174 protein-coding genes, 1 tRNA gene and 1 pseudogene are annotated in these 214,393 nt (G+C 66.1%); 97 read left to right on the top strand and 79 right to left on the bottom strand.

Annotation, left to right across the window (positions count from 1 at the left end; all coding sequences use genetic code 11):
* The 19 genes from DFR45_RS10215 to DFR45_RS10125 all read left to right on the top strand — a co-directional run.
* Positions 1-94: EF-Tu C-terminal domain-related protein (locus DFR45_RS10215; protein WP_479684405.1), on the top strand; the 94-nt coding region annotated here is incomplete at its 5' end.
* A gap of 19 nt (positions 95-113) precedes the next feature.
* A tRNA-Trp gene (locus DFR45_RS10210) sits at positions 114-189 on the top strand.
* Positions 190-279: 90 nt separating this feature from the next.
* A complete protein-coding gene (gene secE, locus DFR45_RS10205) occupies positions 280-666 on the top strand; it encodes a preprotein translocase subunit SecE (protein ID WP_114483624.1) in 387 nt (128 codons plus the stop codon).
* Positions 663-1,250, top strand: coding sequence for a transcription termination/antitermination protein NusG (nusG, locus tag DFR45_RS10200; protein ID WP_114483623.1), 588 nt, complete (start codon positions 663-665; stop codon positions 1,248-1,250). Before secE ends, nusG begins: the two co-directional genes overlap by 4 nt.
* A 124-nt stretch (positions 1,251-1,374) precedes the next feature.
* Entirely contained in the window at positions 1,375-1,806 is a 432-nt protein-coding gene (gene rplK / locus DFR45_RS10195) for a 50S ribosomal protein L11 (protein ID WP_114483622.1), read from the top strand.
* Positions 1,807-2,502 carry a 50S ribosomal protein L1 gene (gene rplA / locus DFR45_RS10190; RefSeq protein ID WP_114483621.1) on the top strand — a complete coding sequence of 232 codons (696 nt, stop codon included), beginning with the start codon at positions 1,807-1,809 and terminating at the stop codon, positions 2,500-2,502.
* A 252-nt stretch (positions 2,503-2,754) separates the two neighbouring features.
* A complete protein-coding gene (gene rplJ / locus DFR45_RS10185; protein ID WP_114483620.1) occupies positions 2,755-3,255 on the top strand; it encodes a 50S ribosomal protein L10 in 501 nt (166 codons plus the stop codon).
* A gap of 122 nt (positions 3,256-3,377) precedes the next feature.
* A complete protein-coding gene (gene rplL, locus DFR45_RS10180; RefSeq protein WP_114483619.1) occupies positions 3,378-3,758 on the top strand; it encodes a 50S ribosomal protein L7/L12 in 381 nt (126 codons plus the stop codon).
* A gap of 261 nt (positions 3,759-4,019) precedes the next feature.
* On the top strand, positions 4,020-8,132 hold the full coding sequence (gene rpoB, locus DFR45_RS10175; protein ID WP_114483618.1) for a DNA-directed RNA polymerase subunit beta: 4,113 nt from the start codon (positions 4,020-4,022) through the stop codon (positions 8,130-8,132).
* Positions 8,133-8,223: 91 nt separating this feature from the next.
* On the top strand, positions 8,224-12,453 hold the full coding sequence (gene rpoC / locus DFR45_RS10170) for a DNA-directed RNA polymerase subunit beta' (RefSeq protein ID WP_114483617.1): 4,230 nt from the start codon (positions 8,224-8,226) through the stop codon (positions 12,451-12,453).
* 161 nt (positions 12,454-12,614) lie between these two features.
* Positions 12,615-14,006 (top strand): 16S rRNA (cytosine(967)-C(5))-methyltransferase RsmB, encoded by a 1,392-nt coding sequence (gene rsmB / locus DFR45_RS10165; RefSeq protein WP_421782016.1) that lies wholly within the window; start codon positions 12,615-12,617, stop codon positions 14,004-14,006.
* Positions 14,007-14,061: 55 nt separating this feature from the next.
* Positions 14,062-14,613 carry a DUF4390 domain-containing protein gene (locus DFR45_RS10160; RefSeq protein WP_114483648.1) on the top strand — a complete coding sequence of 184 codons (552 nt, stop codon included), beginning with the start codon at positions 14,062-14,064 and terminating at the stop codon, positions 14,611-14,613.
* An 83-nt stretch (positions 14,614-14,696) separates the two neighbouring features.
* A complete protein-coding gene (locus tag DFR45_RS10155) occupies positions 14,697-16,922 on the top strand; it encodes a sensor histidine kinase (RefSeq protein WP_114483647.1) in 2,226 nt (741 codons plus the stop codon).
* A 44-nt stretch (positions 16,923-16,966) separates the two neighbouring features.
* On the top strand, positions 16,967-17,665 hold the full coding sequence (locus tag DFR45_RS10150; RefSeq protein ID WP_114483615.1) for a response regulator: 699 nt from the start codon (positions 16,967-16,969) through the stop codon (positions 17,663-17,665).
* A gap of 240 nt (positions 17,666-17,905) precedes the next feature.
* The gene (gene glcE, locus DFR45_RS10145; RefSeq protein ID WP_114483614.1) at positions 17,906-19,081 is read left to right on the top strand and encodes a glycolate oxidase subunit GlcE; all 1,176 of its coding nucleotides are present in this window, start codon (positions 17,906-17,908) and stop codon (positions 19,079-19,081) included.
* A gap of 3 nt (positions 19,082-19,084) precedes the next feature.
* Positions 19,085-19,879, top strand: a complete 795-nt coding sequence (locus DFR45_RS10140; protein WP_114483613.1) for a YoaK family protein — start codon at positions 19,085-19,087, stop codon at positions 19,877-19,879.
* A gap of 23 nt (positions 19,880-19,902) precedes the next feature.
* Positions 19,903-21,150, top strand: coding sequence for a glycolate oxidase subunit GlcF (glcF, locus tag DFR45_RS10135; RefSeq protein ID WP_114483612.1), 1,248 nt, complete (start codon positions 19,903-19,905; stop codon positions 21,148-21,150).
* 47 nt (positions 21,151-21,197) lie between these two features.
* Entirely contained in the window at positions 21,198-22,301 is a 1,104-nt protein-coding gene (locus DFR45_RS10130) for a ProQ/FINO family protein (protein ID WP_338324286.1), read from the top strand.
* A gap of 306 nt (positions 22,302-22,607) precedes the next feature.
* Complete coding sequence (locus DFR45_RS10125) at positions 22,608-23,804, top strand: IS4 family transposase (RefSeq protein WP_114483610.1); 1,197 nt, start codon at positions 22,608-22,610, stop codon at positions 23,802-23,804.
* Between the two features lie 103 nt (positions 23,805-23,907).
* On the opposite strand, the gene DFR45_RS10120 is transcribed toward DFR45_RS10125, so the two are convergent.
* The gene (locus DFR45_RS10120) at positions 23,908-25,206 is read right to left on the bottom strand and encodes a THUMP domain-containing class I SAM-dependent RNA methyltransferase (RefSeq protein WP_114483609.1); all 1,299 of its coding nucleotides are present in this window, start codon (positions 25,204-25,206) and stop codon (positions 23,908-23,910) included.
* Positions 25,207-25,387: 181 nt separating this feature from the next.
* On the opposite strand from DFR45_RS10120, the gene DFR45_RS10115 reads away from it, so the two are divergent.
* Positions 25,388-26,413 carry an NAD(P)-dependent oxidoreductase gene (locus DFR45_RS10115; protein WP_158636979.1) on the top strand — a complete coding sequence of 342 codons (1,026 nt, stop codon included), beginning with the start codon at positions 25,388-25,390 and terminating at the stop codon, positions 26,411-26,413.
* An 80-nt stretch (positions 26,414-26,493) separates the two neighbouring features.
* On the top strand, positions 26,494-26,808 hold the full coding sequence (locus DFR45_RS10110; protein ID WP_114483607.1) for a YdhR family protein: 315 nt from the start codon (positions 26,494-26,496) through the stop codon (positions 26,806-26,808).
* Positions 26,809-26,854: 46 nt separating this feature from the next.
* Here DFR45_RS10110 and DFR45_RS10105 read toward each other — a convergent pair whose 3' ends face one another.
* The 3 genes from DFR45_RS10105 to recG all read right to left on the bottom strand — a co-directional run bounded on the left by DFR45_RS10105 (position 26,855) and on the right by recG (position 32,029).
* The gene (locus tag DFR45_RS10105; protein WP_114483606.1) at positions 26,855-27,820 is read right to left on the bottom strand and encodes a LysR substrate-binding domain-containing protein; all 966 of its coding nucleotides are present in this window, start codon (positions 27,818-27,820) and stop codon (positions 26,855-26,857) included.
* 41 nt (positions 27,821-27,861) lie between these two features.
* Positions 27,862-29,736, bottom strand: a complete 1,875-nt coding sequence (locus DFR45_RS10100) for a DEAD/DEAH box helicase (RefSeq protein ID WP_114483605.1) — start codon at positions 29,734-29,736, stop codon at positions 27,862-27,864.
* 88 nt (positions 29,737-29,824) lie between these two features.
* On the bottom strand, positions 29,825-32,029 hold the full coding sequence (gene recG / locus DFR45_RS10095; RefSeq protein WP_114483646.1) for an ATP-dependent DNA helicase RecG: 2,205 nt from the start codon (positions 32,027-32,029) through the stop codon (positions 29,825-29,827).
* Between the two features lie 199 nt (positions 32,030-32,228).
* Here recG and DFR45_RS10090 point away from each other — a divergent pair, with 199 nt between their 5' ends.
* The 5 genes from DFR45_RS10090 to priA all read left to right on the top strand — a co-directional run bounded on the left by DFR45_RS10090 (position 32,229) and on the right by priA (position 40,049).
* Positions 32,229-33,479, top strand: a complete 1,251-nt coding sequence (locus DFR45_RS10090) for a cyclic di-GMP phosphodiesterase (RefSeq protein ID WP_114483604.1) — start codon at positions 32,229-32,231, stop codon at positions 33,477-33,479.
* 224 nt (positions 33,480-33,703) lie between these two features.
* The gene (locus DFR45_RS10085) at positions 33,704-34,654 is read left to right on the top strand and encodes a 1-phosphofructokinase family hexose kinase (RefSeq protein ID WP_114483603.1); all 951 of its coding nucleotides are present in this window, start codon (positions 33,704-33,706) and stop codon (positions 34,652-34,654) included.
* 340 nt (positions 34,655-34,994) lie between these two features.
* Complete coding sequence (gene queA, locus DFR45_RS10080) at positions 34,995-36,134, top strand: tRNA preQ1(34) S-adenosylmethionine ribosyltransferase-isomerase QueA (protein WP_114483602.1); 1,140 nt, start codon at positions 34,995-34,997, stop codon at positions 36,132-36,134.
* Between the two features lie 49 nt (positions 36,135-36,183).
* Complete coding sequence (gene hemE, locus DFR45_RS10075) at positions 36,184-37,353, top strand: uroporphyrinogen decarboxylase (protein ID WP_114483601.1); 1,170 nt, start codon at positions 36,184-36,186, stop codon at positions 37,351-37,353.
* Between the two features lie 584 nt (positions 37,354-37,937).
* Positions 37,938-40,049, top strand: coding sequence for a replication restart helicase PriA (gene priA / locus DFR45_RS10070; RefSeq protein ID WP_114483600.1), 2,112 nt, complete (start codon positions 37,938-37,940; stop codon positions 40,047-40,049).
* A gap of 840 nt (positions 40,050-40,889) precedes the next feature.
* Here the strand turns inward: priA and DFR45_RS10065 are convergent.
* Both DFR45_RS10065 and DFR45_RS10060 read right to left on the bottom strand, forming a co-directional pair.
* Positions 40,890-41,867, bottom strand: coding sequence for an AEC family transporter (locus DFR45_RS10065; RefSeq protein WP_114483599.1), 978 nt, complete (start codon positions 41,865-41,867; stop codon positions 40,890-40,892).
* Between the two features lie 43 nt (positions 41,868-41,910).
* Positions 41,911-43,176 carry an ABC transporter substrate-binding protein gene (locus tag DFR45_RS10060; RefSeq protein ID WP_114483598.1) on the bottom strand — a complete coding sequence of 422 codons (1,266 nt, stop codon included), beginning with the start codon at positions 43,174-43,176 and terminating at the stop codon, positions 41,911-41,913.
* 226 nt (positions 43,177-43,402) lie between these two features.
* Between DFR45_RS10060 and DFR45_RS10055 the strand changes: the two genes are divergently transcribed.
* Positions 43,403-44,728 carry an Nramp family divalent metal transporter gene (locus DFR45_RS10055; protein ID WP_114483597.1) on the top strand — a complete coding sequence of 442 codons (1,326 nt, stop codon included), beginning with the start codon at positions 43,403-43,405 and terminating at the stop codon, positions 44,726-44,728.
* Between the two features lie 65 nt (positions 44,729-44,793).
* Here the strand turns inward: DFR45_RS10055 and DFR45_RS10050 are convergent, their stop codons facing one another.
* From DFR45_RS10050 to DFR45_RS10035, 4 genes are all read right to left on the bottom strand, one after another.
* Positions 44,794-45,888: an NADH:flavin oxidoreductase/NADH oxidase gene (locus tag DFR45_RS10050; protein WP_114483596.1), complete on the bottom strand. Its 1,095-nt coding sequence runs from the start codon at positions 45,886-45,888 to the stop codon at positions 44,794-44,796.
* A gap of 61 nt (positions 45,889-45,949) precedes the next feature.
* Positions 45,950-47,266, bottom strand: coding sequence for a sensor histidine kinase (locus DFR45_RS10045; protein ID WP_114483595.1), 1,317 nt, complete (start codon positions 47,264-47,266; stop codon positions 45,950-45,952).
* 27 nt (positions 47,267-47,293) lie between these two features.
* Positions 47,294-48,004 carry a response regulator transcription factor gene (locus tag DFR45_RS10040; RefSeq protein ID WP_114483594.1) on the bottom strand — a complete coding sequence of 237 codons (711 nt, stop codon included), beginning with the start codon at positions 48,002-48,004 and terminating at the stop codon, positions 47,294-47,296.
* Positions 48,005-48,224: 220 nt separating this feature from the next.
* Entirely contained in the window at positions 48,225-48,785 is a 561-nt protein-coding gene (locus DFR45_RS10035; protein WP_114483593.1) for a DUF4148 domain-containing protein, read from the bottom strand.
* A gap of 387 nt (positions 48,786-49,172) precedes the next feature.
* On the opposite strand from DFR45_RS10035, the gene DFR45_RS10030 reads away from it, so the two are divergent.
* The 3 genes from DFR45_RS10030 to gph all read left to right on the top strand — a co-directional run bounded on the left by DFR45_RS10030 (position 49,173) and on the right by gph (position 51,756).
* Positions 49,173-50,087: a LysR family transcriptional regulator gene (locus tag DFR45_RS10030; protein ID WP_114483592.1), complete on the top strand. Its 915-nt coding sequence runs from the start codon at positions 49,173-49,175 to the stop codon at positions 50,085-50,087.
* 215 nt (positions 50,088-50,302) lie between these two features.
* A complete protein-coding gene (rpe, locus tag DFR45_RS10025) occupies positions 50,303-51,040 on the top strand; it encodes a ribulose-phosphate 3-epimerase (RefSeq protein ID WP_114483591.1) in 738 nt (245 codons plus the stop codon).
* A complete protein-coding gene (gene gph / locus DFR45_RS10020; protein WP_114483590.1) occupies positions 51,037-51,756 on the top strand; it encodes a phosphoglycolate phosphatase in 720 nt (239 codons plus the stop codon). The genes rpe and gph overlap by 4 nt, the downstream gene beginning before the upstream one ends.
* A gap of 33 nt (positions 51,757-51,789) precedes the next feature.
* Here gph and DFR45_RS10015 read toward each other — a convergent pair whose 3' ends face one another.
* Both DFR45_RS10015 and DFR45_RS10010 read right to left on the bottom strand, forming a co-directional pair.
* Positions 51,790-52,128: a DUF1840 domain-containing protein gene (locus tag DFR45_RS10015; RefSeq protein WP_114483589.1), complete on the bottom strand. Its 339-nt coding sequence runs from the start codon at positions 52,126-52,128 to the stop codon at positions 51,790-51,792.
* Between the two features lie 4 nt (positions 52,129-52,132).
* On the bottom strand, positions 52,133-53,437 hold the full coding sequence (locus tag DFR45_RS10010) for a class I SAM-dependent methyltransferase (protein WP_174564677.1): 1,305 nt from the start codon (positions 53,435-53,437) through the stop codon (positions 52,133-52,135).
* 263 nt (positions 53,438-53,700) lie between these two features.
* On the opposite strand from DFR45_RS10010, the gene DFR45_RS10005 reads away from it, so the two are divergent.
* The 4 genes from DFR45_RS10005 (at position 53,701) to purH (ending at position 57,443) form a co-directional block, all read left to right on the top strand.
* The gene (locus tag DFR45_RS10005; protein ID WP_114483587.1) at positions 53,701-54,399 is read left to right on the top strand and encodes a nitroreductase; all 699 of its coding nucleotides are present in this window, start codon (positions 53,701-53,703) and stop codon (positions 54,397-54,399) included.
* Between the two features lie 80 nt (positions 54,400-54,479).
* Positions 54,480-55,535: a tRNA dihydrouridine synthase DusB gene (dusB, locus tag DFR45_RS10000; protein WP_114483645.1), complete on the top strand. Its 1,056-nt coding sequence runs from the start codon at positions 54,480-54,482 to the stop codon at positions 55,533-55,535.
* The gene (locus tag DFR45_RS09995) at positions 55,532-55,768 is read left to right on the top strand and encodes a Fis family transcriptional regulator (protein WP_114483586.1); all 237 of its coding nucleotides are present in this window, start codon (positions 55,532-55,534) and stop codon (positions 55,766-55,768) included. The genes dusB and DFR45_RS09995 overlap by 4 nt, the downstream gene beginning before the upstream one ends.
* A gap of 70 nt (positions 55,769-55,838) precedes the next feature.
* The gene (purH, locus tag DFR45_RS09990; protein ID WP_174564680.1) at positions 55,839-57,443 is read left to right on the top strand and encodes a bifunctional phosphoribosylaminoimidazolecarboxamide formyltransferase/IMP cyclohydrolase; all 1,605 of its coding nucleotides are present in this window, start codon (positions 55,839-55,841) and stop codon (positions 57,441-57,443) included.
* Positions 57,444-57,543: 100 nt separating this feature from the next.
* On the opposite strand, the gene hemL is transcribed toward purH, so the two are convergent.
* Positions 57,544-58,875, bottom strand: a complete 1,332-nt coding sequence (gene hemL / locus DFR45_RS09985) for a glutamate-1-semialdehyde 2,1-aminomutase (protein WP_114483584.1) — start codon at positions 58,873-58,875, stop codon at positions 57,544-57,546.
* The gene (thiD, locus tag DFR45_RS09980) at positions 58,859-59,815 is read right to left on the bottom strand and encodes a bifunctional hydroxymethylpyrimidine kinase/phosphomethylpyrimidine kinase (RefSeq protein ID WP_114483583.1); all 957 of its coding nucleotides are present in this window, start codon (positions 59,813-59,815) and stop codon (positions 58,859-58,861) included. The genes hemL and thiD overlap by 17 nt, the downstream gene beginning before the upstream one ends.
* A gap of 224 nt (positions 59,816-60,039) precedes the next feature.
* Here thiD and DFR45_RS09975 point away from each other — a divergent pair, with 224 nt between their 5' ends.
* The 14 genes from DFR45_RS09975 (at position 60,040) to DFR45_RS09910 (ending at position 76,952) form a co-directional block, all read left to right on the top strand.
* The gene (locus tag DFR45_RS09975) at positions 60,040-60,210 is read left to right on the top strand and encodes a rubredoxin (protein WP_114483582.1); all 171 of its coding nucleotides are present in this window, start codon (positions 60,040-60,042) and stop codon (positions 60,208-60,210) included.
* Positions 60,211-60,256: 46 nt separating this feature from the next.
* On the top strand, positions 60,257-60,658 hold the full coding sequence (locus tag DFR45_RS09970; protein WP_114483581.1) for a response regulator: 402 nt from the start codon (positions 60,257-60,259) through the stop codon (positions 60,656-60,658).
* Positions 60,658-61,023: a response regulator gene (locus tag DFR45_RS09965; RefSeq protein ID WP_114483580.1), complete on the top strand. Its 366-nt coding sequence runs from the start codon at positions 60,658-60,660 to the stop codon at positions 61,021-61,023. The genes DFR45_RS09970 and DFR45_RS09965 overlap by 1 nt, the downstream gene beginning before the upstream one ends.
* Positions 61,024-61,036: 13 nt before the next feature.
* Positions 61,037-61,564, top strand: a complete 528-nt coding sequence (locus tag DFR45_RS09960) for a chemotaxis protein CheW (RefSeq protein ID WP_114483579.1) — start codon at positions 61,037-61,039, stop codon at positions 61,562-61,564.
* A gap of 21 nt (positions 61,565-61,585) precedes the next feature.
* Positions 61,586-63,889: a methyl-accepting chemotaxis protein gene (locus DFR45_RS09955; protein WP_114483578.1), complete on the top strand. Its 2,304-nt coding sequence runs from the start codon at positions 61,586-61,588 to the stop codon at positions 63,887-63,889.
* A gap of 45 nt (positions 63,890-63,934) precedes the next feature.
* The gene (locus tag DFR45_RS09950) at positions 63,935-69,898 is read left to right on the top strand and encodes a hybrid sensor histidine kinase/response regulator (protein WP_114483577.1); all 5,964 of its coding nucleotides are present in this window, start codon (positions 63,935-63,937) and stop codon (positions 69,896-69,898) included.
* Positions 69,899-69,952: 54 nt separating this feature from the next.
* Complete coding sequence (locus DFR45_RS09945; protein ID WP_114483576.1) at positions 69,953-71,119, top strand: PilT/PilU family type 4a pilus ATPase; 1,167 nt, start codon at positions 69,953-69,955, stop codon at positions 71,117-71,119.
* A 292-nt stretch (positions 71,120-71,411) separates the two neighbouring features.
* Positions 71,412-72,023 carry a YqgE/AlgH family protein gene (locus tag DFR45_RS09940; protein ID WP_114483575.1) on the top strand — a complete coding sequence of 204 codons (612 nt, stop codon included), beginning with the start codon at positions 71,412-71,414 and terminating at the stop codon, positions 72,021-72,023.
* A complete protein-coding gene (gene ruvX, locus DFR45_RS09935) occupies positions 72,023-72,472 on the top strand; it encodes a Holliday junction resolvase RuvX (RefSeq protein WP_114483574.1) in 450 nt (149 codons plus the stop codon). The genes DFR45_RS09940 and ruvX overlap by 1 nt, the downstream gene beginning before the upstream one ends.
* Entirely contained in the window at positions 72,469-72,990 is a 522-nt protein-coding gene (gene pyrR / locus DFR45_RS09930) for a bifunctional pyr operon transcriptional regulator/uracil phosphoribosyltransferase PyrR (protein WP_114483573.1), read from the top strand. The genes ruvX and pyrR overlap by 4 nt, the downstream gene beginning before the upstream one ends.
* 2 nt (positions 72,991-72,992) lie before the next feature.
* The gene (locus DFR45_RS09925; RefSeq protein WP_114483644.1) at positions 72,993-73,955 is read left to right on the top strand and encodes an aspartate carbamoyltransferase catalytic subunit; all 963 of its coding nucleotides are present in this window, start codon (positions 72,993-72,995) and stop codon (positions 73,953-73,955) included.
* Between the two features lie 85 nt (positions 73,956-74,040).
* Positions 74,041-75,330 carry a dihydroorotase gene (locus tag DFR45_RS09920; RefSeq protein WP_114483572.1) on the top strand — a complete coding sequence of 430 codons (1,290 nt, stop codon included), beginning with the start codon at positions 74,041-74,043 and terminating at the stop codon, positions 75,328-75,330.
* Positions 75,331-75,357: 27 nt separating this feature from the next.
* Complete coding sequence (locus tag DFR45_RS09915; RefSeq protein ID WP_114483571.1) at positions 75,358-76,095, top strand: lysophospholipid acyltransferase family protein; 738 nt, start codon at positions 75,358-75,360, stop codon at positions 76,093-76,095.
* 68 nt (positions 76,096-76,163) lie between these two features.
* The gene (locus DFR45_RS09910; protein WP_114483570.1) at positions 76,164-76,952 is read left to right on the top strand and encodes a nucleotidyltransferase family protein; all 789 of its coding nucleotides are present in this window, start codon (positions 76,164-76,166) and stop codon (positions 76,950-76,952) included.
* A 37-nt stretch (positions 76,953-76,989) separates the two neighbouring features.
* Here the strand turns inward: DFR45_RS09910 and DFR45_RS09905 are convergent, their stop codons facing one another.
* Positions 76,990-77,856, bottom strand: coding sequence for a restriction endonuclease (locus DFR45_RS09905; protein WP_114483569.1), 867 nt, complete (start codon positions 77,854-77,856; stop codon positions 76,990-76,992).
* A gap of 174 nt (positions 77,857-78,030) precedes the next feature.
* Here DFR45_RS09905 and DFR45_RS09900 point away from each other — a divergent pair, with 174 nt between their 5' ends.
* Positions 78,031-78,348 (top strand): DUF2322 family protein, encoded by a 318-nt coding sequence (locus tag DFR45_RS09900; protein ID WP_114483568.1) that lies wholly within the window; start codon positions 78,031-78,033, stop codon positions 78,346-78,348.
* Here the strand turns inward: DFR45_RS09900 and tcuC are convergent.
* The gene (gene tcuC / locus DFR45_RS09895; protein ID WP_114483567.1) at positions 78,321-79,655 is read right to left on the bottom strand and encodes an MFS transporter; all 1,335 of its coding nucleotides are present in this window, start codon (positions 79,653-79,655) and stop codon (positions 78,321-78,323) included. The two genes, DFR45_RS09900 and tcuC, sit on opposite strands and share 28 nt — an antisense overlap.
* A 262-nt stretch (positions 79,656-79,917) precedes the next feature.
* Here tcuC and DFR45_RS09890 point away from each other — a divergent pair, with 262 nt between their 5' ends.
* Together DFR45_RS09890 and pyk are read left to right on the top strand one after the other, a co-directional pair.
* Positions 79,918-81,309 (top strand): aminopeptidase P N-terminal domain-containing protein, encoded by a 1,392-nt coding sequence (locus DFR45_RS09890; protein ID WP_114483565.1) that lies wholly within the window; start codon positions 79,918-79,920, stop codon positions 81,307-81,309.
* Positions 81,310-81,415: 106 nt separating this feature from the next.
* The gene (pyk, locus tag DFR45_RS09885; protein WP_114483563.1) at positions 81,416-82,855 is read left to right on the top strand and encodes a pyruvate kinase; all 1,440 of its coding nucleotides are present in this window, start codon (positions 81,416-81,418) and stop codon (positions 82,853-82,855) included.
* A 27-nt stretch (positions 82,856-82,882) separates the two neighbouring features.
* Here pyk and DFR45_RS09880 read toward each other — a convergent pair whose 3' ends face one another.
* The gene (locus tag DFR45_RS09880; RefSeq protein WP_114483562.1) at positions 82,883-83,986 is read right to left on the bottom strand and encodes an alkene reductase; all 1,104 of its coding nucleotides are present in this window, start codon (positions 83,984-83,986) and stop codon (positions 82,883-82,885) included.
* 155 nt (positions 83,987-84,141) lie between these two features.
* On the opposite strand from DFR45_RS09880, the gene recQ reads away from it, so the two are divergent.
* The 4 genes from recQ (at position 84,142) to DFR45_RS09860 (ending at position 89,754) form a co-directional block, all read left to right on the top strand.
* Entirely contained in the window at positions 84,142-86,013 is a 1,872-nt protein-coding gene (recQ, locus tag DFR45_RS09875) for a DNA helicase RecQ (RefSeq protein WP_114483560.1), read from the top strand.
* Between the two features lie 368 nt (positions 86,014-86,381).
* The gene (locus tag DFR45_RS09870) at positions 86,382-87,113 is read left to right on the top strand and encodes an HAD family hydrolase (protein WP_241659355.1); all 732 of its coding nucleotides are present in this window, start codon (positions 86,382-86,384) and stop codon (positions 87,111-87,113) included.
* A gap of 1 nt (position 87,114) precedes the next feature.
* Positions 87,115-88,611 carry a glucosylglycerol-phosphate synthase gene (ggpS, locus tag DFR45_RS09865; protein ID WP_114483558.1) on the top strand — a complete coding sequence of 499 codons (1,497 nt, stop codon included), beginning with the start codon at positions 87,115-87,117 and terminating at the stop codon, positions 88,609-88,611.
* Between the two features lie 48 nt (positions 88,612-88,659).
* Positions 88,660-89,754, top strand: coding sequence for a mechanosensitive ion channel family protein (locus tag DFR45_RS09860; RefSeq protein ID WP_114483557.1), 1,095 nt, complete (start codon positions 88,660-88,662; stop codon positions 89,752-89,754).
* Positions 89,755-89,929: 175 nt separating this feature from the next.
* Here DFR45_RS09860 and DFR45_RS09855 read toward each other — a convergent pair whose 3' ends face one another.
* The 5 genes from DFR45_RS09855 to argE all read right to left on the bottom strand — a co-directional run bounded on the left by DFR45_RS09855 (position 89,930) and on the right by argE (position 95,125).
* The gene (locus tag DFR45_RS09855) at positions 89,930-90,319 is read right to left on the bottom strand and encodes an EF-hand domain-containing protein (RefSeq protein ID WP_114483642.1); all 390 of its coding nucleotides are present in this window, start codon (positions 90,317-90,319) and stop codon (positions 89,930-89,932) included.
* A gap of 71 nt (positions 90,320-90,390) precedes the next feature.
* Complete coding sequence (locus DFR45_RS09850) at positions 90,391-91,674, bottom strand: hypothetical protein (RefSeq protein WP_114483555.1); 1,284 nt, start codon at positions 91,672-91,674, stop codon at positions 90,391-90,393.
* A gap of 57 nt (positions 91,675-91,731) precedes the next feature.
* Entirely contained in the window at positions 91,732-92,655 is a 924-nt protein-coding gene (locus tag DFR45_RS09845) for a 5'-nucleotidase (protein ID WP_114483553.1), read from the bottom strand.
* A gap of 9 nt (positions 92,656-92,664) precedes the next feature.
* The gene (gspF, locus tag DFR45_RS09840) at positions 92,665-93,894 is read right to left on the bottom strand and encodes a type II secretion system inner membrane protein GspF (protein ID WP_114483551.1); all 1,230 of its coding nucleotides are present in this window, start codon (positions 93,892-93,894) and stop codon (positions 92,665-92,667) included.
* Between the two features lie 70 nt (positions 93,895-93,964).
* Positions 93,965-95,125, bottom strand: coding sequence for an acetylornithine deacetylase (argE, locus tag DFR45_RS09835; protein ID WP_114483550.1), 1,161 nt, complete (start codon positions 95,123-95,125; stop codon positions 93,965-93,967).
* 150 nt (positions 95,126-95,275) lie between these two features.
* On the opposite strand from argE, the gene DFR45_RS09830 reads away from it, so the two are divergent.
* Positions 95,276-96,571: an MFS transporter gene (locus tag DFR45_RS09830; protein WP_114483548.1), complete on the top strand. Its 1,296-nt coding sequence runs from the start codon at positions 95,276-95,278 to the stop codon at positions 96,569-96,571.
* Positions 96,572-96,819: 248 nt separating this feature from the next.
* On the opposite strand, the gene DFR45_RS09825 is transcribed toward DFR45_RS09830, so the two are convergent.
* The 9 genes from DFR45_RS09825 to DFR45_RS09785 form a co-directional block, all read right to left on the bottom strand.
* Positions 96,820-99,165, bottom strand: a complete 2,346-nt coding sequence (locus DFR45_RS09825) for a DUF1631 family protein (protein WP_114483547.1) — start codon at positions 99,163-99,165, stop codon at positions 96,820-96,822.
* 53 nt (positions 99,166-99,218) lie between these two features.
* A complete protein-coding gene (gene secF / locus DFR45_RS09820) occupies positions 99,219-100,172 on the bottom strand; it encodes a protein translocase subunit SecF (RefSeq protein WP_114483545.1) in 954 nt (317 codons plus the stop codon).
* A gap of 29 nt (positions 100,173-100,201) precedes the next feature.
* Positions 100,202-102,097 carry a protein translocase subunit SecD gene (gene secD / locus DFR45_RS09815; protein ID WP_114483641.1) on the bottom strand — a complete coding sequence of 632 codons (1,896 nt, stop codon included), beginning with the start codon at positions 102,095-102,097 and terminating at the stop codon, positions 100,202-100,204.
* Between the two features lie 58 nt (positions 102,098-102,155).
* The gene (gene yajC, locus DFR45_RS09810) at positions 102,156-102,500 is read right to left on the bottom strand and encodes a preprotein translocase subunit YajC (protein ID WP_114483543.1); all 345 of its coding nucleotides are present in this window, start codon (positions 102,498-102,500) and stop codon (positions 102,156-102,158) included.
* Between the two features lie 110 nt (positions 102,501-102,610).
* Positions 102,611-104,944 carry a xanthine dehydrogenase family protein molybdopterin-binding subunit gene (locus DFR45_RS09805; RefSeq protein ID WP_114483542.1) on the bottom strand — a complete coding sequence of 778 codons (2,334 nt, stop codon included), beginning with the start codon at positions 104,942-104,944 and terminating at the stop codon, positions 102,611-102,613.
* The gene (locus tag DFR45_RS09800) at positions 104,941-105,435 is read right to left on the bottom strand and encodes a (2Fe-2S)-binding protein (RefSeq protein WP_114483541.1); all 495 of its coding nucleotides are present in this window, start codon (positions 105,433-105,435) and stop codon (positions 104,941-104,943) included. Before DFR45_RS09800 ends, DFR45_RS09805 begins: the two co-directional genes overlap by 4 nt.
* Positions 105,436-105,458: 23 nt before the next feature.
* Entirely contained in the window at positions 105,459-107,486 is a 2,028-nt protein-coding gene (locus tag DFR45_RS09795) for a TonB-dependent receptor family protein (RefSeq protein WP_144686952.1), read from the bottom strand.
* Positions 107,487-107,750: 264 nt separating this feature from the next.
* Positions 107,751-109,880 (bottom strand): PQQ-dependent dehydrogenase, methanol/ethanol family, encoded by a 2,130-nt coding sequence (locus DFR45_RS09790; protein WP_114483539.1) that lies wholly within the window; start codon positions 109,878-109,880, stop codon positions 107,751-107,753.
* Positions 109,881-110,191: 311 nt separating this feature from the next.
* The gene (locus DFR45_RS09785) at positions 110,192-113,773 is read right to left on the bottom strand and encodes an indolepyruvate ferredoxin oxidoreductase family protein (protein WP_114483640.1); all 3,582 of its coding nucleotides are present in this window, start codon (positions 113,771-113,773) and stop codon (positions 110,192-110,194) included.
* A gap of 195 nt (positions 113,774-113,968) precedes the next feature.
* Between DFR45_RS09785 and DFR45_RS09780 the strand changes: the two genes are divergently transcribed.
* From DFR45_RS09780 to DFR45_RS09770, 3 genes are all read left to right on the top strand, one after another.
* Positions 113,969-114,463 (top strand): Lrp/AsnC family transcriptional regulator, encoded by a 495-nt coding sequence (locus tag DFR45_RS09780; protein ID WP_114483639.1) that lies wholly within the window; start codon positions 113,969-113,971, stop codon positions 114,461-114,463.
* 334 nt (positions 114,464-114,797) lie between these two features.
* Positions 114,798-115,601, top strand: coding sequence for a DUF2242 domain-containing protein (locus DFR45_RS09775; RefSeq protein ID WP_114483537.1), 804 nt, complete (start codon positions 114,798-114,800; stop codon positions 115,599-115,601).
* 481 nt (positions 115,602-116,082) lie between these two features.
* Entirely contained in the window at positions 116,083-116,943 is an 861-nt protein-coding gene (locus DFR45_RS09770) for a M48 family metallopeptidase (RefSeq protein ID WP_114483536.1), read from the top strand.
* A 25-nt stretch (positions 116,944-116,968) separates the two neighbouring features.
* Here DFR45_RS09770 and DFR45_RS09765 read toward each other — a convergent pair whose 3' ends face one another.
* The 3 genes from DFR45_RS09765 to rodA all read right to left on the bottom strand — a co-directional run bounded on the left by DFR45_RS09765 (position 116,969) and on the right by rodA (position 120,973).
* Positions 116,969-118,090, bottom strand: a complete 1,122-nt coding sequence (locus DFR45_RS09765; protein WP_114483535.1) for a 3-deoxy-7-phosphoheptulonate synthase — start codon at positions 118,088-118,090, stop codon at positions 116,969-116,971.
* Positions 118,091-118,313: 223 nt separating this feature from the next.
* A complete protein-coding gene (tldD, locus tag DFR45_RS09760; RefSeq protein WP_114483534.1) occupies positions 118,314-119,798 on the bottom strand; it encodes a metalloprotease TldD in 1,485 nt (494 codons plus the stop codon).
* On the bottom strand, positions 119,795-120,973 hold the full coding sequence (gene rodA, locus DFR45_RS09755; protein WP_114483533.1) for a rod shape-determining protein RodA: 1,179 nt from the start codon (positions 120,971-120,973) through the stop codon (positions 119,795-119,797). Before rodA ends, tldD begins: the two co-directional genes overlap by 4 nt.
* A 103-nt stretch (positions 120,974-121,076) precedes the next feature.
* On the opposite strand from rodA, the gene DFR45_RS09750 reads away from it, so the two are divergent.
* Positions 121,077-121,673 (top strand): YqiA/YcfP family alpha/beta fold hydrolase, encoded by a 597-nt coding sequence (locus DFR45_RS09750; protein ID WP_114483531.1) that lies wholly within the window; start codon positions 121,077-121,079, stop codon positions 121,671-121,673.
* 27 nt (positions 121,674-121,700) lie between these two features.
* Here the strand turns inward: DFR45_RS09750 and metW are convergent.
* Together metW and metX are read right to left on the bottom strand one after the other, a co-directional pair.
* A pseudogene (gene metW / locus DFR45_RS09745) lies at positions 121,701-122,276 on the bottom strand (methionine biosynthesis protein MetW); the annotation flags it as partial.
* Complete coding sequence (metX, locus tag DFR45_RS09740; RefSeq protein WP_114483528.1) at positions 122,273-123,400, bottom strand: homoserine O-succinyltransferase MetX; 1,128 nt, start codon at positions 123,398-123,400, stop codon at positions 122,273-122,275. The pseudogene metW and the gene metX, both read right to left, overlap by 4 nt.
* A 410-nt stretch (positions 123,401-123,810) precedes the next feature.
* Between metX and DFR45_RS09735 the strand changes: the two genes are divergently transcribed.
* On the top strand, positions 123,811-124,257 hold the full coding sequence (locus DFR45_RS09735; protein WP_114483526.1) for an RNA recognition motif domain-containing protein: 447 nt from the start codon (positions 123,811-123,813) through the stop codon (positions 124,255-124,257).
* Positions 124,258-124,350: 93 nt separating this feature from the next.
* On the opposite strand, the gene amt is transcribed toward DFR45_RS09735, so the two are convergent.
* Both amt and glnK read right to left on the bottom strand, forming a co-directional pair.
* Positions 124,351-125,859: an ammonium transporter gene (gene amt / locus DFR45_RS09730; protein ID WP_114483525.1), complete on the bottom strand. Its 1,509-nt coding sequence runs from the start codon at positions 125,857-125,859 to the stop codon at positions 124,351-124,353.
* Positions 125,860-125,890: 31 nt separating this feature from the next.
* On the bottom strand, positions 125,891-126,229 hold the full coding sequence (gene glnK / locus DFR45_RS09725; protein WP_114483524.1) for a P-II family nitrogen regulator: 339 nt from the start codon (positions 126,227-126,229) through the stop codon (positions 125,891-125,893).
* Between the two features lie 261 nt (positions 126,230-126,490).
* Between glnK and DFR45_RS09720 the strand changes: the two genes are divergently transcribed.
* Both DFR45_RS09720 and DFR45_RS09715 read left to right on the top strand, forming a co-directional pair.
* Entirely contained in the window at positions 126,491-128,032 is a 1,542-nt protein-coding gene (locus DFR45_RS09720; RefSeq protein WP_114483522.1) for a YifB family Mg chelatase-like AAA ATPase, read from the top strand.
* Positions 128,033-128,190: 158 nt separating this feature from the next.
* The gene (locus DFR45_RS09715) at positions 128,191-128,964 is read left to right on the top strand and encodes a ferredoxin--NADP reductase (protein WP_114483521.1); all 774 of its coding nucleotides are present in this window, start codon (positions 128,191-128,193) and stop codon (positions 128,962-128,964) included.
* A 21-nt stretch (positions 128,965-128,985) separates the two neighbouring features.
* Here the strand turns inward: DFR45_RS09715 and pyrF are convergent, their stop codons facing one another.
* The 7 genes from pyrF to def form a co-directional block, all read right to left on the bottom strand.
* On the bottom strand, positions 128,986-129,819 hold the full coding sequence (gene pyrF / locus DFR45_RS09710; RefSeq protein WP_114483520.1) for an orotidine-5'-phosphate decarboxylase: 834 nt from the start codon (positions 129,817-129,819) through the stop codon (positions 128,986-128,988).
* A gap of 20 nt (positions 129,820-129,839) precedes the next feature.
* Entirely contained in the window at positions 129,840-131,048 is a 1,209-nt protein-coding gene (locus tag DFR45_RS09705) for a phosphoglycerate kinase (RefSeq protein WP_114483519.1), read from the bottom strand.
* Positions 131,049-131,125: 77 nt separating this feature from the next.
* A complete protein-coding gene (locus DFR45_RS09700; protein WP_114483517.1) occupies positions 131,126-131,461 on the bottom strand; it encodes an AzlD domain-containing protein in 336 nt (111 codons plus the stop codon).
* A complete protein-coding gene (locus tag DFR45_RS09695) occupies positions 131,458-132,363 on the bottom strand; it encodes an AzlC family ABC transporter permease (protein WP_114483516.1) in 906 nt (301 codons plus the stop codon). The genes DFR45_RS09700 and DFR45_RS09695 overlap by 4 nt, the downstream gene beginning before the upstream one ends.
* A 10-nt stretch (positions 132,364-132,373) precedes the next feature.
* Positions 132,374-133,360, bottom strand: coding sequence for a methionyl-tRNA formyltransferase (fmt, locus tag DFR45_RS09690; protein ID WP_114483515.1), 987 nt, complete (start codon positions 133,358-133,360; stop codon positions 132,374-132,376).
* Positions 133,361-133,378: 18 nt separating this feature from the next.
* Positions 133,379-133,894, bottom strand: coding sequence for a hypothetical protein (locus DFR45_RS09685; protein ID WP_114483513.1), 516 nt, complete (start codon positions 133,892-133,894; stop codon positions 133,379-133,381).
* On the bottom strand, positions 133,891-134,403 hold the full coding sequence (def, locus tag DFR45_RS09680; RefSeq protein WP_114483512.1) for a peptide deformylase: 513 nt from the start codon (positions 134,401-134,403) through the stop codon (positions 133,891-133,893). Before def ends, DFR45_RS09685 begins: the two co-directional genes overlap by 4 nt.
* A 188-nt stretch (positions 134,404-134,591) precedes the next feature.
* Here def and DFR45_RS09675 point away from each other — a divergent pair, with 188 nt between their 5' ends.
* The 3 genes from DFR45_RS09675 to DFR45_RS09665 all read left to right on the top strand — a co-directional run bounded on the left by DFR45_RS09675 (position 134,592) and on the right by DFR45_RS09665 (position 137,937).
* Entirely contained in the window at positions 134,592-135,812 is a 1,221-nt protein-coding gene (locus DFR45_RS09675; RefSeq protein WP_421782114.1) for a LysM peptidoglycan-binding domain-containing protein, read from the top strand.
* A gap of 48 nt (positions 135,813-135,860) precedes the next feature.
* Positions 135,861-137,093 carry a DNA-processing protein DprA gene (dprA, locus tag DFR45_RS09670; protein WP_114483510.1) on the top strand — a complete coding sequence of 411 codons (1,233 nt, stop codon included), beginning with the start codon at positions 135,861-135,863 and terminating at the stop codon, positions 137,091-137,093.
* A 94-nt stretch (positions 137,094-137,187) separates the two neighbouring features.
* Positions 137,188-137,937 (top strand): SDR family NAD(P)-dependent oxidoreductase, encoded by a 750-nt coding sequence (locus tag DFR45_RS09665; RefSeq protein WP_114483638.1) that lies wholly within the window; start codon positions 137,188-137,190, stop codon positions 137,935-137,937.
* Here DFR45_RS09665 and DFR45_RS09660 read toward each other — a convergent pair.
* From DFR45_RS09660 to uvrA, 3 genes are all read right to left on the bottom strand, one after another.
* Positions 137,922-138,962: an LLM class flavin-dependent oxidoreductase gene (locus DFR45_RS09660; RefSeq protein ID WP_199755312.1), complete on the bottom strand. Its 1,041-nt coding sequence runs from the start codon at positions 138,960-138,962 to the stop codon at positions 137,922-137,924. The genes DFR45_RS09665 and DFR45_RS09660 overlap by 16 nt on opposite strands.
* 70 nt (positions 138,963-139,032) lie before the next feature.
* Positions 139,033-139,830: an SDR family NAD(P)-dependent oxidoreductase gene (locus DFR45_RS09655; RefSeq protein WP_114483507.1), complete on the bottom strand. Its 798-nt coding sequence runs from the start codon at positions 139,828-139,830 to the stop codon at positions 139,033-139,035.
* A gap of 275 nt (positions 139,831-140,105) precedes the next feature.
* Positions 140,106-143,261 (bottom strand): excinuclease ABC subunit UvrA, encoded by a 3,156-nt coding sequence (uvrA, locus tag DFR45_RS09650; RefSeq protein ID WP_114483505.1) that lies wholly within the window; start codon positions 143,259-143,261, stop codon positions 140,106-140,108.
* Positions 143,262-143,518: 257 nt separating this feature from the next.
* Between uvrA and DFR45_RS09645 the strand changes: the two genes are divergently transcribed.
* Together DFR45_RS09645 and ssb are read left to right on the top strand one after the other, a co-directional pair.
* A complete protein-coding gene (locus tag DFR45_RS09645; protein ID WP_114483637.1) occupies positions 143,519-144,718 on the top strand; it encodes an MFS transporter in 1,200 nt (399 codons plus the stop codon).
* A gap of 141 nt (positions 144,719-144,859) precedes the next feature.
* The gene (ssb, locus tag DFR45_RS09640; protein WP_114483504.1) at positions 144,860-145,390 is read left to right on the top strand and encodes a single-stranded DNA-binding protein; all 531 of its coding nucleotides are present in this window, start codon (positions 144,860-144,862) and stop codon (positions 145,388-145,390) included.
* A gap of 34 nt (positions 145,391-145,424) precedes the next feature.
* On the opposite strand, the gene miaB is transcribed toward ssb, so the two are convergent.
* Together miaB and DFR45_RS09630 are read right to left on the bottom strand one after the other, a co-directional pair.
* Entirely contained in the window at positions 145,425-146,756 is a 1,332-nt protein-coding gene (gene miaB, locus DFR45_RS09635; protein ID WP_114483503.1) for a tRNA (N6-isopentenyl adenosine(37)-C2)-methylthiotransferase MiaB, read from the bottom strand.
* Between the two features lie 122 nt (positions 146,757-146,878).
* Positions 146,879-147,265 carry a hypothetical protein gene (locus tag DFR45_RS09630; RefSeq protein ID WP_114483636.1) on the bottom strand — a complete coding sequence of 129 codons (387 nt, stop codon included), beginning with the start codon at positions 147,263-147,265 and terminating at the stop codon, positions 146,879-146,881.
* A gap of 191 nt (positions 147,266-147,456) precedes the next feature.
* Between DFR45_RS09630 and DFR45_RS09625 the strand changes: the two genes are divergently transcribed.
* Complete coding sequence (locus DFR45_RS09625) at positions 147,457-147,807, top strand: HPF/RaiA family ribosome-associated protein (protein ID WP_114483502.1); 351 nt, start codon at positions 147,457-147,459, stop codon at positions 147,805-147,807.
* Positions 147,808-147,924: 117 nt separating this feature from the next.
* Here DFR45_RS09625 and gap read toward each other — a convergent pair whose 3' ends face one another.
* From gap to aptA, 6 genes are all read right to left on the bottom strand, one after another.
* Positions 147,925-148,926, bottom strand: a complete 1,002-nt coding sequence (gene gap, locus DFR45_RS09620; RefSeq protein ID WP_114483500.1) for a type I glyceraldehyde-3-phosphate dehydrogenase — start codon at positions 148,924-148,926, stop codon at positions 147,925-147,927.
* A 92-nt stretch (positions 148,927-149,018) separates the two neighbouring features.
* Complete coding sequence (gene tkt, locus DFR45_RS09615; protein WP_114483499.1) at positions 149,019-151,088, bottom strand: transketolase; 2,070 nt, start codon at positions 151,086-151,088, stop codon at positions 149,019-149,021.
* A gap of 294 nt (positions 151,089-151,382) precedes the next feature.
* The gene (locus DFR45_RS09610; RefSeq protein ID WP_241659356.1) at positions 151,383-152,678 is read right to left on the bottom strand and encodes a DUF445 domain-containing protein; all 1,296 of its coding nucleotides are present in this window, start codon (positions 152,676-152,678) and stop codon (positions 151,383-151,385) included.
* A gap of 72 nt (positions 152,679-152,750) precedes the next feature.
* The gene (locus tag DFR45_RS09605; protein WP_114483634.1) at positions 152,751-153,887 is read right to left on the bottom strand and encodes an aminotransferase class V-fold PLP-dependent enzyme; all 1,137 of its coding nucleotides are present in this window, start codon (positions 153,885-153,887) and stop codon (positions 152,751-152,753) included.
* A gap of 188 nt (positions 153,888-154,075) precedes the next feature.
* On the bottom strand, positions 154,076-156,364 hold the full coding sequence (locus DFR45_RS09600; protein WP_114483498.1) for an NADP-dependent malic enzyme: 2,289 nt from the start codon (positions 156,362-156,364) through the stop codon (positions 154,076-154,078).
* A gap of 322 nt (positions 156,365-156,686) precedes the next feature.
* Positions 156,687-158,090: an omega-aminotransferase AptA gene (aptA, locus tag DFR45_RS09595; protein WP_114483633.1), complete on the bottom strand. Its 1,404-nt coding sequence runs from the start codon at positions 158,088-158,090 to the stop codon at positions 156,687-156,689.
* 87 nt (positions 158,091-158,177) lie between these two features.
* On the opposite strand from aptA, the gene DFR45_RS09590 reads away from it, so the two are divergent.
* Together DFR45_RS09590 and DFR45_RS09585 are read left to right on the top strand one after the other, a co-directional pair.
* Positions 158,178-159,224 carry a LysR family transcriptional regulator gene (locus tag DFR45_RS09590; protein ID WP_114483497.1) on the top strand — a complete coding sequence of 349 codons (1,047 nt, stop codon included), beginning with the start codon at positions 158,178-158,180 and terminating at the stop codon, positions 159,222-159,224.
* A 30-nt stretch (positions 159,225-159,254) separates the two neighbouring features.
* Positions 159,255-159,554, top strand: a complete 300-nt coding sequence (locus tag DFR45_RS09585) for a flagellar basal body protein (RefSeq protein WP_114483495.1) — start codon at positions 159,255-159,257, stop codon at positions 159,552-159,554.
* A 72-nt stretch (positions 159,555-159,626) separates the two neighbouring features.
* Here DFR45_RS09585 and DFR45_RS09580 read toward each other — a convergent pair whose 3' ends face one another.
* Positions 159,627-160,742: an ABC transporter substrate-binding protein gene (locus DFR45_RS09580; RefSeq protein WP_114483494.1), complete on the bottom strand. Its 1,116-nt coding sequence runs from the start codon at positions 160,740-160,742 to the stop codon at positions 159,627-159,629.
* 285 nt (positions 160,743-161,027) lie between these two features.
* Here DFR45_RS09580 and DFR45_RS09575 point away from each other — a divergent pair, with 285 nt between their 5' ends.
* A complete protein-coding gene (locus tag DFR45_RS09575) occupies positions 161,028-162,449 on the top strand; it encodes a mannose-1-phosphate guanylyltransferase/mannose-6-phosphate isomerase (RefSeq protein WP_114483493.1) in 1,422 nt (473 codons plus the stop codon).
* A gap of 20 nt (positions 162,450-162,469) precedes the next feature.
* Here the strand turns inward: DFR45_RS09575 and moaC are convergent, their stop codons facing one another.
* The gene (gene moaC, locus DFR45_RS09570; RefSeq protein ID WP_114483632.1) at positions 162,470-162,958 is read right to left on the bottom strand and encodes a cyclic pyranopterin monophosphate synthase MoaC; all 489 of its coding nucleotides are present in this window, start codon (positions 162,956-162,958) and stop codon (positions 162,470-162,472) included.
* An 81-nt stretch (positions 162,959-163,039) separates the two neighbouring features.
* On the opposite strand from moaC, the gene DFR45_RS09565 reads away from it, so the two are divergent.
* A complete protein-coding gene (locus tag DFR45_RS09565; RefSeq protein WP_114483492.1) occupies positions 163,040-164,593 on the top strand; it encodes a M48 family metalloprotease in 1,554 nt (517 codons plus the stop codon).
* Here the strand turns inward: DFR45_RS09565 and DFR45_RS09560 are convergent.
* The 11 genes from DFR45_RS09560 to DFR45_RS09510 form a co-directional block, all read right to left on the bottom strand.
* Positions 164,561-164,914, bottom strand: coding sequence for a phage holin family protein (locus tag DFR45_RS09560; protein ID WP_114483491.1), 354 nt, complete (start codon positions 164,912-164,914; stop codon positions 164,561-164,563). The genes DFR45_RS09565 and DFR45_RS09560 overlap by 33 nt on opposite strands.
* A gap of 15 nt (positions 164,915-164,929) precedes the next feature.
* Complete coding sequence (locus tag DFR45_RS09555; RefSeq protein WP_114483489.1) at positions 164,930-165,358, bottom strand: DUF3717 domain-containing protein; 429 nt, start codon at positions 165,356-165,358, stop codon at positions 164,930-164,932.
* 96 nt (positions 165,359-165,454) lie between these two features.
* On the bottom strand, positions 165,455-165,871 hold the full coding sequence (locus DFR45_RS09550) for a F0F1 ATP synthase subunit epsilon (protein WP_114483631.1): 417 nt from the start codon (positions 165,869-165,871) through the stop codon (positions 165,455-165,457).
* 73 nt (positions 165,872-165,944) lie between these two features.
* A complete protein-coding gene (gene atpD / locus DFR45_RS09545; RefSeq protein ID WP_114483488.1) occupies positions 165,945-167,375 on the bottom strand; it encodes a F0F1 ATP synthase subunit beta in 1,431 nt (476 codons plus the stop codon).
* 36 nt (positions 167,376-167,411) lie between these two features.
* Positions 167,412-168,278 (bottom strand): F0F1 ATP synthase subunit gamma, encoded by an 867-nt coding sequence (gene atpG / locus DFR45_RS09540; RefSeq protein WP_114483487.1) that lies wholly within the window; start codon positions 168,276-168,278, stop codon positions 167,412-167,414.
* A gap of 69 nt (positions 168,279-168,347) precedes the next feature.
* Complete coding sequence (atpA, locus tag DFR45_RS09535) at positions 168,348-169,901, bottom strand: F0F1 ATP synthase subunit alpha (protein ID WP_114483486.1); 1,554 nt, start codon at positions 169,899-169,901, stop codon at positions 168,348-168,350.
* Positions 169,902-169,942: 41 nt separating this feature from the next.
* Entirely contained in the window at positions 169,943-170,482 is a 540-nt protein-coding gene (locus tag DFR45_RS09530) for a F0F1 ATP synthase subunit delta (RefSeq protein WP_114483485.1), read from the bottom strand.
* Between the two features lie 10 nt (positions 170,483-170,492).
* Positions 170,493-170,963 (bottom strand): F0F1 ATP synthase subunit B, encoded by a 471-nt coding sequence (locus DFR45_RS09525; RefSeq protein ID WP_114483483.1) that lies wholly within the window; start codon positions 170,961-170,963, stop codon positions 170,493-170,495.
* 33 nt (positions 170,964-170,996) lie between these two features.
* Positions 170,997-171,266 carry a F0F1 ATP synthase subunit C gene (atpE, locus tag DFR45_RS09520; RefSeq protein ID WP_114483482.1) on the bottom strand — a complete coding sequence of 90 codons (270 nt, stop codon included), beginning with the start codon at positions 171,264-171,266 and terminating at the stop codon, positions 170,997-170,999.
* 68 nt (positions 171,267-171,334) lie between these two features.
* On the bottom strand, positions 171,335-172,213 hold the full coding sequence (gene atpB, locus DFR45_RS09515; RefSeq protein WP_114483481.1) for a F0F1 ATP synthase subunit A: 879 nt from the start codon (positions 172,211-172,213) through the stop codon (positions 171,335-171,337).
* Positions 172,214-172,234: 21 nt separating this feature from the next.
* The gene (locus DFR45_RS09510) at positions 172,235-172,708 is read right to left on the bottom strand and encodes an ATP synthase subunit I (RefSeq protein WP_114483480.1); all 474 of its coding nucleotides are present in this window, start codon (positions 172,706-172,708) and stop codon (positions 172,235-172,237) included.
* Positions 172,709-172,932: 224 nt separating this feature from the next.
* Between DFR45_RS09510 and DFR45_RS09505 the strand changes: the two genes are divergently transcribed.
* The 6 genes from DFR45_RS09505 to DFR45_RS09480 all read left to right on the top strand — a co-directional run bounded on the left by DFR45_RS09505 (position 172,933) and on the right by DFR45_RS09480 (position 177,282).
* Positions 172,933-173,199: a YbeD family protein gene (locus DFR45_RS09505; protein ID WP_241659357.1), complete on the top strand. Its 267-nt coding sequence runs from the start codon at positions 172,933-172,935 to the stop codon at positions 173,197-173,199.
* Positions 173,200-173,202: 3 nt separating this feature from the next.
* Positions 173,203-173,922 carry a lipoyl(octanoyl) transferase LipB gene (lipB, locus tag DFR45_RS09500; protein WP_241659358.1) on the top strand — a complete coding sequence of 240 codons (720 nt, stop codon included), beginning with the start codon at positions 173,203-173,205 and terminating at the stop codon, positions 173,920-173,922.
* Between the two features lie 54 nt (positions 173,923-173,976).
* Positions 173,977-174,957, top strand: a complete 981-nt coding sequence (gene lipA / locus DFR45_RS09495; protein ID WP_114483479.1) for a lipoyl synthase — start codon at positions 173,977-173,979, stop codon at positions 174,955-174,957.
* Positions 174,958-175,015: 58 nt separating this feature from the next.
* Entirely contained in the window at positions 175,016-175,846 is an 831-nt protein-coding gene (locus tag DFR45_RS09490) for a DMT family transporter (RefSeq protein ID WP_114483478.1), read from the top strand.
* An 86-nt stretch (positions 175,847-175,932) separates the two neighbouring features.
* Positions 175,933-176,463 carry a DNA-deoxyinosine glycosylase gene (locus DFR45_RS09485; protein ID WP_114483477.1) on the top strand — a complete coding sequence of 177 codons (531 nt, stop codon included), beginning with the start codon at positions 175,933-175,935 and terminating at the stop codon, positions 176,461-176,463.
* Positions 176,464-176,475: 12 nt separating this feature from the next.
* Complete coding sequence (locus DFR45_RS09480; RefSeq protein WP_114483476.1) at positions 176,476-177,282, top strand: class I SAM-dependent methyltransferase; 807 nt, start codon at positions 176,476-176,478, stop codon at positions 177,280-177,282.
* 33 nt (positions 177,283-177,315) lie between these two features.
* Here DFR45_RS09480 and DFR45_RS09475 read toward each other — a convergent pair whose 3' ends face one another.
* The 5 genes from DFR45_RS09475 to glgX are packed head-to-tail and all read right to left on the bottom strand — an operon-like array spanning position 177,316 to position 186,392.
* Positions 177,316-179,775: a glycogen/starch/alpha-glucan phosphorylase gene (locus tag DFR45_RS09475; protein ID WP_114483628.1), complete on the bottom strand. Its 2,460-nt coding sequence runs from the start codon at positions 179,773-179,775 to the stop codon at positions 177,316-177,318.
* 51 nt (positions 179,776-179,826) lie between these two features.
* Positions 179,827-181,314: a glycogen synthase GlgA gene (gene glgA, locus DFR45_RS09470; RefSeq protein ID WP_114483475.1), complete on the bottom strand. Its 1,488-nt coding sequence runs from the start codon at positions 181,312-181,314 to the stop codon at positions 179,827-179,829.
* A complete protein-coding gene (glgC, locus tag DFR45_RS09465; protein WP_114483627.1) occupies positions 181,311-182,609 on the bottom strand; it encodes a glucose-1-phosphate adenylyltransferase in 1,299 nt (432 codons plus the stop codon). Before glgC ends, glgA begins: the two co-directional genes overlap by 4 nt.
* Before the next feature lie 55 nt (positions 182,610-182,664).
* Positions 182,665-184,182: a 4-alpha-glucanotransferase gene (malQ, locus tag DFR45_RS09460; protein ID WP_114483474.1), complete on the bottom strand. Its 1,518-nt coding sequence runs from the start codon at positions 184,180-184,182 to the stop codon at positions 182,665-182,667.
* Positions 184,179-186,392, bottom strand: coding sequence for a glycogen debranching protein GlgX (glgX, locus tag DFR45_RS09455; protein WP_114483473.1), 2,214 nt, complete (start codon positions 186,390-186,392; stop codon positions 184,179-184,181). Before glgX ends, malQ begins: the two co-directional genes overlap by 4 nt.
* Positions 186,393-186,680: 288 nt before the next feature.
* Here glgX and DFR45_RS09450 point away from each other — a divergent pair, with 288 nt between their 5' ends.
* From DFR45_RS09450 to DFR45_RS09420, 7 genes are all read left to right on the top strand, one after another.
* A complete protein-coding gene (locus DFR45_RS09450) occupies positions 186,681-187,991 on the top strand; it encodes an MFS transporter (RefSeq protein WP_114483472.1) in 1,311 nt (436 codons plus the stop codon).
* Positions 187,992-188,082: 91 nt separating this feature from the next.
* Positions 188,083-189,132: a pirin family protein gene (locus DFR45_RS09445; protein ID WP_114483471.1), complete on the top strand. Its 1,050-nt coding sequence runs from the start codon at positions 188,083-188,085 to the stop codon at positions 189,130-189,132.
* A gap of 215 nt (positions 189,133-189,347) precedes the next feature.
* Positions 189,348-189,818, top strand: a complete 471-nt coding sequence (locus tag DFR45_RS09440; RefSeq protein ID WP_114483470.1) for an FKBP-type peptidyl-prolyl cis-trans isomerase — start codon at positions 189,348-189,350, stop codon at positions 189,816-189,818.
* Positions 189,819-190,076: 258 nt separating this feature from the next.
* A complete protein-coding gene (locus DFR45_RS09435) occupies positions 190,077-191,303 on the top strand; it encodes an ABC transporter substrate-binding protein (RefSeq protein WP_114483469.1) in 1,227 nt (408 codons plus the stop codon).
* Positions 191,304-191,390: 87 nt separating this feature from the next.
* Positions 191,391-192,266 (top strand): branched-chain amino acid ABC transporter permease, encoded by an 876-nt coding sequence (locus DFR45_RS09430; RefSeq protein WP_114483468.1) that lies wholly within the window; start codon positions 191,391-191,393, stop codon positions 192,264-192,266.
* Between the two features lie 2 nt (positions 192,267-192,268).
* On the top strand, positions 192,269-194,188 hold the full coding sequence (locus DFR45_RS09425; RefSeq protein ID WP_114483467.1) for a branched-chain amino acid ABC transporter ATP-binding protein/permease: 1,920 nt from the start codon (positions 192,269-192,271) through the stop codon (positions 194,186-194,188).
* A gap of 9 nt (positions 194,189-194,197) precedes the next feature.
* On the top strand, positions 194,198-194,914 hold the full coding sequence (locus DFR45_RS09420; protein WP_114483466.1) for an ABC transporter ATP-binding protein: 717 nt from the start codon (positions 194,198-194,200) through the stop codon (positions 194,912-194,914).
* On the opposite strand, the gene DFR45_RS09415 is transcribed toward DFR45_RS09420, so the two are convergent.
* Positions 194,889-196,214 (bottom strand): AmpG family muropeptide MFS transporter, encoded by a 1,326-nt coding sequence (locus DFR45_RS09415; protein WP_114483465.1) that lies wholly within the window; start codon positions 196,212-196,214, stop codon positions 194,889-194,891. The genes DFR45_RS09420 and DFR45_RS09415 overlap by 26 nt on opposite strands.
* Positions 196,215-196,462: 248 nt before the next feature.
* On the opposite strand from DFR45_RS09415, the gene DFR45_RS09410 reads away from it, so the two are divergent.
* Together DFR45_RS09410 and alr are read left to right on the top strand one after the other, a co-directional pair.
* Positions 196,463-197,902: a phospholipase D-like domain-containing protein gene (locus DFR45_RS09410; protein ID WP_114483464.1), complete on the top strand. Its 1,440-nt coding sequence runs from the start codon at positions 196,463-196,465 to the stop codon at positions 197,900-197,902.
* 177 nt (positions 197,903-198,079) lie between these two features.
* Positions 198,080-199,204 carry an alanine racemase gene (alr, locus tag DFR45_RS09405; protein ID WP_114483463.1) on the top strand — a complete coding sequence of 375 codons (1,125 nt, stop codon included), beginning with the start codon at positions 198,080-198,082 and terminating at the stop codon, positions 199,202-199,204.
* A 36-nt stretch (positions 199,205-199,240) separates the two neighbouring features.
* Here the strand turns inward: alr and tgt are convergent, their stop codons facing one another.
* Positions 199,241-200,413 (bottom strand): tRNA guanosine(34) transglycosylase Tgt, encoded by a 1,173-nt coding sequence (gene tgt / locus DFR45_RS09400; protein ID WP_114483462.1) that lies wholly within the window; start codon positions 200,411-200,413, stop codon positions 199,241-199,243.
* Between the two features lie 82 nt (positions 200,414-200,495).
* On the opposite strand from tgt, the gene DFR45_RS09395 reads away from it, so the two are divergent.
* The 3 genes from DFR45_RS09395 (at position 200,496) to gyrB (ending at position 204,908) form a co-directional block, all read left to right on the top strand.
* Positions 200,496-200,939: a universal stress protein gene (locus DFR45_RS09395; protein ID WP_114483461.1), complete on the top strand. Its 444-nt coding sequence runs from the start codon at positions 200,496-200,498 to the stop codon at positions 200,937-200,939.
* 96 nt (positions 200,940-201,035) lie between these two features.
* Entirely contained in the window at positions 201,036-202,154 is a 1,119-nt protein-coding gene (gene dnaN / locus DFR45_RS09390; protein WP_114483460.1) for a DNA polymerase III subunit beta, read from the top strand.
* Positions 202,155-202,286: 132 nt separating this feature from the next.
* Positions 202,287-204,908: a DNA topoisomerase (ATP-hydrolyzing) subunit B gene (gene gyrB / locus DFR45_RS09385; protein WP_114483459.1), complete on the top strand. Its 2,622-nt coding sequence runs from the start codon at positions 202,287-202,289 to the stop codon at positions 204,906-204,908.
* Between the two features lie 236 nt (positions 204,909-205,144).
* Here the strand turns inward: gyrB and DFR45_RS09380 are convergent, their stop codons facing one another.
* The 3 genes from DFR45_RS09380 to DFR45_RS09370 all read right to left on the bottom strand — a co-directional run bounded on the left by DFR45_RS09380 (position 205,145) and on the right by DFR45_RS09370 (position 207,903).
* The gene (locus tag DFR45_RS09380; protein ID WP_114483458.1) at positions 205,145-206,263 is read right to left on the bottom strand and encodes a flavin monoamine oxidase family protein; all 1,119 of its coding nucleotides are present in this window, start codon (positions 206,261-206,263) and stop codon (positions 205,145-205,147) included.
* Entirely contained in the window at positions 206,260-207,021 is a 762-nt protein-coding gene (locus DFR45_RS09375; RefSeq protein ID WP_114483457.1) for a cupin domain-containing protein, read from the bottom strand. Before DFR45_RS09375 ends, DFR45_RS09380 begins: the two co-directional genes overlap by 4 nt.
* 108 nt (positions 207,022-207,129) lie before the next feature.
* Positions 207,130-207,903, bottom strand: coding sequence for an SDR family NAD(P)-dependent oxidoreductase (locus tag DFR45_RS09370; RefSeq protein WP_114483456.1), 774 nt, complete (start codon positions 207,901-207,903; stop codon positions 207,130-207,132).
* 163 nt (positions 207,904-208,066) lie between these two features.
* Here DFR45_RS09370 and gcvA point away from each other — a divergent pair, with 163 nt between their 5' ends.
* From gcvA to DFR45_RS09340, 6 genes are all read left to right on the top strand, one after another.
* Complete coding sequence (gcvA, locus tag DFR45_RS09365; RefSeq protein WP_114483455.1) at positions 208,067-208,981, top strand: transcriptional regulator GcvA; 915 nt, start codon at positions 208,067-208,069, stop codon at positions 208,979-208,981.
* A 226-nt stretch (positions 208,982-209,207) separates the two neighbouring features.
* Positions 209,208-209,666, top strand: coding sequence for a (2Fe-2S)-binding protein (locus DFR45_RS09360; RefSeq protein ID WP_114483454.1), 459 nt, complete (start codon positions 209,208-209,210; stop codon positions 209,664-209,666).
* Between the two features lie 17 nt (positions 209,667-209,683).
* On the top strand, positions 209,684-211,900 hold the full coding sequence (locus DFR45_RS09355) for a xanthine dehydrogenase family protein molybdopterin-binding subunit (RefSeq protein WP_114483626.1): 2,217 nt from the start codon (positions 209,684-209,686) through the stop codon (positions 211,898-211,900).
* A 68-nt stretch (positions 211,901-211,968) separates the two neighbouring features.
* Positions 211,969-212,592, top strand: a complete 624-nt coding sequence (locus DFR45_RS09350; protein ID WP_114483625.1) for a nucleotidyltransferase family protein — start codon at positions 211,969-211,971, stop codon at positions 212,590-212,592.
* Positions 212,593-212,910: 318 nt separating this feature from the next.
* Positions 212,911-213,651, top strand: coding sequence for an ABC transporter ATP-binding protein (locus DFR45_RS09345; protein ID WP_114483453.1), 741 nt, complete (start codon positions 212,911-212,913; stop codon positions 213,649-213,651).
* Entirely contained in the window at positions 213,644-214,303 is a 660-nt protein-coding gene (locus tag DFR45_RS09340) for an ABC transporter permease (protein ID WP_114483452.1), read from the top strand. Before DFR45_RS09345 ends, DFR45_RS09340 begins: the two co-directional genes overlap by 8 nt.
* Positions 214,304-214,393 lie beyond the last annotated feature (90 nt).

Here is a 214,393-nt window from a genome sequence, read left to right as displayed (position 1 = left end):
CAACCCCATCGCCATGGAAGAAGGTCTGCGCTTTGCCATCCGTGAGGGCGGCCGCACGGTCGGCGCCGGCGTCGTGGCCAAGATCCTTGATTGAGGTTTGAAAAAAGAGGTATAGGGGTATAGCTCAATTGGCAGAGCGTCGGTCTCCAAAACCGAAGGTTGTAGGTTCGATTCCTACTGCCCCTGCCACACCATCGTGGCCGCAACGAGCCCGCCAAGTCCTGGCGGGCTTCAGCGTCTTGGAAGGCGCTGTAAAAGTTACCTAAAAAACACAGACATATGGCCACAACACAGGTCGAAACCGTTCAGACCGGGGCTGACAAAGCCAAGATTGCCATCGTGGTGCTCTTGGTCTTTGCCTCGGTGGCGGGTTTTTATTGGCTCGGAAAGCAGGGGCCGCTGGTGCAGTGGGCTGCGCTCCTCGTAGGCCTTGTGCTTGCAGCGGGTGTTTTCCTGACATCGGAGCCCGGGCGCAGACTCGTGGCTTTTGCACGCGATGCCTGGAAAGAGGTCAAGAAAGTCGTTTGGCCCACGCGCAAAGAAGCAATGCAAATAACGCTTTACGTGTTCGCCTTCGTTTTCATCATGGCCTTGTTCTTGTGGGTTACCGACAAGACCTTGGAATGGGTTTTGTACGATCTCATCTTGGGTTGGAGAAGGTCATGACGGATGCGGTAGAAACAGTGGGCCAAACTTCGGCAGAGCCGCTCACCCAGCCTGGTATGCAGTGGTATATCGTGCACGCGTATTCGGGCATGGAAAAAGCCGTCGAACGCAACATCCGCGAGCGCGTTGCCCGCTCGGGAATGCAAGACAAATTCGGACGCATTTTGGTGCCGACCGAAGAAGTCGTCGAAATCAAGAACGGCCAACGCAAGACTGCGGAACGCCGTCTTTTCCCTGGCTACGTATTCGTCGAGATGGTGATGGACGACGACACCTGGCATCTCGTCAAGCACACGAGCAAAGTCACGGGTTTTGTCGGCGGTGCCAAAAACCGCCCTGCTCCCATCTCTGAAGACGAAGTGGCAAAAATCCTCCAGCAGATGCAAGAGGGGGCAGAAAAACCGCGGCACAAGATCGAGTTCATGGTGGGTGAGGTGGTGCGCATCAAAGACGGCCCTTTCACCGACTTCAATGGCGTCGTAGAAGAAGTGAATTACGAAAAAAGTCGGCTGCGGGTTTCCGTAATGATTTTCGGCCGCTCCACACCCGTAGAACTCGAATTTAGCCAGGTAGAAAAAACCTGAACCCGAAGTCTTGCGGCAGACTTCTTGAAAAAATGCGTCATACGGCTCGACGCAATAAAAATAGAGCCGTTCATACTGGGGAGCTTGTTTCCAACCAAGCGTTAAGACCCAAAAGGAGTAAAGCATGGCGAAGAAAATCGTCGGCTTCATCAAGCTGCAAGTGCCAGCTGGTAAAGCCAATCCCTCACCACCGATCGGCCCGGCGTTGGGTCAGCGCGGCCTCAACATCATGGAGTTCTGCAAAGCATTCAATGCGCAGACCCAGGGTGTAGAGCCTGGCCTGCCCTTGCCAGTGGTCATCACGGCATTTGCCGACAAGAGCTTCACGTTCATCATCAAGACCCCGCCCGCAACGACCCTGATCAAAAAAGCGATCAAGCTCGAAAAAGGCTCGTCGAACGCACTGAAAACCAAAGTCGGCAAAATCACGCGCGCGCAGCTCGAAGAAATCGCCCAGACAAAGATGAAGGACATGACTGCAGCCAACTTGGATGCAGCCGTGCGTACTTTGGCTGGCTCGGCCCGTTCCATGGGCGTCGTGGTGGAGGGTTTGTAAATGGCCAAGTTGACCAAAAGAAGAAAAGCGATGCTGGGCAAAATCGATCGCACCAAGCTGTACCCCGCATCCGAGGCACTTTCGCTCGTCAAAGAAACGGCAACCGCCAAATTCGATGAGTCGATCGACGTCGCCGTGCAACTCGGCGTCGATGCGAAAAAGTCCGACCAGGTCGTGCGCGGTGCCGTCGTGCTCCCCAACGGTACCGGCAAGACCACGCGCGTAGCTGTGTTTGCCCAAGGTGCCAAGGCCGAAGAAGCGAAAGCCGCGGGCGCGGACATCGTTGGCATGGACGACCTTGCGGCAATGATCAAGGCGGGCAACATGCCGTTCGACGTGGTGATTGCAGCTCCTGACGCCATGCGCGTGGTCGGCACCCTCGGCCAAATCCTCGGCCCGCGTGGTCTGATGCCCAACCCCAAGGTTGGCACAGTGACGCCCGACGTTGCCACGGCTGTCAAGAATGCCAAAGCCGGCCAAGTGCAATTCCGCGTGGACAAGGCAGGTATCGTGCACGGCACGATCGGGCGCCGTTCGTTTGAAAACGACAAATTGCAGGCCAATCTCGCGGCATTCATCGATGCGCTGAACAAGGCCAAACCTGCGTCGAGCAAAGGGCAGTATCTGCGCAAGGTTGCGCTGTCTTCGACGATGGGCATGGGTGTGCGTGTGGACGCGCAAACCATCGCTGCGTGAGGCAGCGCGAGAAGTGTTGGTAAGAAATCTTCGGGGCTCGTGAGAGGCCCGAGGTGGTGGGTCGAAGATGCTTTGCATTCTTCGAGCCATCCAAGACCGTTGGTGTGCAAATTGTTGCACTTAAACCGCTACATCGGGCCAACGCAGATGGCGATCCCGCTGCAAAAAAGAAGCCATTCCTACGCAGTCGGTCGCTGCAACGAGAGCGTGCCCAACGAGGGATTCCGAGGGCACATTGGTAAGGAGTAAACCTTGAGTCTGAATCGCAGTGAGAAAGAAACGGTCGTCCAGGAGGTGACCAAACTCGCCGCTAACGCTCAAACGCTCGTGATCGCGGAGTACCGTGGCATAACGGTGGCCGACATGACTCGATTGCGCGCAGACGCCCGCAGCAAGGGCGTGAGCCTGAGTGTCCTGAAAAACACTCTGGCCCGCCGTGCTTTGGCAGGCAGCGCATTCGAAGTGGTGACAGACCAGTTGACCGGCCCGCTGATCTATGGCTTTTCCGAAGATGCCGTGGCGGCAGCGAAAGTGGCCGCCGACTTTGCGAAAACCAATGACAAATTGGTGATTCGCGGGGGTGCATTCGCAGGGAAAGCGCTCGATGCGGAAGGCGTCAAGCAGTTGGCCAGCATTCCTCCAAAGGAAACCTTGCTGGCCCAATTGTGTGGCTTGCTCAAGTCACCGATTTCGCGCACCGCCGTGGTGCTCGGGGCATTGGCGACCAAAAAAGGCGAAGCCGTGGCTGCCTGAGCGTTTCACAAACTTGTTCATCCGGGCCTGTGCAGAAAATCCAGCGCTTGCAACCAAAGTTGCACCCACCCAGCCCTTGGGGACTCTGCCACAGACCACAAACCCATCATTAGGAAATCAAAATGGCATTCGATAAAGACGCATTTTTGGCCGCGCTCGACAGCATGACGGTCATGGAACTCAATGACCTGGTCAAGGCCATTGAAGAGAAATTCGGCGTGAGCGCTGCCGCTATGGCGGCGCCGGCGGCTGCTGGCGGTGCCGGCGCGGCTGCGGCTGCGGCCGAGGAAAAGACCGAGTTCAACGTCGTGCTGCAAGAAGCCGGTGCCAACAAGGTTGCCGTCATCAAGGCCGTGCGCGAAATCACCGGTCTGGGTCTCAAAGAGGCCAAAGACCTGGTCGATGGCGCACCCAAGAACGTCAAGGAAGGCGTCTCCAAGGCTGACGCCGAAGCGGCTGTCAAGAAGCTCGTGGAAGCTGGCGCCAAAGCCGAGCTCAAGTAAGCGCTTGTCGCCTCGAGGGCTGGAGCGCTTCATCGGGCCTCCAGCCTTTGGTGCTTTCAGAGCACACCCGTAAACCTTGGTTGCCTCCAGGTTTTCGAGTGTTTTCTGACCGATCCGACACAGAAAACACCTTGGCTCGGGTGATGCGCAAGGCATCACTGTCCGCCATGGTTGGTAGTGGCCAACCGCCAAGCCCGCAAGCGAAGCGCCTCTGCGGGTCCGTCGTCGTAGATCCCAATCCCTGTTTTGCCCGGAGATCTCATGGCCTATTCTTTCACTGAACGCAAACGCATCCGCAAAAGTTTCGGCACCCGCGAGAGCGTGCTGAAAGTCCCTTATCTGCTGCAAATGCAAAAGGACGCCTATACGGCCTTTTTGCAAGCTGATGTCCCACCCCAGAAAAGGGCCAATGAGGGCTTACAGGCTGCGTTCCAATCGGCGTTCCCCATCGTTTCGCACAATGGGTTCGTCGAGATGAAGTTCATCGAATACAACCTGGCCAAACCCGCCTTCGATGTGCGCGAATGCCAAACGCGCGGTCTGACCTATGCTTCGGCCGTGCGCGCCAAGGTGCAGCTGATCATCTACGACCGCGAATCTTCCACGGCCCAATCCAAGGTGGTCAAGGAAGTCAAGGAGCAAGAGGTCTATATGGGCGAAGTGCCGCTCATGACCGACAAAGGCTCGTTCATCATCAACGGCACCGAGCGCGTGATCGTTTCGCAGTTGCACCGCTCGCCTGGCGTGTTCTTCGAACACGACAAAGGCAAGACACACAGCTCTGGCAAATTGCTTTTTTCCGCGCGCATCATTCCTTACCGTGGCTCGTGGCTCGACTTCGAGTTCGATCCCAAAGATATTTTGTATTTCCGCGTGGATCGGCGGCGCAAAATGCCCGTCACGATTTTGCTCAAGGCCATAGGTCTGAATCCCGAGCAGATCCTCGCGCACTTTTTCGTCAACGACAACTTCCGCCTGATGGACAGCGGGGCACAGATGGAATTCGTGCCCGAGCGCCTCAAAGGCGAGATTGCACGCTTTGACATTACCGACAAGTCGGGCAAAGTCATCGTCCCGAAGGACAAGCGCATCACGGCGCGCCATGTGCGTGAGCTGGAGCAATCGGGAACGACGCATATCAGCGTACCCGAGGATTTCCTCATCGGTCGCGTGCTCGCGCGCAATATCGTCGATCCGGACACCGGTGAAATCCTCGCCAAAGCCAACGACGAGCTCACCGAAGCGTTGCTGAAGAAACTGCGCAGCGCAGGCGTGCAAGAGCTGCAATGCATCTACACCAACGAACTCGACCAAGGGCCCTACATCTCTCAAACGCTGCGCATCGATGAAACCGCGGATGAATTCGCCGCGCGCGTGGCCATTTATCGCATGATGCGACCCGGCGAGCCGCCGACCGAAGATGCCGTGCAAGCGCTGTTCCAGCGCCTCTTTTACAACCCCGACACCTACGATCTCTCGCGCGTTGGGCGCATGAAGTTCAATGCGCGCGTGGGACGCGACGATCCGACCGGCCCCATGGTCTTGTCCAACGAGGACATCCTGGCCGTGGTGAAGATCCTGGTCGAGCTGCGCAACGGCCGTGGCGAGGTCGATGACATCGATCACCTGGGCAACCGGCGCGTGCGCTGCGTGGGCGAACTGGCCGAAAACCAATACCGCACGGGTTTGGCGCGCATCGAAAAAGCGGTCAAGGAACGCCTCGGGCAGGCCGAACAAGAGCCGCTGATGCCGCATGACCTGATCAACTCCAAGCCGATTTCTGCGGCGCTCAAGGAGTTCTTCGGCGCCTCGCAGCTGTCGCAATTCATGGACCAGACCAACCCACTGGCCGAGATCACGCACAAGCGCCGCGTCTCGGCGCTCGGCCCGGGTGGCTTGACGCGCGAACGTGCAGGTTTCGAGGTGCGCGACGTGCACGTCACGCACTACGGCCGGGTGTGCCCGATCGAGACGCCCGAAGGCCCGAACATCGGTCTCATCAACTCGCTGGCGCTGTATGCACGCTTGAATGAATACGGCTTCATCGAGACGCCGTATCGCCGGGTCGTCGATGGCAAGGTCACGAACGATATCGACTACCTGTCGGCCATCGAGGAAGGCAAATACGTGATCGCGCAAGCGAATGCCGCGCTCGACAAAGACGGTCGCCTGGTCGGCGAGCTGGTCTCTGCGCGCGAAAAAGGTGAGTCCATCCTGTGCGGCGCCGAACGGGTGCAGTACATGGATGTGTCGCCCGCGCAGATCGTCTCGGTGGCGGCCTCGCTCGTGCCCTTCCTCGAGCATGATGACGCGAACCGCGCTTTGATGGGCGCCAACATGTCGCGCCAAGCCGTGCCTGTATTGCGCCCCGAAAAGCCGCTGGTAGGCACGGGCATCGAGCGCGTCGCTGCCGTCGATTCAGGGACGGTGGTGACGGCCAAACGCGGTGGCGTGGTGGACTACGTCGATGCCATGCGCATCGTGATTCGCGTCAACGACGACGAAGCCGTCGCTGGTGAAGTGGGGGTGGACATCTACAACCTCATCAAATACCAGCGTAGCAACCAGAACACCAACATCAGCCAGCGCCCCATCGTCAAGCGCGGCGACCGCCTGGAAAAAGGCGACGTGATCGCCGACGGCGCCTCGACCGACCTGGGCGAGATCGCGATCGGGCAGAACATGCTGATCGCCTTCATGCCCTGGAACGGCTACAACTTCGAGGACTCGATCCTGATTTCCGAAAAAGTGGTCGCTGACGACCGCTACACCAGCATCCACATCGAGGAGTTGGTGGTCATGGCGCGCGACACCAAGCTCGGCCCCGAGGAAATCACGCGCGACATCCCGAACCTGAGCGAGCAGCAGCTCAACCGCCTCGACGACTCGGGCATCATCTACGTGGGCGCAGAAGTGCAGCCCGGCGATGTGCTCGTGGGCAAGGTCACGCCCAAGGGCGAAACCACGCTCACGCCCGAAGAAAAGCTGTTGCGCGCGATCTTCGGTGAAAAGGCCTCCGACGTGAAAGACACCTCGCTGCGCGTCGACCAAGGCTCGCAGGGCGTGGTGATCGACGTGCAAGTGTTCACGCGCGAAGGCATTGCGCGCGACAAGCGTGCACAGCAGATCATCGACGACGAGCTCAAGCGCTTCCGCCTGGACTTGAATGACCAGCTGCGCATCGTCGAGGCCGACGCCTTCGACCGTATCGAGAAGTTGTTGCTCGGCCGCGTGGCCAACGGTGGCCCGCAAAAGCTGCCCAAGGGCACGAAAATCGACAAAGCCTATCTGGACGCGATCGACAAGTTCCACTGGTTCGACATCCGCCCCGCCGAGGACGAGGTCGCAGCGCAGCTCGAGAGCATCAAGAACGCGCTCGAGCAGACGCGCCACAACTTCGACCTCGCGTTCGAAGAAAAGCGCAAAAAGCTCACGCAGGGAGATGAATTGCCTGCAGGCGTGCTCAAAATGGTCAAGGTCTATCTGGCCGTCAAGCGCCGCTTGCAGCCTGGCGACAAGATGGCCGGGCGCCACGGCAACAAGGGCGTGGTCTCCAAAATCGTGCCGATCGAGGACATGCCCTACATGGCCGACGGCACCCCCGTGGACATCGTGCTGAACCCGCTGGGCGTGCCTTCGCGCATGAACATCGGGCAGGTGCTCGAAGTGCACCTGGGCTGGGCCGGCAAAGGCATTGGCCAGCGCATCGGCGACATGCTGCAACGCGAGGCCAAGGCGGCGGAGCTGCGCAAGTTTCTCCAAGAGGTCTATAACACCCGCGGCCGCAGCGAAGACTTGTCCAAACTCAGCGACGAGGCCCTGTTCGCCATGGCGTCCAACCTGGTCGATGGCGTGCCCTTTGCCTCGCCCGTGTTCGACGGCGCCTCAGAAGACGAAATCCGCGCCATGCTGCAGCTCGCCTACCCCGACGACATCGTCGCGCGCAAGGGTTTGACCCCCGCGCGCACGCAGGCCTACCTGCATGACGGGCGCACCGGTGACCGCTTCGAACGTCCGACCACTATAGGCTACATGCACTACCTCAAGCTGCACCATTTGGTCGACGACAAAATGCACGCGCGCTCCACCGGGCCGTACAGCCTGGTCACGCAGCAGCCGCTGGGCGGCAAGGCGCAGTTTGGCGGCCAGCGTTTCGGCGAGATGGAAGTGTGGGCGCTCGAAGCCTACGGCGCCGCCTACGTGCTGCAGGAAATGCTCACCGTCAAGTCCGACGACGTGCAAGGCCGCACCAAAGTCTATGAAAACATCGTCAAGGGCGAGCACTCGATCGAGGCCGGGATGCCCGAATCGTTCAACGTGCTGGTCAAGGAAATCCGTTCGCTGGGCCTAGACATGGAGCTCGAGAGGGATTGATGGTGCGCGGCCCCGCGCAATCGGGGCCGCGACAGCGCATGCACAGACCCCCTCGCTCCAGCTCCGTCCTCACTATTTAAGGAAGTTCGCCATGAAATCCTTGCTCGACTTGTTCAAACAATTCACGCCGAATGAGCACTTCGATGCCATTCGCATCGGTCTGGCGTCGCCCGAAAAGATCCGTTCCTGGTCGTTCGGCGAAGTGAAAAAGCCCGAAACCATCAACTACCGAACCTTCAAGCCCGAACGCGACGGCCTCTTTTGCGCCAAGATTTTCGGGCCGATCAAGGATTACGAATGCCTGTGCGGCAAATACAAGCGCCTCAAGCACCGCGGCGTGATCTGCGAAAAGTGCGGCGTCGAAGTCACGCAGACCAAGGTGCGGCGTGAGCGCATGGGCCATATCGACCTGGCCGCGCCGTGTGCACACATCTGGTTTCTCAAGTCTCTGCCCAGCCGCCTCGGTCTGGTGCTCGACATGACGCTGCGCGACATCGAGCGCGTGCTGTATTTCGAAGCCTACGTGGTGGTCGATCCGGGCATGACGCCGCTCAAGAAGTTCAGCATCATGAGCGAGGACGACTACGAGGCCAAGCGCAAGGAATTTGGCGACGAATTCGTGGCAAAAATGGGCGCCGAAGGCATCAAGGAGTTGCTCGAATCCATCGATCTGGAGGCTGAGATCGAAAGGCTGCGCGGCGACCTGACCGGCTCCGAAGCCAAGGTCAAGAAAAACGCCAAGCGGCTCAAAGTGCTCGAAGCGTTCCGCAAGTCCGGCATCAAGCCCTCCTGGATGGTGCTCGAAGTGCTACCCGTGCTGCCGCCCGACCTGCGTCCGCTGGTGCCGCTCGATGGCGGGCGCTTCGCCACGTCCGACTTGAACGACTTGTACCGTCGCGTCATCAACCGCAACAGCCGCCTGCGCCGTCTGCTCGAGCTCAAGGCGCCCGAGATCATCGCGCGCAATGAAAAGCGCATGCTGCAAGAAGCCGTGGACAGCCTCATCGACAACGGTCGCCGCGGCAAAGCCATGACGGGCGCGAACAAACGTGCGCTCAAGTCGCTCGCCGACATGATCAAGGGCAAGGGCGGGCGCTTCCGCCAGAACCTGCTGGGCAAGCGCGTCGATTATTCGGGCCGCTCGGTGATCACCGTGGGCCCCACGCTCAAGCTGCACCAGTGCGGTCTGCCCAAGCTCATGGCGCTGGAGTTGTTCAAGCCTTTCATCTTCTCGCGCCTCGAAGCCATGGGCATCGCGACGACCATCAAGGCCGCGAAGAAAGAGGTCGAATCCGGCACCCCCGTGGTCTGGGACATCCTTGAAGAAGTCATCAAGGAACACCCGGTGCTGCTCAACCGCGCGCCCACCTTGCACCGCCTGGGTATCCAGGCCTTCGAGCCCATCCTGATCGAAGGCAAGGCGATCCAGCTGCATCCGCTCGTGTGTGCCGCCTTCAACGCCGACTTCGACGGCGACCAGATGGCCGTGCACGTGCCGCTGTCGGTGGAGGCGCAGATGGAGGCGCGCGTGCTCATGCTCGCCTCGAACAACGTGCTCTTCCCGGCCTCGGGCGAGCCGTCCATCGTGCCCTCGCAGGACGTGGTGCTGGGGCTGTACTACGCCACGCGCGACCGCATCAATGCCAAGGGCGAGGGCATGGTGTTTGCCGACGTGGGCGAGGTGCAGCGCGCCTTCGATGCTGGCGAGGTCGAGCTCGCCTCGCGTGTGAACGTGCGCATCACCGAGTGGCGCAAAAACAAGGAGACCGGCGAGTTCGAGCCTCAGCAAAACCTGGTGGAAACCACGGTAGGCCGCGCATTGCTGTCGGAAATCCTGCCCAAGGGGCTGCCCTTCGAGCACATCAACAAAGCGCTCAAGAAAAAAGAAATCTCCAAGCTGATCAACACATCTTTCCGCAAATGCGGGCTCAAAGAAACGGTGGTATTTGCCGACAAGCTGTTGCAAAACGGCTTTCGTCTCGCCACGCAGGCGGGGATTTCGATTTGCGTCGATGACATGCTGGTGCCACCGCAAAAGGCCGAGATCATCGAGCGCGCCGAAAAAGAAGTGCGCGAGATCGAGCAGCAATACGTCTCCGGTCTCGTCACCGCGGGCGAGCGTTACAACAAGGTCGTGGACATCTGGGGCAAGGCGGCGGACGAAGTCTCCAAAGTCATGATGCAACAGCTCGCCAAACAAAAGGTCATTGACCGCCACGGCAAAGAAGTCGATCAGGAGTCGTTCAACTCGATCTACATGATGGCCGACTCGGGCGCGCGTGGTTCGGCGGCGCAGATCCGTCAGCTCGCGGGCATGCGTGGCTTGATGGCCAAACCTGATGGGTCGATCATCGAAACGCCGATCACGGCCAACTTCCGTGAAGGCCTGAACGTGCTGCAGTACTTCATCTCCACGCACGGCGCGCGCAAGGGTCTGGCCGACACGGCGCTCAAGACGGCCAACTCGGGCTACCTCACGCGCCGTCTGGTCGACGTCACGCAAGACCTGGTGGTGACCGAGGAAGATTGCGGCACGGCCAACGGTTCGCTGATGCGCGCCATCGTCGAAGGCGGCGAAGTGATCGAATCGCTGCGTGAGCGTATTTTGGGTCGCACCGCGGCCGAGGACGTGCTGCACCCCGAAACGCAAGCCGTACTCGTGCCAGCGGGCGAGATGCTCGATGAGACGCGGATCGAAGAGATCGAGGCCGCCGGCGTCGATGAAGTCAAAGTGCGCACGGCGCTGACCTGCGAGACGCGCTATGGCCTGTGTGCCAAGTGCTACGGCCGCGACCTCGGCCGCGGCGGTCTGATCAACCTCGGCGAGGCCGTGGGCGTGATCGCTGCGCAATCGATCGGCGAACCTGGCACGCAGCTGACCATGCGCACCTTCCACATCGGCGGTGCCGCCTCGCGCGCGGCCGTGGCCTCGAGCGTCGAAGCCAAGTCCAACGGCATCATCGGCTTCAACGCCACCATGCGCTACGTGAGCAACACCAAGGGTGAGCTCGTGGTGATCGCGCGTTCGGGCGAAATCATCATCCAGGACGAACATGGCCGCGAGCGCGAGCGCCACAAAGTGCCTTATGGCGCGATCTTGACCGTGAAGCCCGACCAGGTCGTGAAAGCCGGTACCGTGCTGGCGAACTGGGACCCGCTGACGCGCCCGATCATCACGGAATTTGCCGGCCGCGTGAAATTCGAGAACGTCGAAGAAGGCCTCACCGTGGCCAAGCAGGTCGATGAAGTGACGGGGCTTTCGACCCTTGTGGTGATCGATCCCAAGCGCCGCGGCGCAGCCAAGGTCGTGCGCCCGCAGGTGAAACTGCTGGACGCGGCCGGCAACGAGGTCAAGATCCCCGGCACCGACCACACCGTGACCATAGGCTTCCAGGTGGGCGCGCTGATCCAAGTGCGCGACGGCCAGGAAGTGGGGCCGGGCGAGGTGCTCGCGCGCATTCCGGTCGAAGGGCAGAAGACGCGCGACATCACGGGCGGTCTGCCACGCGTGGCCGAACTGTTCGAAGCGCGCACGCCCAAAGACAAGGGCACGCTCGCGGAGCTCACGGGCACGGTGTCCTTTGGCAAGGAAACCAAGGGCAAGATCCGCTTGCAGATCACCGACCCCGACGGCAAGGTGTGGGAAGAGCTCATCCCCAAGGAGAAGAACATCCTCGTGCACGAAGGCCAGGTGGTGAACCGCGGCGAACTGATCGTCGATGGCCCCGCCGATCCGCAGGACATCCTGCGCCTGCTCGGCATCGAAGAGCTCTCGCGCTACATCGTCGATGAGGTGCAGGACGTCTATCGCTTGCAAGGCGTGAAAATCAACGACAAGCACATCGAAGTGATCGTGCGGCAAATGCTGCGCCGTGTCGTGGTGGACAACCCTGGCGACTCCAACTACATCGCGGGCGAGCAAGTCGAGCGCTCCGAGATCCTCAATACCAACGAGGCTCTACGGGCCGAAGGCAAGATCCCGGCCACCTTCACGAACGTGCTGCTGGGCATCACCAAGGCGTCGCTCTCGACCGATTCGTTCATCTCCGCGGCTTCGTTCCAGGAAACCACGCGCGTGCTCACCGAGGCTGCCATCATGGGCAAGCGCGACGAGCTGCGCGGCCTGAAGGAAAACGTGATCGTCGGCCGTCTGATTCCCGCCGGCACGGGCTTTGCCTACCACCAGGCGCGCAAGGCCAAGGAGGCGATGGACGAAGCCGAGCGACGTGCGATTGCCGAAGCCGAGGCGGCCGAGCTCGCCGCTGCCCATGACGCGACCGGCGTCGAAAGCAGCCAGGCCAGCGATGCTGCGGCCGACTGAAGAGGGCCGCTGATCTGCGCGCTCCCAGCTCGCTTGCGCGGGGCACCCGTGCCAGAAATGTTTGCTGGCACGGGTGCTTGGCCGCAAGCGCAGCAGGAGCGTCTCGGTCTTTGCCCCGCTGATTTGCACGCGCCAAGCGATCCCGTACGCAGCGCACACGCATGAGTTCCTCGCAACGAGCGATGCGCCAGGCACCGACGCAAGCGCGCACGGATGCGGGCGCCACCGCGCCGCTGTGGCAGCTGCTGGCGACGGTTGCGAGTACGCTGCAAAGCGTTTTGGCAGGCCGGTCTGCGACGGCAGCGCTCGAAACCGTGGCGCCTTCATTGCGGCCGGGCGTGCAGTCCTTGCTGTACCAAACCCTGCGCTCGCTCGGCCGCGCCCAGGTCTTGCGCAGCAGATTGGTCGCGCGGACCCCGCCGCCCCCGGTGGATGCCTTGCTCTGTACGGCCTTGGCTTTGTGCTGGCACGAGGCCAAGGCCCCCTATCCTGCACACACGCTGCTGCACCAAACGGTGGAAGCCGCCAAGCACCGCCCGGCAACGCGTGCGCAGGCGGGTTTCGTGAATGCTTGTTTGCGGCGCTTTTTGCGTGAGCGCGCGGCCTTGATAGCCGCCACCGATGCCGACCCGCTGGCGCACTGGAATCATCCGCCATGGTGGGTGCGGCGCCTCCAAATCGACCATCCGCAGGCCTGGCAGCAGATTTTGCAGGCGGCCGACGCCCCGGCGCCCATGGTGCTTCGCGTTAATCAGCAAAAATGCACTCCAGCCCAATATCTACAAGCGCTCGAAGCTATCAATATAGAAGCGTCTCCGGTGGGCGTCAGCGGCCTTGTCCTGCGCCGCCCCGTGCCAGTGCAGCAGTTGCCGGGTTTCGAGGCGGGGTGGGTTTCGGTACAGGACGCCGGCGCGCAGTTGGCCGCACCTTTGCTGCTGCAAGGTCTCAACTTGCATGCGCCATTGCGCGTGCTCGACGCCTGTGCAGCACCGGGCGGCAAAACCGCGCATCTGCTCGAGCTCGCGCCGCCGGGTGCCTCCTGGCATGTGACGGCGCTCGAAGTCGATGCGGCGCGCAGCGGACGCATCCACGCCAACCTCGCGCGCCTCGGTCTGCATGCGCAGGTACTCGTGGCCGACGCCGCCTGTCCGCAGGACTGGTGGCGACAAAGCGGCGGCTTGCCTTTCGATGCAATTTTGCTCGATGCGCCTTGCACGGCTTCGGGCATCGTGCGCCGCCACCCTGACGTGCGTTGGCTGCGCCGCCCCACCGACATCGACCAGCTGGCGGCCCAGCAAGCGCGCCTGCTCAACGCGCTGTGGCCCTTGCTGCGCCCCGGCGGCAGACTGCTTTATTGCACCTGTTCGGTATTCCGCGCCGAAGGGGAGGATCAGGTGCAAATGTTTCTTGCACACCACAAGGACGCCGCGCGCATGCCTGCGCCCGGCCATTTGCTGCCCACGTCGGCCGACAATCGCCCCACGGGCCAGGACGACATGCACTACGACCATGATGGATTTTTCTACGCGCTACTCGAAAAAAAACCGGCGTGAAGATGCTTGGTCGCGGCTGCTTTGGCTTTGCGCCTGCGTGTTGTGCGGCCTGCTCATGCACGGGCGCGCCCTGGCGCAGCAGCATCCCGCGGAGGTCCAAGAGCTGCGCGTCGAGCGCAGCGAGGATGGCTTGTACCTGAGCGCCGTGCTGCAGTTCACATTGCCCGAGCTGGTCGAGGACGCGCTGCAAAAAGGCATTCCGATGTTCTTCGTGGCGCAGGCGCAGGTGCTGCGTGAGCGCTGGTACTGGTCAGACCGCGAAGTGGCCGCAGCCAATCGCTATTTGCGCCTGAGCTACCAGCCGCTGACGCGCAAATGGCGTCTGAGCATCGCCTCTACGCCGTTCAACCAGACCGGCCTGGGCGTGGTGCTAGGACAGAATTTCGACGACTTGGCCGAGGCGCTCTCGGTCATGCGCCGTTTTTCGCACTGGAAAATTGCCGACGCTTCCGCCATCGAAGCCGGTGCCAAGCATACGCTGCGCTTTCGTTTCCAGCTCGATCTGTCGCAGCTGCCGCGTCCGTTCCAAATCGGCGCGGTAGGTCACAGCGGCTGGAATCTCCAACTCGAGCGCAGCCTGCACTTCGTGCCCGAGGCAGGCCCGTGACGCGCGCCAAGAAGAACGCCCCCACCACCGCTGAGCAGGGCACCTCCGCCTCGGTGCACGCTGCAACGCGCCAAGCGCGGGCCATGCGCTGGATGGTCGGCGTGGGCATGGCGGTCATGGTCGCTCTTGGCCTGGTGCTGCTTTTTTTGCTCACCCAGGCAACGAACAACCGCGAGTTGTATGAGCGCCATTACGCCTGGCTGTTCGCACTCAATGTCTTGGTTGCCGTACTGCTGCTGCTCGTGCTCGTGTGGATGGCCGTGCGGCTGGGTTTGCGGCTGCGCCGCAAGCGCTTCGGCAGCCGCCTGCTGGTCAAGCTCGCGGGCATTTTTGCCTTCGTGGGGCTCGTGCCCGGCCTGCTGATCTACGTGGTTTCGTACCAGTTCGTCACGCGTTCGATAGAGAGCTGGTTCGACGTGAAGGTCGAAGGCGCGCTCGCCGCAGGCGTGAATCTCGCGCGCGTCTCGCTCGAAGCCATGGCCAACGATATGGCGGCTAAAACCCGTGCGGCCAGCGCGCAGCTGGCGCAGGTTCCCGATGCTGCGGCAGGCTTGGTGCTCGAACACATTCGCGACCAGCTCGGCGCCACCGATGTGATCCTCTGGAGCGCGTCGGGCCGCCCCTTGGCGAGCGCCGGCCAGTCGCGCTTTGCCCTGAACCCCGAGCGCCCCACTGCGGCGCAGCTGCGGCGCGCGCACGAACAGCTCGTGACGACGCAGATCGAGGGGCTCGACGACCTTCAGCCGGGCAGCACGCAGCCACCGCGGGCCAGCGTGAAGGCGCTCGTGCTGGTGCACAGCCAAAGCGTCGGCCTGCTCGAGGAGCCGCGCTTTTTGCAAGCCACGATCCCTTTGCCGCCCGCCTTGATCGCGAATGCCATCGCCGTGCAGGAAGCGAACCGCGAGTACCAGGAGCGCGCGCTCGCGCGCGACGGGCTGCGTCGCATGTACGTGGGCACGCTGACCCTGAGCCTGTTTTTGGCCGTGTTTGGCGCCGTGGTGCTTGCAGTGCTGCTGGGCAACCAGCTCGTGCGCCCTTTGCTCGTGCTCGCCGAAGGTGTGCGCGAGGTCGCGGCTGGCAACCTCAGCCCCAAGGCCGCGCTGCAAGGCAAGGATGAACTGGGTGGCTTGACGCGCTCTTTTGCGCTCATGACGCAGCAGCTTGCAGAAGCGCGCGCGGCCGTCGAAGCCAGCATGGCACAGGTCGACGCCGCACGTGCCCAGCTCCAAACCATCCTGGACAACCTGACCGCCGGCGTGTTGGTGCTCGACGCGCAGGGCCACATCCTTTCGTGCAACCCTGGCGCCACGCGCATTTTGCATTTGCCCCTGCTGCGCTACCTGGGCCAGCCGCTTGCGCAAGTCCCTGGCCTGGCCGAATTTGCCGCGACCGTGCAGGCCCAGTTCGACGCCTTTGTGTCCCGCCATGAACAGCACGAGGCGGATCACTGGCAACTGCCCTTCGCGCTCCACGGTACGAGCGAGGCCGCAGCGCAGCATCCGATCAACCTGATATTGCGCGGCGCCGTGCTGCCCGATGGCTCGCGCCTGCTCGTTTTCGACGACATCACCGAAATCGTCTCGGCGCAGCGCGCACAGGCCTGGGCCGAAGTGGCGCGCCGCCTGGCGCATGAGATCAAAAATCCGCTCACGCCCATCCAACTGTCGGCAGAGCGCCTCGCCATGAAACTCGAAGGCAAGCTGCCGCCGCCAGAGCAGGCCATCTTGACCAAGTCGGTCAAGACCATCGTCGAGCAGGTCGACGCGATGAAGCGGCTCGTGAACGAGTTTCGCAACTACGCGCGCCTGCCCGCGGCCGATTTGCAGGCACTAGACCTCAACGCGCTGGTGAGTGACGTGCTCCACCTCTACGGCGAGGAAAATGCCAGCGTGCCCGTCGAAGCCGACCTCGATCCCCGCTGCCCGCCCATCGCCGGCGACGCCCAGCAACTGCGCCAGGTGATTCACAACCTGCTGCAAAATGCCCAGGATGCCACGCTGCAAGCCTGGCGCGGAAAAGAACCGCCACCGCCGGTGCGCATCATGACGCGCTGGAATGAATCCACAGGAAATGTGCGTCTGATCGTACAGGACAGCGGCACCGGATTTGCCGAACACATTTTGCAGCGGGCCTTCGAGCCCTACGTAACCACCAAAGCACGCGGCACCGGTCTGGGCCTTGCCATGGTCAAAAAGATCGCTGACGAGCACGGCGCGCGCATCGAGCTGTCCAACCGCACCGCAGAAGATGGCGTAGTGCGCGGAGCACAAGTCTCGCTATCATTCACTCCAGCACCAGGTGTTGCCTGACAGCAACACTCCTACCACAACCCCTTTTTTGATGCTTTTCACCCATGGCAAATATTTTGGTGGTGGACGATGAGCTCGGCATCCGTGAGCTGTTGTCGGAAATCCTCAACGACGAAGGCCATAGCGTTGATTTGGCAGAAAACGCAACGCAGGCACGTGCCCTGCGCGCCAACAATGACTATGACCTCGTGCTGCTGGACATCTGGATGCCCGACACCGACGGCGTCACCCTGCTCAAAGAATGGGCCATGAACGGCGCGCTCACCATGCCCGTGCTCATGATGAGCGGGCACGCCACGATAGATACCGCCGTGGAGGCCACCCGCATCGGTGCGTTTTCCTTCCTCGAAAAACCGATTACGTTACAAAAATTGCTCAAGGCCGTGGAGCAAGGCCTGGCCCGCGGCGCCGCCACGGCCGCCGCCGCCACCCAGACCATCGCCACTGCCGTGCCTGCGCCCATGGTGCCGCCGCCTCCCTCTGGCTCCACCGCCACTGCGACGACCGCAGGCACAGACGTCGTGCTCGCGCCCGAGCCCGCGCCAGGCCACCAGGGTTTTGACCTCGATCAGCCCTTGCGCGAAGCCCGCGACCAATTTGAAAAAGCTTATTTTGAATTTCACCTGGCACGCGAAGGCGGCTCCATGACCCGGGTCGCAGAAAAAACCGGTCTTGAACGCACCCATCTGTACCGCAAGCTCCGCCAGCTCGGTGTCGATCTGGGGCGAAGCAAGCGCCATTGATTTTTCCCTCGCTGCGGCAGACGTCCGGCTTTTTCAAACCCCCAATACCTCGAAGCATCGGCCACCACGCGCCACGGCAGGCCAGCGCATAAAAGGCTCTGCGCCGTGCTATGACGACTTCTCAGAACGGCAAGCGCTGGCGACCAGGGGCGGCGACCGCCTGCGGTGGCCCTGCACGAACCGCACGAAAGTCCCCTCGGTAGGGCGAAGCCGCTACCATTGCAGCCCCACGAAAAAACCATGCACCCAGCCCTGCCCCAGCTCATCGATCAAGTGCGTGCCGCAGCGGCGGCGCGTGCGCCCTTGCGCCTGCGCGGCGGCGGTACCAAGGATTTTCATGGCCCCGGCGCGCTGCAAGGCTTGCGCGGCACCGTGCTCGACACGCGCGCGCTCGCAGGTATCGTGAGTTATGAGCCGAGCGAACTCGTCGTCACGGCCTGGGCCGGCACGCCGCTGGCGCAGCTCGAGGCCGCGCTGGCCGAGCGCCGACAGTGCCTGCCGTTCGAGCCGCCGCACTTTGCCACGCCCGATGCTGGCGCCGGAGCCACGGTGGGCGGCATGGTCGCGGCGGGCCTGAGCGGCCCCGCGCGTGTGAGCGTGGGCGCCGTGCGCGATTACGTGCTCGGCCTGCATCTGGTCAACGGCCGCGGCGAAGCCCTGTGCTTTGGCGGGCAGGTGATGAAGAACGTCGCGGGCTACGACGTCTCGCGTCTGATGGTCGGGGCCTGGGGCACGCTGGGTTTGATCACGCAGGTGAGTCTCAAGGTCTTGCCCGTGGCGCCGGCCGAGGCGACACTGCGTTTTTCCTATACCCAAACCGCAGCCCTGCAGCGCGTGCTCGACTGGGCGCGCCAACCCTTGCCGATCAACGCCAGCATCTGGGTGCCAGCAAGTAACGACAACGCAGGCGCGGGCGACAGCGCTGCGCCGCAGCAATGGGGCTGGCTGTACGTGCGTCTGCGCGGCGCGGCGGCGGCCGTCGAAGAGGCTTGCCGGGCGCTCGGTGGAGAGCGGCTCGCTACCCAGGATGCGGCCACCCATTGGCTGGCCTGCCGTGAGCAGACCTTGCCATGGTTTGCCGCACGCGCTCCTATGCATGCGCTGTGGCGCCTGTCGCTGCCGGCAACGGCGCCGCTGCTCGCCCTGCCGGCCACGGCCAGCGCGCCGCTGCTCGAATGGCACGGCGCGCTGCGCTGGGTGCAAGCGCCGCTCGCAGACGCCGCAGCGCTCGTCGAGGCCGCGCGGACCGTGGGCGGAAATGCATCGATTTTCAGAGCGCCTAGCGCAGGTGGAGATTGCCCTCAATGCCTTTTTGGCTTGCAATCTGCGGCACTGCAAAAAATCCAGGCGCGGGTACGTGCGGCTTTCGACCCGCTGGGCATCTTCAACCCCGGCCGCATGGCCGCAGGAGCCTAGCGTATGCGGCGCTTGCGCCACCTCACGGGACGCCACCGCACGGTGGCGAGCAACCGGCGGCTCGGGCTATTGCTGGCGTTCAACGCCGGCGCGGTCAATGCGGGCGGTTTTCTGGTCGTGCACCTCTACACCTCGCACATGACGGGTTTTTTGTCCATGCTGGCCGACAACCTGGTGCTGGGCAACATGGTGTTGGTGCTGAACGCGCTCGGCGCCTTGCTGGCTTTTACCGCGGGTGCCGCGGTGACGGCGATCCTCGTCAACTGGGCGCGGCAGCGGCATTTGCACAGCAGTTATGCGCTGCCGCTGCTGCTCGAAGCCCTGCTGCTGCTCGGCTTCGGGCTGATCGGGGCGCTCACGCTCGACTGGCGCACGCCGTTTGCGGTGCCCATGACGGTGTTGCTGCTGTCGTTCATGATGGGACTGCAAAACGCCACGGTGACCAAGATGTCGTCGGCGCAAATTCGCACCACGCACATGACCGGCGTGGTGACCGACCTGGGCATAGAACTCGGCAAGGCGCTCTACTGGAACCGCGCCGGCAGCCCGCCCGAAAGCCAGGTGCGCGCCAACCAGATACGCCTGCGCCTGTTCGCGGGCCTGGTGGGCATGTTTTTTTGCGGCGGCGTAGCGGGCGCGTGGGGCTTCAAACATCTGGGATTCATTTCCGTGGTGCCGCTCGCGCTGGTGTTGCTCGGGCTGTCGTTGCCGCCCCTTTGGCAAGACCGCCCGCGCTTGCGTGAGGCGCTGCGCAAAGCCCTGCATCGCCAGCATCCCATGCCGCCTGCGGCTCCCTGAATTTCCGCCCTCTTGCGCACTCCATGCAAACCCAGCTCACCCCCGAATACCGCGCCACGGCTGCAGGCCGCGAGGCCGAGGCGATTTTGCGCAAGTGCGTGCACTGCGGCTTTTGCACGGCCACCTGCCCGACCTACCAGCTGCTCGGCGACGAGCTCGACGGCCCGCGCGGGCGCATTTACCTGATCAAGCAGGTGCTCGAAGGCGCCACGCCCACGCGCAAGACGCAGCAGCACCTGGACCGCTGCCTGACCTGCCGCAACTGCGAAAGCACCTGCCCTAGCGGGGTGCAATACGGCCATCTGATCGACATCGGCCGCCAGCTCGTCGAAGACAAGGTGCCGCGCCCCGTGGGCGAGCGCGTGCTGCGCTGGCTGCTCAAAGAAGGGCTGCCTTCGCCGCTGTTCGCGCCGACGCTCAAGCTCGGGCAGGCACTGCGCCCCTTGCTGCCCGCGGCGCTGCGCGCCAAGGTGCCGCCCGCACAATCTGCCGGCGCCTGGCCCACGCGCACGCACGCGCGCAAGGTGCTGCTGCTGGCCGGCTGCGTACAGCCCGCGCTGCTGCCCAACATCAACGCGGCCACGGCGCGCGTGCTCGACGCGGCGGGCCTGCAGCCCGTGCTGGCGCCCGAGGCCGGCTGCTGTGGCGCGGTGAAGTTCCACCTCAACGACCAGGAGGGCGGCAAGGCGCAGATGCGCGCAAACATCGACGCCTGGTGGCCGTGGGTTGCGCCCGAGGGCGGCCGGGCGGGAGTCGAGGCCATCGTGGTCAACGCCTCGGGCTGCGGCCTCATGGTCAAGGAATACGGCCACCACCTGCGCGGCGACCCCGCCTACGCCGACAAGGCCGCGCGCATCAGCGCGCTCGCGCGCGACCTGAGCGAGCTCCTGCCCGACCTGGTGCCGCGCCTGCAGCCACGCATGAAGGACGCAGACCCGGCGCGCGCAGCGCTGTACGCCTACCACCCGCCGTGCACGCTGCAGCACGGGCAACAGCTGCGCGACGTGGTCGAGACGCAGCTGGCGGCGCTGGGCCTGCGCCTGCAGCGCGCGCCCACCGAGGCGCACCTGTGCTGCGGCTCGGCGGGCACGTATGCGCTGCTCGAGCCCCAAATCGCCCAGACGCTGCGCGACCGCAAGCTCGGCCAGCTGCAGACGCTGCAACCCGCGGCCATCCTGAGCGCCAACGTCGGCTGCATCACCCACCTGCAAAGCGGCACCGACCTGCCCGTGCGCCACTGGGTCGAGGTGCTCGACGAATGCCTTTCCTGACGGGGGTGTTCTCTCGCCGCCGAAAACGATCCTCTCTCACCAACACCATGCCAGAACAAGAACTGCAAGCCCCTGCCGCCCCGCCCGCGCCCGCAGCCGCCGCGCAAGCCCCGCGTGAGACGCCCGAAGCCGCCCAGACGCTAGAGTTGTCTGCGGCCCCGCAAACGCCTGAAATGCGCGGGGAGGCTGGCGCGCAATCGGGCAGCACGCCGCCCGCTGCTGCGCCGCAAGTGCCAGTGCCCGGCGCGGCAGCCGCCGCGCCGCGCCGCGCGCGCCACAAGCGGCGCAAGCCGGCGGGGCGCGCCGAGACGACAGCGCCCATGCCGGCGCCGCACCTGGCCGCAAATGCCGATGGCGCTGCGCAGGCGGCACCTTCGTGCACGCCCTCGCCCGCCGCGGCGCCGCAAGGCGGGGTACGCGCGCCGCGGCGCACGCACCCCGTGCTCGAGCAGCTCGCCGCGCTTTATCCGCAGCTCTTCGGCGCCGTGTTCCGGCCCCTCAAGCGCGGCATTTTTCAGGACCTGATCGCCGCCCACCCCGACGCCTTCGAGCGCGCCGCGCTCAAAGAGGCGCTCGCACTGCACACGCGCTCGACGCGCTATCTGCACAGCGTGGCCGCGGGCGGCAAGCGCTACGACCTGGCCGGTCAGCCGGTCGAAGACCTGGCGCCCGAGCATGTCTTGCATGCGCTGCTCGAGGTGTACCGCCGCCGCCAGGCGCGCGCCGGCACCGATGCTGCGGCCACGGCCGACGCCCAGGCCCAGCTGCGCCGGCGCATGGTCGCCGTCTTCGAGGCTTCGGGCCTCACGCGCGAGGCGTACACCGAGCGCGTGCGCAGCCGCGACGAGGCCGTCAATGCCTTGCTCGAGGAGGCCCTGGCCGAATGGGCCGCGCGCAACGCCAAAGACGAGGCCCTGCTGCGCGCCTTCGAGGCCAGCGGCGCCGATCAAGCCAGCGCTGCCCCTGCACCAACGCCGCAAGCCCGGCGCCACGCCGAAGCACGGTTCGCCGCAATGTACGGACTCGATCCGCGCAGCACCGCGCAGGCACTCGAACGCGCCCGCCGCGCCCGACAACGCAGAGCCCACGCCACGGAGTCTGGCTTGGCCGCAGAGGATTCCGCCCAGATGGTTCAGGAGGGCGCAGGCTGATCGTTCCCCGTCATTGCGCAGGCCGAAGGCCTGCGGCAACCCATGGAGCCTGCGCAACAGCACCCGCGCACGCCGCAATGGCGCAGCGAAGGCCCGTGCGGTATCCCCGCCCTTTCTGGCTGCGCCGAGGAGCGCAGCGCCCGGCATCCTCCCTCTGCCCCATCAACGCCACCCGGAAATTCGAATCTGACCCTGATGTTTCCCCACAAATTTTGCTTCAAATTCAAAAAGTTAGACGCAAATTCAGTCCTACGGAGGCTGAACGATTCTTCATCTTGACGAACAAACGCTGATGGAGGAAGTGTTATGCATCTGCACAAGCGCATAGAGCAAATGCTGGGCAGCTGCATGGCGGGTCTGCATGCCAAGCTGGCCCAAGCCGTCAAAGCGGCGGTGTGCAGCGCCTTGCGGGGAGCGCACCTGAGCTTGAGCCAGCTGGCGCGCTCCTTGGAGCCGACCACGGCGATGCGCCATCGCATCAAACGAATCGACCGACTGCTGGGCAATGGCGCGCTGCATGACGCGCGAAAGGACATCTACAGCCAAGTAGCGGCGCAATGGCTGACACAGATCGGACAACTGCTGGTGGTGGTCGACTGGTCGGACGTCACCCCCGATCAGCGTTGGCACTTGCTGCGCGCCAGCGTTGCCGTTGCGGGGCGCAGTATCACCCTGTACGAAGAAGTCCATGCGCAAGAAAAATACGGCAACCCCGACGTGCACCGGCTTTTCCTGCAGCGCTTGGCCAGCATACTGCCAGCGGGCCAGCCGCCCATCATCATGACGGATGCTGGTTTTCGCTCCACTTGGTTCGAGTTGGTGCAACAGCACGGCTGGCACTGGATAGGGCGCGTTCGCGGCAAAGACATGGTGCGGATTGGCGACGGGCCGTGGCAGCGTTGCACGCAGCTCTACCCCCAAGCCACTTCGCATGCCCAGGCATTTGCCCAGGCCCACTACGTGCGCAGCCACGCCGTTGCCTGTCGGCTGATCCTGCTGCAGCGCGAGCCCAAGGGGCGCGTGCGGCGCACGCGCAAAGGGCAGCGCGCGCGTTGTCGCAGCTCGCTCAAGGCCGCCCGCAGAGGCCGTGAGCCGTGGTTGCTGGCGTGCTCACCAAGCCTTGCGCACTTGAGCGCGCAAGCGATTGTGAAGCTGTATGCGCAGAGAATGCGCATCGAGCAATCTTTCCGCGACCTCAAGAGTGAGCGCCTGGGGCTGGGGCTGAGCGCTACGCGCTCGCGCTCGGGCAAGCGACTGGAGGTATTGCTGCTGATCGGGCATTTGGCTGGGTGGTTGTTGCGTCTGCTCGGTGAATGCGCGCAGCAGCGCCAGATGCAGCGTTATTTCCAGAGCACCGGCCGCTCCAAGCCCAAGGAAATCTCCACGCTGACTTTGGCCCGTCGGGTCATCGACGCGGGGGAGTCTTGGCTGGCCCAGCTGCGGCCCAAAGATGCCTTGGACTTGCTTCGCCGGCAAGCCCAGCTGGCGTGTTTGGGCGGGTAAATTTGTGGGGAAACTTCAGAATCTGACCCCAATTAGCCAATGAACAGTTTGGGTTCAGAGCGAAAATAGCCAAAAACCCATGTCAGTCAAGCGCGAGCAGCTATCACATTGGAGATTTCTCGGCTCCGCGCGGGTGGCGTGCGCTGCCTTGCACCAGGTCAAAGCGAAAGAGGCGGCATTCGATGGGGCCGTTCCACATCGGGATGCGGCGTGATTCCTTGAGGCGCATTTTGCTGGGCAGCTTGGGATCGGGCGAGAGCAACCAGGCGGTCCAGCCGACGTAGTGTTTTTTCCAGTGCGCGGCGAGCTGGCGGAAAAAGTCGCCGCCGTCTTCGCCGTCCTGCGCGCTGCGGCTTTCGACTTGTGCAGCCTCGCGGCCCACGGCGGCGCCCTGCGCACGTAGCGCGGCACGTGCGGCGGCGTTCTGGCCTGCATGGCCTGCCGCGGCGATGCGCTCGCCATAGGGCGGATTGAGCAGCAGCACGCCGGGCTGCGCGCAGGGCGGCAAGCGCTGCAGCGCGTCGCCGCCGCGCAGCTGCACGGCTTGCGCCACGCCGGCGCGCTCGGCGTTGCGCTGGGCAAAGTCCACCATGCGGTGCGAAACATCACTGCCAAAAATCGGTACGGCGCTTGTCTGTATTGCCTCGGCAGCTTCTTCTTTGATAGCTTGCCAGACATGCGGCTGAAACGGCTGCAGGCGCTCGAACGCGAAGCGGCGCTGCGCCCCTGGCGGGATGCGGCAGGCGATTTGCGCGGCCTCGATGACGATGGTGCCGCTGCCGCAGCAGGGGTCGTAGAGTGGCACGGGTGCGTCGGAGAGCGGGTTCCAGCCGCTCGCCGCGAGCATGGCGGCGGCCAGGGTTTCCTTGAGCGGGGCATCGCCTTTGTCGAGGCGCCAGCCGCGCTTGAAGAGCGGCTCGCCCGAGGTGTCGATGTAGAGCGCGGCCGCGTCGGGGCCAAGGTGCAGGTGGATGCGCACCTCGGGCCGCTGGGTGTCCACGTCGGGGCGCACGCCCGTCTTGGCGCGGAAGCGGTCGGCCACGGCATCTTTCACGCGCAGGCCGGCAAAGTGCAGGCTCTGCAAGGGGCTGTGCTGCGCGCTCACTTCGACCTTGAAGCTCTGGCGCGGGGTGAACCAGGCTTCCCAGGCGACATCGCTGGCCAGCGCGTAGAGGTCGTTTTCGCTGCGGTAGGGGCGCTCGTTCAGCAGCACGAGCACACGCTGCGCGAGGCGGCTGTGCAGGTTCAGGCGCAGCGCGTCGCGCCAGGCCGCGCGCAGCAGCACGCCGCCGCGCCCGACGAGCAAGTCCTGCCCGGTGCGGCCGGTGAGCGTGTAGACCTCGTCGGCCAGATAGCCTTCTACGCCGCCGGCGCAGGGCAAAAAGAGTTGGAGTGCGTTCATGGGGAATGGAGCATAGGGCAAGGCCACGCGCGTACTTGCCTGATAGAGTCGAAAAAGCTTCGTCCGCGCGTGCTGCAGATGGTGGCGCATGGCTGCGGAGCACGGCATCGCCTTGGCCTCATTCGAATGCGAGCGGGCGTGCATTTTGCGGCGCAGCCGTGCCGCCGAACAGGAGTGCAGCATGAATCCCCCTGTGATTTTCATTCCCGGTGATTGGATAGGCGACACGATGGCCGAGGCGCTTGCGGGCCAGGGTTACGAGATCGTGCGTGGCCCGGCAGCGGACGAAGTGCCGCCGCATGTCGATACGGCAGCGCTGATGCCGCTGCTGCAGCGCGCAGACATCCTCGTGGCAACGCCGGGCTTGCGTGTCGATCGGCCCATGCTGCAGGCACTGGCGCGGCTGCGCGCGGTGGTGGCGCCGGCGATCGGGGTCGAGAACATCGACGTCGCCGCCGCCACGGAACTGGGCATTCTGGTGGCCCACGGCGCCACGCCCGAAAACTACCTGGGCATGGCCGAGGCCACCGTGATGCTGATCGCGGCGCTGGCCATGCAGCTGCCCTACAAGCAGCGTCTGCTGGCCGAGAATGCGCCGCGCCCGCGCGAGCTCTTTTCGCGCAGCGTGCGCGGCAGCACCATAGGGCTCGTGGGCATGGGCCGCATCGCGCGCGGCGTGGTCGAGCGCCTGCGCGGCTGGGAGGCGCAGCTGCTGTATTTCGACCCCTACGTGGCGCAGGATCAGGCCCCGGCGGGCACCACGCGGGTCACGCTCGAGGAGTTGCTGCAGCGCGCCGACTTCGTGAGCCTGCACGTCACCCTGACGGCCGAGACTCAAGGGCTGATCGGTGCGCGCGAGCTCGGCCTCATGAAGACTACGGCGTACCTCGTCAACACCTCGCGCGGTGCAGCCATCGACGAGGCGGCGCTGGTGCGCGCGCTGCAGGAGCGCCGCATCGCCGGCGCTGCGCTCGACACTTTCGTGCACGAGCCGCTGCCGCCCGACAGCCCGCTGCGCGCCTTCGTCGGCAGCGACCACGTGATCCTGACGCCGCACATCATCGGCCAGGGCCGCGAAGTCATGGAGTCGCTGCGCACGGCGGTTGCCGAAAACGTGCGCCGCATCCTGCGCGGCGCGCCGGCGCTCTACACCAAGAACCCCGAATTGCTCGCGCGCTGGCAAGAGCGCGTCGCGCGGTTGGCCTAATTTTCAATACCAAATCGGCACTTCAGGCAATACCATCCAGCGTTAGCAGCTATCCTTAACGAAGCATCGAGGAGACCTTCATGATCACCGCCATCGTCACCTTCGCCCTGCCCCAGCCCATCACGCTGGCAGAGGCGCAGAAGATTTTTCTGAGCACCGCGCCGCGCTATCAAAACCTGCCCGGCCTGCTGCGCAAGTATTACGTGCTCTCGGAGGACGGCCGCACGGCCGGCGGCGTGTACCTGTGGCAAAGCCGCGAAGCAGCGCAGGCGGTGTACGACGACGCCTGGCGCGCCTTCGTGCGCGAAAAATACGGCAGCGAGCCGCAACTCACCTACCTGCACACGCCCGTGGTCGTGGACAACCTCACGCACGAGATCGTCTCGGGCGCGTGAAAACGGCTGGGCGTGGTACTTGCGTGGTACTTGCGCGGTACGTGGCTCAGGTCAGCCGCGTCACGCCCGGCAGCTCGCACGCATAGATGGCGTTGCGCAGCGCGGCGATGGCCTCGTAGCGCGTGAAGCTGCGCCGCCAGGCCAGCACCACGCGGCGCGAGGGCGGCGGGCCTTTGTCGTCGGCGTGCAACGGCAGGTAGCGCACCAGGGCGTCGTCGGTTTTGCGCCGGCGCGCGTTGCCGGGCAGCGCAGTGCGCGGCACCGCGAGCTGCGGCACCAGCGTCACGCCCATGCCCTCGGCCACCATGTGCTTGATGGTTTCGAGCGACGAGCCTTCGAAGGTGCGGCGAATGCCCTCGGCGTTGGTGGAAAAGCGCGCAAATTCGGGGCAGACCTCGAGTACCTGGTCGCGAAAGCAATGGCCTGCGCCGAGCAGCAGCATGGTTTCGTCGCGCAGTTCGGTGGCCGACACGCTCTTGCGCTGGGCCAGCGGATGCTGGGCCGGGACGGCGGCCATGAAGGGCTCGTCGTACAGCGGCGCGATCGCCAGGTTGGTGTCGGGAAAGGGCTCGGCGAGGATCGCGCAGTCGATCTCGCCCGTGCGCAGCATGTCGAGCAGCTTGAGCGTGAAGTTTTCCTGCAGCAGCAGCGGCATTTGCGGCGTGCGCTCCATGCTGCGGCGCACCAGTTCTGGCAGCAGATAGGGGCCTATGGTGTAGATCACGCCCAGGTGCAGCACGCCTGCGAGCGGGTCTTTGCCGCGCCGCGCGATTTCTTTGATCGCTGCGGCCTGCTCGAGCACGACTTGCGCCTGGCGCACGATTTCTTCGCCCAGCGGCGTGACGGCCACCTCGCCGGCCGTGCGCTCGAAGAGCTTGACGTCGAGCTCGTCCTCGAGCTTTTTGATCGCCACCGACAGCGTGGGCTGCGAGACATGGCAGGCCTCTGCAGCGTGGCCGAAGTGCTTGGCGCGCGCGAGCGCGACGATGTATTTGAGCTCGGTGAGGGTCATGGGCGAATGGTACAGATAGGAAAATTGGCTTCTTGCGCCCGTCAAACATGCGCTTCTTGCTCTGCAAACTGCAGCGCCACGGCTTCGAGCGAATTGTGCACCCGCTGCACCATGGGCGAGGTGCCGGCCGCTGACAGCACGAGCTCGTGCGTGGCGCGCGTCATGCCGACGTACAGCAGGCGCAGCTCCTCGTCCAGGGGCTCGCCCTTCCAGGGCAGGGCGTCGAGCCCCGCAATCACCACGAGCGGAAACTCCAGACCCTTGGAGCTGTGCAGCGTCATCAGCCTGACGCTGGGGCGCTTCCACACGAAGGCGCGAAAGCCCGGCGTCGCCATGGACTGCACGGCGATGCCACGGCGCTGCAGTGCCGCGGCGACCAGCACCATGCGCTGGCGGGTGCGAAACAGCACGGCGACCTCGTCGGGCGCACGCCCGTCGGCCAGGGCCTGGGCGATGCGCTCTGCCACCAGTTCGGCCTCTGCGCGCACATTGGGGGCCTGCAGCAATACCGGCAGCGGGCCGCGCCGGCCTGCGCTGGACGGCTGCACGGCCTGCATCTGGTCGTCGGTGGCGGGCCGGTCGGCCAGCAAGCCTTGGGCGCAGTGCATGGCCAGGGCCAACACTTCGGCGGTGTTGCGGTAGTTGAGCTTGAGGATGCTGGTGCGCCCCTGGGCCTGAATGCCCACGCTGGCGAAGTTGAACCTGCGGCGCTTTTTTTGGTAAATGGATTGCGCGTCGTCGTACAGCACCAGCAGCGCGTTCGTCGCCGGATCGACCATGCGCGCGGCCACGCGCAGCCAGGCGTCCTCGAAGTCGTGCGCCTCATCGATCAGCAACGCCAGGTATTGCCCGCCCGGCACCAGGCCGCGCGCCACGGCACGCTCCACCGTTTCGGCCAGCGCGGCAAAGTAGGCATCACCCGCCAGATGCTGCGGCACGTCGAGCTGGTAGGTGCGCACCATGTCCTGGCACCAGCCGTGGAAGGTGCGCACCTGCACGCGTTCATCGACGCCGCGCTGGCGCAGGCTGCCCTCGATGCGCTGGGCCAGGATGCGGTTGAAGCACAGCACCAGGATCGGCCGCTCGGACGCTGCCGCAGCCGCCAGCTGCTGCGCACGGAAGATCAGGATCATGGTCTTGCCCGAACCCGCCGGGCCGTGGATCACGCGGTGCCCTTCGCCCAGCGTGCGCGCGACCTGTTCCTGCTGCAGGTCCATCACCTGCATCAGGTCGGGCAGCGCGAGCGTGGGGGCGGTTTGCTCCTGCGCCTCGAACAAGGAGGCCTGCTGCACGCGCACTTCCGGAAACAGGTGCCAGCGCACGCGGTCGCGCTGCGGCAGCGTCAGCGCCTGCGGCGTCCAGCCCGCGTACATGCCCCACAGGCGTTTTTCGAATTCGTAAGGATCGAGCTCTTCGGAAAGGTCGTCGCGCAGCAGGGTTTTGAAGTCCGGGAACACCTCGGCAAAGTCCGTGCCCTCGACCTGTTTGCGCCGCACGTTCGACAGCACGCAGCCCCAGCCATAGGGCACGCGCGACTTGCCGCGAAACGGCGGCGCGTCCTGGATCAGCGCGGGGTCGCGCTCCAGCACTTCGTTGAGCTCCAGCGCATAGCCGCGCGCCTGCAGCAAGGGGTGCGCCACGGTGACGAGGCCGCGCGCCGTGGCCAGTTCCACGCTGTCCCGGTTGTAGGCGCGCAGCGAACCCCAGGCCCAGTGCTTGACCTCCAGAATCAGCAAGCCGCGCCGCGGGCTGAAAACCACGAAGTCGGGCTGGCGCGCCTTCGGCCCTATGGGCACGTCGTGCCAGACCAGGTAGTCGTCGGACAGGCAGCGCTTGAGCTGGTGCAGCACGGCGCGCTCGCCCGCATTCGCGCAGCGCTTGTCGATCTGGGTCAAACCTTGGGGAAAGAGGGCCATGGGCTGGTATCGCGCTGCGTGCGCGGTCGCTGGTGGTGCCTGTCTCTGCCCGATGATAGACGCCGCCCCGTGCGCAGCCCGTGCAATTTCAGGCTTTCAAATACTCCGCCTTGCCGCCGAGCCAGCGCGCCACGTGGCGGGCGGCCAATTCGGGGTGTTGGTCGAGCATTTGCGGCGCGAGGGCGCGCGCCCATTCGAGTAAAGCCTGGTCGGTGGCCAGGTCGGCAAAGCGCAGCATGGCTTCGCCCGACTGGCGCGCGCCCAGAAATTCGCCGGGGCCGCGGATGGCCAGGTCGCGCCGCGCGATCTCGAAGCCGTCGCTGGTTTCCAGCATGGCCTTGAGGCGCGCGCGCGCCGTCTCGCCCAGGCGCCCGCTCTCGCCCGTGGCGTAGAGCAGCACGCAGGCCGAGGCCGCGCTGCCGCGCCCCACGCGCCCGCGCAGCTGGTGCAGCTGGCTCAGGCCGAAGCGCTCGGCGTGCTCGATCACCATCAGGCTCGCGTTGGGCACGTCCACGCCCACTTCGATCACCGTGGTGCTCACGAGCACGGCCATCTGCCCCGCGCTGAACTGCGCCATGACGGCTTTTTTCTCGGCGCTGGGCATGCGCGCGTGCAGCAGGCCCACGCGCACGCCGGGCAGGGCCGCGCTGAGTTCGGCGTGCGTCGCCGTCGCATTCCTCAGGTCGAGCGCCTCGCTTTCCTCGATCAGCGGGCAGACCCAATACACCTGCCGCCCCTGCGCGAGCTGGGCGCGGATGCGCTCTATGACCTCGCTGCGGCGCTGTTCGGCCACCAGTTTGGTGACCACGGGCGTGCGGCCCGGCGGCAGCTCGTCGATGGTCGAGACGTCCAGGTCGGCGTAGTAGCTCATGGCCAGCGTGCGTGGGATGGGCGTGGCGCTCATCATCAAAAGGTGCGGCTCCAAAAATCTGTCAGCCTCTGGCATCGTCGGCTGCGGCGCATTCTCGCTTGCGCCGCCCACAGTCTGACAAGATTCCGGTGCCGCTGCCGACAGCTTCTGGCGCAGCGCGAGCCGCTGCGCGACGCCGAAGCGGTGCTGCTCGTCGATGATGGCCAGGCCCAGGCGCGCAAAGCGCACCTGCGCTTGGATCACCGCGTGCGTGCCCACGACCAGCGCGGCCTGGCCCGAGGCGATCAGCGCGAGCATTTCGGCGCGCGCTTTTTTCTTCTGGCTGCCCGTGAGCCAGGCCACGCACTGGCCGCGCGGTGCGAGCAGCGGCGCGAGCCAATCGACCAGTTTGGCAAAGTGCTGCTCGGCGAGGATTTCGGTCGGCGCCATGAGCGCGCACTGCCAGCCCGCGGCAATGGCCGTGGCCGCGGCGAGCGCCGCGACCACCGTCTTGCCCGAGCCCACGTCGCCCTGCAGCAGGCGGTGCATGGGTTGCACGCGCGCGAGGTCGTGCGCGATCTCCGCGCTCACGCGGCGCTGCGCTGCGGTGAGCTCGAACGGCAACGCCGCAAGCAATTGCTCGGGCAGCTCCCCGGCTGGCGCGCGCAGCTGCGGGGCACGCCGCCGCGCGCGCTCGCGCCGCGCCTGCCACTGCGACAGCTGCTGCGCGAGCAGCTCCTCGGCCTTGAGGCGCTGCCACGCCGGGTGGCTGCGGTCTTCGAGCGTGGAAAGCGCGACGTCGGGTTCTGGCTTGTGCAAAAAAAAGAGCACCTCACGCAGACTACACAAAGACTTTTGGCCATTTTGATCCAAAAACCCGGTGCCGGGCGGCGCGACGCCCGCAGGCAAAGTCTCGGACAGGTCGGCACGCGAGAGCGCCGTCAGCACGGCGCGGCGCAGATACGGCTGGGGCAGGCCCGCGGTGCTCGGATAGACGGGTGTGAGCGCGGCAGGCAGTTCGCCCCCTGCGGGGCGAAACGCCGGATGCAGCATCTGCCGCCCCCAAAAGCCGCCGCGCACCTCACCGCGGATGCGCAGGCGCGCGCCCACGGCCAGCGCCTTTTGCTGCGATGGGTAGAAGCTGAAAAAGCGCAGCACGCAGCTGCCCGTGCCGTCCTCCACCGTGACGAGCAGCTGGCGGCGCGGGCGCAGCTGCACCTCGCTGGCCGTGACCGTGGCCTCGATCTGCACCACCTGCCCGTCGCGCGCCTGCGCGAGCGGCGTGATGCGCGTTTCGTCCTCGTAGCGCAGCGGCAGGTGCAGCGCCAGGTCGATGTCGCGCACCAGGCCGAGCTTGCGCAGGGCTTTTTGCGGGCCGCTCGGCGGGGCTTTGCGCGCGTCCTTGGCCGGCTTGTCTGGCGCGGCGCCCGGCGCTTCCTGCATGGCGGCGGTGCGCACATCAGCGGCGGCGTTCGAGGAAGCGGGCATGGTGAGAAGCAGGAAAATGCAGCGCAAAGCCTATCATGCCCCCTGCGGCCGATGCGGGGCCGATCCGAGTTACCGCCTTTTACAATTGCGCACCACATGGGTGCATATTCCTGCACCAGCGTCCGAACGCAGCCTTCGCACAGAATTTTCCTCCATGCTCAAACGCATCCCCGTTCAAAGCCTGACCCTGGGCATGTACCTGCACGAGTTTTGCGGCTCCTGGATGGAGCACCCATTCTGGCGCGCGCAATTCCTGCTCAAAGACCCCAAAGACCTCGACCGCATCCGCGCCACCTCGATCCACGAAGTCTGGATAGATACCGACAAAGGCCTGGACGTGCCGGCCGGCACCCCCGCGACCACGCGCGAGCAGGCCGACGCGCAAATCGACACCGATTTCGGCCAGCTCGACGAACTGCCAGCGTTCACTGCTGCGCCGCCCGCCCCGGCCCGCGCACTCGCTCCGACTTCGATGGAAGCCGAACTGCAAGCCGCGGCGTCGATCTGCCAGGCGTCCAAGCAGGCCATGGTGGACATGTTCCGCGAAGCACGCATGGGCAAGGCGGCTGACGCAGCCACCGCACGCGCCATCGTCGAGCAGATTTCCGACTCGATGACGCGCAACCCCAGCGCGCTCATCAGCCTGGCGCGGCTCAAGACGGCGGACGACTACACCTACATGCACTCGGTGGCCGTGAGCGGGCTCATGGTGGCGCTGGCGCGCCAGATCGGGCTCGACGAGGAGCAGACGCAGATCGCCGGCATGGCCGGGCTGCTGCACGACCTGGGCAAGGCCTTCATCCCGCTGTCAGTGCTCAACAAGCCCGGCAAGCTCACCGACGAGGAGTTTGCGCTCATGCGCAAGCATCCCGCGCGCGGCTGGGCGCTGCTGCGCCGCAAGGGCGACCTGCACGAAGCCGTGCTCGACGCCGTGCTGCACCACCACGAAAAAATCGACGGCTCGGGCTATCCCGACAAGCTCGCAGGCGAACAGATCTCGCTGATCGCCAAAATGGCCGCGATCTGCGACGTCTATGACGCCATCACCTCGAACCGCCCCTACAAAAACGGCTGGGACCCGTCCGAGTCGCTGCGCCGCATGGCCGAGTGGACGCGCGACCACTTCGACGCCAAGCTCTTTCAGGCTTTCGTCAAAAGCATAGGCATCTACCCCGTGGGCTCGCTCGTGCGCCTGGCGTCGGGGCGCATCGGCGTGGTCACGCAGCAAAGCGGCAAGTCGCTGCTCATGCCCTGCGTGAAGGTGTTTTTCTCGACCAAGTCGGACTTGCGCATTCCGCCCGAGGTGATCGACCTGTCCGCCCCCGGCTGCTCCGAGAAAATCGTGGCCCGCGAAGACCCGGCAAAATGGCACTTTCCCGACCTGAACGAGCTCTGGTCGGGCTAGTCCGTGTGCTGCACCGCAGATAGCCGCACATGAAATCGCGCCTTCGCACTCAGGGCGGCGTTACAAATCCTCGCGATAGCTTCGGCTATCACTGCGGTTTGCGCCTTGCCCTGAGCGCGAATCCATCGATTTCATTTTGTGCGGTTATCTGCGGTGCAGCACACGAAGCCAGCCGTGGTGACGCGCGCTGGCGTGCCGAAGCACCTCTGACTTTGCTGCCGCCCATGCCCGCGATCCTCACGCTGACCCCGAACCCCGCCCTGGACTTGTCCACCACCGCCGAGCGCGTGCTGCCCACGCACAAGCTGCGCTGCGGCCCCGTCACGCGCTATGCGGGCGGCGGCGGCATCAACGTGGCGCGGCTGCTGCACCGCCTGGGCGCGGACGTGGCGGCCTGGACACTCATAGGCGGGCCCGCCGGAGTCAAGGTGCAACAGCTGCTGGAAGAAGACGGCGTGCCTGCGCTGTGCCTGCCCATCGCGGGCGACACGCGCGAAGATTTTTCGGTGATCGAAACCGCCTCTGGCCAGGAATTTCGCTTCGTGCTGCCCGGCCCCCTGCTCGCCGCCGCCGAATGGCAAGCCATGCTGGCGCAGCTCGCATCCTTGCCGAGCGCGCCACGCTGGCTCGTCGCAAGCGGCAGCCTGCCGCCCGGCGTGCCCGACGATTTTTACGCGCAGGCGGCGCGCATCGCACAGCGCAAGGGCGCCCGCTTTGCGCTCGACAGCTCGGGCCCGGCGCTCGCTGCGGCGCTGCAGGTCGGTGTGACGCTGGTCAAGCCCAGTTTGCGCGAGCTGCGCGAATTGACCGGCGAGGCACTGCCCGACGCGCCCGCCTGGCAGGCCGCCACGCAAAACCTGGTGCGCAGTGGCCAGGCCGAGCTCGTGGCGCTGTCGCTGGGCGCGCAAGGCGGGCTGATCGCGTGCCGCGACGGCGTCTGGCAGGCCCCCGCGCTGCCCGTGCCCACGACCACCGGCACCACGGGTGCGGGCGACTGTTTTCTGGCGGCGATTTTGTGGGCACTCGAGCAAGGCGAGCCGCCACCCGAAGCGCTGCGCTGGGGTATGGCCGCCGGCGCCGCGACGCTGCTCGCACCCGGCACCGCGCTCGCCCAGGTGGCCGACGTGCAGCGCCTGCTGCCGCAGGTGGTGGTGCAGGCGGTGCAAGCGCAGTAATCGGCACGACTTACGCAAATCGAGGTCAGGCAAGGCACGCATCCCATGACAAAACACCTCGCTGCATCCTTGTTTGCGTAAGTCCAGATCGGCTCGGCCAGCGCCACGCGGTGTGCATGATTCTCCGCTCCGTCATTGCGAGGGCCGAAGGCCCGCGGCAATCCATGGGGCCTTGGCAACAGCGCCTGCGCGCGCCGCACTGGACAGAACTGGATTGCCGCGCCCCTGCGGGGCTCGCAATGACGGATATTTCAACTGCCGCCAAACTTGCAACACCGTTTCCGGCTTTGCCATACTCGCGCCCTTTCCTTCACTGCGGGCCTGTCCAGCCCCTCTTGCCATGCCTTTTCCCGCCCCCACCGACCCCGGCGCGCCGCGCCACTTCACGCTGCAAGACTTCGACTTCGCGCTGCCGCCCGAGCTGATCGCGCAGCACCCTGCGGCCGAGCGCAGCGCCGCGCGCCTGCTCGACGGGCGCGGCGCGCAGCCCGTGGATCGCGTCTTTCGTGACCTGCCGGCGCTGCTGCAGCCGGGCGACCTGCTCGTGTTCAACGACACGCGCGTGCTCAAGGCGCGCCTGTTTGGCGAGAAAGCCAGCGGCGGCAAGCTGGAGCTGCTGATCGAGCGCGTGCTCGCGGGCAACGAGGTCGTCGCGCACATGAAGGTCAGCAAAAAGCCGCGCGTGGGCAGCACGCTGCTGCTCGCAGGCGGGCCGCAGCGCGGCGGCTTCACGGCCACGCTGCTCGGGCGCTGGCCCGACGCCGACGGGCCGCTGTTTCGCCTCGCGCTGCACGGCCCGGCAGACGCGCCCGATGCAACACCCTACGCGCTCATGGAGCGCTACGGCCACATGCCGCTGCCACCTTACATAGCGCGCGCGCAGCAGTCGGCCGATGCCGCGCAGGCCGCCCAGGAGGCGCAGGACGCCGAGCGCTACCAGACCGTGTTTGCGCGCCAGCCCGGCGCCGTGGCCGCGCCCACGGCGGCGCTGCATTTCGACGCGGGCGTGCTCGCCGCGCTGGCCGCGCGCGGCGTGGAGCGTGCAAACGTCACGCTGCACGTGGGCGCGGGCACCTTCCAGCCCGTCAAGACCGAGAACCTGGCCGAGCACCGCATGCACAGCGAGTGGTACGACATCCCCGCCGCCACGCTCGAGGCGCTTGCGCGCTGCCGTGCGCGCGGCGGGCGCGTGGTCGCCGTGGGCACGACCACGGTGCGCACGCTCGAATCCTGGGCGCGCTCGGGGCACACGCGCGGCGAGACCGACATCTTCATCACGCCGGGCTTTGCGTTCCAGGTGGTGGACTTGCTCGTGACCAACTTCCACCTGCCCAAGAGCACGCTGATGATGCTCGTGAGCGCCTTTGCGGGCTGGGCGCACACCATGGCGCTGTACCGCCACGCGATCACGCAGCGCTACCGCTTTTTCAGCTACGGCGACGCGATGCTGCTCGCGCGGTGTACGCCGCAGGCCGCGTAGAAGGCGGAGCCGCGGAAGTGGCGCCGCCCGGCCTGCGACAATCGCCCGCATGACTGCCCCGGTTTCTCCCCCCCACTCCAGTGCGTTCGCGCCGCTGCGCAACGACTGTTTTCTGCGCGCCTGCCGCCGCCAGGCCACCGACTACACCCCCGTTTGGCTGATGCGCCAGGCAGGCCGCTACCTGCCCGAATACAAGGCCACGCGCGCCAAGGCGGGCAGCTTCATGGGCCTGGCGACAAACGTGGATTACGCCACCGAAGTCACGCTGCAGCCGCTCGAGCGCTTTGCGCTCGACGCCGCGATCTTGTTCAGCGACATCCTCACCGTGCCCGACGCCATGGGCCTGGGCCTGTCGTTCGCTGAAGGCGAAGGCCCGCGCTTTGCGCAGGCCGTGCGCGACGAAGCCGACGTGGCCCGGCTCGCCGTGCCCGACCTCGACAAGCTGCGCTACGTGTTCGACGCCGTCACCAGCATCCGCCGCGCGCTGCAAGGGCGCGTGCCGCTGATCGGCTTTTCGGGCAGCCCCTGGACGCTCGCGTGCTACATGGTCGAGGGCAAGGGCAGCAGCGACTACCGGCTCGTCAAGACCCTGCTCTACAGCCGCCCCGACCTCATGCACCGCATCCTCGCGGTGAACGCGGACGCCGTCGCGGCGTACCTGAACGCGCAGATCGACGCGGGCGCGCAGGCCGTGATGGTGTTCGACAGCTGGGGCGGCGTGCTCGCCGATGGCGCCTTCCAGCAGTTCAGCCTGGCCTACACGGCGCGCGTGCTCGCGCAGCTGCAGCGCACGGGCGCCGACGGCCAGGACGTGCCGCGCATCGTCTTCACCAAGGGCGGCACGCAGTGGCTCGAAGACATGCGCGCGCTCGACTGCGAGGTGCTGGGGCTGGACTGGACGGCGCACCTGGGCAAGGCGCGCGCGCTGGTCGGCGGCGCGGTGGGCGGGCCCGGCAAGGCGCTGCAGGGCAATCTGGACCCGAACGTGCTGTTTGCCCCGCCCGCGCAGATCGAGCAGCAGGTGCAGCAGGCGCTCGCGAGCTTTGGCCCGCCGCACTGCGAGCGCAGCACGTGCGGCCCCACGCACATCTTCAACCTGGGCCACGGCATCAGCCAGTTCACACCGCCCGAGCATGTGGCGGTGCTGGTCGAGGCCGTGCACAGCTATTCGCGCACGCAACGCCAGGCCCAGACTTTTTCACAGCTTGCGACACCCTGAACGCGATACCGGCCCCCCTGCGGTGCAAGCCGCGGCTGCCGCCACCGGCTTGGAAATTTTTTCTAACCCATTGATTTTTATAGAAATCAAGTCCCTGCGCGTTTCCTGGGCAAAGTGCGCAGAACACGGCGCGACAAGGCTTTGCAAGGCATTTACAAAGCCTGTCCACAAAGTTATCCACAGAAATTGTGGAACACCGCAAAAATCCCGCACGAATCAAGCACTTGCACACCAAAGCAGAGAAAAAAGACCCAATGCGCAAGTGCAGTTAGCACAAAAATGCCCAAAATCAGGCCTTGACAGGCGCAGAAAGTTCGACTTGTGCACAATTTTTTTGATGCAACGCAACAAGGCACCGGCTTGCCGGCACGTCTCAGTAAAACCGCTTCTCAAGCGGAAGATGCTTGATTCACAAGGACTTTTCCTTTTGCTGAATTTGCGTGCACCCCAGCCAGCCCACGCAGCCATGCGGCCTGGCGCCCCGTCTGCGCAGGTTTTCAACAAAGTTATCCACAGAAATTGCAGATAAGCCCAAAAAGCCCAGAAAAATCAAGCCCGTGGCGCTATTTTTTCCTCAGTGATTCATGTCTGACGCATCCCACCTCGTCCCCGTCGCCGTGCACGCCCCGGTGCACAGCGGCCTGGGCGATCTGCTGAGCTACGCGAGCCCCGAGCCACTGCCGCCAGGCACGCTGGTGCGCGTGCCGCTGGGCGCGCGCGAGGTGCTGGGCGTGGTGTGGGACGGCGCCGCGCCGCCCCCCGCGGCAGGGGTGGAGATTCGCGCGGTCGCGGGCGTGCTCGAGGGGCTGGCGCCGCTCGATGCGCACTGGCGCCGGCTCGTGGCTTTCACGGCGCGCTACTACCAGCGCAGCCTGGGCGAAGTGGCGCTTGCGGCGCTGCCGCCGCAGCTGCGCACGCTCAGCGCCGAGCAGATCGCGCGCCGCCTGCGGCGCAGCACGCCCGCGCCCGAGGTGGCTGCAGAAACTATCGAAAACGTAGTGCTTAGCGCAGAGCAGGAAAGCGCCAGAGCCCAAATTGCCTCTGAACCCGGGCCTTTCTTGCTGTTCGGCAGCACGGGCAGCGGCAAGACCGAAGTCTATCTGCGCTGCGTACAAGAGGCGCTCGCGGCGGCGCCCGACGCGCAGGCGCTGGTGATGGTGCCCGAGATCAACCTCACGCCGCAGCTCGAAGAGCGCTTTCGCGCGCGCTTCGCGCCGCGCTTTGGCGCCGCGGCGGTGGTGGCGCTGCACAGCGGCATGACGCACGCGCAGCGCCTCGCGAGCTGGCTCGCGGCGCACGCGGGCCGCGCGCGCATCGTGCTGGGCACGCGCATGGCCGTGTTCGCGAGCCTGCCGGGCCTGCGCCTGATCGTCGTCGATGAGGAGCACGACCCGAGCTACAAACAGCAAGAGGGCGCGCGCTATTCGGCGCGTGACCTGGCCCTGTGGCGCGGACGCACGCAGGGCGCGAAGGTGATCCTGGGCTCGGCCACGCCCTCGCTCGAGAGCTGGCACGCAAGCCTCCCAGCGACGCCCGAAGACCCCGCGGGCGGGCGCTACCTGCGCCTGCACATGCCCAGCCGCATCGGCGCGGGCGCGCTGCCGCGCGTGCGCCGCGTGGACATGAACCAGCAGCCGCGGCGCAGCGTGCTCTCGCCGCCGCTGCTCGCGGCCATCGCCGAGCGCGTGGCGCGCGGCGAGCAGAGCATGCTCCTGCTCAACCGGCGCGGCTACGCCCCGGTGCTGCACTGCGCCGACTGCGACTGGAAAAGCGACTGCCCGCACTGCAGCGCGCACCAGGTGTTCCACAAGCTCGACCGCACGCTGCGCTGCCACCACTGCGGCTTGACGCAGCGCGTGCCGCGCGCCTGCCCGGCCTGCGGCAGCCTGGACATCGTGCCCATAGGCCGCGGCACCGAGCAGCTCGAAGAGCAGCTGGCCGAGCTGCTCGCGCCCGTGCTGCGCCCCGACGGCACGCCCGCGCGCATCGTGCGCATCGACGCCGACAGCACGCGCGCCAAGGGCGCGCTGCAAAGCCAGCTGGCACAAGTGCACGCGGGCGAGGTCGACGTGCTCGTGGGCACGCAGATGATCGCCAAGGGGCACGACTTTCGCCGCATCACGCTCGTGGCCGCGGTGCAGCCCGACGGCGCGCTGTTTTCGAGCGACTTTCGCGCGCCCGAGCGCCTGTTTGCGCTGCTCATGCAGGCCGCGGGCCGCGCCGGGCGCGACGCCGCCTACATGGCCGTGCAGGGCACGCCGTGCGAGATGTGGGTGCAGACCAGCCACCCGCGCCACCCCGTGTTCGAGGCGCTCAAGCGCCACGACTACCCGGCCTTTGCCGCGCAGCAATTGCAAGAGCGCGCCGCCGCAGGTCTGCCGCCGTTCAGCTTCCAGGCGCTGGTGCGCGCCGACGCGCGCACGCAGGACGTCGCGCAAGGCTTTTTGCGCGCCGCAAGCGAAGCCGCGCAGGCGCTGCCCGAGCTCGCCCAGGTCACGCTCTACCCGCCCGTGCCGCTCGCGATCCAGCGCGTGGCCAACGTGGAGCGCGCGCAAATGCTGCTCGAGAGCCAGCACCGCACCGCACTGCAGCGCTTTCTGGCGGCGTGGCAGCCGCTCTTGCACGCCACGCGCGCCGACCCCGCGCACAAGGGGCTGATCCGCTGGCTGATCGACGTCGATCCGCTCGCGATCTGAAAATTACATGAGGACGCGGGATGATCGTTCCCCCGTCATGGCGCGGGCCGCAAGCCCCACGGCAATCCGGCAGCCTTCGATCCAGCGCCTGCACACGCCGCAATGACGTGTGCCTTGCAAAAGGCCGAGCGCAGCGACGGCCCGTTTGGTATCCCCGCCCTTTCTGGCTGCGCCGAGGAGCGCAGCGCCCGGCGGATCAAGGGCGCGCGATGTTTGAGCGCAGCGAGTTTCGCGCGCCCCCGCCGGGCGCGAGCACCGCAGGTTGCCCTGACCGCCGCAAGGCGGGCAGGGACGCAGACAGCAGGGTCGCCTTCTTTTGCCTACTTTTCTTGGCGAGACAAGAAAAGTAGGTGCGCTGCCGGGCGCACTTCCCGGCATCCTCCCTGTGCCCCATCTCCACCCCGCCGAAAATAGGACACGACTTACGCAAATCGGGGTCAGGCAAGGCGCACGCCCCAATGGCAAAGCACTTTGCTGCATCCTTGTTTGCGTAAGTCCAGTAGGAATTTGACTCGCAATTTCGCCCCGTCATGGCGCGGGCCGCAAGCCCTACGGCAATCCGGCGGCCTTCGATCCAGCGCCTGCACAGGCGCGCGGCACCGCCTCATGAACCACCATTTTTTATAGTCTTTTTGGCCTTTTGCGCTGGTGCAGCAAGCGCTCATAGCTTCTAAAGAAATAGCAAAGCAGCCATGCGCATCAGGGCGCTAGTGCAGTGTTTGATGCTTGATGCGACCAATAAAACCGATGGATTTTTGGTCTGGGCAAGGCGCAAACCGCAGCGATACCGGGCGGTATCGCGAGGATTTGCAACGCGGCTCAGGCCGAAAAGACGCGGTTTTATGTTGCAGATAGCGTCGAACGCTGCACTAGCCAGGCCACGGCGGCGGAAAAGCTCAGGAAGGCCAGCGCCGTCGAAACCAGGATCACATGCGCCACGCGCCCCGTGTGTGCGCCGAAGCGCTCGGCGAGCAACGACACATTGCTTGCGCTCGGCAGCGCCGCGACGAGCACCAGCGCGAGCAGCGTCTGTGGCGTGAGCGGCGCGCCCAAGGCCTGCGCCACGTGGCCCACGATCCAGACCAGCAGCGGGTGCACGAACAACTTGGCCAGGGCCAGCGGCACATAGGAGAGCGGACGCACATGCTCGTGCGGATGGATTTGCGCGCGCGCCAGCACCGCACCTATGCTGAACAAGGCCACGGGCGACGCGGCGTCGGCCAGCATGGCCACGGTCTGCTCCAGCGGCTGCGGCAGCTGCCACTGCAGCGCCGAGGCCAGCGCGCCGAGCGCGATCGCCCAGGGCATGGGGTTCGCCGCCATGCCGCGCAAGGCCTGGCGCAGCGCCACGGCGGCGCCGTGCGTGCCGTGCGCGCCCAGGCGCGACAGCGCAATGCACAACGAGGTGGTGCACACCATATCCACCAGCATGCTCAAGATCACCGGCCCGGCCGCCTGCGCGCCCAGCAGGGCCACGAGCAGCGGCACCCCCATGAAGCCCGAGTTCGGCATGGCCGCCACGAGCGCGCCGAAGGCAGCGTCGTTCCAGCTGCTGTGCAGCGCGCGCAGCCCCCACACCGCGCCCGCTACCAGCGGCAGCGCACACAGCAGGTACACGCCGCCCGCGACCGGGTCCAGCAGCTGCCCGATGGGCGTGCGCGCGCCAAAGCGGTACAGCATGCACGGCAGCGCAAAAAACAGCACGAAGGCGTTGAGCCCGGGGATCGCCGCGAGCGGCAGCAGCCCACGCCGCGTGGCCATAAAGCCGCACAGCACGAGCGCAAAAAAAGGGAAGGTGATGCGCAGGATGGACAGCACGGGCAGCGAAGGTGAGGCGCCAGGGGTAAGCGCGCGATACCGCTTACTTGCGCTGCACGAACAGGTTGCGCTTGTAGTCCTCGGGATAGGCGAAGGTGATGGCGCCGTTTTTCACCGTGGCGATCACGAGCATGCTGCGCGTGAAGGCGACCTTGTCGTCGGGCGTGAACGGCTTCTCATAGGTGGCGACCACGCCATAGTAGGTCTTGAGCTTGCCTTCCAGCGCCTCCTTGATGGCTGGGCCGCTCAGTTGCCCGTCGCGGATGCTCAGCAGGGCGTACATCGCAAGATAAGTGGCGTCATAGCCATTTGCAGCAGCCATGGGGACGGCCAGCTTTCCGTATTTGCGGGTGTAGTTTGCAAGAAAAGCCGCGCGGCGTTCGTTGCTCGGCTCGGCGATGAAGGTTTGCACCAGCAGGGTGCCTTCGGCCGCGTCCTTGGCGCCATCAAGAAAATAAGGGAAAGACAATGTCCAAGGCCCGACTTGCGGCACCTTCCAGCCCAGCGCTTTTTTGCCGTTCGCCACCACCGCGTTTTCCGGTCCCACCGTGTAGGTGAAAACCACGTTGGCGCCTGCCGCGCGCGCGGCCTCGAGTTCGGCGGTGAGGCTTTTCACGCCGGTCGGAAAGCGCGCCACGTACACGGGTTTGAGCCCTTTGGCAGCCAGCGCAGCGGTCACATCCTTCAAGCCGCCCTCGCCGTACCCTGTGGTGTCGGCAAAGATGGCGACCTTGGTCCAGCCGCGCTTGACGATGTCGTCGACCATGAACGGCGCCTGCAGTGCGTCAGGCGCCTGCATGTGGAAGATGTAGCTCTCGCGCGGCGGATAGGTGCCTGCGATCGCCGTTCCGGTGGCGCAGGGCACGATGAGCGGCGTCTTGTTGTTTTGAAACAGGTCGATCGAGCGCAGCGCCACGCCGGTGTTGCAAAAGCCGATGACGAGCGGGACTTTTTCGCTCAAAAGCTCCTGCGCGAGCTTACGGCCACGCGCGGGGTCTGCCGTGTCGTCCTTGACGACCAGCTCCAATGGCCGCCCGAGGTAGCCGCCCACGGCGTTGATCTCTTCGACCGCGAGACGGATGCCATTGAGCATGGGCACGCCAAAATCGGACGACGGCCCCGTGAACGGCCCGATGACACCGATACGCACCGGCGTAGGCGCAGCGCCCTGCGCATGGCCGGGCGACGGCAGCCACAGCGCCACAAGTACGAACAGGGCACAAAGCCAGTGCAGCCCGTGCCAGCCAAGGCGTGCGCCGCGGGAAGTGCACGCAAAATCGCGCGCAACGAAGTGCAAGACGTTTTTCATCGCAAGGACTCGCAAGGGTGGAACTGTGCAGGAATAGTGACACGACTTATGCAAATCGGGCTCAGGCAAGGCGCTCGCCCCATGGCAAAACACTCTGCTGCATCCTTGTTTGCGTAAGTAGAGAGTAGCGCCATTTTCCAGTGTGGCCGGCTGGATGGCAACAAGCTATCAGCCCTATAGCTTTGATCCCAGTCTTTACAAGGTGCGGGCTTCTTATACTTTGGCAATGTTTCAGCTCCCGCGCACTGCCACCGCACCGTTTTGCCCCTCCGAGGTCAAGGGCAGCATCGCCGTTGCGCCCGACCTGCCGCTCGCGCAAAAGCTGCTGCGCTACGCCGGGCCGGGGCTGCTCGTGTCGGTAGGCTACATGGACCCGGGCAACTGGGCCACCGACATCGAGGCGGGCTCACGCTTTGGCTACGGGCTGCTGTTCGTGGTGCTGCTGTCCAGCCTTGCGGCGATGGTGCTGCAGACCTTGTGCGTGCGCCTCGGGCTCGTGACGCAGAAAGACCTTGCGCAGCTGTGCCGCGACCGTTACCCACGCAGCGTGGGCGCGCTGCTGTGGCTGGGCGCCGAGCTCGCCATCATCGCCTGCGACCTGGCTGAGGTGCTGGGCAGTGCGCTGGCGCTGCACCTGTTGTTCGGCCTGTCCTTGCCCACGGGCATTCTCGTGACGGCACTCGACACGGTGTTGGTGCTCGGCCTGCAGGGCGCGGGGTTTCGGCGCGTGGAGGCCATCGTGCTCGGCCTGGTGGCGACGATCGCGGTGTGCTTTGCGCTTGAACTCGCGCTCGCGCCGCCGCAGTGGGGCGGACCTGCAGGCGTGTGGGCGGGCTTTGTGCCCAGCCTGCAGCGCCTGCAGGAGCCCGGCGCGCTGTACCTGGCGATTGGCATCGTCGGCGCCACCGTGATGCCGCACAACCTGTACCTGCACTCGTCCGTCGTGCAGACGCGCCGCTACGCGCCCACGGCGGCAGGCCGGCGCGACGCCGTGCGCTTTGCGAGCCTGGACACCCTGGTTTCGCTGTCGCTCGCGCTGCTCGTCAACGCGGCCATCCTGACGCTCGCGGCAAGCACCTTTCACCGCAGCGGCCACCACGACGTGGCCGACATTGCCGATGCCTACCGCCTGCTCGAACCCATCGTGGGCGGCACGCTCGCGGCGCTGCTCTTCGGCCTGGCGCTGCTCGCGGCCGGGCAGAGCTCCACCTTCACCGGAACGGTGGCCGGACAGGTCATCATGGAGGGCTTTTTGCACCTCAAGATTCCGTGCTGGCAGCGGCGCCTGATCACGCGTTTGCTGGCGCTGGTGCCGGCGTACCTGGGCGTGCGCTGGCTCGGCGACGCCGGGGTGGGGCAGATGCTGGTGCTGAGCCAGGTGGTGCTGAGCTTTCAGCTGCCTTTTGCGATGTGGCCGCTGATCCGCTTCACGAGCGACCGCGCGCTGATGGGCGAATTCGCGAGCGGCCCGTGGCGGCGCCTGCTGGCCTGGAGCCTGTTTGGCCTCATCAGCGCGGCCAACATGTGGCTGGTGCTGCAGGTTTTGTCCTGAAAAAGCCGGACGAACTCTCAAAAAGAGAGCATCTAGCGCCCGAGGGACGGGCGTTTAGCTGTTTTTCACTTGAGGAACAAGTCCTTCACCCCGTGCGGCTGGGCGCGCCAGTATTGCGGCGGCGCCTGCACGCGCGCGCCGAGCGCAGCGGCCGCGTGCCAGGGCCAGTGCGGGTCGTAGAGAATGCCGCGCGCGATGCCGATGAGGTCGGCCTGGCCGCTCGCAAGAATGGTCTCGGCCTGCTGCGCCTCGGTGATCAGGCCCACGGCGATCGTGGGCGCGCCCGTGGCCGCACGCACCTGCTGCGCGAGCGCCACCTGGTAGCCCGGCCCGACCGGGATTTGCTGCTGCGGCGCCAGCCCCGCGCTCGACACATGCACGTAGGCGCTGCCGCGCGCGTGCAGCCGGCGCGCGAGCTCGATGCTCTGCGCCACGTCCCAGCCGCCTTCGACCCAATCGGTGGCCGAGATGCGCACGCCCACGGGGAAGTCCGGCGCCACGGCCGCACGCACTGCGTCGAACACGCGCAGCAGCAGACGCATGCGGTTTTCGAGCGCACCGCCGTAGGCGTCGCTGCGCTGGTTGGACAGCGGCGAGAGGAACTCATGCAGCAGATAGCCGTGCGCGGCGTGCAGTTCGATCAAGTCCAGCCCCAGGCGCTCAGCGCGCCGCGCGGCCTGCGCGAACGCCGCCACCACGCGCTCGATGCCGGCCTCGTCGAGCGCCTGCGGCGCCGCGTCCTGCGGATCGAAAGGCAGCGGCGACGGCGCCACCACCTGCCAGCCGCCCTGTTGCGGCGTGAGCGTGCGCCCGCCCTCCCACGGCGCCGCGGTCGAAGCCTTGCGCCCCGCGTGCGCGAGCTGAATGCCTATGGGCATGCGTGCATAAGCGCGCGCCGCCTGCAACGCGCGGCCGAGCGCGGCCTCGTTCGCGTCCGACCACAGCCCGATGTCGCGCGGCGAAATGCGCCCCACGGGCTCGACGGCCGTGGCCTCGATGATGAACAGCCCGGCGCCCGACAAGGCCATGCGGCCGAAGTGCATGACATGCCAGTCGCTGGCGTTGCCGTCCTCGGCCGAGTATTGGCACATGGGCGCGATGACGATGCGGTTGGGCAGCGTCAGCCGGCCCAGCTGGTAGGGGGAGAAAAGCAGGCTCATGATGGGTTTGCAAAAAGGAAGGGGTGAAAAATGCCCATGCCGTGCAAGGCGTGGCGCGCTGTCATTGTGCCGTGGGCGCCCGCGCTGCACCTGCGTGGGCCGGCGCTGCAGATGCCTGGCGCGCCGGCTGCTGCAGCGGCAGGCGCAGCACGAAGCAGGCGCCGCCGCCGGGGTTGGCCTCACAGTGCACGCTGCCGTGGTGGCGGCGCGCGATCGAGCGCACCAGCGCCAGGCCCAGGCCCACGCCGCCCGCGCGCTCGCTCGCGCCCGGCAGGCGGTAAAAGGGCTCGAAGATGCGCTCGCGCAAGTCCTCGGGCACGCCGGGGCCACGGTCAAACACGCGCAGCTCGGCCATGGCGCCCTGGCGCTGCACGCTCACGGTGATCTCGCCCTGGCTGTAGCGGCGTGCGTTTTCGAGCAGGTTGCGCAGCGCGCGGCGCAGCAGCTTGGCCACGCCCTCGACTTCGAGCGCCGCGGCTTCGGTGTGCAGCTCGGCACCCACACGTGCGCATTCCTCGGCGGCCAGGCCGACCAGATCGACGTGCTCGAAAGTACCCACGTCGGCCTCGCGCGCGTCCAGGCGGCTCGCGAGCAGGATTTCATCGACGAGCTGGTCGAGCTCGGCGATGTTGCGCAAAATTTCAGCGCGAAACGCAGGCGCCGGCTGCTCGCCAGCCATGAGCTCCAGCCCCATGCGGATGCGCGTGAGCGGCGAGCGCAGCTCGTGCGAGGCGTTGGCGAGCAGCGACTTGTGCGACTGCACCAGCGCCTCGATGCGCGCCGCCGCGGCGTTGAACTGGCGCGACAGGTCGGCCACCTCGTCGCGCCCCTGCACCGGCGCGCGCACGGCCAGGTCGCCGTCGCCAAAGCGCTTCATGCTGCGCTGCAGCACCTCGAGCCGCTGCAACAGCCGCCGCACGATGGGGAACATGCCCAGCGCCACGGCCAGCCCCACGATCCCCAGCATCCACACGAAGCCAAACGGCGGGCGCAGCCAAAAAGCACCGGGCGGCGGCGCGTGCCCGGGGCCGCGGTCGGGGCGTGGCGCCAGCTCGAGGCGGTAGGTGCGGCCGTCTTCGGCTTCGATGCGCAGCTCCAGCTTTTCTCCGGGCGGTGCGGGCACGCGCGTGGCCAGGCCCGCGAGCACGGGCCGGCCTTGTGCGTCGAGCAGGCGCAGCGCGCGTCCCGGCGGTTGCACCGGCGCGCCGCTTTGCTCGGCGGCCAGGCGCTCGGCCGCCCAATGCTCGGCGGCGATGTGCCAGGCCAGGCCCACCACCAGCGTGAGCACCACCACGGCCGCGACCACCGCGAGCCACAGGCGCAGATAGAGGCGGCGCGAGAACGGACTGGGGAAGGGGCCAGAAAAGAGCACGGGCATGGACGCAATGGCCAAGACGCTGCGGACTCAATCCTGCTGGCGCGCAAACACGTAGCCCACGCCGCGCACCGTGAGGATGCGGCGCGGGTTTTTGGGGTCGGCCTCGATCGCGGCGCGGATGCGCCCCATGTGCACGTCGATCGAACGGTCGAAGGCCTCGAGCTCGCGCCCGCGCACGGCCTCCATGATCTGGTCGCGCGTGAGCACGCGCCCCGCGCGCTCGGCCAGCGCCACGAGCAGGTCGAACTGGTACGAAGTCAGCTCGGCCGGCTTGCCGCCCACGGTGACGCTGCGCGCATCGCGGTCGATTTCGAGCGAACCAAAACGCAGCACCTGCGCCGCGGGCGCACTGCCCGGCGTGCGCCGGCGCAGCACGGCGCGGATGCGCGCGAGCAGCTCGCGCGGCTCGAAGGGCTTGGGCAGGTAGTCGTCGGCGCCGATCTCGAGGCCGATCACGCGATCCATCGGGTCGCCTTTGGCCGTGAGCATGAGGATGGGTACCTGCGCCGCCGCGCCGGGCAGCGCGCGGATGCGGCGGCAGACCTCGAGCCCGTCGATGTCGGGCAGCATCAGGTCCAAAATCACCAGGTCGGCGTTGAAACCGGGCTCCTGCAGCTGCGCCAGGCCGCTCGCGCCGTCGGCGCAGTGCAGCACCTGCATGCCCGACTGACCCAGGTATTCACCGACCATCTGCGCGAGGCGCGCATCGTCTTCGATCATCAGCAGTTGGGAACTCATGGCGTAGCAGTGTAGAGCGGTCTTTCGCGATGATCGCACCGCTGGCGTGCGCCTCTTTGAAGCAGGCGTAAAGCGGGGGTAAATGGGGCCGGGGTTTGGTGAAGTCCGGCTTTGCCCTGGTGCTGCCAAAGCCCCCAAACGCAGCGAAGGGCCCCCAGTGCTGGGAGCCCTTCGGGCTGTGCGGCACAAACCGTGGTTTGCGCTGCGGGGACAGGAAAGATTACAGGCCCTTGGGGGCTTGGCTGTCTTTGCCTGCGTCCGTCACTGCGGTGCCCTCGGCACTTGCGCCAGATTGGGCCAGCGCTTGCTCGGCACGTTGGTAGCGCACGGGATCGAGCTCGCGCAGCGTCTTGTTGCCGTCGAGGCCGGTCACAATTTCACCCTTTTGCTGGGCTTCGATCAGCTCGGCACGGACCTGAGCGCGCGTCTTGCCCTCGGTGGCTTGCTGGTTTGCATAACGCACGGGCTCGAGCTCGTTGAGCTTCTTGTTGCCGTCCAGGCCCGTGGGGACGTCGCCGGTGCGTTGGGCTTCGACGAGTTCTGCACGCACCTGGGCGCGTGTGGCGCTGCTTGCTGCGGGTTGTGCAGCCTGGGCATAACGCACGGGTTCGAGCTCATTGAGCTTCTTGTTGCCGTCGAGGCCCGTCACGATATTGCCCGTGCGTTGGGCTTCGATCAGGTCGGCGATCACTTGATCGCGCGTCAGCTGGGCGAAAGCCGAAGAGCCAGCGAGCAAACCCGTAGCGAGCACCAGGGTGGTGAGGCGAATTTTCTTGTTCATGATGCAATCCTTTCAAAGCGGTTGGCTGTGGTAACGCCGGTGGGCGATGGCCCCTGCTTGCCGGCATCGGTGCATCGACTCATGGGTTGCGATGCATCAACGCCCCGAATATTAGGGAAAACCCTAGGCTTTCAAAACCAGGCAAGCCGCAATTCAGTATTGCGTCATTTGCAATAATGACTTTTTATCCGAACATTTGTTCAACCCAGATTGTTCATTAGGACGCGGGATGGTGGCGAGGCGGCTGGCGCGGCAGTTTGGTCGCGGGTGAGAAGTCCATGGCCAGTGCCATGGACGCCGAAGCCGCGGCCAAAATGACCGGCAGACGTCCGCCAACGCCCGCGTAGGTGCGCAGCACCGCCTAATGGACAATCTGGGTTCAACCAAATGGACAGACTTTCAGAGATGCAGGTGTTCCAGCGCGTCGCCGACGAGGGCAGTTTTGCCGCGGCAGCGCGGGCGCTCGAGATGTCGCCGGCCGCGGTGACACGCGCCGTGGCGGATCTGGAACAGCACCTGGGCGCACGGCTGTTGCAGCGCACCACGCGCAAGCTCGCGCTCACCGACGCGGGCGAGGCGTATCTGCGGCGCGTGCGCAGCATCCTGCAGGAAATCGAGGACGCCGAGGCTGCAGTGAGCGCGAGCGCGCGAACCCTGCAAGGCATGGTGCGGGTGCAGGCCTCGCCGCTGCTGGCCTCGTACTTCCTGGCCGTGCACATCGCACAATGGCACCAGCAGTACCCCAAAGTGGCGCTGGAGATCGTCGTCGAACCGTTCCCGCACCTGCACGTGGAAGAGTTCGACGTGACCTTCATGACCGTCGAGGAGGGATTCGACGCCAACGTGGTCGCGCGGCCCCTCGCGACGACCGAGTTCATCGTCTGCGCCGCGCCCGCGTACCTGGCGCGCGCGGGCACGCCGCAACAGCCGCAAGACCTCGCGCACCACGACTACCTCAAATTCCTGCGCCAGCAGGGTGGCGGCACGAGCCGGCGCTACCTGCCGCTGCGCCGCGCCGACGGCACGGGCGAGCCCGTGCACGTAGAGATGCCCGTGGTGCTGCAATCGGTGAGCTTCGAGGTGCTGTACCGCGCAGCGCTGCATGGTGCGGGCGTGGCGGTGCTGTCGCACCTGCTCGTCGCGCCTGATCTGCAAAGCGGCGCGCTCGTGCGCCTGCTGCCCGCGTGGATCTTCGGCCGCTCGACCATCTACGCCGCCGTGCCCTCGCGCAAGCTGATGCCGGCGCGCGTGCGCGCGTTTCTGGACTTCATCAGCAGCTTTCTACCCGGGCGCCATGCCTGACGAGCGTCCCAAGGAGCCTGTCGGACTTTGGGCGTCGAAAGCGAGAAGGTGCCACAGCGAGGCCAGTTTTTGCCGGATTCGCCGCCCCATAGTGGTGCTATGGGGCAAGAACCCGGTAAAAAATGGGCCGCTGCGGCGCTTTCGCAGCCGACGATTCCAAAGTCCGACAGGCTCCTAGACCGTCGGTCGATCTTCCCGGCTGCGACAATCGCGCCATGAGCACGACCTACCGCATCGCCCCCTCCATCCTCTCTGCCGACTTCGCCCATCTGGGCGAGGAATTGCGCCAGGTCATCGCCGCCGGCGCGGACTGGATCCACTTCGACGTGATGGACAACCATTACGTGCCCAACCTCACCTTCGGCCCCATGGTCTGCCAGGCGCTCAAGCCGCACGCGCGCACCGCGGCGGGCGCGCCCGTGCCCATTGACGTGCACCTGATGGTGGAGCCCGTCGATGCGCTGGCTGCGGCCTTTGCCGAGGCCGGCGCCGACTATGTCAGCTTCCACCCCGACGCCTCGCGCCACGTGCACCGCAGCATCCAGGCGATCCGCGCGCGCGGCATCAAGCCCGGGCTGGTGTTCAACCCCGCCACGCCGCTCGACGTGCTCGACTGGGTGATCGAAGACATAGACCTGATCCTCATCATGAGCGTGAACCCCGGCTTTGGCGGGCAGAGCTTCATCGACTCGGCGCTGCGCAAGATCGAGGCCGCGCGCCGGCGCATAGACGCCTGCGGCAAGGACATCCGCCTCGAAGTGGATGGCGGCATCAAGGCCGACAACATTCGCCGCGTGGCCGACGCGGGCGCGGACACCTTCGTCGCGGGCAGCGCCATCTTCGGCCAGCCCGACTACCGCGCCGTGATCGCGGCCATGCGCGCGCAGCTCGCACAAGCGCCGTCTACTGCCGCGCCCGCTACCGCCACCTCCGCCACCCCGCGCGCCGCATGATCGCGATCCCGCTCGAGCGCGCCGCCTGGGACGCGGCCATCATCGACCTCGACGGCACGCTCGTCGATACGCTGGGCGACTTCAGCGTCGCGCTCGACCGCATGCTGCACGACCTGGGCCTGCCGCCCATCGCGCCCGCCTGCGTCGCGACCATGATAGGCAAAGGCTCCGAACACCTGCTGCGTTCGGTGCTCAAACACGTGTTGACGCAGACAGGACAAGCGCAAGCAGCTCCTGAAATCGATGCAACCGTGGAGGCGCTGTACGCGCGCGCCTGGCCCAGCTACCAGCGCCACTACGCGGCCATCAACGGCCAGCACGCGCAGCTCTACCCCGGCGCGCTGCAAGGCGTGCAGGCGCTGCACGGCGCGGGCCTGCGCCTGGCGTGCCTCACGAACAAGCCGCTGGCCTTCGCGCGCACGCTGCTCGCGGCCAAAGGGCTGGCGCCGTACTTTGCGCAGGTGTTCGGCGGCGACAGCTTTGCCGCCAGAAAGCCCGACCCGCTGCCACTGCGCAAGACCTGCGAAGCGCTGGGCAGCGCGCCCGCGCGCACGCTCGTGGTGGGCGACTCGAGCAACGACGCCCAGGCCGCGCGCGCCGCAGGCTGCCCCGTGGTGCTCGTGACCTACGGCTACAACCACGGCCAGCCCGCGCGCAGCGTGCCGGCCGACGGCTACATAGACTCGCTCGCCGAGCTGCTGCCGCGCTCTGCGTAATCGAGGTTTCGCAAACCCCAGGCGACCCGAAGCTCACACGCTCCAGGTCACCTCGCGCCCTTCTGCAGCACTGCGGCGCAGCATGTCGATGAGCGGCGCCACGCGCTGGCGCAAGCGTATGGGTTCTTCGGCGGGCTCGGTTTGCTCGCCGGGGGATTCGCCGTGCTCTTGGGCCGCTTGTTTTTGCGCTGCGATGAGGGCTTCTTCAGCGGCTACCGCCGCTTCGAGCGCGGCGATCGCGCGCGGGATTTCTTCGACGGTCAGGATGCCGGGCACGCCCGGCTCTTTTCCGATGATCTGCAGCACGCGCCGCGCGTGCGGCTCCAGCATGATCAGATCGGCCGTGGCCCGCGACTTGAAGCGATACAACATAGCGTCAGTCCGTTTGCGTGGTTGGCGTGGAAGCGGGGCGCGCCGCGTACATATAGTCGCGCGTAAACGGGTACTCGGACTGCGCACCGCGCAGGCTGCCCGTTTCCATGCGACCGTCGGGATGCGCCGCGAGCATTTGGTAGAGCGCCGTCCAGCCGCGCTCGAAACCCAAGGCGCAACCGGCGAGGTAAAGGCGGTAGGCGCGCAGGATTTTTTCCGCGCGTTCGACGCCGTGCTTGCCTGCAAGCACCGTGCGCGCTTTGGGCAACTGCGCTTCGAGGCCGTCCGACCAGGCCCAGAGCGTGCGCGCATAGTGCGGACGCAGGTTTTCGGTATCGACCATCTCGAGGCCGGCGAGGGCCATGTGGCGCAACACTGCGCTGACGTGCATCAGCTCGCCGCCAGGGAAGATGTAGCGTTCGATGAATTCGCCCATGCCGTCGCTGAGTTCGGAGTTCTCGACCCCGCCGGCCGTGATGCCGTGGTTCAGCAGCAGGCCGCCGGGGCGCAGCAGGCGACGCACGGTGTCGAAGTATTGCGTCATGTGCAGCCGGCCGACGTGCTCGAACATGCCCACCGAAGCCACCGCATCGAAAGGCTGCGCCACTTGCAGTTCGCGATAGTCACGCAGCTCCATGCGCACGCGCCCCTGCAATCCGAGCGCAGCGATGCGCTGCTGCACGTAGGCATGCTGGTTGTGCGAGAGCGTGATGCCGGTCGCATCGACACCATAGTGTTCTGCCGCCCAGAGCAGCAGCCCGCCCCAACCCGCGCCGATGTCCAGAAAACGCTCGCCCGGGCGCAAACGCAGCTTGCGGCAGATGTGGTCGAGCTTGGCTTCTTGCGCCTGCGCAAGCGTCATGTCGGGCGTGCGAAAGTAGGCGCACGAATACACGCGCCGCGGGTCGAGCCAGAGCGCGTAGAAGTCGTCCGAAACGTCGTAATGGAACTGAATGTTGCGCGCATCCCCCGCCAGGGTGTGTGCCGTGCGCGAGCGCAACCAGCCGAGCAGCCGCCGCCATGCGCTGGGCTTGCCTTGGATGGGGCTGTGCGGCAGCAATCCGGCTGCCGCGGCCATGAGGTCACGCATCGTGCCGTCGACTTCGACCTGGCCCTCGACGATGGCCATACCCACGTAGCCGATCTGACCCGTGGCCAGCGCCAGCGCGGCTTTGCGCTCACGCACGCGCAACACGACGGCCGCTGCTGCGGGCGGTGCCCCGAGTTTTTTCCCGCCGGGCAGCTCGACCGCCACCGCCACGGGCAGGGCAGCGAGCCGCGCCGCCAACGCATCAGAAGGAGCATTCATGCGCTGCATTCTTGCCGCACGCCTGGGTCGCGTCAACCACGCACCCGGCTTGGCCGAACGGGCGACTCGGCTACGGCTGGCGTGTCACGCGTGCGTGCGCGGGAGCCGCTATGATCCCGCACCCTTACCAACGTTTGTTCGCTGGACTTACGCCATCAAGGATGCAGCAAAGTGTCGTGCCATGCAGCGAGCGCCTTGCCTGACCCCGCTGTGCGTAAGTCGTGGTTAGGATTCTTTTTTGTTGGAGTGCGATCGCAGCTGCCATGACCGCCCCTGCCGAAACCCCTTTGCCCCCGGCCTATCAGACGCTGCTTCAGTTGTTGCAAACCCGCTACAGCTGTCGCGCGTTTTTGCCGCAGCCGCTGCCGCGCAGCACCATAGAGCGCATCCTCGAGGCCGCGCAGCGCACGGCCTCGTGGTGCAACGCGCAGCCCTGGCAGCTGACCATCGTGAGCGGCGACGCACTCGAGCGCCTGCGCACGGCGCTGCTCGCGCATGTCGCCCAGGCCCCGCCCGCGCCCGATCTGCCCTGGCCGAGCGAATACCGCGGCGTGTATTTGCAACGCCGGCGCGAGTGTGGCTGGGGTCTGTACCAGGCGCTCGGTATCGCCAAGGACGACCGCGCGGCCTCGCAGCGCCAGGCGGCACAAAACTACACCATGTTTGGCGCCCCGCACGTGGCCATCGTCACGAGCGATGCGGCGCTCGGCGTCTATGGTGCGGTCGATTGCGGCGCCTACGTGGCCAATTTCATGCTCGCGGCGCACAGTCTGGGCGTGGGCTCGATCGCCCAAGCCGCACTCGCGGCTTATCCGCAGGTGTTGCGCGCAGAGCTCGACATCGGCACCGACCGAACCATCGTGTGTGGCATTTCTTTCGGGTTGGCCGATGCGCAGCATCCGGCCAACCGCTTCCGCACGAACCGCGCGCCGTTCTCAGACTGTGTGGTCTGGCGCGATTGAGCTGCCAGGCAGGAAAAGCCGGGCAGTAGAATCGCGCCTCTTTTTTGGGCACGGGATGTTTGCCCTTGCGCGCGAAGACCATGCAGATCGGCCCTTATACGCTTCCCAACCGTTTGTTCGTCGCCCCCATGGCGGGGGTGACGGATAGGCCTTTTCGGCAGCTGTGCCGCCACTTCGGCGCGGGCTACGCAGTGAGCGAGATGGTGACTTCGCGGCGCGATCTGTGGAACAGCCTCAAGACCTCGCGCCGCGCCGACCATACGGGCGAACCGGGGCCGATCGCGGTGCAGATCGCGGGCACCGACGCGGCCATGATGGCCGATGCGGCGCGCTACAACATCGAGCGCGGCGCGCAGATCATCGACATCAACATGGGCTGCCCGGCCAAGAAGGTGTGCAACAAGTGGGCCGGCAGCGCGCTCATGCGCGACGAGCCGCTGGCGCTCGCGATCATCGAGGCCGTGGTCGCCGCCTGCGCACCGCTGGGCGTGCCCGTGACGCTCAAGATGCGCACCGGCTGGTCGGCCGCGCAGCGCAACGCCGTGGCGCTCGCGCGCGCGGCCGAGAGCGCCGGCGTGCAGATGCTCACCGTGCACGGCCGCACGCGCGAGCAGGGCTACAGCGGCGCAGCCGAATACGACACCATCGCCGCCGTGAAGGCCGCCGTGCGCATCCCCGTGGTGGCCAACGGCGACATAGACTCGCCCGCCAAAGCGCGCGCCGTGCTCGCCCACACCGGCGCCGACGCGCTCATGATCGGCCGCGCGGCGCAGGGCCGGCCCTGGATTTTTCGCGAGATCGGCCACTACCTGGCCACGGGCGAGCCGCTCGCGCCGCCGCTCGTGGCCGAGCTGCGCACGCTGCTGCTCGCGCACCTGCAAGACCATTACCAGCTCTACGGCGAGCACACCGGTGTGCGCAGCGCGCGCAAGCACATCGTCTGGTACACGCGCACCCTGCCCGGCGGCGCAGCTTTGCGCCAGGTCATCCACAGCGCGCAGGACTGCGCCACGCAGTGGCAGGCCGTGGCAGACTATCTGGACGCATTGGCCGCGCGCATGGACCGGCTGCCCGCGCCCGGCGATGCCTACCCAAACCATACCAACATAGCTACAACAGAGGGACTGGCGGCATGAGCACACCATCGATTGCCGATTGCGTGCGGGAAAACCTGCAAAACTACCTGCGCGACCTCGACGGCGAGACCCCGCACGGCATGTACGACATGCTGATGCGCGTGGTCGAAAAACCGCTGCTCGAAGTGGTCATGGAGCACACCGGCCACAACCAGTCGCGCGCCGCCGAGTGGCTGGGGCTCAACCGCAACACGCTGCGCAAAAAACTCATGGAGCACCAGTTGCTCCGCTGACTATCGTATTAATAGCTGCCTGCGCTTGATACATCTGCGCTAGAGGCCGATTTCACTCCAAAAACTGCACCTGCCCATGAACGCCCTGATCTCCGTTTCCGATAAAACCGGCATCGTCGAATTCGCCCGCGCGCTGCACGCGCTGGGCGTGCGCCTGCTGTCCACCGGCGGCACCGCCAAGCTGCTGGCCGACCAAGGCCTGCCCGTGACCGAGGTGGCCGAAGTCACGCAATTCCCCGAAATGCTCGACGGCCGCGTCAAGACCCTGCACCCCAAGGTGCACGGTGGCCTGCTCGCGCGCCGCGACCTGCCCGCGCACATGGCCGCTTTGAAGGAACACGGCATAGACACCATTGACCTGCTCGTGGTCAACCTCTACCCGTTTGAAGCCACGGTGGCCAAAGCCGGCTGTACGCTCGCCGACGCGATCGAAAACATCGACATCGGCGGCCCCGCGATGGTGCGCAGCGCCGCGAAGAACTGGCAAGACGTGGGCGTGGTCACCGCGGCCGACCAGTACGCGGGTGTGCTCGCAGAGCTGCAGGCGCAGGGCAGGCTCTCGGACCAGCTGCGCTTTGCCCTTGCGGTGGCGGCGTTCAACCGCATCAGCCAGTACGACGGCGCGATCAGCGACTACCTGTCGAGCGTGCAGTTCGAGCCCGAAAAGCTGTGCGAAACCTACGTGCCCGCACGCAAGCTGTTCCCCGACCAGGCGAACAGCCAGTTCGTCAAAATCCAGGACCTGCGCTACGGCGAAAACGCACACCAGCAGGCCGCCTGGTACCGCGACCTGCACCCCGCGCCCGGCTCCATCGTCACGGGCCGGCAGCTGCAGGGCAAGGAGCTGAGCTACAACAACATCGCCGACGCCGACGCCGCCTGGGAATGCGTCAAGAGCTTCGCGCAGCCCGCGTGCGTGATCGTCAAGCACGCCAACCCCTGCGGCGTGGCCGTGGGCAAGGACGCCCACGAGGCCTACGCCAAAGCCTTCCAGACCGACCCGACGAGCGCCTTTGGCGGCATCATCGCCTTCAACCGCACGGTGGACAAGGCCGCGGCGCAGGCCGTGGTCCAGCAGTTCGTCGAGGTGCTGATGGCGCCCGACTTCACGCCCGAGGCGCTCGAAATCTTCCGCCCTAAGGTCAACGTGCGCCTGATGCAGATCGCCCTGCCGCCGGGCGGCAGCACCCCGTGGGAGCAGGGCCGCAACGCCATCGACTCCAAGCGCGTGGGCTCGGGCATCCTGCTGCAGACCGCCGACAACCACGAGCTGCAGCTCGCCGACCTCAAGGTCGTCACGCAAAAGCAGCCCACGCCCGCGCAGCTGCAAGACCTGCTGTTCGCCTGGACCGTGGCCAAGTACGTCAAGAGCAACGCCATCGTCTTTTGCAAGGACGGCATGACCATGGGCGTGGGCGCGGGGCAGATGAGCCGGCTCGACTCGGCGCGCATCGCCAGCATCAAGGCCCAGGCCGCGGGCCTGAGCCTGCAGGGCACGGCGGTCGCGAGCGATGCGTTCTTCCCGTTCCGCGACGGGCTCGACGTGGTCGTCGATGCGGGTGCGAGCTGCGTAATCCAGCCCGGCGGCTCCATGCGCGACCAGGAAGTGATAGACGCCGCAAACGAGCGCGGCGTGGCCATGGTGTTCACGGGCGTGCGGCATTTCCGGCATTGAGCCGCAGCGCTGTGCCGGCGCAAGCCGGCCCCGGTGGTATCGATGGATTTAGGGCGTTTTTGGCACTTTGCGCCCGCCCATCAAGCGCCACCAGCTATCGTTAGCGAAGCGATGCAAAAACCGCCTCGGCCGCCGCGAGGGTCTGCGCAATGTCATCCTCGCTGTGCGCCGCGCTCACGAAGCCGGCCTCATATAGCGCCGGAGCGATATACACGCCACGATCGAGCAGGCCGTGGAACAGCCGGTTGAAGCGTGCGCCGTCGCTGTGCATGACTTGCTGGTAGTTTTGCGGCAATTCGGGCAGCAGGAAAAAGCCGAACATGCCGCCTTCGCAGTCGGCGGCAAAGGGCACGCCGTGGCGGGCGGCGGCGGCCTCAAGGCCCTCGACCAGGCTGCGCGTGCGCTGCGCGAGCGCATCATAAAAGCCGGGCTTGGCGATTTCGCGCAGCGTGGCGAGGCCGCAGGCCGTAGCCACGGGGTTGCCGCTGAGCGTGCCGGCCTGGTACACCGGCCCTAGCGGCGCGAGCTGCTCCATGACCGCGCGCTTGCCGCCAAAGGCCGCGAGCGGCATGCCACCGCCGATCACCTTGCCCAGCACCGTGAGGTCGGGCGCAAAGCCGGGGATGGCCTGCGCGTACAGGCTTTGCGCGCCGCCGAGCGCAACGCGAAAGCCGGTCATCACCTCGTCGATGATGAGCAAAGCGCCGTACTGCGTGCACAGCTCGCGGCAGCGGCGCATGAAGGGGATGCTCGCGCGCACGAAGTTCATGTTGCCCGCGATGGGCTCCAGGATCACGCAGGCCAGTTCCTTGCCATGCTCGGCAAACGCCTGCTCGAGCTGTGCCACGTCGTTGTAGGGCAGCACCAGCGTGTGCTGTACCACCTCGGGCGGCACGCCGGCGCTCGTGGGGTTGCCGAAGGTGGCCAGGCCCGAGCCCGCCTTGACCAGCAGCGCGTCGGCATGGCCGTGGTAGCAGCCTTCGAACTTGAGGATCTTGCTGCGCCCGGTGGCGCCGCGCGCCAGGCGCAGCGCGCTCATGCCCGCCTCGGTGCCGGAGCTGACCAAGCGCAGCATTTCCATCGAGGGCAGGTGCGCGAGGATTTCCTCGGCGAGCTCGATCTCGCGCTCGGTCGGCGCGCCGAAACTGAAGCCGTCGCGCGCGGCCTTTTGCACGGCCTCGAGCACCGCAGGGTGACCATGGCCCAGGATCATCGGGCCCCAGGAGCCGATGTAGTCGATGTAGCGCTGGCCGTTGGCGTCCCAAAAGTAGGGCCCTTGTGCGCGCGCGACGAAGCGCGGCGTGCCGCCCACGGCCCGAAACGCGCGCACGGGCGAATTGACGCCGCCGGGGATCACGCGCTGGGCGCGGGCGAACAGGCTGGCGTTGCGGTCAGCGCCCGCAGCATCGATGGAATCAGTGTTTGGTGTCATGAGGAGGGATGACGAAGCCTTCGAAGCTCGCGCTTTCTTCAGTGAATGTCTCGACGCCGTTTTCGTCCGCGGTTTCTTCCGTTTGGGCCCAGAACATGCGGTCGGGGATGACATGGCCCATACCCGGTCTGAAACCTGCAGCCAGACAGCGGTCGAGATAGGCAAGCGCCTCGCTCGTGGCTTCGAGCAGGTCGCTGCCCGATGCTATCAAGGCCGTCAGCGTGGCCGCAAGCGTGTCGCCCGCGCCGCTGAACGTCACGTCGAAGAGCTCGAATTTCTGCCGGCTCAACACAGTGTCGGGCGTGGCAAGCACATTCTCGACGAACTGCTCGGGCAGGGGTATGCCCGTGACCAGCGTGTAGGGCACGCCCAGCTCACCGGCAGCGCGAGCAATGTCGCGCGCCGAAGGATTGCGCTCGCCGTCCCAATCGGGCAACAGCCAGCGCCACAGCGTGCTGTAGTTGCCCACGAGCACCGAGGTCTGCGGCAGCAGCAGCTCACGGAAGGCGTCGAGATAAGGGTCGATCTGCGCCTCGCGCAACCACGACAAGTCGGGCATGTAGGCGATCACGGGAACGCCGTCATAGTCTGCCGTGATTTCGGCGATGGTGCCCAGGGTCGCGGGGCTGCCAACGAAACCCACTTTGATGGCTTGCACACTCAGGTCTTCGAGCATGGCGCGCGCCTGCTCCGCGACGGCCTCGTCGTCGAGACTGTAGTGGTCGAATATTTCAGAGGTGTCGCGCACGTAGGTGCCCGTGGCGATGGGCAGCAGGTGCACCCCCACACTCGCGCTCGCGGTGATGTCGGCCGCCAAGCCGCCTGCACCGCTGGGGTCGCTGGCGTTGAAAGCCAGCACGCAAGGCAAAAGCGCCTCGTCGCTTGCGCTGTTCGCGGCTTGCGACAGGTCGGACGTGAAAGCAGGAGAAGATGGCGTCATAGAACCGTCGCACAACGAAGGAGTCTGAAACTATAGCCAGAAAACCGGCAGGCCCAGAGGATCGCGTCGATAAAATCCTCGGGCTGTGGCGTTGCCTTCTTGCAAATCGCAGGCACAGCTGCCTCCACCGGCATAGTTGCACTCTACACTCCCACTGATGGTTGGTGGCATCCAATGGTTGGCGGCATCCAATCATTGGACTCTCATGAGGTCTTCAGCACGTGATGGAATCAAAAAAGTGGATGTGTTTGACTTGCGGTTGGATTTATGACGAAGCCAAAGGTTCACCTGAACACGGCATCGCCCCCCATACGCCCTGGGAGCAGGTCCCCATGAACTGGACTTGTCCGGAATGTGGTGCGCGCAAGGAGGATTTCGAAATGGTGCAGTTATAAGATCCAGCCATTTCCCACTGTTTGCATTTTTCAGGAGTGGCAGCAATTGACTACCAAGCAACCCCCTACCTTCAAGGTGCTGGTGGTGGATGACAGCAACACCATTCGCCGTAGCGCCGAGATTTTTCTCAAGCAAGGTGGGCATGAAGTTTTGCTCGCGGAAGATGGTTTCGACGCTTTGGCCAAGGTCAATGACTACCACCCCGATTTGATTTTTTGCGACATCCTGATGCCGCGGCTGGACGGCTATCAGACCGTGGCCATCATCAAGCGCAACCCCCGTTTTGCTGACACGCCAGTGGTCATGCTTTCCTCCAAAGACGGCGTGTTCGACAAGGCGCGCGGGCGCATGGTGGGATGCCAGGAATATCTGACCAAACCATTCACCAAAGACCAGTTGCTGCAGGCGGTGCAGCGGTTTGTCCATTCACCTCAAGGAGCGATGTAATGCCCATCCACAAAGTGCTGGTGGTCGATGACTCGAAAACCGAACTGCTGTTTTTAAGTGATCTGCTGCAAAAACAAGGCTTGCAGGTACGCACAGCAGAAAATGGAGAGGAGGCCTTGCGTTGTCTGGCCCAGGAAAAGCCTGACCTGATTCTCATGGATGTGGTAATGCCAGGGCAAAACGGCTTTCAGCTTACACGCATGATTGCGCGCGACCCCAACTATGCAGACGTGCCCATCATCATGTGCACCAGTAAAAACCAGGAAACCGATCGGGTGTGGGGAATGCGTCAAGGAGCGCGCGACTACATCACCAAACCAGTGGACCCGGCGGAATTGCGGGCCAAAATCAACGCCCTGGGCTGAAGCGGCGTATCCCATGAGCAAGCGTGAAGTGCTGCGCGAATTGCAGGCCCGCCTGGCCGACCGATTGGAGGCGGCCAAGGCGCAAGGCACGTTCGTGTCGTCCTGGCTGGCCGTCGAATGTGCTGGGCGGTTTTATCTCTTGCCTTTGGGGCAGGCAGGCGAAATATTCCCTTGGGTGGCTGTGCAGCAGGTGCCTTATACCTGCGACTGGTTTCTCGGCGTCGCTAATTTGCGCGGTAGCGTGGTCGGGGTCGTCGATCTGGCGCGGTTCTTGGGAGCGGTGCCGGCTCGCACCGAGCAGAATTTTTCCGAGGCGAGTTTGCTGGCTCTGAATGCCGCACTCGAAGTGAACGCAGCACTCCTGGTGGATCGTTTGCTGGGGTTGCGCAGCCCGCAGGCGTTCGTCGCGGCCGATACTCCCGCGCAAGATGCGCCGCCTTTTTTCGGCACCACTTACGTCGATGCCCAAGGCACACGCTGGCAGGAGCTTGATTTGCAACGTTTGTCCCAGACGCCGGCTTTTTTGAGCATCAATGCTTGAACCCTTTCAATAAGGTTGACCATGTCCATCATCGATCGATTGAGGAGACCATTTCAACGCAAGTCCCAGCGGCCGGCAGCGCAGCAACATGCTGCCGGGCAGGACGAGCCGCAGGTCGATCCCATTGCAACCCCCTCTCCAGACACAACGGCAACGCTCGACTCCTACCAAGCCGACACCATGCACAGCATCCAAGGTGATCCTGGTGGCAGTCTGCAAGAAGGAAACCACGAGACGGCACAACAAGCACAAGAGGCTTTGATTGCGCTGCCAATCCTCGGGCGGGCTACGGCTGCCCGCCATCAACGGCGCCTGCTTGCCTTGTTGGCCATTGGCGTCGTGCTGCTCGCACTGATTGCCGGTTGGGTGCTTCAGCAGGCGCATCGCTCTGCCCGACAAATCGAGGTAACGGGTCAGGCTTTGATGCAGTCGCAACGGCTTGCGAAGTCCGTGACGCAGGCACTCGTGGGTACCCCCCAGGCATTTAGCGAAATCGCGGAAAGCTCGGAAATTTTGGTGCGCAATGTGCGTGCATTGACCCGTGGGGACAAAGACCTCGACGATGTGCCAGCGCTCAGCGATGCATTCAAACCCGAGCTCGAGGCCATCAACCCCCTGGTCGATCGCGCGCAACGCAATGCCAAGGTGATTCTGGGGCAACGCAAGGTACTCACCCAGGTTGCAGACGCATTGCGCGCCATCGACCGTCAATCGTCCGACCTGCTCGAATTGGCAGAAACCATTTCCTCGCTCAAACTGCAAGAAGGTGCGCCAGCGCCAGAAATTGCCGCGGCGGGCCGGCTCGTGATGCTGACACAGCGCATAGGCAAATCCTCCAGCGATTTTCTGACGCTGCAGGGCGTGAGTCCCGAAGCCATTTTTCTTCTGGGCAAGGATCTGAATTCGTTCAAGGAAATCGCCCAGGGCCTGCTCGACGGCAACCCCCAGTTGCGCTTGAACCCGACCCGAGATCCCCAGACGCGCGAGCAGTTGCAAATGCTTTTGCAGCGCTACGAACAGACGCGCACCCAAGCAGGCGCCATTTTGGGTAATTTGCAGGGACTCATGGCGGCCCGCCAAGCACAAACTGCTATCGTTTCAGATAGCGAGCCTTTACGCCGCCACCTCGAAGCGCTGCAGTCCAAACTCTCTGCCGAATCGGGGCTGGGGATTTGGCAGATCACCATTTTGGTGTTGGCGGTTTTGTTCGTGCTCGTCTGCAGTTTCGGCATCGCACGCGTGCAACTGCTCGAAAGCCGTTTGCGCCAGGCCGCAGCCGAGCGAATGCAGCAAGAAGCCTTGCGCCAGGAGAGCGAGGCCAAGCGCATCAACGATGCCAATCAGGCAGCCATTTTGCGGCTGATGAACGAACTGCAGGCCGTGGCCGAAGGTGACTTGACCCAAGAGGCCACGGTGACCGAGGACATTACGGGCGCCATTGCCGATTCGGTGAACTACACCGTGGAGGAACTGCGTCAGCTGGTCGGAAACGTGCAGAACATGGCGATGCGTGTGGCGCAAACCACGGCGCAGGTGGACGCCACCTCGACGGAGTTGCTTGCAGCGTCCACCGAGCAGTTGCGCGAGATCCGCGAAACGGGACGCGCGATTCTGGACATGGCGGGGCGCATCAACGCGGTGTCCAGCCAAGCGCAGGAATCCGCCACCGTGGCGCGCCAATCGTTGCAGGCGGCAGAATCCGGCTTGCAGGCCGTGCAAAATGCCATCGGCGGCATGAACGCGATCCGCGATCAAATTCAAGAGACATCCAAGCGCATCAAGCGCCTGGGCGAATCCTCCCAGGAAATCGGCGAAATCACCGAATTGATTTCCGACATTACCGAGCAGACGAATGTGCTGGCACTCAACGCAGCCATCCAGGCAGCTTCGGCCGGTGAGGCGGGGCGAGGATTTTCCGTGGTGGCCGAAGAGGTGCAGCGCCTGGCCGAACGCTCGGCCGATGCGACGCGGCAAATCGCCGCGCTGGTCAAAGCCATCCAAACCGACACGCAGGATGCCGTGGCCGCCATGGAACGATCAACGCAGGGGGTGGTGGAGGGTGCCCGACTTTCTGATAGTGCCGGAGCTGCATTGGCCGAGATCGACCGCGTGACGCGCCGGCTCGCCGAACTGATCGAGCAAATCTCCTCATCCACCTCCCGCGAGGCGGTCATGGCGAACGAGGCCGCGGACAGCATTCAGCATATTTTCGCCGTAACCGAACAAACAGGCGAGGGCACGCGTGCCACGGCGCAGCAGGTGCGCGAGCTTGCGCAGTTGGCGCAAGAGCTGCGTCAGTCCGTGGCCCGTTTCAAGATTGCCTGACACTTCCATTCTTCAAGCAGGCTTCAAGCAGCCGGGAACAACTCCATGCCATCTCTCGATGTGAATCCGACACCGGCGGCAGAGGCAGGCGTGCAAGAGCAAGACCTTGGGCCTCTGGCCTGGGTGCTCGATGAATTGCGCAAGTCTTTGAACGCTGCCAGCAAAGCCATGCGGCACTTCATGCGCGAGGCAGAGGAGGCCTCCAAGTCCGACCTGGGTGCATTGGATGCGGGGCCGCTGCGCGTTGCCAGGCAACAGCTGCACCAGGCCAGCGGCGCGCTCGAAATGGTGGGCATGGCCCCTCCCTCGTTGCTTTTGCGTGCCATGGAAGCTGCCGTGCACAAGTTTGTCCAGCAACCGCAACTTTGCACGCAGGACGCGGTGACTGTCGTAGAGCGCGCGAGCTTTGCTCTGGTCGAGTACCTTGAAAATGTGCTGGCAGGCAAGTCCACCTCCCCCGTGGCCTTGTTCCCGCAATACCGCGACGTGCAGAAACTGGCAGGCGCCGAACGCGTCCACCCTGCGGATCTCTGGCCGACCGAGCGACGCTTGCGCGAACCCGAGGTGCACAGCGCACAAGCCCCACTGCCCTATGGCGCTTCAGCGCGCTCCATGCTCGACGCTGCCGTGCTGCAAGTCGTCAAGTCGGGCGATCCCTCCGCAGCGCGGCGTTTGCGCGACATTTGCTTGGGTTTCGCAGCGGCCCAGGACGATGTGCGCACGCGGACGTTCTGGAAAATCTGTGCCGGTTTCTTCGAAGCGCTTGCAGGCGGCCTGCTGCCCGCAGACATTTATGTGAAACGCGTGGCTTCGCGCGTGCTCATGCAGTACGCCACGCTCGCCAAAGGCGAAGACGGGGTTGCCGAGCGGCTCTTGCAGGATTTGCTGTTTTTTTGTGCACAAGCCAGACCGAGCCCCGAGGCTGTGGATGCCTACCCCGTGCTCGGCGCGGTGCGGCGCTCGTATGGCCTGGAGCACGTCGAACCCGTCTCCTATGAAACCCCACGCTTCGGACGTTTCGACCCCGTGCTGCTGGCGCAGGCGCGCAAACGCATGGCTGCCGCAGCCGAAATCTGGTCGGCATTAGCGGGGGGGGATCGCAGCAAGCTCAAGCCAGCGGCAGACCAGTTCAGCTTGGTCTGCGACTCTTTGCGCAAGCTGTTACCTGGTAGCGAAGCACTCGCCGAGGCATTGGCCCAGGCAGTCCAAGCGACCAGTCAGTCTGGCACTCTCCCCACACCGGCCCTTGCAATGGAAGTCGCGACCGCAGTGCTGTATCTGCAGGCGGTATTCGAGGGCTTTGACGCCGATGACGCGCAGATGGCCCTGCGCGCCCAGCGTCTGGCGCAGCGACTCTCCGCCGTGCGCAATGGGGCCGAGCCGGAACCCTTGGAACCATGGATGGAGGAGCTCTATCGCCGCATCAGCGACAAGCAGACCATGGGCAGCGTGGTGGCTGAACTGCGCACGACCTTGGGTGAGGTGGAAGTGGCTTTGGATCAGTTCTTCCGTGCGCCCGACAACACCACCCCACTGGCGACAGTGCCAGCGCGCATGGCGCAAATGCGTGGCGTGCTTTCCGTGCTGGGTATCGATCAGGCAGCGTTGGCCATGGCACGCATGCGTGACATCGTGGAACGCTTGCTCGTCGGCCACATCACTGCCGAAGAACGCCTGCAAGCCTTTGAACGACTTGGGAACAGCTTAGGGGCATTGGGCTTCCTGATAGATATGCTGAGCTACCAGCGCAACATGGCGCGCCGGCTCTTTGTCTACGACGAAACCCTGGGCGAGCTGCGCATTTTGACGAGCAAAGCCCGGATGCGCACGACCGACGACGCGCGCGAGCCGTCTGTGCTATTGCGGGAACGTGCAAACGTTCCGCAGCCGCAAATTTTGCCCCGCTTTCCGGCGCCGGAATCTGCGCAACCTCCCACCGATTTCGCCCCCCTGTCCGCTGCGCAAGACCCCTCTGCGAACGCAGAAGCACTTGCGGATGAAGCAACCACGACCCCATGGCCGCAGGAGGACACCCTGCAGCAGCCGTTGCAAACCATTTTGCAGACGGTCTTGACTGCACCAGCAGACGCGCGCGCCGAGGAAAAAGACGAAGCTGAAGAGGATTTGCGCGACATCTTCCTCGAGGAGGCGCGTGAAGTGGTGGACACAGGTTTGGCAGCCGTTGCCGCATTGCAGGAAATGCCTGCAGACCTCAGCGAACAAACCACGTTGCGCCGCGCTTTTCACACGCTCAAGGGCAGTTCGCGCATGGTTGGGCTCGGGGAATTTGGCGAGGCGGCATGGGCCATGGAGCAAGTGCTCAATGCTTGGCTTGCAGAACAAAAGCCCATCCCTTACGCAATGCTGCAATTGTCCAGTGATGCATTGCACGCGTTCGGACAATGGGCGAACGACATCGGTTCAGGCACAGCCACACATTGGAATGCACAAGTATTTCGGGTTTCAGCCGACGCAATGCGCCTGCACGGCACATTGATACCGCTCGCCACACCCACGGATCAACCCGCAGTTGAGCCCACGGAAGGAACCACCGAACTCCAGGAGGCAGAGGAAACCTCTCCTCCCTCTGAGTCCGCATTCGAGCCAAGCACAAGCTTCGCCGAAACGGCTTTTCAGACAGAGCTTGACCCCTCCACGAACCTCGAGCCGGTCGATTTCGTACCAGGGGCTGCTTTCGTCGCAGAAGAAGTCGATTTCTCTGAGTTTGCTGCAGCAGCGCAAGAGAAAAAAGAAGAGAAAAGAGAAGCAGCGGAGGGCTTTGCGCCTACGGTCATCGCGCAGCTGGCGCCCGAACATGCGCCCGATGATATGTTCCCCCCATCTGCGCCAGAAAGCGAAACGGAACTCCTGGATACGCAGGATGCTTTTGCGGCTTTCATGCAGTCGCAGCCATCGGCACCACCGTCCGATGCGGCAGATGCAGAGCAAGCTGCGCAATTCGGGTCAGCGGCGGCGGAAAAATCACTGACAAAAAAAGAAGAAGCGCCATCGGCACCTGCGAGCGAAAGCGAACAGGACTCGGTCAAAATCATCGGCGATTTGCGGATCGGGGTGGCGCTCTACAACGTCTACTTGAATGAGGCCGACGAATGGTCGCGTGCCCTCGAAAATTGTTTGCAGGAATGGGCATCTGACCCCAGCGCCCCCATCCCCGACGACGCCGTGGCATGGGCGCACTCCCTTGCTGGCAGCTCAGCTACGGTGGGCTTCCGGGCGTTGTCCGATATGGCGCGTTTGCTCGAGCATGCGCTGCAACATGTGCAGCTGCAGGCGGCGGGAACTGCTGCGCAAGCGCAGACCTTCCTGGCAGCAGGGCAAGACATACGGCGTTTGTTGCACCAGTTTGCTGCAGGTTTTCTCAAATCACCCAATGCCCAGATTCTGCAAGAACTGCAGCAAATTCTGGATACCGAGGAATCCACCCTTGCGATGCCCTTGCAAACGCAAGCGGACATTGATGAGAAGTCGCTCGCGCTTGAGGTAGAAGCCGTCCCCCCGAAACCCACCGAAACGCCTCCGCTGCCTGCGCCGCCAACGGCGCCTGATCTGCCGGAGCCTGCAGCCATGACAGGGAGCGTGGTCGAGCAATTGGGCAGCGACATCGATGCCAAGGACACCATAGACCCCGATTTATTCCCCATTTTCGAGGAGGAGGCGCAGGAGCTTTTACCGCAACTCGGCAGCGCACTGCGGCAATGGGCTTCGCGGCCCGGGGATATGGAGGCACGCCATGCCACGCTGCGCGCTCTGCATACGCTCAAGGGCAGCGCACGCCTTGCTGGTGCCATGCGTTTGGGGGAAATGGCGCATCGGCTGGAGTCGCTGGTTGAGCAACTCGATATGCACCATCTTCAGACCGTGCAAGTCGAGTCTTTGCTGAGCGGCTTCGATGCCATCCAGTCGCATTTCGATGACTTGTGTCTCCAGGCGGCGCAAGCCTCTCAGGCGCCCTTGCTGCCGCCCCCTACGACGGCGCAGGCATCGAATACAGCGCAGGAAACGGACTCACAAGAGCCACTGCCAAACACTGCAGCAGACCACCCCACACCCTCCACGCCGGAGCCCTCCCTGCCCGGGCCAGCGCCGTTGGTGTTGGCCCGGCTGCACAGCGCCCCATCCGTGCGCGTGCGCGCACCCCTGCTCGATCGCCTGGTCAACCAGGCGGGTGAAGTGCTGATCAGTCACTCTCGGCTGGATGCGCATGTGGCGCAATTGCGCGGCTCTCTAGGCGAGCTGACGAGCAATCTCGAGCGTTTACGACAGCAGTTGCGTGATATCGAGGTGCAGGCCGAGTCCCAAATGCAGTCCCGTCTCGCGCAGACCAAGGACTCCGCGACGGGTTTCGATCCGTTGGAATTCGACCGTTTCACGCGCGTACAGGAACTGACCCGCATGATGGCCGAGTCGGTCAATGACGTGGCCACGGTGCAGCGCAACCTGCAGCGCGCCATCGAAGGGGCAGAGGACGAACTCAGCAAACAGGGACGGCAGGCGCGAGATTTACAGCGCGACCTGTTGCGCACACGCATGGTGGAATTCGACGCCATCGCAGAGCGTCTGTACACACTGGTACGCCAAGCATCCAAAGAGACCGGCAAGCAAGTGCAGCTGCACCTGCGTGGCGGCTCGATCGAGATGGATCGCGGCGTGCTGGACCGCATGGTGCCGGTATTCGAGCACTTGCTGCGCAATTGTGTAGCACATGGCATAGAGCCTGTCGAGCAGCGCCTCGCCCAGGGCAAGCCTGCCGCGGGTGCGATCGACATCGACGTGCACTATGAAGGGAATGACGTAGCCCTCGAATTCCGTGATGATGGCTGTGGACTGGACTTGGCGCGCATTCGTGCCAAAGCCCTCGCGCAAGGGCTGCTCGCAGCGGGCACCGATCCAAGCGATGCCGATGTTGCCCACCTGATTTTCCAGCCGGGATTTTCCACTGCGTCCGAGGTCTCTGGTCTCGCCGGGCGTGGCATAGGTCTGGATGTGGTGCGTTCGGAAGTGAATGCGTTGGGTGGGCGTGTAGAGGTTTCGAGCGTTCCTGGAAAGGGCACGACTTTCCGCCTCATCCTGCCTTTGACTACCGCGGTAACCCAAGTGGTATTGCTGCGTGCCGGACATCTGACGGTAGGCATGCCTGCGAACCTCGTAGAGATCGTCCGACGTGCCACCGCAGACGACTTGGAGCAGGCCTACCGTACGGGATATTACGAGGAGGCCGGGGAGCGCCTGCCGTTTTTCTGGGCAGGGGCAATGCTTCAATCTTCGGTGCGCAGCAACGAGCCTGTGGGCAAAAACCGCCCTGTGATCATCGCGCGCAGCGCAGCCCAGCGCATTGCCATGCATGTGGACGAAGTGTTGGGCAACCAGGAAGTCGTGGTCAAACAACTTGGGCCACAGTTGTCCCGCTTACCGGGGCTGGCCGGGATATCCGTGCTCTCTTCGGGTGCGGTGGTATTGATTTACAACCCTGTGGCCTTGGCCACTGTCTATGGGGATCGGGTGCGGGCCGCAGGTGAGGGTTTGCCGGCCGTGCTCGAAACCGCCGTGCCGGGAACGCAACCAGGCACGCCGCACGCTCCTCATGTGCTGCACGGATCGAGCCATGTGCCGCTGGTGCTGGTGGTCGATGACTCCATCACCGTGCGCCGCGTCACCCAGCGCCTGCTGCAGCGCGAAGGCTACCGCGTGGCGCTGGCTGCAGACGGGCTGCAGGCGCTCGAACGGTTGCAGCAGGAGCGCCCTGCGGTGGTGCTATCCGACATCGAAATGCCGCGCATGGACGGCTTCGACCTGCTGCGCACTATCCGTGCGGACCAGGCAATGCATGACCTGCCGGTCATCATGATCACCTCGCGCATTGCTCAAAAACACCGCGAGCATGCGCTTGAGCTGGGCGCCAATCATTACCTCGGCAAACCCTATTCCGATGAAGAGTTGCTCGGTCTGATTGCGCACTACGCGACGCTCAAAGCAGCCGCCCTTGTGTGATGCAGGAGCGTCGACTGGGCGGTTTTTGGAACCCATTCACGGCGATCAAAGACCATGGAATCTACAAATAAGCCAGGCACTTTCGCGGGCGACAGCCGCCTGCTTTCTTATCTTGCGCTGATGGCGCGCGAGCATGCGTCAGACTTGTTTTTGTTTGCAGGAGCACCGCCCACGCTCAAGCGCCAGGGGGACTTCACACCCATCATGCAGACCCCATTGGGCGCCGAGGACATCCGCGCGATGGCCTACTCGGTCATGCGCAAAGCGCAGATCGACGAGTTCGAGGCCACTATGGAATGCGACCTCTCTTTTCAGATGGGAGAGGTGGGGCGGTTTCGGATCAATGTACATCAGCAGCGCGGCAACGTGGGCATGGTAGTGCGCCACGTTACCGCACAGATTCCCTCGCTCGGTGAATTGGGTTTGCCCGATGTGTTCAAGCAACTTGCCTTCTTGCAAGCGGGCCTGGTGCTCACCGTGGGCGCGGCCGGCTCGGGGAAAACCACCTCGCTGGCAGCCATGCTCAATTACCGCAACGAGAGCGCGACAGGCCACATCCTGACCGTGGAAGACCCCATCGAATACTTGCACAGGCACAAAAAATCGCTCATCACCCAGCGTGAGATCGGCCTGGACACGCGCTCGTACGATGATGCTCTGCGTCACGCCATGCGCGAGGCGCCGAACGTCATCATGATCGGCGAGATCCGCGACCGCAGCACCATGCAGCATGCGCTGCACTACGCGGAATCCGGGCACCTGTGCGTCTCCACCATGCACGCCAGCAACGCGCGCCAGGCCGTGCAGCGGATTTTGAATTTTTTCCCTGAAGAGGCGCACAAGCAATTGCTGATGGACTTGTCGCTGAACTTGCGCGCAATTGTGGCCCAGCGGCTGGTCAAAAGCGTGCCAGGCCCGCTCGTGCCTGCGACCGAAGTCATGTTGTGGTCACCCTACGTGGCCGAGCTGATCCAGAAAGGGCAAATTGACGAGCTCAGGGTCGCGATCGAGCGCAGCGGCGAGCCGGGGATGTGCACTTTTGACCACTCCTTGTACGAGCTCCAGCAGCGTGGTGTCATCACGGCCGAAGAGGCCTTGGCCCATGCCGACAACCGCACCGATATGTCACTGCGCCTGCGGCTTGCGGCCGGTGCTCCGCCAGTGGGCGAGGGTCTGCAGATCAGCCCCCAGGACAGGGGTGGCAGGCCCAGCCTCGGCTGAGGGAAGGCCGGTTTTCTGCTCGCGGCGCTAGTGTAGTGTTTGATGCTTGATGCGACCAATAAAACCGATGGATTTTTGGTCTGGGCAAGGCGCAAACCGCAGCGATACCGGGTGGTATCGCGAGGATTTGCAACGCGGCCCAGGCCTAAAAGACGCGGTTTTATGTCGCAGATAGCGTCGAACACTACACTAGGCCTGACGATCCAGGCTGGATCGCAGTGCTGGCGCGGGCAGCCTGCGTGCAGCTCGGCGGCTGAGCTTGTGGCGCCCGCTTACCCGTAGAATTGCCCGCATGTCTGTCGATCCCGCGCCCATGAACCTGACGCACCACTTCCTGATCGCCATGCCCGGCGTGCGCGACGCGCTGTTCGCGCGCAGCGTGGTTTATGTGTGCGAGCACAACGAGCGCGGTACGCTGGGGCTCATCATCAACAAACCGAGCGATATCACGCTGGGCCAGCTGTTCGACAAGCTCGACCTGCCGCTGCAGCGTGCCGACCTCGCCGCGCAGCCCGTGCTGCAAGGCGGGCCGGTGCAGACCGATCGCGGCTTCGTGCTGCATGAAGCGGTGCACCCTACTGCTGCTGGGGATGCGCAGCCGCAGGACGAAACCCTCTACGCCTCGACCTTGCGCATCCCCGGCGGCCTGGAGATGACCACGTCCAAAGACGTGCTCGAGGCGCTTTCGACCGGTGGCGGCCCGCAGCGCCTGCTCATCACGCTCGGTTATTCCGCCTGGGGCGAGGGCCAGCTCGAATCCGAGCTGCGCGAAAACGCCTGGCTCACCGTGGAGGCCGACCTGGCGGTGCTGTTCGACACGCCCGTGTCCGAGCGTTACGACCGCGCCCTGGCCTTGCTCGGGCTGCAGTCCTGGATGCTCAGCGCCGAGGCGGGGCATGCGTGATGAAAAGCGACGAACGGGGCGACTTGCCCGCGCAAGCGTCCGAGTCTGCGCCCGTGCCCGCCCACCTGCAGACCTTTCTGGCTTTTGACTACGGCCTGCGGCGCACCGGCGTGGCCGTGGGCACGCGGCTGTTGCGCAGCGCGAGCCCGCAAGCCAGCATCCATGCCGCGGGTGACGCGCGCTTTGCCGAGGTGGCGCGGCGCATCCGTGCATGGCAGCCCGATGCGCTGGTGGTCGGTGTGCCCTTTCATCCTGACGGCGCGAGCCACGAAAACACCGTGCGTGCGCGCAAGTTCGCGCGCAAGCTGCACGGGCGCTTTGGTCTGCCGGTGTACGAGGTCGATGAGCGCTACAGTACCACCGCAGCGCTGGCCGAGGCGCGCACGCCGGATGCCGACGCCGGCGCCGCCTGCATCATCCTGGAGCAATTTTTGAGGAGCCTGCCATGAGTTCCCCCCCGCCTGCCGCCGCCGGCCGCCTCGTGCTCGACGCCGAGGCCCTCTACCGCGAACTGCTGCACGGGGTGCGCGCGCTCATGGCGCCGGCGACGCGGCTCGCTGGCATTGCCTCGGGCGGCGCGTGGCTGGCCGAGCGCCTGCAAAAAGACCTGGGCCTGCCCGGCGCGCCCGGCGTGTTGTCTTCGGCGCTGCACCGCGACGACTTCGCCCAGCGCGGCCTGAGCGCGAGTGCGCAGACGACCTTGCCTTTCGACGTCGAAGGGGCCGACATTCTGCTGCTCGACGACGTGCTCTACACCGGGCGCACCTTGCGCGCCGTGCTCAACGAGCTGTTCGACTACGGCCGCCCCGCGCGCGTGCGCCTGGCGGTGCTCGTCGATCGCGGCGGGCGCGAGCTGCCCGTGCAGGCCGACTTCGCCGCGGCGCGCGTGGCGCTGCCGCCCACGCAGTCGCTCGCCCTCGCGCGCGACGCGCAGGGCCAATTCCACTTTCAAATCGAGGAGGCTTGAGCGTGCTGCACCGGCGCAATCCCCAGCTCAACGCGCACGGCGAGCTGATCCACCTGCTGTCCACCGAGGGCCTGCCGCGCGACATCCTGCTGCAGATCCTCGACACAGCCGACAATTTCGTCAGCGTGAACGACCGCGAGGTCAAAAAAGTGCCGCTGCTGCGCGGCAAGAGCGTGTTCAACCTGTTTTTCGAAAACAGCACGCGCACGCGCACCACGTTCGAGATCGCGGCCAAGCGGCTGTCGGCGGACGTGATCAACCTCGACATCGCGCGCAGTTCGGCGAGCAAGGGCGAATCGCTGCTCGACACCATCGCCAACCTGAGCGCCATGGCGGCGGACTTGTTTGTGGTGCGCCACAGCGAGTCGGGTGCACCCTACCTGATCGCGCAGCACGTGGCGCCGCATGTGCACGTGATCAACGCGGGCGACGGGCGGCATGCGCACCCCACGCAGGGGCTGCTCGACATGTACACCATACGCCACTACAAAAAAGACTTCAGCAATCTCACGGTGGCCATCGTCGGCGACGTGCTGCACTCGCGCGTGGCGCGCTCGGACATCCACGCGCTGACCACGCTGGGCGCGGCCGAAGTGCGCGTGGTCGGCCCGCGCACGCTGGTGCCCGCCGACATGGCGCCCATGGGCGTGCGCGTGTGCCACACGCTGCAAGAAGGCATCCAGGACGTCGACGTGGTCATCATGCTGCGCCTGCAAAACGAGCGCATGAGCGGCGCGCTGCTGCCCTCGCGCCAGGAATACTTCAAGCACTTCGGCCTCAGCCCCGAAAAGCTGCGCTGGGCTAAGCCCGACGCGATCGTCATGCACCCCGGCCCGATCAACCGCGGCGTCGAGATCGACTCCGCCGTCGTCGACGGCCGCCAGAGCGTGATCCTGCCGCAGGTCACCTTCGGCATCGCGGTGCGCATGGCGGTGATGTCCATCGTTGCGGGTAATGAAGCCTGAGGGGCGGAGCGTACGAAAAGTCCTTTATTGATAGCTGCTAGCGCTTGATACATAAGGGCTAGAGGCCATTTTCATCCAAAAAACCATGAACCTACTGATCCAGCACGGCCGCGTGATCGATCCGGCCAGCGGCTTCGACCAGCACTGCGACGTCGCGCTGGCCGCGGGGCGCGTCCTCGCGCTCGGGCCGGCGCCGGCGGACTTCGTGCCGCGGCGCGTGCTCGATGCGCGCGGCTGCATCGTGCTGCCCGGCCTGGTGGACCTGGCGGCGCGCCTGCGCGAGCCCGGGCACGAGCACGAGGGCATGCTCGAGTCCGAAATGGCCGCCGCTGCGGCCGGCGGCGTGACCAGCCTGGTGTGCCTGCCCGACACCGAGCCCGTGCTCGACGAGCCCGGCCTGGTCGAAATGCTCAAGTCGCGCGCCGAAAAGCTGCACCTCGCGCGCGTGTTCCCGCTCGGCGCGCTCACGCGCGGCCTGGCCGGCGAGGTGCTGACCGAAATGGCCGAACTCAGCGAAGCCGGCTGCGTCGGCTTCGGTCAGGCCGAGGTGCCGCTGCCCAACACGCAGGTGCTGCTGCGTGCGCTGCAATACGCGGCCACCTTCGGCTACACCGTGTGGCTGCGCCCGCAGGATGCGCACCTGGGGCGCGGCGTGGCCGCCAGCGGCGCGCTCGCCACGCGCCTGGGCCTGGCGGGCGTGCCCGTGGCGGCCGAAACCATCGCCCTGCACACCATCTTCGAGCTGCAGCGCAGCACGGGCGCGCGCGTGCACCTGTGCCGCCTCTCGAGCGCCGCAGGCGTCGAACTGGTGCGCCGCGCCAAGGCCGAAGGCCTGCCGCTGAGCTGCGACGTGAGCATCAACTCGCTGCACCTCACCGACACCGACATGGGTTACTTCGACAGCCGCGCGCGGCTCGCGCCGCCGCTGCGCCAGGCGCGCGACCGCGACGCGCTCCGTGCGGGCCTGGCCGACGGCACCATAGACGCCCTCGTGTCCGACCACACGCCGGTCGATGAGGACGCCAAGGCTTTGCCTTTTGCCGAGGCCGAGCCCGGCGCCACGGGGCTGGAACTGCTCCTCGGCCTCGCGCTCAAGTGGTCGCAAGACCAGGGCGTGCCGCTGGCGCGCGCGCTCGCCGTGGTCAGCAGCGCGCCGGCGGGCGTGCTCGGCAATGCGCCGGATCACCCAGGCCTGGGACGCATCGTCGAGGGCGGCGTGGCCGACCTGTGCATCTTCGACCCGCAGGCACACTGGAGCGTGCGTGCCGACACGCTGCGCAGCCAGGGCAAGCACACGCCGTTTCTGGGCTACGAACTTCCCGGCCAGGTGCGCTGCACCGTGATGGGCGGCAGGATTGCCTTCGAACGTGCATGAATCCTTTGCCCCAGGAACGACTCCACCATGAGTAGAACCCTCGCGTGCTGGCGTTTTTTGCGGCTGCTCTGGCATGTGCTCGATGGCGTGGGCGTGGCTTTGTTGCGGTTTCCACGCCTGTCGCCCGAAGAACAGCAGATGCGCGTACAGGCTTGGGCGCAGGCCATGTTGCGCATCATCGGGGTTTCGCTGCGCATCGTCGGCCAGCCGCCCGTCGCCGGGCCCATGCTGCTCGTGGCCAACCATTCTTCGTGGCTCGACATCTCGGTTTTGCATGCCACCCGCTACTGTCGTTTCGTATCCAAGTCCGACGTGCAGTCCTGGCCGCTCGTGAGCGTGCTCGCGCGTGCTGCCGGCACGCTGTATTTGGATCGCAATTCGCGGCGGGATACGGCGCGCGTCGTGCGCAACGTGCAAACGGCCCTGCAACAAGGCGAGGTCGTGGCGATCTTCCCCGAAGGCACTACGGGCGACGGCCACACGCTGCGGCCTTTTCATCCGAACCTGCTGCAAGCGGCGATTGCCATCGATGCGCCGGTGCAACCCGTGGGCCTGTGTTATCTGGACAAAACCACCGGCAAGCGCAGCTTTGCCCCCACCTTTACCGGCAATGCGACCATGCTGGGCTCTTTATGGCGCACCCTGCGCGCCGCGCCCATCGAGGCCGTGGTGCACTTCGGCCTCCCCGAACGCGCGCAGGGCCGTGATCGCCGCACCTGGAGCCGCGACTTGCATGCAACGGTAGATCGCTTGCGTCAGCCCTGAAGGTGATGGCGGTCTTCAGAGCACCCAAAGAGCGCCCAGGCACAACAGGGGTTTCTACCGTACGCTCCATGCACGCCAAGACGAACCCTTTTCCCGCCCCCGCGCCCCAAGCCCCCGCCATGCTGCTCGCCGCAGGCCGCGGCGAGCGCATGCGCCCGCTGACCGACCACACTCCCAAGCCCCTGCTGCGCGTGCAGGGGCGCCCGTTACTCGAATGGCACCTGCGCGCGCTCGCCGCCGCGGGCGTCACGCGGGCCGTCATCAACACCGCCTGGCTGGGGGAGCAGATCTGCGCCCATTTTTCAGATCATTTTGCTCTCCAAGGCAATACTGACGCGCGCAAGCAGCTATCGATTTCATACTCCCCCGAAGGCCGCGACTTCGGCGCCGCGCTCGAAACCGCGGGCGGCATCGCGCGCGCGCTGCCGCTGCTGGCGCCCGCAGCGGACGACGTTTTCTGGGTGGTGGCGGGCGACGTGTTCGCGCCCGGCTTCTGTTTCGAGCGCACCGCCGTCGAGCGCTTTGCCGCCAGCGGCCTGCTGGCCCATCTGTGGCTGGTGCCCAACCCGCCGCACCACCCCCAGGGCGACTTCGGTCTGTCTCCCGACGGCATGGCGCGCAACGAAGCGCCGCCAGGCAGCACGCGCCACACCTTCAGCACCTACGCGCTGTACCGCCGCGCGCTGTTCGAGCCGCCCTGGTGCGACATCCCCCCCGGCAACCCCGCCGGCGTGGCTGCGCCACTCGCGCCCCTGCTGCGCCGCGCCATCGCAGCAGGCCAGGTCAGCGCCGAGATCTACACCGGCGCCTGGACCGACGTGGGCACACCCGAGCGGCTGGCGGAGTTGAATCGGTAGGCTGGCAGCGGCTCCATACGCCAGTCCAAGGGCCTTACTACTCAATAGCTCGAGTCCCTCCGCATTTGGTCTGCGAATAACGGCTGCACCCCCAAAACGGCTTGCCGGCATTGGCGCCCCGTTGGGCCAATCGTCTCACCATTGGACTGCCACACAGCGGACAAACCGGCGCCGCCATTGGCGCGGCAGCCACAGCCGGTGCGCTTGCCGCTTTTTCCTTGCTTGCGACTGCGGGCCGCACAGCATCGATCATCTTCTTGAGCGCAGGGCCGTCGATCAGTTCGATGTTCCGTCCTTGGGCGAAATTGCGCGCCGGTTCAGTGAAGCTCCCCGAAGTGACCACAAAGCCACCAGCAGCCCCCTGCGCCGCCATCACGCCATAGAGCTCGCGCACGACCTCGACGGACACCTGGAATGCCTTCCAGCGCTTGCATTGGACGAGGAAAGTTTCGCCGCCCTTGGTCAATGTCAGGTCCACACCGCCGTCGGCACCATTCCCGCCCAATTCGGTCACGGCATAGCCGCGCAGGCGGAAAGCCTCGCCAACGAGAAGTTCGAAATCGCGCCAGCCCATGGTGCGCAGCGCCGCGCCCGTAGCATCGTTGCCCACTTCGGCAATCAACCCCTGCCGCTTGCGCCGGCCAATGGCAGAGGCAGCCGCCGCCGCCAACAAGATGAAGGGAACCAGATATTGCCCGCCCACGGCCAGCCCTTTGATCACCATCGCGGACAGCATGTCGCCCCCTTTTTGGCCTGCCGAAAGCGTGGTGGGCACCTCCATCACGGCATACCGGTTCAGCACCGCGTAGGCAATGACGGCCAACACCACGCCCACCCACCACGGCAAGGCTGCCGTCAAGTCGAACAAAGCATCGGCCAAGCCGCTTTCCTTTCTTCTCGCCATGTACCTCTCCTTGCTGATCGTGTGATTTCTTCAACCTGCCGGAAGGACAGCCCGCCGGCACGCGAGCGCATTTTCGCTGCGCGTCAATGCAGAAGAAGCTCCGGGGCCTCCTTGCGTCCCGATATGCTCTCGGGCCACCGATTACATTTTGCCGCCGCAAAACAAACAACCCCCATGAACTTCGCCACCCGCCTCCAGCAACTCCCCGCCATCGCCCACCTCGCCGCCCTGCAACTGCTCGACGCACAAGGCCAGGTCGTGGCCACGATAGAAAACAAGCCCGGCCAGGCCGGCTCGCTGGCCGTGTACCACGCCCTGGCGCAAAAACACGGTGGCGCCATCACGCCTGCCGCGGCGGCCGAGGGGCTGCAGTGGTACGGCGAGCACCTGGCCGACGCCCAGGCCCACCCCGGCAAGCACCCCAACATCGACCGCCTGCTCGCCTGGGCCGCAGGCAGCGCGAGCTATGGGGTCAGGCTGGTGGCGCGCTGATGGGCAAGTGCGCGCCCCTCGACTGCCGCACGGCGGTACAGAATCAAGGTAGCCAGCAACCCGCAAGCGGCGGCAGCGGCCATCCAAAGGCCGGGCGCTGCCTTGTTGTGCGTTAGCTCGATGAGTCCAGTAGCAATGGCCGGTGTAAAACCGCCAAACAAGGCTGTGGCCAGGCTGTAGGCAAGTGAAAAACCGGCGGTGCGCACTTCGACCGGCATCACCTCGGTCAACGCCACCACCCCAGCACCATTCCAGCTTGCATACAAAAACGACAGCCACAGCTCCACTTCGAGCATGCGCATGAACGATGGTGCCTGCGTGAGCCATACCAAGGCTGGGTAGGCCGTCAGAATGGTCAGCGCACTGAACAGCAGCAGCAGTGGCTTGCGACCCACCTTGTCAGACAACGCGCCCATGATGGGCAGCCAGAAAAAGTTGGAAATGCCCACGCAAAAAGTTACCACGAGCGCATCGACGGTACTGAGCTTGAGCACGCTCTTGCCAAAAGTCGGGGTGTAGACGGTGATCAAGTAAAACGACACGGTGGTCATGGACACCAGCAGCATTCCTGCGAGGATCAGACGCCAGTTTTGCACCATGGAACGGTAAATTTCTCCGAGGGAGGGGCGGTGTTTGCGCTGCTCGAATTCCACCGTTTCCTGCAGTGAACGGCGCAGCAGGAACAATACTGGCACGATCAGACAGCCGATGAAAAACGGCACGCGCCAGCCCCACTCGCCCACCTGCTGCGGCGCCATCCACACATTGATCGCATACCCCAGTGCGGCCGCCACGATGATGGCGACTTGCTGGCTCGCCGATTGCCAACTCACATAGAAGCCCTTGTGCCCCGGTGTCGCCATTTCGGAAAGATAGACTGATACGCCGCCAAGCTCGACCCCGGCCGAAAAGCCCTGCAGCAGGCGACCGATCAATACCAGGGTGGGCGCGAGCAGTCCGATACTCGCATAGCTGGGCACAAAAGCGATCAACACCGTGCCCATGGCCATCAGCGCCAGCGTGACGATCAGACCCTTCCTGCGGCCGACACGGTCGATATAGGCACCGAGAAAAACTGCACCCAAGGGCCGCATCAGAAAGCCGGCGCCAAAGGTCATGAAGGTCATCATCAGCGAGGCGTATTCATTGTCCGATGGGAAGAATGCCTTGGAGATGTAAGTGGCATAAAACCCAAACAGGAAAAAGTCGAACATCTCCATGAAATTGCCACTCGTCACGCGCAAAACGGTGGCGAGCTGGCTTGAACGCGCTGGCGTCGCGGAAGGGAAAGAGGAACTGCTCATCATCAAGAATCTCTGGTTGAGCCGGCGTCAACGGCGGGGTGGTTGGTGGGTCATGATTGTGCAGATTCCCGCCCCTTTTTGCCGAAGCGAGCGGCGATCCTCTGACGCGCAGGCAGGGGTGCGTTGCGCGCGCAGCCGTGTGGGAAACAGCGATGCAACGGCAGCCCGTCCTGCGCCGATAACCCGCATTTCCCTACGCCGCGCAAAAGCCCCGATACTTGCCTGTTCACACATTTCCGTCTCCGGCTCCCTTCGCATACCCGCCATGCCCCCCTCTTCTCTTTACGCCGACCGCCGCGCCCGCCTGGCTGCCCAGTTGGGCGCGGGCGGCATTGCCATCATTCCGACGGCGCCCGAGCGCCCGCGCAACCGCGACAACCAGTACCAGTACCGCCCCGACAGCTACTTTTATTACCTGACGGGCTTTGGTGAGCCCAATGCCTGCCTGGTGCTCACGGGCGACGGCCACAGCACGCTGTTTTGCCAGCCCAAGGACATGGAGCGCGAAATCTGGGACGGCTACCGCCTGGGCCCGCAGGCCGCGCCCGCGGCGCTGGGCGTGGATGCGGCCTATTCGTTTGCCGAGCTGGACGCGCGCCTGCCGCGTCTGCTCGAAAACCGCGCCTGCGTCTGGTACCCGTTTGCCACGCACACGGGCCTGGCGGCGCGCGTGGAGGGCTGGCTCGCCGCGGTGCGCGCGCGCGCACGCTACGGCGCGCTGTGCCCGGCGGCGCAAAATGACCTGTGCACGCTGCTCGACGAGATGCGCCTCGTCAAGGACGCGCACGAGCAGGCCACCATGCGCCGCGCGGCGCAGATCAGCGCGCGTGGCCATGTGCGCGCGATGCAGCGCGCGGCGCGCATGCTGCGTGCGGGCGAGGACGCGCGCGAGTACCACCTCGAAGCCGAGCTGCTGCACGAATTCCGCCAGCAGGGCGCGCAGTACCCGGCCTACGACGCCATCGTCGCCGCCGGCGCGAATGCCTGCGTGCTGCACTACCGCGCGAGCGACGCGCCGCTGCGCGCGGGCGAGCTGGTGCTGATCGACGCGGGCTGCGAGCTCGACGGCTACGCGAGCGACATCACACGCACCTTTCCGGCCGATGGCAAATTCACCGGCCCGCAGCGCGCGCTCTATGACCTGGTGCTCGCGAGCCAGCAGGCCGCCGTGGCCGCCACACGCGCCGGCGCGCGCTTCGACGCGCCGCACGAGGCCACCGTGGCCGTGCTCGCACAAGGGCTGCTCGACCTCGGGCTGCTCGACAAAAACAAGGTGGGCACGGCGCAGGACGTGATCGCGAGCCGCGCCTACTTTGCGTTTTACATGCACCGCACCAGCCATTGGCTGGGCATGGACGTGCACGACTGCGGCAGCTACGTGGAGCCTGGCGAAGTCGGCCAGACCAGCGTGCGCCAGGACCCGCTGTCGGGCGAGACCATCACCGAGCGCCCGAGCCGCATCCTGCGCCCCGGCATGGTGCTGACCATCGAGCCGGGCCTGTACGTGCGCCCCGCGCCCGGCGTGCCCGAGGCCTTCCACCACATCGGCATCCGCATCGAGGACGACGCCCTCGTGACCGCGCAGGGCTGCGAGCTGCTCACGCGCGACGTGCCCGTGGCAGCAGACGAGATCGAGGCGCTGATGCGCGGTGCCTGACGCACGGCACCGCGTGCGCGTTGCCTGACGCACCTTGCCTCCCGTCTGCGCGGGGCGCCGGCGCGTGTGGAACAATGCCCGCATCGCCACTTTGACCCGCCCCATCATGCCCGCACTGCGCGCCACCAAGATCGTTGCCACCCTCGGCCCTGCGTCAAGCACGCCGGAATTGCTCGAAGCCATGATCCGCGCCGGCGTCAACGTGGTGCGGCTCAACTTCAGCCACGGGCTGGCGCAGGATCACATCGAGCGCGCGGCCATGGTGCGCGCCGCAGCGCAGCGCTCGGGGGTCGAGGTGGCCATCATGGCCGACCTGCAGGGCCCCAAGATCCGCGTCGGCAAGTTTGCCAACGGCCGCGTGCAGCTGCAGCCGGGCGCGCGCTTCGTGCTCGACGCTGCACGCACCGAGCCCGGTGACGAGCACGGCGTGGGCCTGGACTACAAAGAGCTGCCGCACGACGTAAAACCCGGCGACGTGCTGCTGCTCAACGACGGGCTGATCGTGCTGCAGGTCGAGGCCGTGCATGGCGACGCGGTCGAGACCATCGTGAAAGTGGGCGGCGAGCTCTCCAACAACAAGGGCATCAACAAGCAGGGCGGCGGCCTCACCGCGCCCGCGCTGACCGCCAAGGACATGGAAGACATACGCACCGCGATGGGCTTTCAGGCCGATTACGTGGCGGTGAGCTTTCCCAAGAGCGCCACCGACATGGAAATGGCGCGCCAGCTGTGCAACGTGGCCGGGGCCGAGTTCCGCCACAAGCCGGGCCTGATCGCGAAGATCGAGCGCGCCGAGGCCATCCCGCACCTCGAAGAAATTTTGCGCGCGAGCGACGGCATCATGGTGGCGCGCGGCGACCTCGCCGTGGAGGTCGGCAACGCCGCCGTGCCCGCGCTGCAAAAAAAGATGATCCGCATGGCGCGCGCCTTTGACAAGGTGGCGATCACCGCCACGCAGATGATGGAGAGCATGATCCACAACCCCGTGCCCACGCGCGCCGAGGTCAGCGACGTGGCCAACGCGGTGCTCGACGGCACCGACGCGGTGATGCTCAGCGCCGAGACGGCCGCGGGCAAGTACCCGCTCGAAACGGTGCAGGAAATGGCCACCATCTGCGCCGCCGCCGAGGCCTCCGAAGACCCGCTGCAGGACGCCGACTTCAGCGGCCACCGCTTCACGCGCATAGACCAGTCGATCGCCATGGGCGCGCTCTTTACCGCGCACCACCTGGGCGCCAAGGCCATCGTGGCGCTGACCGACAGCGGCGCCACGGCGCTGTGGATGAGCCGCCACCGCATCCACATTCCGATCTACGCGCTGACCTCCAAGGTGGCCACGCAGCGGCGCCTGGCCATGTACCGCAACGTGCGCCCGCTGCTGCTCGCCGACACCAGCGCCGACCGCGACACCGCGCTCGCGCAGGCCGAGGCGCACCTCAAGGCGCGCGGCATCGTGCAAAGCGGCGACATCTACGCCATCACCTGCGGCGAGCCCATGGGCGCGCCGGGCGGCACCAACATGCTGAAAATCTGCCGCGCGCGCTGACGCGGCGCGTGCGCCGCGCCCCCGGGGTCACTCCAGCGTGGGGTAGTCGGTATAACCCTTGGCGCCACCGCCGTAGAACGTGCTCGGGTCGGGCGTGTTCAACGGGGCGTTGCGGCGCAGGCGCGCCACGAGGTCGGGGTTGGCGATGAAGAGGCGGCCGAAGGCGACGAGGTCCGCCGCGCCTGAAGCCACCGCCGCCTCGGCCATCGCCTTGTCGTAGCCGTTGTTGACCATCCACGCGCCTTTGCCGCCGGCACGCCGGTAATCCTCTTTGAAGGCGGCGTAGTTGAACGGCCGCTCGGGGCGCTCGCGCGGGCCGCCCGTGGCACCTTCGATCACGTGCACGTAGGCCAGGCCCAGCGGCGCCAGATGTTTGGCCACGTATTCGTACAGCGGCTGCGGATGCGGCTCGTCGATGTCGTTTGCAGGCGTGACGGGCGAGAGGCGGATGCCCGTGCGCCCGCCGCCGATTTCATCGACGATGGCGCGCACCACTTCGAGCAGCAGGCGCGCGCGGTTCGGGATGCTGCCGCCGTAGTCATCGGTGCGGTGGTTGGTGCTGCTCTTGAGGAACTGTTCGAGCAAATAGCCGTTGGCGGCGTGGATTTCGACGGCATCGAAACCGCTCGCGATGGCGTTGCGCGCCGCGTGGCGGTAGTCTTGCACGATGCCGGGCAGCTCGCTCGCGTCGAGCGCGCGCGGCTCGGAGGTGTCCACGAACACGGGCTGGCCGTTTTTCAAGAGCACGGTCTTGGTGTGCGCGCGGATCGCCGAGGGCGCGACGGGGGCTTGAAAGTCGGGCTGCAGCTCGACGTGCGAGACGCGGCCCACGTGCCACAGCTGCACCGCGATCTTGCCGCCGGCAGCGTGCACGGCCTGCGTCACGCGCCGCCAGCCGTCGAGCTGCTCGACGCTGTAGAGGCCGGGAACGTCCGCGTAGCCCTGCGCCTGCGGCGTGATCGCGGTAGCCTCGCTGATGATGAGGCCGGCGCTCGCACGCTGGTGGTAATACTCGGCCATGAGCGGCGTGGGCACGGCGCCCGGTGCCCGGTTGCGCGTGAGCGGCGCCATGACGATGCGGTTGGCCAGATGCAGGTCACCGACTTGCACGGGATCGAACAAGGTGGGCATGGTGCAGGTTCTCCTTTTGAGATCGTGAATTTCGAAGATGCAATGCTAGTGCGGATTTTGCCCCCTCTGCGCCGCTGGGGCTCGCCGCCCAGAGTTTATGCAAAAATATGCCCTTAGCGCTCATGTAGCAAGCGCTAGTAGCTACCAAATAAATAGTGTCATCCCTTTCCGCGCACAGCGTCCTGCACGAGGTCTTCGGCTACGAACAGTTCCGTGGCCCGCAGCAGGACATCGTCGAGCACGTGATCGCCGGCGGCGATGCGCTGGTGCTCATGCCCACAGGCGGCGGCAAGTCGCTGTGCTACCAGATTCCGGCCATCGTGCGCCAGCAGCAGGGGCGCGGTGTGGCCATCGTGGTCTCGCCGCTGATCGCGCTCATGCACGACCAGGTCGGCGCGCTGCATGAGGCCGGTGTAGAGGCCGCATACCTCAATTCGACGCAGGACTTCGAAGCCACGCAGGAGGTTGAGCTGCGCCTGCTCGCCGGCGCGCTCACGCTGCTCTACGTGGCGCCCGAGCGGCTCAACACGCCGCGCTTTCTGGGTCTGCTCGACAGCCTCTACCACGAGGGGCACCTGAGCCTGTTCGCGATCGACGAGGCGCACTGCGTGAGCCAGTGGGGGCACGACTTTCGCCCCGAATACCGCACGCTCACGCTGCTGCACGAGCGCTACCCCGAGGTGCCGCGCATCGCGCTCACGGCCACGGCCGATGCGCTCACGCGCGCCGACATCGTCGAGCGCCTGCAGCTCGAAAGCGCGCGCCAGTTCGTGAGCAGCTTCGACCGCCCCAACATCCGCTACCGCATCGTCGAAAAAAAAGACCCGACCGCGCAGCTGCTGCGCTTCATCAGCCAGGAGCACGCGGGCGAGGCCGGCATCGTCTATTGCCAGTCGCGCCGGCGCGTCGAAGAAGTCGCCACCTTGCTGCAGGAGGCCGGCATCCCCGCGCTGCCCTACCACGCGGGCCTCGCGCACGCGGTGCGCCAGCAGCACCAGGATCGCTTTTTGCGCGAAGAAGGGCTGGTGATGGTCGCCACCATCGCCTTCGGCATGGGCATAGACAAGCCCGACGTGCGCTTCGTCGCGCACCTCGACATGCCCAAGAACATCGAGGGCTATTACCAGGAAACCGGCCGCGCGGGCCGCGACGGCCTGCCCGCCGACGCCTGGATGGCCTACGGCCTGCAGGACGTGGTGAACCAGCGCCGCATGATCGACGAAAGCCCCGCGGCCGAGGCGTTCAAGCAGACGCTGCGCGACAAGCTCGACGCGCTGCTGGCGCTGGCCGAAGCCACCGACTGCCGCCGTGTGCGTCTGCTGGGCTACTTCGGCGAAGCGGCAACGCCCTGCGGCAATTGCGACAACTGCCTCGCACCGCCCGCAGTGTGGGACGCGACCGAGGCCGCGCGCAAGCTGCTTTCGACCATCTACCGCGCGCAGCAGGCCAGCGGCATCAGCTTTGGCGTGGGCCACATCCTCGACATCGTGCGCGGGCGCAAGACGGAAAAAGTGGAGCAGTTCGGGCACGAGCGGCTTTCCACCTTCGGCATAGGCGCCGAGTTCAGCGAAGCGCAGCTGCGCGGCGTGCTGCGCCAGCTGCTGGCGCTGGGCGCAGTGGGCGTGCACAAGGTGCTGCTCGAAGGCGGGCGCAGCGTGGACACGCTGTGCCTGACCGAAGGCTCGCGCGCCGTGCTGCGCGGCGAGTGCGCGGTGCAGCTGCGCGCCGCGAGCGCCGCACCCGCGCCCGCCGTGCGCCGCACACGCCGCCCTGCCGCCCCGCCGGCGGCCGCCAGCGCGCTCGGGCCCGACGCGCAGGCGCGCTTCATCAACCTCAAGGCCTGGCGCGCCGAAGTCGCACGCGCGCACAACCTGCCCGCCTACGTGATCTTCCACGACGCCACGCTCGCTGCCATCGCCGAGCAGCGCCCCACCACGCTCGAGGCGCTGCAAGGCATCAGCGGCATGGGCAGCAAAAAGCTGCAGGCCTACGGCGAGGAAGTGCTGCGCATCTGCCAGGCGGGGTGAGCGCGCCGGGCCCGTCGCCTCCGGGGCGCTCGCCGCTGTCGCCGTGCGGGCACGTGGTATAGTTGGTTGGCACCCTCTTTTTGCGCTGCGGCCCGCCCGGGGACTAAGAGCCTATTTCAGCAGGCTCTCAAGTCCGTACCTGGCATTCGATGCCTGGCCGTGGCGCACTGGCGCCCAGTGCGTCGCCATTGTTTTCGCCGCCCGGCCACGCCGGGCTCTCTGTGTCACGGTGCCAGCTTCGTGCTGGGTTCGGATCGCGCCGCCAGGCGGCGATGCTCCACCATCGGACTCCCTTTACCGCTTCACGTGGCAGCCAGCCCCGTGTCATCTATGGCTTGTACGCCGAAGCGGCCATGCATGGAGATGCCATGACGGAAAAACTGAGCATTCTTGCCACCGACCTCGATGGAACCTTCTTGGGCGGAGATGCCGCCGCGCGTGCGCGCTTGTATGACTGGATCGCGCACCATCGGTCGGAAATCGTTTTGATCTTCGTCAGCGGTCGCGGTCAGCGCTTCATGCGCGAACTGGCGCAATCCTTGCCCGTGCGGCCCGACCATTGCATCGGCGACGTGGGCACGACGGTACACGTCGGAGAGGCGCTCACCCCGCATCCGGAGCTCGAGCCGTGGCTGGATGCACATTGGTCAGCCGACGCACCCGCGCGCATCGAGGCCTTGCTGGCGAACCATGCAGGCTTGCGCTTGCAGCCGGGAATCGAAGGCCGGCGCCGCTCCTATTTTTTTGACGACCCGGCCATCGCGCACGCCGCCGCTGCGCAGGTGCGTGCCGCGGGGTTCGAGCCCTTGATCTCGGACAACCTGTATTTCGACGTTTTGCCGCGTGGCCTGCAAAAAGGGCCGACCTTGCTGCGTCTGCTCGACACGCTGGGGCTTCCGCGTGAGCGCACGCTGGTCGCCGGCGACACGCTGAACGACCTGTCGATGTTTCAAACCGGCTTGCCGGCGGTCGCCGTCGCCAATCGCGAGCCGGGCCTGGATCGGGCGCTCGCCGAGCTGCCGCACGTTCACCGCAGCGAGCAGGAGGGGGCGGCGGGTGTGCTCGACGCGCTCGCGCGCTTTCATCAGCAAGGAGAATGAAATGCCATCATCGCTTGTCATCGTCTACCACCGCCAACCCTATGAGGAGCATATCGTTGCAGGGCAGACCGAGTTGCGTGAAAACAGGAGCCCCAACGGCATCGTACCGGCACTCAAGGGATTCATAGGCCGTGTCCAGAGTGCCAGCTGGATCGCCTGGAAGAAGAGCCCGGCCAAGCGCGCGCCGAAGTTCGAGCGCCGCATCAGCATCGAAGACAGCTTTGGCCGTTACGACGTGGTGCGCCTGCCTTTGTCGGCCGAGCAGATCGCACAGTTCTATCACGTGACCTCCAAAGAGGCGCTGTGGCCCATCATCCACGCATTTCCCAGCTTTTATTCGACCCAGAACACCGATTGGGCCACTTTCCGCGAGGTCAACCGCCTGTTCGCCGAAGCTGCTTGCGAGGAGGCGGCACCCGGGGCCGTGGTTTGGGTGCACGACTACAACCTTTGGCTGGTGCCGGCCTTCGTGCGGGCGCATCGGCCCGATGTGCGCATCGCCTTCTTCCATCACACCTCGTTTCCGAACGCGGATGTGTTCAACATCCTGCCCTGGCGCAAGGAAATCATCGACAGCCTGTTGGCTTGCGACCTGGTGGGCTTTCACATCCCGCGCTACGCGCGCAACTTCGCCCACGTGGCACAGACCGTGCACGGCGATGTGCGCATTGCCGAGGCGCCCGTCCCACCCGAGTTGCGCGGCAATGGGACGGCCTTGAGTGAGCAGACCATGCCGGCAGCCTTGTATCTGGGCGAGCGCGAGGTGCGCATCGACGCCTTTCCCATCGGCACCCACGTGGAGTTGATCCATCAGTTGGTGCGCGCGCCGCAGCAGAACGCACGCATGGAGGAAATCCGTCGGGACATGGGTGTCGAGAAGATCATCGTGTCGGTCGGCCGCGTCGATTACGTCAAGGGAACGCGCGAGCAGTTGCTCGCTTTCGAACGCCTGCTGCAGCGGCGCCCGCAATGGCGTCACCGTGTCAAGCTCTTGCTCACGGCCGTGGCGGCCGACCCCGGCATGAAGGTGTACCGCAGTGCGCAGGAATCCATAGAGCAGTTGGTGGGGCGTATCAATGGGCATTTTGGCGACGTGGCCTGGCAACCCATCGTCTTTTCCACCACGGCCATGTCCTTCGCCGAGACGCTGTGCCACTATCGTGCTGCCGACATTGCCTGGATCACCCCCTTGCGCGACGGCCTGAACCTCGTCGCCAAGGAATATATCGCGGCAAACGTGGAGGAGAGCGGCGTGTTGGTGCTCTCGGAATTCGCGGGCGCAGCGGTGGAACTCACCGATGCCGTGCTCGTCAATCCCTACAGCCTGAGCCAGATGGACGCGGCCATCGACCAGGCCTTGGACATGCCCGAGCCGGAGCAGCGTGCGCGCATGGCCTTGCTCGGCGAAGCGGTTCGGCAGCGTGACATCGGCGCGTGGTCGGAACACATCATGGACTGCTTCGCCGCACTGGGCGCCCCAGGCTTCCAGCGCGGCTGAAGCCTGCCGAATTTTGCTGCTGCCACATACACGAAAGGAGGCGTTCAAGTGCCCGATTGGATACCACAAAATTGGCGCGACTACTCTCTTTGGGGCTGGCTGGCCCCTGTGTTGAGCGTGTTGCTCGCAGTGGCTGCAACCAGGCTGCTGCGCCCGCGCCTGGTCCGTCGCTTGCGGAGCCTGGCCGAGCGTACCCCTACCCCGATCGACGAGGCGCTGGTGTATGGCCTGGAGGCCACCCGGCCGTGGCTGGTCGGCGCCATGGTGCTGGGACCAGCCACTGCGCATTTGCCGCTTGGCGCCCCCTGGTCACGTGTGGTCGAAGTCATAACGGTCGTTGGTGTATTTGTGCAAATCGGGCTTTGGGCCGCGCGACTGATCGATTTTTGGATACGCCGCTCGCGTCAGCGTGCCCTCAAAAACGACCCTGGAACGGCTACCGGGTTTGCGGTGACCAGCTTCATCGCGCGTGTGACGCTGTGGGCGATCGTGCTGCTGGTGATGCTCGACAACCTGGGCATCAACGTCACGGCCCTGGTGGCAGGGTTGGGGGTCGGCGGCATCGCCGTTGGTTTTGCATTGCAAAATATCCTGGGCGACTTGTTTTCCAGCCTGTCCATCGTCATGGACAAGCCGTTCCAGATAGGCCACTTCATCGATGTGGATGGCTACGTGGGCACAGTCGAATACATCGGCCTGAAGACGACGCGTGTGCGCGCCCTGTCTGGAGAGCTTCTGATATTTTCCAACACCGACCTGACCAAGGCCCGGTTGCGCAACTACCAGGTGATGCAAGAGCGGCGCATCGTGTTCGGCTTCGGCGTGACTTACGACACCCCGCCAGAGGCGCTGGCGCTCATTCCCGGGCTCGTGCGTGAAATCATCGAAGCCCAGCCGCAAACCCGGTTCGACCGCGCACATTTCAAGGCCTTTGGCGCCGCGAGTCTCGACTTCGAGGTGGTTTACTGGATGCTCACCCCCGATTACACCACCTACATGAATACCCAGCACGCCATCAATCTGCGGCTGCTGCGGGAACTCAACGATCGCGGTATCGCCTTTGCCTTCCCGACCCAGACTGTGCACTTGCAGGCAGTGCGCCCGGTGCGGGTGCGCATGGAGCCGCCCCCTTCGGATTCTTGAATTTGGAAACTGGCAGCCTGTCGGACTTTCGAATCGTCGGCTGCGCATGCGCCGCAGCGGCCCATTCTCGCTATCGACGCCCAAAGTCCGACAGGCTGCTGGGATCAAAGAAATTGGGCCTGGAAGTGCTGCGCATCTGCCAGGCGGGGTGAATGGCCCCATCGGGCGAGGCGATTTACTGTTGGGCCTGCTCCTGCGCCTGCTTCGCGGCTTTGGCCCGTTCGCGTTCGGCACGGTATTTGGCCGAAAACACGCGGATTTCATCCGGGGTGACGAATCCGTCGTGGTTGCTGTCGGCCTCGTCGAACGCGGCGGCCAGCGGCGGGAACAGGGCGACCTCGGCGCGGCTCAGTTTGCCGTCGCCGTTCGCGTCGAGCAGCTGAAACTGGCGCAGGGCCTTGAGCTCGCCGCGCGAAGGCGTGGCGGCGTTGGAGGCACTGGCAGCGGCCGCAGAAGCCGAAGTGCCAGGCGCTTCGGCAGCCGGCTGAGCGCCCGGGTCGGCGCAAACGCTTGCGCTGATGCAAGCCAGGGCCAGCGCGGGCAGCAGACGGAACAGGGTTCGCATGGAGCAGCTCCTTGGCGTGAGGACGGCGCGGGGGTGGCGTGGCGGCGGCGCGTCCACGCCGCGCGAACACATCACCACCTTGGCGGCAGGATGTCGATGTCGAAAAAATCTGGCTCCTGTGCAAGCCGATGCTGTTCGTTGAGCCAGGACTTGAGGCGCTTGCCATCGCGCACGAGTGCAACATCGTGGGCGAGCGCCTCGCATTCGGTTTGTACCTCCTCTTGCAGGTCTTGCAGCCAGCGGCGCAGCCCGGCTTCGCTGAAGCGGTAGCCAAAATCGATGTCCAGCACATGTTCCCAGTAGTTTTGGCGCGCGTAGCGCTCTTGTTCGAGCTCGAGCACTTGCTGCTTGAGCAGTTGCGTGAGCGCTTGCAGGCGCTTTTCGGGCGGCAGCTGCGCCTGCGCGGGGTCGAGCAGTGCGGCGTCGCGCTGGATCTGCAGCAGCGCCACGATGTCCTTGTCCTGGTAGGCGCGGTTGGCGGCGGCCATGAGTTCGGTTTTGCGCTGGCGCTCGTCGTCGCTGGCCGCGCGGTCGGGGTGCAGCGCGCTCGCGAGCTGGCGGAAGATCGCGCGCAAGGTGGACTCGGCCTCCTGCTGCGCAGCCTCGGCGCGTTGCTGCGCGGCCGAGAGCTTGCGCGGTTTTTTCTTGCGCGCGGCCTTTTCTTGCTCCCATTCCTCCTGTTGCTCCTGCATTTTGGCTTTGGTCTGGGCAAACATGCGCATCATCAGGTCTTCGTGCGAGGCGTCTGCGCCGGCCTCGGCTTCGGGCGCGGAGATTTCCTCGCCAAGCATCTTGCTGGCCATTTGGGCAAACGCAGCGCGCTCTTGCTGCTCTATTTCTGCGAGCGTCTGCGGGCTGTATTTGTCGTGCAGGCGGGCCATTTCGGCGTCGCCGTCGGCGGCGAGCACGGCGGCAAAGGCGCAGATCAGTTGGCGCACGGTCTGGCGCTGCTGTTTGCTCAAACGCTTGTCGTCCACGTGCGGCACGAGCAGCGCGACCATTTCGCGCCGCAGTGCATCGCGGCGCTCGTACAGCGGGGCGAGCAGGCTCTGCATGGCGGTCTGGTAGCTGCGGCCCAGCGCATCAGTCCGGGCGATCTGTGCCTTGAGTTTGTCGATGCGCGCGAGCTCGCGGTTGTAGGCCTTGGCCGCGGGCGTGAGCGCGGTATCGGCGCCGTCGGCGAGCACCTGCAGGCCGCGCGCGCTGGCAGGAGCCGCGTTGGCCGTGGCCGTGGCCGTGGCCGTGGCCGGTGAGGCGGATTCGGCGGATTCGGCAGCGCCGGCACGCGCAGACGCGGCGCCAAACCGGTCGTCCTGCGCGGCGCGGCGTCGGGAGGAAGTCTTTTTGGTTGCCATGGTGTTCACCCTGAAAGCAGATGAAGAAAGCGCGGATTCGTTCCGCCCGCGTGGTGTCTATTTGTGCGCTTCTTGCGCTTCGTGCGCGATGCCGCTGCGCACCAGCCCCGCGGGCACGTGCTGCGCGGCCGAGAGCACGTGGCCGGTCTGGTCGTCGAAGAAGAAGTCGGGCTCGAACTCGCGCAGGAACGGCCCCTTGGGCATGCCGCCGAGGAACATGGCCTCATCGACGGCGATGTTCCAGTGCATCAGCGTCTGGATCGCGCGCTCGTGCGCCGGGGCACCACGCGCCGTGACGAGCGCCGTGCGGATGCGCATGGGCCCGCCGCGCTGCTGCAGACGGTGCAGCGCGGCCAGAAAAGGCTTGAACGGCCCCGGCGGCAGCGGCAGCGCGGCTTTTTCGGCCTCGTGCGCCTGGAAGGCGTCGAGCCCCGCGGTCTGATAGACGCGCTCGGCCTCGTCGGAAAACAGCACCGCGTCGCCGTCGAAGGCAATGCGCACCTCATTGTGGTGCGTGTCGGCAGCGGGGGCCGACTGCGTCGCCACCTGCGCGGCCGGAAAGCCCAGCGCCAGCGCCTCGCGCACGTCGGCCTCGTTGGCCGAAAGGAACAGGTGCGCCCCGAGCGGGCGCAGGTAGCGAAACGGCGCCGCCCCTTGCGTGAACACGCCGCGCTGCACCGAGGTCAGCCCGTGCGCGCGCACCGAGCGGAACACGCGCATGCCGCTCACCGGGTCGTTGCGCGAGAGCACGACGACCTCCACGCGCTGGCGCTCGGGCGTGTTGAACGCCAGCAGCTTGCGCACGAGCGAAAACGCCACGCCCGGGCGCGCCGGCGTGTCCAGGCGCTCGAGCTGCAGCTGCATGTAGGCGCTGGGGTTGGCGGGGTCGAAGACGCGGTTTTCTTCCTCGAAGTCGAACAGTGCGCGCGAGGAGATTGCCACCACCAGTTTGTCGTCGTCGGCGCTCGGAATGTCGGCCATGGCACAACCCTATTTGACGAGCTGGTTGAGCTCGATGATGGGCTGCAGCACCGCGAGTACGATCAGCATCACGATCAGGCCCATGGCGACGATCAGCAGCGGCTCGAGCACCGTGGCGAGCGCGAGCGCGCGGCGCTGCACCTCGGCGCCGAGCTGGTTCGCGGCACGCTGCAGCATCAGCGGCAGCTGGCCGGTCTGCTCGCCCAGGCGCGCGAACATCGCGAGCAGCCCCGGAAAGCGCTTTTTCTGCGCGAGCGCCGCGGCCAGCGGTGCGCCCTCGCGCACCAGCACCAGCGCGTCGAGCGCGTCGGCGCGCAAGCTGCGGTTGTGCAGCGTCTCGGCTGCGGCCTGCAGCGCCTTGAGGATGGGCACGCCCGCGCCCGCGAGCATGGCCAGCGTGCCCGCAAAGCGCGCCGCGTTGTAGCCGCGCGCAAGCCGCCCGAGCACGGGCAGACGCAGCCAGGCCGCGTCGAATTGCAGGCGAAAATGCTCGAATCTCAAGGCCCAGCGTGCGCAAGCAGCTATCACAACCAAAGCAGCCAGGAGCAGCCAACCATAGCTGCGCAAAAATTCGCTCAGGCCCAGCATGAGCACCGTGAGCAGCGGCAGCGCGCGCTTGGTGCCCGCAAACACGCCCGCGACCTGCGGCACCACGTAGCCCACGAGAAACAGCACGATCACGATGGCCACGAGCGTGACGATGGCCGGGTACAGCGCCGCGCCCACGAGCTTGGCCTGTAGCGCCTGACGCGCCTCGAGGTCGTCGGCCAGGCGCTCGAGCACTTCGCCCAAATGTCCGCTGTGCTCGCCCGCGCCGACCACGGCGCAATACACCGCGGAGAACTCGCGGGGGTGCTGCGCGAGCGCGCGTGCAAACGGCACGCCCGCGTTCACCTCGGCGCGCAGCGCGGCCACGAGCTCGCGCTGGCGCGGCTCGTCGGCCTCGTCGGCCAGCGCCGCAAGCGCGCGCTCCAGCGGCAGGCCCGAAGTCACCAGCCCCGCGAGCTGGCGCGTCCACACCGCAAGCCCCGTGGCGCCGAGCACCGGACGCGTGAACAGGCGCCGCCAAAGCCCCGGCGCTGCACCCCCTTCGGCGCCCGTGACTACCGGCTCCACCTGCAGCGGCACCAGCGCCTGCGCGCGCAGCAAGCTGCGCGCGGCCTTGGCGCTGTCGGCTTCCAGCAGGCCTTTGCGGGTCTGACCCTGCGCGTCCAGGGCTTCGAAGGTGAATGCGGGCATGCAGAATGTGGCGGCGGGTGCGGGTGCGAAGGCTGCGATGGTAGCGTTTGCCAATGCGCGGCCAGCCCCGTTACAGCGACTGCGCGAGCCGGCGCAAAAAACGCTCGCAGGCTTCGAGCTGCGCGGGCTCGACGAATTCGTTCGGTTTGTGCGCCTGCTCGATCGAGCCCGGCCCACAGACGACGGTGGGGATGCCGGCGTTCTGGAGCAGCCCGCCTTCGGTGGCGAAGGCCACTTTGCGCGTGGCGCGGTCGCCCGTGAGGGCGCGCACCAGCGCGGTGATCGCCGCTTGCTCCGAGGCTTCGAGCGCCGGTGCGCTGGCCAGCGCCTGGATCTCTACGCGCGCATCGGCATATTCGTGCTGCATGCGCGGCAGCAGCTCATCGCGCACATAGGCTTCGATCTGCCCTTGGATGTGCTCCATCGACATGCCGGGCAGATTGCGGAACTCATAGGCAAACTCGCACAGGTCGGCAATGGTGTTGACCGCGATGCCGCCGTGGATCTGGTTCGTGGTCAAGGTCGTGTAGGGCACGTCGAAAAATTCATCGTACGGCCCGTTCGCCTTAAAGTGGTCGGCGATGTCGCGAATGCGGCAGATCAGCCGCGCCGCATGCTCGATCGCATTGCTGCCTTGCGGGGTGAGCGAGGAATGCGCCGCCTTACCGTGCACCCGGCAGCGAAACAAGTGAATGCCCTTGTGCGCGACCACCACGCGCATGCTCGTGGGCTCGCCGACCACGCAACCGTCGAAGCGTGCACCGCGCAGTTTGAGTTGCTCGAGCAGCAGCGGCGCCCCTACGCAGCCAACCTCCTCGTCGTACGAAAAAGCCAAATGCAAGGGTCGGGCGCGCGGCATGGCGAGAAACTCGGGCACCAGCGCGAGCGCGCAGGCGATGAAGCCTTTCATGTCACAACTGCCGCGCCCGTACAGACGGCCCGCGCGCTCGGTGAGCTGGAAAGGGTCGGTGTCCCACACCTGGCCGTCCACCGGCACCACGTCGGTGTGGCCCGAGAGCACGATGCCACCCTGCTGCCCGCCATCGTGCGCAGGCAGCGTGGCAAAGAGGTTGGCCTTGCCGCCGCTCGGCGCGTGGATGAGCGTGGCCGGCACGCCCAGCGCTGCGAGCGCGTCGCGCACGCACTCGATCAGGGCCAGGTTGGAGTTGCGGCTCGTGGTGTCGAACGCCACCAGCGTGGTGAGCCATTCGCGCGAGTTCTTCCAGGTCATGGGATGTTTCCGTGCTCGCGACGTCGGTACAGGCACCGCATGGCGAGCAAAAGTGAAGTAAGGAATGTATAAAGACAAAGCCTACGCCGCAGGCATGGTTTCCGATTCTGCCTCTTATGCCGGCTTTTTGATCAACCTGCACGCATTCCGATGAAAACGCACACCGATTCCCACCGCGTTTCCAAACGCAGCATTCTCGCAGCCGTGATCGGCAACGCCCTCGAGTGGTACGACTTTTTGGTCTTCGCCTTCATGACGCCCATCGTCGCCAAGCTGTTCTTCCCGAGCGACCCGAGCAATCCCGACGACAAGCTCAACCAGATTCTCATGACCACGGCGGTCTTCGGTGTGGGCTTTTTCATGCGCCCCGTGGGCGGCATCGTACTGGGGCTGTATGGCGATCGCAAAGGGCGCAAGGCCGCGATGGTGCTCGTCACGGGGCTCATGGCCGTGGCCATCGCGATCATCACGCTGGCGCCGACCTACGCGGCCGTGGGCGTGCTCGCGCCGCTGTGCATCGTGCTCGCGCGCTTGCTGCAGGGCTTTGCCGCAGGCGGCGAGTTTGGCACCTCGACCGCCTTGTTGATCGAGCTCGCAGCGCCTGGCAGGCGGGGCTTTTATGGATCTTGGCAGATGACGGGGCAAATGCTGGCCCTGCTGCTGGGCTCCGCCACGGGCATGTTGATCACCAATGTCTTCAGCACCGAGCAGCTCATGGCCTGGGCGTGGCGCATTCCCTTCGCCATCGGCCTGCTAATCGCGCCCGTGGCACTTTACATCCGCAGTCATGTGGAGGAGCCTGAAGTGTTCCAGCAGATGCTTGCCGCCCGAGCGAGCGGGCAAGCACGCGCGCTTGGCTTGGTCGAGCTTGTGCGCACCCATGCGCGCGAGATGTTGGTAGGGATCGGCTTGGTGGTTGCTGTCACGGTGTCGGTCTATATCACTTTTACTTACCTCGTGACCTATGCCACTGTCACGCTCGGCTTGCCGCTGCGCGATGCGTTCATGGTGCAAATGCTGGGAGCGGCGATGATTGTGTTGCTCATGCCCTTCATGGGCGCGCTGTCCGACCGCATCGGGCGACGCACGCTCACCATCGGCTCTTTGCTGTGCTATTTGGTGCTGCTCTACCCACTCTATGCGTGGGTAGCAGCCGCACCGAGCACACCCAAGTTGCTTGCCGCCCAATTGGTGATTTGCTTGTTCGTGTCTGTATTTTTCAGCACCTTCAGCACCTTGATGGCTGAGCTGTTTCCACCCGAGGCACGTTCGGCTGGCATGTCATTGGCGTACAACCTGGCGGTGATGGTTTTTGGCGGCTTCGCCCAATTCATCGTCACCTGGCTGATCCGCACAACGGGCTCACCCATGGCGCCTGCGCTGTATGTGATGGCCGGGGCCGCGCTGGGCACGTGTGCCGCTTTTTTCATCAAAGAAAAGCATTGAACCCAGATTGTCCATGAGGCGGTGCTGCGCGCCTACGCGGACGCTGACGAACGGCTGCCGGTCATTTTGGCTGCGGCAAAAACTACCCGTCATTGCGAGCCCCGCAGGGGCGCGGCAATCCAGTCTCGTCCTTCGCAGCGTGCACAGGCGCTTTTAAGGCCCATGGATTGCCGCGGGCCTTCGGCCCTCGCAATGAAGGAGAACGATCATCCCGCGTCCGAATGAACAATCTGGGTCAAAGGACTGAATCAGCCCAACAGGCGCTCTGGATTGGCATCCAGTTTGGTCAGCGCATCGCGCGTCGCGCGCAGGCTCAGGCCTTCATCGTCGAGGCCCGCGAGCAGCCCTGCTTGCGCGTAGGCTGCCAGGCGCCGCTGTTGAATCAGATAGCCGTGCCCGCTCGTGGCGGCAAAAAGGTGCAGTTGGCGGCGCGCGCTCTGCCACACGTATTGCACCGCGACTTGGGTGCCATTGTGGTCCAGCGTAAACCAGGCGCCGAGTGGTAACGCTTGAACCCAGGCGAGCGCGGCCTCGCTCACTTGCACGTCATTGTCCGCAAGAACATCGAGCGTAGCGGCATCGATACCGAGCAGCATTTCGACGTTGTCGGCATTCAGCGGCATGTCGGCAAACGCGGCATCGTCGATGAAGTCTTCGAGGTGTGCGAGGCGCTGCGCAAACGCGTCGATATGCTCTTGCGCAATGGCCTGCGTCTTGGAGAGAAAGGCTTCGGCCAGCGTGTCGGTGAGCACCTTGATCTGGGCGTCCTGCTTCGCACCCGTGATGCCCAGCAGGGTCAATCCTTGCCGCAGATGCTGCAACATGCCCGGCAACATTTTGATGACCTGTGCACGCTCGCTGCGCTGGGGCTTGGCACTCGCGGCCCAGATCAGGTCCGCCGCGGCGCGCTTGAAGGCGAGGGTGTCGGCATGTTGGGGGCCCGCACGCACGGCCGACAGGGCGAGTACCTCCGCCCAAGTCTTGAAAAGAAAGTCGCGGATCTCGTCGCGCACCGGCACGTCCTGCAGCATGCTGCGTAGCTCGATCGTGTATTGGATCGCCAGTGTCTCTTTTTGCTCGACCTGCTGCGCCACGCTCACAATGCGTGCCGTACTGGGTTTTTCCGTCAAAAATTTGGCCAGAAATTGCTCGAATTCATCGAGCATGAGCTGAAAGACCCGCCCGCCGGTTTCCGGGTATTGCTCGATCACTTGTACGACACGGCGGATTTCCGCCTCGAGCGCCGAACCAGACAGCGTGCTGGCATCAAAGCCCATCACACAGCCTCCCATACGGTCTATGAGTTGACGCGCCGGATGCTTGAGATCGTTGAAGAACGCGGGTTCGGCGAGCGCGACGCGCAATACGGGAACTTGCAGCCGCGCGAACCATACCCGGACGTTCGGGGGAATGCGCTCCTCGGCAAGGATCGCCTGGAACATCAGCGCCACGATTTCTATGATGGCCTTTTCGCTCGCCGTACTGGCTTTTTGCTTGAGCTCATCGGTCTGTTTGCGCGCGGCTTCAGCAGAGCGCCGCACCGCAAGCACCGGATCAGCGCTCAAAAGAGTCGGACTGATGCTCACATAAAAGCTAGCAGCTTGCGTGGGTGGGTGCGCCAGTGCTTGGGCAAGTGCAGGAGATGCGGGTGGCGCATGCACCAAATCCAGTCCGGTTGCGGGCTGCTGCAGCAGTCGGCGCAGCTGGCCCATGATGTTTTGTGCCCGCGCCCTGGCCCATGTCCAGGGCGTCTCACCCCCAGCAGGGGAAAGTCCAGGCGCTGGAGCAAACCCGGCTCGCCCTGCCGGCGTCATGTCCGGTGAAAAGGTGTCAGGCTTGCTGCCATGTGCGGGCATGCCCGGCTGTGGACTTTGCGCCGCATTCGCTGCCCGTGCAGCGGGCTGTTCGACCGCAACCCCGTGGCCTGCCGGGCTCGCCGCCGGCGTGCGGCGCACGCGTGCACGCAAATCGGTTTGCGCAGTGATGCCTTGCTCGGTATACCAGTCGATGATGGCCTGGTATTGTTTTTGCAATAGATTTGCCAGCGCACGCTGCAGCGGCTCTTGCACGACCTGAAATTGCTCACGCAGCAGGTCGGCCCGCGTCCACTGCTCGACGAACACGAGGCAGACCGATTCAGGCCGCAGAATGTCCTGTGCGGGCGGCGCATCGCCCTCCAGCGTCTGCGTGCGCTGGCGCACAGTTTCGAACTGCAGACCGACTTGCTCCATCACCGCCGTTGCCATGCGTGTGGCAGTGATTTTGTTTTCCATCACGTCGTCGCTCAGCAGCTCGAACGAGCGCGGCGGCGCACTGGCCGCGGCGGGTTTGGCCGCAACTGCGGCGCTGGCAGCCTGGCGCAGCGCCTGCTCCACGTACGCCATCCAGCGCTCGTGCCGCTGTTGATAGAGCATCCAGGCATCGCGGCGTGACTGCATCTCACGCAAGGTGCCCGGCGCGGCCATACGTTCGGTCAAGTGGTCTAGAAGCAGCTTGTCCAGGGCCGGGAGTTGCGTGCAAAGACCTTGCACGAAACGCTCCCGCGCCTGCCAGCTCAGGCGTCGGCGTGCGTCGGGCGAAGTGGCGGCGGACATGGTTCGACCTCAAACCCTTAAGTCTGGCTGGGGCACAACCAGGGCATCGGCGATCACACCACGGCGCCGGCGTTCGGGTCGTTCGGGTCGCCTTCTTTCTTCTTCTCCCCTTTGACGAGGTCTTCGCGCTTCACGCCCAGCCACATCGCAATCGCCGCGGCCACGAACACCGAAGAGTAAATGCCGAACAGGATGCCAATGGTCAGCGCCAGCGAAAAGTAGTGCAGGCTGGGCCCGCCGAAGAAAAACATCGAGAGCACCATGGCCTCGGTGCAGCCGTGCGTGATGATGGTGCGGCTCATGGTGCTGGTGATCGCGTGGTCTATGACCTCGGGCGTGCTCATCTTGCGGTATTTGCGGAAAGCCTCGCGGATACGGTCGAAGATCACCACCGATTCGTTGACCGAATAACCGAGCACCGCGAGCACCGCGGCGAGCACGGAGAGCGAAAACTCCCACTGGAAGAACGCAAAAAAACCCAGGATGATGACCACGTCGTGCAGGTTCGCGATGATCGCCGCAACGCCGAACTTCCACTCGAAGCGAAACGCCAGATAGATCACGATGCCGGCGACCACCACGGCCAGCGCCATGAGGCCGCCGCGCACGAGCTCCTCGCCGACCTGCGGGCCCACGAACTCTGTGCGGCGCAGCTGCACGTTGGGGTCGACGGCCTTGAGCGCACCCAGCACCTGCTCGCTCTGCTGCGCCGAGCTCACGCCCTTTTGCACGGGCAGGCGGATCAGCACGTCGCGTGCGGTGCCAAAGTTTTGCACCTGCACGTCGCTGTAGCCCAGGCGCGAGACGGCCTCACGCACCTGCGCGAGGTCGGCAGGCTGGCTGTAGGCCACCTCCATCACGGTGCCCCCCGTGAATTCGACCGACAGGTGCAGGCCACGTGTGAACAGAAAGAACACCGCGAGCGCGAAGGTGATGAAAGAGATCGCGTTGAACACCAGCGCGTGGCGCATGAACGGGATGTCTTTGCGAATGCGGAAAAACTCCATGGCTTGTTCCTTGGCAGGCTGGGGCGGCCTTATTTCGATGGGTTCGCGGGGTTCGCGCTGCGCTTGTCGGCGTCTGGCTTCCAGACCTGGCCGATGGAAATGCTCTTGAGCTTTTTCTTGCGCCCGTACCAGAGGTTCACGAGGCCGCGCGAGAAGAACACCGCCGAGAACATGCTCGTCAAAATGCCTATGCAGTGCACCACGGCAAAGCCGCGCACCGGCCCCGAGCCAAAGGCCAGCAGCGCCAGGCCGGCGATCAGGGTGGTCACGTTCGAGTCCAAAATGGTCGCCCAGGCACGCTCGTAGCCCGCGTGGATCGCCGCTTGCGGCGCCACGCCCGCGCGCAGTTCCTCGCGGATGCGCTCGTTGATGAGCACGTTCGAGTCGATCGCCATGCCTATGGCCAGCGCCATCGCGGCGATGCCCGGCAGCGTGAGCGTGGCCTGCAGCATCGACAGCACGGCGATCAGCAGGAGCACGTTCACGGCCAGCGCAATGCTCGAGAACACGCCGAACAGCATGTAGTAGGCGCACATGAAGACGGCAATCGCAAGCAGCCCCCAGACCACGCTGTGGATGCCGCGCTCGATGTTGTCGGCGCCCAGGCTCGGGCCTATGGTGTATTCCTCGACGATCTCCATGGGCGCGGCGAGCGAGCCCGCGCGCAGCAGCAGCGCGGTGTCGTTGGCCTCGGCCGTGGTCATGCGCCCGGAAATCTGCACGCGCCCGCCGCCGATCTCGGTGCGGATCACGGGCGCCGTGACCACTTCGCCCTTGCCCTTTTCGAACAGGATGATGGCCATGCGCTTGCCCACGTTCTCGCGCGTGACGTCGCGGAAGATGCGCGCGCCCTTGGCGTCGAGCGTCAGGTTCACCGTCGGCTCCTGCGTCTGGCTGTCGAAGCCAGGCTGCGCATCGGTGAGGTTGTCGCCCGTGAGGATCACCTGCTTTTTCACGATCACGGGCTGGCCCGCGCGGTCCAGGTAGCGCTCCGAACCGAAGGGCACGGGGCCCGTGCCGGCCTCGGCCGCGCGTGCCTCGGCGCTCTCGTCGACCATGCGCACCTCGAGCGTCGCGGTGCGGCCCAGAATGTCCTTGGCCTTGGCGGTGTCCTGCACGCCGGGCAGCTGGACGATGATGCGGTCCAGCCCCTGCTGCTGGATCACCGGTTCGGCCACGCCGAGCTCGTTGATGCGATTGTGCAGCGTCAAAATGTTCTGCTTGAGCGCCTGCTCCTGCACGCGCCGCGCGGCCTCGGGCTTGATGGCGAGCGTCAGCTTGAAGCCGTTGGCGTCCGGCGCGCTGCTCGCCTGCAGCTCTGGAAACTGATCGGCCACCAAGTTGCGCACCGCCGTCAGCGTGGCTTCGTCGGGCAGCAGCACTTCGACCGTCTGGCCGTCGCGGCGCACGCCGCCGTGACGCAGCCCCTTGTCGCGCAAGGTGGTGCGCAAGTCACCGGCGAGCCCCTCGGCGCGCTTGGTCAGCGCCGCCTGCATGTCCACTTGCAGCATGAAATGCACGCCGCCGCGCAAGTCCAGCCCCAGGTACATGGGCCGCGCATGCAGCGCCGTGAGCCAGGCGGGCGAGCGCGACACCAGGTTCAGCGCAACGATGTAGGGCGGGTCGCTCGGGTCGGGCACCAGTGCTTTTTGCAGCACGTCACGCGCCTTGAGCTGCGTGTCGGGGCTGTCCAGGCGCACGCGCAACGAATTGCCGTCCAGGCTTACCAGGTCGGGCGTGATGCCTGCGCTTTGCAATGCTTGCAAGGCGCGCTCTTGTACCTGCGCATCGACTTTGACGCTGGCTTTGGCCGGCGAAACCTGCACGGCCGGCGCCTCACCAAAGAAATTCGGCAGCGCGTACAACACGCCCACCAGCAGCACGATCACCAGGATCGCGTACTTCCAGACCGGGTAACGGTTCATGAGATCGCTCGCAGACAATGGGGCCGAGCCCCGTGACGCAAAAAGCCGCGCGCCGGACTTATTTACCCGTGCTCAGCGTGCCCTTGGGCAGCACCTGTGCAACGGCGCTACGCTGCACTTGCACTTCCACACCCGGCGCCACTTCGAGGTGCAAAAAGCCCTCCGACAGGCGCGTCACCTTGCCGATCAAGCCGCCCGAAGTGACGACCTCATCACCTTTGGCCAGCGCTTCGATCATGGCGCGGTGTTCTTTCTGACGCTTCATCTGCGGGCGGATCATGATGAAGTAGAGCACCACGAACATCAACACCAGGGGCATCATGCTCGTGAGCGAGGACATCAGGTTGCCGCCGCCGGCAGCTGCGGCCGGCGCGGTTTGGGCAAAAGCGGAAGAAATCAGCACGAGAAAACCCTATCGAAACGATGAAAAAACCGCCCGCCCGCCAATGAAACCGGCAGAGGACGGGAAACGGCGCATTGTATGCGGGGGGCAGCGCGCACCCCAAAGAACGCCTACACCAAGCGCAGGGGCAGCGCACGCAGGCGCTTGCCGGTCAGGGCAAACAAGGCATTGGCCACGGCCGGCGCGATGGGCGGCGTGCCGGGCTCGCCCACGCCTGTCGGGGGCAGGCTGCTGGGGACGATGTGCGTCTCGATGACCGGGCTTTGCGCCAGACCCAGCAGCGGGTAGTCGGGGAAGCTTTTTTGCTGCACCATGCCGCCCTTGACGTCGATGCGGCCATGCAGCGCAGCCGTGAGACCGAAGATCACCCCGCTCTCCATCTGCTGCGCGACGATGTCGGGGTTGACCACGGTGCCGCAGTCCACCGCCACGACCACGCGGTGCACGCGCGGCGCGCCCTTGTCGAGCGTGACCTCCGCCACCTGCGCGACGATGCTGCCAAAGGATTCGTGCAAGGCCACACCGCGCGCGCGGCCTGCGGCAAGCGGAGCGCCCCAGCCAGCCTTGTCTGCCGCCAGGCGCAGCACGGCCGCATGGCGCGGCATGTCGGCCAGCAGCGACAGTCGGAAGGCCACCGGGTCGGCCTTGCTCTCGGCCGCCATCTCGTCGATGAAGCTCTCGATGAAAAACGCATGGTGCGAATGCCCCACCGAGCGCCAGAAGCCCACCGGCACCTCGTTGCGCGTGGCCGCGTGGCGCATGTGCTGGTGCGCGATGGCGTAGGGCTGGTCGAACATGCCCTCCATGGCGGTTTTGTCGGGCATGTCCACGGGCCCGGCCAGCGCGGGCAGCGTGCGCGCCATCCAGCGCGGCGTGATGGCATCGCCCGCGCTGTGAATGCGCAGGCTTTGCGGGCGCACACCTACCGCACCCACCGCACCCGCCGAGCCCCAGTCCGCACCCCAGCTCGCGCGCAGGTGCGCAGCGCTCGCGGGGCGGTAGAAGTCGTGTGTCGTGTCTTCCTCGCGCGGCCACAGGATTTGCACCGGCCGCCCGGGCATGGCTTTGGCGGCCTCCATCGCCTGCAGCACGTAGTCCACTTCGAGGCGCCGGCCAAAGCCGCCGCCGAGCAAGGTCACGTGCAAGAGCACTTGCGCTTCGTCCACCCCCGCCGCCTTGGCCGCGAGCTTGCGCGCTTGTGAGGGCACTTGCGTCGGCAGCCACAGCGTCAGCCGGCCGTCCTGCAGCAAGGCGGTGCCGTTCATGGGCTCCATGGTGGCGTGCGCCAGGTAAGGTGCCTGGTACGTTGCCTCGATCTGGTGGTGCGCCTGCGCTTCGGCCTGCGCGGCATCGCCGCGGCTATGGAACGTGGTGCCGCCGTCGCCCTCCTTGGCCTCATGCACGAGGGCCTGCAGGATGCGGTCGGAATCGGCCAGTGCCTGCGGCGGCCTGGGCTGGCCTTGGTCGTCAGCTGGCGCCAGCCATTGCACGTCGAGCGCCTGCACTGCGCGCAAGGCGTGCCAGGTGGTGTGCGCCACCACGGCCACGCCCGCCGTGGCGCCAGCGTGCGCGCCCAGACGCAGGCACTTTTGCACGCCGGGCATGCGCAGCACCTCTGCCTCGTTGCGCAGCGCGCCCATACGCCCGCCCAGCATGGGCGCCATGCGCACGGCGGCAAACAGCAAACCGGGCGGCCGCACATCGATGCCGAACACGGCCTGCCCCGTGACCTTCGCGGGTACGTCGCGGCGCAGCGCGGCCTGGCCGATGAGTTTGCGCTGCGCTGCGGTTTTGGGGCGCACCTGCTCGGGCTGGATGCGCACGGCCGCTTTGGCCAGTTCACCCAAATGGGCGCGGCGCGCGCCATGCTGCAGCGTGCCGTTGAGTATCTGGACTTCAGCGGCCGGCACGCCCCAGCGCTGGGCTGCGGCCGCCACCAGCTGCGCGCGCGCCGTGGCCGCGGCCAGACGCACCGGCTCCCAGGCATCGGTCACGCTCGAAGAGCCGCCGGTCACGCTCAGTCCCAGCTCGCGCGCGAGCTTGCCGACCAACCATTGGCCCGTGCGTGCCGCCACCGTTTCCTGGCCCGGCTGGGTGCTGCGCGGATGAAAAGGCAGCGACGCGACGAACATGGCCACGTTGCCGTAAATGGATTGCGGCCCCGCGGTTTCGGTACTGACCCACTCGAGCGGCACATCCAGCTCGTCGGCCACCAACATGGGCAGCGCCGTGTGCACGCCCTGCCCCATTTCGGCGCGTGGCATGGCCATGACCACGCGGCCCTGCGCGGTGATGCGTATCCAGCCATTGAGCGCGATGTCGCCCTGGCTGCCGGCAAAGTCCTCGGGTTTGCCCAGGCGCGAGCGCTGCGGCGCCACACCCCAACCCACCACGAGCAACCCTGCACCGCCCAGGGCACTCAGCACGAAGGTACGGCGCTTCATCGCAGCACCTGCGGCGCAGGCACCGCTGCCGCGCCCTGTGCGCGCGCCGCGGCATGGATGGCAGCGCGCACACGCGGGTAGGTGCCGCAGCGGCACAGATTGGCTATGGCCTCGTCGATCTGGGCGTCGGTGGGCTGCGGGTGGCGCGCGAGCAAATCTGCCGCGGCCATGAGCATGCCGCTTTGGCAGTAGCCGCACTGCGGCACCTGCTGCGCGACCCAGGCGGTCTGCAGGGCGTGCAGACCGGCGGGCGAGGCCAGCCCTTCGATCGTGCGCACCTCACGCCCCTGCACGGCAGACAGTGGCATCACGCACGAGCGCACGGCCTGGCCGTCCACGTGCACGGTGCACGCGCCACAAGCGCCAATGCCACAGCCGAACTTGGTGCCCGTGAGCTGCAGCACGTCGCGCAGCGCCCAGAGCAAGGGCATGTCGGGTGCGGCCTGGTCGTCGCGCAAAGCATGTGTTTTGCCATTGACTTTGAGGTCCATCACACGTCTCCCAAAATGTGTTCTCAATCGAAGCGGCGCTGCAGCTCCACGCCCACGAACGCCGAGCGTCCGGGCGCTGTCTCGAAATATCGCTGGTTGCCTTCGTTCACGATCACCGAGCCGGCATAGACGCGGTTCGTGAGGTTGTCCAAGCGTGCCAGCGCGCGCAGCTCCCACGGCCCCTGCTGGCGCTTGAACTGCGCGCCCAGGCTGGCGATGGTGTAGGCGGGCGCTGCGTCGGTGTTGGTGTCGTTCACGAAAATCGACCCCATGTGGCGCAGCTCGAGCGTGAACACAGCCGGCAATGGGTGCGGCTCCCAGTCGAGTTGCACGAACAACTGCTCGCGCGCAACGCCAGGGATGCGGTTGCCGCCGGGCACGGGCACGTTGGGCTTGCTGCACGGGCTCGCCGTGCAGGAGAAAAAACCGTCGCGGTAAATCGCTTTCATGAGCGTCCAGGCCACGCTGGCATGCACCCGTGCCCACTGCGTCTCGCCCGAAAGTTCCACGCCGCGGCGCAGGCTGCGGCCTACGTTCTGGTAGGTGGAGCGCCCGCCCGTGTTCGTGAGCACGGCGATTTCATCGTCGGTGCGAATGTCGAAGGCGGTGGCCGTCCAGCCCAGGCTGCCGTGGCGTCCGCGCAGGCCGACCTCGCTGTTACGGCTTTTGCTCGCCGCGAGCTGGCTGTTGAGCCCGCTTGCGCCCGAGGCCTTGTATGCGACTTCATTCAAAGTGGGCGTCTCGAACCCGCGGCCTGTGTTCGCGTACAGCTGCAACGCATCGGACAAGCGGTAGCGCAAGCCCAGCACCGGCATGGTGCCGCTGTAGCGGCTCGCGCCGCTGTCGTCGGGGTTGCGCGGCGTGATGTAGTGGTCGCGCGAGTCGAAGCGCACGGTGGAGTGGCGCACACCCGCGCTCAGCGTCCAGCGGGCGCTCTCCCAGGCGAGTTGTGCGTAAGGATCGAGCGTGCTCGCCGTGTTGTCCTCGTCGCGCCGCAGCGCACCTTGCACACCCAGTGCCGTTGGGGCCGATGCCGTGCCGAGAAAGTTCTCGAAGCCGCGGCGCCACTCGTTCTGCCGGTCGTAAGCCACGCCGGCGGAGGCGCTCAAGCGGCCCTCTGCCAAGCTGCGCTCGAAGCGCCAGCGGGCGTTCGTGCCGCCATAGTTGCGCTGCAGGTCGATCACGCCGCCGGCGCTCGTGGGCGCGGTCTGCGCCGCAGGGGGAATGGCCTGGAACTGCCGGACCTGGCGCTCGCCGCCATACGCCATCCATTCGAGCCGGTGCCCGCCACCCAGGGAATGCTCCCAGGCGAGGCCGAGCTGGTTTTGCTCGCTCGACTTGCGTGTATTGAACGTTGTGGCCGCTGCGGTGGTCTGAAAGGGGTTGGCATTGAATTCGGCACGCGAGAGGCCGAGCGGGTCCTGTGCGTTGCCGGTTTGGCGGCTGAACACGGCCACGAGGCGGCCATCCTCATCGCTGTGCGAGAGCTTGAAATAGGCGTTGTCGCGGCGCGCCGCCGACTGCGCACGCAAGCCGTCGGTGGTGAAATGCGCAACGTCGACCAGGTAGCCCAGCGCGCCCACCCGGCCTTCGGCCTGGCCCGAGGCGCGGCGCACGCCGTCGGCCCCGCCCGCAACACCTGCGCGCACGGCAGGCTCCGCGCCCTCGCGCGTGTAGAGCGAAATCACGCCACCCGACGAGCTGCCGTAGAGCGCAGCGAATGGCCCGCGAATCACTTCGATGCGCTCGGCACTGCCCAGCGGAAAGTTGGCCGCTTGCCCCTGCCCATCCGGGGCCGTGGCTGGAATGCCATCGACGAACAAACGCACGCCGCGCACGCCGAACGTGGAGCGCGCACCGTAGCCGCGCACAGAAATTTGCAAATCCTGCGCGTAGTTCTGCCGGTTCAGCACCATGAGTCCAGGCACACGCCCCAGGCTTTCGGAGAGATTGACCTGCAGCGGGTGGGCGCGGATCTCATCGCCTTCGACGACGTCCAGCGTGGCTGGCGTGTCCCAGCGTGTACGCTCTGCCGTACCGCTGGTGATCACCACCGGCTGCAACAAGCCTTCGGCGCGGTGTGCAGGTTCCTTGTCCGGCGCAGCGTCTTGGGCCGTGGCAGCTGCGACCCACCAAAGTACGCCGCATGTGCCGAGTCGGCCGGCCAAACGCCAGATACGCGAACATGACTTAGGCAAAGCGGGATTAGGCAAAGCGTTCGCTCCAAGGCAAAGCACTGCGCTGCATCCTTGTTGGCGTACGTCCAGGCGAACCAAACGCTGCCGCTGGAGGCGGCAGCGCAGCGCTGCGCGACTTCACTGCTTGGCGTTGGCGCGGATCGAATCGACGGTGCCCTGGATGAAGGCTTTGAGCTTTTGCACGTCTTCCATGCTCAGCTTGCCCGAGAAGTCGGGCATGCCGCGCTCCATCGCGGGGCCTTTGAAGATGGATTTGTCCAAGTGTTCGATGAGCGAGGCGTCCATGTAGCCCAGGTTCGGAATGTTGCCGCCGCGATCCACGCCAGGCACGCCGTGGCACAACACGCAGTAGCTCACGTACAGAGCCGTACCGGCCTGGATGTCTGCCGGGTTGTATTTGACGCCGCTGAGGAGCTTGTCATTGCGCTGCTGCACAAAGGAGGGCATGGGCGCTTTGCCGTCGAGCACGAAGGTATAGACCGTCCCCGGGCCGATCTGGTCGGTGGCGCGCTGTGCGAGGCCGTACACGCCACCCCAGCCGACGGCAATCGACACATATTGCTTGCCATCGACCATATACGTCGATGGGGCTGCCACGACGCCGGTGCCGGTGGCGACTTCCCAGAGCTTTTCGCCCGTCTTGGCGTTGTAGGCGACGAAGCGCCCGTCGGCCGTGCCCTGGAACACCAGGTTGCCTGCCGTGGTCAGCGTGCCGCCGTTCCAGGGCGAGACATGCTCTTGCGTCCAGACGGCTTTTTGCTGCACCGGGTCCCAGGCGATCAGGCGCCCGAAGGGCTTGCTCTTGGGTGGTACGGCATTCAGGTACTCGGCCGTGTTCCAGCCCATGCCCGAACCTGGAGCGCCTAGGTTTTTGCCATTGAAACTCCAGTTTTTGTCGTCCATGAGGTTCGTGGGCACGTTCTGCGCCGGCAGATAGACCAGCCCCGTCTGCGGGTTGTACGACATGGGGTGCCAGTTGTGCGCGCCGTAGGGGCCGGGGATGGCGTCGTACGGTTTGCCTTCGGGGCGCGCCTCGGGCGTCTCGATTGGACGGCCGTTGGCGTCGTAGCCCGTGGCCCAGTTCACATCGACGAAGTTCTTGGCCGAGATGAGCTTGCCGTTGGTGCGGTCGATGACGTAGAAAAAGCCGTTCTTGGGCGCATGCAGGATGACTTTGCGCGGCGCACCATCGATCTTGAGGTCGGCCAGGATCATGGGCTGGGTGGAGGTGTAGTCCCAGTTGTCGCCGGGGGTTTCCTGGTAATGCCAGACGTATTTGCCGGTATCGGGGTCGAGCGCGACGATGGAGGCCAGGTACAGGTTGTCGCCGCCCGCAGGGCTGCGCTTGCGATGCGACCACGGGCTGCCGTTGCCCGTGCCTACGTACATGAGGTTGAGTTCGGGGTCGAAGGTCAGCGTGTCCCAGGCGGTGCCGCCACCGCCCACTTCCCAGTATTTGCCGCTCGGATCCCAAGTCTTGGCGGCGCGCTCCATGGATTCGTCTTCGAAGGGCTTGCTCGGGTCGCCAGGCACGGTGAACCAGCGCCATTTCTGCGCACCGGTCTTGGCGTCGTAGGCGGTGATATAGCCGCGCACGCCGTATTCGGCGCCGCCGTTGCCGATGATGACCTTGCCTTTGAAGACACGCGGCGCCCCGGTGATGGTGTAGGAGTGGCTGCGGTCGATGATGGTGTCTTTTTCCCAGACCTTTTTGCCGGTGGCAGCGTCGAGTGCGATCAGGCGGCCGTCGAACGAAGCCACATAGACCTTGCCTTCATACAGGGCGACGCCGCGGTTGACCACGTCGCAGCAGCCGCGGTAGCCGAGCTCTTTCGGCACTTTGGGGTCGTAAGTCCAGATTTGTTTGCCGCTGCGTACATCGATAGCGTGCACCACACTCCACGAGGCGGTGACGTACATGATGCCGTCCACCACGAGCGGTGTGGCTTCGACTCCGCGCTTGGAGCCGAGGTTGTACGACCAGGCCAGGCCCAGGTTTTTGACGTTGCCGGTGTTGACCTGGTCGAGCTTGCTGAAGCGCGTTTCGGCGTAGTCCAGGCCGTAGTTGGGCCAGTCCTTGGTTTGGGCTTCGTTGGTGCGGATGAAGGTGCCATCGACTTTTTGCGTCACGGCACGGATGTGCGCGGGCGACCCTTTGCTTTGCGCTGCGGCCCAGGGGGCCGTGGCGAGCAAGGCACCGGCGGCCAGCGCGCAAATGATCGGATGGGGCTTGAACGGACGTCGCATGTTGTCTCCTGGTTGTGGGATGGCGCACGAGCGACTCTTGGGTGGTCACTAGGCGGTGCGCCCGATGATGGCCGCTATGAGTGTTTGCAACAAGCTAGGAAACACCCTTACGAGCAGCCCGGGTTCAGTTTCACGAAATCCAAAAGCCCTTGCCTGGCAAAGGGGAAAGCCAAGTGCGGCGCTGGTCGTGGATCGAAAAATTAAAGTGAAAATGCCACCAAGCCCTTATATATCAAGCGTAGGAAGCTACTTAAAAAACAGCAAAGCCCGCGCAAACGCACGGGCTTTGCTGCTTTCGACCGGCCTGGTTTTCAGGCCACTTGGCGTTGCGCCGCAGTTGCATCCTTGGTCGCAGCCGGTGCCTGGCGCCATTGCGCCATCAGCGCCTGCCACTTGGTGCGCACGGCTTGCAGGTTGCGCTCCTTGACGTGCCCATAGCCGCGTATGCCTTCGGGCAGGCGCGCGATTTCGACGGCGAGGGAGAGCTTCTCGGGCGTAAGGCCGCCGAGCAGCTCTTCGATGCAGGCGCGGTATTCGTCGATCAGCGCACGCTCGGTCTTGCGTTCCTCCGTTTTGCCGAAGGGGTCGAGCGCCGTGCCGCGCAGGCCCTTGAGCTTGGCGAGCACACTGAACGCGCGGCGCACCCAGGGGCCGTAGGGCTTTTTGACGAGCTCGCCGCGCTCGTTTTTCTTCGCCAGCATCGGTGGCGCGAGGTGGTGCACGATGGTGTAGTCGCCCTCGAACATGCCGGCGATTTTGGCGCTGAAGGCCGGGTCGGTGTGCAGGCGCGCAACCTCGTACTCGTCTTTGTAAGCCATGAGCTTGAACAGCGAACGCGCCACGGCTTCGGACAGGCGCGTGCCGGAGCCTTGCCCAGCTCCAAGGCGCGCCTCGGCGGCCTGCACCTTTTCGACGAAAGCGCGGTAGCTTTCGGCATAGGCGGCGTTCTGGTAGCCGGTCAGGAAGTCCACACGCCTGGCGACGGTTTCAGCGAGCGAGGGTTTTTTCACGAGCTCGATCACCTGCGCGGCCTGGTACAGCGCCTGCACCGCAGCGGGCTCGTGCGCGCAGCGGCGGCCCCATTCGAACGCAGCCTGGTTGTTTTCGACCTGCACGCCGTTGAGCTCGATGGCGCGCAGCAGCGCTTGCCGGGTGAGCGGAATCCAGCCCTTTTGCCAGGCGTAACCGAGCAGCAGCGGGTTGGTGTAGATGCTGTCGCCGAGCAGCTGCACGGCGGCCTGCTCGGCCTCGAAGCTGCTTACCGCTTGCACCCCCCCTGCGGCTTCGGCGATCACGCTTTCGCAGCTGCCGCGCGGAAACTGCCAGTCGGGGTTGTGCACGATCGCAGCCGTGGGCGTGTGGTGGCTGTTGAGCACCACATGCGTGCGCCCGGGCAGCATTGCGGCCAGGGTGGTTTTTTGCGCCGTGACGATGGCATCGCAGCCGATCACGAGGTCGGCCTTCGCGGTATCGACCTTGGTGGCATGCAGCGCTTCGGGGCGGTTGGCGATCTGCACGTGACTCCAGGTGGCGCCGCCCTTTTGCGCGAGGCCCGCCGAGTCCATGGTGACCACGCCCTTGCCCTCAAGGTGCGCCGCCATGCCCAGCAGCGAGCCTATGGTAATCACGCCCGTGCCACCCACGCCCGCGACGACGATGCCCCACGGCGTTTCGGCCACGGGCAGCGTGGGCTCGGGGATGTCGGGCAGGCCCGCGAGGCTGCCTTTCTTCTCTTTTTTGGGTTTTTTGAGCGTACCGCCTTCGACGGTGATGAAGCTCGGGCAAAAGCCCTTGAGGCAGGAAAAGTCTTTGTTGCAGGTGTTCTGGTTGATGCGCCGCTTGCGCCCGAATTCGGTCTCCACGGGCTCGACCGAGAGGCAGTTCGATTGCTCGGAACAATCGCCGCAGCCTTCACAGACCAGCTCGTTGATGACCACCGTCTTGGGCGGCGTGGCCATGGTGCCGCGCTTGCGGCGGCGGCGCTTCTCGGTGGCGCAGGTCTGGTCGTAGATCAGGATGGTGCAGCCGGGCACTTCGCGCAGCTCGCGCTGGATGCGGTCGAGTTCGTCGCGGTGGTGCACCGTAACGCCGGGCGCAAGCGCCACGCCTTCGTATTTTTGTGGCTCGTCGGTGACGACGACGATCTTCTTGGCGCCTTCCGCTTCGAGCTCGCGCGTCATTTGCGGCACCGTCATGGTGCCATCGACAGGCTGGCCGCCGGTCATCGCAACGGCGTCGTTGTAGAGGATTTTGTAGGTGATGTTCACACCCGCGGCGATGCTCTGGCGCACTGCGAGCAGCCCGCTGTGGAAGTAGGTGCCGTCACCGAGATTGGCGAACACATGCGCGTCCTTGGAAAACGGCGCCTGCCCGACCCAGGGCACGCCCTCGCCGCCCATTTGCGTGAAGGTGGCGGTGGCGCGGTCCATCCACACGACCATGTAGTGGCAGCCTATGCCGGCCATGGCGCGCGAGCCTTCGGGCACGCGCGTGCTGGTGTTGTGCGGGCAGCCGCTGCAAAACCACGGCAGGCGGTCGGGCGTTTGCGCCACCGGGGTGGCAAGGGCGCGTTCCTTGGCGTCGAGCACGGCCAGGTGCGCCTGCATGCGCGCGGCCACGTCCTCGGGCACGCCGAGCTTGGTGAGGCGCTTGGCGATGGCGCGCGCGATCAGCGCGGGTGAGAGGTCTGCCTTGGGGCGCAGCAGCCAGTGCTCGCCGGGGTTGGGCGTGCCCCATTCGCCGCCGTCGGACTCGTCGAACTTGCCAACCACCGTGGGGCGCACGTCGTCGCGCCAGTTGTAGAGCTCTTCCTTGAGCTGGTACTCGATGACCTGGCGCTTTTCCTCGACCACGAGGATCTCCTGCAGGCCCTGCGCAAACGCGCGCGTGCCCGTGGCCTCGAGCGGCCAGACCACGTTGACCTTGTGCACGCGGATGCCCAGGCGCCGGCAGGTGTCGTCATCGAGCCCCAGGTCGAGCAGCGCCTGGCGCGTGTCGTTGTAGGCCTTGCCACTCGCGATGATGCCGAAGCGATCGTGCGGACCTTCGATCACGTTGTGGTTGAGGCGGTTGGCGCGGATGTAGGCGAGCGCCGCATACCACTTGTAGTCCATGAGGCGCGCCTCTTGTTCGAGCGGCGCGTCGGGCCAGCGGATGTGCAGGCCGCCGGGCGGCATGGCGAAGTCCTCGGGCAGCACGATGCGCACGCGGTCGCGATCCACCGACACGCTGGAGGACGACTCGACCACTTCCTGGATGGTCTTCATGCCCGCCCAGAGGCCGGAAAAGCGGCTCAGGGCAAAAGCGTGCAGGCCCATGTCGAGGATGTCCTGCACGCTGCTCGGGAAGAACACCGGCAGGCCGCAGGCCTTGAAGATGTGATCGCTCTGGTGCGCGGCAGTGCTGCTCTTGGCCACATGGTCGTCGCCCGCGACGGCGATCACGCCACCGTGGCGCGCCGTGCCGGCCATGTTCGCGTGCTTGAACACGTCCGAGCAGCGGTCCACGCCCGGGCCCTTGCCGTACCAGATGCCGAACACGCCGTCGTACTTCTTGCTCTGCGGGTACAGGTCGAGCTGCTGCGTGCCCCACACGGCGGTGGCGGCGAGCTCCTCGTTCACGCCGGGCTGGAACACCACGTGGTGCTCGGCGAGATGCTTCTTGGCCGCCCACAGCGCCTGATCGTAGCCACCCAGCGGGCTGCCGCGGTAGCCACTGATGAAGCCGCCGGTGTTCAGGCCCGCGGCCGCGTCGCGCTCGCGCTGCAGCATGGGCAAGCGCACCAGCGCCTGCACGCCGCTCATGAAGGCACGGCCTTCGCTGAGTGTGTATTTGTCGTCGAGCGAAACCTTTTCGAGGGCTTTGCGGATGTGGTCTGGCAAGGGGGCGTTCATGGCGATGTCTCCGATGGGCTGGTTGTCGGGGCGCTGCATTTGCTCGCAAGAAACATACCTCGAAAGCAATCGCGTGGCAGCGCGTCAAACGGACGTTCGGGCGGAAAGTGTAGAGCGATAGCGCCGATAATTCTTTGCGTTCTTTGCCCGAATTTGGCTATGCTGCGCAAGAATCTTGCGCCCATGGAGCCCGCCTTGGAGACCCTCGACAAATTTGACCTTGCCATCCTCATGGAATTGCAGGCTGACGCACGCCTCACGAACGCCGAGCTCGCGCAGCGCGTGGGTCTGTCGGCCGCGCCGTGCTGGCGGCGCGTGCGCGCGCTCGAAGAGGCGGGCTTTATCCGCGGCTACCGCGCCGAGATCGACCGGCACAAGATCGGCCTGGGCGTGCTCGCCTTCGTGCGCCTGGACGCCGAACGCAACACCGGCGACCTCACGCGCGCCATGGAAGATGCCATCCGCCGCATCCCCGAGGTGGTGTCGTGCCACTACATCAGCGGCACGGGCACCTTCGAGCTGCAGGTGGTGGCGCCCGACCTTGCACGGTTTTCGCAGTTCGCGCGCGAGGTGCTGCTGAACCTGCCCAACGTCAAGGACATGCACACGAGCTTTTCGCTCGGCGAGGTCAAAGCCGGCGGCGCGCTGCCGCTCGGGCATCTGGGACGCGGCAAGGCCAAAACTCACTAGTGCAGTGTTTGATGCTTGATGCGACCAATAAAACCGATGGATTTTTGGTCTGGGCAAGGCGCAAACCGCAGCGATACCGGGTGGTATCGCGAGGATTTGCAACGCGGCCCAGGCCGAAAAGACGCGGTTTTATGTCGCAGATAGCGTCGAACACTGCACTAGCTTCTTTTTTAATAGCTGCTCGCGCTTGTCAATCAATGGCTAAACAGCAAAAAGGACTGAACAAAAAAGGTTTCAGATGGCTGCTGATGCCGTGTTTTCGCTTCACGCACCGCTTTTACCAGCAAGGTGCAGCTGCGCCGCAGTACCATAAGCATTTGGGTGGTTTGTTCGAATGGGCTTCATCTTCCTGCGAATACATCGGATCGCATGGGCCGCTTTGGCGGTGGCCCTGGCGGGCTGTAGCAATCTGGCGCCTGCGCCTGTTCCTTTGCTGGACTACCAGCCTGAGGCATTCAATGCCGATGCTTTTTCGCGCCACTATGAGGCACCGCCTGGACGTACTTGCGAAGCGGTGCGGCGCGCGCTGCTGAGCCAGGGCTACGAGCTGACATCCGCCACAGCGCACCAAGTCACGGCACGCAAATATTTCCAGCCGGACCCCCAACACCACGTACAGCTCGAGTTTCGCGCCGTTTGCGTGCCAGAACGTGACAGCCCGGACACCAGCGTTGCTTTCATCAGTGGTGTCGAGGACCAGTATGTAGCCCGCAAAGCCAAAGAGTCCGCTTCGGTCGGCGTGGCCAGCTTGGCTTCTCTGTCGCTACCCATCGAAGGCGGCATGGACGCCATGGTCAAGGTGTCGAGCAAAACCGTGACCGACCCTGACCTATATGACCGCCTGTTTACCCTGGTGAGTGCAAACCTCGACCAAGCTGTCGATGCGCCAGCGATCCCGGCAACGGTGGCATCGGCACCTGCTCCGGCTTCTTCGCAGCATGGAGCCGCAGCTGCAGCCGCAACGGTTCAACCCGCCAGCATCGCAGCACCGCCGGCATCTCCCCACCCAACACCTCAGGCATCTGGGGCATCTGGGGCATCTGGGGCAATGCTCACGCAGGCAACCGAAACATCCCCACCACCCGCCCCATCGGAGGTCGCCCCTCCGAATCCTTCCTCAACCCAGATTGTCCGTTAGGCGGCGCTGCGCGCCTACGCGGGCGCTGGCTTTTGGTCGCGACCGAATGCACATTCCGGAGGCAGAAAACGCATTGCCGGATCCGTCGGCCAGCGCCCCCGCTGCGGGCAGGTATCTAGCAGCCTGTCGGACTTTGGGCGTCGAAAGCGAGAATGTGCCCCAGCGAGGCCAGTTTTTGCCGGATTCGCAGCCCCATAGCGGGACTATGGGGCAAGAAGACGGTAAAAAATGGGCCGCTGCGGCGCATTTGCAGCCGACGATTCCAAAGTCCGACAGGCTGCTAGTGTAGTGTTCGACGCTATTTGCGACATAAAACCGCGTCTTTTCGGCCTGGGCCGCGTTGCAAATCCTCGCGATACCACCCGGTATCGCTGCGGTTTGCGCCTTGCCCAGACCAAAAATCCATCGGTTTTATTTGTCGCATCAAGCATCAAACACTACACTAGCGCAGGAGACCATTTTTTGTCTCTATGATCCCCGCATGTGCCTGCTTTGCAATGCTTTGCGCCCCGCCCCTTCCTCGCCCTGGTCGGCACGGCGCGCCTTCGTGCTCGCCAGCGGTGCCGCGCTGGCGGGGCCCGCATGGGCGCAGATCGACGTCGGGCCACCTTCGAGTCTGCGCACGCTGATCCCTGCCGAGGCGCTCGAATCGGCTGCGGCCGAGCAATACCACGAGCTGCTCGCGCAAGCACGTGCCAAGCGTGCACTTGCACCAGACAATCATCCGCAGTTGTTGCGCCTGCGCGCGATCGCGCGGCGCCTGATTCCGTTCGCGCCGCAATGGAACCCGCGTGCAGCCCAATGGCGCTGGGAGGTCAACCTGATCGGCAGCAAGCAGATCAATGCTTTTTGCATGCCTGGCGGCAAGATCGCGTTCTTCACGGGCATCCTGGAGCAGCTTCGGCTCACCGACGACGAGGCGGCCATGGTCATGGGCCACGAGATGGCGCACGCGCTGCGGGAGCACGCCCGTGCGCAGCTCGCCAAGACCCGCGCCACCAGCCTGGGCCTCACCCTCGGCGCGCAATTGCTTGGCCTGGGCGAACTGGGCAACACCGTGGCCGATTTGGGCACCAGGCTGCTCGCGCTCAAATTCAGCCGCGCGGACGAGACCGAGGCCGACCTCGTAGGGCTCGAGTTGGGCGCGCGCGCGGGCTACGACCCACACGCCGCGGTGACGCTGTGGCAGAAGATGAATCAAGTGGCCGCAGGCGCGGGCTTGGAATTTCTCTCCACACACCCGAGCGGCCCCGAACGCATCCAGACGCTGGAGCAGAACGTGCCGCGCGTCGAAGGGCTGTACCTGGCAGCACGTTCCGGGGCCCTGGCCCCGGAGCGCTGAGGCGCAGCAAGCGCGCCGGACTTGCTCAACGCGCGCGACGCGCCACCACGGCGGCGGAGAGTTCGGCGAGCGCGTGCAACGAATCGTCCCACCCCAAGCAAGCATCGGTGATGCTTTTGCCGTATTCGAGCTTCGCAGGGTCGTCCTTGCCGGGGGTGAATTTCTGCGCGCCCGCGCACAAGTGGCTCTCGATCATCAAGCCGAACACCTTGTGCGAGCCGCCTGCGATCTGTGCCGCCACGTCGCGCGCGACGTCGAGCTGGCGCTGGTGTTGCTTGCTGCTGTTGGCGTGGCTGCAATCGACCATCAGGCTGGGGTTGAGCTTGGCCGCTTCAAGCTCGTGGCACGCCGCGGCGACGCTGGCCGCATCGTAATTCGGCACCTTGCCGCCGCGCAGGATGACATGGCAGTCCTTGTTGCCCTTGGTCGTCACGATGGCGACCTGACCGTTCTTGTGCACCGAAAGAAAATGGTGCGGGCGGCCTGCGGACTGGATGGCGTCGGTGGCGATGCGGATGTTGCCGTCGGTGCCGTTTTTGAAGCCGATCGGCGCCGACAGGCCCGAAGCGAGTTCACGGTGCACCTGGCTTTCGGTGGTGCGTGCGCCGATCGCGCCCCAGGAGATCAGGTCACCGATGTATTGCGGCGAGATCACGTCGAGGAATTCGCTGCCCGCGGGCATGCCCAGGCGGTTGATTTCGATGAGCAGCTGGCGCGCAATGCGCAGGCCCTCGTCGATGCGGTAGCTCTCGTCGAGGTAAGGGTCGTTGATCAGGCCCTTCCAACCCACGGTGGTGCGCGGCTTTTCGAAATACACACGCATCACGATCTCCAGGGTGTCGGCATATTGCGTGCGCGCCGCCACGAGGCGCCGCGCGTAGTCGATCGCCGCAGCCGGGTCGTGGATGGAGCACGGGCCGATGATGACCAGCAAGCGGTCGTCCTTGCCGTGCATGATGCGGTGGATGGTCTTGCGCGTGTGGCTCACCAACCGCTCCACGGCCGTGCCACGGATCGGAAAGAAGCGGATCAAGTGTTCGGGCGGAGGCAGCACGGTGATGTCCTCGATGCGTTCGTCGTCGGTCAGGCTGGTTTTTTCAGTGCCGCGGTACCAGGCATCGCCGGCGGGGGTGGCATGGGCTGTCATGGATGCTTCCTCGTGAAATGGTGGTGGAATCGAAGGGGTAAAAAAACAAAAACCGCCGGGCTTTGCAGCGTCGGCGGTGGATCAGGGAAGGTTTGGTGTGCTCGCGCGCTCGCCTCTCAGCCGCCTCGGGATGAGATCCAAAACCAAAAATAAAAGGCGCGATGCACTGGCATAGCTGCCAATGTAGCACATCCCCGCAACCCTGCGCTGCGCGCAGCCGCAATCACGCGGTTCCCCCGACGGTCAGGCCGTCGATGCGCAAGGTCGGCTGGCCCACGCCCACGGGCACGCTCTGGCCCTCTTTGCCGCAGGTGCCTACACCCGTGTCCAGGCGCAGGTCCTTGCCGATCAGGCGCACGCGCTTGAGGCATTCGGGGCCGCTGCCGATGATGGTTGCGCCCTTGACGGGGTAGAGCACCTTGCCCTTTTCGACCCAGTAGGCTTCGCTCGCCGAGAAGACGAATTTGCCCGAGGTGATGTCCACCTGCCCGCCGCCGAAGTTGGTCGCGTACAGGCCGCGCTCCAGGCTGGCGACGATTTCGGCGGGCTCCTTGTCGCCGGCGAGCATGTAGGTGTTGGTCATGCGCGGCATGGGGATGTGCGCGTAGCTCTCGCGCCGGCCGTTGCCCGTGGCGGGCACGCCCATGAGGCGCGCGTTGAGCGCGTCCTGCAGGTAGCCGCGCAAGATGCCGTCCTCGATCAGCACGTTGCGCTGGCTCACGTGGCCCTCGTCGTCGATGTTCAGCGAGCCGCGCCGCGCCGCGATGGTGCCGTCGTCGAGCACGGTGACGCCCGGCGCTGCCACACGCTCGCCGATGCGGCCGCTGAAGGCGCTCGCGCCCTTGCGGTTGAAGTCGCCCTCGAGCCCATGGCCCACGGCTTCATGCAGCAGGATGCCGGGCCAGCCAGGGCCCAGCACCACGCTCATCTCGCCCGCGGGTGCCGGGCGCGCGTCCAGGTTCACGAGCGCGCCGTGCACGGCCTGGTCGACGTATTCGGTGATCAAGGCGTCGTCGAAAACCGCGAGCCCGAAGCGCCCGCCGCCACCGGCCGAGCCCATTTCGCGCCGGCCTTTTTGCTCGGCGATCACCGTGACCGACAGGCGCACGAGCGGGCGCACGTCAGCCGCGAGCGTGCCGTCGGCGCGCGCCACGAGCACCACGTCGTACTCGCTCGCCAAGCCCGCCATGACCTGCACGATGCGCGGGTCCTTGGCGCGCGCGCGCTGCTCGACTTTTTCGAGCAAGGCCACCTTGGCCGTGCTGTCCAGCGTGGCGATGGGGTCGGTGGCAGCGTAGAGGTTGCGGCTGGGCGCTATCTTTGGCGTAGCTACGTGCGCACGTCCTGCCTTGCCTGAGGCCGAAATTGAGCGCACGGTGTGCGCGGCGTCGAGCAGCGCAGCCGCGGAGATGTCGTCAGAGTAGGCGAAGGCGGTTTTCTCGCCGCTCACGGCGCGCACGCCCACGCCCTGGTCTATGCTGAAGGAGCCCGTCTTGACGATGCCTTCTTCGAGGCTCCAGCCTTCGCTGCGCGTGTATTGGAAATACAGGTCGGCGTCGTCCACGCGGTGCGCGCGGATCTCGGCCAGTGCGTGGCTGAGGTGGCTTTCGTCGAGGCCGAAGGGCGCGAGCAGCAGCGCGCGCGCAATGTCCAGGCGCTCGGCGGTCGCGGCGCGCCGTGGCGCGGCAGAGGTAGTGTGGGACGTCATGCGCTGATTTTAGAGAGCGTGTGCGGAGCTTGCTGCTGCGCGCGCGCCACCGACATCAAAATACCCAGCGCCAGCCCCAGCGTGACCATGGCCGTGCCGCCGTAGCTGATGAAAGGCAGCGGCACGCCCACCACGGGCAGGATGCCGCTGACCATGCCCGTGTTGACGAAGGCGTAGGCGAAGAAAATCGTCGCCACGGCCCCCGCCATGAGGCGCCCGAACAGGGTGTTGGCGCGCAGCGCGATCGCCAGACCACGCCAGATCAGCAGCACGAAGCAGGTGATCAGCACCAGGTTGCCCACGAGGCCGAATTCCTCGGAAAACGCCGCAAAGATGAAGTCCGTGGTGCGCTCGGGGATGAATTCGAGGTGCGTCTGCGTGCCTGCCATGAAGCCCTTGCCCCAAAACCCGCCCGAGCCTATGGCGATCATGCCCTGGATGATGTGAAAGCCCTTGCCCAGCGGGTCGCGCGTGGGGTCCAGCAGCGTGCAGATACGCTGCTGCTGGTAGTCGTGCAGCACCGGCCAGCGCACGCCCTCGGCGCACAGCGAGGGTTCGTACCAGACGATCAGCGCCACGGCCACGGCGCCCAGCAGCACCGGTGGCAGCACCAGCTTCCACGGCAGGCCGGCGAAGAAAATCACCGACAGCCCCGCAGCCAGCACCAGCAGCGCCGTGCCGAGGTCGGGCTGCTTCATGATCAGGCCCACGGGCACGGCCAGCAGCAGCGCGGCCACGCCGAAGTCGAGCGCGCGCAACTGGCCCTCGCGCTTTTGGAACCACCAGGCGAGCATCATGGGCATGGCAATCTTCAGAATCTCGCTCGGCTGGATCACGACCACGCCGAGGTCCAGCCAGCGCTGCGCCCCTTTCTTGGTCAGGCCGAACAGGGCCACGGCCACGAGCAGCGCCACCCCGAGCGCGTACAGCGGCACCGCCAGCACCATGATTTTCTGCGGCGGCACCTGTGCCACGACGAACAAAATCAGCGCCGCGAGCAGCATGTTGCGCCCATGGTCGATGAAGCGCGTACCGTGGTCGTAGCCCGAGGAATACATGGCCAACAGGCCCAGACCCGAAAGCAGCGCCACGAGCACGAGCAAAGGAGCATCGAAACCACGCAACAGCATGAGGACACGCTGGGCAAGGGAGGGTTTGTCGATCACGGCAGCCATGGCGCGATTATCCGCGGCGGCCCACAATGGGCGCCCAAGCTGGCGCTGATGCCACACGTCACGAGAGACCATTGCATTCGCCATTCATTTCGGAGCCCACACCATGCCAACCACCCACTTGCTCTACCTGCACGGCTTTCGCTCCTCGCCGCAATCGGCCAAAGCCACTTTGATGGCGCAGCACCTCGCGCGCCACCACCCCGAGGTGCACTGGTGGTGCCCGCAGCTGCCGCCCTCGCCGCGCGCCGCGATGGAGCTGGTGCGCCAGGGCATCGCCGACTGGCCGCACGCCCGCATGGCCGTGGTGGGCTCCTCGCTCGGTGGCTATTACGCAAGCTGGGTGGCGCAGCAGGCGCGCTGCGCGAGCGTGCTGCTGAACCCGGCCGTCGATCCGGCGCGCGACCTGGTCCGCTACATCGGCGAACAAAGCGCCTGGCACGACCCGAGCCAGCGCTTTTATTTCCGCCCCGAATATGTCGATGAGCTGCGCGCGCTCGACACGCGCGGCCTTCCGCCCGCGGGGCCCGAGTTCGCCATCATCGCCAAAGGCGACGAGCTGCTCGACTGGCGCGAAATGGTCGCCCGCTATCCACACGCCAAACTGCTATTGCTCGAAGGCAGCGACCACGGACTCAGCGACTTTGCCGCGCATCTGCCCGCTGTGCTGGAGTTTCTGGGACTTGCCGCTGCAGCAGCATGAGGGCCGATGCCGGGGACTACGCTGCGCCTCGAAATGAAATACCGCCGTGCCCGCGCGCGCATTGGGCAAAAAGCGCACGATGCGCCCGTCCTGCAGGCCGAAGGCGTCGAGAATGCGCAGACGGTTCTTGCGCGCGAGCACCTCGAAGTCGGCGTAAGTGCCCACACGGATGTTGGGCGTGTCGTACCACTGGTAAGGCAGGTGGCGCGTCACGGGCATGCGCCCGCGCAGCACCGAAAGACGGTTCGGCCAGTGCGCAAAGTTGGGAAAGGCGACGATGCCCGTGCGCCCCACGCGCGCGGTTTCGCGCAGCATGACTTCGGCGTTGCGCAGGTGCTGCAGGGTGTCGATCTGCAGCACCACGTCGAACGAGCGGTCGCCGAACATCGACAGCCCTTCGTCGAGGTTGAGCTGGATCACATCGACGCCGCGCTGCACGCAGGCGAGCACGTTGGCGTCGTCGATTTCTATGCCGTAGCCGCTGCAGCCGCGCTCGCGCTGCAGATACGAGAGCAAGGAGCCGTCACCGCAGCCCAGGTCGAGCACGCGCGCGCCCTGCGGCACGAGGCTGGCGATCACTTCCATGGTGGCCTGCGCGCTCATGCGAGCTCCTTTGCGATACTATCGAAATATGAGCGCATAACGCTCATGTAGCGGGCGTCATCAAGCAAAAAGGCATCATGTCCGTGGGGTGCGTCGATTTCGGCGTAGCTCACGCTGCGCTTGTTGTCGAGCAAAGCTTTGACGATTTCGCGGCTGCGCGCAGGGGCAAAACGCCAGTCGGTCTTGAAGCTCACGAGCAGAAATTTTGCCGTCGCGGGCGCGAGCGCCAGGCTCAGGTTGCCGCCGTGGCGGCGCGCCGGGTCGAAGTAGTCGAGCGCGCGCGTGATCAGCAAGTAGGTATTGGCGTCGAAGTATTCGCTGAACTTGTCGGCCTGGTGGCGCAAGTAGCTCTCGATTTGGAATTCGATGTCCTGCGTGCTGTATTTGGGTTCGAGCCGGTCGCGCAACTGGCGCCCGAACTTGGCGTTCATCACGTCGTCCGAGAGGTAGGTGATGTGGCCGATCATGCGCGCGATGCGCAGGCCGCGCTTGGGCACTACCCCGTACTGGTAAAAGTGGCCACCGTGAAAGTCCGGGTCGGTGACGATGGCGCGGCGCGCGACCTCGTTGAAGGCGATGTTTTCTGCGGTGAGGTTGGGCGCGCTCGCCACCACCACGGCGTGGCGCACGCGCTCGGGGTATTGCAGCGACCACGACAGCGCCTGCATGCCGCCCAGGCTGCCGCCGAGCACGGCCGCGAGCCGTTCAATGCCCAAACGATCGAGCAGCCGCGCCTGCGCGTTCACCCAGTCCTCCACTGTGACCACGGGAAAGTCTGCGCCATAGATGCGGCCCGTATCGGGGTTGCGGTGCATGGGGCCCGTGGAGCCGAAGCACGAGCCGAGGTTGTTCACGCCGATCACGAAAAAGCGGTTTGTATCGACGGGCTTGCCCGGTCCGACCATGTTGTCCCACCAGCCTTCACTGTTCGGCTGCCCTTCATACACGCCCGCGACATGGTGCGAAGCGTTGAGCGCGTGGCACACCAGCACCGCGTTGGAGCGCGCGGCATCGAGCGTGCCGTAGGTCTCGTAGGCGAGGTGGTAGTCGCGGATGGACGCGCCGCTTTGCAGGGGCAGCGCCTCCGGGAAATGCATGGTCTGGGGCGTGGCGATGAACGACATAAAAAAACCCGGCGCTACTAAAAACAGGGCCGGGTCGGGAAGGTCGGACGAGTCTTTAGCAGCATTTGTAGAGCGCTCGCAAGCTACGGCAAATCAGCGCTGGCGCCAATATACCAAATGCTTGGCGAGCGTTGGGACGCAGGCGCCGCCCCTGACCGCAACCTGCAAGGCCATGGCATGGGGCATGTGCACCACTGAAATAGGCTCTTATGCAACGCAATGACGAGCAGCGGCGATGTATTCGCTTGCCTTTTTGTAAGCCTTGTGCGTCATAATGGGCGTACGGAGCTTGCTCCGTGTTGGTAGAGCGATGATCTGTTGAGTTTTCCGCGCAGAAGTTTCATCGAAATGGGCGGCTTGCGTTTTCGAGGCTCCATCGCGTTTTTCAGGTATTTTTGAGGAGTCCCTCGATGGGCAACAAACTTTATGTCGGCAATTTGCCGTATTCCGCGCGCGACAACGATCTGGAGCAAACCTTCAGTCAATTCGGTGCCGTTACCAGCGCGAAGGTCATGATGGAGCGCGACACTGGTCGCTCCAAGGGTTTCGGCTTCGTCGAAATGGGCAGCGATTCCGAAGCCCAGGCAGCCATTGAGGGCATGCATGGGCAAGCCATGGGTGGTCGCAGCCTCGTGGTCAATGAAGCCCGCCCCATGGAGCCTCGTCCGCCGCGCAGTGGCGGAGGTGGCTTTGGCGGTGGCGGTGGCGGCGGTGGCGGCTACGGCCGTAGCGGCGGTGGCCGTGAAGGCGGCGGCTATGGCGGCGGCCGCAGCGAAGGTGGCTTCCGCAGCCCTTACGGTGCCGGCCCGCGCAATGGCGGCGGCCGCAGCGGTGGCTACGGCGGCGACAGCTATTGATCCGTTGCCGATGCACCCATGAAAAAAGCCCCCTCGGGGGCTTTTTTCATGGCCAACGGGAAAGCACCCAGGGCTGCTGCAGCCCTGCCATGCTCACCGGTTGTACGCGGACTCGCCGTGATAGGTGATATCCAGACCCTCACGTTCCTCTTCTTCGGTTACCCGCAGACCAATGGTCATATCCACGATCTTGTAGGCGATGAAGGACACCACGCCCGACCACACGATGGTCAACAGCACGGCTTTGGCTTGGGTCCAGACTTGTGCGGCAATCGAATAGTCTGCCGCTGTCACACCCGTCGCCGTGACCCAATCGGCCACATAACCAGGCCCACCCAAGCCGGGAGCATTGAAAACCCCGGTGAGCAATGCTCCGACGATTCCACCCACGCCGTGCACGCCGAACACGTCGAGCGTATCGTCGGCCCCGATGAGGCGCTTGAGGCCGTTCACGCCCCACAGGCAGGCGAAGCCGCCGACCAAGCCCACCACCAGCGCGCCGCCTATGCCCACATTGCCGGCTGCCGGCGTGATCGCCACGAGCCCGGCAACAGCGCCCGAGGCCGCGCCCAGCATCGATGCCTTGCCGCGCATCAACGCCTCACCGACGGACCAGGCGAGCACCGCGGCAGCTGTGGCCACGAGGGTATTGATGAACGCCAGACCGGCGAAACCATTGGCTTCGAGCGCAGAGCCGGCATTGAAGCCGAACCAGCCTACCCACAGCAGCGACGCGCCCACCATGGTCAGCGTGAGGCTGTGCGGGGCCATGGATTCCTTGCCGAAACCGATGCGCTTACCGACCATGAACGCACCCACCAGGCCCGCAACGGCGGCGTTGATGTGCACCACCGTGCCGCCGGCAAAATCGAGCGCGCCCCACTGCCAGATCAGGCCGGCCTTGGCCGTCATGGCGTCGGCGACTTCTTTGGAAGCATAGGCATCGGGGCCCATCCAGAACCACACCATGTGGGAGATGGGCAAGTAGCTGAAGGTGAACCACAGCGCCATGAACAGCATGACCGCACTGAATTTGATGCGCTCGGCGAAGGCACCCACGATCAGGCAGCAGGTAATACCGGCAAAAGTGGCTTGAAACGCGGCATAGACGATTTCGGGGATCACTACGCCCTTGCTGAAAGTGGCCGCATTCGCAAAAGTGCCGGCGGCGTTGTCCCAAATGCCTTTCATGAACAAGCGGTCAAACCCACCGATGAAGGGGCCACCTTCGGTGAACGCCAGGCTGTAGCCGTAAACGAACCACAGCACCACGATCAGCGAAAACGTCACCATCACCTGCATCAGCACCGACAGCATGTTCTTGCTGCGCACCAAGCCGCCGTAAAACAAGGCCAGGCCAGGCAAGACCATCAGGATGACCAGGATGGTCGAAACCATCATCCAGCCCGTGTCGCCTTTGTTGGGCGTGGGTGCCGGTGTGGAAGCGGCCGCCGCGGGCGCTGCGGCCGGGGCCGCGGAGGATGCGACAGATGCAGCGGCTGCGGGGGCGCTGGCAGCGGGTTCCGGGGTTTGCGCGCCGGCTGCCGTCATGCCGGCCCACAGGCTCAGGCCCAGCGCCAGGGAAGCGAGTAGTTTTTTCATGGCTTTTCCTCTCTCTGATGCGATGCGCCGCTCACAGGGCCTCTTTGCCGGTTTCGCCGGTACGAATGCGCACCACCTGCTCGAGGTGGCTCACGAAAATCTTGCCGTCGCCGATCTTGCCGGTGCGCGCGGCACCTTCGATGGCTTCGATGACGCGCTCGACGAGCTCGTCCGCGACGGCGGCCTCGATCTTGACCTTGGGCAAGAAATCGACCACGTATTCGGCCCCGCGGTAGAGCTCGGTGTGGCCTTTCTGGCGCCCGAAGCCCTTGACCTCGGTCACCGTGATGCCCTGCACCCCGATCTCGGAGAGGGCTTCGCGCACCTCGTCGAGCTTGAAGGGTTTGATGATGGCTGTCACCATTTTCATTTGCGACTCCTTTCGAAAAGCGTTGGCAGCACCCGCCAGGAATTCATGCTTCCTCCCTCGATCGAGTGAAGGCTGGGCTGCAGGCTACGAAGCACAGACCGTGCCATCGACGGCATGACACACGGCCCGATGCAGGTCAATGTGCGTGCAGGGCGCCCATGACCCGTTACATTCGCAAAACCTTGAGCGCTGCGGCTGCCGTGCAGAGAAAAACACGGTGAAGTCTGTGCGGCGCACTTCTTTGGGGGGAGAACTTCACTCATGAGTCTTGCTTTGGTGCAAAGCCGCGCCCTTTTGGGGCTGCAGGCGCCATCCGTCACCGTGGAGGTGCATCTGGCCAATGGCCTGCCGAGCTTCACGCTGGTCGGACTGGCCGACGTCGAGGTCAAGGAGGCGCGCGAGCGCGTGCGCTCCGCGCTGCTCAACGCGGGGCTGGAGTTTCCGCACAACAAGCGCATCACGGTCAACCTCGCGCCCGCCGATCTGCCCAAGGATTCAGGGCGCTTCGACCTGCCGATCGCGCTGGGCATCCTCGCGGCCAGCGGGCAGATCGACGGCGCGCGCCTTGCGGGCCACGAGTTTGCGGGCGAGCTGTCCCTGTCTGGCGCCCTGCGCCCGGTGCGCGGCGCGCTTGCAACCAGTCTGGCACTGCAGACGCAGAAGGTCGAAGCCACGCTGGTGCTGCCGCCCGGCAGCGCCGAAGAGGCCGCGCTCGTGCCCGGCGCCCAGGTGGTGCGTGCGCGCCATTTGCTTGACGTGGTGCGCGCCTTCCTGCCCACGGAGGCGGGCGCACTGGCGGACGACACGGACGAGGACGGCTGGTGCCGCCTGCAGCCCACGCCCATGGCGCAGGGCAGCGACGGCGCCGACATGGCCGACGTAAAAGGCCAGGCCGCGGCCAAGCGTGCGCTGGAGATCGCCGCGGCCGGCGGCCACAGCGCGCTGCTGGTCGGGCCACCGGGCTCGGGCAAGTCCATGCTCGCGCGGCGCTTTGCCGGACTGCTGCCGGCGATGACGCTGGACGAAGCCTTGCAAAGCGCGGCCATCGCGAGCCTTGCAGGCCACTTCAGCCCCGCGCAGTGGGGCCTGCGCCCCACGCGCCAGCCGCACCACACGGCAAGCGCCGTGGCGCTCGTGGGGGGTGGCACGCCGCCGCGGCCCGGCGAAATCTCGCTTGCGCACCATGGCGTGCTGTTTCTCGACGAACTGCCGGAGTTTCCGCGCGCCGCGCTCGAGGCGCTGCGCGAGCCGCTCGAGACCGGACAGATCACGATCGCACGCGCGGCCATGCGCGCCGAGTACCCGGCGCAGTTCCAGCTCGTCGCGGCGATGAACCCCTGCCCTTGCGGCTACCTGGGCGCGACGCAGCGCGTGTGCCGCTGCACGCCCGACCAGGTGGCGCGCTACCAGGGCAAGCTCAGCGGCCCGCTGCTGGACCGCATCGACCTGCACGTCGAAGTGCCCGCGCTACCGCCAGAGCAGCTACTGCAGACGCCGCCAGGCGAGAGCACCGCGAGCCTGCGCTCGCGCGTGGAACAGGCACGCGCCCGCATGCTCGCGCGCCAGGGCAAGACCAACCAGGCGCTGCAGGGGCAGGAGCTCGACGCATACCTGCTGCTGGACGCTGCGGCCGCGCCCTTTTTGCAGCAGGCCGCCGCGCGCCTGGGCTGGTCGGCGCGCAGCACGCACCGCGTGCTCAAGCTCGCGCGCACCATCGCCGACCTGGCCGGCGCGCACAGCACCCAGCTCACGCACGTCGCCGAGGCCATTCAGTACCGGCGTGTGCTGCACATCGTGCAGTGACCTTGGGGATGATCCCAGATTGGACTCACGCCCGGGCCGGCAACATCCCACATCAAAAAAGCGGCGCAGCTTTGTTGGACAATCGTGGGTTTCGTCTGCGCGCAGGTCGCCGCCAGCGGCTTGGCTCGGCAAGGTTCACTTCTCCACGCCCACAAACCATGAGTGCATACCACGAAGAGCGCGTGCTCAGCGTTCACCATTGGACCGACCGCTTGTTCAGCTTTACCACCACACGCGACCAGGGCCTACGGTTTTCCAATGGTCATTTCACGATGATCGGCCTGCTCGTCGATGGCAAGCCGCTGCTGCGTGCCTACAGCATCGTGAGCCCCAATTACGAAAACTATCTCGAATTTTTGAGCATCAAGGTGCCCGACGGGCCGCTGACCTCGCGCTTGCAGCACATCCAGGTCGGGGACAGCATCATCGTGGGCAAGAAGCCCACAGGCACGCTGCTCATCGATTACCTGCTGCCGGCCAAGCGTCTGTACCTTTTTTCGACGGGCACGGGCTTGGCACCGTTCATGAGCATCATCCGCGACCCCGCCACGTATGAAAAATTCGCCGAAGTGGTGCTCGTGCACGGCGTGCGTCTGGTGGCCGAGCTCGCCTACCACGACTACATCACGCAGGAGCTGCCGCAGCACGAGATCCTCGGCGACATGGTGCGTGCGCAGTTGCGTTACTACCCCACGGTGACGCGCGAGCCCTATGTCCACGCGGGCCGCATCAACGATTTGATCGAAAACGGCAAGCTGTTTGCCGACCTCGGCGTTCCGCCGCTCGACCCCAAGGTGGATCGCGCCATGCTGTGCGGCAGCCCCGCCATGCTGGCTTCGCTCAAAACCATTCTCGAGGCGCGCGGCTTCAACGAAGGAAGCACCACGACCCCCGGCGACTTCGTGGTCGAGCGTGCGTTCGTGGACAAGTGAAGGATATGCCGCGCAGGCGTGCTACGCCGTGCGCGCACGCGCCGCATTGAGGGCGTCGCGCGTGCGCAGCGCCTCGGCGCGCGCGGCCGCGGCAAAATTTTCTTTGGTCGAGGCGTAGAGGATGGCGCGTGAGGAGTTGACGATGATCGGCCCCTCGGCGCGCAGCCCGGCGCGCACCGTGGCTGCGGCGTCGCCACCCTGCGCGCCCACGCCCGGGATCAGCAGCGGCAGCGTGGGCGCGAGCGCGCGCACGCGCTCGATCTCGGCCGGGTAGGTCGCGCCCACCACGAGACCGAGCTGACCGTTGCGATTCCACGGCCCTTGCGCCAGGCGCGCGATGTGCTCGTACAGCAGCGGTTCGCCGGGCACGCTCGCGAGGCGCTGGTTTTGCAGGTCGTCGCCGCCGGGGTTGGACGTGCGGCAGAGCAAAAAAGCGCCCTTGCCGGGGTAGTCGAGGTAGGGCGCGACCGAGTCAAAGCCCATGAAGGGCGAAAGCGTGACGGCGTCGGCGCCGTAGCGCTCGAACGCCTCTTTCGCGTACTGCTCGGCCGTGGCGCCGATGTCGCCGCGCTTGGCGTCCAGGATCACCGGCACCTGCGGTGCGTGGCAGCGGATGTGCTGCAGCAGGCGCTCGAGCTGTTCTTCGGCGCCGTGCGCGGCAAAGTAGGCGATCTGCGGCTTGAACGCGCACACCAGGTCGGCCGTGTGGTCCACGATGGCGGCGCAGAAGTCGTACATCTTGCGCGCGTCGCCGCGCCAGGCGCCCGGAAAGCGCTCGGGGTCGGGGTCTAGCCCCACGCAGAGCATGGAGTCGTTTTGGGCCGTGGCCGTGCGCAGCAGCTCGAGAAAGTCCATGGTGTGCCTTTTCGCGGTGCTTATGCGGATGGGCGCATCTCGGCCGCGCGTTTTTCCAGAATCTCGAACGCGGGCAGCGTCTTGCCCTCGAGCACCTCGAGAAACGCGCCGCCGCCCGTGGAGATGTAGCCGATCTGCTTTTCGATGCCGTACTTGGCGATCGCGGCCAGCGTGTCGCCACCGCCCGCGATGCTGAACGCGGGCGAGGCGGCGATGGCCTGCGCGAGGGTGCGCGTGCCGTTTTCGAAGGCCGGGAACTCGAACACACCCACGGGGCCGTTCCACACGATGGTGCCTGCGGCTTGGAGCTGCGCGGCCAGGCGCGCCGCGGTTTCGGGGCCGATGTCGAGGATCAGGTCGTCGGCCTCGACGGCCGTGGCCGGCTTCACGGTGCCCTGGGCGTCGGCGGCAAAGACCTTGGCCGTGACCACGTCGGTCGGGATCGGCACCTCGGCGCCGCGCGCGCGCATGGCCGCCATCACGGCCTTGGCCTCATTCACGAGGTCGGGCTCGGCCAGGCTCTTGCCTATGGGCAGGCCCGCCGCGAGCAGGAAGGTGTTGGCAATGCCACCGCCCACGATGAGCTGATCGACCTTTTGCGCCAGGCTTTGCAGGATGGTGAGCTTGGTCGAGACTTTGGAGCCCGCAACGATGGCCACGAGCGGGCGCTTGGGCTGGGCGAGCGCGCGCGTGATGGCGTCGATCTCGGCCGCGAGCAGCGGCCCGGCGCAGGCGATGGGCGCGTATTGCGCGATGCCGTAGGTGGTGGCCTCGGCGCGGTGCGCGGTGCCGAAGGCGTCGTTCACGTAGATATCGCACAGCGCGGCGAGCTTGCGTGCGAGCGCGGGGTCGTTCTTCTTCTCGCCGACGTTGAGGCGGCAGTTTTCGAGCAGCACGACCTCGCCGGGCGCGACCTGCACGCCATCGACCCAGTCGCGCAACAGCGGCACCGTGCGCCCGAGCAGCTCGGAAAGGCGCTCGGCCACGGGCGCGAGCGAGTCCTCGGGCTTGAACTGGCCCTCGGTCGGGCGGCCCAGGTGACTCGTGACCATCACGGCCGCCCCTGCATCGAGCGCCATCTGGATGCAGGGCACGGAGGCACGGATGCGCGTGTCTTCGGTGATGCGGCCGGCATCGTCGAGCGGCACGTTGAGGTCGCTGCGGATGAAGACGCGCTTGCCGCGCACGATTCCCTGCGCGCACAGGTCGGAAAAGCGAAGGATGTTCATGAGGAAAAGGCCTGCGAAAGGTGGAGACAGGCGTCGATTCTAGGAGCGTGGAGATCGAAGCCTGAAGTCCGCCGCCCTCACCACCCCAGGCCGATGTGCAGCGGCAGATACACGAGCATGCCCACGACGATGGTGCCCAGGATGCCGCGGCGCCAGAAGTAGTAGGCGCTCGCACATAGTAGCGCGGGCAGGCGCGCGTCGCGCAGCGTGGCGATGAGGTGGCCATTGCTCATGAAAATCTCGGGCGCGATCACCGCCGTGAGCGCCGCGAGCGGCGCGTACTTGAGTCCGCGCTTGAACCATTCGGGCAGCGGCATCTCGCGCTGCGAGAGCATGAAGAAGGAACGCGTGACCACGGTAATCGCGGCCAGCCCCAGCACGGCCAGCAGGTATTCGCCCCAGCCCATGTTCATGGCGTGCGCTCCGCGGGCCTGGCGTTGGTGGACAGGGTGGGTGCGTCGGCAGTGGGCTGCGCAGGAATGGCCTGCGGCGTGCCCGCATCGGCCGCCACGCTCGAACCCGCCGGGCGCAGCACCACGGCAGGCTTGCGCAGCCGGCGTTCGGCCGCCTCGGCCAGCAGCCCGGCCGCGACGGCCGCAGCGATCGCCACCAGGATGTTGAGCTTGAGCGGCAGCCCGAACGCCGCGATCGCCGCCGCTGCGGAGACCACCGTGGCGACCCAGGCCGGGCGATCGACCAGCATGGACAGCAGCACGCCCAGCAGCGCCAGCACCCCGGCAAAACCCAGCCCCCACGACAGCGGGATGGCATTGGCAAGCACGATGCCCGCGATCGAGGGCACCTGCCAGGCCAGCCAGTTGAGCAGCGACGCGCCCCAGAAATACGCGAGCTGCCCCGGCGCGGGACGCGGCTCTGGGTAGCGCTGCATGAAAAAGACGAAGATCGCGTCGCCGCTCAAGTAGCCTATGGTCAGCCGCTGCAGCAAAGGGCGGTGCACGAAATAACTGCGCCAGAGGTTGCTGAAGATGACGAAGCGCAGGTTCACGCAGATCGCCGTGAGCCAGACCACCCACAGCGGCGCGCCCGTAGCCAGCAGCGGCAGCACCGCAAGCTGCGCGCTGCCCGCATAGACGAGCAGCGACATGACGATGGCCATGGACACCGTCATGCCGCTCTTGACCATGGCCACGCCCGTGACCAGACCCCAGGCGCTGATGCCCAGCGCCGTGGCGAGCATGTCCTTGGCGGCAAGGCGAAACTCGGGCTCGCGTGCGAGGGCGCGCAGCGACAGCACGTCGCCCGCGGCTGGAGTGCCGCCGCGGTCACCGTGCGCCGGGTCGCGTTGGCCGCTCATATGCTCGCGCTCATGCCGATGGGGTTGCAGCGGGCGCGGCGCCCAGCACCTGCCCGGGCTGCAGCGCAAAGCCGCGCAAGAACTCGGCGGCGGCCAGGCGCTTGCCGCCCGTGCGCTGCAGCACGGTCAGGCGCAGCGCATCCGTGCCACAGGCCACCGTGATGCCCGCGTCGTTTACAGACAAAATCTGGCCGCAAGGCACATCTGGCGTGCGCTGATAGCTCACGATTTCAGAGCGCCAGAGCTTGAGCACCGCGGCGCCCAGCGTGGTGCTCGCACCTGGAAAAGGGTCGAAGGCGCGGATGCGACGCTCGATCACTGCCGCGGGCTGCGTCCAGTCGATCACGCTTTCGGCCTTTTCGATCTTGGGCGCATAGCACGCGCCTTGCTCGGGCTGGGGCACGGGCTGCAGCTGCCCGGCCTCGGCCCGCTGCAGCGCCTGCACGATCAGGCGCGCGCCGAGCGCGGCGAGCCGATCATGCAGCGTACCCGTAGTGTCCTGCGGCAGGATGGGCGTGGCCTCGCTGAGCAGCATGGGGCCGGTGTCGAGGCCCGCGTCCATCTGCATGATGGTCACGCCGGTTTCGGCATCACCCGCCTCGATGGCGCGGTGGATGGGCGCGGCGCCGCGCCAGCGTGGCAGCAGGCTCGCGTGGATATTGAGGCAGCCGAGCCGCGGCACATCGAGCACCCATTGCGGCAGGATCAGGCCGTACGCCGCGACCACCATCGCGTCCGGCCGGGCCGCCAGCAGCGCGGCGCGCGCGGCCTCGGCGTCCTGCGGGTATTTGCCCTCCAGACGCAGGCTGCGCGGCTGTGCCACGGCGATGTCGTGGGCTTGCGCGAGCTGCTTGACCGGCGAAGCCTGCAGCTGCATGCCGCGCCCCGCAGGCCGGTCGGGCTGCGTGAGCACGAGCGGCACGTGATAGCCCGCCGCCAGCAGCTGCGCGAGCGCGACGCGGGCGAATTCGGGGGTACCGGCAAAGACGATGTTCATGGAAAAGCGCAAAGCGCGTCAGTAAAACCGGTATCTACCGCCCGAGAATTCGTCGGCATACATCACCCGGCGCACGATGCCCGCGCGGTCGATGTGGACGTAGGCATAACGGCGCGTACCCAGGTCGTCGATGAAGTGGTATGTCCAGATGTCGCCGTCGAAACGTGCGACTTTTTCGAGTCGGATCGGCGGGCCGAAGGTGGCCTCGACGTCGCGCGCGCTCCATTGGTCGACGGGGATGGATTCAAAACGCTGCTGCGTCAGCACTTGCGTGATACGCACGAGGCGCCCGCTGGCGTCGAAGTCGAGGTGGAACACCTGGTAGCCCGCAGGCAGGGTCGAATACAGCAGGCGCTGGCCGCCGTCGGGCAGGCTCTGCGTGCTGCGCGGCGCACCCAGGCGCGCGAGCACGTCCTCGCGCAGCGCGCCGGGCTTTTCCCAGTCGGGCGAGGCGCAGGCGGCGAGCAACAGCAGCGCCGCGGCGGCCACGGCGTGGCGCAACGCGCCCGCCTTTGCCGGCACAGAAAGTTTCATGCGCGGGCCTCCTCGCGCTGCTGCTTGAGCAGCTTGGTTTTGATGCGGTTGCGCTTGAGCGGCGAGAGGTATTCGACGAACACCTTGCCCATGAGGTGGTCGAGCTCGTGCTGTATGCACACGGCCAGCAGCCCCTCGGCTTCGATGATGCGCTCCTGCCCCTGCGCGTCGAGCGCACGCACGCGCACGGCTTGTGCGCGCTCCACGCCGTCGTAAATGCCGGGCACCGAGAGGCACCCTTCCTCACCCTCTTGCTTTTCCTCGCTGGCCCAGATGATCTCGGGGTTGATCAGCACCATGGGCTGGTTGCGTTCCTGCGAGACGTCGATCACCACCACGCGCTCGTGCACGTCGATCTGCGTCGCCGCAAGGCCAATGCCCTTGGCGTCGTACATGGTTTCGAGCATGTCGGCCACCAGCGCCTGGATGCGCGCATCCACGCTCGCCACCGGGCGCGCGACGGTGCGCAGGCGGGGGTCGGGATAGCAAAGAATCGGAAGAACGGCCATGGCTCAGAATAGGCGAAAAAGATAGCGAAAACGACGCAGCAGGCGACGCCTGTGCGCACAAAATGTCGTTATTTTCGCTACTTTCAAGCACCTGCGGGAGCCCTGGGACAATAATCGTTGCCCCGGTCAGGGCTTGCAAAGAGAATCCTGGGTGATCTGTAATTCAGCGAAAAAGGAACTCCATGACGATGGCATCGATGCGTGGGCAAAGCACCCGCTGGGGGAGGGCCGCGGTGCTTGCGGCAGCAGGGGGCTTTGCCCTCGCGGCCGCGTTGTATGCACCCGGGGCGCAAGCGCAGAAATACCCCATCACGAGCGGCCAGCGCGCCACGGCGCAGCAGGTAGCGCAACGCGGCGTGCCGCTGTCCGAGCTGGCGCCCAACGCGCCCGACAAATACGTGGTCAAGCGCGGCGACACCTTGTGGCGCATCTCGGGCCTGTACCTCAAGCGTCCTTGGCGCTGGCCCGAGCTCTGGGGCATGAACCTGCAGTCCATCCGCAACCCGCATCTGATTTATCCGGGCCAGACGCTGTACCTGATCAAAGATGGCGGCTATGCACGCCTCGCCACCAACCCTGAAGGCGACATCGAAACCGTGCGCGCGACGCCGCGCGTGCGCACCGAAAGCCTTGCCGACACGGCCCTGCCCACGCTCGATCCGCAGGCGATCGAGCCCTTCCTCGAAGAACCCCTGATCGTCGATGAAGAGACGCTGGCCAATGCCCCGCACATCGTCGCCACCACTGAAGAGCGCGTACTCATGGCCGAGGGCAATCGAATCTATGCGCGTGGGCCGGCCGATGCTCCCCTCTTGCTCGGGCCCGGCAAGCCGCGCTACTTCCGTATTTACCGTGACGGCAAGCCGCTCCAGGACCCGGAAACCGGCGAAATCCTGGGCTACGAGGCGCACTATCTCGGCAAAGCCGAGCTGCTGCGCAGCGAAACCCCGGGCACGGCCGGCACCGAGCAAACGCCCGCCGCCGACCCCATTCCCGCGACCTTGCAGCTCGGGCAGACGAAAGAGGAGGTGCGCGCCGGCGACCGCCTGCTGCCCGCGCCACAGCGCGAGTTTCTCAACTTCACACCGCGAGCGCCGCAAGTGCCCGTGGATGCGCGCGTGGTGTCGGTCTATGGCAGCGCCGCACTGGCCAATGCCGCACAAAACCAGGTGATCGCCATCAACCGCGGCCGCCGCGATGGCATGGAGTCCGGCCAGGTGCTCGCCATCCTGAGCCAGGGCGCGCGCATCGTGGACAAGGCCGACCCCGACCGCCCCATGGTGCAGCTGCCCAACGAGCGCAACGGCTTGGGCATGGTGTTTCGCACTTTCGAGCGTGTGTCCTACGTGCTGATCCTCGAAATTCACGCGCCCGTGCGCATCGGCGACAAACTGACCCAACCGCAATAAGCCCGGCCCCGCAAACCTTCCCGGCAAACACCGGCCCCATTTTTCGCCATGGAACGCGAAGAACTCGCCGCCTGGCTGCGTCTGAGCGTGACGCCGGGCGTGGGGCGCGCTACGGCCCGCAAGCTGCTCGCGGCCTTCGGTCTGCCGCAGGCGGTGTTCGCGCAATCGCTGCAGGCGCTCGAGCGCTGCGTGAGTCCGGCGCAGGCGCGCGCGCTGCACACGCTGCCCGAAGGCTTCGAGGACTTGTGCGCGCGCACCTGGGCCTGGCTGCACGCGACGGACGCTGGGCCCGCCCAAGCGCCGGCGCATGCGCTCCTGAGCCTGGCCGACGCCGCGTATCCCCGCGCCCTGCTCGACACCGAAGACCCGCCGCTGCTGCTGTATGCGCTCGGGCCCGCCGAGGTGCTGCAGGGCGACCCCTTCGCCCAAGGCCGCTGCCTGGCCATGGTGGGCAGCCGCAACCCTACGGCGCAAGGTGCCGAAAACGCGCGCCAGTTTGCCCGCGCGCTGCACGCCGCGGGCCTGTGCATCGTCTCGGGCCTGGCGCTGGGCATAGACGCGGCAGCCCACGAAGGCGCCCTGGACAGTGCGGCCCAAGCGGGAACGCAAGCCGGACCATGGCCCGCCACGATCGCCGTCGTCGGCACGGGCCTGGATCGCGTCTATCCGCGCCGCAACCTGGAGCTTGCGCGGCGCATCGCAGCGCAGGGCCTGATCGTGAGCGAGTACCCGCTGGGCACGCCCCCGCTCGCGCCCAACTTTCCGCAGCGCAACCGCATCATCGCGGGGCTGTCGCTGGGCACGCTGGTCGTCGAGGCCGCGCCGGCCTCGGGCTCGCTGATCACGGCACGGCTCGCAGCCGAGCAAGGGCGCGAGGTGTTCGCGATCCCCGGCTCGATCCATGCGCCGCAGTCGCGCGGCTGCCATGCCTTGATACGCCAGGGCGCCAAGCTCGTCGAAAGTGCGCAGGACGTGCTCGAAGAGCTGCGCCTGCCGGCGCGTGCAACGGCGGCAACGGCTGCAGCGCCGGCCGCACGCACCCGACCTGCCGTCACAGCGCCGCCCCACGCCCCCAGCGCGGCGGCTACAGCCGGAGCGGCCGAAGCGCCCGACACGCCCTTGCTGCAGGCACTGGGCTACGACCCCATCGGGCTGGATGCGCTGCTCGCGCGCACGGGCCTGGACGCGGCCACGCTGCAGGCGCAGCTGCTCGAGCTCGAACTCGCGGGTTGCGTCGCGCGCCTGCCGGGTGGCTTGTTCCAGCGCATCGCTCAGGCATGAGCCGGGGCCGCGCACGCCGTCACGCCGCGGGGACACAATGGCCACCGGCCTGCGGCGCGGGGCTGCGGGTGCTGCACACAGCAAGGAGCACAACATGCTGAAGGACAAAGTGGCTTTGGTGACGGGCGCATCGTCGGGCATTGGACGGGCCATCGCGCTCGCCTGGGCGCGCGAGGGCGCGCGCGTCGTGGTGTCGGACATGAACGTGGCCGGCGGCGAAGAAACCGCGTTGCAGGCGCGCGCCTGGGGTCGGGAGGCGCTGTTCGTCGCCGCCGACGTGAGCCGACCCGAGGACTGCCGCGCCCTGGTCGAACAGACCATGACGCATTTCGGCCGCCTCGACGTGGCCTGCAACAACGCGGGGGTGAGTGGTGCCAGCATGCCACTGGCCGAATACCCGCTGGACGACTGGGCGCGCGTGCTGGGCATCAACCTCTCGGGCGTGTTCTATGGCATGAAGTACCAGATCCCGGCCATGCTGCAAAGCGGTGGCGGCGCCATCGTCAACATGGCCTCGATTCTGGGCGCGGTGGGCTTTGCGGGCTCTGCGGCCTACACGGCGGCCAAGCATGGCGTGGTCGGGCTCACGCAGACGGCGGCGCTCGAATACAGTGCGCAGGGCGTGCGCGTGAACGCCGTCGGGCCGGGCTTCATCCACACGCCCATGATCGGCAAGTTCGAGGACGACCCGGCCACGAACGCCATGCTCATCGCCGCGCACCCCATAGGGCGCCTGGGCCGCGCCGAAGAAGTGGCCGAGCTCGTGACCTGGCTCGCAAGCCAGCGCGCCTCGTTCGTCACCGGCGCTTATTACCCCATAGACGGCGGTTATTTGGCGCGCTGAGCGCTCGGCGCGGCTGCGCCGTTCATCTCGTCGCGCACCTGCGCAGCGATGTCGAGCGAGCGCAGGCGCAGCGCGGGGTCGTAGATGTCGCAGGTGAGGATGAACTCGTCGGCCTGTGTGCTCTGCGCGAGCTGCGCGAAGCCGCGGCGTATGGTCTCGGGGCTGCCGATGACGGCGGCAGCCAAAAAGTCCTGGATCGCCGCACGCTCCTGCGGGTGCAGGCGCGCCATGAAGTTTTCTTGCGGCGGCTGCAGGCGCAGGCGCTCGCCGCGCAGGATGCCGAGCACGCGTTGGTACATGCTGCTCGCAAGGTACTCAGCCTCGGCGTCGGTGGGTGCGGCGATCAAGGGCACCCCAATCATCACATAAGGCTTGGCGAGCACCGCCGAGGGGCGGAACTGCTGCCGATACAAGGCGATGGCCTCGTGCAGCAGGCGCGGCGCGAAGTGCGAGGCAAACGCATACGGCAGACCACGCTCGGCCGCGAGCTGCGCCGAAAACAGGCTGGAGCCGAGCAGCCAGATCGGCACGTTCGTGCCCGCACCGGGCGTGGCGACGATGCGCTGGCCTGGCGCGGGTGGCGCGAGCAGGCGCTGCAGCTCGGCCACGTCGCGCGGGAAGTCTTCCACGGTTTCGACGCGGTCGCGGCGCAGGGCGCGCATGGTGGCGGGGTCGGTGCCAGGGGCGCGGCCCAGGCCCAGGTCGATACGGCCGGGGTAGAGCTCGGCCAGCGTGCCGAAGGCCTCGGCCACGACCAGCGGCGCGTGGTTGGGCAGCATGATGCCGCCCGAGCCGACGCGGATGCGCTCGGTGCCACCCGCGATATAGCCCACGAGCACGGCGGTGGCCGAGCTCGCGATGCCGTCGATGTTGTGGTGCTCGGCAAGCCAGTAGCGCACAAAGCCCAGCCGTTCGGCGTGCCGGGCCGTCTGCAGGGCTAAGCGCAGCGCGTCGGCGATGGTGGCGCCCTCACGCACGGGCACCAAATCGAGCATGGAAAGAGGGGGACAATGCAGCGTAGTCATGCATACATTGTGCGGCAGACAGCGACATTTTGCCGCTCGGCGCACGCGGGCCCCTGCGGCCCGTGCATCGCTATTGCACCAGCCCGAGCGCGCCGCCGTCGATGCGCAGGTTTTGCCCGTTGATGAAGGCTGCGCGCGTGCTCGCGACGAAGCACACGAGGTCGGCCACCTCTTCGCGCGTGGCGATGCGGCCGACGGGGTTGGGAAAGCGCTGAGCGACGATGCGCGCTTCGATGCTCGCCCAGTCACCCTGCGCCTCCGCCCAGCCCGCACGGCGGGCCTTGGCGCGGAAGGCCGCCTCGACTTCGGGCGTGCGGATGTAGCCGGGCGATACCGTATTCACGGTGATGCCGGTCTGGGCGAGCTCCTGCGAGAGCGTCACGGCGATGCTTGCGAGCGCGCTCTTGGCAGCGTAGTAGGCAGGGCGCAGCGGGTTGGGTTGGGTCGAGCCAATGGTGCCGAGCTGGATCACGCGCCCCCAGCCACGCTCACGCATCTGCGGCGTGAGCAGGCGGATCAGGCGCACCGCAGCGAGCACGTTTTTTTCGTACATGTCGAGCCAGACGGCGGTCTCGGCCTCGCTCCAGCGCGCGTCCGAGGCCGTGCCGTAGTTGTTCACGAGGATGTCCACGCGCCCCGCGGCGGCCAGCGCCTGCTGCGCTACCTGCGCTGCGCCCGCGTCGCTGCACAGGTCGCCCCAGACGGTGTGCCGCACGCCCTGCGCACGCAAGGGCTCGGCGCTGTCTTGCGCAAAGCCATGCGCGATCACGGTGGCGCCTTCTTCGGCGAGCCGCTGCGCGATCACACTGCCGGTGCCGCGCTCGCTGCCCGTGACCAGCGCCACCTTGCCTTCGAGTCCGAGATCCATGCCTGCCTCCTTTTTGCTCTTGCGATGCTTCTCTAAAAATAGCTGCTTGCGCTTATTTCATAAGCGTTAGAAGCCGATTTCATCCCAGATTGTTCGTTAGGACGCGGGATGGTGGCGAGGCGGCTGGCGTGGCAGTTTGGTCGCGGGTGAGAAGTCCATGGCCGGTGCCATGGACGCCGAAGCCGCGGCCAAAATGACCGGCAGACGTCCGCCAACGCCCGCGTAGGTGCGCAGCACCGCCTAATGGACAATCTGGGTTCATATCAAATTCAAAGCTACTGCGCGCGCAAGTATTTTTGCAGGTAGCGCCCGGTGTGGCTCGCCGGATTCGCCGCGACGGCTTCGGGCGTGCCCAGCGCCACCACGCGGCCGCCGCCCGCGCCGCCTTCGGGGCCCATGTCGATGATCCAGTCGGCGGTCTTGATGACGTCGAGGTTGTGCTCGATCACGACGATGGTGTTGCCCGCGTCGCGCAGCTGCTGCAGCACCTCGAGCAACAGCGCAACGTCGGCAAAGTGCAGGCCCGTGGTCGGCTCGTCGAGGATGTAGAGCGTGCGCCCGGTGTCGCGGCGCGAGAGCTCCTGCGCGAGCTTGACGCGCTGTGCCTCGCCGCCCGAGAGCGTGGTCGCGGCCTGGCCCAGGCGCAGGTACGACAGGCCCACGTCGCGCAGCGTCTGCAGCTTGCGCGCGATCGCCGGCTGGTCTTTGAAAAAGCCCAGCGCGTCTTCCACCGTGAGCTCCAGGATCTGCGCGATGTTGCGCCCCTTCCACTGCACTTCGAGCGTCTCGCGGTTGTAGCGCTGGCCGTGGCAGACCTCGCAGGGCACATAGACGTCGGGCAAAAAGTGCATCTCGACCTTCACCACGCCGTCGCCCTCGCAAGCCTCGCAGCGCCCGCCCGGCACGTTGAAGGAAAAGCGCCCCGGCCCGTAGCCGCGCTCGCGCGCCGTGGGCACTTCGGCGAGCAGCTCGCGGATCGGCGTGAACAAACCCGTGTACGTGGCCGGGTTGCTGCGCGGCGTGCGCCCTATGGGCGACTGATCGACGTTGATGACCTTGTCGAAGTATTCGAGGCCCTGCATGCCGCGGTGCGGCGCGGGCTCGTCGTGCGCGCGGTAGAGCTGGCGCGCCACGGCCTTGTAGAGCGTGTCGTTGACCAGCGTGCTCTTGCCCGAGCCCGACACACCCGTGACGCAGGTGAACAGACCCACGGGAAAGTCCACCGTCACGTCCTGCAGGTTGTTGCCCGTGGCGCCGACGATGCGCAGCGCTTGCAGGCCGGCGGATGCGCCCGCGCTGGCCGGGCCTGGAATTTCGTCGCCCTGCAAGTCCTGGGCATCTTCGGGCACCTGGCCGCCTGCGCGGGCACCATCGCCCGCGCTCTGAGGGCGCCGCCCGCGCCCTTTGCCCAGGTTTTTGCCCGCGTCCTGCGCCGCAGCGCGAACCGGCAACCAGGGCGTGCGCCGCGCGGGCACGGGGATGCGCAGCGTGCCCGCGAGGTAGCGGCCCGTGAGCGAGTCGGGGTGCGCACACAGCTCGGCCACGCTGCCTTGCGCCATCATGCGGCCGCCGTGCACGCCCGCGCCCGGCCCCATGTCGATCAGGTGGTCGGCGGCGCGCATCATGTCCTCGTCGTGCTCGACCACGATCACGCTGTTGCCCAGGTCGCGCAGGCGCTGCAAGGTCGCGATCAGGCGGTCGTTGTCGCGCTGGTGCAGGCCTATGCTGGGCTCGTCGAGCACGTACATCACGCCCGTGAGGCCCGAGCCGATCTGGCTCGCGAGGCGAATGCGTTGCGCCTCGCCGCCCGAGAGTGTCTCGGCGCTGCGCTCCAGGCTGAGGTAATCGAGCCCTACGCCGTTCAGGAATTGCAGCCGCGTGGCGATCTCGCGCACCACGGGCGCGGCGATGTCGGCCCTGGCGCCGCTGAGCTTGAGCTGCGCGAACCAGGCGTGCGCCTCGCCCAGCGTGGCGCGGCTGATCTCGTGGAGGGTGCGTGCCTGCGTGCCCTCGCCCACCTTCACGTGGCGCGCCTCGCGGCGCAGGCGCGCGCCCTGGCATTCGGGGCAGGGCTGGGTGCTGCGGTAGCGCGCAAGCTCCTCGCGCACCACGGCGGAGTCGGTTTCACGGTAGCGCCGCGCCATGTTCGGCAAAATCCCTTCGAACGGGTGCTCCTTGACCACCGTGCGCGCGGCTCCAGCCTTTCCTTGGCCGCTATCGAGTGGATAGCTGAAAGGGATGGCCTCGGTGCCCGAGCCGTACAAGATCACCTGCTGCACCTTGGGCGGCAGCGACTCGAACGGCGCTTCGAGGTCGAAGCCATAGTGCCGCGCCAGGCTCTCGAGCAGGCTGAAGTAGTAGGCGTTGCGCCGATCCCAGCCCTTGATCGCACCGCCCGCCAGGCTCAGCTCCGGGAAGGCGACCACACGCGCGGGGTCGAACACCTCACAGTGGCCCAGCCCGTCGCAGACCGGGCAGGCGCCCTGCGGCGAGTTGAACGAAAACAGCCGCGGCTCGAGCGGCGGCACGCTGTAACTGCACACCGGGCACGCGAACTGGCTGCTGAACCAGTGCTCCTTGCCGTCGTCCAGCTCGAGCACCAGCACACGCCCGCGCCCCTCGCTGCCGAGTTCGGCCATCAGGCGCAGCGCGGCCTCGAGGCTCTCGGCCAGGCGCTGCTGCACCTCTGGGCGCACCTTGAGGCGGTCTATGACCACGTCGACGTCGTGCTTCTCGGTCTTGCGCAGCGCGGGCAGCTCCTCGTAGGCATAGACCTTGCCATCGACGCGAAAGCGCACGTAGCCACGCGCCTGCATCTGCGCGAACAGCTCGGTGAACTCACCCTTCTTGCCACGCGCCACGGGTGCGAGCACGAGGATGCGCGTGTCGGCAGGCAGCGCGCGCACGGCATCGACCATCTGGCTCACGGTCTGCGCCGCGAGCGGCAGGCCGTGCTCGGGGCAATAGGGCGTGCCGGCGCGCGCGAACAGCAGGCGCAGGTAGTCGTGCACTTCGGTCACCGTGCCCACGGTGGAGCGCGGGTTGTGGCTGCTGGCTTTTTGCTCGATGCTGATCGCGGGCGACAAACCTTCGATGCCATCGACGTCGGGCTTGTCCAGCCGCCCGAGGAACTGCCGCGCGTAGGTCGAGAGGCTCTCGACGTAGCGGCGCTGGCCCTCGGCGTAGAGCGTGTCGAAGGCTAGGCTCGACTTGCCCGAGCCCGACAGCCCCGTGATCACCACGAGCTGGTGGCGCGGGATGTCGAGGCTGATATTTTTGAGGTTGTGCGTGCGCGCGCCGCGGATGCGTATGCACGCCTGGGCAGGCGCACTTGCACTTGGTGTGCCTGGCGCATCAGGCGCGGCAAGGCCGCGGTCGGCGGAATCGGCGGTAGGGTGGGACACGAAAGAGCGTCGAAGAAAACCCGCCATGATAGTGAGGCGCTCTGGCGTTTGCCAGCTCCGTGGCACGCGCCGAGGAACTTCCGGCCGCGGACGCACACTGACGCCGATAGGCGCACAATCCGGGCGCGCGCTTGCAGCCCGTTTCGCTGGCGCTGCCGCGCCCGCCCAGCGCCTTGTTTTTTGCGCTCCGTTTTTGCAAGCCAGAACCCATCGTGCCCTCGTCCACCACTTCCCGCTCCCGCTCTGCGCCCGCTGCGGCGCGGCCGAAAGACCCTGCCACCACCATGACGGCGCTCGAGCGACGCGCGAGCGTGTCGCTCGCGCTGATCTTTGCGCTGCGCATGCTGGGCCTGTTCCTCGTGCTGCCGGTGTTCGCGCTCGAAGCGCGCAAGTACCCCGGCGGCGACGATCCGGCGTTGGTGGGCCTGGCCATGGGCATGTATGGGCTCACACAGGCGGTGTTTCAGCTGCCGCTGGGCATGGCCTCGGACCGCTGGGGGCGCAAACGCGTGATCGTCGCGGGGCTGCTGGTGTTCGCCGCGGGCAGCCTGCTCGCCGCGCTCGCGCACACGCTCACGGGCGTGCTCGCGGGCCGTGCCTTGCAGGGTGCAGGCGCGGTGTCGGCAGCCGTCACGGCGTTGCTGGCCGACCAGACGCGCGACGGCGTGCGCACCAAGGCCATGGCGCTCGTGGGCGGCAGCATAGGCTTGATGTTTGCCATCGCGCTCGTGGCGGCGCCTGCGCTGGCCGCGCGCATCGGTCTTGCGGGCCTGTTCGGCCTGACCTGCGCGCTCGCGCTCGCGGGCGTGGCCGTGGTGCTGTGGTGGGTGCCGCCCGAGCCCGCGCAGCATGCAGAAGCCGCCACTGGCAAAGGGCAGGGCCGCCTGGCCGATGTGTGGACGCACCCCGACCTGCTGCGCCTGAATTTCGGCGTATTCGCGCTGCACACGGTGCAGCTGTGCATGTGGATGGCCGTGCCCGCGATGCTGGTGCAAGCCGGCCTGCCCAAGGCGCAGCACTGGGAGGTCTACCTGCCCGCCGTGGCGCTGTCCTTCCTCGCGATGGGCGGGCTGTTCGCGCTCGAGCGGCGCGGGCGGCTGCGCGCGGCGCTGCTCGGGGCGATTGGGTGCGTGCTGCTCGTGCAAGCGGCGCTGGGGCTGCTCGCGGCGAGCGGCTGGCACGCCACGCTGTGGCTGCTCGCGCCGCTACTGTTCGTGTTCTTTTGCGGCTTCAACGCGCTCGAAGCCACGCAGCCCAGCCTGGTTTCGCGCATGGCGCCGGCGCAGCTGCGCGGCGCCGCGCTGGGCAGCTACAACACCATGCAGTCGCTGGGCCTGTTCGCCGGCGGGGCGCTGGGCGGCGCCCTGGTACGCTGGGCCGGCGCGCCGGGCCTGTTCGCCGCGACCGCCACGCTCACGGCGCTGTGGCTCGCGCTGACCTGGCCGCTGCAGCCCGTGGGGCGCAGCGCGCCGGCGCCCCACTGAGAACGCCCTGCCCATTGCCCTGCCGTCCCTGCTGCCGCCTTGCCGGTAGTCTCGATGCGTCGGCAAAAGCCCGCGTTGCGGCACAATCAGGCGCCCGGCGCGCCGCGCATGGCGCGCCCACCCCCATCAAGGTAAAACAACATGGCATCCGTGAACAAAGTCATCCTCGTCGGCAACCTGGGCCGTGACCCTGAAATGCGCACCTTTCCGAACGGCGACCAGCTGGCCAACGTCACCATCGCCACGACCGACAAGTGGCGCGACAAGCAAAGCGGCGAAATGCGCGAGGCCACCGAATGGCACCGCGTGGTCTTCACCGGGCGCCTGGCCGAAATCGTGGGCCAGTACCTGCGCAAAGGCTCGCAGGTCTATGTGGAAGGCTCCTTGCGCACGCGCAAGTGGACGGACCAGTCGGGCGTGGAGCGCTACAGCACCGAAATCCGCGCCGACCAGATGCAGATGCTCGGCAGCCGCCAAGGCATGGGTGGCCAGGGTGCATCCCAGGGCGGTTACGACGAAGGTGGCGGCTACGACAGCGCGCCGCGCCGCGCCAGCCCGCCGCCCGCCCGTCCGGCAGCGCGCCCCGCTTCCCCTGCGCCCGCCGCGCCCATGGCCCCGGCGGCGCCGGCCTCATCGGGCTTCGACGACATGGACGACGACATTCCATTCTGAAGCCCTGCCCTGCGCTGCGGGCGGAAACTCTGCTTCAGTCCCCGCGCACCAGCACCTCGCCGCGCAGTGTGTAGGTCTTGGCCTCGGTGATGCGCACGTCCACCATCTGCCCGACGAGGCGCGCCGGCCCCGGAAAGTTGACCACGCGGTTGCATTCGGTGCGGCCCATGAGCTCGCTCGCGTCGCGCTTGGAGCGGCCTTCGACGAGCACGCGCTGCACCGTGCCGACGCGGCTCGCGCTGATGCGCTGGATGTGCGCATTGATGGTGGCCTGCAGCGTTTGCAGGCGGCGCAGCTTGACCTCCTGCGGCGTGTCGTCGTGCAGGCTGGCCGCGGGCGTGCCGGGGCGCGGGCTGAAGATGAAGCTGAAGCTGTTGTCGAACTGAAGCTCCTCCACGAGGCGCATGAGGCGCGCAAAATCTTCCTCGGTCTCGCCCGGGAAGCCGACGATGAAGTCGCTGGCGAGCGATAGCTCGGGGCGGATTGCACGCAGCTTGCGCACCGTGCTTTTGTATTCCATGGCGGTGTAGCCGCGCTTCATGGCCATGAGGATGCGGTCGCTGCCGTGCTGCACGGGCAGGTGCAGATGGCTCACGAGCTTGGGGATGCGCGCGTAGGCTTCGATCAGCCGCGGCGTGAACTCGTTGGGGTGGCTGGTGGTGTAGCGGATGCGCTCTATGCCCGGAATCTCGGCCACGTACTCGAGCAGCAGGGCAAAGTCCGCGATCTCGGCGCTGCCCCCCATCGCGCCGCGGTAGGCGTTCACGTTCTGGCCCAGCAACGTGACCTCCTTCACGCCCTGGTCGGCCAGGCCCGCGATCTCGACGAGCACGTCGTCGAGCGGGCGCGAGACCTCCTCGCCGCGCGTGTACGGCACGACGCAGTAGCTGCAGTATTTGCTGCAGCCTTCCATGATCGAGACGAAGGCGCTCGGGCCCTCGACGCGCGCGGGCGGCAGGTGGTCGAACTTTTCGATCTCGGGAAAGCTGATGTCCACTTGTGGGCGGTTTTGGCGCTCTCGCTGTGCGAGCAGCTCTGGCAGGCGGTGCAAGGTCTGCGGGCCGAAAACGATGTCAACGTACGGGGCGCGCGCGATGATCTCCTCGCCCTCCTGGCTGGCCACGCAGCCGCCCACGCCGATCTGCACGCCGCGCGCCTTGAGGTGCCGCAAGCGCCCCAGGTCGCTGAACACCTTTTCCTGCGCCTTTTCGCGCACCGAGCAGGTGTTGAACAGGATCAGGTCGGCCTCTTCGGGCTCCTGCGTGGGCTCGTAGCCCGCGGCGGCGCGCAGCACGTCGAGCATCTTGTCCGAGTCGTACTCGTTCATCTGGCAGCCGAAGGTTTTGATGAAGACTTTTTTGGGCATGGCGCGATTGGGGATAGGGAAGCGGTGGAAAACGGCAGATGGAAAACGACAAACTGCGCCCGCACGGGGCGCTGCTGCAGGCACATCGGCCGCACGGCGCGGCGCGATGCGCGGACGGGGGCTTATTTGGCGGCCGGGCGCGGCTGCGCGGCCTCGGCTTCGGTCAGTATCCAGGCCGTGAGCAGCATGCCCGTGGAAGGCTCGATCACGTAGTTGACCTTGAAGCTCTGGCCGATCACGGTGTGCAGCATGACCAGGCTGTTTTGCGGACTGAACAGGCGCATGCCCGGCGCCATACGGATGGCGCGGCCGTTGAGCTCGGCATCGACGGTGCTCAAGACGGCGAGCTTGCCGCGCAGCGCGGCCTCGGGGAAGTTGCGCACATTGCCAAGGCCAAACGGCACCTGTTGCGCCCACAGCGGCGGTGCGCACAAGGCGGCAGCGAGCACCAGGCTCCAGGCGCCAGGGCGCGCAGCACGGAGACGACGGGGGAAATCACAGCGTTGCATGGTGTTTATCCAGTGGCTGAAGGCGCGCATTGTAGGGCCGCCGCTGTGCACCTGCGACAATCGGGGGGTGCGCCCGGCGGTTCACTTCACTGTCGAACGCCTGGCGCCGTTTGTTTTGCCATGGGCCGGCCCCATGTAAAGAGAAAGCGGCAGCCGCCGCGCCGGCCCATAAACCCAGAAAGGAAATCCACATGCAAGTGCAAGTCCACACCGACGACAAAATCCATGGCGGCGAATCGCTGGCCGAATGGGCGCAGCGCGAGATTCAAGACCGCCTCGCGCGCTTTCGCGAGCACCTGACGCGCGTGGAAGTTTTCCTCGCCGACGAAAACAGCATCAAAGGCGGCAACGACAAACGCTGCCGCCTCGAAGCGCGCGTCGCCGGCCGCCCGCCCGTGGCCGTGACGGCCGAGGCCGAGAAAGTGGCCGAGGCGCTCGCCAAAGCGGCCGACAAGCTGATCCATGCGCTCGACTCGGACCTGGGCCGCGCCAAGGACAAGCACGGTCACGACACCATCCGCACGCAAGGCGTGGGCGAGTGACGTAAAAAAACCACCCGCGCATGCGCAGCGGGTGGGCTCGGCAGCCTGTCTGACACTGACGGGCTGCGCACGCGCCGGCAGCGCACATGCCGGCGCTCTTTGGCGTTTCTGGGCAGCTTACTTGCGCCCCACCACACGTGCCATTTCGAGGCACTTGTTCGAATAACCCCACTCGTTGTCGTACCAGCTCACGACCTTCATGAAGGTGCCGTCGAGCGCAATGCCGGCTGCGGCGTCGAACACGCTGGTGCAGACTTCGCCACGGAAGTCGGTGGCCACGACCGCGTCCTCGGTGTAGCCGAGCACGCCCTTGAGCGCGCCCTGGCTCTGCGCCTTCATTTCGGCGCAGATGTCGGCATAAGAAGCCTCCTTGACCAGCTCCACGGTCAAATCGACCACCGACACGTCCGAGGTGGGCACGCGAAACGACATGCCCGTGAGCTTGCCTTTAAGTTCAGGCAGCACCACGCCCACGGCCTTGGCCGCGCCGGTGGAGCTGGGAATGATGTTTTCGAGGATGCCGCGACCGCCGCGCCAGTCTTTGTGGCTCGGGCCATCGACGGTTTTTTGCGAGGCCGTGGCGGCGTGCACCGTGGTCATGAGGCCGCGCTTGATGCCCCACTTGTCGTTGAGCACCTTGGCCACGGGCGCGAGGCAGTTGGTGGTGCAGCTCGCGTTGCTGATGATGGCCTGGCCCGCGTACGTCTCGTGGTTCACGCCGAAGACGAACATGGGCGTGTCGTCCTTGCTCGGGGCCGACATGATGACCTTTTTGGCGCCCGCAGCCAGGTGCTTCTCGGCGTTGGCCTTGTCGAGAAACAGGCCCGTGGCTTCGATCACCACGTCGGCGCCGACCTCGCCCCATTTGAGGTTGCCCGGATCGCGCTCCTTGGTCAGGCGGATCTTCTTGCCGTTGACCACCAGGGTGCTGCCTTCGACGCCCACTTCGCCCTTGAAGCGGCCATGCACGCTGTCGTACTTCAGCATGTAGGCCAGGTAGTCGGGCTCGAGCAGGTCGTTGATGCCCACGATTTCGATGTCGGAAAAGTTCTGCACAGCGGCGCGGAACACCATGCGCCCGATGCGGCCGAAGCCGTTGATGCCGATCTTGATTGCCATAGCTCAGTCTCTCCAGGTTGCTTGTGAAATTGTGGATGTGCGAGCTTGCGCCCGCGCGGGCTCCCTCGTGGGTACCAGTTTGCGTTTTTATCCTATTGCTGCCCCTGGCCATGGCGCGCGAGCACGGCCTGCACCGCGTCTCCGAGGTTCTCCGCGGTGAAGCCGAAATGCTGCAGCAGCACGGGCGCGGGGGCCGATTCACCGAAGCGGTCGATGCCGAGCACGGCGGCGCAGCCGTATTTCCACCAGCCGTCGGTCACGCCCATCTCGACCGCGACGCGCGGGATGCCCGCGGGCAGCACGGACAGCTTGTAGTCCATGGATTCACGGTCAAAAACGGTGGTACTCGGCATGGATACAACGCGAACAGCTATGTTTTTAGATGCAAGCAAGCGCTGCGCTTGGAGCGCGAGTTGCACTTCGGAGCCAGTCGCGATCAGCACCGCCTGGGCCGCCGTATCGAGCCCCGCGTCGGCCGGCTCGCTGAGCACGTAGGCGCCGCGGCGGATGTCGCCCAAGTTGCGCTTGGGCGCGTAGGCAAGGTTCTGGCGCGACAGCAGCAGCGCCGTCGGCCGGTCGTGCTGCGCCAGCGCTGCGCCCCAGGCGACGGCCGTCTCGGCCGTGTCGGCGGGGCGCCAGACTTCCAGGCGCGGGATCAGGCGCAGACTGGCCGCGTGCTCCACGGGCTGGTGCGTGGGGCCGTCTTCGCCCAGGCCGATGGAGTCGTGCGTGAACACGTGGATCACGCGCTGGTGCATCAGCGCAGCCATGCGCACGGCGTTGCGGCTGTAGTCGCTGAAAGTCAGGAAGGTGCCGCCGTAAGGGATGTAGCCGCCGTGCAGCGCGATGCCGTTCATGATCGCAGCCATGCCGAACTCGCGCACGCCGTAGTTGATGTGGCGCCCGCCCACACTGCGGCCATCTGCCAGCGTGGTCTGCACCACCTGGCCTTGCGCGTCAAAGCGCAGGTTGGGCGTGTGGCTGGTGTTGGTGAGGTTCGAGCCCGTGAGGTCGGCGCTGCCGCCGAGCAGTTCGGGCAGCGCGGCGGTGAAGGCTTCGAGCACGATCTGGCTGGCTTTGCGCGTGGCCACGGTCTCGGCCTTGGCGTGCAGCGCGGCGACGGTGCGCTGCACCAGCTCGGCAAAGTGCGCCGGCAATTCGCCGTGCATGCGGCGCGTGAACTCGGTTGCGAGCGCGGGGTACGCACCACGATAGGCAGCAAAGCGCTGATCCCACTCGGCCTCGGCGGCCTGGCCGCGCTGTTTCGCGTCCCAGTGGGCATAGACGTCCGCCGGAATCGTGAAGGGCGGGTAGTCCCAGCCGAGCGCGGCGCGCGTGCGCGCGATCTCTTCGGCGCCCAGCGGCTCACCGTGCGCCTTGGCGGTATCGACGCGGTTGGGCGAGCCCTTGCCGATGTGCGTCTTGCAGATGATGAGCGTGGGCCGCAGCGACTGCGCGCGCGCCTGGGCGATGGCTGCGGCCACCTGCGGCACGTCGTGCCCATCGACGGGGCCCAGCACGTTCCAGCCGTAGGCGGCAAAGCGCTGCGCCGTGTCGTCGATGAACCAGGGCGTGACCTCACCGTCGATGCTGATGCCGTTGTCGTCGTAGAGCGCGATCAGCTTGCCCAGCTTCCAGGCGCCGGCCAGCGCGGCGACCTCGTGGCTGATGCCTTCCATCATGCAGCCGTCGCCGAGGAAGACGTAGGTGTGGTGATCGACCACGCTGTGCCCCGGACGGTTGAACTCGGCCGCGAGCAGCTTTTCGGCCAGCGCCATGCCCACGGCATTGGCGATGCCCTGGCCCAGCGGGCCCGTGGTGGTCTCCACGCCCGGCGTCACGCCCACCTCGGGGTGCCCCGGCGTCTTGCTGTGCAGCTGGCGGAATTTTTTGATCTCTTCTAGCGGCAGGTCGTAACCCGTGAGATGCAGCAGCGCATACAGCAGCATGGACGCGTGGCCATTGCTGAGCACGAAGCGGTCGCGGTCGAACCAGCGCGGATTCGCGGGGTTGTGGCGCAGGTGCTGTCCCCACAAGGCCACCGCCATCTCGGCCATGCCCATGGGCGCGCCCGGGTGGCCCGAGTTGGCTTGCTGTACGGCATCCATGGCCAAGGCGCGGATCGCGTTCGCCATGCGTTGTTGTTCTGGGGAGTTGGCCATGGAAAGAGAGGCTCCAAAAGGGGCAAAGTCAACGAAAGCGGACGATTTTACCGGCGCGCTCCTGCAGACCCCTTTGTGCTGGAATCCGGCTTCACCCGCTAGGAGCCTGTCGGACTTTGGGCGTCGATAGCGAGAATGCGCCCCAGCGAGGCCAGTTTTTGCCGGATTCGCAGCCCCATAGTTGTGCTATGGGGCAAGAAGCTGGTAAAAAATGGGCCGCTGCGGCGCTTTCGCAGCCGACGATTCCAAAGTCCGACAGGCTGCTAGGTTCATCCACAGTGGGTTCCGGGCTGCTCATCCCCCCAACGCCGCCCGCGCCGCCGCATACAGCGCCCCGGCGTGCGACAGGGCGAACAGCAGCAGGCCGATCAGCCCGCCCACCAGCGTGCCGTTGATGCGGATGTGCTGCAAATCGGGCCCCAGGTGCAGCTCCAGCAATTGCGCCATCTCGCGCGCGTCCCAGCGCTGCACGGTGCCTTCGATGTGCTGGGCGAAAAATTCGGACACCTCGGGCGCCCATTGCACGGCCCAGAGTTCGAGCTGGGCGTCGAGGCGCTCGCGCAGCAGCGCGTCGCCCGCGAGCGCGCGCCCGAGCCACTGGCCCATGGCGACGATGCGGCGCACGAGCGCCGACTGCTCGTCGGCCAAGTCGCGCTGCAGGCGTTCGCGCAGCCCGCCCCACAGCGACTCGACGTACGCGCCCACCGTGGGGTCGGTCTGCAGGTAGCGGCGGATTTCTTCGCCCCTGCGCGCCCACACCGGGTCGCTTTGCAGGCGCTCGATCAGGCGCTGCAGCGCCGCGTCGAGCGCGTCGCGCAGCTGGTGTTCGGGGTTGCGCGCGATTTCGCCGAGCAGGCTTTCCACGGCGTGCGCGATCGCACTCGCGCCCTTGTCGCTGAGCCATTCGCTGGGCAGCACCTTTTCCTTGAGCGGATGTTCGCGCTTGAGCCATTGCACGATGCTCGCGGCGATGAAGGCGCGTGTGTCTTCGGAGCGCAACAGCTGCGCCAGGCGTTCCAGCAGATCATCGAGCAGCGCCTGGTGCCGGCCCTCGTGCGTGAGCGCCTGCAGCGCCGCGGCCATCGAGCGTGTGAGGTCGATCTGGCCGATCAGCGTGCGTGCCGCGGCGCGCATGAAGCGCTGCACCTGTGCGTCTTCGACCATCTCGAGCCCCGCGAGCGCGAGCCGCGCGAGCTGGCGCCCGAGCAGCTCGGCATTCGCGGGCGTGTTGAGCCACTGCGCGAGCAGCGCCGTGGGCGGGTTGCGACGGATCAGCGCCACGAGCGAGGGCGGGTCGAGGAACTTGTCGCGCACGAAGCGTGCGAGGTTGCTGCCGATGCGCTCCTTGTTGCGCACCACGATGTCGGTGTGGCGCTGCAACAGCGGCAGCGGAATGCGCCGAAACAGCGCCGAGACGGCGAACCAGTCGGCCAGGCCGCCGACGATCGCGGCTTCGGCCATGGCGCGCAGGCAATCCACGCCCAGGCTGCGCGGCAGCGCATAGCTCGCGGCAAACAGCGCCGCCATCAACACGAGCAGGCCGCTGGCCTGCCGCTTGGCTTTTTGCAGCGCGCGGGCCTGGTCTGTCACGCCGTAAAACCTGAGGCGATAGCTATCGACACAATAGCTTCCTGCGACCTTCCATAGCCGCGCAACGCCTGATTACGCCAAGGCCGCGATGCGCTCGAGCGCCGTGGCCAAGTGGCCCACGGTGCGCTCGATGTGCTGCCATTTGTCGAGCCCGAACAGGCCGATGCGAAAGCTCATGAAGTCCGGCCCCTCGCCGCACTGCAGCGGCACGCCCGCGGCCGTCTGCAGGTCGACTTCGGCGAACTTCTTGCCGCTTTGGATGCCCGGGTCGGTGGTGTAGCTCACGACCACGCCGGGCGCCTTGTAGCCCTCGGCCGCAACGCTCGCAAAGCCGCGCGATTCGAGCAGCGCGCGCACCCTGGCGCCCAGTTCGATCTGCTCGGCGCGCAGTTGGTCGAAGCCGTGCGCGCGCGCTTCGCGCATCACGTCGCGCAGGCGCACGAGCGCATCCGTGGGCATGGTGGCGTGATAGGCGTGCTGGCCTTTTTCATAGCCCTCGGCGATCTGCAGCCATTTTTTGAGGTCGCAGGCAAAGCTGTTGCTCGTCGTGCCCTCGATGGCCGCACGCGCACGCGCGCCCAGCATCACCAGAGCGCAGCAGGGCGGGCCGCTCCAGCCCTTTTGCGGCGCCGAGATCAGCACATCGACGCCCAGCGCCTGCATGTCCACCCACAGCGCGCCCGAGGCCACGCAGTCGAGCACGAACAGCGCGCCCACGTCGTGCGCAGCCTCGGCCACGGTGCGCAGATAGTCATCCGGCAGCACGATGCCGCTCGCGGTCTCGACGTGCGGGGCAAACACCACCGCAGGCCGCTCGGCGCGGATGCGCGCAGCCACTTCCGCGGCAGGGCACGGCGCCCAGGGCGCCTGCGCGCCCGCGCCCTGCTGGCGCGCCTGGCACACGATGGCCTCGCCGGCAAAGCCGCCCATGTCCAGAATCTGGCTCCAGCGGTAGCTGAACCAGCCATTGCGCACGATCAGCACCTTCTGCCGCTGCGCAAACTGCCGCGCCACGGCCTCCATGCCAAAGGTGCCGCTGCCGGGCACGATGACGGCAGACTGCGCGTGGTACACCTCTTTGAGCGTGGCGAGAATTTCCTGCATCGCGCCCACGAAGCGTTTGGACATGTGGTTGAGCGCGCGGTCGGTATAGACCACCGAAAATTCGAGCAGGCCGTCAGGATCGACATCGGGTAACAGGCCGGGCATGGGTTTTTCTCCGTGCAAAACAGTGATGGCGGTCAGCTTAGCATGGGCAGGATGCTGCTGCTTTTGTATGGTTTTGGTAGCTGCTTGCGCTTGCTGCACCTGGGCTAATGGCCAAAAACATGTCCAAACTCGGCAAGTCACGCCCGCGTGCCGCTCCGTCCCCCCCCGCAGACGGCGCGTGTCGATCTTCAGCGCGCAGCGTTCGCGTCGGCCACCGTGAGCGCGGTCATGTTCACGATGCGGCGCACGGTGGCGCTCGCGGTGAGGATATGCACGGGCTGGGCCGCGCCGAGCAACACCGGGCCGATCGCGATGTTGCCGCCCGCGGCGGTCTTGAGCAGGTTGTAGGCGATGTTGGCCGCGTCGATGTTGGGCAGCACGAGCAGGTTTGCGTCGCCTTCGAGCGTGCTGCGCGGCATCAGCGCGCGGCGCGCGGTGCCGTCGAGCGCCACGTCGCCGTGCATTTCGCCATCGATCTCGAGCCACGGCGCCTGCACGCGCAGCAAGGCGAGCGTCTCGCGCATCTTCACCGCGCTGGGCTCGTTGCTGCTGCCAAAGTTGGAGTGGCTCAGCAGCGCCGCCTTGGGGCGCACGCCAAAACGCATCATCTCCTCGGCGGCCATGACGGTGATCTCGGCGAGCTGCGCGGCGCTCGGGTCGTAGTTGATGTGCGTGTCCACGAGGAACACCTGGCGCTCGGGCAGCAGCAGCGCGTTCATGGCGGCGTAGGTGTTGGCGCCGGGGCGCTTGCCTATCACCTGGTCGATGTAGTTCAGGTGCATGGGGTTGGTGCCCCAGGTGCCGCAGATCAGCCCATCGACGTAGCCCTTGTGCAGCAGCATCGCGCCGATCAGCGACAGGCGCCGGCGCATTTCGATCTTGGCGATGGGGATGGTGATGCCCTTGCGCTCGGTCAGGCGGTGGTAGGTCTGCCAGAAGTCGCGGTAGCGCTCGTCCTGCTCCACGTTGACCACGTCGTAGTCCTGCCCTTCCTTGAGGCGCAGGCCAAACTTGGCAATGCGCTGCGCGATGATCGCGGGCCGCCCGATCAGCGTGGGGCGCGCAATGCGCTCGTCGACCACGATCTGCGCCGCGCGCAGCACGCGCTCTTCCTCGCCCTCGGCGTAGGCCACGCGCTTTTTCGTGCCCGCCTTGGCCGCCGCGTAGATGGGCTTCATGATGGTGCCCGAGGCGTAGACGAAGGTCTGCAGGTGTTCGCGGTAGGCTTCCATGTCGGCAATGGGCCGCAGCGCTACGCCGCTGTCCGCCGCGGCCTGCGCCACCGCGGGCGCGATCTTGATCATCAGGCGCGGGTCGAAGGGCTTGGGGATCAGGTACTCGGGGCCGAACGCGAGCGGCTCGCCCGCGTAGGCCGCGGCCACGACCTCGCTTTGCTCGGCCTGCGCGAGTTCGGCAATGGCGTGCACGGCGGCGACTTCCATCTCCAGCGTGATGGTGGTCGCGCCGCAGTCGAGCGCGCCGCGGAAGATGTACGGAAAGCACAGCACGTTGTTGACCTGGTTCGGGTAGTCGCTGCGCCCCGTGGCCATGATGGCGTCGTCGCGCACGGCGCGCACTTCCTCGGGCAGGATTTCGGGCGTGGGGTTGGCGAGCGCAAAGATCAGCGGGCGCGCCGCCATCGTGCGCACCATCTCGGGCTTGAGCACGCCGCCCGCCGACAGGCCCAGGAACACGTCCGCGCCTGCGATCACCTCGGCCAGCGTGCGCGCGGACGTGGGCTGGGCGAAAAAGCGCTTGTCCTCGTCCATGAGCTCGGTGCGGCCTTCATAGACCACGCCCGCGAGGTCGGTGACCCAGATGTGCTCGCGCGGAATGCCGAGTTTGACGAGCAACCCCAGGCACGCGAGCGCCGCCGCGCCCGCGCCCGAGGTCACGAGCTTGATGTCGGCCAGGTTTTTGCCCGCGACCTTGAGCCCGTTCAGGATGGCCGCGCCCACGACGATGGCCGTGCCGTGCTGGTCGTCGTGGAACACGGGAATGTGCAGGCGATCGCGCAGCTTGCGCTCGACGTAAAAGCAGTCGGGCGCCTTGATGTCTTCGAGGTTGATGCCGCCAAAGGTGGGCTCGAGCGCGGCGATGATCTCGACGAGTTTTTCGGGGTCTTTTTCGTTGATCTCGATGTCGAACACGTCGATGCCCGAGAACTTTTTGAAGAGCACGGCCTTGCCCTCCATCACGGGCTTGCCCGCGAGCGGCCCGATGTCGCCCAGGCCCAGCACGGCCGTGCCGTTCGTGACCACGCCCACGAGGTTGCCGCGGCTGGTGTAGCGAAAGGCCGCGCGCGGGTCCTTGACGATCTCCTCGCAGGGCGCCGCGACGCCAGGCGAATACGCGAGCGCCAGATCGTGCTGGTTCACGAGCTGCTTGGTCGGCATGACGGCGATCTTGCCGGGCTTGGGCTGGGCGTGGTATTCGAGCGCGGCGCGGCGCAGCTCGGCGCGCTTTTCGGGCGACATGCCAATGTTCAGCGCGGCGGGCGCCGCAGCGCTGGAGGCGGCAGAGGAGGAAGGATGGGGGGCCGGGGTGTTCTCGGACATGGGGCTTTCTCCAGGGTGCGCCCCGCAGCGGCACGGCGCAGCAAAAACTGCCAGCGCCCGTGCCTGCACGGGGTGGCGATTGTAGGCCCCAGGCCCGCGCACAGGCCACCACACGGAGCCCCAATGCGGACGGGCGGTGGGCACCGTACCACCCGCACGCGCAAGGCATGCCCAAAAATAAGAATAAAAACGGGCTCTAGCGCCCGTCCATCAAGCGCTTAAAGCTACTTCATCAATAGCATCACGCAGTCTGCGCAAGCGCCTCGCCGAGCGCGTTCACGAGGCGGTCGATCTCGGCCTTTTCGCTGATGAAGGGCGGCGCGAGCTGGATCGTGTCGCCGCCGTAGCGCACGTAAAAGCCCTTCTTCCAGCAGTGCATGGCGATCTCGTAGGGCCGGCGGGCAGGCTCGCCGGGCAGCGGCGCGATCGTGAAGCCCGCGGCGAGGCCGTAGTTGCGGATGTCGAGCACGTGTTTCGCGCCCTTGAGGCTGTGCACGGCCTGCTCGAAGTAAGGGGCGAGCGAGCGCACGCGCGCGATCGCGTCCTCTTTTTGCAGCAAGTCGAGCGCCGCGAGGCCCGCCGCGCAGGCCACGGGGTGCGCCGAATAGGTGTAGCCGTGCGGGAATTCAAGCATGTAGTCAGGCCCGCCCGCAGCCATGAAGGTGTCGTAGATCTCCTTGCGCGCGATCACCGCGCCCAGCGGCTGTGCGCCGTTGGTCACCTGCTTGGCCACGTTCATGATGTCGGGCGTCACGCCGAAAGCCTCGGCGCCCGTGTAGGCACCCGCGCGGCCAAAGCCCGTGATGACCTCGTCGAAGATCAGCAGGATGTCGTGCTGCGTGCAGATTTCGCGCAGGCGTTCGAGGTAGCCCACGGGCGGAACCACCACGCCACCCGAGCCCGAAAAGGGCTCGACGATCACGGCCGCAATGTTCGAGGCGTCGTGCAGCGCGATCAGGTCGAGCAGCCGGTCGGCCAGCTGGCGCCCGCCCTCGGTGGGCTGGCCCTTGGCAAACGTGCCCGCGGGCGGCTGCGTGTGCGGCAGGTGGTCGGCCTCCACGCCCTGGCCGTAGAACTTGCGGTTCGCGCCGATGCCGCCCACCGACGTACCGCCGAAGTTCACGCCGTGGTAGCCCTTTTCGCGCCCGATCAGGCGCGTCTTGCTCGCCTGGCCTTTGAGGCGCCAGTACGCACGCGCGAGCTTGAGCGAGGTGTCGGCCGCCTCCGAGCCCGAGCCGGTGAAGAACACGTAGTCGAGCCCCGCGGGCGTGAGCTCCTTGATTTTGTTGGCGAGCGCGAACGCGGCCGGGTGCCCGAACTGGAACGCCGGCGCGTAGTCCAGCGTGCGCGCCTGCTCGGCGATGGCTTCGGCGATCTCGCGCCGCGCGTGGCCCAGGCCCGTGCACCACAGGCCCGAGAGCCCGTCGAACACCTTGCGCCCGTCGGCGTCGGTGAAGTAGGCGCCGCTCGCGGCGACGATCAGGCGCGGGTCGGCCTTGAACTGGCGGTTCGCGGTGTAGGGCATCCAGTGCGCGTCGAGCCAGGCGGCGTCGCGGCGCACAGGCGCAGGAAAGGATGCGGGAGAGGCCGCGGATTCGGCGGCAGTAACGGGGGCGGCAGTGGGGGCAGCGGTGGCAAGTGACATGGCAGTCTCCAAACAATCAAAGCAGGCATTGTTGGCGGCAGCCATAATCTCTCCAATAGTGCAATATCACCGTTTACTTGAGCATCTATGCAAGTAAATCACCCCCCTGCCCTTGCCCCGCTGCCGCCCACCGACGGGCGCCAACGCGCCGTGCTTGGCCAGCTCAGCGACATGGACCTGCGCCTGCTACAGGTGTTCAAGAGCGTGGTCGAGTGCGGCGGCCTGGCCGCGGCCGAGCTCGAACTCAACATCGCCACGAGCACCATCAGCCGCCACCTCAAAGACCTGGAGACGCGCCTGGGCCTGGTGCTGTGCCGGCGCGGGCGCGCGGGCTTTGCGCTCACGCCCGAAGGCCGGCGCGTGTATGAGGAAACGCTGCGCCTGCTCGACGCGGTGCAGGCGTTTCGCCGCGGTGTGGACGACATCCACGCGCGCCTGGGCGGGCCGCTGGCGCTGGCCGTGTTCGACCAGACCGCAAGCAACCCGGCCGCGCGCATCCACGCGGCCATCGCCGACTTCACGCGCCAGGCGCCCGGCGTGCACCTGGAGCTGCACGTGGGCAGCATCCAGGCGATCGAGCGCGGCGTGCTCGAAGGGCGCTTTCAGGTCGGCATCATCCCCGCGCACCGCAGCGCCTCCAGCCTGCTCTATACGCCGCTGTTCGACGAAACCATGCTGCTGTATTGCGGCGCCGGGCACCCCTTGTTCGGCGCCGATCGCGACGCGCTCGCTGCGCTCGACTGGGACGCGCTGCGCCGCTACCCGTTCGCGGGCCTGGGCTACCACTCACCCAACATGGAGCTGAGCCACCAGGCGCAGCTCACGCGCAGCGCCACGGGCTTCGACCAGGAGGCCATCGCCACGCTGATCCTCTCGGGCTGCTTTCTGGGCTTTTTGCCCGACCACTACGCCGAAGCCTTCGTGCGCGCGGGCCGCATGCAGGCCGTGCGGCCCACGCTGTTTCGCTATACCTGCAGCTTCGTGGGCCTGCTGCGCCGCTCGCCCGCGCCCACGCGCGCCGCGCAGCTGCTGCAGCGCTGCCTAGTGCAAGCGCACGCCATGGCGCAGGAGCAGGAGCAAGGCCGAGTGGCAGGCGATTTTTCTTGCGCGGCCGCAAATGGCGCCGCAGAATAACGGCTCGTTACGAATCCCACCGCTGCTGCCATGAACGCCCTTTCTTCCACCGCCCTCTCCGGCCTGCAGGCCGCGCAGCTGCGCCTGGATGCAGCCGCGAGCAACATCGCGAACGCCAACACCCCCGGCTACCGGCGCGTGTCCGCCCTGCAGCAAGCAACGCCCGACGGCGGCGTGCAAGCGCAGCTGCAGCGCGCACCGCAAGCGGGCGCCGCGCTGGAACAAGACGTGGTCGAGCAGCTCTCGGCCACCTACGCCTTCAAGGCGAATTTGCGCACGCTGCAGGCGCAGCAGCAGACGCTGGGCGCACTGCTCGACACCCAGGCCTGATCGCGCGGCGGCGCACGAAAGCGCATGTGCCCCACGGCGCGCCGCGCGCAATCCCCGACGGCGCCCCTCAGCTCAGGTCAGCACGCGGCCGTCGCCCTTGAGCATGGACAGTTCGACGAAACGTGACGCCACGTGGCGCGTGGGCGACAGGCTGACCTGAAAGCCGCCGAAAGTCGTCTCGCCCAGCGACTCCAGACCGGCCACCAGCCCCTCGCGCGAGGCCCTGGATGCGCGTTTGAGCCCTTCGGCGAACAGCCTGGCCGCCAGATAGCCTTCCATGCTCGAATAGTTGACCTGCACGTTGCCGGCCTTTTTCGCTGCGGCGACGAACTCGCGCGTGATGCCGTTGGCCGCGTTGTAGGGCGAAGGCACGACCTGCGACACCACCACACCCTCGGCATCCTTGCCCAGTTCCTCGGCCAGTGCCTGCGTACCCACGAAGGAGACGTTGTAAAACAGCCCGCCGTAGCCGGCCTTGCGCGCCGCGCGCACGAAGGCCGCGCAAGACTTGTACGCGCTGACCTGTACCACCGCGTCGGGCGCCGCCGCGACCAGCGTGGCCACGGCCTTGGCGACATCGACCGAATTGCGCTCCACCGTCGCAGTCGCCACGGGCTTGAGGTTCTGCTCGGACAAGGCCAGGCGCACGCCATCGAGGCCGGCCTGGCCGTAGGCGTCGTTCTGGTGGAACACGGCGATTTTTTTCAGCCCCAGGTGCGTGAGCTGCTTGACGATCAGCGCCGTTTCGTCGTTGTACGAGGCGCGCAGGTGGAAAACCGTCTTGTGCAAAGGCTCGCGCAAGGCCATGGCGCCCGTGAGCGGAGCGATGAAGGGCACCTGCGCGCGCGTGGCCAAGGGCAGCGCGGCCAGGCTCGTGGGCGTGCCGACGTAGGCAAACAACGCGAACACGTCTTCGCCCAGCAGCTTGCGCGTGTTTTCCGCGCAGCGCTCGGGCTCGTAGCCATCGTCCATGGTGCGGATCACGATGCTGCGCCCGCCTATGCCCCCTTGCGCATTCAGCTGGTCGAAATACAGCTTGGCGCCGCTGTGGTACTGGATTCCGAGCTGCGCCGCCGGCCCGGTAAAGGGCGCGGACTGCCCCAGCACGAGGCGATTTTCCTGCGCGCGCACGGCGGGCAGGCCGAGCAGGCTGGCGGCGGCAATGGCAAACTGGCGGCGATTGGGCATGGCTTGTCCCTCAGAAAAAATGCAAAAAATACCAGGCGCAGGGCACTGGCAGGAGCTAGGTTTCGCAAGCCAAATGCCGCACCAGGCAAACAGTGCGCCAATCGTAGCGTGCACAACCACACCCGCGGTGCCGCTGGGCGCGCTGCTCGGCGTCCGCGCCTGACCTGTGGCGCCCGCGAACGCCCAGCGCGCCACCCCATGCACCGCGCACGAGGCGTCGGGGGTTTGTTTCCGGTTTGGGCCTCTCTGCGAAAATCGCGCCTTCGATTTTCGGAGCGCCTTTTCATGATCTGCCCCGTGGTTCTGTGTGGTGGCTCGGGCACGCGCCTGTGGCCGCTCAGCCGCAAGGCCCTGCCCAAGCAATTCGTCCCCCTGATCGACGGCCAAAGCCTGCTGCAGCTCACGCTGGCGCGGCTCAAGCTGTTGCAGCCCGCGGGCGACGCGGCGGCCGGGCCGCGCGCCGTCTGCGTGGCGGCGGAAGAGCACCGCTTTCTCGTGCTCGACGCGCTCCAGGCCGCGGGCCTGCGCGGCGAGGTCATTCTCGAACCCGTGGGCCGCAACACCGCTGCGGCGATGGCGCTCGCCGCCTTGCGGGCGCCCGCGCACGAGCTGCTGCTGTTTTGCCCGGCCGACCACCACATCCCCGACGCTGCGGCCTTCGCGGCGATGGTGCAGCAGGCGAGCGCGGCCGCGCACAGCGGCGCCATCGTCACCTTCGGCGTGCACCCGAGCTTTCCGAGCACGGCCTACGGCTACATCGAGCAAGGCGCGGCGCGCGGCGACGGCAGCTACGCGGTGGCACGCTTCATCGAAAAACCCGACGCCGCGCGCGCCCAGGCGCTGCTGCTGCAGGGCGACGTGCTCTGGAACGCGGGCATCTTTCTGTGCCGCGCCGACGTGCTGCTGGCCGCGCTGCAGGCGCACGCCCCCGACATCCTCGAGAGCTGCCGCCGCGCCATGGCGGGCGCCACGCAGGACGAGGTCTTCATCCGCCCCGAGCCTGCCGCCTTTCGCGCCTGTCGCGCCGAAAGCATCGACTACGCCGTGATGGAGCATTGCCAGAACGTCGCCGTCGTGCCTTTTCACGGGCGCTGGAGCGACGTGGGCAGCTGGAACGCGGTGGCCGAGCTCACGCCCGCCGACGCGCAGGGCAACCGCATCGTCGGCGCGGGCCTTGCAGTGCAGGCGCAGGGCACCTACATCCACGCGCCGCACCGCCCCGTGGTGGCGCTGGGCACGCAAGACCTCTTGATCATCGACACGCCTGACGCCGTGCTGGTCATGGAGCGCAGCCACGCCGAGCAAGTCAAGAGCGTGGTCGCGCAGCTCGAAGCGCAGGAGACGCCGCAGGCCGCGCAGCACCGCAAGGTGGCGCGCCCCTGGGGCTGGTACGACAGCGTGGACGCGGGCGAGCGCTTTCAGGTCAAGCGCATCATGGTGCGCCCCGGCGCCGCCCTGAGCCTGCAGCTGCACCACCATCGCGCCGAGCACTGGATCGTCGTCAAAGGCACGGCAGAGGTCACGCGCGGCAAGGAGAGCTTTTTGCTCACCGAGAACCAGTCCACCTACATCCCAATCGGCGAAGTGCACCGGCTGCGCAACCCGGGCAAGACCGATCTGGAGATGATCGAGGTGCAGTCCGGCAGCTACCTCGGCGAGGACGACATCGTGCGCCTCGAAGACCGCTACGGGCGCCAGGACGGTTGAGAGTTATCTGCATCCGCGCTTCAGCGCGCGACGAAGCTGCCCGACTTGCCGCCGTGCTTTTCGAGCACGCGCACGTCGGTGATCGTCATGCCGCGATCGACGGCCTTGCACATGTCGTAGATCGTGAGCAGCGCCACCTGCACCGCGGTGAGCGCCTCCATCTCCACGCCCGTGGGGCCCACGGTTTCCACGGTTGCAGAGCAAAATATGCCGATAGCGCCCGCCACATGAGCGCTGGCAGCTTCGAAGTCGATAGCAACGCGCGTGAGCGGCAGCGGATGGCACAGCGGGATCAGCTCGCTCGTCTTCTTCGCGGCCTGGATGCCCGCGATGCGCGCAATGCCCAGCACGTCGCCTTTTTTCGCGCTGCCCGATTCGATCAGCGCAAGCGTTTCGGGCAACATCTGGATGCGCCCGCCGGCCACGGCGATGCGGTGCGTCGCGGGCTTGGCCGCGACATCGACCATGTGGGCCTGGCCCTGGGCGTCGAAATGGGTCAATGGGGAAATCGATGAGGTCATGGCAATGCAGCGTCGTGGGCTGGCATCATACGAGCAGCCAGCCAACTCTGCGGGTGCGCCCCGAACTCTATGCGATATTTCAAGCGAAATTGGCGCCTAGCCCTTATCAATAAAGCGCTAGCAGCTTCTCTTATTGTAGCTACCGGAGTCTCCCTGCCGCCGTCCACCTCTGCGCAGACGCGCCTGCCCGCGCTCGGCGAGGGCGGCGACATCACCGTGGCCGAGGAGCGCCAGCTCGGCGACATGATTGCGCGCGACATCTATCGCGACCCCTCCTACGTCGACGACCCACCGCTCGCCGAATACGTGCAGGGCATCTGGGACGAACTCCTCGCCGCGGCACGCAAACTCGGCGAGCTCACACCCGAAATCGACGCGCCCTTCGCCTGGGAGGTGCTTCTGATCCGCGACCGTACCGTGAATGCGTTTGCGCTGCCCGGCGGCTACATGGGCGTGCAGTTCGGCCTGATCGGCGTCGTGACCTCACGCGACGAGCTCGCCTCCGTCTTGGCACACGAAACCAGCCACATCACGCAGCGCCACATCTCGCGCCTGATCACGCAGCAGGGCCAGCAGACGCCGCTCGTGATCGCCGCGATGGTACTGGGGGCGCTCGCAGCTTCGCGCAGCCCCGACGCCACGCAGGCGCTGGTTCTGGGCGGGCAGGCGCTCGCGGTGCAAAACCAGCTCAACTTCTCGCGCGACATGGAGCGCGAAGCCGACCGCATGGGCTACACGCTGATGCAACCCGCAGGCTTTGCGCCCCAAGGCTTCGTGAGCATGTTCGACAAGCTGCAGCAAGCCAACCGCCTCAACGACAACGGCGCCTGGCCCTACCTGCGCACGCACCCGCTGACCACCGAGCGCATCGCCGACATGCAGGCACGCCTGCAATCCACCGGCCTGGCCTTTTTCGTGCCGCCGCCCACGACCGAGCACGCCATGCTCTCGGCGCGCGCACGCGTGCTCGCCAATCCCGGCGTCGATGCGCTGCGCCAACGCGTGGCCGAACCCAAGAACCCCGGCTTTGCGACCCTGCCGCTCGCGCGCCGCGCCGCGGCCCTCTACGCCACGGCGCTCGCGAGCAGCCAGCTGCGCGACTTCGACGGCGCACGCGCAAGCGCCAGGCAGCTCGCCGACGCCGTGCGCAGCGACGCGGGAGCGCTGCGCCAGGCGCAACTGCTGGCGACCGAAATAGAGCTCGCCGCGGGCGACGCACAAGCCGCCCTGCAACGCCTGCCGGCCAAAGAGCGTTCGCCCCATCCCCGCCCGGAGATGCTGCTGCGCGCGCAAGCCCTGCTGCGCAGCGGTCGCGTGGCCGACGCCGCCGAAGTGGCCGAGACTCTGCAGACCTGGGTCACCACGCATGCGCGCGACGCGACGGCGTGGCAACTGCTTGCCAGCGCTTGGCAGGTGCAAGGCCAAGCGCTGCGGGCGATACGCGCCGAAGCCGAATCCTTCGTCGCGCACTACGACTACGCGGCGGCAGTCGATCGCCTCAAGGCCGCGCAGAACCTCGCGCGCAAGGGCGGCGCGAATGTCGATTACATCGAGGCATCGATCATCGACGCGCGCCTGCGCGCCGTGCAGCTACTTGCGAAGGAACAAGCCGCCCAGCGCTGAGTCGATCACGAGCCCGAGCAGCGAATACAAAAGCGACCCCCACAGCGCCGCGCCAAAGCCGTTCACGTGAAAGCCTTCGAGGATGGAGGCTGCGGCCCAGAACAGCAGCGCGTTGATGACGAACAAAAACAGCCCCAGCGTGAGCACCGTCACGGGCAGCGTCAACAACACCAGGATGGGGCGCAACACCACGTTGAACAGACCGATCACGAGCGACGCGATCAAGGCTGCACCAAAGCTCTGCACCTGCACGCCGCTGTAAAGGTAGGCCACACACAGCAGCGCGACCGCGCTGAGTATCCATTGAAGAAGTAGTTTCATGGCTTCAGAATACCACTAGCAGCCTGTCGGGCCGCTGCGGTTTTCTGCAGCGCGTTCGGCGTAGCGGTTGAAGCGCCAGGCCGTGTGCTCGCGCGTGATGCGCCGCCAGACGGCGCGCTTTTCCACGGCTCCCATTTCGGGCCAGCGCTGCACCTCCGCGAACGTGCGCCCGCAGCCTTTGCATACGGCATCGCCCTGGCTGGTGGAGCAAATCGCAATGCAGGGAGTATCGGGCGTGCTCGCATACCACTGCAGCCACGCGGCGTGTGCCTGCGGCGACAGCGCGCACTCATCGACCTCCTCTGCGTGGCGATACACCATGCCCGCATACACCTCGGCCAAGGCGCGCGTTTGCGGCGCAAGCGCTCCATCCTCGCCCGCCGGGGCACGCACCCGCCAATGGTTGATCGCGGCTTCGATGTCGGTGATATGGATGCTCGCCATAGGAACGACCGCGCCTATGTGCAGCATCGACCAAAAAGCCCGGAACACGCCGGGCTTTTCAATCGCGCAACGCACACGCGGTGGCGTGCGCTCTTTTTACTTTTTCTGGCGGTACTTGCGCAATGCGGCGAGCTGCGCCGCCATGATGGCGAGCTCGGCCTGCGCTTTTGCCAGATCGATCTCGCTCTTGGCGTTCTTGAGCGCTTCTTCGGCGGCGCGCCGCGCTTCGTTGGCTTTTTCTTCGTCCAAATCCCTGCCGCGGATGGCGGTGTCGGAGAGCACGGTGACGCAATCAGGCTGCACTTCGAGAATGCCGCCCGCCACGAAAACGAACTCTTCCTCACCGTTGGCCATCTCGATGCGCACCGAGCCGGGTTTGATGCGCGTGATCAGCGGCGTGTGGCGCGGGTAAATACCCAACTCGCCCATCTCGCCGGGCAAAGCGACGAAGCGCGCTTCACCGGCAAAAATGGATTCTTCCGCACTGACCACGTCGACGTGGATGGTGTTCATCATTGCTCCTGCAAAAGCTAAGGGGTTAGTCGGACAGGGACAGGCAGGGTTGGTTTAGCCTGTCCACGGCCGCTCAAACCAGCTTCTTGGCCTTTTCGAAGGCCTCGTCGATGGTGCCGACCATGTAGAAGGCCTGCTCGGGCAGGTGGTCGCACTCGCCGTTCACGATCATCTTGAAGCCGCGGATGGTCTCGGACAGCGGCACGTACTTGCCCGGCGAGCCCGTGAACACTTCGGCCACGTGGAAGGGCTGCGACAAAAAGCGCTGGATCTTGCGCGCGCGCGCCACGGCCAGCTTGTCTTCGGGCGCGAGTTCGTCCATGCCCAGAATCGCGATGATGTCGCGCAGCTCCTTGTAGCGCTGCAGCGTGCCCTGGACGGCGCGCGCGACGCTGTAATGCTCCTCACCGACGACCAGCGGGTCGAGCTGGCGGCTCGTGGAGTCGAGCGGATCGACGGCCGGGTAGATCCCCAGCGCGGCAATGTCACGCGACAGCACCACGGTGGAGTCCAAGTGCGCGAAGGTCGTGGCAGGCGAAGGGTCGGTCAAGTCGTCCGCAGGCACATACACAGCCTGGATCGAGGTGATCGAGCCCACCTTGGTCGAGGTGATGCGCTCTTGCAGACGGCCCATTTCTTCGGCCAGCGTAGGCTGGTAACCCACGGCAGACGGCATGCGGCCCAGCAGCGCGGACACTTCAGTGCCGGCCAGCGTGTAGCGGTAGATGTTGTCCACGAAGAACAGCACGTCGCGGCCTTCGTCACGGAAGGATTCGGCGATGGTCAGGCCCGTGAGCGCCACGCGCAGGCGGTTGCCCGGCGGCTCGTTCATCTGGCCATACACCATGGACACCTTGGACTCGCTGAGGTTCTCGAGGTTCACCACGCCCGATTCGGCCATTTCGTGGTAGAAGTCGTTGCCCTCGCGGGTGCGCTCGCCCACACCGGCAAACACCGACAGGCCCGAGTGCGCCTTGGCGATGTTGTTGATGAGCTCCATCATGTTCACGGTCTTGCCCACGCCGGCGCCGCCGAACAGACCCACCTTGCCGCCCTTGGCGAACGGGCAGACCAAATCGATCACCTTGATGCCGGTTTCGAGCAGTTCCTGCGAGGGCGAGAGCTCGTCATACGCCGGCGCCTTGCGGTGGATGGAGGCCGTGACCTCCTGGCTCACGGGTCCACGCTCGTCGATGGGCGTGCCGAGCACGTCCATGATGCGGCCGAGCGTCGCTTTGCCCACCGGCACCGTGATCGGGTGGCCGGTATTGCTGACCATGAGGCCGCGGCGCAGCCCTTCGGATGAGCCGAGCGCAATCGTCCGCACCACACCGTCGCCCAATTGCTGCTGCACCTCGAGCGTCAGCGGCGAGCCCTCGAGCTTGAGCGCATCGTAAATTTTGGGCATGCGCTCGCGTGGAAACTCCACGTCCACCACGGCACCAATACATTGCACGATCTTGCCCAGCGCGCCTGCGCTCTGGGAGGTATTTTCTTGAGCCATTTGTTCTCGCTCCAATTTTGAGGTCGCCGGTGCCGCTCAGACTGCGGCGGCACCTGCGACGATTTCCGAAAGTTCTTTCGTGATCGCGGCCTGGCGTGTCTTGTTGTAAACCAGCTTCAGCTCGGCAATCACATTGCCTGCGTTGTCGGTCGCTGCCTTCATGGCCACCATGCGCGCCGACTGCTCGGACGCCATGTTTTCGGCCACGGATTGGTAGATCAGGGATTCGACGTAGCGCAGCAGCAACTCGTCGATCACGCTCTGCGGATCGGGTTCATAGAGGTAATCCCAGCTGTGCGCGGTACTGCCTTGCGCCAGTTGCGCAGACGACAGCGGCAACAATTGCTCCACCATCGATTCCTGCTTCATCGTGTTGATGAACTTGGTGTAGCAGAGGTAGACCGCGTTGATCTTGCCCTCGGCATACGCATCGAGCAGCACCTTGACGGGGCCGATGAGCTTGTCGAGGTGCGGCGTGTCGCCCAAACCCGTCACGTGCGAAACCACCTTGGCGCCGATGCGGTTCAAAAAACCCAGGCCCTTGTTCCCTATCGCCACGGTCTGTACGTCCACGCCAGCGCCTTGCAGCTCGCGCAACTTGGCCGTGATGGCGCGCAACACGTTGGTGTTCATGCCGCCGCACAGACCCTTGTCGGTCGTGACGACGATCATGCCGGCCGCCTTCACGTCGTTGACCCTCATGAAAGGGTGCACGTATTCGGGGTTCGCTTGGCTCAAATTCGCGGCGATGTTGCGGATTTTTTCGCTGTAGGGACGGGCGGCGCGCATCCGATCCTGCGCTTTGCGCATCTTGGATGCAGCCACCATTTCCATGGCCTTGGTGATCTTCTTGGTGTTTTCCACCGATTGGATCTTGCTGCGTATTTCCTTGCCTACTGCCATATCAGTTCCTCGTTGGTTGGGGACGGAGCGTGCGCCTCGCTACTGCTGCGCCCCACAAGGTTTAAGGTCTCAGGCGAAGGACTTTTTGAACGCCGTGATCGCGGCGGTCAACTCGACCTCGGCGTCCTTGTCCATGGCCTTGTCCTTTTCGAGCTTGGCCAACAGGGCGGCGTGGCTGGTTTGCAGGAACTGGTGCAGGCCGTGTTCGAACTCGAGCACCTTCTTGACATCGACATCGTCGAGAAAGCCCTTGTTCACCGCGAACAGCGAGGCCGCCATCAGCGAGATCGGCAGCGGGCTGTATTGCGGCTGCTTGAGCAGCTCGGTCACGCGCGCGCCGCGGTCGAGCTGCTTGCGCGTGGCTTCGTCGAGGTCGGACGCGAACTGCGCGAACGCCGCGAGTTCGCGGTACTGCGCGAGGTCGGTACGGATGCCGCCGGACAGGCTCTTGATCAGCTTGGTCTGCGCCGCACCACCGACGCGCGACACGGAAATACCGGCGTTGATGGCGGGGCGGATGCCTGCGTTGAACAGGTTGGTTTCGAGAAAGATCTGGCCGTCGGTGATCGAGATCACGTTGGTCGGCACGAACGCGGACACGTCACCGGCTTGCGTCTCGATGATGGGCAGCGCCGTGAGCGAACCCGTCTTGCCCTTGACTTCGCCTTTGGTGAAGGCTTCGACGTAGTCGGCGTTGACACGCGCGGCGCGCTCGAGCAAGCGGCTGTGCAGATAGAACACGTCACCGGGGAAGGCTTCGCGGCCCGGCGGGCGGCGCAGCAGCAGCGACACCTGGCGATAGGCGACGGCCTGCTTGGACAGGTCGTCATAGACGATCAGCGCATCTTGCCCGCGGTCGCGGAAGTATTCGCCCATGGTGCAACCCGAATAGGCCGACACATACTGCATGGCGGCGGACTCGGAAGCCGATGCGGCGACGACGATGGTGTACTCCATCGCGCCCGCTTGCTCGAGTGCGCGCACGACGTTCTTGATCGACGAAGCCTTCTGGCCGATCGCGACGTAAATGCAGGTCACGCCCTGGCCCTTTTGCGCGAGGATCGCGTCCACGGCGACGGCCGTCTTGCCGGTCTGGCGGTCACCGATGATCAGCTCGCGCTGGCCGCGGCCGATAGGCACCATGGAGTCGATGGACTTGAGCCCGGTCTGCAGCGGCTGGTCCACCGACTGGCGCGCGATCACGCCGGGGGCGACCTTTTCAATCACGTCGGTGAGCTTGGCGTCGATCGGGCCCTTGCCGTCGATCGGCTGGCCCAGGGCATTGACCACACGCCCCACGAGTTCGGGGCCCACGGGCACTTCCAGGATGCGGCCCGTGCATTTGACGGTGTCGCCTTCGGAGATGTGCTCGTATTCACCGAGAATCACCGCACCGACCGAGTCGCGCTCGAGGTTCAGCGCCAGGCCGTAGGAGGGCGCGCCACTGGGCGTGGGCGGGAATTCCAGCATTTCGCCCTGCATGGCGTCAGAGAGGCCATGCACGCGCACGATACCGTCGGAGACGGACACGACGACGCCCTGGTTGCGGATGTCGGCATGCGCGGCCAAGCCCTCGATGCGGCTTTTGATGAGTTCAGAAATTTCTGCGGGATTGAGTTGCATCACTCTTTCCTTCCTTGGTTGAGCCTAAAGCCCACCGCACTTCAGGCGGTGAGGGCCGCTTTCATTTGTTCGAGACGGGCTTTGACCGAGGTGTCTAGCACCTCGTCGCCCACCACTACGCGAATGCCGCCGATCAGCGCGGGGTCGAGCTGCACGCTGAGGTTCAGCTTGCGCCCGAAACGCTTTTCGAGCACCGGACGCAAATCGGCCAATGCCGCCTCGTCGAGCGGAAAAGCGCTATAGACGACGGCATCCGAGCTGCCTTTGTGCTCGTTCACGCGGGCACGGAATTGTGCGGCGATCTCGGGCAGTGCGGCCAGACGTCCATTGGCGATCAGCGTGCGCAAAAAATTTTGCGCGAGCGACGGCAGCGCAGAGCGCGCCACGCCCGTGATGAGGTCGTACACCTGGTCGTCCGTGACCTTGGGGCTCGCAGCGACTTCCTGCACTTGCGGCGTTGCGGCAATCGCTGCCAGCTCTTCGACCCAGTCGGCCGTGCCATCGAGGTCGGCGCCCGTCTCGACGGCGGCCTTGAACAGGGCCTCGGCGTAAGGGCGGGCAATGGTGGCGAGTTCTGCCATCTGTGTCCCCTTACAGCTCGGTCTTCAAGCGGTTCAGCAAGTCGGAATGCACCTTGGCATCGACTTCTTTGCGCAGGATTTGCTCGGCACCTTTGATGGCGAGTTCGGCCACTTGGTCGCGCAAAGCCTCGCGCGCACGCACCGCCTGCTGCTCGGCCTCGGCCTGCGCCGCAGCGATGATTTTGTTGGCCTCTTCGCTGGCACGCGCTTTGGCCTGTTCGATGATGGACTGCGCCAGACGCTCTGCGTCCGCCAGGCGCGCGGCAGCCTCGTTGCGCGCTTGCGCCAGTTCCTTTTCGACGCGCTGGTTCGCAGCGCTCAACTCGGACTTGGCACGATCGGCGGCAGCGAGACCATCGGCGATTTTCTGTGCTCTTTCATCCAGCGCCTTGGCGATCGGTGGCCACACGAATTTCATCGTGAACCACACCAAAATCAAAAAGACGATGGCCTGAAAGAACAGTGTCGCGTTGATATTCACGGCAACACCTTTCTGTAGTGGCGTTGGACGGAATTACTTGGGCAGGTTGGCCAGCAAGGTCGAAACGAAGGGGTTGGCGAAGGCGAACAACAGGGCGATGGCCACGCCGATCAGGAAGGCGGCATCGATCAGACCGGCCAAGATGAACATCTTGGTTTGCAAGTCATTGATCAATTCAGGCTGGCGCGCCGACGATTCGAGAAATTTTCCACCCATCAGCGCAATACCGATAGAAGCGCCGATAGCGCCAAGGCCCACAATCAGACCGCAAGCCAAAGCGACGAGACCGAGAATGTTTTCCATGATGACTCCTGAGTTGAAAAAGAAAGGTTGAGGAAGGAAACGAAAGGGAAACGCGAGAAAAAACCGAATCAATGTGCGCTGTGCGCCTGACCGAGGTAGATCAGCGACAGCATCATGAAGATGAAGGCTTGCAAGGTGATCACGAGGATGTGGAACAGCGTCCAGATCGTGCCTGCGATCACGTGCCCCAGCGGCAACAGCACGCCGGACAAGGACAGCGCGGCAGCGCCTCCCATCAAAGCGATCAGCATGAAGACCAGTTCGCCCGCATACATGTTGCCGAACAACCGCATGCCGTGCGACACCGTGTTGGCCACGTATTCGATGATCTGCATGAGCAGGTTGACCACGCCGAGAATCAAGGCGAGCAGCGGATTCTTGCTGGTGCCAAACGGCGCCGACACGAGCTCATGCGCCCAGCCGCCCAAGCCCTTGACTTTGACGCTGTACCAAAAGCGCAGCAGCAGCACCGCAAAAGCCAGACCCAACGTGGTGGACAGATCGGCCGTGGGCACGACGCGCAGATAGGCGTGGTGCGGATCATGTCCTGCAGCTTCGTAAACCTTGGCCCAGATGGCGGGAAAGAGATCGACCGGCAGCATGTCCATGGTGTTCATCAGGAAAATCCACACGAACACCGTGAGCGCCAGGGGCGCAATGAACTTACGGCTTTGCGCATTGTGGATGTTGGCCTTGGCCTGGTTGTCCACCATTTCGACCAGGATTTCGACTGCCGCCTGAAAACGCCCCGGCACGCCCGAGGTAGCCTTGCGCGCCGCGAGCCACAGCACGAAAACGCCGAGCAAGCCCAAGACCAGGGCGATGACGATGGAATCGATGTTGAACACAGAAAAATCGACGATCGATTTTTGCGGAATGTTCTGAAGATGCTGCAGGTGGTGAACGATGTATTCACTTGCAGTGGGGGCGTGCGCTTCTGCGGACATCGGACGACTCTTCCCTCGATATCAATTGGTTGCTCGAACACCGGGACGCACCCACAGGGCGACCCAGTACGCTTTCATTGTGATCACCATACCCAGCAGCAGGGCCAGCCAGCTCAAGTCCGGCACCAGCCGGGGCGCAGCCAGCAGCAGGGCGACCGAGACGAGGATCTTGGCCAGCTCCCAGCCGAAGAACCGCGCCATGACCGCGCTTGCCGCCCCGCCGTCCGAGGGGCGCGATATGCCGCGCGCCAGCAGGGCCCCAGGGGCCACCACCGCAAACGCGCCATACAGCGCCGACCATCCAGCCTGGGCGTTGCCGCTTACCAGCCAGATGAGCAAGGCCACGAGCCCCCCCACCAGTGCCTGCCCCGCCACCAAACTCCACAAGGATACCGGAGGATGGCGGCTGCGCCACTGCGCGGCTTCTTGGGCCGACAGGGGCTTGAAGTCCTGCTCTTGGGCTTCATCTGCATCTTCGGGTGCGATTGTTTTCATGTTGGATGGCACCCAGATTACAGATCGACGAAATTCACAAAGCCCCCCATTATAGGTAAAACCCTGAGGGCTCTGGAAACTACCCGCAAGCTACTGGTCGCCGCTGCGCCAAGCGATCGTGGTCGCGGCGGGCAAGCGGCACCGTTTTTGCTGCCTCTGTGCTGCATGCAGGCGCCTATTTTGCACTGCCGGTAAGCTTGCGCATGCCACAAACCCCTCCGAGCATGGCCCGTCCTGACACATTGCTGACCTACCCCGCGCCCTTCCCCATCAAGGTCATGGGCGCCAAGTCCGACGCTTTCGTGGCCGCCGTGGCCGAACTCGCGCAGCGGTTCGACCCTTCGTTCGATGCCAGCCGCATGGCCCTGCGCGACAGCCGCACGGGCAAGTACCTCGGCATCACGCTGACCATCACAGCCACCAGCCGCAACCAACTCGACGACCTGTACCGCGCGCTGACTTCGCACCCTCTGGTGCAAATAGTGCTCTGATCCATGCCCCTACCGCTCGAGTTGCACATGCTGGGCCGGGTGGACTACGCGGCCACCGTGCAGGCCATGCAGGACTACACCGCCACGCGCACGCCGCAAAGCCCCGATGTGCTCCTTATGTGTGAGCACGATGCGGTCTATACGCAAGGGCTAGCGGGAAAAAAAGAGCACATTTTGGCGCCTGGTGACATCCCTGTGGTCGCGACCAACCGCGGCGGGCAGGTGACCTTCCACGGCCCGGGGCAGGTGGTGGCCTATCCGCTCATCGACCTGCAGCGCGCGGGCTACTACGTCAAGGAATACGTGCACCGTCTCGAAGAGGCCGTGCTGCGCACGCTCGCGCATTTTGGCGTGACCGGCCACCGCGTGGCGGGGGCGCCGGGCATCTACGTGCGCCTGGCCGATCCGGCGGGGCATGCCATGCTGGCGCAGCGGCCGCGCAGAGTCGAGCGAACCGATAGTGAACAAAGCAGCAAGACACCCGCGCCCGATTTCACTGGTCTGGGCAAGATCGCGGCGCTGGGCATCAAGGTCAGCCGTCACTGCACTTACCACGGCGTGGCGCTCAACGTGGCGATGGATCTCGAACCCTTTACGCGCATCCACCCTTGTGGTTATGCGCAATTGCGCACCATAGACCTTTCTACAATTGGCGTGCACACCACCTGGGAAGAAGCCGCGCAGGTGCTCGCGCAGCAGCTCGGCATCTGGCTTGCTCCCTGAAACACTGCTTTCCTCTCCCGCGGCCCCTCCACTGCCTTTCGGCCCCGACCTGCCATGAGCACCTCCGACATCGTGCGCGAAGCGCAATCCCCCGCAGACTACAACCCGCTGGCCAAGCACAAGGCGGCGTCCAAGCTCGCGCGCATTCCCGTCAAGGTCGCGCCCGGCGAGGTCTTGCGCAAGCCCGAATGGATTCGCGTCAAGGCCAGCGCCGCGGGCTCGCGCTTTTACGCGGTCAAGGAAATCTTGCGCGAGCACAAGCTGCACACGGTGTGCGAAGAGGCCAGCTGCCCGAACATCGGCGAATGCTTCGGCAAGGGCACGGCAACCTTCATGATCATGGGCGACAAGTGCACGCGCCGCTGCCCGTTTTGCGACGTGGGCCACGGCCGGCCCGATCCGCTCGACCCCGACGAGCCGCTGAACCTTGCGCGCACCGTGGCTGCGCTGCGCCTTCAATACGTGGTCATCACGAGCGTGGACCGCGACGACCTGCGCGACGGCGGCAGCGCCCATTTCGTGGCCTGCATCCAGCAGGTGCGCGCGCTGTCGCCGCAGACGCGGATCGAAATCCTGGTGCCCGACTTCCGTGGCCGCGACGACCGCGCGCTCGAGATCCTGCGTGCCGCGCCGCCCGACGTGATGAACCACAACCTCGAGACCGTGCCGCGCCTTTACAAAGAAGCGCGCCCGGGCTCGGACTACCAGTTCAGCCTGAAGCTGCTGCAAAAGTTCAAGGCGCAGCACCCTGGTGTGCCGACCAAGAGCGGCATCATGGTGGGCCTGGGCGAGACCGACGAAGAGGTGCTACAGGTGCTGCGCGACATGCGTGCGCACGACATCGACATGCTGACCATAGGCCAGTACCTCGCGCCCAGCACCAGCCACTTGCCCGTGCGGCGCTACGTACACCCGGACACCTTCAAGAGGTACGAAGAAGCCGCCTACGCGCTGGGCTTCAGCCACGCTGCCGTGGGGGCGCTGGTGCGCTCGAGCTACCACGCCGACTTGCAGGCGCATGCGGCAGGGGTTTGAGAACCTGTTCAGAGAAAGCGCCGCCCCCGGCGCCCATAGGACGCTTGCACTGGTGAACATGCGCGCCAATGCCTATGCCCTGGGCGCAATCGCGCTGTGGGCTTCGCTCGCCGCGCTCGCGGTGTCGCTGGGCCATGTGCCGCCGCTGTTTCTGACCGGCGCGGCGCTGGTGCTGGGCAGCGTGCCATCGTGGCCGCTGGTGCTGCGCGATCCGGCGCAGTGGCGCATTCCGCTGCGCACGCTGGCTTTGGGTGTGTATGGCTTGTTTGCCTACCATTTTCTGCTCTTCCTCGCGCTGCGCCACGCGCCCGCCGTGCAGGCCAACCTGATCAACTACCTGTGGCCGCTGCTCATCGTGCTGCTCGCGCCCCTGCTGCTGCCGGGCATGCGGCTGCGCTGGACGCATGTGCTGGCAGGGTTGCTCGGCTTCTCAGGTGCTGCGCTCGCGATCACGGGCGGGCATACGCCGGATGCCGCGCTCGCCTGGGGCTATCTGCCGGCGCTCGCCGCAGCCTTCATTTGGGCGAGCTACTCGCTGCTGACGCGGCGCGTGCCGGCGTTCCCGACGACGGCGATCGGCCTGTTCGGGCTGGTGTCGGGCCTGCTCGCGCTGCTGTGCCACGCGCTGCTCGAGCCTGCCGCGCAGCTGCAGGCGCGTGACTGGGCGCTGCTTGCGCTGCTGGGCCTGGGGCCCTTGGGCGGGGCGTTTTTTCTCTGGGACAAGGCGCTCAAGCTCGGCGACGCGCGGCACATCGGCATCCTGAGCTACCTCACGCCCGTGGCCTCGACGGCGCTGCTGATGCTCGTGCGCGGGCAAAGCCCGAGTGCGAGCCTGGTGCTTGCGACGGCCTTGATCCTCGGCGCGGCGATCTTAGGCATGCGCGCCTGAGGTTCGCGCGGATTTTTGGTCTTTTTGGCTTCTAGCCCTTATGTATCAAGCGCAAGCAGCTATTGCTTTGGAAGTGAATCATTGCCATGACCGCTGCTGAGGCCACCGATGCACTGCTGACCGGCCTGCCGCCCGTGGTGGGCGCACAGACGCGCGTGCTCGTGCTCGGCAGCTTTCCGGGTGTGGCGTCCTTGCGCGCGCAGCAGTATTACGCGCATCCGCAAAACCACTTCTGGCGCATCCTGCAGGCGCTGTGGCCTGCGCATCCCCTGCCTGCGGCAGACACGCCCGAGGGCTACGCGCAGCGCTGCGACTGGCTGCGCGCGCGCGGCCTGGGCTTGTGGGACGTGTATGCGCGCTGCACACGCGCCGGCAGCCTGGACGCGCAGATCCGCAACGCCGAGGTGAACGACTTTGCGCTGCTGCAGGCGCGCTGCCCAGAGCTCGCCGCGATCGCACACAACGGCGGCGAGAGCTTTCGCCACGCGCGCCAGACGGCCCGGCTCGGCGTGCCCGTGCACCGCCTACCCTCGACGAGCCCGGCGAATGCGTCCTGGAGTTTTGCGCGTAAATTGCAGGCCTGGGGCGAGCTGTTCGCCCGCTACGGCCTCGTTTGACTTTTTTACCGCATGTCCACTGCCAAGACCGCTTCCAAGAGCAGCGCCAGCCTGCCCGAAGTCAGCATTTCCGAAGACGGCCCGGTGCGCCACCTGCACCTGGGCACGCCCTGGATCCAGGGCTCGATGCGCCTGGCCGATCCGTTTGCCATCGAGCTCGAATACGTGCAGCGCATGATGGCCTGGCTGCTCTTCGTGGAGCCTGCCAGCGTGCGCCAGCGGCATGCGATGCAATTGGGGCTTGGCGCAGGTGCGATCACGAAGTTTTGCTACAAAAAACTGCACATGTGCTGCACCGCCGTGGAGCTCAATCCGCAGGTGCTCGCGGTGTGCCGCAGCTGGTTCAAGCTGCCGCCCGACGGGCCCAAGCTGCGCGTGGTGCTGGCCGACGCGGCGCAGGAGATCCGCGACCCGATGTGGCTGGGCACGGTCGATGCCCTCGCGGTGGACTTGTACGACCACGAAGCCGCTGCGCCGGTGCTCGACAGCGCCGCGTTCTACGCCGACTGCCGCGCGCTGCTCAGCGACGACGGCTGCATGACGGTGAACCTGTTTGGCCGCGCATCGAGCTACGAGCGCAGCGTGCAGGCGCTCGGCGAGGCCTTCGGCACCGAGGCGCTGTGGGCCTTCAAGCCCACGCGCGAGGGCAACACCATCGTGCTCGCGCAGCGCACGCCCAGCCGCCCGCCACGCGCCGAACTGCAGGCGCGCGCCGAGGCCGTGCAGGCGCGCTGGGGCATTCCGGCAGCCAAGTGGTTGCGCGTGTTCAAGCCCGTGCTTGCAACCGCAGCCAAGAACACGAACGCAACCCGCGCCTGAACCCGCAGCCGCCACCACGGGCCGTGGCCCGCCTCACGCAATCGGCTTGAGCGCCCAGATTTCGTCCGCGTATTCCTGGATCGTGCGGTCGGACGAAAACCACCCCATGCTCGCGATGTTGAGGATGGCCTTGCGTGTCCATTCGCTCGGGTCGCGATACAGCGCATCGACGCGCTGCTGCGTGGCCACGTAGTCGGCATAGTCGGCAAGCAGCTGGAAGTAGTCGGTTTCGAGCAGCACGTTCACGACATCGTGGTAGCGCTGCGGCTCCTGCGGCGAGAAGGTGCCGTCGGCGATGCGGTCTATGGCCGTTTTGAGGTCGTAGTTTTGCTCGTAGTAGCTGCGCGGCCGGTAGCCTTTGGCGCGCAGCTCGGCCACTTCTTCCGCGCGGTGGCCGAAGATGAAGATGTTGTCGAGCCCGACCTGCTGCGCGATCTCGATGTTCGCGCCGTCCCAGGTGCCTATGGTGAGCGCGCCGTTGAGCGCGAACTTCATGTTGCCCGTGCCCGAGGCTTCGGTGCCGGCGAGCGAGATCTGCTCCGACAGGTCGGCCGCGGGGATGATGAGCTCGGCCAGCGTGACGCGGTAGTTGGGCACGAACACCACCTTGAGCCGGTTGCCCACGACGGGGTCGTTGTTGATGGTGCGCGCCACGTCGTTGATGAGGCGGATGATCTTCTTGGCCATCTGGTAGGCGAACGCGGCCTTGCCGCCGAAGATCACGGTGCGCGGCACCCAGTCGGCCTGCGGGCGCGCCTGGATCTGGTGGTAGCGCGTGATCACGTGCAGCAGGTTCAACAGCTGGCGCTTGTATTCGTGGATGCGCTTGACCTGCACGTCGAACAGGCTCTCAATATTGAGCTGCACGCCGGGCTCGCGCGCGATGTAGTCGGCCAGGCGCTGCTTGTTTTGCTGCTTGGCCAGGCGCACGGCGTTGTTGAACACGGGGTCGGCGGCGAGCGGCTTGAGCGCGACGAGCTGCTCGTCGAGGTCACGCCGCCAGTCGGTGCCCACATGCGCGTCTATCAGTGCCGAGAGCGGGCGGTTGGCCTGCGCGAGCCAGCGCCGCGGCGTGATGCCGTTGGTTTTGTTGCAAAAGCGCTCGGGAAAGATGTGCGCGAAATCGGCAAAGATGCTGCGCTGCATCAGCTCGGTGTGCAGCTGCGACACGCCGTTGACCTTGTGGCTCGCGAGCACGCACAAAAAGGCCATGCGCACGCGCCGCACGCCGTCCTCCTCGATCAATGAAACGCGCCGCGGCAGGTCGTTGTCGTCCGGGTGCTGCTCGTGCACCTGCGCCAGAAAGCGCGCGTTGATGTCGTAGATGATGCGCAGGTGGCGCGGCAGCAGGCGGCCGAGCAGATCGACGGACCAGGTTTCGAGCGCCTCGGGCATCAGCGTGTGGTTGGTGTAGCTGAACACGCGCGTGCACAGGCTCCAGGCGGTGTCCCAGCCGAGGCGCTGCTCATCGACGAGCAGGCGCATGAGCTCGGGCACGGCGAGCGCGGGGTGCGTGTCGTTGAGGTGGATCGCGACCTTGTCGGCGAACTGGTCGAAATTGCCGTGGTCGCGCAGGAATCGGCGCACGATGTCCTGGATCGAGGCGCTCACGAAAAAGTATTCCTGGCGCAGACGCAGCTCGCGCCCGCGCTCGGTGCTGTCTTCAGGGTAGAGCACGCGCGAGACGTTCTCGGCCTCATTTTTGGCCTCGACGGCGCGAAAGTAGTCGCCCTGGTTGAAGGCCTCGAGGTTGATGGTGTCGCTGTCGCGCGCCGACCACAGGCGCAGCGTGGCCACCGCGTGCAGCTGGTAGCCGGGCACGGGTGTGTCGTAGGCGGTGGCGATCACGTCTTCGGCCGGATCGACCCAGGCCAGCGCGCCGCCCTCGCCCGGCACGACACGGCCGCCGAAGTGCACCGTGCAGCCGGCCTCGGGGCGCACGAATTCCCACGGGTTGCCGCCCGCGAGCCAGTTGTCGGGCTCTTCGACCTGGCGGCCGTCGACGATGCGCTGCGTGAACATGCCGTAGTCGTAGCGTATGCCGTAGCCCATCGCGGGCAGGCCCAGCGTGGCGAGCGAATCCATGAAGCACGCGGCCAGGCGCCCCAGGCCACCGTTGCCCAGGCCCGGTTCGGCCTCGAGGTTGGCGAGCGCGTCGAAGTCGGCGCCGAGCAGCGCGCAGGCCGCGCGCGTTTCTTCGTAGATGCCGGCGGCCATGAGCGCATTCGTGAGCATGCGGCCCATGAGGAATTCCATCGAGAGGTAATACAGCTGCTTGGCGTCTTGTTCGCGCGTGCGCCTGCGCGTTTCGCTCCAGCGGTCCATGATGCGCTCGCGTACCGCATAGACGATGGCGAACAGCCAGTCGCGCTGGGTGGCCGAAGTCGGGTCTTTGCCCACGGCATAGACCAGCCAGGTCGCGATCGAGTCGCGCAGGGCCTGCACCGAGTTGCTAGGGTGTTCGACCTGGAAATCGAGGGTTTCGTTGTTCATGGTTTTGGTATCGACTTCATCAAAAAAGAGAGCTGCTTGCGCAGGTTCCATCTAGGTAAAACGCGAAAAAAGCTCTAAATACCTTTGCGCCGCCTGCGCCCATTCGAAGCGCAGCTGCATGGCGTGGCGCTGCACCGCGGCCCATTCCGGCGCACGGCGGCGCAGCGCAAAGGCGCGGCGCACGGCCGCGTCCAGGCCCGCGGTGCCAAAACAGTGGAACACAAAGCCACTGGCACTGCCGTCGTCGAGGTTTTCGAGCGCGCAGTCGGTCACGGTGTCGGCCAGGCCACCGACTTCGTGCACCAGCGGCAGGGTGCCGTAGCGCAGCGCATAGAGCTGCGTGAGCCCGCAGGGCTCGAAGCGCGAGGGCATGAGCAGCACGTCGCCGCCCGCGATCAGGCGGTGCGCGAGCGCTTCATCGTAGCCCAGGCGCAGTGCGGCATGGCCATCGTGCCCAGCGCATGCCTGCTGCAGCGCGGCCTCGATGGCCGCATCGCCGCTGCCCAGCACCGCGACCTGGCCGCCACGCGCGCACAGCGCGTCGAGCACGGCCGGCAGCAGGTGCAGGCCCTTTTGTTCGCTGAGCCGGCTCACCGCGACGAACAGCAGCGCGTCGGCGCGCGGCTGCAGGCCGAGCTCTTGCTGCAAGGCCTGCTTGGCGCGTGCCTTGCCGTCGAGCCGATCGACGTCGAAGGCAAACTCCGGCGCCAAAAACGCATCGTGCGCAGGGTTCCAGACCGCGTCATCGACACCGTTGAGGATGCCGAACAAGCGCTCGGCGCGCGCGCGCAGCAGGCCGTCGAGGCCGCAGCCCTGCTCGGGCGTCTGGATTTCGCGCGCGTAGCGCGGGCTCACGGTGGTGATGGCATCCGCGTATTGAATGCCGGCCTTCATGAACGAAATCTGGCCGTAGAACTCCAGCCCGTCCACAGCAAACACCCAAGGGGGCAGCCCCAAGGCACCGAGCAGGTGCGCCGGAAACAGCCCCTGGTAGGCCAGGTTGTGGATGGTGAACACGCTCGCGGGCGGCCGCGCGCCGAGCGCACGCGCGAGTTCGCGCGCGTACAGCGGCGCGAGGCCCGCGTGCCAGTCGTGCGCGTGCAGCACCTCGGGCCGCCAGGCGGGATCGGCGCCCAGCGCGAGGCACGCAGCCGCCCAGCCGAGCAAGGCGAAGCGCTCGGCGTTGTCGGGCCATTCGTGCCCCTGCGCGTCGTGGTAGGGGCCGCCCGGGCGCGCGTAGAGCGCGGGCGCGTCGATCAGGTACACGGGCTGGCCGCCCACGCGCACGCGCGCCGGCAGCAGGCGTGGTGCACTCTGCCCGGGCGCGGCCTGGGCCACGCGCGGGCCGCCGGCAAAGCCGAGCGCGAGCGCCGGCCCGGTGACATCGACGCCGTTTTGAATCGCTGGAAAGGCCGGCAGCACAAGCCGCACGTCGGCATTGGCGGCCCTGAGCGCGGCGGGCAGAGCAGCACTCACGTCGGCCAGCCCGCCCGTCTTGAGCAAGGGAAACAACTCGCTGCAGGCGTAGAGGATTTTCAAGCCGTGGCTCCTGGTGCGGCACCCGGCTGCGGCGTGGGCGCAAGCCGCTCGAGCATGTCGCGCGTGACCAGCACCACGCCTTGATCGGTGCGCAGAAAGCGGCGCGCGTCGTCCGCGGCGTCCAGGCCGATGTGCATGCCGCCGGGGATGTGGCAGCCGGTATCGACGATGACTTTGCGCAGGCGGCAGTTGCGCCCCACTTCGGCGCCGGGCAGCAGGATGGATTCCTCGACCGTGCTGAAGGAGTTGAGGCGCACGCGCGAAAACAGCACCGAGCGCCGCACCAGCGCGCCCGAGACGATGCAGCCGCCCGAGACCAGCGAATCCACGGCCATGCCGCGCCGCCCGTCGTCGTCGAACACGAACTTGGCCGGCGGCAGCTGCTCCTGGTAGGTCCAGATCGGCCACTCGCGGTCGTACATGTCGAGCTCGGGCACGGTGTTCGTGAGGTCGATGTTCGCGGCCCAGTAGGCATCCACGGTGCCCACGTCGCGCCAATAGGGCAGCGCCTCGGGGCTGCTCGTGACGCACGAGAGGCCGAACGGATGCGCCACGGCCTCGCCACGCGCGACGATGGCGGGGATCAGGTCCTTGCCGAAGTCGTGGCTGGAGAGTGCATTGGCCGCGTCGGCTTCGAGCAGGCCGTAGAGGTATTCGGCGTCGAACACGTACACGCCCATGCTCGCGAGCGCGTGACCGGGGCGGCCCGGCATGGGCGCGGGCTGCGCGGGCTTTTCGTCGAAGCGCACGATGCGCCGCTGCGCGTCGATCGCCATCACGCCAAAGCCGCTCGCATCGGCCAACGGCACCTCGATGCAGGCCACGGTGCACGGCGCGCCCAGCGCCACGTGGTCGGCCAACAGCTTGGCGTAGTCCATTTTGTACACATGGTCGCCCGCGAGCACGAGCAGGAACTGCGGCCGGTGCGCGCGCAGGATGTCGAGGTTTTGATAGACGGCGTCGGCCGTGCCCAGGTACCACGACTGCTCGTTGATGCGCTGCTGCGCGGGCAGCAGATCGAGAAATTCGTTGAACTCGCTGCGCAGGAACGACCAGCCGCGCTGCAAGTGGCGCAACAGGCTGTGCGACTTGTATTGCGTGAGCACGCCGATGCGACGCACGCCCGAGTTCAGGCAGTTCGAGAGCGCGAAGTCGATGATGCGGAACTTGCCGCCGAAATACACCGCAGGCTTGGCGCGCCGGTCGGTCAGCGCCTGCAGGCGCGAGCCGCGCCCGCCTGCGAGCACGAGCCCGATGGTGCGGCGCGCGAGTTGATAGGGGTCGTCGTGATCCATTTCCGTCTCCTTGCGATAAAAAATTTTCCCGCCCGCCGCCCCGTCCGAAGGCCCTTCAGCCAGCACAGCGGCCATGCGCGCGCGCCATGGCCGCAAGGCGCACTCCGGCCTCGGGCCCGATCTGCGACCAGTCAAAGCGCCAGCGCCAGCAGCCTTCGGTGTGCCCCGGCGTGTTCATGCGGTGCTGGCCGTCGAGCCCCAGCACGTCCTGCAAGGGTACGACGAGCGTGCGCGCAACCGATTGCGACAGCGACTGGATCAGCGCCCAGTGGATTTCCTGCGCCGCCGCGGGGCCCAGGTAATCGAGCACTTTGCGGCGCTGCGCGGCATCCATGCTCTGCCACCAGCCCACGGTGGTGTCGTTGTCGTGCGTGCCCGTGTAGGCCACGGTGAGCGGCTCGTAGTTGTGCGGCAGATAGGGGTTGGCCGCGGTGTCGCCAAAGGCGAACTGCGCCACGCGCATGCCCGGAAAGCCGCAGTCCTGGCGCAGCCGATGCACGGCCTCGGTGATGAGCCCAAGGTCTTCGGCGATCACGGGCAGCGGCCCGAGGCGCTCGCGCAGCGCGTCGAACAGCGCGCGCCCCGGCCCCGCCTGCCAGTGTCCGCCCTCGGCCGTGGGTGCATGCGCGGGAATCGCCCAGCACGATTCGAAGCCGCGGAAATGGTCTATGCGCACCAGATCGACCTGCGTCAACAGGTGCGCCAGACGCTGCGCCCACCAGGCGTAGCCGTCGGCGGCCATCGCGTCCCAGCGGTACAGCGGGTTGCCCCAGCGCTGGCCCGTGGCGCTGAAATAGTCGGGCGGCACGCCGGCCACGAGCAGCGGCGCTCCATCCGCATCGAGCTGAAACAGCTGCGGCCGGGCCCATACGTCGGCGCTGTGGTGCGCAACGAAAATCGGCACGTCGCCCACGAAATGGATGCCGCGCGCCTGCGCCTGCGCGCGCAGCCCCTGCCATTGCACGTGAAAGCGCCATTGCACGAAGTGCCAGAAATCGAGCTCGGCAGCGGCATCGCGGCGCAGCGCCGCTAGCGCCTGCGCATCGCGCCACGCATAGGGCGCGGGCCAGCGGTTCCAGGGCTCGCCGTGGCGCTCGTGCAGCAGCATGAACAGGGCGTAATCCTGAAGCCAGTGCGCCTGCGCCTGCACGAAGTCGGCCAGCGCCTGCCGCTCGGGGGCGCCGGCACGCGCCACGAAGCCCTGCCAGGCCGCGCGCAGGGCCGCCGCGCGCCAGGGCAGCACGCGCGCAAAGTCGCAATGGCCCGCGGGGAAAGGCGGCGCGCGTTGCAGCACCGCCGCATCGAGCCAGCCGCAGCGCACCAGCTCGTCCAGATCGACCAGCCAGGGACTGCCGGCAAAGGCCGAAGGGCTCTGGTACGGCGACACGCCCGCGCCCGGCGGGGTGAGCGGCAGCACCTGCCACAGCGTCTGCCCTGCCGACTGCAGCCAGTCGAGAAAATGCCCCGCCTGCGCCCCCAGATCGCCCGAGCCGTGCGGGCCAGGCAGGCTGGTCAGGTGCAGCAGCACGCCGCTGGCACGACGCGATAGAAGGGGATGCAGGGGCGCTGTCATGGCGTGGGCTCTTTGGGGGGTGGCGGCAGGGCGCGGGGTGCATAGTGCAAGGGCTGGACGAGCAGGTGCACACTCTGGGGGGTTACGCGAAACACCGTTTGCACGATGGCCGACGCAGCCTCTGCACCATCGCATGCCACCCAGGCCTGCGCGCTGTCGAGCACCGGCTGCCAGTGCCCGGGCGGCAGCTGGATGTCCACGGCCTGCTCGCCCGCGTGCACGACCAGCAGCAGGCGCTCGTGCGCCGGCTGGTCGGCCTCGCCCACGGTGATCGTGCAGATCAGCAGGCGACCGTCGGCGCGCTCCCAATCCGGTAGCTGCGGCGGCGCACCGCTGGCCGTGCGCCATTCGATGTCGGGCCAGTTTTCGCCGGGCAGCGGCACGCCGTGGAACCACTGCGCGTGGCGCAGACCGGGGTAGCGCCGGCGCAGCGCCGTGAGGCCCGCGACGAAGTCCGTGAGTTGCGCATCGCCCCCGGCCCAGTCGAGCCAGCTGATGGGGTTGTCCTGGCAGTAGGCGTTGTTGTTGCCTTGCTGGCTGTGCGCAATCTCGTCGCCTGCGAGCAGTTGCGGCACGCCCTGCGCACACAGCAGCGTGGCCAGCAGGCCGCGGCGCCAGCGCGCGCGCCGCTGCACGATGACCGGGTCTTGCGTCGGGCCCTCGTGGCCGCCGTTGGCGCTGAGGTTGTAGTCGTTGCCGTCGCGGTTGTTCTCGCCGTTGGCCTCGTTGTGCTTGCGGCTGTACGAGGTCAGGTCGGCCAGCGTGAAGCCGTCGTGCGCCGTGACCATGTTGATGCTCGCGAGCGGACTGCGCCCCGTGGCCTCGAAGATGTCGCTCGAGCCGGTGAGGCGCCGCGCGAGCTGCCCGCGCGTGCATACCGGCCCGAGCCACCAGGCGCGCAGCGTGTCGCGCAGCTGGTCGTTCCACTCGTGCCAGCGCGGGCCGAAGCGGCCGATCTGGTAGCCGTCGGCGCCCACGTCCCAGGGCTCGGCGATCCACTTGACGCGCGCGAGCACGGGGTCTTGCGCGATCGCCGCGAACAGCGCGCCCAGCGGATGGAAATGCCGCCCGAGCAGCGGATCGCGCCCGAGCGACACCGCGAGGTCGAAGCGAAAGCCATCGACGCCAAAGGCTTGCACCCACCAGCGCAGGCTGTCCATGACCATCTGCACCACGTGCGGCCCGCCCATGTCGAAGGTGTTGCCGCAGCCCGTGGGGTTCAGGTAGTGGCCTTGCGCGTCGAGCGCGTACCAGGCCGCGTTGTCGAGCCCGCGCCACGACAGCGTGGGCCCGAGCGCACCGCCCTCGGCGCTGTGGTTATAGACCACGTCGAGCAGTACCTCGATGCCGTGGCGGTGCAGGGTGTCGACCATGGCGCGAAATTCGGCGCGCACGCCCGCGTCGTCCAATCGCCCGCCGAGCGCGTCGGCGCGCGCCGCGGCGCTCGCGTAGCGCGGCTCGGGCACGAAAAAGCCCAGCGTGTTGTAGCCCCAGTGGTTGACCAGGCCGCGCTCGATCAGGTGGCGCTCGTCGAGGTGGCGCTGCACCGGCAGCAGGCACAGGCTGGTGACGCCGATGCGCCGGTAGTGCGCGAGCATGACCGGGCTCGCGAGCCCCGCGTAGGTGCCGCGCTGTGCCTCGGGCACTTCGGGGTGCAGCCGGGTGAGCGACTTGACGTGCGCCTCGTAAAGCACGGTGTGCGCCATCGCAATGCCGGGCCCGGGCGCAATTGCGGCGCCGGCGCGCAGCTCCGCTTCCAGGTCGAGCACGCGCGCCTTCGGCATGCGCGCGGCGTTGTCCTCGGCATCCGGCAACTCGGGCGCATCGGCGCGAAAGCCGGTTTCGAGCGCGAGCTTGTCCACCGAACCGGGCAGCGAGCGCGCCCAAGGGTCTATGAGCAGCTTGGCCGGGTTGAAGAAATGCCCCGCGCGCGGGTCCCACGGCCCGTGGGCGCGCAGGCCGTAGCGCTGCCCCGCGCCCAAACCAGGCACGAAACCGTGCCAAATGCCGTCGGTGCACGCGGGCAGGCGCAGCCGCGCCATTTCGGTGGCGCCATCGGCGCTGAAGCAGCACAGCTCCACGGCCGTGGCGCGGCGCGAAAACACCGCCACATTGAGGCCCGTGCGCCCGTCCAGCGCCATGGGCGTCACACCGAGCGGCCAGGGGCGACCGGGCAAGCAATTCAAAACAGAGGATGGCAAAGAACTCATGGTGTCATGCCCCCTGCGGGACACGCCCGGCCCAGCGGCCCGCCGCAGCGCAGACACACCAGACGCAGGGCACGAACACGGCCCCAGGGGAAAACAACGATGCGCAGCATGGCCCGGCATTTTGGCATTGCCATGTGTCTCCATGAAAAAGACCTGCGCCAGTGCGCCTGCGGCACCAGGCTCCTTGGCATTGCCCATGCATGGCAAGCGCCTACGGGTTATCCCGCATCGCCCAATTGACAGGTGTCGCAGACACTCGAAGGCGTTGTCATCTCTCCCTGGCGCACCATGTCCACCACTGCCATCCAACCCATCGTCACCAAAGCAGCACGGCGGCTCATGCCGTTTCTGGGCCTGCTGTTCCTGCTGAGCTTCCTGGACCGCGCCAACGTCAGCTTTGCAGCGCTGGGCATGAACCAGGACCTGGGCTTCACGCCCACGGTCTATGCACTGGGCGTGGGCTTTTTCTTCTTCGGCTACGTGCTGTTCGAAGTGCCGAGCAACATGATGATCGAGAAAATCGGCGCGCGCCGCTGGATTGCACCGCTCACCATCGCCTGGGGTTGCGTGGCCATGCTCATGGCCTTCATCCACAGCGCCAACTCGTTCTTTGCGCTGCGCTTTCTGCTCGGCATGGCCGAAGCCGGCCTGCTGCCGGGCCTGTTTCTGTACCTGACCTACTGGTTTCCGGCCGAGTACCGCGGCCGCATGAGCGCCTTCATCATGGCCGCCATGCCGGTGGCGCTGATCATCAGCGGGCCGATGTCGGGCGCCATTTTGGGCATAGAGTCTTTGCACGGACTGGCCGGCCTGAAAAACTGGCAGTGGATGTTCATCCTCGAAGGGCTGCCCACGCTGCTCGCGGGCCTTGCCGTGTACCGGCTCATGCCCGACCGCCCGCGTGACGCCGCCTGGCTGCGCCCCGACGAAGCGCAGGCGCTCGAAGACGCCCTCGCGCGTGAGAACCAGCAGGCCACGCCGCAGCACCGCAGCAGCCTGCGCGACGGGCTGTTGTCCACGCCCGTCATTTTCTTGAGCCTGGCCTACTTCGGCGGCCTGATCGGCAGCTTCGGCATCATCTTCTGGGTGCCGCAGATCGTGCGCGGCTTTGGCGCTTCTACGCTGCAGACGGGCTTCATCTCGGCCATCCCGTTCATCGTCGCGCTGGTGGCCATCATCACGCTGGGACGCTACGTGGATCGCACAGGGCGGCGTTTTTCGGTGGCCATCGCGGGGCTGCTCGCGGGTGCGCTGGGGCTGTGGCTCGCGGGCCACACCACCGACCCGGTACTGGCCATCGCCGCGTTGAGCCTGGGCGCCGCAGGCATCATGGGCTCGACCGGGGGCTTCTGGACGCTGCCCCAGCTCTACCTCAAGGGCAGTGCAATCGCAGGGGCATTCGCCATGATCAATTCGGTGGGCGCACTCGGCGGCTTCGTCGGCCCCTACATCATCGGCTGGGCCAAGGAGCACTCGGGCGGCTTCGGCCTGGGCCTCACGCTGCTGAGCCTGGGGCCGCTGGCCGCGGCCGGGCTCGTGGCGCTGCTGGGCGTCGTGCGCCGACCGCACCCGACCGCCGCGCGGGCCACAACGGCGTGAATTTGCCCAAGGCTTTTTGCTCCCATAACAGGAGCTTCCTGCGCTTGACCATACTATCTCAAAGGCCAATTTTGTTTGTCATCATTTGGCCATGAATCCGATCCTGCAAACCCAGCCGCTGGGCCCGTTGTGGCCCACCATCGATCCGTTTTTGTTCTGCGCGCACCACGACGACGCTTACCCGCCGGGCAACGGCGCCTTCGGCCCCGCGGCGACGCTCGCCGGACGACAGATCGGCAACGACTTCAGCCGCCAGGACGACTGGAGCATGTACCACGGCAGCAGCGTCCCGGGCTTTCCGGCGCACCCGCACCGCGGCTTCGAGACGGTGTCGATTCTGCGCCACGGCTTCGTGGACCATGCCGATTCGCTCGGCGCGGCGGCACGCTTTGGCGCGGGCGACGTGCAGTGGCTCACGGCCGGGCGCGGCATCGTGCACTCCGAGATGTTCCCGCTGCTCGACACCAGCGCGCCCAACCCGCTGGAGCTGCTGCAAATCTGGCTCAACCTGCCCGCGCGCCAGAAGATGGCGGCGCCGCACTTCACCATGTTCTGGCGCGAGCGCATCCCGCGGCTCGTGCAGCGCGACGCGCAGGGCCGCACGAGCACGGTCACGGTGATCGCAGGTGCGCTGCCGGATGCACCACAGGGTGCGGCCGAGCCGCTGCCGCCGCCGCCCGAGTCCTGGGCCGCGCAACCCGAGGCCGACGTGGCGATCTGGACGCTGCAGCTCGCGCCCGGCGCGCTGTGGCGGCTGCCCGCGGCGCGGCACGCGGCGCGGCACGCGCAAACGCGGCGCATGCTCTACTTTTTTGCAGGCGAGCGCCTGTGTATCGGGCCGCAGGAAGTGACATCCCACGCCGCGCTCGAGCTGCAGGCGGCGCAGGATTGGCTGCTCAGCAACACCGGCACGTCAACGGTCGAATGCCTGCTGCTGCAGGGCCGCCCGATCGGCGAGCCCGTGGCGCAATACGGGCCCTTCGTGATGAACACGAGCTCCGAAATCCACCAGGCCATAGAGGATTACCGGCGCACCCAATTCGGCGGCTGGCCCTGGCCTACGAGCGCGCCGGTGCACGGCCCGCTGCCGCGGCGTTTTGCGCGCCACCCCGGCGCGCAGACGGACAGTCTGCCGGACTGAGTCGTCGCGCCGCAGACCGCTGCTGACGCTGACTGCGCCGCCGTGCGTCTCCACGGCATCCTGCACCTCAGCGCCAGCGCCAGCGCCAGCGCCAGCGCGTGCGCCAGCGCCAGCGCGTGCGCCAGCGCCAGCGCGTGCGCCGCGTCCGTCACCGACAATGCACCTTCTCCGCCCGTACGCTGCGCCGGGCGTCCTCCGTTTTTTTCATTTTTCCCATGCCAATCACACAAAACACCGCCGTCACGTTGAACTACCGCATCACCAGCTTGCAGGGCCAGCCGCTCGATGCAGGCACGCTGGCGTACTTGCACGGCGGCTACGGCAACCTGTTCCCCAAAGTCGAAGCCGCGCTCGAAGGCCAGGATGTGGGCTTCGCCACCACCCTTGAGCTCAGCCCCGAAGAAGCCTTCGGCCTGCGCGACGAGCGCCTGGTGCGCACGATCCCGAAGGCCGAATTCCCGCCCGGCGTGAAAGTAGGCGGCCAGCTCGAAGGCATGAGTGATGCGGGCGAGCGCCAGATATTCCACGTGGTGAAGATCAAAGGCCCCGTGGTGCACCTGGATGGCAACCACCCGCTCGCAGGTCAGGCGCTGCGCTTTGCCTGCAAGGTCACCGCCGTGCGCCCCGCCACACCCGAAGAAATCGCGCACCGCCACGTTCACGGCACGCATGGGCATGCGCATTGAGACGATTCAAAAATATAAAAATAATAGCATTCAGCGCTTGTGTATTAAGCGCTAGAGGCCGTTTTGGCTTGTTTTTTACAAGGCTGGGCTGGCGAGTCCTGACACGCTGCGCGGGTTTTCCCTAGGCCCTGACGGCCTCGGTTTGCGTCATGCTTGGGCGGTACGGGCGGTGGCGTGCCACACGCTGCTCCCCACTGTCCTGCGCAGCCCCATGGGCGGTGTATGGAGCCAAACCCCAGTTTCATTTCGGAGAAATTCATGTCTTTTCGCTTCAAGCTTCTCGCCGCTTCCGCGGCCATGGCCTTGGCATCGGCAGCATTCGCGGCCGAACCGATCAAGATCGGTGTCGATGGCCCGTTCACCGGCGGTTCGTCCTCCATGGGCGTGAGCATGCGTGACGGCGTGCGCCTGGCCGTGGCCGAAATCAACAAAGCTGGCGGCGTGCTGGGCCGACCGTTGCAGCTCGTCGAGCGCGACGACGAGGCCAAAAACGAGCGCGGCGTGCAAATTGCCCAAGAACTCATCAACAAGGAAAAGGTCGTCGCTGTCGTCGGCTACATCAACACCGGCGTGGCGCTGGCGTCGCAGCGCTTTTTCCAGGACGCCAAAATCCCCGTGCTCAACAACGTGGCCACGGGCACGGTGATCACGCACCAGTTCGACAGCCAGCCCGAGAACTACGTCTTTCGCAACGCAGCGCACGACAGCATCCAGGCACCGATGATCGTCGAGGAAGCCGTCACGCGCCGCGGCTTCAAGAAGGTGGCGATCCTCGCCGATTCGACCAACTACGGCCAGCTCGGCCGCGAAGACCTCGAAAAAGCACTCAAGCGCAAGGGCATCACGCCCGTGGCCGTCGAGAAGTTCAACATCAAAGACGTGGACATGACGGCGCAACTGCTCAAAGCCAAGGAGGCCGGCGCCGAGGCGATCCTGACCTACGGCATCGGCCCCGAGCTCGCGCAGATCGCCAACGGCATGGCCAAGCTCGGCTGGAAGGTGCCGATGATCGGCAGCTGGACGCTGTCCATGGCCAGCTTCATCGACAACGCCGGCCCGAACGGCGAAGGCGCGCGCATGCCGCAAACCTTCATCCAGGACCCGGTCACGCCCAAGCGCAAGCTGTTCATCGACAGCTTCCTCAAAACCTTCAAGCCCAAGAACGACCGCATGGATTCGCCGGTGTCGGCCGCACAGGGCTACGACTCGATTTACCTGCTGGCCGCGGCGATCCAGCAGGCGGGCAGCACCGAGGGCCCGAAAATCAGGGCAGCGCTCGAAGACCTAAAGGTTCCGGTCGATGGCGTGGTCACACGTTACGTCAAACCCTTTGCCAAGGGCGACCACGAAGCCATCACGGCAAACATTCCCGTGATCGGCGAAGTGCGCGGTGGGCGCGTGGTGTATGCCTACCCTGAAGACAAGAAGAACGCAGGCCGCATTCGCGTCAAAGACCCCGCTGCCAACGATGCGCTGTTGAAATAAGCGCCCAGCCCTTGAACGGGCGCCGTTGCGGAAGACCTTCTGCGACGGCGCCTTCTTTTTGCATTCTCGCCCCACGCACGAGCTCTCATGCAAATCCTCACCCAACTCATTTTCAGCGGCATCGCGCTGGGCATGATCTACGCCGTCATCGCCTTCGGCTATCAGCTCACCTTCGCCACCTCGGACACGCTCAATTTCGGCCAGGGAGACGCCCTGATGCTAGGCGCGCTCGTGGGGCTCACGCTGGTCAACGCAGGCCTCAACTACTGGCTCATGATCCCCCTCGTGTGCCTGTTCGGCGCCGTGCAAGGCATGGTGGTCGAGCGCGTCGGTGTGCGTCCCGCGATCCGCATCAAGTCGGAATTCGGCTGGATCATGTCCACGATCGCGCTGGGCATCATCTTCAAGAACGTGGCCGAAAACATCTGGGGTCGTGACGACCTCAAATTCCCTTCGCCCGTGCCCGAGTCGCCGTTCAAGTTCCTTGGCGCCAACGTCCTGCCCATGGAACTGCTGGTCGTCGTCGGCGCTCTGTTCATGATGCTCGCCGTCGAGCTGTTCAACCGGCGCTCGATTTACGGCAAGGCTGTCGTGGCCACGTTCAACGACCGCGATGCGGCCAAGCTCATGGGCATCAACACCGGCCTCGTGATCACGTTCTCGTATGCTCTGTCCTCGCTCACGGCTGCCTTTGCGGGTGTGCTGATCGCGCCGTTGACGCTCACGGGCGCGACCATGGGCGCAGTGCTGGGGCTCAAGGCCTTTGCCGTGGCCATCATCGGCGGCCTGACGAGCGGCATGGGCATCGTCGTGGGCGGCATCATTCTCGGCGTGGCCGAAACCACGACGGGCTTTTACCTGAGCACGGGCTACAAGGACGTGCCCGGCCTGGTGTTGCTGCTGCTCGTGCTGGCCGTGCGCCCGCAGGGCCTGTTCGGCAAGACCGCGATCAAGAAGGTGTGACGATGCCCTACCGCCGCTTTTTGCTCGCCCTCGTCGGCATCGCCGCGCTGCTGCTGTTGCCGCTCGCCATCGACAACCCCTACTACATCCACCTGGTCGAGACCATCATGATCTACGCGATCGTGCTGTTCGGACTCGACGTCGTCGTCGGCTACACGGGCCAGGTGTCGCTCGGCCACGCGGGCCTCTTCGGCGTGGGCGCTTACGCCGCTGGCGTGCTCGTGTTCAAACTCGGCGCACCTTTGTGGATCACGCTGCCTGCCGGCATTTTGGTCACGGCGCTATTTGGGGCACTGCTGGCGCTGCCGGCGCTGCGCGTCTCCGGGCCGTACCTGGCCATGGTCACGCTGGCCTTTGGCACCATCGTGCAAATCCTCATCAACGAAATGAGCTTTCTGACGGAAGGCCCGATGGGCATCAAGCTCGACAAGCCCACGGTGTTCGGCCACCGGCTCGACGAGCGCGAGTTCTACTGGGGCGTGGCCGTGCTCATGGTGCTCGCGTTGATCGTCGTGCACCGCATCCTACGCTCGCACCTGGGCCGCGCTTTCGAGGCGCTGCGCGGCAGCCCGATCGCCGCGGACTGCATGGGCGTCTCGGTCTATCGCTACAAGGTGTATGCGTTCGTCATCAGCGCCGGCTTTGCCGGGCTCGCGGGCAGCCTCTACGCCTATTCCGAGCAATACATCTCGCCCAACACCTACAACTTCGAACTCACGGTGCTGTTTCTGCTCGCGGTGATCATGGGCGGGCGCAAGAGCCGCAGCGGCTCCTTGCTCGGCGCGGCCATCATCGTGCTGCTGCCCAAACTGCTCGACGACCTCGAGATGTTCCGCTACGTCTCGGTGGCACTCACGGCAGCGATCCTGTTCGCCGCCGTCGTCGCCATCCGACGCCAGCGCAGCACGCCGCTGCAAATGGCGATCCCCGTCGTCGCCAGCCTGGGGCTCGCGGGCCTGTCGTTCTGGCTCGACTCCATGACCGACTGGCGCCTGTCGATCTTCGGCGTGATCATGCTGCTCGTGATTTACTACCTGCAAGATGGCATCGTCGGCTTCGTGCGCAACGCTTTGAACCTGCCGCGCACCAACGCCGCCGCCATTACGCAGTTCGTCGCTCCAGCGGACGCCGTTGCTGCGGCTGCGCCGAGCGCCGCGCCCGAACTCCTCAAAGCCACGGGCGTGGTGATGCAGTTCGGCGGGCTCAAGGCGCTCAATCAGGTCGACCTGCACGTGCGCAGTGGCACCATCCACGGGCTCATCGGCCCCAACGGCTCGGGCAAGAGCACGATGATGAACGTGCTCACGGGCATCTACGTGCCCACGGCGGGCCACATAGAGTTTGCCGGCGAGTCGATCGTGGGCCGCAGCCCGGCCGAGATCGCGCGCGCCGGCATCGCGCGCACCTTCCAGAACGTGCAGCTCTTTGGCGAAATGACGGCGCTGCAGAACGTGCAGGTCGGCTTGCACCACGCCTTCCACAGCCAGCTGCTGGACGTGGCGCTGCATACGCCGCGCTACCGCAGCGAGAGCACTGCGGCGGCCAACCGTGCGTTCGGTCTGCTGCAGTTCGTGGGGCTGGACGCGCTCGCCCACGAGGAGGCGCGCAACCTGCCCTACGGCAAGCAGCGCCTGCTCGAAATCGCGCGCGCGCTCGCGCTCGATCCGCAGCTGCTACTGCTCGACGAGCCCGCCGCAGGGCTCACCGCGCCGGACATCAAGGAGCTGATCGCCATCATCGAAAAAATCCGCGCGCACGGCATCACCGTGATCCTGATCGAGCACCATATGGACGTGGTCATGAGCATCTGCGACATCGTCTCGGTGCTCGACTTCGGCCAGAAGATCGCCGAGGGGCCGCCCGCACAGGTGCAAGCCGACCCCAAGGTGATCGAAGCCTATCTCGGCGGTCAGGCCGCTTGAGGAGTGACCATGCTGACCATACGCAATCTTTGTGCTGCTTACGGCAAAGTCGAGGTGTTGCACGGCATCTCGATCGAAGTGCCCAAGGGCAAAGTCGTGACCCTCATCGGCTCCAACGGCGCGGGCAAGACGACCACCATGCGCGCCGTCTCGGGCATGCTCACACCCTCGGCGGGTGAAATCACGCTCAATGGCGAGCGCATCGATGGCCTTGAGTCCTATGCCATCGCCAAACGCGGGCTGGCCCATTCCCCCGAAGGGCGGCGCGTTTTTGCCACCATGACAGTGCGTGACAACTTGCTGCTGGGTGCCTTCCCACGCCTCACGGGCAGCCGTCCGCGCGGCGATGTGGCCGCCGACCTCGAGCGCGCATTTGAGTTGTTCCCGCGCCTCAAGGAGCGCCGCACGCAGCTCGCGGGCACGCTCTCGGGCGGCGAGCAGCAAATGCTCGCGATGGCGCGCGCGATCATGCTCAATCCCGAGGTGGTGCTGCTCGACGAGCCCTCCATGGGGCTCGCGCCCATCCTCGTCGAGGAGGTGTTTCGCATCATCGCGCAGCTCAAGGAACGCGGCGTGACCATGCTGCTGGTCGAGCAGTTCGCCGCCGCCGCGCTGGGTGTGGCCGACTACGGCTACGTGCTCGAAAACGGCCGCATCTCGCTGCACGGCCCGGCCGCGCAGCTGCGCCACGACCCGGCCGTCAAGGCTGCCTATCTGGGCGGCTGAAGCGCGCCGCGAGCCACACCAGCAGCAGCACGGGCAGGCCCAGCAGCGCCGTCGCGGTGAAAAACTGCGCGTAGCCGAAGGCGTCCACGTAGCGGCCCGAAAAGCCCGCGACGAACTTGGGCAGCAGCAGCATGATGGAGCTGAACAGCGCGTACTGCGTGGCCGAATAGCGCACGTTGGTCAGGCCCGACAGGTACGCGACGAAAGCCGAGGACGCGATGCCGCCCGCGAGGTTGTCCGCCGAGACCACGGCCACGAGCGCGCGCAGGTCGTGCCCGTGGCCGGCGAGCCAAGCGAACAGCAGGTTGCTGCCCGCGCTCAGCACCGCGCCGAGCATGAGCACGCGCATCACGCCCAGGCGCAGCGCGAGCGCACCGCCGACGAAGGCGCCCAGCAGCGTCATCGCCACACCATAGACCTTGGTGACGGCGGCGACTTCGTCCTTGCTGAAGCCCAGATCGACATAAAACGGGTTGGCCATGATGCCCATGACCACGTCGCTGATGCGATAGACGGCGATCAGCGCGAGGATCAGGCCCGCCTGCCAGCGGTAGCGGCGCCAAAAGTCGGCAAAGGGCTCGAGCACCGCGCCGCGCAGCCAGGCCGCGAGGTTTTGCGCCGGCGCGTGTTCCAGCGGTGCGGGTTCGGGCGAGAGCAGCACGGTGAGCATGCCCACCGCCATGGACGCCGCCATCACGAGGTAGGCCGTGCACCAGGCGCCGTTGTCATAGCCTGCTGCGCCCTGTGCGCGCGCCGCGATCCAGAGCACGCCCGCGCCGGCCCAGATCATCGCGAGGCGGTAGCCCGTCTGGTAGGCCGCGGCCAGCGCGCCCTGCACGCGCGCGGCGGCCGATTCGATGCGAAAGGCGTCGAGCGCGATGTCCTGCGTGGCCGAGCCCCAAGCCACCGCGAGCGCGCAGGCGACGATGGGCCCGAGCGCGTGGCGCGGGTCGGCCAGGGCCATGCCCGCCAGCCCCACCATGACCACGGTCTGCGCCAACAGCAACCAGCTGCGCCGCCGCCCGAGCAGGCGCGTGAGCAGCGGCAATGGCAGCCGGTCCACGAGCGGCGCCCAGAGCCACTTGAAGCCGTAAACCAGGCCCACCCAGCTCAAGTAGCCTATGGTGCTGCGCTCGATCCCCGCCTCGCGCAGCCGAAAGCCCAGCGTGCCCAGCACCAGCAGCAGCGGCAAGCCCGCTGCAAAGCCCAGCGCCAGCATGCGCAAGCTCGCGGGCGCCAGGTAGATGCGCAGCGTCTGCAGCCAGGAAAGATGAAGTGAGGCAGGTGTGGGTTCAGGCATGGCGTGGTCGGAATTGTGCCTGTGCTTGGAGCCTGCCGGGCTTTGGAATCGTCGGCTGCGCATGCGCCGCAGCGGCCCATTCTCGCTATCGACGCCCAAAGTCCGACAGGCTGCCAGCGCACTGCGGCAGCGCCAGCCGCGGCACCGCTTTGGTGACGGCGCCACACGCCGGGCAACGGACACCGTGGCGCATGGCATGCTGTGTTAGCCTCCCAGGAACCCGTCGGGCTTTGCCCATACCGCACACCATGCCCGTTTTGCCATCTTTCAGCCCGTGGGGACATTTCGCGGCCGTCGTCGCCGGCCTGCTGGTGTATGTGGTCGTTTCGCGTGCGCAGCACCAACGCCGTCAGCCCGCTTCTGCACTGGCTTGGGTGATGACGATCGCCATTCTTCCCTACTTTGGAACGCCCTTGTTCCTGATTTTTGGCACGCGCAAGGTGGCGCGCCCGGCCACGCGCACGCCGCTCGTGACCCAGCGCGGCCGCGCGCCCAAGGCGCCGCTCTGGGCGACGCAATTGCTCGCCGCGATGGGAATCGCGGCGCCGCAGGCCAATGCGCGCATAGCCTTTCACGGCGACGGCGCGCAATCGCTCACCGCCCTGCTGGGCGTGCTGCGCAGCGCACGCCAGACGCTCGATGTGTGCACCTACATTCTCGGCAACGACGCGGTGGGTGACGCCGTGGCGGCCGCGCTGGCCGAGCGTGCGCAAAGCGGGGTGCGCGTACGCTTGCTGGTGGATGCCGTGGGCAGCTTGCAAACGCTGCACAGCCACGACGCCGTGCTGCACCCCGCTGGCGTGCAATACCGCGTCTTCATGCCGCTGCTCGGGCGCCCGCGCGGCCATGTGAACCTGCGCAACCATCGCAAATGGGCCGTGGCCGACGGTTCGCAGGTCTGGAGCGGCGGGCGCAACCTGGCCCGCGAATATTTTCTCGGCATGGGCCACGAGCCCCCCTGGATCGACCTGAGCTTCACCGCCCAAGGCCCGCTTGCGGCGCAGGCGCAAACCCTGTTCGAGGGTGACTGGGAGCTTGGGCGTGCGCTCGCACCGAAACGGACGCAGAGGCCAGCGCCGCCGTCGCTACCACCGGCCCCAGCGCCGCCGCCCGGGCCTGGCCCGGCCAGCGATACGGCGCAGCAGGTGCCAGGTGCTCTTGCGCAATGGGTGCCCAGCGGGCCCGATTTCCACGAGGACACGCTGCACGCCTTGCTCATGAGCGCCGTGTTCCGCGCCGAGCAGCGGCTGCTGCTCGTGACGCCTTACTTCGTGCCCGATGAGGCGCTGCTGGAGGCGCTGCTGCTCGCCGTCAAGCGTGGCGTGCGGCTGCTTTTGGTCTTGCCAGCGCGCTCCAACCATCGCATGGCCGATTGGGCGCGCGGCCGCGCCATGCGCGCGCTCGCGGCTGCCGGTGCGCAAGTGTGCCTGCTGCCGCGGATGTTGCACGCCAAAGCCATCGTGGTGGACGAGGTGCTCGCGCTGTGCGGCTCGGCCAATCTGGACTGCCGCAGCTTTTTTCTCAATTTCGAAGCCATGGCCGCGTTTTACGACCGCACGCAAATCGACTGGCTCGCCCAATGGGCCGAAAGCACGGCCTCGCAAGGCCAGCGCGCACCCGCCGCAACGCCGGGCTGGGTGCGCGATCTGCTCGAAGGCGTCGTGGGGACGCTGGCGTTTCAGCTCTGAGCTGGCAAGGATGCAGCGAGGCGTTTTGCCATGGGGCGAGCACCTTGCCTAACCCCGATTTGCGTCCGTCGTTCTGGATTCGCTGAGCGCCAAAGTTTTACCATAGCGTCAAAAACCGCATGGGCGCGCCCATGCCACACCTCATCACCCTGCATCGATCTCTACCGCGAACCCACCATGCCGCGCCCCATCCACGCCACCATCCATACCGCTGCCTTGCGCCACAACCTGGCGCGCGTGCGCCAGGCCGCGCAGGACGCCAAAGTCTGGGCCGTCGTCAAGGCCAATGCCTATGGCCACGGCATCGAGCGCGTTTATGACAGCCTGCGCGCTGCCGACGGCTTTGCGCTGCTCGACCTGGCCGAGGCCGAGCGCCTGCGCGCGCTCGGCTGGCGCGGCCCCATCCTGCTGCTCGAGGGCGTGTTCGAGCCGCGCGACCTCGAACTGTGCTCGCGCCTGGGCCTGTGGCACGTGGTGCACTGCGACGAACAGATCGACATGCTCGCCGCGCACAAGACGCAGCAGCCGCACCATGTGCTGCTCAAGCTCAATTCGGGCATGAACCGCCTGGGCTTCACGCCACAGCGCTACCGCAGCGCCTGGGCGCGGCTCAATGCGCTGCCGCAGGTCGATGAAATCGGCCATGTCACGCACTTCAGCGACGCCGACGGGCCGCGCGGCATCGCGCACCAGGTCGAGGCCTTTCTTTCTGCCACACGGGACTTGCCGGGCGAGCGCAGCCTGGCCAACAGCGCCGCGATCCTGCGCCACGCGAGCGCCGCGCAAGTGCGCGCCGACTGGGTGCGCGCGGGCATCGCCTTGTACGGCAGCGCGCCCGACCACCCCGAGCACAGCGCCGCGCACTGGGGTCTGCAGCCCGCGATGACGCTGGCCACGCGCCTGATCGCCGTGCAGCGGCTTGCGGCCGGTGATAGCGTGGGCTACGGCTCGCGCTTCGTCGCGCCCGCGCCCATGACCATAGGCGTGGCCGCGTGCGGTTACGCCGACGGCTACCCGCGCCACGCCGACACCGGCACGCCCGTGCTCGTCGCAGGCGTGCGCACGCGCCTCGTGGGGCGTGTGAGCATGGACATGCTGGCCGTCGATCTGGAGCCCGTGCTGGCCGCAGGCGTGCACGCGGGTTTCGGCAGCGAGGTCACGCTCTGGGGCCGGGCAGCGCATGGTGGCGCGATCCTGCCGATCGACGAAGTGGCGCACGCCGCAGGCACGATCGCCTACGAGCTCATGTGCGCGCTCGCGCCGCGCGTGCCGGTGGCTGCGGACACGGAGCGCGGCGCATGAGGCGCCGCGCAGCGGCTCCCCGCCCCACGCCGTGCGCTACACGCCGCGCGCGCGTTCCTCACGAAAGCGCGCACGAAAGGCGCTGAACTCGCCGGCTTCGAGCGCACTGCGCATCTCCTGCATGAGCTGCAGGTAGTAGTGCAGATTGTGGATGGTGCACAGCATGGGGGCGAGCATTTCGCCGCAGCGGTCCAGGTGGTGCAGGTAGGCGCGGCTGAAGCCCGTGCGCCCGCCCTCGTCCCAGGGCACGCCCGAGGGGCCCGCGCAGGCCTCGCAGCGGCAGCTGGTGTCGAGCGGGCGCGGGTCGCTCTTGTGGCGCGCGTTGCGGATTTTCAGGTCGCCATAGCGCGTGAACAGCGTGCCGTTGCGCGCGTTGCGCGTGGGCATCACGCAGTCGAACATATCCACGCCTTGCGCCACGCCTTCGACCAGGTCTTCAGGCGTGCCCACGCCCATGAGGTAGCGCGGCTTGTGCGCGGGCAGGCGGTGCGGTGTGTGCGCCATGATGCGCAGCATGTCTTCCTTGGGCTCGCCCACACTCACACCGCCCACGGCGTAGCCAGGCAGGTCCAGCGCGACGAGCGCCGCGAGTGACTCTTCGCGCAGGTGCTCGAACATGCCGCCTTGCACGATGCCGAACAGCGCGTTGCGGTTTTGCAGCCGCGCAAACTCCTCCTGGCTGCGCCGCGCCCAGCGTAGGCTCAGCTCCATAGACGCGCGCGCCTCGTGCTCGGTGGTGATGTGGCCCTTGGTTTCGTAAGGCGTGCACTCGTCGAACTGCATCACGATGTCGCTGTCCAGCACGGTCTGGATCTGCATGCTGATCTCAGGCGAGAGAAAGAGCTTGTCGCCGTTCACCGGGCTCGCAAAGTGCACGCCCTGCTCGGTGATCTTGCGCATCTCGCCCAGGCTCCAGACCTGAAAACCGCCCGAGTCGGTCAGGATGGGCTTGTGCCAGTTCTCAAAAGCGTGCAGCCCGCCGAAGTTGCGCAGCACGTCCAGCCCCGGGCGCATCCACAGGTGGAAGGTGTTGCCCAGGATGATTTGCGCGCCCATGGCGTGCAGGCTCTGCGGCAGCACGCCCTTGACGGTGCCGTAGGTGCCCACGGGCATGAAGATGGGGGTTTCGACGACGCCGTGGTGCAGCGTGAGGCGAGCACGCCGCGCGTGGCTCGCGGGGTCGGTGGCAAGGAGGTCGAATTGCAGCATGGGGGCGCATTGTCCCAGAGCGGCGGGGGTGCCGCGCCCTGCCGCTACACTGCCACGATCGGCACACTCGGAAAGCATTGCAATGAAGATTTTGATAGCAGTCGATGGTTCGGAACTCTCACTCGACGCCGTGCACCACGCCCTCTCGCTGGTGCGCGCGGGCCTGCGTGCGAGCTTCGTGCTCGCTCATGTGCAGGAGCCCGCCTCGCTGTATGAACTCGTCACGACGCGCGACCCCGACCTGATCGCGGCTGCCGCGCGCCAGGCCGGCATGGACCTGACGGCCCCGGCGCGCGTGCTGCTAGATGCAGCCGCGGTCGAATACACGACCGACATCCGCATGGGGGCGGCTGCGAACACGCTCGTGGACATCCTCGAAGAAACGGCTTGCGATCTTGCGCTCGTGGGCGCGCGCGGGCTCGGCGGCTTGCGCGGCGCTTTGCTCGGCTCGGTGTCGCAGGCGCTGGTACACGAAAGCCCGGTGCCCGTGACCATCGTCAAACACGCGCAGGAAGCGTTGGGTTGAAGTTGCAGATGCAGGCAAAATGAGGGGTTTTTGCTATGCGATAGCGATGTTGCAGAAGGACTGCAGCTGCGTTTTCACCGATTCCCAGAGGTTGACATGATCGTCCTGAAGGCACCACAAGACAAAATCCTGGCCGTGCTGCAAGCCGTCAGCGGCATCGTCGAGCGTCGCCACACCTTGCCTATCCTGGCCAACGTGCTGATCCGCAAGACGGGCAGCGCATTGCAATTCACGACCAGCGACCTCGAGGTACAGATCCGCACCACCGCCGAGCTCGGCGGCGAAGCGGGCGACTTCACCACCACGGTGGGCGCGCGCAAGCTCATCGACATTTTGCGCACCATGCCGGCCGACCAGACGGTGAGCCTGGAGTCCTCGGGCGACGGCAAGCTGATCCTCAAAGGCGGCAAGAGCCGCTTCACGCTCGCCACGCTGCCGGCCGAGGACTTTCCGCTCGTGCAGGAGGCCGCGTTCGGCCCCGCGTTCAGCGTGCCGCAAAAGGTGCTCAAAGACTTGCTGCGCCAAGTCTCGTTCGCGATGGCGGTGCAGGACATTCGCTACTTTCTCAACGGCATTTTGTTCGTCGCCGAGGGCCGGCAGCTCAGCCTCGTCGCCACCGACGGCCACCGCATGGCCATGGCCAGCGCCACGCTGGAAGTCGAGGTGCCCAAACAGGAGGTGATCCTGCCGCGCAAAACGGTGCTCGAGCTGCAACGCCTGCTCTCCGACGCGGACGGCGAGCAGCAGCCGCAGATCGAGATGCAGTTCGCGAGCAACCAGGCGCGCTTCACTTTCGGCGGCATGGAGTTCGTGACCAAGCTCATCGAGGGCAAATTCCCCGACTACCAGCGCGTGGTGCCGCGCAACCACCCCAACATCGTCGTGCTGGGCCGCGCGCCCCTGCTGGCCAGCCTGCAGCGTGTGGCCATCATGACCACCGACAAATTCAAGGGCGTGCGCATGAACTTCGAGCCCGGCACGCTGCGCGTAGCAAGCCACAACAGCGAGCAGGAAGAAGCCGTCGATGAACTCGACATCGACTACAACGGTGATTGCATAGAGATCGGCTTCAACGTAACCTACCTCCTCGACGCACTTTCCACGCTCGACGATGAGCTGCTGCAGATGGCGCTGCTCGACGGCAACAGCTCGGTGCTCATCACGCGGCATGGGCGCGACGACTTCAAGTACGTGCTCATGCCCATGCGCATTTGACCCGCGCGCCGCTCGCGCCCACCCAAAAGCTACCAATAAAATAGCTCATTGCGCTTGATACATCTGCGCAAAAGGCAGATTTGATAATGAAAACCATGGAAGCACCCTCTTCCTTCGGACGCCAAGGCCCCCATGACCGCTGAATCCACGCAACCTGATCCCGCCGCGCCGGGTGCCGGCACCCCCCAAGGCACCGCTCCCGCCAGCGCAGATGCGGGCGCCAATGCCACCGATGCCGGCGACAGCTACGGCGAAGGCGCCATCACCATCCTCGAAGGCCTCGAAGCCGTGCGCAAGCGCCCCGGCATGTATATCGGCGACACCTCGGACGGCACCGGGCTGCACCACCTGGTGTTCGAAGTGGTGGACAACTCCATCGACGAGGCGCTGGCCGGCTTTTGTGACGACATCATCGTCACCATCCATACCGACAACTCGGTGTCGGTGATCGACAACGGGCGCGGCATCCCCACCGGCATCAAGTGGGACGACAAGCACGAGCCCAAGCGCAGCGCCGCCGAGATCGCGCTGACCGAGCTGCACGCGGGCGGCAAGTTCAACCAGAACAGCTACAAGGTCTCGGGCGGCCTGCACGGCGTGGGCGTGAGCTGCGTCAACGCACTGAGCCAATGGCTGCGCCTCACGGTGCGGCGCGACGGCAAAAAATACTTCATGGAGTTTCGCCGCGGCGTGCCCGTCGATTTCGTCGAAGAGGTCATCGACGGCGTGGCCGTGCGCAAGATGCGCGAGCTCGGCCCCACCGACAAGCGCGGCACCGAGGTGCACTTTTTGCCCGACCCCGAAATCTTCAAAGAAAACTTCGACTTCCATTACGAAATCCTCGCGCGGCGCCTGCGCGAGCTGAGCTTTCTGAACAACGGTGTGCGCATCCGCCTGCGCGACGAGCGCACGGGCAAGGAGGACGACTTCTCCGGCGTCGGTGGCGTGCGCGGCTTCGTCGAATTCATCAACAAAGGCAAAACCCCTTTGCACCCCACGCCGTTCTACGCCGCAGGCGAGCGCCCGGCCGAGATGTACGGCGGCATCCCCGGCACGCACATCGGCGTCGAGGTTGCGATGCAGTGGAACAACAGCTACAGCGAGCAGGTGCTGTGCTTTACCAACAACATCCCGCAGCGCGACGGCGGCACGCACCTGACCGGCCTGCGCGCCGCGATGACGCGCGTCATCAACAAATACATCGAAGAACACGAGCTCGCCAAAAAAGCCAAGGTCGAAGTCACCGGCGACGACATGCGCGAGGGCCTGTGCTGCGTGCTCTCGGTCAAGGTGCCCGAGCCCAAATTCAGCAGCCAGACCAAAGACAAGCTCGTGTCCAGCGAAGTGCGCGCGCCCGTCGAAGACATCGTCGGCAAGCTGCTCAGCGACTACCTGCAAGAGCACCCGGCTGATGCCAAGCTGATCTGCGGCAAGATCGTCGAAGCCGCACGCGCGCGCGAGGCCGCGCGCAAGGCGCGCGAGATGACGCGGCGCAAAGGCGTGCTCGACGGCATGGGCCTGCCCGGCAAGCTCGCCGACTGCCAGGAAAAAGACCCGGCGCTGTGCGAGATCTACATCGTCGAGGGCGACTCGGCCGGCGGCTCGGCCAAGCAGGGGCGTGACCGCAAGTTCCAGGCCATTTTGCCGCTGCGCGGCAAGATCCTGAACGTGGAAAAGGCGCGCTACGAAAAGCTGCTCACGAGCAACGAAATCCTCACCCTCATCACCGCGCTGGGCACGGGCATAGGCAAGGCCGGCGGCAGCGGCGGCGGGGACGACTTCGACGTCGCCAAGCTGCGCTACCACCGCATCATCATCATGACCGACGCCGACGTCGATGGCGCGCACATCCGCACGCTGCTGCTCACCTTTTTCTACCGCCAGATGCCCGAGCTGGTCGAGCGCGGCCACATCTACATCGCGCAGCCGCCGCTGTACAAAGTCAAGGCCGGCAAGGAAGAGCTCTACCTCAAGGACGGCGCCGCGCTCGACGGCTTTTTGCTGCGCATCGCGCTACACCAGGCCAGCGTGTTCACGGGCAGCGCCGGCGCGCGCACGCTCGCGGGCGACGAGCTCGCCGCGCTCGCGCGCAAGCACCAGGCCGCCGAGAGCGTGATCGCGCGCCTGGGCACCTTCATGGACGCCGAGGCGCTGCGCGCCGTGGCCGACGGCGTCGCGCTGAACCTCGACGACCTGGACGCCGCCGCGCAAAGCGCCGCCACGCTGCAGGCCGCATTGCGCGCGCTCAACTCCACGGGCGTGCCCGCCGAGGTCACGGCCGAGTTCGACCCGCGCACCGACAAACCGCTGCTGCGCATCAGCCGCCGCCACCACGGCAACGTCAAGAGCAGCGTGATCACGCAGGACTTCGTGCACGGTGCCGACTACGCCGCGCTGGCCGAAGCCGCGCGCACCTTCCGCGGTCTGCTCGGCGAAGGCGCCAAAGTCATGCGCGGCGAGGGCGAGCGCCAGAAGGAAGAAAAAGTCAGCGACTTCCGCCAGGCCATGAAATGGCTGCTGGCCGAAGCCGAGCGCACCACGAGCCGCCAGCGCTACAAGGGCCTGGGCGAGATGAACCCCGAGCAACTGTGGGAAACCACCATGGACCCGGCCGTGCGCCGCCTGCTGCGCGTGCAGATCGACGACGCCATCGAAGCCGACCGCGTCTTCACCATGCTCATGGGCGACGAGGTCGAGCCGCGGCGCGAATTCATCGAGACGAACGCGCTACGCGCGGCAAACATCGACGTGTGAGTCCCCCGCGCCAGGATCGTTGACGCCCTCGTCAGGCATCGTCAGGACGTCGTACCCCAGGTGGCCGCCGGTTGCTCGGCTAGTGTAGTGTTTGATGCTTGATGCGACCAATAAAACCGATGGATTTTCGGTCTGGGCAAGGCGCAAACCGCAGCGATACCGGGTGGTATCGCGAGGATTTGCAACGCGGCCCAGGCCGAAAAGACGCGGTTTTATGTCGCAAATAGCGTCGAACACTACACTAGGATCGCCTGCACACCGAGCTGCGCGGCCTCGATGGCGCCGGCGACATAGCCGGGGAATTGGGGAGACCACTCGCTGCCCACGCCCACCAGCCGTGCGCGCCAGTCGCCGTCGGCAATGGTGGCGGGCGGTGGGGTTGCGTGACCACCGACAGCCTCTTGGTCGCTCGCCGTCGCGGTCAGCTCGTCGAGGGCCCAGTCCTTGATGAACTCTGCCTTTGGCGCAGCGGCTTGCGGCCCAAACAGACGCGCGAACTGTGCCCGGCAGTGGCCGACGAGGACCTCCTGCGCAACGCCTCGTCTGACAACCGCAGGCACCGCGAAGAAGCCGAACAGCGCCGCACTGCCGCCAGGCATCGAGGCATCGTGAATCTCCCCCAGAGGGCCGCGAGCACTGCGGGCCTCGCCGGAAAGCCCCGCCTCGCGCCAGAACGGCGTGTCATAGACCGCCACGTACTTCGCATGCGGCGCCATCCACGTCGCGGTGTGCTGCCATTGGCGGGCTATGGGCGCGGGCAGCAGGGGTGAGAAGGTAATGCTCTCGTGCGCGAGCCGGGGCGGCACTGCCAGCAGCACCTGCTCGGCGCGAAGCGTGGACAGCGCCCCTGCAGCATCACGGCTCACGACATCGACGTGCCGACCTGCCAGCCGCACCGCCTGCACTTTCTGGCCAACGGCGGTTCGTCCAGCTTTCAGGCTGCCATGCAGAGCCTCTACGAGCGTAGCCATCCCGCCGCGCAGCCGCATGGAGGGCGGCGAGGAGGCGTACCCGAAAGTCCGTATCGGCTTCTCGTTGGGCGAGCGCTCAAGCACCATGTCGCCGCGCTCGTGCTGCTCGAACCGCTCGAGCCCCAGCGCGCGCACGAGCTGGTCAAGCTCAGGCTGGAACGCGGGCCAATACCACGTCGGCCCCAGGTCGAAACGGTCCGCCCACGGGGCGGCCAGGGCGACGTCCCGACCTTTGGGGCTCAGCGATTGAATCCGCCCACCCAGCGCGGGCCTTGCCTCGAGAAGCACGTAGTCCGTGATGCCGCGCTGCTCAAGGAGGTACGCCGCGTACACGCCCGCCAGGCCGCCGCCGACGATGGCGACGCGCGTGCTGCAAACCGTCATGTCGCTAACCCCTGCGCTGGCAGCATGTCGGACTTTGGAATCGGCGGCGAATCCGGCAAAAACGGGCCTCGCTGGGGCCCATTCTCGCTATCGACGCCCAAAGTCCGACAGGCTGCTGGGACGGTCTTCACGTACACCGTGGCGCCCTCGTCACCGGCTTGCAGCGTCGGGCAAAGCCCCGCCGGAAACCGAAGCCAGGAGCCACTGTCGTAGCGCTGGCCCGCGTTGAGCAGCGCCCCCTGCAGCACGAGCAGCTCCATGCTCGCCGTCCTCGCGGCAGGCATCGGTTGACGGGGCTGGAGCCGCTGGAGCCAGACGGACTCGAACTTGTCGCTGTATAAGCTGCAGATCGCGCCGCCCTGTTCCTGCGACCAGCGGGCCGGATCGTTGGTATCGACGCGCAGCGCTGTCGTCTCGGACGGCTGCATCTGGCAGAGCTTCACGAAAATGACCGCGCCTTCGGCGCTCGAAGGCCGATGCGCTGAACCTGGCGGATTGCGCAGGTACCACCCTGCGGGGTAGTCCTGCGTCTCGTCCGAGAACGTGCCGGACAGAACCAGAATCTCCTCGCCCCCAGGGTGCTGGTGGCGAGGAAAGCTCGACTGCGGCGCGTATCGCACGATGCTCGTGGCACGCGCCACTTCTGCGCCCACACGGTCGAGCATCACGCGCTCGACCCCGGCCTGGGGGGAAGGATGCCACTGGTAGGTGGCGGGCGTGACGATGGCCGGAAGGGAAAAATCGGCGTTGACGTACATATTCTGCTCAGGCGGAGTGAACCCGGATTGTCCATGCGGCGGCGCTGCGGGCGGTGCTGCGGGCGGTGCTGCGCACTTCCACGAGCGCAGCACCGGCGCAAGGGCTGGTCAGTTGCGACCCGCCATCACGCCGCCGTCCACGTCCCAGATTGCCCCGGTCACCCAGCCAGCTTTCTCCGACAGCAGGAAGGCGATGACTTCGGCCACGTCCTCGGGCGTGCCCACACGACCCAGCGGATGGAAGCTGTTGAAGCCTTGCAGTGCGCTGTGCACCTCGGCCTTCGGGATGAAACCCTCGTAGATCGGCGTCTCAACCACCGCTGGCGACACCGCGTTGACGCGGATGCCCTTGGGCGCCAACTCCATGGCCAGGTGTTGCGTCAGCGCGTGCAGACCTGCTTTGGCCATCGAATACGCCGACGACGGTGTCGCAGCGATGGCCTGCTTGGCCCACATCGAGCCGATGTTCACGATGGCGCCCGGACGGCCCTTGGCAACCAGATTGGCCGCGACCTTCTGCGTCACGAAGAAAATCGCTTTGTTCAGCGTCATGTATTGGTCGTAGTCCGCATCCTGGTGCTCAAGAAAGGGCTTGGGGATGAAAACGCCGGCGGCGTTGACCAGCAGGTCGATGTCCGCATGCTGGGCGTCGATGGCCTCGAGCAGCGCAGCCACGCCCTCGTCCGTGCGCAGGTCGGCGGTGATGACCACCACGTCGCCGAGCGCCGCAAGCGCCTTGCGGGCTGCCTCGGCCTTGTCGGCGCGATGGCCGACCAAAACGACGCTGCCGCCACCGGCGAGGATGAGGCGCGCGGTTTGCAGACCCATACCACTGGTTCCACCGACGACGAGCAGCTTCTTGCCTTCAAATTCACGCTTCATGGGAAAACCTTTAAGAAAAAGTATCAATCAACGATCGCCGCGAAGCGCGCTGGCCTGCGCAGGTGCGGGGCTGCTTGCTTCTGGCGTGGACGCAATTCTTCCCTTCCGGCGCTGTTGCGACAAACGAGATAAAGTTGCGATTCGCTAAAGAAATTCTTTGTCAATGAAGTCGCCCGTTCATCTCAACGCCCTGCGCGCCTTTGAAGCGAGCGCTCGGCACCGCAGCTTCTCGGCGGCAGCCGAGGAGCTGCACGTCACGCCGGCCGCGGTGGGGCAGCTCGTTCGCACCTTGGAGGACTGGCTGGGAACAGCGCTTTTCGTGCGGGGTGGGAGCGGTCGCACGCGCTTGGTGGCGACCGAGGCCGCCGAGCGCGCGCTGCCAGACATCCGCGCCGGTTTGGCCAGTCTGTCTCTGGGCCTGCAGCGGCTCAAGGAAGCCAGCGCCCAAAGCGTCCTGACCGTGACGGTGAGCCCGGCGTTCGCCGCGAAGTGGCTGCTGCCGCGCATCGAGCGGTTCCAGTCGGCGTGCCCAGACACGGACGTCCGGCTGGATACGAGTCTGAAGCCCGTCGACTTCGTGGCGCAGCAGATCGACATTGGGGTGCGCTACGGGTCGGGCGTCTGGCCAGGCCTCGTGGCCGAAATGCTGATGGACGAGGAGATCTACCCGGTCTGCTCACCGCAGTTGCTCCAAGAGCGCGGGTGCTTCCAGCAACCCTGTGACCTGACGCGGGAGACCTTGATCCATGACCTTTCGATGGACAACCACACCGGCTTCCCCTCGTGGGACGACTGGCTTCGCCGCGCGGGCATGAATGGCGTCAACACCGCACGCGGCATGAAGATCAACAACTCCGCCGCAGTGCTGCAGGCCGCCATCGACGGGCAAGGCATCGCGCTGGCACGCAGTGTGATGGCGCGGGACGACGTTGCAGCTGGCCGGCTGGTGCGCCTATTTCCAGAAGTCGAATTTGCATCGCCACTGGCCTACTACATCGTGTATCGGGCGCAAAGCCGCTCCCAGGCGCGGCTGCTGGCATTTCGGGACTGGCTTTTGTCCGAGGCCCGCACTGCATAGCCGCTTGCCAAGGCCGCTGCTGCGCCAACGCCCATGGCGATGTCGGTGCGCGTGATACAGGGGCATCCCGCCCCCGCGCTGAAAATTCGCGCGTCTTGCGCTATGGTTCTGCACTCGCCCGGCACGCAAGCCTTGCAGGCGGCTCGCCATGCGGTGCGGCTGCGCGGGCTGTGCCGCGCTGTGCTTTGGTCTTTGCTTTGATTACCCCCTCTCGGAGTCCCTCACCATGATTCAACTCACCGTCAACGGCCAGCGGCAACAGGTCGATGTCGCGCCCGATACCCCGCTGCTGTGGGTGTTGCGTGACACCTTGCAGCTCACCGGCACCAAATACGGCTGCGGCCAGGCGCTGTGCGGCGCCTGCACGGTGCACATCGACGGCGTGCCCTCGCGCGCCTGCATGACGCCCGTGTCCGCCGCCGCGGGGCACAAGGTCAGCACCATCGAGGCCATGGAACAAGATCGCATCGGCCGCGCCGTGCAGGCGGCCTGGCGCAAGCTCGACGTGGTGCAGTGCGGCTACTGCCAGTCGGGCCAGGTGATGAGCGCCGTGGCGCTACTGGCCACCAACCGCAAGCCCACCGACGCCGACATCGACAGCGCCATGGCCGGCAACCTGTGCCGCTGCGCGACCTACCAGCGCATCCGCGCCGCGATCCACGAAGCCGCGAAAAGCCTCGCGTAATGCAGCAGGAGGACACCATGCCCGACACCACCATCCACAACCTGAGCCGCCGCCGCTTCGTGCAGGGCGCCGCCGCGGGCCTCACGCTGGGCTTCAGCCTGCCGGCCGCGCTCGCCGCAGGCGCTCCCAAGGCAATAGCTGCCAGCGCAGGTGCAGCAAGCGCTGGAGCCACTTTTGAGCCTAATGCCTTCGTGCGCATAGGCAGCGACGACACGGTCACCGTGATCTCCAAACACCTCGAAATGGGGCAGGGCACCTACACGGGGCTCGCGACCATCCTCGCCGACGAGCTCGACGCCGACTGGGCTACGGTGCGCGTGGAAGGCGCGCCCGCCGACGCCAAGCGCTACAACAACCTGCTGTGGGGCCCGGCGCAGGGCACGGGCGGCAGCACGGCCATGGCCAACTCGTGGGAGCAGATGCGCAAGGCCGGCGCCACGGCGCGCGCCATGCTCGTGGCCGCCGCCGCGCGCCAGTGGCAGGTGCCGGCCGAGCAGATTCAAGTGCGCCAGGGCGTGGTGAGCCACCCCGCGAGCGGCCGCAAGGCGCGCTTTGGCCAGCTCGCGCAAGCGGCAGCGGCCGAAGCCGTGCCAGCCAATGTGCGCCTCAAAGACCCCAAAGATTTCACGCTCATCGGCAAGGTCGCGCCGCGCAAGGACACGGCCGAAAAGGTCAACGGCAAGGCGCGCTTCACGCAGGACGTGCACCTGCCCGGCATGCTCGTGGCCGTGGTCGCGCACCCGCCGCGCTTTGGCGCCACCGTGAAGTCGTTTGACGCGAGCCGCGCCAAGGCCGTGAAGGGCGTGGTCGATGTGGTGCAGATTCCGCAGGGCGTGGCGGTGCTCGCGCGCGACACCTGGAGCGCCAAGAAAGGGCGCGACGCGCTCTCGGTCACCTGGGACGAAAGCGCGGCCTTCAAGCTGGGCAGCGAGGAGATTCTGGCGCGCTACCGCGAGCTCGCGAAAAAGCCCGGCGCCGTGGCGCGCAGCGAAGGCCAGGTCGAGCCCGCGCTGGCCCAGGCCGCCAAGGTGCTGACAGCGGAATTCGACTTCCCCTACCTCGCGCACGCGGCCATGGAGCCTATGAACTGCGTGGTGCAGTTCGACGGCCAGCAGTGCGAGGTGTGGAACGGCGAGCAGATGCACACGGGCGACCAGTACGCGCTCGCGGCGCTGTTCGGCATCCCGCCCGAAAAGGTCGTCATCCACATGCTCTACGCGGGCGGCAGCTTTGGCCGGCGCGCGAGCAAGAGCGCCGACTACGTGCTCGAGGCCGCGCAGATCGTCAAGGCCACGGGCGGGCGCGCGCCCGTCAAAATGGTCTGGCTGCGTGAGGACGACATGCGCGCCGCCTACTACCGGCCGCTGAACCACCACCGCCTCGAAGCGGCGCTAGACGCGCAGGGGCGCCTGGTCGCCTGGCGGCACCGGCTCGTGGGCCAGTCCATCATGAAGGGCTCGGCCATGGAGCCCGCGATGGTCAAGAACGGCATCGACGCGACCTCGGTCGAGGGCGCCTCCAGCCTGCCCTACGCGATCCCGAACCTGCAGGTGGAGCTGCACACGCCCGAGGACATTCCCGTGCCGGTGTTGTGGTGGCGCTCGGTGGGCTCCACGCACACGGCGTATTCGACCGAGGTCTTCCTCGACCAGGTGGCCAAGGCCGCGGGCAAAGACCCGGTGGCGCTGCGCCTGGAGCTGCTCGCCGCGCATCCGCGCCACGCGGGCGTGCTCAAGCTCGCCGCCGACAAAGCCGGCTGGGGCCAGCCGCTTGCCCCGGGCCAGGACGGCGCGCGCCGCGGGCGTGGCGTGGCCGTGCACGAGTCCTTCCGCTCCTACGTGGCGCAGGTGGTCGAAGTCACGGTGGCCAAGGACGGCAGCCTGAAGGTCGACCGCGTGGTCTGCGCGGTCGATTGTGGCGTGGCGATCAACCCCGACAACGTGCGTTCGCAGGTCGAAGGCGGCATCGGCTTTGCGCTGTCGGCGGCGCTGTACGGCGAAATCACCCTCAAGGAAGGGCGCGTGGAGCAGGGCAACTTCGACCAGTACCCGATTTTGCGCATCAACGAAATGCCCAAGGTCGAAACCTACATCGTGCCCTCGGCCGAAGCACCCACGGGCATGGGCGAGCCGCCCGTGCCCCCGCTCGCGCCCGCGCTGGCCAACGCCATCGCCGCGGCCACGGGCAAGTGGCTTACACGCCTGCCGCTGCGCACGGGCGAGCTGGCGGCTTGATGTGACGCGGTTGATGCGGATGCGGTGTCTTGGCGGCTCGGGCGGTGTCGCTCCGCCCAACGCGCCCCATGCCTGAGCCAGCGCCCCAGGCCGCAGGCGGCGCCATCGCCGGCGTGCTGCTCGCGGCCGGCATGGGGCGGCGCTTTGGCGGCGACAAGCTGCTGCACCCCCTGCCCGACGGCCAGCCGATCGCGCAGGCCGCGGCGCGCGCGCTGGTCGCCGCGCTCGCGCCGGTGGGCGGCACCTGCGTCGCCGTGGTGCGCCCCGGCCAGACCGCGCTCGCGGATGTGCTGGCCGAAGCAGGCTGCACCATCATCGAATGCCCCGAGGCCGCGCACGGCATGGGGCACAGCCTAGCCTGCGGCGTGCGCGCGACGGCGCAGGCGCGCGGCTGGCTCGTCGCGCTCGCCGACATGCCGCGCATCGCCCCCCCGAGCTACGCCGCCGTGCGCGACGCCCTGCTGCACGGCGACGCACGCACCATCGCCGCGCCGAGCTGGCAGGGACAGCGCGGGCATCCGGTGGGCTTCGGGCGCCATTGGTTCGAGGCGCTGAGCCGCCTGCAAGGCGACGAGGGTGCGCGCGCCGTGCTCGCTGCAGCGCGCGGCGCGATCACGCTGTGCCCGGTGGATGACGCGGGCGTGCTGCAGGATGTCGATCGTCCTGAGGATTTGGCAGATTTGGGGCGGTAGTGGGATGCGCCTGAAATTGTGAAATGGGGGGCAGCTTCGAATGGCACTTACTTTAGCCGAGCGCCCGCTGCTGGCGCTCGGCTAAAGTAAGTGCCATTCGGATCAGACACCTACCCTTCACCTGGGCTATGTAAAGGCCTCACGTGCATTGCGTGATGTGGAATTTGCGCCATGGAGCGCAGGTTTGAGTCTTGGACAATTTAAGGTCGCCGATAGAATCGATAAACCTTCTCTGGGAATGATCCCAAAATGACCTTATCCGGAGCCTCCTCCAATCACAGTCCACTGATTTCCCCGGTAGGAGGTGCTGTAACTTCCATGCCCGCGGCGGTGGAAACCAAAGATCTCACGCGCAGTTTTGGCGCCCTCACCGCCGTTGATCATGTCGATCTGTTCGTACCCCATGGCAGCATTTTCGCGTTACTGGGCCCAAACGGCGCAGGCAAGACCACCCTCATGCGCATGCTCACGACGCTGCTGCCGCCCAGCGGTGGCCAAGCCAAGGTTGCTGGTTATGACGTCGTGCGTGAGGCCTCTTTGGTGCGGCAGCACATCGGCTATGTCCCGCAGGCTCTTTCCGCCGATCCTGATCTGACTGGCTATGAAAATCTTCTGATCTTCGCCAAGCTCTATCGTGTGCCGGCCCCCATCCGCCGAGCCCGCATTGATGAGGCGCTGCATTTCATGGGGTTGGAAGAAGCGGCGGCTACGCTGGTGCGGCATTACTCGGGAGGAATGACCCGGCGGCTTGAGATCGCTCAGTCGCTCGTCAATCGTCCCCAGGTGTTGTTTCTCGACGAGCCGACGGTGGGCCTGGACCCAACGGCTCGGCACAATGTCTGGGAACATGTCCGCGCCTTGTGGCAGCAATGGGAAACGACCATCTTCATGACAACGCATTACATGGAAGAAGCAGAGGCGCTTTGCCACGCCGTCGCCTTCGTCCATCAGGGGCGGATCGTCGAGTCAGGTTCTCCACAGGCGCTGAAGGCACGGCTCGGAGAAGGGGCTACGCTGGATGATGTCTTTCTGAGCATCACTGGAGAGCGCAATGGATAAATCCAATCTCGGACTGCGTGACTCCTTGGCACAAGTGCTGGCTGTAGCCGAAGCTGAGCTGCGCAAGCTACGACATGACCCCGTCGAGCTCTTCACCCGCATCGTTCAACCTGTCCTGTGGCTCGTCATCTTTGGTCAGGTCATGGGCAGGGTCAATGCAATACCAACTGGCGGCATTCCTTACTTGGATTTTCTCGCTCCTGGCGTTCTTGCTCAGAGCGTCATGTTCATCGCGATTTTCTATGGCCTTTCGGCGATCTGGGAGCGGGATGCTGGTGTACTCACCAAATACCTCGTCAGTCCCACCCCTCGCTGGGCATTAGTGTTGGGAAAAGCGCTTGGCAGCGGCTTTCGCAGTTTGTCCCAAGCCGTGGTCATACTTGCACTCACCTTGCTGATGGGGATAGACCTGCGGCTTTCCTTTTCTGCCGTTGCTGCTTTATTGGGTTTCGTAGTCCTGGGCTCGGCGGTCTTCTCGACCTTTTCGCTCATCATTGCTTGCTTGGTCAAGACCCGTGAGCGCTTCATGGGGATTGGTCAATTGTTGACCATGCCGCTCTTTTTTGCGAGCAATGCCATCTACCCGGTAACCCTGATGCCCCCATGGCTGACTGCCGTTGCGCGGATCAATCCGCTGTCCTATCTAGTTTGACTGTGTCATAAATTACTCCTCGCCCGCCCGCAGCATGGGCAGCGAGGCAGGATGCGGGCAATTCGTTGTGCCAGCATCTGCCGCAGCGTG

The sequence above is a fragment of the Extensimonas vulgaris genome (assembly GCF_003337425.1).
Taxonomy (GTDB): Bacteria; Pseudomonadota; Gammaproteobacteria; order Burkholderiales; family Burkholderiaceae_C; genus Extensimonas; species Extensimonas vulgaris.
The sequence above is the reverse complement of the archived record's forward strand: the minus strand, read 5'-3'. Positions and strand labels throughout refer to the sequence as shown.

Coding starts and splice junctions, on each gene's coding strand:
- DFR45_RS09685 (WP_114483513.1), bottom strand. CDS start 133,894: ATGAAACTTTCTGTGCCGGCAAAGGCGGGCGCGTTGCGCCACGCCGTG.
- rplK (WP_114483622.1), top strand. CDS start 1,375: ATGGCGAAGAAAATCGTCGGCTTCATCAAGCTGCAAGTGCCAGCTGGT.
- DFR45_RS09850 (WP_114483555.1), bottom strand. CDS start 91,674: ATGGCAACCAAAAAGACTTCCTCCCGACGCCGCGCCGCGCAGGACGAC.
- DFR45_RS09675 (WP_421782114.1), top strand. CDS start 134,592: ATGGCATCGATGCGTGGGCAAAGCACCCGCTGGGGGAGGGCCGCGGTG.
- gph (WP_114483590.1), top strand. CDS start 51,037: ATGATCGCGATCCCGCTCGAGCGCGCCGCCTGGGACGCGGCCATCATC.
- DFR45_RS09720 (WP_114483522.1), top strand. CDS start 126,491: ATGAGTCTTGCTTTGGTGCAAAGCCGCGCCCTTTTGGGGCTGCAGGCG.
- DFR45_RS09585 (WP_114483495.1), top strand. CDS start 159,255: ATGAACGCCCTTTCTTCCACCGCCCTCTCCGGCCTGCAGGCCGCGCAG.
- DFR45_RS10120 (WP_114483609.1), bottom strand. CDS start 25,206: ATGAACGCACTCCAACTCTTTTTGCCCTGCGCCGGCGGCGTAGAAGGC.
- tkt (WP_114483499.1), bottom strand. CDS start 151,088: ATGGCCAACTCCCCAGAACAACAACGCATGGCGAACGCGATCCGCGCC.
- DFR45_RS09665 (WP_114483638.1), top strand. CDS start 137,188: ATGCTGAAGGACAAAGTGGCTTTGGTGACGGGCGCATCGTCGGGCATT.
- DFR45_RS09905 (WP_114483569.1), bottom strand. CDS start 77,856: ATGGCGAGAAGAAAGGAAAGCGGCTTGGCCGATGCTTTGTTCGACTTG.
- queA (WP_114483602.1), top strand. CDS start 34,995: ATGCCTTTTCCCGCCCCCACCGACCCCGGCGCGCCGCGCCACTTCACG.
- DFR45_RS09630 (WP_114483636.1), bottom strand. CDS start 147,265: ATGCAACGCTGTGATTTCCCCCGTCGTCTCCGTGCTGCGCGCCCTGGC.
- DFR45_RS09735 (WP_114483526.1), top strand. CDS start 123,811: ATGGGCAACAAACTTTATGTCGGCAATTTGCCGTATTCCGCGCGCGAC.
- DFR45_RS09480 (WP_114483476.1), top strand. CDS start 176,476: ATGTCCACTGCCAAGACCGCTTCCAAGAGCAGCGCCAGCCTGCCCGAA.
- ruvX (WP_114483574.1), top strand. CDS start 72,023: ATGAAAAGCGACGAACGGGGCGACTTGCCCGCGCAAGCGTCCGAGTCT.
- DFR45_RS09395 (WP_114483461.1), top strand. CDS start 200,496: ATGAAGATTTTGATAGCAGTCGATGGTTCGGAACTCTCACTCGACGCC.
- DFR45_RS09870 (WP_241659355.1), top strand. CDS start 86,382: ATGACGGAAAAACTGAGCATTCTTGCCACCGACCTCGATGGAACCTTC.
- def (WP_114483512.1), bottom strand. CDS start 134,403: ATGGCCGTTCTTCCGATTCTTTGCTATCCCGACCCCCGCCTGCGCACC.
- atpB (WP_114483481.1), bottom strand. CDS start 172,213: ATGTCCGCAGAAGCGCACGCCCCCACTGCAAGTGAATACATCGTTCAC.
- DFR45_RS09375 (WP_114483457.1), bottom strand. CDS start 207,021: ATGTACGTCAACGCCGATTTTTCCCTTCCGGCCATCGTCACGCCCGCC.
- rsmB (WP_421782016.1), top strand. CDS start 12,615: ATGAGTTCCTCGCAACGAGCGATGCGCCAGGCACCGACGCAAGCGCGC.
- DFR45_RS10040 (WP_114483594.1), bottom strand. CDS start 48,004: ATGAGTTCCCAACTGCTGATGATCGAAGACGATGCGCGCCTCGCGCAG.
- rpe (WP_114483591.1), top strand. CDS start 50,303: ATGAGCACGACCTACCGCATCGCCCCCTCCATCCTCTCTGCCGACTTC.
- DFR45_RS09565 (WP_114483492.1), top strand. CDS start 163,040: ATGCGATATTTCAAGCGAAATTGGCGCCTAGCCCTTATCAATAAAGCG.
- DFR45_RS09770 (WP_114483536.1), top strand. CDS start 116,083: ATGTGCCTGCTTTGCAATGCTTTGCGCCCCGCCCCTTCCTCGCCCTGG.
- DFR45_RS09530 (WP_114483485.1), bottom strand. CDS start 170,482: ATGGCAGAACTCGCCACCATTGCCCGCCCTTACGCCGAGGCCCTGTTC.
- DFR45_RS09600 (WP_114483498.1), bottom strand. CDS start 156,364: ATGTCGCCCGAAAAGCGCGCCGAGCTGCGCCGCGCCGCGCTCGAATAC.
- DFR45_RS09700 (WP_114483517.1), bottom strand. CDS start 131,461: ATGAACATGGGCTGGGGCGAATACCTGCTGGCCGTGCTGGGGCTGGCC.
- DFR45_RS09975 (WP_114483582.1), top strand. CDS start 60,040: ATGGAATCAAAAAAGTGGATGTGTTTGACTTGCGGTTGGATTTATGAC.
- ssb (WP_114483504.1), top strand. CDS start 144,860: ATGGCATCCGTGAACAAAGTCATCCTCGTCGGCAACCTGGGCCGTGAC.
- DFR45_RS09410 (WP_114483464.1), top strand. CDS start 196,463: ATGCCCGTTTTGCCATCTTTCAGCCCGTGGGGACATTTCGCGGCCGTC.
- DFR45_RS09475 (WP_114483628.1), bottom strand. CDS start 179,775: ATGAACAACGAAACCCTCGATTTCCAGGTCGAACACCCTAGCAACTCG.
- malQ (WP_114483474.1), bottom strand. CDS start 184,182: ATGACAGCGCCCCTGCATCCCCTTCTATCGCGTCGTGCCAGCGGCGTG.
- DFR45_RS09440 (WP_114483470.1), top strand. CDS start 189,348: ATGCCAATCACACAAAACACCGCCGTCACGTTGAACTACCGCATCACC.
- dusB (WP_114483645.1), top strand. CDS start 54,480: ATGCAGATCGGCCCTTATACGCTTCCCAACCGTTTGTTCGTCGCCCCC.
- DFR45_RS09605 (WP_114483634.1), bottom strand. CDS start 153,887: ATGCCCGGCCTGTTACCCGATGTCGATCCTGACGGCCTGCTCGAATTT.
- DFR45_RS09960 (WP_114483579.1), top strand. CDS start 61,037: ATGAGCAAGCGTGAAGTGCTGCGCGAATTGCAGGCCCGCCTGGCCGAC.
- DFR45_RS09485 (WP_114483477.1), top strand. CDS start 175,933: ATGACCGCTGCTGAGGCCACCGATGCACTGCTGACCGGCCTGCCGCCC.
- atpE (WP_114483482.1), bottom strand. CDS start 171,266: ATGGAAAACATTCTCGGTCTCGTCGCTTTGGCTTGCGGTCTGATTGTG.
- rpoB (WP_114483618.1), top strand. CDS start 4,020: ATGGCCTATTCTTTCACTGAACGCAAACGCATCCGCAAAAGTTTCGGC.
- DFR45_RS09805 (WP_114483542.1), bottom strand. CDS start 104,944: ATGAAGCGCCGTACCTTCGTGCTGAGTGCCCTGGGCGGTGCAGGGTTG.
- DFR45_RS09825 (WP_114483547.1), bottom strand. CDS start 99,165: ATGTCCGCCGCCACTTCGCCCGACGCACGCCGACGCCTGAGCTGGCAG.
- DFR45_RS10100 (WP_114483605.1), bottom strand. CDS start 29,736: ATGGCCCTCTTTCCCCAAGGTTTGACCCAGATCGACAAGCGCTGCGCG.
- DFR45_RS09705 (WP_114483519.1), bottom strand. CDS start 131,048: ATGAACATCCTTCGCTTTTCCGACCTGTGCGCGCAGGGAATCGTGCGC.
- DFR45_RS10130 (WP_338324286.1), top strand. CDS start 21,198: ATGCCAGAACAAGAACTGCAAGCCCCTGCCGCCCCGCCCGCGCCCGCA.
- DFR45_RS09550 (WP_114483631.1), bottom strand. CDS start 165,871: ATGAACACCATCCACGTCGACGTGGTCAGTGCGGAAGAATCCATTTTT.
- pyrR (WP_114483573.1), top strand. CDS start 72,469: ATGAGTTCCCCCCCGCCTGCCGCCGCCGGCCGCCTCGTGCTCGACGCC.
- thiD (WP_114483583.1), bottom strand. CDS start 59,815: ATGACGCCATCTTCTCCTGCTTTCACGTCCGACCTGTCGCAAGCCGCG.
- glcF (WP_114483612.1), top strand. CDS start 19,903: ATGCAAACCCAGCTCACCCCCGAATACCGCGCCACGGCTGCAGGCCGC.
- DFR45_RS10150 (WP_114483615.1), top strand. CDS start 16,967: ATGGCAAATATTTTGGTGGTGGACGATGAGCTCGGCATCCGTGAGCTG.
- DFR45_RS09645 (WP_114483637.1), top strand. CDS start 143,519: ATGACGGCGCTCGAGCGACGCGCGAGCGTGTCGCTCGCGCTGATCTTT.
- DFR45_RS09750 (WP_114483531.1), top strand. CDS start 121,077: ATGCCAACCACCCACTTGCTCTACCTGCACGGCTTTCGCTCCTCGCCG.
- DFR45_RS09830 (WP_114483548.1), top strand. CDS start 95,276: ATGAAAACGCACACCGATTCCCACCGCGTTTCCAAACGCAGCATTCTC.
- DFR45_RS10090 (WP_114483604.1), top strand. CDS start 32,229: ATGCTCAAACGCATCCCCGTTCAAAGCCTGACCCTGGGCATGTACCTG.
- DFR45_RS09800 (WP_114483541.1), bottom strand. CDS start 105,435: ATGGACCTCAAAGTCAATGGCAAAACACATGCTTTGCGCGACGACCAG.
- DFR45_RS09955 (WP_114483578.1), top strand. CDS start 61,586: ATGTCCATCATCGATCGATTGAGGAGACCATTTCAACGCAAGTCCCAG.
- DFR45_RS09950 (WP_114483577.1), top strand. CDS start 63,935: ATGCCATCTCTCGATGTGAATCCGACACCGGCGGCAGAGGCAGGCGTG.
- DFR45_RS09695 (WP_114483516.1), bottom strand. CDS start 132,363: ATGAGCGGCCAACGCGACCCGGCGCACGGTGACCGCGGCGGCACTCCA.
- DFR45_RS09580 (WP_114483494.1), bottom strand. CDS start 160,742: ATGCCCAATCGCCGCCAGTTTGCCATTGCCGCCGCCAGCCTGCTCGGC.
- DFR45_RS10030 (WP_114483592.1), top strand. CDS start 49,173: ATGGACAGACTTTCAGAGATGCAGGTGTTCCAGCGCGTCGCCGACGAG.
- DFR45_RS09380 (WP_114483458.1), bottom strand. CDS start 206,263: ATGACGGTTTGCAGCACGCGCGTCGCCATCGTCGGCGGCGGCCTGGCG.
- tldD (WP_114483534.1), bottom strand. CDS start 119,798: ATGACGTCCCACACTACCTCTGCCGCGCCACGGCGCGCCGCGACCGCC.
- DFR45_RS09660 (WP_199755312.1), bottom strand. CDS start 138,962: ATGACTACGCTGCATTGTCCCCCTCTTTCCATGCTCGATTTGGTGCCC.
- secD (WP_114483641.1), bottom strand. CDS start 102,097: ATGAACCGTTACCCGGTCTGGAAGTACGCGATCCTGGTGATCGTGCTG.
- dnaN (WP_114483460.1), top strand. CDS start 201,036: ATGATCGTCCTGAAGGCACCACAAGACAAAATCCTGGCCGTGCTGCAA.
- DFR45_RS09345 (WP_114483453.1), top strand. CDS start 212,911: ATGCCCGCGGCGGTGGAAACCAAAGATCTCACGCGCAGTTTTGGCGCC.
- glnK (WP_114483524.1), bottom strand. CDS start 126,229: ATGAAAATGGTGACAGCCATCATCAAACCCTTCAAGCTCGACGAGGTG.
- DFR45_RS09890 (WP_114483565.1), top strand. CDS start 79,918: ATGCCCCCCTCTTCTCTTTACGCCGACCGCCGCGCCCGCCTGGCTGCC.
- DFR45_RS09510 (WP_114483480.1), bottom strand. CDS start 172,708: ATGAAAACAATCGCACCCGAAGATGCAGATGAAGCCCAAGAGCAGGAC.
- DFR45_RS09945 (WP_114483576.1), top strand. CDS start 69,953: ATGGAATCTACAAATAAGCCAGGCACTTTCGCGGGCGACAGCCGCCTG.
- DFR45_RS10035 (WP_114483593.1), bottom strand. CDS start 48,785: ATGAACAAGAAAATTCGCCTCACCACCCTGGTGCTCGCTACGGGTTTG.
- DFR45_RS09790 (WP_114483539.1), bottom strand. CDS start 109,880: ATGCGACGTCCGTTCAAGCCCCATCCGATCATTTGCGCGCTGGCCGCC.
- DFR45_RS09505 (WP_241659357.1), top strand. CDS start 172,933: ATGGCCCGTCCTGACACATTGCTGACCTACCCCGCGCCCTTCCCCATC.
- DFR45_RS10110 (WP_114483607.1), top strand. CDS start 26,494: ATGATCACCGCCATCGTCACCTTCGCCCTGCCCCAGCCCATCACGCTG.
- DFR45_RS09340 (WP_114483452.1), top strand. CDS start 213,644: ATGGATAAATCCAATCTCGGACTGCGTGACTCCTTGGCACAAGTGCTG.
- argE (WP_114483550.1), bottom strand. CDS start 95,125: ATGACCTGGAAGAACTCGCGCGAATGGCTCACCACGCTGGTGGCGTTC.
- rodA (WP_114483533.1), bottom strand. CDS start 120,973: ATGGCTGCCGTGATCGACAAACCCTCCCTTGCCCAGCGTGTCCTCATG.
- alr (WP_114483463.1), top strand. CDS start 198,080: ATGCCGCGCCCCATCCACGCCACCATCCATACCGCTGCCTTGCGCCAC.
- DFR45_RS09445 (WP_114483471.1), top strand. CDS start 188,083: ATGAATCCGATCCTGCAAACCCAGCCGCTGGGCCCGTTGTGGCCCACC.
- miaB (WP_114483503.1), bottom strand. CDS start 146,756: ATGCCCAAAAAAGTCTTCATCAAAACCTTCGGCTGCCAGATGAACGAG.
- DFR45_RS10005 (WP_114483587.1), top strand. CDS start 53,701: ATGACCGCCCCTGCCGAAACCCCTTTGCCCCCGGCCTATCAGACGCTG.
- DFR45_RS10155 (WP_114483647.1), top strand. CDS start 14,697: ATGCGCTGGATGGTCGGCGTGGGCATGGCGGTCATGGTCGCTCTTGGC.
- dprA (WP_114483510.1), top strand. CDS start 135,861: ATGGAACGCGAAGAACTCGCCGCCTGGCTGCGTCTGAGCGTGACGCCG.
- gyrB (WP_114483459.1), top strand. CDS start 202,287: ATGACCGCTGAATCCACGCAACCTGATCCCGCCGCGCCGGGTGCCGGC.
- DFR45_RS10045 (WP_114483595.1), bottom strand. CDS start 47,266: ATGCCCGTGCTCTTTTCTGGCCCCTTCCCCAGTCCGTTCTCGCGCCGC.
- DFR45_RS09415 (WP_114483465.1), bottom strand. CDS start 196,214: ATGCCTGAACCCACACCTGCCTCACTTCATCTTTCCTGGCTGCAGACG.
- DFR45_RS09360 (WP_114483454.1), top strand. CDS start 209,208: ATGATTCAACTCACCGTCAACGGCCAGCGGCAACAGGTCGATGTCGCG.
- ggpS (WP_114483558.1), top strand. CDS start 87,115: ATGCCATCATCGCTTGTCATCGTCTACCACCGCCAACCCTATGAGGAG.
- DFR45_RS09965 (WP_114483580.1), top strand. CDS start 60,658: ATGCCCATCCACAAAGTGCTGGTGGTCGATGACTCGAAAACCGAACTG.
- DFR45_RS09715 (WP_114483521.1), top strand. CDS start 128,191: ATGAGTGCATACCACGAAGAGCGCGTGCTCAGCGTTCACCATTGGACC.
- DFR45_RS09765 (WP_114483535.1), bottom strand. CDS start 118,090: ATGACAGCCCATGCCACCCCCGCCGGCGATGCCTGGTACCGCGGCACT.
- DFR45_RS09350 (WP_114483625.1), top strand. CDS start 211,969: ATGCCTGAGCCAGCGCCCCAGGCCGCAGGCGGCGCCATCGCCGGCGTG.
- DFR45_RS09430 (WP_114483468.1), top strand. CDS start 191,391: ATGCAAATCCTCACCCAACTCATTTTCAGCGGCATCGCGCTGGGCATG.
- hemE (WP_114483601.1), top strand. CDS start 36,184: ATGACTGCCCCGGTTTCTCCCCCCCACTCCAGTGCGTTCGCGCCGCTG.
- metX (WP_114483528.1), bottom strand. CDS start 123,400: ATGTCGTTCATCGCCACGCCCCAGACCATGCATTTCCCGGAGGCGCTG.
- gspF (WP_114483551.1), bottom strand. CDS start 93,894: ATGCCCGCATTCACCTTCGAAGCCCTGGACGCGCAGGGTCAGACCCGC.
- pyrF (WP_114483520.1), bottom strand. CDS start 129,819: ATGGACTTTCTCGAGCTGCTGCGCACGGCCACGGCCCAAAACGACTCC.
- DFR45_RS09370 (WP_114483456.1), bottom strand. CDS start 207,903: ATGAAGCGTGAATTTGAAGGCAAGAAGCTGCTCGTCGTCGGTGGAACC.
- lipB (WP_241659358.1), top strand. CDS start 173,203: ATGCCCCTACCGCTCGAGTTGCACATGCTGGGCCGGGTGGACTACGCG.
- DFR45_RS09590 (WP_114483497.1), top strand. CDS start 158,178: ATGCAAGTAAATCACCCCCCTGCCCTTGCCCCGCTGCCGCCCACCGAC.
- DFR45_RS09420 (WP_114483466.1), top strand. CDS start 194,198: ATGCTGACCATACGCAATCTTTGTGCTGCTTACGGCAAAGTCGAGGTG.
- DFR45_RS09880 (WP_114483562.1), bottom strand. CDS start 83,986: ATGCCCACCTTGTTCGATCCCGTGCAAGTCGGTGACCTGCATCTGGCC.
- atpA (WP_114483486.1), bottom strand. CDS start 169,901: ATGCAACTCAATCCCGCAGAAATTTCTGAACTCATCAAAAGCCGCATC.
- tcuC (WP_114483567.1), bottom strand. CDS start 79,655: ATGATGAGCAGTTCCTCTTTCCCTTCCGCGACGCCAGCGCGTTCAAGC.
- DFR45_RS09845 (WP_114483553.1), bottom strand. CDS start 92,655: ATGGCCGACATTCCGAGCGCCGACGACGACAAACTGGTGGTGGCAATC.
- DFR45_RS09775 (WP_114483537.1), top strand. CDS start 114,798: ATGGGCTTCATCTTCCTGCGAATACATCGGATCGCATGGGCCGCTTTG.
- recG (WP_114483646.1), bottom strand. CDS start 32,029: ATGCAGGAAGCGCCGGGCGCCGCGCCAGACAAGCCGGCCAAGGACGCG.
- DFR45_RS09355 (WP_114483626.1), top strand. CDS start 209,684: ATGCCCGACACCACCATCCACAACCTGAGCCGCCGCCGCTTCGTGCAG.
- DFR45_RS09655 (WP_114483507.1), bottom strand. CDS start 139,830: ATGGATCTCGGACTCGAAGGCAAGGTGGCGCTGGTCACGGGCAGCGAG.
- rplL (WP_114483619.1), top strand. CDS start 3,378: ATGGCATTCGATAAAGACGCATTTTTGGCCGCGCTCGACAGCATGACG.
- tgt (WP_114483462.1), bottom strand. CDS start 200,413: ATGCTGCAATTCGACCTCCTTGCCACCGACCCCGCGAGCCACGCGCGG.
- aptA (WP_114483633.1), bottom strand. CDS start 158,090: ATGTCACTTGCCACCGCTGCCCCCACTGCCGCCCCCGTTACTGCCGCC.
- DFR45_RS09435 (WP_114483469.1), top strand. CDS start 190,077: ATGTCTTTTCGCTTCAAGCTTCTCGCCGCTTCCGCGGCCATGGCCTTG.
- DFR45_RS10010 (WP_174564677.1), bottom strand. CDS start 53,437: ATGAATGCTCCTTCTGATGCGTTGGCGGCGCGGCTCGCTGCCCTGCCC.
- DFR45_RS10125 (WP_114483610.1), top strand. CDS start 22,608: ATGCATCTGCACAAGCGCATAGAGCAAATGCTGGGCAGCTGCATGGCG.
- DFR45_RS09915 (WP_114483571.1), top strand. CDS start 75,358: ATGAGTAGAACCCTCGCGTGCTGGCGTTTTTTGCGGCTGCTCTGGCAT.
- atpG (WP_114483487.1), bottom strand. CDS start 168,278: ATGGCAGTAGGCAAGGAAATACGCAGCAAGATCCAATCGGTGGAAAAC.
- lipA (WP_114483479.1), top strand. CDS start 173,977: ATGAGCACCTCCGACATCGTGCGCGAAGCGCAATCCCCCGCAGACTAC.
- DFR45_RS10160 (WP_114483648.1), top strand. CDS start 14,062: ATGCACGGGCGCGCCCTGGCGCAGCAGCATCCCGCGGAGGTCCAAGAG.
- rpoC (WP_114483617.1), top strand. CDS start 8,224: ATGAAATCCTTGCTCGACTTGTTCAAACAATTCACGCCGAATGAGCAC.
- DFR45_RS09450 (WP_114483472.1), top strand. CDS start 186,681: ATGTCCACCACTGCCATCCAACCCATCGTCACCAAAGCAGCACGGCGG.
- DFR45_RS09855 (WP_114483642.1), bottom strand. CDS start 90,319: ATGCGAACCCTGTTCCGTCTGCTGCCCGCGCTGGCCCTGGCTTGCATC.
- glgX (WP_114483473.1), bottom strand. CDS start 186,392: ATGAGTTCTTTGCCATCCTCTGTTTTGAATTGCTTGCCCGGTCGCCCC.
- pyk (WP_114483563.1), top strand. CDS start 81,416: ATGCCCGCACTGCGCGCCACCAAGATCGTTGCCACCCTCGGCCCTGCG.
- glcE (WP_114483614.1), top strand. CDS start 17,906: ATGCACCCAGCCCTGCCCCAGCTCATCGATCAAGTGCGTGCCGCAGCG.
- fmt (WP_114483515.1), bottom strand. CDS start 133,360: ATGAACATCGTCTTTGCCGGTACCCCCGAATTCGCCCGCGTCGCGCTC.
- DFR45_RS09425 (WP_114483467.1), top strand. CDS start 192,269: ATGCCCTACCGCCGCTTTTTGCTCGCCCTCGTCGGCATCGCCGCGCTG.
- DFR45_RS10015 (WP_114483589.1), bottom strand. CDS start 52,128: ATGTTGTATCGCTTCAAGTCGCGGGCCACGGCCGATCTGATCATGCTG.
- gcvA (WP_114483455.1), top strand. CDS start 208,067: ATGAAGTCGCCCGTTCATCTCAACGCCCTGCGCGCCTTTGAAGCGAGC.
- secE (WP_114483624.1), top strand. CDS start 280: ATGGCCACAACACAGGTCGAAACCGTTCAGACCGGGGCTGACAAAGCC.
- gap (WP_114483500.1), bottom strand. CDS start 148,926: ATGGCAATCAAGATCGGCATCAACGGCTTCGGCCGCATCGGGCGCATG.
- DFR45_RS10085 (WP_114483603.1), top strand. CDS start 33,704: ATGCCCGCGATCCTCACGCTGACCCCGAACCCCGCCCTGGACTTGTCC.
- DFR45_RS10105 (WP_114483606.1), bottom strand. CDS start 27,820: ATGACCCTCACCGAGCTCAAATACATCGTCGCGCTCGCGCGCGCCAAG.
- DFR45_RS10055 (WP_114483597.1), top strand. CDS start 43,403: ATGTTTCAGCTCCCGCGCACTGCCACCGCACCGTTTTGCCCCTCCGAG.
- secF (WP_114483545.1), bottom strand. CDS start 100,172: ATGGAGTTTTTCCGCATTCGCAAAGACATCCCGTTCATGCGCCACGCG.
- DFR45_RS09910 (WP_114483570.1), top strand. CDS start 76,164: ATGCACGCCAAGACGAACCCTTTTCCCGCCCCCGCGCCCCAAGCCCCC.
- nusG (WP_114483623.1), top strand. CDS start 663: ATGACGGATGCGGTAGAAACAGTGGGCCAAACTTCGGCAGAGCCGCTC.
- uvrA (WP_114483505.1), bottom strand. CDS start 143,261: ATGGCGGGTTTTCTTCGACGCTCTTTCGTGTCCCACCCTACCGCCGAT.
- DFR45_RS09785 (WP_114483640.1), bottom strand. CDS start 113,773: ATGAACGCCCCCTTGCCAGACCACATCCGCAAAGCCCTCGAAAAGGTT.
- DFR45_RS09575 (WP_114483493.1), top strand. CDS start 161,028: ATGATCTGCCCCGTGGTTCTGTGTGGTGGCTCGGGCACGCGCCTGTGG.
- DFR45_RS09555 (WP_114483489.1), bottom strand. CDS start 165,358: ATGGCGAGCATCCATATCACCGACATCGAAGCCGCGATCAACCATTGG.
- rplA (WP_114483621.1), top strand. CDS start 1,807: ATGGCCAAGTTGACCAAAAGAAGAAAAGCGATGCTGGGCAAAATCGAT.
- DFR45_RS09900 (WP_114483568.1), top strand. CDS start 78,031: ATGAACTTCGCCACCCGCCTCCAGCAACTCCCCGCCATCGCCCACCTC.
- hemL (WP_114483584.1), bottom strand. CDS start 58,875: ATGACACCAAACACTGATTCCATCGATGCTGCGGGCGCTGACCGCAAC.
- DFR45_RS10115 (WP_158636979.1), top strand. CDS start 25,388: ATGAATCCCCCTGTGATTTTCATTCCCGGTGATTGGATAGGCGACACG.
- DFR45_RS09560 (WP_114483491.1), bottom strand. CDS start 164,914: ATGAAACTACTTCTTCAATGGATACTCAGCGCGGTCGCGCTGCTGTGT.
- DFR45_RS09995 (WP_114483586.1), top strand. CDS start 55,532: ATGAGCACACCATCGATTGCCGATTGCGTGCGGGAAAACCTGCAAAAC.
- atpD (WP_114483488.1), bottom strand. CDS start 167,375: ATGGCTCAAGAAAATACCTCCCAGAGCGCAGGCGCGCTGGGCAAGATC.
- amt (WP_114483525.1), bottom strand. CDS start 125,859: ATGAAAAAACTACTCGCTTCCCTGGCGCTGGGCCTGAGCCTGTGGGCC.
- DFR45_RS09920 (WP_114483572.1), top strand. CDS start 74,041: ATGAACCTACTGATCCAGCACGGCCGCGTGATCGATCCGGCCAGCGGC.
- priA (WP_114483600.1), top strand. CDS start 37,938: ATGTCTGACGCATCCCACCTCGTCCCCGTCGCCGTGCACGCCCCGGTG.
- DFR45_RS10140 (WP_114483613.1), top strand. CDS start 19,085: ATGCGGCGCTTGCGCCACCTCACGGGACGCCACCGCACGGTGGCGAGC.
- DFR45_RS10060 (WP_114483598.1), bottom strand. CDS start 43,176: ATGAAAAACGTCTTGCACTTCGTTGCGCGCGATTTTGCGTGCACTTCC.
- DFR45_RS09490 (WP_114483478.1), top strand. CDS start 175,016: ATGCGCGCCAATGCCTATGCCCTGGGCGCAATCGCGCTGTGGGCTTCG.
- DFR45_RS09625 (WP_114483502.1), top strand. CDS start 147,457: ATGCAAGTGCAAGTCCACACCGACGACAAAATCCATGGCGGCGAATCG.
- DFR45_RS09940 (WP_114483575.1), top strand. CDS start 71,412: ATGTCTGTCGATCCCGCGCCCATGAACCTGACGCACCACTTCCTGATC.
- DFR45_RS10050 (WP_114483596.1), bottom strand. CDS start 45,888: ATGAGCCTGCTTTTCTCCCCCTACCAGCTGGGCCGGCTGACGCTGCCC.
- glgC (WP_114483627.1), bottom strand. CDS start 182,609: ATGGATCACGACGACCCCTATCAACTCGCGCGCCGCACCATCGGGCTC.